The sequence below is a fragment of the Scleromatobacter humisilvae genome, from assembly GCF_023231945.1.
Taxonomy (GTDB): domain Bacteria; phylum Pseudomonadota; class Gammaproteobacteria; order Burkholderiales; family Burkholderiaceae_C; genus Scleromatobacter; species Scleromatobacter humisilvae.
Map to the genome: position 1 here is coordinate 1,730,123 of NZ_JAJLJH010000001.1, position 227,899 is coordinate 1,958,021.

General features: G+C 67.5%; 207 protein-coding genes, 5 tRNA genes and 1 pseudogene (2 of these 213 cut by a window edge). 44 read left to right on the forward strand and 169 right to left on the reverse strand.

Going from position 1 to position 227,899, the window contains the following annotated elements:
* The 11 genes from LPC04_RS08165 to LPC04_RS08215 all read right to left on the reverse strand — a co-directional run.
* Positions 1-590 carry the 5' portion of a MaoC/PaaZ C-terminal domain-containing protein gene (locus LPC04_RS08165; protein ID WP_275681680.1) on the reverse strand. The gene continues 295 nt to the left of window position 1, outside the view, so only the first 590 of its 885 coding nucleotides appear in the window; it begins with the start codon at positions 588-590; its stop codon lies beyond the left edge, outside the window.
* Between the two features lie 7 nt (positions 591-597).
* A complete protein-coding gene (locus LPC04_RS08170) occupies positions 598-1,374 on the reverse strand; it encodes an enoyl-CoA hydratase-related protein (protein ID WP_275681681.1) in 777 nt (258 codons plus the stop codon).
* Positions 1,375-1,387: 13 nt separating this feature from the next.
* Positions 1,388-2,527, reverse strand: a complete 1,140-nt coding sequence (locus LPC04_RS08175) for a thiolase family protein (protein ID WP_275681682.1) — start codon at positions 2,525-2,527, stop codon at positions 1,388-1,390.
* 20 nt (positions 2,528-2,547) lie between these two features.
* Positions 2,548-2,973 (reverse strand): Zn-ribbon domain-containing OB-fold protein, encoded by a 426-nt coding sequence (locus tag LPC04_RS08180; protein WP_275681683.1) that lies wholly within the window; start codon positions 2,971-2,973, stop codon positions 2,548-2,550.
* A 21-nt stretch (positions 2,974-2,994) separates the two neighbouring features.
* Positions 2,995-3,849, reverse strand: a complete 855-nt coding sequence (locus LPC04_RS08185; RefSeq protein ID WP_275681684.1) for a MaoC/PaaZ C-terminal domain-containing protein — start codon at positions 3,847-3,849, stop codon at positions 2,995-2,997.
* A 1-nt stretch (position 3,850) separates the two neighbouring features.
* Positions 3,851-4,732, reverse strand: coding sequence for an SDR family NAD(P)-dependent oxidoreductase (locus tag LPC04_RS08190; protein ID WP_275681685.1), 882 nt, complete (start codon positions 4,730-4,732; stop codon positions 3,851-3,853).
* A 12-nt stretch (positions 4,733-4,744) separates the two neighbouring features.
* Complete coding sequence (locus LPC04_RS08195) at positions 4,745-5,962, reverse strand: acyl-CoA dehydrogenase family protein (RefSeq protein WP_275681686.1); 1,218 nt, start codon at positions 5,960-5,962, stop codon at positions 4,745-4,747.
* Between the two features lie 2 nt (positions 5,963-5,964).
* On the reverse strand, positions 5,965-7,080 hold the full coding sequence (locus LPC04_RS08200) for an acyl-CoA dehydrogenase family protein (protein ID WP_275681687.1): 1,116 nt from the start codon (positions 7,078-7,080) through the stop codon (positions 5,965-5,967).
* 16 nt (positions 7,081-7,096) lie between these two features.
* Positions 7,097-8,587, reverse strand: coding sequence for an aldehyde dehydrogenase family protein (locus LPC04_RS08205; protein WP_275681688.1), 1,491 nt, complete (start codon positions 8,585-8,587; stop codon positions 7,097-7,099).
* Positions 8,588-8,615: 28 nt separating this feature from the next.
* The gene (locus tag LPC04_RS08210) at positions 8,616-9,908 is read right to left on the reverse strand and encodes an amidohydrolase family protein (protein WP_275681689.1); all 1,293 of its coding nucleotides are present in this window, start codon (positions 9,906-9,908) and stop codon (positions 8,616-8,618) included.
* 110 nt (positions 9,909-10,018) lie between these two features.
* The gene (locus LPC04_RS08215) at positions 10,019-11,215 is read right to left on the reverse strand and encodes an acetyl-CoA C-acetyltransferase (RefSeq protein WP_275681690.1); all 1,197 of its coding nucleotides are present in this window, start codon (positions 11,213-11,215) and stop codon (positions 10,019-10,021) included.
* A gap of 110 nt (positions 11,216-11,325) precedes the next feature.
* Between LPC04_RS08215 and LPC04_RS08220 the strand changes: the two genes are divergently transcribed.
* On the forward strand, positions 11,326-12,621 hold the full coding sequence (locus LPC04_RS08220) for an acetyl-CoA hydrolase/transferase family protein (protein WP_275681691.1): 1,296 nt from the start codon (positions 11,326-11,328) through the stop codon (positions 12,619-12,621).
* Positions 12,622-12,739: 118 nt separating this feature from the next.
* Here LPC04_RS08220 and LPC04_RS08225 read toward each other — a convergent pair whose 3' ends face one another.
* The 3 genes from LPC04_RS08225 to LPC04_RS08235 all read right to left on the reverse strand — a co-directional run bounded on the left by LPC04_RS08225 (position 12,740) and on the right by LPC04_RS08235 (position 14,429).
* Complete coding sequence (locus LPC04_RS08225; protein WP_275681692.1) at positions 12,740-13,321, reverse strand: YbhB/YbcL family Raf kinase inhibitor-like protein; 582 nt, start codon at positions 13,319-13,321, stop codon at positions 12,740-12,742.
* A 5-nt stretch (positions 13,322-13,326) separates the two neighbouring features.
* Positions 13,327-14,076 (reverse strand): SDR family NAD(P)-dependent oxidoreductase, encoded by a 750-nt coding sequence (locus LPC04_RS08230; RefSeq protein ID WP_275681693.1) that lies wholly within the window; start codon positions 14,074-14,076, stop codon positions 13,327-13,329.
* A gap of 98 nt (positions 14,077-14,174) precedes the next feature.
* Positions 14,175-14,429, reverse strand: coding sequence for a hypothetical protein (locus LPC04_RS08235; RefSeq protein WP_275681694.1), 255 nt, complete (start codon positions 14,427-14,429; stop codon positions 14,175-14,177).
* Positions 14,430-14,870: 441 nt separating this feature from the next.
* Between LPC04_RS08235 and LPC04_RS08240 the strand changes: the two genes are divergently transcribed.
* Positions 14,871-15,518, forward strand: coding sequence for a TetR family transcriptional regulator (locus tag LPC04_RS08240; RefSeq protein WP_275681695.1), 648 nt, complete (start codon positions 14,871-14,873; stop codon positions 15,516-15,518).
* A 33-nt stretch (positions 15,519-15,551) separates the two neighbouring features.
* On the opposite strand, the gene LPC04_RS08245 is transcribed toward LPC04_RS08240, so the two are convergent.
* The 9 genes from LPC04_RS08245 to LPC04_RS08285 all read right to left on the reverse strand — a co-directional run bounded on the left by LPC04_RS08245 (position 15,552) and on the right by LPC04_RS08285 (position 23,355).
* The gene (locus LPC04_RS08245) at positions 15,552-16,787 is read right to left on the reverse strand and encodes an MFS transporter (protein WP_275681696.1); all 1,236 of its coding nucleotides are present in this window, start codon (positions 16,785-16,787) and stop codon (positions 15,552-15,554) included.
* A gap of 254 nt (positions 16,788-17,041) precedes the next feature.
* Entirely contained in the window at positions 17,042-17,788 is a 747-nt protein-coding gene (locus LPC04_RS08250) for an SDR family NAD(P)-dependent oxidoreductase (RefSeq protein WP_275681697.1), read from the reverse strand.
* A gap of 58 nt (positions 17,789-17,846) precedes the next feature.
* Positions 17,847-18,257, reverse strand: a complete 411-nt coding sequence (locus LPC04_RS08255) for an isochorismatase family protein (RefSeq protein ID WP_275681698.1) — start codon at positions 18,255-18,257, stop codon at positions 17,847-17,849.
* 5 nt (positions 18,258-18,262) lie between these two features.
* Positions 18,263-18,421: a cysteine hydrolase family protein gene (locus LPC04_RS08260; protein ID WP_275681699.1), complete on the reverse strand. Its 159-nt coding sequence runs from the start codon at positions 18,419-18,421 to the stop codon at positions 18,263-18,265.
* A gap of 68 nt (positions 18,422-18,489) precedes the next feature.
* On the reverse strand, positions 18,490-19,791 hold the full coding sequence (locus LPC04_RS08265; protein WP_275681700.1) for a spinster family MFS transporter: 1,302 nt from the start codon (positions 19,789-19,791) through the stop codon (positions 18,490-18,492).
* Between the two features lie 766 nt (positions 19,792-20,557).
* Positions 20,558-21,196 (reverse strand): FMN-dependent NADH-azoreductase, encoded by a 639-nt coding sequence (locus LPC04_RS08270; RefSeq protein WP_275681701.1) that lies wholly within the window; start codon positions 21,194-21,196, stop codon positions 20,558-20,560.
* A 123-nt stretch (positions 21,197-21,319) separates the two neighbouring features.
* Complete coding sequence (locus tag LPC04_RS08275; protein ID WP_275681702.1) at positions 21,320-21,979, reverse strand: carboxymuconolactone decarboxylase family protein; 660 nt, start codon at positions 21,977-21,979, stop codon at positions 21,320-21,322.
* Positions 21,980-22,059: 80 nt separating this feature from the next.
* The gene (locus LPC04_RS08280; protein ID WP_275681703.1) at positions 22,060-22,719 is read right to left on the reverse strand and encodes a carboxymuconolactone decarboxylase family protein; all 660 of its coding nucleotides are present in this window, start codon (positions 22,717-22,719) and stop codon (positions 22,060-22,062) included.
* A 30-nt stretch (positions 22,720-22,749) separates the two neighbouring features.
* Positions 22,750-23,355: a VOC family protein gene (locus LPC04_RS08285; protein ID WP_275681704.1), complete on the reverse strand. Its 606-nt coding sequence runs from the start codon at positions 23,353-23,355 to the stop codon at positions 22,750-22,752.
* Positions 23,356-23,696: 341 nt separating this feature from the next.
* Here LPC04_RS08285 and LPC04_RS08290 point away from each other — a divergent pair, with 341 nt between their 5' ends.
* Positions 23,697-24,476: a TetR/AcrR family transcriptional regulator gene (locus LPC04_RS08290; RefSeq protein ID WP_275681705.1), complete on the forward strand. Its 780-nt coding sequence runs from the start codon at positions 23,697-23,699 to the stop codon at positions 24,474-24,476.
* Here LPC04_RS08290 and LPC04_RS08295 read toward each other — a convergent pair.
* Positions 24,473-25,429: a LysR family transcriptional regulator gene (locus LPC04_RS08295; protein ID WP_275681706.1), complete on the reverse strand. Its 957-nt coding sequence runs from the start codon at positions 25,427-25,429 to the stop codon at positions 24,473-24,475. The two genes, LPC04_RS08290 and LPC04_RS08295, sit on opposite strands and share 4 nt — an antisense overlap.
* Positions 25,430-25,622: 193 nt before the next feature.
* Here LPC04_RS08295 and LPC04_RS08300 point away from each other — a divergent pair, with 193 nt between their 5' ends.
* Complete coding sequence (locus LPC04_RS08300) at positions 25,623-26,705, forward strand: CaiB/BaiF CoA transferase family protein (protein ID WP_275681707.1); 1,083 nt, start codon at positions 25,623-25,625, stop codon at positions 26,703-26,705.
* An 886-nt stretch (positions 26,706-27,591) separates the two neighbouring features.
* On the opposite strand, the gene LPC04_RS08305 is transcribed toward LPC04_RS08300, so the two are convergent.
* Positions 27,592-27,969 (reverse strand): hypothetical protein, encoded by a 378-nt coding sequence (locus LPC04_RS08305; protein WP_275681708.1) that lies wholly within the window; start codon positions 27,967-27,969, stop codon positions 27,592-27,594.
* Positions 27,970-28,024: 55 nt separating this feature from the next.
* Here LPC04_RS08305 and LPC04_RS08310 point away from each other — a divergent pair, with 55 nt between their 5' ends.
* Complete coding sequence (locus LPC04_RS08310; protein ID WP_275681709.1) at positions 28,025-29,227, forward strand: hypothetical protein; 1,203 nt, start codon at positions 28,025-28,027, stop codon at positions 29,225-29,227.
* Positions 29,228-29,247: 20 nt separating this feature from the next.
* Here the strand turns inward: LPC04_RS08310 and LPC04_RS08315 are convergent, their stop codons facing one another.
* The 3 genes from LPC04_RS08315 to LPC04_RS08325 are packed head-to-tail and all read right to left on the reverse strand — an operon-like array spanning position 29,248 to position 33,097.
* A complete protein-coding gene (locus tag LPC04_RS08315; RefSeq protein WP_275681710.1) occupies positions 29,248-30,171 on the reverse strand; it encodes a hypothetical protein in 924 nt (307 codons plus the stop codon).
* A gap of 5 nt (positions 30,172-30,176) precedes the next feature.
* On the reverse strand, positions 30,177-32,186 hold the full coding sequence (locus tag LPC04_RS08320) for an ORC-CDC6 family AAA ATPase (protein ID WP_275681711.1): 2,010 nt from the start codon (positions 32,184-32,186) through the stop codon (positions 30,177-30,179).
* Complete coding sequence (locus tag LPC04_RS08325; RefSeq protein ID WP_275681712.1) at positions 32,183-33,097, reverse strand: phosphoribosyltransferase-like protein; 915 nt, start codon at positions 33,095-33,097, stop codon at positions 32,183-32,185. The genes LPC04_RS08320 and LPC04_RS08325 overlap by 4 nt, the downstream gene beginning before the upstream one ends.
* 217 nt (positions 33,098-33,314) lie before the next feature.
* Between LPC04_RS08325 and LPC04_RS08330 the strand changes: the two genes are divergently transcribed.
* On the forward strand, positions 33,315-34,598 hold the full coding sequence (locus LPC04_RS08330) for a hypothetical protein (RefSeq protein ID WP_275681713.1): 1,284 nt from the start codon (positions 33,315-33,317) through the stop codon (positions 34,596-34,598).
* A gap of 523 nt (positions 34,599-35,121) precedes the next feature.
* Here the strand turns inward: LPC04_RS08330 and LPC04_RS08335 are convergent.
* The 11 genes from LPC04_RS08335 to dsbD all read right to left on the reverse strand — a co-directional run bounded on the left by LPC04_RS08335 (position 35,122) and on the right by dsbD (position 48,292).
* Positions 35,122-36,561, reverse strand: a complete 1,440-nt coding sequence (locus tag LPC04_RS08335) for an SMODS domain-containing nucleotidyltransferase (RefSeq protein ID WP_275681714.1) — start codon at positions 36,559-36,561, stop codon at positions 35,122-35,124.
* Complete coding sequence (locus tag LPC04_RS08340; RefSeq protein ID WP_275681715.1) at positions 36,558-37,475, reverse strand: S-4TM family putative pore-forming effector; 918 nt, start codon at positions 37,473-37,475, stop codon at positions 36,558-36,560. Before LPC04_RS08340 ends, LPC04_RS08335 begins: the two co-directional genes overlap by 4 nt.
* 574 nt (positions 37,476-38,049) lie before the next feature.
* On the reverse strand, positions 38,050-39,723 hold the full coding sequence (locus LPC04_RS08345; protein ID WP_275681716.1) for a HEPN domain-containing protein: 1,674 nt from the start codon (positions 39,721-39,723) through the stop codon (positions 38,050-38,052).
* Between the two features lie 289 nt (positions 39,724-40,012).
* The gene (locus LPC04_RS08350) at positions 40,013-40,396 is read right to left on the reverse strand and encodes a hypothetical protein (protein ID WP_275681717.1); all 384 of its coding nucleotides are present in this window, start codon (positions 40,394-40,396) and stop codon (positions 40,013-40,015) included.
* Positions 40,397-40,441: 45 nt separating this feature from the next.
* On the reverse strand, positions 40,442-40,654 hold the full coding sequence (locus LPC04_RS08355; RefSeq protein WP_275681718.1) for a hypothetical protein: 213 nt from the start codon (positions 40,652-40,654) through the stop codon (positions 40,442-40,444).
* Positions 40,651-40,956, reverse strand: a complete 306-nt coding sequence (locus LPC04_RS08360) for a hypothetical protein (RefSeq protein WP_275681719.1) — start codon at positions 40,954-40,956, stop codon at positions 40,651-40,653. The genes LPC04_RS08355 and LPC04_RS08360 overlap by 4 nt, the downstream gene beginning before the upstream one ends.
* Before the next feature lie 342 nt (positions 40,957-41,298).
* Positions 41,299-41,375, reverse strand: a tRNA-Met gene (locus LPC04_RS08365).
* Between the two features lie 82 nt (positions 41,376-41,457).
* On the reverse strand, positions 41,458-44,229 hold the full coding sequence (locus LPC04_RS08370; protein WP_275681720.1) for an ATP-binding protein: 2,772 nt from the start codon (positions 44,227-44,229) through the stop codon (positions 41,458-41,460).
* A 66-nt stretch (positions 44,230-44,295) separates the two neighbouring features.
* Positions 44,296-45,405 carry an ABC transporter substrate-binding protein gene (locus LPC04_RS08375; RefSeq protein WP_275681721.1) on the reverse strand — a complete coding sequence of 370 codons (1,110 nt, stop codon included), beginning with the start codon at positions 45,403-45,405 and terminating at the stop codon, positions 44,296-44,298.
* A gap of 159 nt (positions 45,406-45,564) precedes the next feature.
* Positions 45,565-46,275 (reverse strand): pseudouridine synthase, encoded by a 711-nt coding sequence (locus LPC04_RS08380; RefSeq protein ID WP_275681722.1) that lies wholly within the window; start codon positions 46,273-46,275, stop codon positions 45,565-45,567.
* Between the two features lie 7 nt (positions 46,276-46,282).
* Positions 46,283-48,292, reverse strand: a complete 2,010-nt coding sequence (gene dsbD / locus LPC04_RS08385) for a protein-disulfide reductase DsbD (protein ID WP_275681723.1) — start codon at positions 48,290-48,292, stop codon at positions 46,283-46,285.
* 153 nt (positions 48,293-48,445) lie between these two features.
* Here dsbD and LPC04_RS08390 point away from each other — a divergent pair, with 153 nt between their 5' ends.
* A complete protein-coding gene (locus LPC04_RS08390) occupies positions 48,446-49,441 on the forward strand; it encodes a hypothetical protein (protein WP_275681724.1) in 996 nt (331 codons plus the stop codon).
* Here the strand turns inward: LPC04_RS08390 and rplQ are convergent.
* The 17 genes from rplQ to rplN form a co-directional block, all read right to left on the reverse strand.
* A complete protein-coding gene (rplQ, locus tag LPC04_RS08395; RefSeq protein WP_275681725.1) occupies positions 49,324-49,719 on the reverse strand; it encodes a 50S ribosomal protein L17 in 396 nt (131 codons plus the stop codon). The two genes, LPC04_RS08390 and rplQ, sit on opposite strands and share 118 nt — an antisense overlap.
* A gap of 113 nt (positions 49,720-49,832) precedes the next feature.
* Positions 49,833-50,819: a DNA-directed RNA polymerase subunit alpha gene (locus tag LPC04_RS08400; protein ID WP_275681726.1), complete on the reverse strand. Its 987-nt coding sequence runs from the start codon at positions 50,817-50,819 to the stop codon at positions 49,833-49,835.
* A 158-nt stretch (positions 50,820-50,977) separates the two neighbouring features.
* Entirely contained in the window at positions 50,978-51,601 is a 624-nt protein-coding gene (gene rpsD / locus LPC04_RS08405; protein WP_275681727.1) for a 30S ribosomal protein S4, read from the reverse strand.
* 289 nt (positions 51,602-51,890) lie between these two features.
* On the reverse strand, positions 51,891-52,295 hold the full coding sequence (rpsK, locus tag LPC04_RS08410) for a 30S ribosomal protein S11 (protein WP_275681728.1): 405 nt from the start codon (positions 52,293-52,295) through the stop codon (positions 51,891-51,893).
* A 35-nt stretch (positions 52,296-52,330) separates the two neighbouring features.
* Positions 52,331-52,696 (reverse strand): 30S ribosomal protein S13, encoded by a 366-nt coding sequence (gene rpsM, locus LPC04_RS08415; protein ID WP_275681729.1) that lies wholly within the window; start codon positions 52,694-52,696, stop codon positions 52,331-52,333.
* A 36-nt stretch (positions 52,697-52,732) separates the two neighbouring features.
* Positions 52,733-52,846, reverse strand: a complete 114-nt coding sequence (rpmJ, locus tag LPC04_RS08420; RefSeq protein WP_125241517.1) for a 50S ribosomal protein L36 — start codon at positions 52,844-52,846, stop codon at positions 52,733-52,735.
* A 115-nt stretch (positions 52,847-52,961) separates the two neighbouring features.
* Positions 52,962-54,269, reverse strand: a complete 1,308-nt coding sequence (gene secY, locus LPC04_RS08425; protein ID WP_275681730.1) for a preprotein translocase subunit SecY — start codon at positions 54,267-54,269, stop codon at positions 52,962-52,964.
* A gap of 28 nt (positions 54,270-54,297) precedes the next feature.
* Positions 54,298-54,732, reverse strand: a complete 435-nt coding sequence (gene rplO, locus LPC04_RS08430) for a 50S ribosomal protein L15 (protein WP_275681731.1) — start codon at positions 54,730-54,732, stop codon at positions 54,298-54,300.
* Between the two features lie 32 nt (positions 54,733-54,764).
* Positions 54,765-54,959: a 50S ribosomal protein L30 gene (gene rpmD / locus LPC04_RS08435; protein WP_275681732.1), complete on the reverse strand. Its 195-nt coding sequence runs from the start codon at positions 54,957-54,959 to the stop codon at positions 54,765-54,767.
* A gap of 25 nt (positions 54,960-54,984) precedes the next feature.
* Complete coding sequence (gene rpsE, locus LPC04_RS08440) at positions 54,985-55,503, reverse strand: 30S ribosomal protein S5 (RefSeq protein WP_275681733.1); 519 nt, start codon at positions 55,501-55,503, stop codon at positions 54,985-54,987.
* A gap of 21 nt (positions 55,504-55,524) precedes the next feature.
* The gene (rplR, locus tag LPC04_RS08445; protein ID WP_275681734.1) at positions 55,525-55,881 is read right to left on the reverse strand and encodes a 50S ribosomal protein L18; all 357 of its coding nucleotides are present in this window, start codon (positions 55,879-55,881) and stop codon (positions 55,525-55,527) included.
* A gap of 11 nt (positions 55,882-55,892) precedes the next feature.
* A complete protein-coding gene (rplF, locus tag LPC04_RS08450) occupies positions 55,893-56,426 on the reverse strand; it encodes a 50S ribosomal protein L6 (RefSeq protein ID WP_275681735.1) in 534 nt (177 codons plus the stop codon).
* Positions 56,427-56,438: 12 nt separating this feature from the next.
* A complete protein-coding gene (gene rpsH / locus LPC04_RS08455; RefSeq protein ID WP_275681736.1) occupies positions 56,439-56,834 on the reverse strand; it encodes a 30S ribosomal protein S8 in 396 nt (131 codons plus the stop codon).
* Positions 56,835-56,858: 24 nt separating this feature from the next.
* Positions 56,859-57,164, reverse strand: coding sequence for a 30S ribosomal protein S14 (gene rpsN, locus LPC04_RS08460; RefSeq protein WP_275681737.1), 306 nt, complete (start codon positions 57,162-57,164; stop codon positions 56,859-56,861).
* An 8-nt stretch (positions 57,165-57,172) separates the two neighbouring features.
* Entirely contained in the window at positions 57,173-57,712 is a 540-nt protein-coding gene (gene rplE, locus LPC04_RS08465) for a 50S ribosomal protein L5 (RefSeq protein WP_275681738.1), read from the reverse strand.
* 10 nt (positions 57,713-57,722) lie between these two features.
* Positions 57,723-58,040 carry a 50S ribosomal protein L24 gene (gene rplX, locus LPC04_RS08470; RefSeq protein WP_275681739.1) on the reverse strand — a complete coding sequence of 106 codons (318 nt, stop codon included), beginning with the start codon at positions 58,038-58,040 and terminating at the stop codon, positions 57,723-57,725.
* 26 nt (positions 58,041-58,066) lie between these two features.
* Positions 58,067-58,435, reverse strand: coding sequence for a 50S ribosomal protein L14 (rplN, locus tag LPC04_RS08475; protein ID WP_275681740.1), 369 nt, complete (start codon positions 58,433-58,435; stop codon positions 58,067-58,069).
* Between the two features lie 394 nt (positions 58,436-58,829).
* On the opposite strand from rplN, the gene LPC04_RS08480 reads away from it, so the two are divergent.
* On the forward strand, positions 58,830-60,872 hold the full coding sequence (locus LPC04_RS08480; RefSeq protein ID WP_275681741.1) for an alpha/beta hydrolase family protein: 2,043 nt from the start codon (positions 58,830-58,832) through the stop codon (positions 60,870-60,872).
* A 107-nt stretch (positions 60,873-60,979) separates the two neighbouring features.
* Positions 60,980-61,765: a hypothetical protein gene (locus LPC04_RS08485; protein WP_275681742.1), complete on the forward strand. Its 786-nt coding sequence runs from the start codon at positions 60,980-60,982 to the stop codon at positions 61,763-61,765.
* A 66-nt stretch (positions 61,766-61,831) separates the two neighbouring features.
* On the opposite strand, the gene LPC04_RS08490 is transcribed toward LPC04_RS08485, so the two are convergent.
* The 16 genes from LPC04_RS08490 to rpsL form a co-directional block, all read right to left on the reverse strand.
* Positions 61,832-62,350 (reverse strand): peroxiredoxin, encoded by a 519-nt coding sequence (locus tag LPC04_RS08490; protein ID WP_275681743.1) that lies wholly within the window; start codon positions 62,348-62,350, stop codon positions 61,832-61,834.
* Positions 62,351-62,483: 133 nt separating this feature from the next.
* Positions 62,484-62,780 carry a 30S ribosomal protein S17 gene (rpsQ, locus tag LPC04_RS08495; protein WP_275681744.1) on the reverse strand — a complete coding sequence of 99 codons (297 nt, stop codon included), beginning with the start codon at positions 62,778-62,780 and terminating at the stop codon, positions 62,484-62,486.
* On the reverse strand, positions 62,777-62,977 hold the full coding sequence (gene rpmC / locus LPC04_RS08500; RefSeq protein ID WP_275681745.1) for a 50S ribosomal protein L29: 201 nt from the start codon (positions 62,975-62,977) through the stop codon (positions 62,777-62,779). The genes rpsQ and rpmC overlap by 4 nt, the downstream gene beginning before the upstream one ends.
* Positions 62,978-62,990: 13 nt before the next feature.
* Positions 62,991-63,407: a 50S ribosomal protein L16 gene (gene rplP / locus LPC04_RS08505; RefSeq protein WP_275681746.1), complete on the reverse strand. Its 417-nt coding sequence runs from the start codon at positions 63,405-63,407 to the stop codon at positions 62,991-62,993.
* A gap of 3 nt (positions 63,408-63,410) precedes the next feature.
* Entirely contained in the window at positions 63,411-64,295 is an 885-nt protein-coding gene (gene rpsC, locus LPC04_RS08510; RefSeq protein WP_275681747.1) for a 30S ribosomal protein S3, read from the reverse strand.
* Between the two features lie 14 nt (positions 64,296-64,309).
* Positions 64,310-64,639, reverse strand: a complete 330-nt coding sequence (rplV, locus tag LPC04_RS08515) for a 50S ribosomal protein L22 (protein WP_275681748.1) — start codon at positions 64,637-64,639, stop codon at positions 64,310-64,312.
* A gap of 10 nt (positions 64,640-64,649) precedes the next feature.
* Positions 64,650-64,925, reverse strand: coding sequence for a 30S ribosomal protein S19 (gene rpsS / locus LPC04_RS08520; RefSeq protein WP_275681749.1), 276 nt, complete (start codon positions 64,923-64,925; stop codon positions 64,650-64,652).
* Between the two features lie 9 nt (positions 64,926-64,934).
* Positions 64,935-65,759 (reverse strand): 50S ribosomal protein L2, encoded by an 825-nt coding sequence (gene rplB / locus LPC04_RS08525; protein ID WP_275681750.1) that lies wholly within the window; start codon positions 65,757-65,759, stop codon positions 64,935-64,937.
* Entirely contained in the window at positions 65,760-66,077 is a 318-nt protein-coding gene (gene rplW, locus LPC04_RS08530) for a 50S ribosomal protein L23 (protein ID WP_275681751.1), read from the reverse strand. It lies immediately after the preceding gene.
* Positions 66,074-66,694: a 50S ribosomal protein L4 gene (rplD, locus tag LPC04_RS08535; protein ID WP_275681752.1), complete on the reverse strand. Its 621-nt coding sequence runs from the start codon at positions 66,692-66,694 to the stop codon at positions 66,074-66,076. The genes rplW and rplD overlap by 4 nt, the downstream gene beginning before the upstream one ends.
* Positions 66,694-67,365: a 50S ribosomal protein L3 gene (gene rplC, locus LPC04_RS08540; protein WP_275681753.1), complete on the reverse strand. Its 672-nt coding sequence runs from the start codon at positions 67,363-67,365 to the stop codon at positions 66,694-66,696. Before rplC ends, rplD begins: the two co-directional genes overlap by 1 nt.
* A 282-nt stretch (positions 67,366-67,647) precedes the next feature.
* Positions 67,648-67,959, reverse strand: coding sequence for a 30S ribosomal protein S10 (rpsJ, locus tag LPC04_RS08545; protein WP_009548403.1), 312 nt, complete (start codon positions 67,957-67,959; stop codon positions 67,648-67,650).
* Between the two features lie 96 nt (positions 67,960-68,055).
* The gene (gene tuf / locus LPC04_RS08550; protein WP_275681754.1) at positions 68,056-69,246 is read right to left on the reverse strand and encodes an elongation factor Tu; all 1,191 of its coding nucleotides are present in this window, start codon (positions 69,244-69,246) and stop codon (positions 68,056-68,058) included.
* Positions 69,247-69,368: 122 nt separating this feature from the next.
* Complete coding sequence (gene fusA / locus LPC04_RS08555; RefSeq protein WP_275681755.1) at positions 69,369-71,474, reverse strand: elongation factor G; 2,106 nt, start codon at positions 71,472-71,474, stop codon at positions 69,369-69,371.
* Positions 71,475-71,552: 78 nt separating this feature from the next.
* The gene (gene rpsG, locus LPC04_RS08560; protein WP_275681756.1) at positions 71,553-72,023 is read right to left on the reverse strand and encodes a 30S ribosomal protein S7; all 471 of its coding nucleotides are present in this window, start codon (positions 72,021-72,023) and stop codon (positions 71,553-71,555) included.
* Positions 72,024-72,224: 201 nt separating this feature from the next.
* Positions 72,225-72,602: a 30S ribosomal protein S12 gene (rpsL, locus tag LPC04_RS08565; protein ID WP_275681757.1), complete on the reverse strand. Its 378-nt coding sequence runs from the start codon at positions 72,600-72,602 to the stop codon at positions 72,225-72,227.
* A 260-nt stretch (positions 72,603-72,862) separates the two neighbouring features.
* On the opposite strand from rpsL, the gene LPC04_RS08570 reads away from it, so the two are divergent.
* The gene (locus LPC04_RS08570) at positions 72,863-73,300 is read left to right on the forward strand and encodes a PIN domain-containing protein (protein ID WP_275681758.1); all 438 of its coding nucleotides are present in this window, start codon (positions 72,863-72,865) and stop codon (positions 73,298-73,300) included.
* Here the strand turns inward: LPC04_RS08570 and LPC04_RS08575 are convergent.
* The 25 genes from LPC04_RS08575 to LPC04_RS08695 form a co-directional block, all read right to left on the reverse strand.
* Positions 73,297-74,685 (reverse strand): DUF3943 domain-containing protein, encoded by a 1,389-nt coding sequence (locus tag LPC04_RS08575; RefSeq protein ID WP_275681759.1) that lies wholly within the window; start codon positions 74,683-74,685, stop codon positions 73,297-73,299. The genes LPC04_RS08570 and LPC04_RS08575 overlap by 4 nt on opposite strands.
* Before the next feature lie 78 nt (positions 74,686-74,763).
* Entirely contained in the window at positions 74,764-75,216 is a 453-nt protein-coding gene (cyoD, locus tag LPC04_RS08580) for a cytochrome o ubiquinol oxidase subunit IV (RefSeq protein ID WP_275681760.1), read from the reverse strand.
* Between the two features lie 2 nt (positions 75,217-75,218).
* The gene (gene cyoC / locus LPC04_RS08585; protein WP_275681761.1) at positions 75,219-75,848 is read right to left on the reverse strand and encodes a cytochrome o ubiquinol oxidase subunit III; all 630 of its coding nucleotides are present in this window, start codon (positions 75,846-75,848) and stop codon (positions 75,219-75,221) included.
* A 13-nt stretch (positions 75,849-75,861) separates the two neighbouring features.
* On the reverse strand, positions 75,862-77,835 hold the full coding sequence (gene cyoB / locus LPC04_RS08590) for a cytochrome o ubiquinol oxidase subunit I (protein WP_275681943.1): 1,974 nt from the start codon (positions 77,833-77,835) through the stop codon (positions 75,862-75,864).
* Between the two features lie 14 nt (positions 77,836-77,849).
* Positions 77,850-78,776, reverse strand: coding sequence for a ubiquinol oxidase subunit II (cyoA, locus tag LPC04_RS08595; RefSeq protein WP_275681762.1), 927 nt, complete (start codon positions 78,774-78,776; stop codon positions 77,850-77,852).
* A gap of 369 nt (positions 78,777-79,145) precedes the next feature.
* Complete coding sequence (locus LPC04_RS08600) at positions 79,146-79,766, reverse strand: choice-of-anchor C family PEP-CTERM protein (protein WP_275681763.1); 621 nt, start codon at positions 79,764-79,766, stop codon at positions 79,146-79,148.
* An 86-nt stretch (positions 79,767-79,852) separates the two neighbouring features.
* The gene (locus LPC04_RS08605; protein ID WP_275681764.1) at positions 79,853-80,377 is read right to left on the reverse strand and encodes a PEP-CTERM sorting domain-containing protein; all 525 of its coding nucleotides are present in this window, start codon (positions 80,375-80,377) and stop codon (positions 79,853-79,855) included.
* Between the two features lie 231 nt (positions 80,378-80,608).
* Complete coding sequence (rpoC, locus tag LPC04_RS08610) at positions 80,609-84,835, reverse strand: DNA-directed RNA polymerase subunit beta' (RefSeq protein WP_275681765.1); 4,227 nt, start codon at positions 84,833-84,835, stop codon at positions 80,609-80,611.
* Between the two features lie 88 nt (positions 84,836-84,923).
* Positions 84,924-89,045, reverse strand: a complete 4,122-nt coding sequence (rpoB, locus tag LPC04_RS08615; RefSeq protein ID WP_275681766.1) for a DNA-directed RNA polymerase subunit beta — start codon at positions 89,043-89,045, stop codon at positions 84,924-84,926.
* A gap of 362 nt (positions 89,046-89,407) precedes the next feature.
* Entirely contained in the window at positions 89,408-89,785 is a 378-nt protein-coding gene (gene rplL, locus LPC04_RS08620) for a 50S ribosomal protein L7/L12 (RefSeq protein ID WP_275681767.1), read from the reverse strand.
* A gap of 54 nt (positions 89,786-89,839) precedes the next feature.
* Entirely contained in the window at positions 89,840-90,373 is a 534-nt protein-coding gene (gene rplJ, locus LPC04_RS08625; RefSeq protein ID WP_275681768.1) for a 50S ribosomal protein L10, read from the reverse strand.
* A 354-nt stretch (positions 90,374-90,727) separates the two neighbouring features.
* The gene (gene rplA, locus LPC04_RS08630; protein WP_275681769.1) at positions 90,728-91,426 is read right to left on the reverse strand and encodes a 50S ribosomal protein L1; all 699 of its coding nucleotides are present in this window, start codon (positions 91,424-91,426) and stop codon (positions 90,728-90,730) included.
* Between the two features lie 2 nt (positions 91,427-91,428).
* Positions 91,429-91,860 (reverse strand): 50S ribosomal protein L11, encoded by a 432-nt coding sequence (gene rplK, locus LPC04_RS08635; RefSeq protein WP_275681770.1) that lies wholly within the window; start codon positions 91,858-91,860, stop codon positions 91,429-91,431.
* Positions 91,861-92,015: 155 nt separating this feature from the next.
* Positions 92,016-92,594 carry a transcription termination/antitermination protein NusG gene (gene nusG / locus LPC04_RS08640; protein ID WP_275681771.1) on the reverse strand — a complete coding sequence of 193 codons (579 nt, stop codon included), beginning with the start codon at positions 92,592-92,594 and terminating at the stop codon, positions 92,016-92,018.
* Between the two features lie 15 nt (positions 92,595-92,609).
* On the reverse strand, positions 92,610-92,996 hold the full coding sequence (secE, locus tag LPC04_RS08645; RefSeq protein ID WP_275681772.1) for a preprotein translocase subunit SecE: 387 nt from the start codon (positions 92,994-92,996) through the stop codon (positions 92,610-92,612).
* A gap of 177 nt (positions 92,997-93,173) precedes the next feature.
* Positions 93,174-93,249: transfer RNA gene (locus tag LPC04_RS08650), tRNA-Trp, on the reverse strand.
* Between the two features lie 29 nt (positions 93,250-93,278).
* Complete coding sequence (gene tuf / locus LPC04_RS08655; RefSeq protein WP_275681754.1) at positions 93,279-94,469, reverse strand: elongation factor Tu; 1,191 nt, start codon at positions 94,467-94,469, stop codon at positions 93,279-93,281.
* A 39-nt stretch (positions 94,470-94,508) separates the two neighbouring features.
* Positions 94,509-94,583 (reverse strand) — tRNA-Thr (locus LPC04_RS08660).
* Between the two features lie 119 nt (positions 94,584-94,702).
* A tRNA-Gly gene (locus LPC04_RS08665) sits at positions 94,703-94,776 on the reverse strand.
* Positions 94,777-94,804: 28 nt separating this feature from the next.
* A tRNA-Tyr gene (locus tag LPC04_RS08670) sits at positions 94,805-94,890 on the reverse strand.
* 96 nt (positions 94,891-94,986) lie between these two features.
* Positions 94,987-95,721, reverse strand: coding sequence for a uracil-DNA glycosylase (locus LPC04_RS08675; RefSeq protein WP_275681773.1), 735 nt, complete (start codon positions 95,719-95,721; stop codon positions 94,987-94,989).
* Positions 95,718-96,518 carry an indole-3-glycerol phosphate synthase TrpC gene (gene trpC, locus LPC04_RS08680; RefSeq protein ID WP_275681774.1) on the reverse strand — a complete coding sequence of 267 codons (801 nt, stop codon included), beginning with the start codon at positions 96,516-96,518 and terminating at the stop codon, positions 95,718-95,720. The genes LPC04_RS08675 and trpC overlap by 4 nt, the downstream gene beginning before the upstream one ends.
* Positions 96,511-97,548 carry an anthranilate phosphoribosyltransferase gene (gene trpD, locus LPC04_RS08685; protein WP_275681775.1) on the reverse strand — a complete coding sequence of 346 codons (1,038 nt, stop codon included), beginning with the start codon at positions 97,546-97,548 and terminating at the stop codon, positions 96,511-96,513. The genes trpC and trpD overlap by 8 nt, the downstream gene beginning before the upstream one ends.
* A 9-nt stretch (positions 97,549-97,557) precedes the next feature.
* A complete protein-coding gene (gene ltaE, locus LPC04_RS08690; RefSeq protein ID WP_275681776.1) occupies positions 97,558-98,637 on the reverse strand; it encodes a low-specificity L-threonine aldolase in 1,080 nt (359 codons plus the stop codon).
* Complete coding sequence (locus LPC04_RS08695) at positions 98,634-99,224, reverse strand: anthranilate synthase component II (RefSeq protein ID WP_275681777.1); 591 nt, start codon at positions 99,222-99,224, stop codon at positions 98,634-98,636. The genes ltaE and LPC04_RS08695 overlap by 4 nt, the downstream gene beginning before the upstream one ends.
* Before the next feature lie 323 nt (positions 99,225-99,547).
* On the opposite strand from LPC04_RS08695, the gene LPC04_RS08700 reads away from it, so the two are divergent.
* Positions 99,548-100,744, forward strand: coding sequence for a tetratricopeptide repeat protein (locus LPC04_RS08700; RefSeq protein ID WP_275681778.1), 1,197 nt, complete (start codon positions 99,548-99,550; stop codon positions 100,742-100,744).
* Between the two features lie 3 nt (positions 100,745-100,747).
* Here the strand turns inward: LPC04_RS08700 and LPC04_RS08705 are convergent, their stop codons facing one another.
* Positions 100,748-101,980, reverse strand: coding sequence for a tetratricopeptide repeat protein (locus LPC04_RS08705; protein WP_275681779.1), 1,233 nt, complete (start codon positions 101,978-101,980; stop codon positions 100,748-100,750).
* Between the two features lie 93 nt (positions 101,981-102,073).
* The gene (gene trpE, locus LPC04_RS08710) at positions 102,074-103,549 is read right to left on the reverse strand and encodes an anthranilate synthase component I (RefSeq protein ID WP_275681780.1); all 1,476 of its coding nucleotides are present in this window, start codon (positions 103,547-103,549) and stop codon (positions 102,074-102,076) included.
* A gap of 640 nt (positions 103,550-104,189) precedes the next feature.
* Here trpE and LPC04_RS08715 point away from each other — a divergent pair.
* Complete coding sequence (locus LPC04_RS08715) at positions 104,190-104,972, forward strand: TonB family protein (protein ID WP_275681781.1); 783 nt, start codon at positions 104,190-104,192, stop codon at positions 104,970-104,972.
* A 61-nt stretch (positions 104,973-105,033) separates the two neighbouring features.
* Here the strand turns inward: LPC04_RS08715 and gph are convergent, their stop codons facing one another.
* Complete coding sequence (gph, locus tag LPC04_RS08720) at positions 105,034-105,690, reverse strand: phosphoglycolate phosphatase (RefSeq protein ID WP_275681782.1); 657 nt, start codon at positions 105,688-105,690, stop codon at positions 105,034-105,036.
* 123 nt (positions 105,691-105,813) lie between these two features.
* Here gph and LPC04_RS08725 point away from each other — a divergent pair, with 123 nt between their 5' ends.
* The 3 genes from LPC04_RS08725 (at position 105,814) to LPC04_RS08735 (ending at position 111,333) form a co-directional block, all read left to right on the forward strand.
* On the forward strand, positions 105,814-109,917 hold the full coding sequence (locus LPC04_RS08725) for a response regulator (protein WP_275681783.1): 4,104 nt from the start codon (positions 105,814-105,816) through the stop codon (positions 109,915-109,917).
* Positions 109,918-110,114: 197 nt separating this feature from the next.
* Positions 110,115-110,537: a response regulator gene (locus LPC04_RS08730; protein WP_275681784.1), complete on the forward strand. Its 423-nt coding sequence runs from the start codon at positions 110,115-110,117 to the stop codon at positions 110,535-110,537.
* Positions 110,538-110,859: 322 nt separating this feature from the next.
* Entirely contained in the window at positions 110,860-111,333 is a 474-nt protein-coding gene (locus LPC04_RS08735) for a CreA family protein (protein ID WP_275681785.1), read from the forward strand.
* On the opposite strand, the gene LPC04_RS08740 is transcribed toward LPC04_RS08735, so the two are convergent.
* From LPC04_RS08740 to rpe, 4 genes are all read right to left on the reverse strand, one after another.
* Positions 111,326-115,000, reverse strand: coding sequence for a PAS domain S-box protein (locus LPC04_RS08740; protein WP_275681786.1), 3,675 nt, complete (start codon positions 114,998-115,000; stop codon positions 111,326-111,328). The genes LPC04_RS08735 and LPC04_RS08740 overlap by 8 nt on opposite strands.
* A gap of 226 nt (positions 115,001-115,226) precedes the next feature.
* Complete coding sequence (gene egtD / locus LPC04_RS08745) at positions 115,227-116,258, reverse strand: L-histidine N(alpha)-methyltransferase (protein ID WP_275681787.1); 1,032 nt, start codon at positions 116,256-116,258, stop codon at positions 115,227-115,229.
* The gene (gene egtB / locus LPC04_RS08750; RefSeq protein WP_275681788.1) at positions 116,255-117,493 is read right to left on the reverse strand and encodes an ergothioneine biosynthesis protein EgtB; all 1,239 of its coding nucleotides are present in this window, start codon (positions 117,491-117,493) and stop codon (positions 116,255-116,257) included. The genes egtD and egtB overlap by 4 nt, the downstream gene beginning before the upstream one ends.
* A gap of 320 nt (positions 117,494-117,813) precedes the next feature.
* Positions 117,814-118,497, reverse strand: a complete 684-nt coding sequence (rpe, locus tag LPC04_RS08755) for a ribulose-phosphate 3-epimerase (protein WP_275681789.1) — start codon at positions 118,495-118,497, stop codon at positions 117,814-117,816.
* Between the two features lie 178 nt (positions 118,498-118,675).
* Between rpe and apaG the strand changes: the two genes are divergently transcribed.
* Positions 118,676-119,050, forward strand: coding sequence for a Co2+/Mg2+ efflux protein ApaG (apaG, locus tag LPC04_RS08760; protein ID WP_275681790.1), 375 nt, complete (start codon positions 118,676-118,678; stop codon positions 119,048-119,050).
* Here the strand turns inward: apaG and LPC04_RS08765 are convergent.
* Entirely contained in the window at positions 119,047-119,172 is a 126-nt protein-coding gene (locus tag LPC04_RS08765) for a hypothetical protein (RefSeq protein WP_275681791.1), read from the reverse strand. The genes apaG and LPC04_RS08765 overlap by 4 nt on opposite strands.
* On the opposite strand from LPC04_RS08765, the gene mltA reads away from it, so the two are divergent.
* Positions 119,171-120,352, forward strand: a complete 1,182-nt coding sequence (gene mltA / locus LPC04_RS08770; RefSeq protein ID WP_275681792.1) for a murein transglycosylase A — start codon at positions 119,171-119,173, stop codon at positions 120,350-120,352. The genes LPC04_RS08765 and mltA overlap by 2 nt on opposite strands.
* A gap of 81 nt (positions 120,353-120,433) precedes the next feature.
* On the opposite strand, the gene LPC04_RS08775 is transcribed toward mltA, so the two are convergent.
* The 4 genes from LPC04_RS08775 to LPC04_RS08790 form a co-directional block, all read right to left on the reverse strand.
* Complete coding sequence (locus LPC04_RS08775; protein ID WP_275681793.1) at positions 120,434-121,036, reverse strand: PEP-CTERM sorting domain-containing protein; 603 nt, start codon at positions 121,034-121,036, stop codon at positions 120,434-120,436.
* 469 nt (positions 121,037-121,505) lie between these two features.
* On the reverse strand, positions 121,506-122,291 hold the full coding sequence (locus LPC04_RS08780) for a hypothetical protein (RefSeq protein WP_275681794.1): 786 nt from the start codon (positions 122,289-122,291) through the stop codon (positions 121,506-121,508).
* A complete protein-coding gene (locus tag LPC04_RS08785) occupies positions 122,288-123,778 on the reverse strand; it encodes a diguanylate cyclase domain-containing protein (RefSeq protein WP_275681795.1) in 1,491 nt (496 codons plus the stop codon). The genes LPC04_RS08780 and LPC04_RS08785 overlap by 4 nt, the downstream gene beginning before the upstream one ends.
* A 172-nt stretch (positions 123,779-123,950) precedes the next feature.
* On the reverse strand, positions 123,951-124,526 hold the full coding sequence (locus tag LPC04_RS08790) for an Lrp/AsnC family transcriptional regulator (protein ID WP_275681796.1): 576 nt from the start codon (positions 124,524-124,526) through the stop codon (positions 123,951-123,953).
* 219 nt (positions 124,527-124,745) lie between these two features.
* Between LPC04_RS08790 and LPC04_RS08795 the strand changes: the two genes are divergently transcribed.
* Genes LPC04_RS08795 through LPC04_RS08805 form a run of 3 tightly spaced genes read left to right on the forward strand, consistent with a single transcriptional unit; the run spans position 124,746 to position 129,866 of the window.
* Positions 124,746-128,306, forward strand: coding sequence for an indolepyruvate ferredoxin oxidoreductase family protein (locus tag LPC04_RS08795; protein WP_275681797.1), 3,561 nt, complete (start codon positions 124,746-124,748; stop codon positions 128,304-128,306).
* Between the two features lie 19 nt (positions 128,307-128,325).
* Complete coding sequence (locus LPC04_RS08800) at positions 128,326-129,105, forward strand: ABC transporter ATP-binding protein (protein WP_275681798.1); 780 nt, start codon at positions 128,326-128,328, stop codon at positions 129,103-129,105.
* On the forward strand, positions 129,102-129,866 hold the full coding sequence (locus LPC04_RS08805) for an ABC transporter permease (protein ID WP_275681799.1): 765 nt from the start codon (positions 129,102-129,104) through the stop codon (positions 129,864-129,866). Before LPC04_RS08800 ends, LPC04_RS08805 begins: the two co-directional genes overlap by 4 nt.
* A 5-nt stretch (positions 129,867-129,871) precedes the next feature.
* Here the strand turns inward: LPC04_RS08805 and LPC04_RS08810 are convergent, their stop codons facing one another.
* Positions 129,872-130,369: a hypothetical protein gene (locus tag LPC04_RS08810; protein ID WP_275681800.1), complete on the reverse strand. Its 498-nt coding sequence runs from the start codon at positions 130,367-130,369 to the stop codon at positions 129,872-129,874.
* A 28-nt stretch (positions 130,370-130,397) separates the two neighbouring features.
* A complete protein-coding gene (locus tag LPC04_RS08815; RefSeq protein ID WP_275681801.1) occupies positions 130,398-131,726 on the reverse strand; it encodes a M16 family metallopeptidase in 1,329 nt (442 codons plus the stop codon).
* A gap of 111 nt (positions 131,727-131,837) precedes the next feature.
* Between LPC04_RS08815 and LPC04_RS08820 the strand changes: the two genes are divergently transcribed.
* On the forward strand, positions 131,838-132,851 hold the full coding sequence (locus LPC04_RS08820) for an ABC transporter substrate-binding protein (protein WP_275681802.1): 1,014 nt from the start codon (positions 131,838-131,840) through the stop codon (positions 132,849-132,851).
* Here LPC04_RS08820 and LPC04_RS08825 read toward each other — a convergent pair.
* The 4 genes from LPC04_RS08825 to katG form a co-directional block, all read right to left on the reverse strand.
* Positions 132,848-133,480: a glutathione S-transferase family protein gene (locus tag LPC04_RS08825; protein ID WP_275681803.1), complete on the reverse strand. Its 633-nt coding sequence runs from the start codon at positions 133,478-133,480 to the stop codon at positions 132,848-132,850. The genes LPC04_RS08820 and LPC04_RS08825 overlap by 4 nt on opposite strands.
* Positions 133,477-134,349 (reverse strand): glutathione-dependent disulfide-bond oxidoreductase, encoded by an 873-nt coding sequence (gene yghU / locus LPC04_RS08830; RefSeq protein WP_275681804.1) that lies wholly within the window; start codon positions 134,347-134,349, stop codon positions 133,477-133,479. Before yghU ends, LPC04_RS08825 begins: the two co-directional genes overlap by 4 nt.
* A 66-nt stretch (positions 134,350-134,415) precedes the next feature.
* A complete protein-coding gene (gene yedA, locus LPC04_RS08835; protein ID WP_275681805.1) occupies positions 134,416-135,300 on the reverse strand; it encodes a drug/metabolite exporter YedA in 885 nt (294 codons plus the stop codon).
* A gap of 83 nt (positions 135,301-135,383) precedes the next feature.
* Positions 135,384-137,576 (reverse strand): catalase/peroxidase HPI, encoded by a 2,193-nt coding sequence (gene katG / locus LPC04_RS08840; protein ID WP_275681806.1) that lies wholly within the window; start codon positions 137,574-137,576, stop codon positions 135,384-135,386.
* 294 nt (positions 137,577-137,870) lie between these two features.
* Here katG and LPC04_RS29045 point away from each other — a divergent pair.
* Both LPC04_RS29045 and aroQ read left to right on the forward strand, forming a co-directional pair.
* Positions 137,871-138,656 (forward strand): annotated as a pseudogene (locus tag LPC04_RS29045) (transporter substrate-binding domain-containing protein); the annotation flags it as partial.
* 12 nt (positions 138,657-138,668) lie between these two features.
* Entirely contained in the window at positions 138,669-139,121 is a 453-nt protein-coding gene (gene aroQ, locus LPC04_RS29050; RefSeq protein WP_338055430.1) for a gamma subclass chorismate mutase AroQ, read from the forward strand.
* Positions 139,122-139,203: 82 nt separating this feature from the next.
* Here aroQ and LPC04_RS08850 read toward each other — a convergent pair whose 3' ends face one another.
* Positions 139,204-139,782, reverse strand: a complete 579-nt coding sequence (locus LPC04_RS08850) for a PEP-CTERM sorting domain-containing protein (protein ID WP_275681808.1) — start codon at positions 139,780-139,782, stop codon at positions 139,204-139,206.
* A gap of 976 nt (positions 139,783-140,758) precedes the next feature.
* Between LPC04_RS08850 and LPC04_RS08855 the strand changes: the two genes are divergently transcribed.
* Positions 140,759-143,155 (forward strand): putative Ig domain-containing protein, encoded by a 2,397-nt coding sequence (locus LPC04_RS08855; protein WP_275681809.1) that lies wholly within the window; start codon positions 140,759-140,761, stop codon positions 143,153-143,155.
* Between the two features lie 71 nt (positions 143,156-143,226).
* Here LPC04_RS08855 and LPC04_RS08860 read toward each other — a convergent pair whose 3' ends face one another.
* Genes LPC04_RS08860 through LPC04_RS08885 form a run of 6 tightly spaced genes read right to left on the reverse strand, consistent with a single transcriptional unit; the run spans position 143,227 to position 151,117 of the window.
* Complete coding sequence (locus LPC04_RS08860) at positions 143,227-143,457, reverse strand: formate dehydrogenase subunit delta (protein WP_275681810.1); 231 nt, start codon at positions 143,455-143,457, stop codon at positions 143,227-143,229.
* Between the two features lie 3 nt (positions 143,458-143,460).
* Positions 143,461-144,285, reverse strand: a complete 825-nt coding sequence (fdhD, locus tag LPC04_RS08865; protein WP_275681811.1) for a formate dehydrogenase accessory sulfurtransferase FdhD — start codon at positions 144,283-144,285, stop codon at positions 143,461-143,463.
* On the reverse strand, positions 144,282-147,221 hold the full coding sequence (fdhF, locus tag LPC04_RS08870; protein ID WP_420854703.1) for a formate dehydrogenase subunit alpha: 2,940 nt from the start codon (positions 147,219-147,221) through the stop codon (positions 144,282-144,284). Before fdhF ends, fdhD begins: the two co-directional genes overlap by 4 nt.
* Complete coding sequence (locus tag LPC04_RS08875; RefSeq protein WP_275681813.1) at positions 147,221-148,822, reverse strand: NADH-ubiquinone oxidoreductase-F iron-sulfur binding region domain-containing protein; 1,602 nt, start codon at positions 148,820-148,822, stop codon at positions 147,221-147,223. Before LPC04_RS08875 ends, fdhF begins: the two co-directional genes overlap by 1 nt.
* The gene (locus LPC04_RS08880; protein WP_275681814.1) at positions 148,819-149,358 is read right to left on the reverse strand and encodes an NAD(P)H-dependent oxidoreductase subunit E; all 540 of its coding nucleotides are present in this window, start codon (positions 149,356-149,358) and stop codon (positions 148,819-148,821) included. The genes LPC04_RS08875 and LPC04_RS08880 overlap by 4 nt, the downstream gene beginning before the upstream one ends.
* A 13-nt stretch (positions 149,359-149,371) precedes the next feature.
* The gene (locus LPC04_RS08885; RefSeq protein WP_275681815.1) at positions 149,372-151,117 is read right to left on the reverse strand and encodes an OFA family MFS transporter; all 1,746 of its coding nucleotides are present in this window, start codon (positions 151,115-151,117) and stop codon (positions 149,372-149,374) included.
* Between the two features lie 475 nt (positions 151,118-151,592).
* Between LPC04_RS08885 and LPC04_RS08890 the strand changes: the two genes are divergently transcribed.
* Positions 151,593-152,672, forward strand: coding sequence for a substrate-binding domain-containing protein (locus LPC04_RS08890; RefSeq protein WP_275681816.1), 1,080 nt, complete (start codon positions 151,593-151,595; stop codon positions 152,670-152,672).
* A gap of 1 nt (position 152,673) precedes the next feature.
* Here the strand turns inward: LPC04_RS08890 and LPC04_RS08895 are convergent, their stop codons facing one another.
* On the reverse strand, positions 152,674-153,003 hold the full coding sequence (locus tag LPC04_RS08895; RefSeq protein WP_275681817.1) for a winged helix-turn-helix transcriptional regulator: 330 nt from the start codon (positions 153,001-153,003) through the stop codon (positions 152,674-152,676).
* Between the two features lie 89 nt (positions 153,004-153,092).
* Between LPC04_RS08895 and LPC04_RS08900 the strand changes: the two genes are divergently transcribed.
* Complete coding sequence (locus LPC04_RS08900) at positions 153,093-153,866, forward strand: SDR family NAD(P)-dependent oxidoreductase (protein ID WP_275681818.1); 774 nt, start codon at positions 153,093-153,095, stop codon at positions 153,864-153,866.
* On the opposite strand, the gene LPC04_RS08905 is transcribed toward LPC04_RS08900, so the two are convergent.
* The 10 genes from LPC04_RS08905 to LPC04_RS08950 form a co-directional block, all read right to left on the reverse strand.
* Positions 153,867-154,178: a hypothetical protein gene (locus LPC04_RS08905; protein WP_275681819.1), complete on the reverse strand. Its 312-nt coding sequence runs from the start codon at positions 154,176-154,178 to the stop codon at positions 153,867-153,869.
* 133 nt (positions 154,179-154,311) lie between these two features.
* Positions 154,312-155,592 (reverse strand): cytochrome c, encoded by a 1,281-nt coding sequence (locus LPC04_RS08910; protein WP_275681820.1) that lies wholly within the window; start codon positions 155,590-155,592, stop codon positions 154,312-154,314.
* On the reverse strand, positions 155,589-156,311 hold the full coding sequence (locus tag LPC04_RS08915) for a c-type cytochrome (RefSeq protein WP_275681821.1): 723 nt from the start codon (positions 156,309-156,311) through the stop codon (positions 155,589-155,591). The genes LPC04_RS08910 and LPC04_RS08915 overlap by 4 nt, the downstream gene beginning before the upstream one ends.
* Positions 156,312-156,384: 73 nt before the next feature.
* Complete coding sequence (locus tag LPC04_RS08920) at positions 156,385-157,083, reverse strand: glycosyltransferase family 2 protein (RefSeq protein ID WP_275681822.1); 699 nt, start codon at positions 157,081-157,083, stop codon at positions 156,385-156,387.
* Positions 157,080-158,375, reverse strand: a complete 1,296-nt coding sequence (glcF, locus tag LPC04_RS08925; RefSeq protein WP_275681823.1) for a glycolate oxidase subunit GlcF — start codon at positions 158,373-158,375, stop codon at positions 157,080-157,082. Before glcF ends, LPC04_RS08920 begins: the two co-directional genes overlap by 4 nt.
* Before the next feature lie 3 nt (positions 158,376-158,378).
* Positions 158,379-159,485 (reverse strand): glycolate oxidase subunit GlcE, encoded by a 1,107-nt coding sequence (gene glcE, locus LPC04_RS08930; protein ID WP_275681824.1) that lies wholly within the window; start codon positions 159,483-159,485, stop codon positions 158,379-158,381.
* Positions 159,486-159,489: 4 nt separating this feature from the next.
* Positions 159,490-161,076 carry an FAD-linked oxidase C-terminal domain-containing protein gene (locus LPC04_RS08935; RefSeq protein ID WP_275681825.1) on the reverse strand — a complete coding sequence of 529 codons (1,587 nt, stop codon included), beginning with the start codon at positions 161,074-161,076 and terminating at the stop codon, positions 159,490-159,492.
* Positions 161,077-161,107: 31 nt separating this feature from the next.
* Entirely contained in the window at positions 161,108-161,983 is an 876-nt protein-coding gene (locus LPC04_RS08940) for a PhaM family polyhydroxyalkanoate granule multifunctional regulatory protein (protein ID WP_275681826.1), read from the reverse strand.
* A gap of 52 nt (positions 161,984-162,035) precedes the next feature.
* The gene (locus tag LPC04_RS08945) at positions 162,036-163,037 is read right to left on the reverse strand and encodes a TraB/GumN family protein (protein ID WP_275681827.1); all 1,002 of its coding nucleotides are present in this window, start codon (positions 163,035-163,037) and stop codon (positions 162,036-162,038) included.
* The gene (locus LPC04_RS08950; protein ID WP_275681828.1) at positions 163,034-164,014 is read right to left on the reverse strand and encodes a fumarylacetoacetate hydrolase family protein; all 981 of its coding nucleotides are present in this window, start codon (positions 164,012-164,014) and stop codon (positions 163,034-163,036) included. Before LPC04_RS08950 ends, LPC04_RS08945 begins: the two co-directional genes overlap by 4 nt.
* 55 nt (positions 164,015-164,069) lie before the next feature.
* On the opposite strand from LPC04_RS08950, the gene LPC04_RS08955 reads away from it, so the two are divergent.
* Together LPC04_RS08955 and LPC04_RS08960 are read left to right on the forward strand one after the other, a co-directional pair.
* A complete protein-coding gene (locus LPC04_RS08955; RefSeq protein WP_275681829.1) occupies positions 164,070-165,041 on the forward strand; it encodes a hypothetical protein in 972 nt (323 codons plus the stop codon).
* A 49-nt stretch (positions 165,042-165,090) separates the two neighbouring features.
* Positions 165,091-165,381: a BTH_I0359 family protein gene (locus LPC04_RS08960; RefSeq protein ID WP_275681830.1), complete on the forward strand. Its 291-nt coding sequence runs from the start codon at positions 165,091-165,093 to the stop codon at positions 165,379-165,381.
* On the opposite strand, the gene LPC04_RS08965 is transcribed toward LPC04_RS08960, so the two are convergent.
* Entirely contained in the window at positions 165,342-166,064 is a 723-nt protein-coding gene (locus LPC04_RS08965) for an AbrB family transcriptional regulator (RefSeq protein ID WP_275681831.1), read from the reverse strand. The two genes, LPC04_RS08960 and LPC04_RS08965, sit on opposite strands and share 40 nt — an antisense overlap.
* Positions 166,065-166,379: 315 nt before the next feature.
* Between LPC04_RS08965 and LPC04_RS08970 the strand changes: the two genes are divergently transcribed.
* Together LPC04_RS08970 and LPC04_RS08975 are read left to right on the forward strand one after the other, a co-directional pair.
* A complete protein-coding gene (locus LPC04_RS08970) occupies positions 166,380-168,581 on the forward strand; it encodes a putative bifunctional diguanylate cyclase/phosphodiesterase (protein WP_275681832.1) in 2,202 nt (733 codons plus the stop codon).
* A gap of 7 nt (positions 168,582-168,588) precedes the next feature.
* A complete protein-coding gene (locus LPC04_RS08975; RefSeq protein WP_275681833.1) occupies positions 168,589-169,647 on the forward strand; it encodes a homocysteine S-methyltransferase family protein in 1,059 nt (352 codons plus the stop codon).
* A 10-nt stretch (positions 169,648-169,657) separates the two neighbouring features.
* Here LPC04_RS08975 and LPC04_RS08980 read toward each other — a convergent pair whose 3' ends face one another.
* Positions 169,658-170,857 carry an HD-GYP domain-containing protein gene (locus LPC04_RS08980; protein ID WP_275681834.1) on the reverse strand — a complete coding sequence of 400 codons (1,200 nt, stop codon included), beginning with the start codon at positions 170,855-170,857 and terminating at the stop codon, positions 169,658-169,660.
* Positions 170,858-170,951: 94 nt separating this feature from the next.
* On the opposite strand from LPC04_RS08980, the gene metH reads away from it, so the two are divergent.
* The gene (metH, locus tag LPC04_RS08985) at positions 170,952-173,765 is read left to right on the forward strand and encodes a methionine synthase (protein ID WP_275681835.1); all 2,814 of its coding nucleotides are present in this window, start codon (positions 170,952-170,954) and stop codon (positions 173,763-173,765) included.
* Positions 173,766-173,915: 150 nt separating this feature from the next.
* The gene (locus tag LPC04_RS08990) at positions 173,916-174,482 is read left to right on the forward strand and encodes a hypothetical protein (RefSeq protein WP_275681836.1); all 567 of its coding nucleotides are present in this window, start codon (positions 173,916-173,918) and stop codon (positions 174,480-174,482) included.
* Here LPC04_RS08990 and cysQ read toward each other — a convergent pair.
* Positions 174,479-175,264 carry a 3'(2'),5'-bisphosphate nucleotidase CysQ gene (gene cysQ / locus LPC04_RS08995; RefSeq protein ID WP_275681837.1) on the reverse strand — a complete coding sequence of 262 codons (786 nt, stop codon included), beginning with the start codon at positions 175,262-175,264 and terminating at the stop codon, positions 174,479-174,481. The two genes, LPC04_RS08990 and cysQ, sit on opposite strands and share 4 nt — an antisense overlap.
* Before the next feature lie 7 nt (positions 175,265-175,271).
* Between cysQ and cysD the strand changes: the two genes are divergently transcribed.
* From cysD to LPC04_RS09020, 4 genes are all read left to right on the forward strand, one after another.
* Complete coding sequence (cysD, locus tag LPC04_RS29065) at positions 175,272-177,170, forward strand: sulfate adenylyltransferase subunit CysD (RefSeq protein ID WP_420854704.1); 1,899 nt, start codon at positions 175,272-175,274, stop codon at positions 177,168-177,170.
* On the forward strand, positions 177,170-179,077 hold the full coding sequence (cysN, locus tag LPC04_RS09010; RefSeq protein ID WP_275681838.1) for a sulfate adenylyltransferase subunit CysN: 1,908 nt from the start codon (positions 177,170-177,172) through the stop codon (positions 179,075-179,077). The genes cysD and cysN overlap by 1 nt, the downstream gene beginning before the upstream one ends.
* Positions 179,078-179,156: 79 nt before the next feature.
* Positions 179,157-180,074, forward strand: a complete 918-nt coding sequence (locus LPC04_RS09015) for a hypothetical protein (RefSeq protein WP_275681839.1) — start codon at positions 179,157-179,159, stop codon at positions 180,072-180,074.
* A gap of 244 nt (positions 180,075-180,318) precedes the next feature.
* Positions 180,319-181,587 (forward strand): glycosyltransferase, encoded by a 1,269-nt coding sequence (locus LPC04_RS09020; protein ID WP_275681840.1) that lies wholly within the window; start codon positions 180,319-180,321, stop codon positions 181,585-181,587.
* Here LPC04_RS09020 and LPC04_RS09025 read toward each other — a convergent pair.
* The 20 genes from LPC04_RS09025 to LPC04_RS09120 all read right to left on the reverse strand — a co-directional run bounded on the left by LPC04_RS09025 (position 181,584) and on the right by LPC04_RS09120 (position 205,077).
* On the reverse strand, positions 181,584-182,288 hold the full coding sequence (locus LPC04_RS09025; RefSeq protein ID WP_275681841.1) for a glycosyltransferase family 25 protein: 705 nt from the start codon (positions 182,286-182,288) through the stop codon (positions 181,584-181,586). The two genes, LPC04_RS09020 and LPC04_RS09025, sit on opposite strands and share 4 nt — an antisense overlap.
* 13 nt (positions 182,289-182,301) lie before the next feature.
* A complete protein-coding gene (locus LPC04_RS09030; protein WP_275681842.1) occupies positions 182,302-183,696 on the reverse strand; it encodes an undecaprenyl-phosphate glucose phosphotransferase in 1,395 nt (464 codons plus the stop codon).
* A 59-nt stretch (positions 183,697-183,755) separates the two neighbouring features.
* Positions 183,756-185,201, reverse strand: a complete 1,446-nt coding sequence (locus LPC04_RS09035) for a mannose-1-phosphate guanylyltransferase/mannose-6-phosphate isomerase (protein ID WP_275681843.1) — start codon at positions 185,199-185,201, stop codon at positions 183,756-183,758.
* A 72-nt stretch (positions 185,202-185,273) separates the two neighbouring features.
* A complete protein-coding gene (locus LPC04_RS09040) occupies positions 185,274-186,365 on the reverse strand; it encodes a nucleotidyltransferase family protein (RefSeq protein ID WP_275681945.1) in 1,092 nt (363 codons plus the stop codon).
* Positions 186,366-186,566: 201 nt separating this feature from the next.
* A complete protein-coding gene (locus LPC04_RS09045; protein WP_275681844.1) occupies positions 186,567-187,769 on the reverse strand; it encodes a heparan-alpha-glucosaminide N-acetyltransferase domain-containing protein in 1,203 nt (400 codons plus the stop codon).
* Positions 187,766-188,308, reverse strand: a complete 543-nt coding sequence (rfbC, locus tag LPC04_RS09050) for a dTDP-4-dehydrorhamnose 3,5-epimerase (RefSeq protein WP_275681845.1) — start codon at positions 188,306-188,308, stop codon at positions 187,766-187,768. The genes LPC04_RS09045 and rfbC overlap by 4 nt, the downstream gene beginning before the upstream one ends.
* Positions 188,309-188,310: 2 nt before the next feature.
* Entirely contained in the window at positions 188,311-189,192 is an 882-nt protein-coding gene (gene rfbA / locus LPC04_RS09055) for a glucose-1-phosphate thymidylyltransferase RfbA (protein ID WP_275681846.1), read from the reverse strand.
* Positions 189,193-189,201: 9 nt separating this feature from the next.
* Positions 189,202-190,098: a dTDP-4-dehydrorhamnose reductase gene (gene rfbD, locus LPC04_RS09060; protein WP_275681847.1), complete on the reverse strand. Its 897-nt coding sequence runs from the start codon at positions 190,096-190,098 to the stop codon at positions 189,202-189,204.
* Between the two features lies 1 nt (position 190,099).
* A complete protein-coding gene (gene rfbB, locus LPC04_RS09065; RefSeq protein WP_275681848.1) occupies positions 190,100-191,158 on the reverse strand; it encodes a dTDP-glucose 4,6-dehydratase in 1,059 nt (352 codons plus the stop codon).
* Positions 191,159-191,196: 38 nt separating this feature from the next.
* Entirely contained in the window at positions 191,197-192,216 is a 1,020-nt protein-coding gene (locus tag LPC04_RS09070; RefSeq protein ID WP_275681849.1) for an NAD-dependent epimerase, read from the reverse strand.
* Positions 192,217-192,232: 16 nt separating this feature from the next.
* Positions 192,233-193,501 carry a hypothetical protein gene (locus tag LPC04_RS09075; RefSeq protein WP_275681850.1) on the reverse strand — a complete coding sequence of 423 codons (1,269 nt, stop codon included), beginning with the start codon at positions 193,499-193,501 and terminating at the stop codon, positions 192,233-192,235.
* A gap of 34 nt (positions 193,502-193,535) precedes the next feature.
* Complete coding sequence (locus tag LPC04_RS09080; RefSeq protein ID WP_275681851.1) at positions 193,536-194,333, reverse strand: WecB/TagA/CpsF family glycosyltransferase; 798 nt, start codon at positions 194,331-194,333, stop codon at positions 193,536-193,538.
* 174 nt (positions 194,334-194,507) lie between these two features.
* Entirely contained in the window at positions 194,508-195,332 is an 825-nt protein-coding gene (locus LPC04_RS09085; RefSeq protein ID WP_275681852.1) for a 2OG-Fe(II) oxygenase, read from the reverse strand.
* Positions 195,333-195,529: 197 nt separating this feature from the next.
* On the reverse strand, positions 195,530-196,726 hold the full coding sequence (locus LPC04_RS09090; protein WP_275681853.1) for a glycosyltransferase family 2 protein: 1,197 nt from the start codon (positions 196,724-196,726) through the stop codon (positions 195,530-195,532).
* Positions 196,723-197,949, reverse strand: coding sequence for a glycosyltransferase family 4 protein (locus LPC04_RS09095; protein WP_420854710.1), 1,227 nt, complete (start codon positions 197,947-197,949; stop codon positions 196,723-196,725). The genes LPC04_RS09090 and LPC04_RS09095 overlap by 4 nt, the downstream gene beginning before the upstream one ends.
* An 8-nt stretch (positions 197,950-197,957) precedes the next feature.
* A complete protein-coding gene (locus LPC04_RS09100) occupies positions 197,958-198,959 on the reverse strand; it encodes a glycosyltransferase family A protein (RefSeq protein ID WP_275681855.1) in 1,002 nt (333 codons plus the stop codon).
* A complete protein-coding gene (locus tag LPC04_RS09105; RefSeq protein ID WP_275681856.1) occupies positions 198,956-200,545 on the reverse strand; it encodes an O-antigen ligase family protein in 1,590 nt (529 codons plus the stop codon). The genes LPC04_RS09100 and LPC04_RS09105 overlap by 4 nt, the downstream gene beginning before the upstream one ends.
* Before the next feature lie 226 nt (positions 200,546-200,771).
* Positions 200,772-202,136, reverse strand: a complete 1,365-nt coding sequence (locus tag LPC04_RS09110; RefSeq protein WP_275681857.1) for an oligosaccharide flippase family protein — start codon at positions 202,134-202,136, stop codon at positions 200,772-200,774.
* Between the two features lie 38 nt (positions 202,137-202,174).
* Positions 202,175-203,137 (reverse strand): glycosyltransferase family 2 protein, encoded by a 963-nt coding sequence (locus LPC04_RS09115; RefSeq protein ID WP_275681858.1) that lies wholly within the window; start codon positions 203,135-203,137, stop codon positions 202,175-202,177.
* 149 nt (positions 203,138-203,286) lie between these two features.
* The gene (locus LPC04_RS09120; protein WP_275681859.1) at positions 203,287-205,077 is read right to left on the reverse strand and encodes a hypothetical protein; all 1,791 of its coding nucleotides are present in this window, start codon (positions 205,075-205,077) and stop codon (positions 203,287-203,289) included.
* Between LPC04_RS09120 and LPC04_RS09125 the strand changes: the two genes are divergently transcribed.
* Complete coding sequence (locus LPC04_RS09125; RefSeq protein ID WP_275681860.1) at positions 205,064-205,537, forward strand: hypothetical protein; 474 nt, start codon at positions 205,064-205,066, stop codon at positions 205,535-205,537. The genes LPC04_RS09120 and LPC04_RS09125 overlap by 14 nt on opposite strands.
* 228 nt (positions 205,538-205,765) lie before the next feature.
* On the opposite strand, the gene epsI is transcribed toward LPC04_RS09125, so the two are convergent.
* The 9 genes from epsI to LPC04_RS09170 are packed head-to-tail and all read right to left on the reverse strand — an operon-like array spanning position 205,766 to position 214,918.
* The gene (gene epsI / locus LPC04_RS09130; RefSeq protein ID WP_275681861.1) at positions 205,766-206,461 is read right to left on the reverse strand and encodes an exosortase-associated protein EpsI, B-type; all 696 of its coding nucleotides are present in this window, start codon (positions 206,459-206,461) and stop codon (positions 205,766-205,768) included.
* Positions 206,454-207,335, reverse strand: coding sequence for an exosortase B (gene xrtB, locus LPC04_RS09135; RefSeq protein WP_275681862.1), 882 nt, complete (start codon positions 207,333-207,335; stop codon positions 206,454-206,456). Before xrtB ends, epsI begins: the two co-directional genes overlap by 8 nt.
* 7 nt (positions 207,336-207,342) lie before the next feature.
* Positions 207,343-208,245 (reverse strand): polysaccharide biosynthesis tyrosine autokinase, encoded by a 903-nt coding sequence (locus LPC04_RS09140; RefSeq protein WP_275681863.1) that lies wholly within the window; start codon positions 208,243-208,245, stop codon positions 207,343-207,345.
* Positions 208,242-209,669: a Wzz/FepE/Etk N-terminal domain-containing protein gene (locus LPC04_RS09145; protein WP_275681864.1), complete on the reverse strand. Its 1,428-nt coding sequence runs from the start codon at positions 209,667-209,669 to the stop codon at positions 208,242-208,244. The genes LPC04_RS09140 and LPC04_RS09145 overlap by 4 nt, the downstream gene beginning before the upstream one ends.
* 15 nt (positions 209,670-209,684) lie before the next feature.
* Complete coding sequence (epsE, locus tag LPC04_RS09150) at positions 209,685-210,569, reverse strand: polysaccharide export protein EpsE (protein WP_275681865.1); 885 nt, start codon at positions 210,567-210,569, stop codon at positions 209,685-209,687.
* A 12-nt stretch (positions 210,570-210,581) separates the two neighbouring features.
* A complete protein-coding gene (locus LPC04_RS09155; protein ID WP_275681866.1) occupies positions 210,582-211,688 on the reverse strand; it encodes an EpsD family peptidyl-prolyl cis-trans isomerase in 1,107 nt (368 codons plus the stop codon).
* A 41-nt stretch (positions 211,689-211,729) separates the two neighbouring features.
* Positions 211,730-213,052, reverse strand: a complete 1,323-nt coding sequence (locus tag LPC04_RS09160; protein WP_275681867.1) for a UDP-glucose dehydrogenase family protein — start codon at positions 213,050-213,052, stop codon at positions 211,730-211,732.
* Between the two features lie 22 nt (positions 213,053-213,074).
* Positions 213,075-213,992 (reverse strand): EpsD family peptidyl-prolyl cis-trans isomerase, encoded by a 918-nt coding sequence (locus LPC04_RS09165; RefSeq protein WP_275681868.1) that lies wholly within the window; start codon positions 213,990-213,992, stop codon positions 213,075-213,077.
* A 2-nt stretch (positions 213,993-213,994) separates the two neighbouring features.
* Positions 213,995-214,918 (reverse strand): EpsD family peptidyl-prolyl cis-trans isomerase, encoded by a 924-nt coding sequence (locus LPC04_RS09170; RefSeq protein WP_275681869.1) that lies wholly within the window; start codon positions 214,916-214,918, stop codon positions 213,995-213,997.
* 370 nt (positions 214,919-215,288) lie between these two features.
* On the opposite strand from LPC04_RS09170, the gene LPC04_RS09175 reads away from it, so the two are divergent.
* Positions 215,289-216,383, forward strand: coding sequence for an acyltransferase family protein (locus tag LPC04_RS09175; protein WP_275681870.1), 1,095 nt, complete (start codon positions 215,289-215,291; stop codon positions 216,381-216,383).
* Positions 216,384-216,402: 19 nt separating this feature from the next.
* Here the strand turns inward: LPC04_RS09175 and LPC04_RS09180 are convergent, their stop codons facing one another.
* The 3 genes from LPC04_RS09180 to LPC04_RS09190 form a co-directional block, all read right to left on the reverse strand.
* The gene (locus tag LPC04_RS09180; RefSeq protein ID WP_275681871.1) at positions 216,403-217,359 is read right to left on the reverse strand and encodes a GDP-L-fucose synthase family protein; all 957 of its coding nucleotides are present in this window, start codon (positions 217,357-217,359) and stop codon (positions 216,403-216,405) included.
* A complete protein-coding gene (gmd, locus tag LPC04_RS09185; protein ID WP_275681872.1) occupies positions 217,352-218,473 on the reverse strand; it encodes a GDP-mannose 4,6-dehydratase in 1,122 nt (373 codons plus the stop codon). Before gmd ends, LPC04_RS09180 begins: the two co-directional genes overlap by 8 nt.
* 64 nt (positions 218,474-218,537) lie before the next feature.
* Positions 218,538-220,091 (reverse strand): YifB family Mg chelatase-like AAA ATPase, encoded by a 1,554-nt coding sequence (locus LPC04_RS09190; protein ID WP_275681873.1) that lies wholly within the window; start codon positions 220,089-220,091, stop codon positions 218,538-218,540.
* A gap of 556 nt (positions 220,092-220,647) precedes the next feature.
* On the opposite strand from LPC04_RS09190, the gene LPC04_RS09195 reads away from it, so the two are divergent.
* The 5 genes from LPC04_RS09195 to gshA all read left to right on the forward strand — a co-directional run bounded on the left by LPC04_RS09195 (position 220,648) and on the right by gshA (position 226,205).
* On the forward strand, positions 220,648-221,514 hold the full coding sequence (locus LPC04_RS09195; protein ID WP_275681874.1) for a TorF family putative porin: 867 nt from the start codon (positions 220,648-220,650) through the stop codon (positions 221,512-221,514).
* 95 nt (positions 221,515-221,609) lie between these two features.
* Entirely contained in the window at positions 221,610-221,948 is a 339-nt protein-coding gene (locus tag LPC04_RS09200; RefSeq protein ID WP_275681875.1) for a P-II family nitrogen regulator, read from the forward strand.
* Positions 221,949-222,026: 78 nt separating this feature from the next.
* Positions 222,027-223,568 carry an ammonium transporter gene (locus tag LPC04_RS09205; RefSeq protein WP_275681876.1) on the forward strand — a complete coding sequence of 514 codons (1,542 nt, stop codon included), beginning with the start codon at positions 222,027-222,029 and terminating at the stop codon, positions 223,566-223,568.
* 186 nt (positions 223,569-223,754) lie between these two features.
* Positions 223,755-224,804, forward strand: coding sequence for an acyltransferase family protein (locus LPC04_RS09210; RefSeq protein WP_275681877.1), 1,050 nt, complete (start codon positions 223,755-223,757; stop codon positions 224,802-224,804).
* 105 nt (positions 224,805-224,909) lie between these two features.
* Positions 224,910-226,205 carry a glutamate--cysteine ligase gene (gshA, locus tag LPC04_RS09215; RefSeq protein WP_275681878.1) on the forward strand — a complete coding sequence of 432 codons (1,296 nt, stop codon included), beginning with the start codon at positions 224,910-224,912 and terminating at the stop codon, positions 226,203-226,205.
* A 13-nt stretch (positions 226,206-226,218) separates the two neighbouring features.
* On the opposite strand, the gene LPC04_RS09220 is transcribed toward gshA, so the two are convergent.
* Positions 226,219-227,370 (reverse strand): glycosyltransferase, encoded by a 1,152-nt coding sequence (locus LPC04_RS09220; RefSeq protein WP_275681879.1) that lies wholly within the window; start codon positions 227,368-227,370, stop codon positions 226,219-226,221.
* 244 nt (positions 227,371-227,614) lie between these two features.
* Here LPC04_RS09220 and LPC04_RS09225 point away from each other — a divergent pair, with 244 nt between their 5' ends.
* Positions 227,615-227,899, forward strand: the start of a protein-coding gene (locus tag LPC04_RS09225; protein WP_275681880.1) for an AMP-binding protein. The gene runs 1,407 nt beyond the window's last position; the window shows 285 of its 1,692 coding nt (coding positions 1-285); its start codon is at positions 227,615-227,617; its stop codon lies beyond the right edge, outside the window.

Below are 227,899 nucleotides of genomic sequence, written 5' to 3' on the forward strand. Positions count from 1 at the left end.
AGCGGGTTGTAGTCGCCGGAGAGCCGGTAGATCAGCGCACCCTGCGTCAAGGTGGGCAACTCCAGCACCGAATCGGCCGAGCGCTGCGGGATGGGCGGCAGCGGCGCAGGTGGCGGGTCTGTCCTTCCATGCGCCGTACTGAAACCGCCATCGCCGCGCAGGACGCTGACGTTGCGGCTCTCCGCATGGAGCTCGCCGGTCTCGGCGTCGCGGATCTCGCGCAGAACGACACCGATGGCACCCTTTCCGGCGCCCTTGTCGCTCAACGAGAGGACTCGATTGCTCACGCGCATCGAGCCGCGCGCCGGCATGGGTCGATGAAAGCGCAGATGCTGTTCGCCGTGCACCAGGCGCAACGCGTCAGCGCCCGTCCGCGGATCCTTCCACCAAGCTCCGGGGGCACCCATGATGGCCGCCATGGTGGGCATGACCTGCAGGCCGTCTTCGTACACGTAGCGCAACTGTCCCTTGTCGAGCGGGTCCTGACCCAGCCCGATTCCCAGCGCATAGAGCATGACGTCGCGTTCCGCGTAGTCGTAGCGCACGTCTTCGAAGATCCAGTTCTTCACGACGTCATAGTCGATCATCATTCTCTCCTCAGCGTCCCAGCCAATCGGGCCTTCGGCGCTCGGCGAACGCGCGGGGCCCTTCCAACGCATCGGCCGAGTCGCGCATCGCATGCACCGCGGCGTTGCGCTCCTGCGCTTGCATCGCCGCATCGGGCTCGGAGATCTCGAGTCCTTGGAGCAACGTGGCCTTCGTCGCACGAACCGCGAGCGGTGCGGCATCGAGGATGGTGCGCGCCCAGGCGAAGGCGCCGGACAGTTCCGCGCCACGGGCGACGACCTGGTTGACCAGTCCCAGCTGCAGTGCCTCGGCTGCATCGACGCGTCGTCCGGTCAGGGCGATTCCCATGGCGACCTTGAGACCGACATGCCGCGGCAGTCGATGCAGGCCACCCGCAAGCGCCGCCAGGCCGACCTGCACTTCCGGCAGGCTGAAGGTCGCGTGTTCGCCTGCAACGACGATGTCGCAGGCGAGCGCCAGCTCGAAGCCACCACCGGCCGCAAGCCCGTTCACGGCCGCGATGACCGGCTTGTTGAGGTCGAAGCGCGAAGTCAGCCCCCCGAAGCCCGAAGCCGGCATCGGGTGGCGGCCGTGCTCGGCGCGGAAGCGCAGGTCGTTGCCGGCGCAGAACGCCCGGTCGCCGCTCGCCGTGAGAACGGCGACCCACTGGTCGGGATCCCGCGCGAATTCGTCGAAGACCGCAGCGAGCTCGTGATGGCCAGGCGGATGCAGCGCATTCAGCCGATCTGGCCGATCGATAGTGACGATCGTCATCGCCCCTTCGCGCCGTACGTGGACGTGCTCCATCGCGGTTCCGGCTTCAGGCCTTCTCGAGGATGTGCACCGCGCACGCACTGCCGAGGCCGACGACGTGGGTCATGCCGATGCGCGCCCCCTGCACCTGGCGCGCGCCTGCTTCGCCGCGCAGATGCGTCGCGATCTCGTAGACGTTCGCGATGCCGGTGGCGCCGAGCGGATGGCCCTTCGAGAGCAGGCCGCCCGAGACGTTGACCGGGATGCGCCCGCCAAGCGCGGTGTCGCGGCTGTCGATCAGCCGGCCGCCTTCACCGTCGGCGCACAGCCCCAGGTTTTCATAGTGCAGGATTTCCGCGGTCGCAAAGCAATCGTGGAGTTCCACGAGGTCGATGTCCTTCGGTCCCAGACCGGCCATCGCGTACGCGGTCTCCGCTGCAAGGCGGGTGACGGCGTTCACATCCTGCATGACGAGGTTGCGCTCGGTGAACGGATCGCTGGCCAGCGCCGAGGCGCGCACGCGCACCGCGCGCGACATGAGGCCCAGTTCACGCGCCTTCTTCTCCGACATCAGAACGGCTGCTGCAGCGCCGTCGACATTGACCGAGCACATCAGCTTCGTGTTGGGGTAGGCGATCATCTCGGAACCCATCACTTCCTCCAGCGGCGTCTCCTTCTGGTACATCGCTTTCGGATTCAGCGTCGAGTGATGGTGGTTCTTCACCGAGACCTGCGCGAACTGCTCGAGCGTCGTGCCGTACGTGCGCATGTGTTCCATGCCCACCATCGCGAACACGGCTGGCATGGTTTCGGAGCCGATCAGCCCCTCGGCAGGCAGCGGCTCGTTGCCGACCTTCTTCTTGACGATCATGCCGGCCGCCATCTTCTCGACGCCGATGCAGAGCACCGTGTCGTAGAGCCCGGCCTTGATCGCCGTCCATCCCTCACGCAGCGCCGTCGCCCCGGTGGCGCAGGCGTTCGTGCAATTGACCACCGGGATGCCGGTCTGGCCGATGAGCTGCAGCGTGCGCTGGCCCGTCATCGTCTCGCCAATGTTGCCGCTGTAGAGCGCCTGCACGTCCCGCATCCCGAGCTTGCAATCGTCGAGCGCGCCGATGGCCGCTTGGGCGGCCAGCTGCACGACGGTTCGGTCCGGATAGCGCCCGAACTTGAGCATGTCGATACCGACCACGTAGACATCAGTCATGGAGTTCCTCTCGTCGACTTTCAGGCGGGGACGAAGAAATGCGCGAGATAGCCCGCGCCTTCGGAGTTGGCGAGCTCAGCGCCGCGGAACACCATCCGCACGGGCATGTCGAACCGCAGATTGGCGGGATCCGCCTCGATGTCGATCAGGTTGCCCTTGACGGTGCCCCCGCAGTCGAGGTCGACGATCGCGGACACGAACGGCACACGGATGCCGGGGTAGCTGCGATACACGATGGTGTAGTTGTAGAGGCGCCCGTTGCCGCTCAGCCGGACCGGTTCCATCGCGTCGCGGGTCGTGCAGCGGCCGCAGTGGTCGCGTACGCCGAGAAACGTGGCGCCGCAGTGGCGGCAACGGCTCGCCGTGAGAAAAGGCTCGCCCGCAGGCGGGATGACGGTGTACGAGGTGGCCGGCTTCGGCCCCCCCTCGATCGCGGCAGTGTTCATTGCTGGATGTCCGGTCGGGTTTCAGGAAAGCTTGGCGTGGCCGTTCTTCATGACGACAGAGTCGCGCGCCTCGACGCGGCCCTCGAAGAAGACGTCGTCACCGTCGCGCCAGAGGTCGAAGCGGATGGTGTCGCCGGGCACCACAGGCGCCGAGAACCGCGCGCCGATGCCTGCAAGGGCGGATGGGTCGTAGTCACAGAAGGCGCGCAGCACGGCGCGGCAGGCCAGGCCGTAGGTGCAGAGCCCGTGCAAGATAGGCCGCTCGAAGCCGGCCGCCCTCGCGACACCCGGATCGGCATGCAGCGGATTGCGGTCGCCGCTCAGGCGATAGAGCAACGCGAGGTCCGGCCGCGTGGACAGTTCGACCATGATGTCAGGCGCTCGGGATGGCCGCATCGGCGCCAGCGCACTCTCGACGGCCGGGCCGCCGAAGCCGCCATCTCCGCGCGCGAACGCGGTGCGCGTGATCGTCGCGATCGGCTCGCGGTCGACGGCATCGAACAGGGTCGTCTGCCGCTCTACCACTGCGCCCTTGTCGGCGCCCTTGTCGATGACCGAGACGACTCGGCTGTCCGCCACGATGCTGGCGCTGGGGGGCATCGGCCGATGGAATCGCGTGTGCTCCTCGCCGTGCAGGGTACGGCGTCGATCGAGGCCGATCTGTTCGGCGGAGATGCCAGCGCCCCAAGCAGCAACGGTGGCGAACGTGGGGACGACGCGGAGGCCACGCTCATAGACGAAGCGCAGTTCGGCTTCGTCCATCGGATCGGAACCCATGCCGACGCCCAGGGCGTACAGCATCGTGTCGCGCTCGTCCCATGCGAAAGCCCGGTTCTCCTCGCGCAAGGACATCACGGCGGGATAGTTGATCGGCATGTCAGGCCTTCGCCGTCGGACCGTAGGCGTTGACGTACTTCAGGTCGCGCTCGGGCATCAGCACCTTGCCGGCCTCGATCGCCGCAGCGAGGTCTTCGGCGGTGAAGGACTCCGGCGGCGTGAAGCCGCTGCCCATCTCCATGCGGATCTCGCTGACGTATCCACCGCCCGCGAGAAGCGTCTTGCCGGTCGCAGCGCCCGAGAGCGCGCTCACCATGTACAGGACGACGGGGGCAACGCGCTCCGGCGTGAAGGTGCGCTTGTACTCCTCCGACGTGGTGGCGTCCGTGAGCTGGCTCGCCGCCGCCGGTGCGATCGTCCACACGCGCACGCCGTACTTCTGGCCCTCGATCGCGAGGGAGTTGGAAAAGCCCCAGATGCCCGCCTTTGCGGACCCGTAGTTGGTCTGGCCGAAATTGCCGCGCAAACCCGACGTCGATGTCGTATTGACGATCACCCCGCCGCGGCCGCTGTCCTTCATGTGCGCGAACACGGGCTTGGTCACGCAGTACGTACCCTTCAGGTGCACCCGGACCACGATGTCGAAGTCGCCCTCCTCCATCTTGACCAGGCTCTTGTCGCGCAGGATGCCGGCGTTGTTGACGAGGATATGCACCTCGCCGAACGCATCCAGCGCATCCTTCAGGATCGCCTCCCCGCCGGCCACGGTACCCACGTCCCAATGACTGGCGACAGCCCGGCCTCCCGCCGACCGGATCTCGGCAACCACGCGTTGCGCCGGAGTCATGCCGTCCGCACCGACTCCCGCGAAGTCGTTGACGACGATCGCCGCGCCCTCCTGGGCCAGCAGCATCGCATAGGCGCGCCCGAGGCCCGCTCCAGCGCCGGTGATCACGGCAACCTTGCCGTCCAGCAGTCCCATGTCGTTCTTCCTTCAGCGAGTCAATTGATTGAACGGAACGTCCTTGTCGACGCGCACGTCCGGTGGCATGCCGAGCACGCGCTCGGCGATGATGTTCTTGAGCACCTCGTCGGTGCCGCCTGCAATGCGCAGCCCCGCCGAATGCAGCAGGTCGTGCTGCAGCGAGGCACCGAGCGCGGCCACGGCCGGATCGCTGCAAAGTCCGAACAGGCCCTGTTCCTCGACCATCTGGTGACAGAGGTCCTGCAGGCGATTGGCCGCGACGAGCTTTCCGATCGCAGCCTCAGGCCCGGGCGTCTCGCCACGAGAAAGTGCGGTCATGGTTCGGAAGCGCGTGTACTTCAGCCCTTCGCTTTGAACGAACCAGTCCGCGAGCCGCTCGCGAAAGGCAATGTCTTCCATGACGGACTGGTTGCCGGCGGGCACGTCGGAGGCCAGCCTCATGATCGTCTCGATTTCAGGACCTCGCGACTTGCCGCCCTCGACCCGCTCGTTCATGAGCGTGTACAGCGCGACCTTCCAGCCTTCGCCGACGGCGCCAAGGCGCTGCGAGTCGCTTACGCGAACGTCGTCCAGATAGACCTCGTTGAAGTCCGAGCCTCCGCTCATCTGGTGGATGGGACGGACGGACACGCCAGGCGCATGCATGTCGATCCAGAACATCGTGAGACCACGATGCTTGGGCACACTCGGGTCGGTACGCGCCAGCAGCAATCCATGATCGGCGTAGTGCGCGCCCGTCGTCCAGACCTTTTGACCACTGACCCGCCATCCGTCCTCCTCGAGAACCGCGCGTGTGCGCACGGCGGCCACGTCCGAGCCCGCGGATGGCTCGGAGAACAGTTGGCACCAGATCTCTTCGCCTCGCAGGGCCGGGCCGACGAAGCGAAGGCGCGTTGGGTCGTCCGCGTATTTCATGACGGTCGGCACGCACATTCCCAGTCCGATGCCGAAGAAGCCAACGGGCAGATCGTCGAAACGCGACTCTTCCTGGTTGAAGATGACCTGCTGCATGGCGGTTCCGCCGGCCCCGCCCCACTCTCGTGGCCAGGTGATGCGGGCGTAGCGGGCCTCGGCCTTGAGTGCCTGCCAGACACGAGCCCGCGCAAGCCGTGATGCCTCGTCGGACGGATCGCCGCCATTGCCAACGAACGCCGGCGCGTGCTGCTGAAGCCAGCGTCGCGCCTCTGCACGGTAGGCGGCCTCTTCGGGGCTGTCTTGGAAGTCCATGGTCAGTGCGCCTTGCGCAGTTCCAACTCAGACACCAGGCGATGCTTCCAGTAGCGCGGCGCACCGACTGCCAGGGCAAGTTGCTGGGCGCGCCGATAGTGCAGATGCGCGTCAACCTCCCAGGTGAAGCCCATGCCGCCGTGCGTCTGCACGTTCTCCTTCGCAGCCTGCCAGTGGGCGTCGCACGCCGCGATTCGAGCTGCAGCCGCAGCGATCGGCAGTTCCGCACTGTCGTTGTCGAGGGCCCACGCCGCGTAGTAGGCGTTCGAACGCGCGAGCTGCGTTCGCACGTAGACGTCCGCCAGCTTGTGCTTGATCGCCTGGTAGCTGGCAACGGAACGCCCGAAGGCCTTGCGCTCCAGCGCGAAGTCCCTCGCCATCTCGAGGCACCGCTCGGCGCCCCCGATCTGCTCGAAGGACAGAAGCGCCGCCGCGCGGCAGTGAATGCCTTCTGCCAGGATCCTGCCTTCGCCGTCTGCTCCCAATTGCTCCGCGCGCGCACCGGAGAAGTCGAGCCGAGCGAGGCCGCGTGTCGGATCCAGCGATTCGAGGCGGGCACGGGCAACGCCTTCGCCCTGGAGAGCGACGAGAAACATCGTCGGGCCGGCGTCGGCCTCTGCGAGCACCAGCGCCACGTCTGCGACATCCGCGTCGACGACGGGACATTTCGACCCGGTCAGGCGCCCACCATGCGCGCGGACGCGCAGCTCGCGCGGCAGGATCTCTCCTGGCCCTTCGGCCGTGGCCATGCACCCGATCGCGGCACCTTGCGCCACCAGCGGCAGCCAGTGGGCGCGCTGAGATTCCGAACCCGCGAGCTGCAGTCCCTGCGCGAACGCGTACAGCGTGGATGCAAACGGGACCGGCGCGAGCGCTCGTCCCATCTCCTCCGCGATGGCGCAGAGCTCGACGTGCGAGAGTCCGAGCCCACCGTAGGCCTCAGGGATGACGGTGGCGAGCCAGCCCATTTCCGCGACCTTCGACCACAGCGTCGCGTCGTGGGTCCGGCCATCGTCGTCCAGAACGGCACGCACCGTCGCGATGGGGCATTCGGCCGCGAGGAACTTGCGCACCTCATCCTTGAGCAGGCGCTGGTCAGGTGAATAGTCGAAGTTCACGGTCTGGTGCGCGCGATCAGGCCGCGTGGATCTCGATCAGCTTCTGCTGCGTGTACTCGTGCAGGCCTTCGTCGCCAAGTTCCCGCCCGTAGCCCGACCGCTTCATGCCACCGAACGGCCCGTTGGACAGCTGCGTGCCTGCGCCACCGTTGAGCGTGACGCCACCCGTGCGGATCTGCAGCGCCATCTCCCAAGAGCGCCCCACGTCCTTGCTGATGATCCCGCCGCGAAGACCGAACTTCGAATCGTTGGCGATCGCGATCGCTTCGTCGTCCGATTCGAATCCGATGACGACACCGACGGGCCCGAAGATCTCCTCCTGCGCCAAGGGCGACTTGCTGTCGACGTCGCCGAACAGGGTCGGTTCATGGAAGAAGCCGCGCGACAGGTGTGCCGGCCGGCGCCCGCCGGCGAGCAGCGCCGCCTTGGTGTCCTGGCCGATCTCGACGAAGCGCTCGGTTCGTGCGCGGGCCGCCTCGCGAATCAGCGGGCCCATCTGCGTGGCCGGATCGAGCGTGTCGCCGACCGTCACCGCCTTCGTCTTCTCGACCAGGCGCCGCGTGAATTCCGCACGCACGGCGTTGTGAACGACCGCGCGCGTGTTCATGGCACAACCCTGCCCAGCGTGACTCGTGAATCCACGCAGCGCGGTGTTCACGGCCAGGTCGATGTCGGCGTCCTCTCGAACAATGAGCGCCGACTTGCCGCCAAGCTCGAGCAGCACGCGCTTGAGGCTCGGCGCACATTGCGCAGCGATAGCCGCACCGACAGTGTCTGAGCCGGTGAATGTGACCAGGTCGATCATCGGATCGGTGGTCAGGAACTCTCCGACCTCCTTGCCGCCGGTGACGACATTCAACACACCCGGTGGCAGACCGGCCTCATGCGCTGCTTCCGCCAGCACCATGGCCTCGAACGGCGTGTAGGGAGAGGGCTTGAGCACGCAGGTATTGCCGGTGACCAGCGCCGGCACGATCTTCACCAAGTCGAGGAAGAACGGGAAGTTGTAGGGCGTGATCGCCGACACCACGCCCACGGGCTCGCGGACCACGAAGGCCGATCCCAGCATGCGGCCGCCACCAGGCTGCGGCGTCAGTTCCGGCGGCAACGCGGTGACCGGCGACCGGTGCGCTGTTTCCAGGAACCAGCGGAAGTGCTTCATCGGCAGGTCGAACTGCCGCCCGCGGGTCTGGCTGGAGACGGAGCCCGCTTCGAGCGTGATCAGACGGCAGATCTCGTCGACGCGTCCGATGAGGATGTCGTGCAGCCGTTGCAGGGTCGCGCAGCGTTCAGCCGCACTCATCCGCGACCAGGGCCCTCGATCGAACGCGGCCCGGGCCGCGCCGACGGCAGCACGCACTTCCGATTCGCCGCCGACCGGCGCGAGCCCGATCACCTCCTCGGTCGACGGATTCAGTACCGCTTCCCGCGATCCGGGAGCGACGGTCACGAATTCGCCACCGATGTAGAGGGCGTCGGGGTGCTTCAGGGGAAGTTCAAAGGCCAAGGCGGCACTCCTTAGACAGAGCCTGCGCTCACATGTGCGAGAGGATCTTCTTGATGTCCGCCGAGGTAACCGGCCGATCACTCGACTGCGAAGGGTTCAGGCCGCCGCGCGACATCGGAGCGGTATCGACACCCGTCGCGAGCGCCCGCAGTGCACCGACCGTGCACTTGTCGCGGCCGCCCATCGCGGAGAACGGGTCGTAGCTGAACTCGCGCATCGCGTTCAGGTGCGTCATGCGATCGATGTCGTACGCCGGCAGGTTGCGGAGCGACTTCCACAGATGCTCCGGCGAATGCGGCCACGTGGCGTCCGAATGGGGATAGTCGGCTTCCCACGTGATCATGTCGATGCCGATGTCCTGGCGATTGCGAACGCCGAAGTCGTCGTCGATGAAGCAGGTGATGATGTGACGGCGGAACACGTCGCTGGGACGCTCCTTGCCGAAGGTCGTGCGCGTCCACGGGCTGTGCTGCTGGTAGGTGAAGTCGGCGCGCTCGAGCAGGTACGGAATCCAGCCGATGCCGCCCTCGGACAGGGCCATGCGCAAGCCGGGATAGCGCTTCCAGAAACTGGCGAAAAGCCAGTCGGAGGCGGCGTTCGCGATGGAGATCGGCATCGACGTGATCCACGCATCGATCGGCGACTCGTCAGAGGGGTATGGCGCATTGCCGGCAGAGCCGATGTGGCAGCACAGCACGACCTTGTTGGCCTCGCACGTAGCCCACAGCGGCTCCCACACGTCCGCATGCAGGCTCGGCAGTCCGATCAACGCGGGGTTCTCCGGGAAGGAGACGGCGTGAACGCCGAGCTTGACCATGCGCTCGACTTCCGCGACGGCGAGGCTCACATCCCACAGAGGCAGCAGCGCGAGCTTGATGAAACGCTCCGGGTACTTGCCGCACCAGTCATGGACATGCCAGTCGTTGTAGGCGCGGATGGTGGCCAGGGCCAGTTCCTTGTCCTGCATCTTCTGGAAGCGCGCGCCCGCGAATCCGGGGAATGAGCCGAAGCAGATCGATCCCAGGACGCCGTTCGCGTTCATGTCGCCGATCCGGGCATCGATGTCGTAGCAACCCTTGCGAACCTGCTCGTACGAAACGGGCTCGAAGCCATACTCTTCGCGCGGCCGGCCCGCCACGGCGTTCAGGCCGAGCCCCGGGGCCCGCATCCCTTCGAGCTGCCATTGATGTGCCCCGTTGCTTCCCCGGACGACCTTCGGTGCGCGATCCTTGAACTTGGCCGGCATGTGACGGATGAACATGTCATCCGGTTCGATCAGGTGGTCATCAACGCTGACCAGCACCATGTCTTGAAATTCCACGAGCGTCTCCTGTTTATGAATCTGGCCTCACCCGATCGCGAGCAACCACCTTGACTCAAAGTCTGCCATAAAAATGATTGTTCGTCAGTTCTAAAACAATGAAGCGGCGATCAGATGCGTTCGAACAGCGCCGCCAGGCCCTGGCCGCCCCCGATGCACATCGTCTCGAGCCCCCAGCGTCCATTGCGCCGGCGCAACTCGTGCAGCAGCGTGGCCAGCATACGCACACCTGTCGCACCGATGGGATGCCCCAATGAGATACCCGACCCGTTGACATTAAGCCGCTCGAGGTCAGCCCATCCCCACCCCTTGAGCACGGCCAGCGCCTGCGCGGCAAATGCTTCGTTCAGCTCGACAAGGTCCATCTGCTCGAGCGTGACACCCGTGCGACGGACCAGTTTCGCCACCGCGGGAACCGGGCCTATTCCCATCGAGGCCGGATGGCAGCCAGCAGCCGCCCACCCGGCGAACCGGGCCATCGGTTTGAGGTTGAGCTCAGCCAAACGTGACTCGGCCACCACCAGGCAGGCTGCGGCCGCATCGTTCTGCTGGCTCGCGTTTCCCGCCGTCACCGTGCCACCTGCGATGACGGATTTCAGCGCTGCCAGCGTCTGAGGGGTCGTTTCGGCCCGGATGCCTTCGTCACGCTCGAAGCGCACCGGGGCGCCCCTCTTCTGCGGAACGTCGATGGGCGCTACCTCATCGGCGAACCGTCCGGCCTCCCAAGCCGCGGCGGCGCGCTGGTGGCTGCGCGCCGCGAACGCATCGGACTCCGCCCGGGTGATTCCGTACTCTCGCGCGAGGTTCTCCGCGGTCTCCGGCATGCCGGAGATCACGCCGAATCGCTCTTGTGGCTGTGAACGCTCACGACCGCGCTGCAGGCGATCGTGGAACTGAACCGAGCCGCTGCGCGAGCCCCAGCGCATGTCGTTGCAGTAGTACTCGATGTTGCTCATGCTCTCGACGCCGACGACGAGCACGACGTCGGCAACCCCGGTCTGCACCTGCATCGCAGCGTCGATGACCGCCTGCAGACCCGATCCGCATCGGCGATCCAGCGTGTAGCCTGGCACTTCGATCGGAAGACCCGCTTCGAGCGCCGCATAGCGCCCCATGCAGGGAGCTTCGCTCGACGAGTAAGACTGGGCGCAGATCACTTCGTCGATCGCCGACCCGTCGAGCCCGGTTCGCGCCAGTACCTCTCGAATCGCATGCGCCGCCAGTTGGTCGGCCGTCAGCGTCCGCAACGATCCGCCGAACGTGCCCACCGGCGTGCGCAGTGGCGACACGATTGCGGCTTGCCTCATGTTGTCTCCTTCGCGCGTCGTGCGCACCGACTCTTGAACAGGTTCGGCGAAGCATACATTTAAACTGACTGTTTGTCAGTTATATTCGTGAAAACGAGGAGAGCATTCCGATGACCGAGCAGGACAGTGCCGCTATCGACTGGTCGACGATCGTCCGCCCTGGCGACCGCGTCATGTGGGGACAGGGCGCCGCGGAGCCGACGCCTCTCGTGCGCTCACTGATGGCACAGCGCGCGAACATCGGTCGATTCGAGGCCTTCATCGGCACGACTTGGGGCGACGCCGTCTCGGCAGAGCATGCGGATTTCGTCAGCTACGTCTCCTATTGCGGCGCTGGCAACAACAGGCATCTGGCTCGCGCCGGTGTCCTCGACATCTGGCCTGTCCACTACTCCGAACTCCCCGGGCAGATCCTGCACGGTTCGTTGCGTGTCGACGTACTGCTGCTGCAGGTCGCCCCGATCAACGCGTCGGGAAAGTACAGTTTGTCGATGGCATGCGAGTACCTGGCGGCAGCGATCGCCACGGCACGCGTGATCGTGGTCGAGGTCAACGACCAGGCGCCGTGGACGCACGGCTCACATCGGCTTTGCCCCAAACGTGTGGATCACGTCTTCAATACCTCGCGAACGCCAATCGACGCGCCGTCATCAGCGGCCGGCGAGGTGGAACGCGAAGTCGCTCGCCATGTCGCGACGCTGATCGAGGACGGCGCGACGCTCCAATGCGGCATAGGCAATCTCCCGGAAGCCGTGCTCCGAGAGTTGGTCGATCGGCGCGACCTCGGATTTCATTCGGGGGCCATGGGCGACCAGGCGGCACTACTCTCGAAGGCGGGGGTCATCAACAACAGCAGGAAGTCCCTCGATCGCGGTGTCTCCGTGGCAGGCGTCTTGATGGGGACCTCCATCGTGCGACGCTTCGCGCACGGCAACCCCTCGGTACAGTTGCGCGACACGGCATACACCCATGGCATCGATGTCCTGGGCTGCATTGATCGCTTCGTCGCGATCAATTCCGCCGTTGAAGTCGACCTGACCGGCCAGGTCAACGCCGAGGTAGCCGCCGGAAGTTACGTCGGTGCAGTTGGCGGCGGCGCCGACTTCCTGCGCGGCGCGAATCGTTCGAAAGGCGGTCTGCCGATCGTCGCATTGCCATCTCGGGCCAGATCCGGCGCATCGGTCAAGGCGCGCATTGTCGCTAGGCTAGACGGCCCCGTCAGCACCGCTCGAAGCGATGCGGGATTCATCGTGACCGAATATGGAATCGCCGATCTTCGAGGGCAGACGCTGTCCCGCCGCGTTCGCCGCATGATCGAGATCGCCCACCCGGCGGACCGCGCGGACCTCGAGGCACAGGCCGGCAAGGCCATGCACCGAGGATCCCCCGGGCGCTCGACGCCCTGACGCTCTCCCGATCTAGACCTGTACGGTCGTGCGCTGGTGGATCGCCAAGAGCCCAACTGGCCTTTGCCGCTGGATAGGTTCACGGCCTTCTGCGTACCGCTTGCGGTGGAGCGTTTCGTCAGACGCGCTCGTAGGAGGCCCGAAGTTCGCCCTTCGCCACGGCGTGGCGCCGAACGGCATTCGCCAGTTCTCGCCTCGAGGCCCTGTCGCCCAGGGCAAGCGCTCGATCGAGCGCGTACACCTGGAAGACGTAGACATGCGGTCCATGTCCGGGTGGCGGATCGGGAGGCGTGTAGCCGAGCCGATGCAAGCCATTGACGCCAAGCTTGAAGCCGGGCCGCGCAGTCTCGGAGCCTTTTGCTGCGAACGCCCCGGCAGGTAGGGAAGCGTCGACGCCGGCACCACCCCAGGCCACGAGGTGCACGAACGGCTGGCCGGTCGGACTGTCCACGTCCTCCACCAGCACGACAACACTTCTCGCCGAGCCCGGGACACCCCGCCAGGACAACGGCGGGGAGGTCCGCTCGCCGTCGGCCGTGTGGGCCTTGGGAATACTGCCGCCGTGGGCGAAGGCAGCGCTCTCGACAACCAGCGTCGCAGGCACCGCTGGAAGGGATGGATCGACGTAGAGTGCCTTTTCCGCACCCGCACGAATCCGCCGCAGCAATCGGCCGAACCAGGATGGAAGCCAGGCAACCATGTTGCTCAGGCCAACATCACGCCACCATCGACGACGATCTCGGCGCCGACGATGAACGATGCATCCCCAGACAGCAGGAATGCCACCGCTTTCGCGATCTCGATCGCCTCGCCCATGCGCTTCATCGCAGTCTGGGCAGCGATCGGATCAGTCTGCTCCTTGGAGCCGCGAGTCAACGGCGTCAGGATGGGACCGGGAGAGACGCAATTGACGCGGATGCCCCGTGTCGCGTACTCGATGGCCACCGAGCGCGTCATGCCGATCACCGCGTGCTTGCTGGCCGTGTATGCATCCAGCCGCCGCAGCCCGAGGTGCCCGTAGATCGACCCAATGTTGACGATCGCGCCGCCGCCGCAGCGCTCGATCGCCGGCAGTTGGGCTCTCATCCCGTGGTAGACACCGTCGAGGTTGACGCCGAGCACACGGCGCCATTCTTCCGGCTCGATCTCGGGTAGTGCGGCGAATCTTCCGCTGATGCCCGCATTGTTGACGGCCAGATGCAGTGAGCCGAACTCCTGTTCGGCCTTCCTGACAGCTGCCTCCGATTCCCCGGCGCTCGAGACATCGGCACGAAAGGCTAGCGCTCGGCCTCCCGTCTCGCGGATCGCCTGAGCAACGAGCTCTGCCTTGTCGAATTGCACGTCAACCACCAGCACGGCCGCGCCGCCTGACGCCAACTCGACAGCCACCGCCTCGCCAATACCGCCCGCGGCTCCCGTGACCAGCGCCACCTTGTCTGCAAATGTCCTGTTCAAGTTCTGTCTCCGTCATTGATGTTCGTGAGGAAATTGGTCTCGCGGCGGCTGCAGGAATGCCTTGCCGAGGTCGCCGTAGAGCCATCCGGTTCGTGCAATCAGCGCAGTGAGCGCGTCCAATGCAGCCGTGCGCGCCAGGACTTCGACTGGCCGACCGGATCGGCACCGTCCTCGACGCTGGCGATGCAGGCCGACAGCGCGGCATGCCGCTCCGCCGGCGCCGTGATGGCGAGACGCACACTCCTCGATGACTCTGATGGGGCGGCGCCACGGGAATCTGTCGGTGGCGCCAAGATTCCGAAATTCAAGTCAATAGCCTGCAGTGCCCATGCGCCGAATTCGAGATATTCCACGGTTGACCCCTTGCTCGCCCAAGGACGCTGCGCCCCCTGCGGTTACTTGCTTCCAGGCCATAATAATTGACTGTTACTCAGTTCTATCGAGGGTTTCCACTGCCAGCAGATGACACAGGGCTGGCCGCGACAACGCCAGGGATAGACGTCATCTATCGGCGAAAGATAGCTGATCTTCAGTCATTTATAAATAAATCCTCGGACATGCTGGACAGTTCGAACAACCCTCCATTCGGTTACCACACTACTGCGAAGATCCGAACCAAGGCGGTGCGCCACGTCTGGCCGAAGAACGGAACTCGACAACTTTTGTTGACGTAGCGTCACCTGTCGGATCTTCGATGTCCAGGCCACGCACCCGATCTCGAGGAGCGGAATCAGCCGGTGTAGACTTGAACGACACATTGCTGAAGCTTCATCTTCTCTGGAATTGGATTGGTCATGAGCGATTCAGAATCGACAACGGCGCCGCTGCAGAACCTCTATGGCCAGAAGCTTGGGCGAAAAGGCGCCGAGACGCGGGCCCGACTGATGAAGGCCGCGGCCAACCTGCTCGAGAAGCGCTCCATCATGGAGCTCACGGTCGGAGACATTGCTTCCGCGGCTGGGACCTCCTCCTCCGCCTTCTATGTCTACTTCGATGACGTGACGGAAGTCGTCCTGGCCGTGGCTCGCACCATCGAGCAGATGACGCCCGAGATCAAGGCGCTCCTCAGCGAGGCCTGGACTGCGGAGGATTCGATGGAGAAGTCGTTGGCCCTGGTCAAAGCCTACGTCGCGTTCTGGCAGGAACATCACGCCATCCTTCGTATCCGAAACTTGGCGGCCGACGAGGGCGACAAGCGGTTCGAGGAAGTGCGGCATGATGCGGTGGATCAGATCCACGGGCTCCTCCAAGCCCGCATTGAAGCAGCGGACAACGGCCTGGATCCATCGTCCGGCGCATCAGCTGTCCTCGTGCTGATCGAGCGGGTGGCCGTCATCGTGCGATTGCCGATTCGCAGAAAGCACTCCTCGCGAAACCAGCTCATGCAATCCGCGGCCTTCCTGGTATCAAACGCACTGTCTCCAAAGGCATCGCGGCGCTGAGCGCGCTTGCGTCGCGGCAACAGCACCCCGCAGTCATGCGGACACCATCACTCGGCTATCGGTATCGTCGATCCTCTGCTTGCGACGCAGATCGATGCCGGCCTGACGCCCGGCCAATGCAAACATACCTGCTGCGAGGACACCCAGGAACAACGTGCAGGCGAGCGCTTCGCGCAGGGAGCCCGGTCCGTCGAACAGGTCGCTGAGTTCACCGGTGATCAAGGGCCCCAAGCCAACTCCGACCAGATTGGTGAAAAGCTGCGATACAGCCGTGACACGCCCGCGGATCTGCACGGGTGTCAAGGTCAACAACAGACCATAGCCCGGGCCCAGCCATCCGCCCAGCAAGAATCCCATCACGACCGCGCAGCCGACTGCCAGCCCCGCGTGCGGTGCGAACACCATGCCCAGACCGGCTAGCACCGCCAGCGCCATCATCACGCTCGGCACGATTGCAAGTCTGCCGGGCGCGCCGAGTGAGACGCGATCGGCAAGCGGACCTGCTACGGCCGATCCAACAGCCTGGCCGACACCCGCCACCATGGCAACGACCAGCCCCGCTTGCCTGGGGTCGAGTCCGTGCAGCCGGATCAGGAACGAAGCGGTCCAGGTCCACAGCGACGACATCAACATCGCGGCCAGGATGATCGCCACCGTGAGCAACAGCACGGAGCGATTCTTCAGGAAGTGTGCCGCCACCCCGACAACCTCGCCAGGCCCAGTCGCGGCCACAGCATCGAATGAGCCGCGGCGCGGTTCCTTGAAGACGGCCAGAATGACGGCCGCCAGCAGCAGCCCAGGCAGTCCTGCGACAAAGAACATCGTGCGCCAGCCGAAGCGATGCGCGACGATGGCGCCGAGCACGAAGACCAGACCCGTTCCGATCGCCGTGCTGAGATAGAACAACCCGATCGCAGACGCCCTCCGACGTGGCGGGAAGTAGTCAGAGATCAGCGACAGGCAGTTGGGGGATGAACCCGCTTCGGCTCCGCCGACGGCTAGTCTCGCCAGCAGCAGGCTCGTATAACTCGTCGCAAAGCCGCTCAATGCCGTCATGCTGCTCCACGCGACCAGCAGCACGCCGAGCATCCTCGCACGATTGACGCGATCTACGAGCCATCCCATCGGGATCACCGCGGCGGCGAACGCCGCCGAATGCGCGAGCCCGCTCAATGCGCCTACAGCACGATCACTTAGCGCAAATTCCTTCTTGATCGGCTCGACGAGGGCCGAGACGATGTTGCGATCGACCGTGTGCAGCGTGTACACGAGCGTCAGAACGCCCAACGCCACCCACTGCGATCTGGAGACACGCCCTGAAGTTGAATTCGAAGTCATGACGCAGTATTGGTTCCAATGCAGTTGCAGAAGGCACGTCCGTTGGCGCAGACGGCGCACGACACCTTCGTGACGAACACTCCGCAGGAGGGGGGATCATTCCGGGCCACCACCTCGCCATCGGGCCACAGCAGCAACGGCATTGACACCGACGTCGCGATCGAGCGACCGCGACGCCGAGTCGATCAGGACAGCATCACGCCACCGTCGACAATGATCTCGCTTCCCGTGATGAACGATGCGTCATCCGACAGCAGAAACGCGACGGTCTTGGCGATCTCACCCGGGCGGCCGACGCGCTTCATCGCAGTGAGCGCAGCGAATACCTCCACGCGGCCGGGCACCTTGAGCATCAGCGGCGTCTCGATGGGCCCCGGAGAAACGGCGTTGACGCGCACGCCCCGGGTGGCGTATTCGATCGCGACCGATTTCGTGATACCCAGCACCGCATGCTTGCTCGCGGTATAGGCATCGCGGCGGACCAGCCCCAGGTGTCCGAAGATCGACGCGGTGTTCACCACCGCCCCGCCGCCACTGGCTTCGATCGCTGGCAGCTGGTACTTCAGGCCGTAGAAGATCGCATCGAGATTGACGGCCATCGTGCGGCGCCAATCCTCGACGTCGACTTCAGGAAGGGATGCCAATGCGCCGCTGATTCCCGCGTTGTTCACCGCAAGGTGCAGCGCGCCATAGTTCTGGACAGCCGCCTCGACAAGGATCTTCTGATCCGACACGGAGGCCACATCCGCACGAACGGCGATCGCCTCGCCGCCCGCCTCGCGGATGGACGCGGCAACGCTCCGAACGCCCTCCTCGTCGAGATCGACGACCACGACCTGGGCTCCTCGCGAAGCGAGCTCGTGCGCGGTGGCCGCGCCAATTCCAGCGCCCGCACCGGTCACGATGGCTACCTTGCCTTCAAATGTCTTCATGTGAGTCTTCTCTCAGTCCGTCCCGACGGGTTCGCAACGCGCTGGCGGATGCCGTTCGTCAGCCCAGCATTTCCATCAATTGCGCCGTCGTTCGCACGCGACCCAGCAGAGGGAAGATCGCGTTCGCGGCGAAAGCGTGCATCTCCGCGGCGACGCTCGTGATGGCATCTTCCACGAAGATCAGCTCGTAGCCCAGCTCCCAGGCCGACCTGGCGGTGGACTCGACGCCCATGTTGGTGGCGACGCCCGTCAGCACGATCGTCTTGATGCCACGGCGGCGGAACTGCAGGTCGAGCTCCGTGCCATGGAACGCGCTCCATTGGCGCTTGGTGATCTTGATGTCGCTCGCGGCCACTTCGAGTTCCTTGGACAGCACGGCGAAGTCGGGGGGCAGTCCGTCCTCCAACCGAGCCATCGGACGATCGACGCTCTGCTTCAGTGCGTCGGCGAAGTCGCTTGCCCACGTCACGTTGGTCAGAGCGACGACGGACTTGCGCTCTCGGAAGCGCTCGCGAGCCGGTCGGTGCGCGCGACGATGTCCGCGCCCGTGTGCGGCGCCAGAGGTATCCGCAGGATGCCCTCCTGGAGATCGATGGCGACCAGGGCCGTGGTGTCGGCGGCGAGTTGGGTCATGGCAGTTCCTTCAAGAGAGTCAGCGGTTGAGTGAAGGGAATTGGCGACAGCGGCGGCATTGGATGAGCTCAAGCACGCGCAGCAGCCGCAGGCACTTGCCCCGAGGCGTCGATACGGGTCATGTCACCCTTGGCATACCAGCCTGCCAGGGCGAACAGCACGGCCGCCAGGACGCCGACGATCATCGTCAGCGCGATGGCCAGGCGAAGTGAATCCGACCCGCCAATGTGATCGCTCAGTGCCCCCGTCAGCAAAGGGCCGAGTCCTGCGCCAACCAAGTTGCTGAGCAACTGGGAGGTTGCGGTGACCCGCCCCCGCATCGAAACGGGTGTCAACGTCAGCAGCATGCCGTAGCCGGGTCCGAACCAGCCGCCGAGCATGACTCCCATCAACAGTGCAAAGCCGATGGCCGTGGGCGCCGTCGGAGCGAACAGCATGCCGAAGGCCGCGAGCACCGACAGCGCGGTCGTGGCGCTCGGCACGAAGGCGAGTCGGCTCGGTACGCCGTGTGAGAGGCGGTCGGCCAGGGGCCCGGCCGTCGATGAGCCCAAAGCCATGCCGACGCCTGCGGCAATCGCGATCACCAAGCCCGCTTGCTTCGGCTCGAGCCCGTGGATCCGGATCAGGAACGAGGCCGTCCAAGTCCAGAGAGAAGACACGAGCATCGCCGCCAGCATCACGGCCATGACCAGCACGAGTACTGAGCGGTTCCGCAAGATGTGACGAATGGCATCGTCCATGCCCGCGCCGTTCAGTGCCCCGTCCGTCTCGAACCTGCCCCGGGCGGGCTCTCGGAGGAACAGGAGCAACAGGCAGGCGACGACGATCCCGGGCACGCCGGCAGCGAAGAACATTGCACGCCAACCGTGGTGCTGAGCGACCGCCGCACCGACCAGGAACACCACGCCGGTTCCGAGGGCGGTGCTGAGATAGAACACCCCGATGGCCGACGCCCGCCTGCTGGGAGGGAACAGATCGGAGATGAGCGACATACATGTCGGCGACGTGCCCGCCTCCGCGCCTCCGACTCCCAGCCGCGCCACAAGGAGGCCCAGATAGCTCGTGGCGACACCGCTCAGCGCGGTCATGACGCTCCACGTCGCAAGCAGCGAAGCCAGCAGCCGCGTGCGATTGACCCTGTCAGCCAGCCAGCCGACAGGAAGCACCGCAATGGCAAAGGCAATGGAATGCGCCAGGCCACTCAATGCCCCCATGCCGCGATCGCTGACCTTGAACTCATGCTTGATGGGCTCGACCAATGCGGATATGACGTTCCGGTCCATCGTGTGCAGCATGTACACGAGAGTCAGTAGGGCCAGGGCACGCCATTGGGAGGAGTCGATGCGCAGGGTATCGGCCTCAGCGCTCATAGCACGCACTCCGGACAAGCGATCCGATTGCCCGAGCGACCACTCGAACGGTGCCGCTCGGCCACTCCTGCGCCGCAGAAGGCGTCCTCGTCCCGATTCCGCCCGGGAGAGCCAGCGCCACCCGCCGCGCATCGGGAAGCTTGAGAGCACACACTTTCATTTCGTCTCCAGAGCTCAAACGAGCGTTTTCTCGCCCTGCAGCGCTTGCGCCAGAAGGCGCCGCGTTGCTGCGGCACGCTGATGCCGCCATCAGCGCGCCCCGACAGCCTGGCGATCTGCGTCGCCTGGGCTCTCGCTATGCCTTGAGTCGCAGTATAACTGGCACATCGTCAGTTTTCATAGTGAAAGCACCTACACCGAGTGCGCAACTTTATTTGTCTTCATTAGTTGATTACATTTCATTTTTTGGCAGCAGGCATCTGCAGCCGCCGGCAATCAGGCGGGATCGCGCGCCGGGATAGCTTGACTCCAGCGACCATCGCCGCAGTTTCGCGATCTGTCTGAGGTTCGCTGACCCAGCGCCATCAGGACAACCCGCCGACCGGCTCATTGAGCCATCGATGCGACACGCATATGCTTCGCACCCGGAACGTTCCAGGGCCGGATTCATCGTAGGAATCGAGGCTCGCGGCGCCTCTCGGTGCACTGCTGAGTGCGCGCCGCCGAAGCCGGAATCGAGACAGCCGCGATAAGCCGCCCCGACGGCGCGCTCGACAAGTACAACCGTTCCGCAGCCTTGCGCCGTGGATCCAGATGAGCGACGTACTCAGGACACCAGCGATTCGTCAGCCGAGACGAAGTTCAAGGCGTTGATTTCGGCACTTGCGGCGCGCATTGCTTCGGCGCGTACCGCATCACCCATCGCCAGTCCCTCTGCCCGGACGATACGAATGTCCGTGATGCCGAGGAAGCCGAACATCACTTGCAGGTAGCTCTCCTGGTGTTCCATCGCGCGGGCCGCTTCGCTCGTGGAGTAGACGCCGCCTCGGCTTGACGCGATGAACACAGTCTTGCCGGTCGCCAGCCCAACAGCGCCTCTGTCGGTGTACTTGAACGTGCGACCGGCTTGCGCGATTCGATCGATCCACGCTTTGAGTTGGCTGGGCACGTTGAAGTTGTATAGCGGCGCACCGACGATGATCAGGTCCGCGGACAGGAACTGCGAGACCAACGCTTCGGAGGTCGCGTTTTCACGTCGCTGGACGCTGGACAGTTCGGCCGACTGTCCAGCAGCAAATCCCAGCGAATCTGCATTCAAGTGACCAGGAGGGTCCGCAGCCAGGTCAAGGTACTCGACATCAATGCCAGGATTGGCTGTCACGATCTTTGCCCTGATTTTCGTCGTAAGTTGCCGTGATGCAGACATCGCGCCCAGGACGCTTGAATCGATGTGAAGCAGTTTCATGATCTCTCCTTGAAGACGCGATACGACCGGGCTTCCTTCAGAGGCGCTCGTCCTCGACGGATCGCGGGGATGGGATGTTTCGTTGTTGGGACGGCGCTGCACGAGTGCAGTCGTATCTCGGGATCACGCCTTCTTGTCGACGCCGTATCGCGCCGAGAAGGCGCCGAGATCTTTTCCCGGAGGAAGTGGAACTTCGATGACACGCTCGGGAACGTCGTCGAATTCCAAACGCAATGCCTTGATGAACGCCGCGTGCTGCATGTAGCTGCAGATGAAGTACGTGAGCTCCATGATGTCCTCGTCCCCCAAGTGCTTCTGCAGCTCGGAAAAGACTCCGTCGGGCACTCGCCCGAAGTCTTGGACGACCGCGTCGGTGTAAGCCAGCACGGCGCGCTGCTGTGCCGTCCAGATGTCGGCGACCGCCCACGAGGGAAGAGAATCAATCTGCTCTTCGCTCAGTCCCATGCGGCGCAGCGCCTTGCAACGTTGCGAGAAGACGAACTGGCTGCCCGCAATGAACGCCATCCGGCCAATGGCAAGCTCACGCAGGTCGCTGGCAAGCAGACTGACCGATCGGTCTGCAAAGAAGCCGTACATCTTCGGCAGGTCCAGCGCGTGATCGAACACATAGGGTCGCAAGGCGAGCGTGGTCCACCAGTGTCCGGGCGAGCCCGATTCGGTACCGGGATGCCGGACGGGGCAGCGTCCGTTGAAGACCGCGTCGTAGTACATCTGCGCGCGCGGATGTGCTTCCGACAATGGCATTTGCTTGACACGAGGCATGGAGTTCTCCTTGGGGTTTTCAGTCGGCGCCAGGACCGCTGCGGCGGGTAACGGCTAGGGCGATTGACGTTGATCGATTCCTACGGCCTTCTGTCGACGCCGTGCAGCGTCGCGAACGCCTCAAGATCCTTGCCAGGCGGAACGGGCACCTCGACAACCCGCTCGGGAACGTCGTCGAACTCGAGGCGCAGCGCCTTGCAGAAGGTGGCATGCAGCATGTAGCCCGTGATGTGATAGGTCAGTTCGACGATGTCCTCGTCCGTATGAAGTCGCCGGAGCTCCTCGAAGACGCCGTCGGGGGCGCGCCCAAGGCCGTAGACCACCGCATCGGTGTACGCCAAGATGACGCGCTGAGCCGGCGTCCAAATGTCCGAGACTGCCCAGGACGGAATCCCGGCGACGTGGGCATCGGTGAGTCCCGTGCGGCGCATGGCCTTGCAGTGTTGGGAGTAGACGAATTGGCTTCCCACGACGTAGCCCGTCCGGGTGATGGCGATTTCGCGCACCTGCTTGTCGAGTTCGCTCACCGAACCCTCGGCGAACAGGCCATACATCTTCAGATGATCGGCCGCATGGTCGAACACGTACGGTCGCAGCGCGATGGTCGTCCACCAATGACCCGGCGAGCCTGAATCGGTACCAGGATGCTCGACGGGGCACCGTCCGTGAAAGAGTTTTTCGTAATACTCGCGGGCGCGTGGATGCGCCGTCGCGAGAGGCTGCTGTTTGAGTCTGGGCATGGTTTCTCCTGGGCGTTGCGCATCAGCCGACTACGCCACGGCCGTCTTCTGGCGCTCCAGATAGGCCGGTCGGTCGTTGACCGTGGCAGGCGCGTGCAGAACGTCGGTATCCCGCATTGGGCGAGCCCAGCCGGCGAACTCGAGCTGGATGCCATCCGGGTCCTGGAAATAGATGGAGCTCACCCACAGGGTCGGATGCTTCCTGGTGAAGCTGTGGCCCTCCGGGCTGTCGTCGTGGTGCAGCACCTTCGAAACCTTGATGCCCGCCTTCGTCAGCTTCTCCATGTAGGCCGGCAGCATCTCGGCGTCCACGTCGAACGCGACGTGATTCATCGAGCCCACGGCAGTTGTCACATTGCCCATGTCACCCATATGAGTCTTCGGCACGGTAATGCCCTTTTCGACCTCGGGCGCATCGGGGAACCAGAAGAACGCGAGTGAGGCTCCGTTGCCTGCATCGAAGAAGAAGTGCTGGCCCATGCCGGCATTCAGGTCGCAGGTCTTGATCAATGGCATACCCAGGATGCCTTGGTAGAAGTCCACAGTCTTCTTCATGTCCCGGCAGACCAGAGCCAGATGGTTCAGGCCGCGGATATCGAAGTGAGGATTTTTCTTCGCAGAGAGGTTCGTGAACATGTTCATGCCTTTCGTGGGATGGTGTGGGCGCGTTCTGAACGTGGCCAACCGAGGCGCGAGTTGCACGCTCTTGCTGAGCCATGTCTCCACTGATCGCTAGTCAGTCCAGTCAGAATACCTACGACCTTGTAGGTCGTCTATATTGGCTCAAAAAACCCATCCAATGAGTGTTGTTTTGCGAGCTGCTGAGCAGCGGAACATGTCCTTCGATGCCTGCGTTCAAGCTACCTACTCCCTAGTAGCCAGTTGATACAATCTCGCCTGCTAAGCGATGCACCGGCCCGCGACCTTCTGCAACGTCGTTGATCGGATGGCGTAGGTGAGTCAATGGAGGAACGGAAATGACTCGAGATGACAGCAACGTGGCGACTCGCACGAGCGCGAATCGCGCGCGTGCGACTCCCGGCAGACCTCGAGCACGAGGCAGCAGTTCTGACATCAGCCCACGAGAAACCATCTTGCGGGTGGCATCAGAGCTGTTCGCGCAAAGAGGCTATGAGGGCACCACCATGGCAGAGCTCGCGGATACCGTTGGCATCCGCGGTCCATCGCTGTACTACCACTTCAAGGACAAGGCCGACATACTTCGGGCATTGGCCGACATCGGTCTGCATCAGTCGTTGCGAGAGAGCGATTTCCTTCGACGAGATCAGGGGCACTCTGCACCAGCCAGGCTCTATCACTTGATGTATGAGTCTGTTGTTCGACTGAAGACGGCCCCCTACGAGATGAGCGTGCTCTTCGATCCCGCGTTTCGCACCGAGCAATTCAGGGATGTCTACCAACGCGTCACAGTGTGGATGGACGATCTCGAGTCCATCATTGCCGACGGCATCGAGAGCGAGGACTTCCTGCCGCACGATCCACCAACCGCGGCATATACGATTCGTGGCATGGTCCAGACAGCGATTCCCCAGACGGGGTTGAAGACGACTTTCGACGCCCGCACGTTGGCAGACTACGTATCCAGCTTCGCACTTCGGGCGCTATTGCGTGAGCAAGCGCGCCTGCCAAAGATACGAAAGGAAGTCAGCGAACTGCGACGCACGAAAGCGATCCGCTCCGAGGTCGCTGAGGATGAGGTGCCTGCACCCGCACCTGGACGTGCAAGAGAACGCTAGGCCGACTCGCGAGGTTTCTCTGCGGGTGGCCAATCTGGTTCCTTGGGATAGGCCGACCTCAGATGGTCCAGAAGCAGCGCGGCCGCCGGCGCCAGTTCAGCCGCAGGCTTGGAGGCGAGCAGCAGCCGGCGAACCGCCCATGCATCGTTCAACCGAACGACTTTCAGGTTGAGTTCGCCAATTTGAGACCGGCAAGCGGCGAGGGGCGCGATACCGATGCCGAGATTGGCTGCAACCATGTGGCACATGGCGTCGAAGCTGCGTACCTGCACACGCAGGCGCATTGGCAGCCCAACTTGCTCGGAGGCGCGCGACGTCAGTTCCAGCAACGAGCTTCCACGATTGAGGCCGACAAAGTCGTGAGCCAGGCAAGCTCGAAAGTCCACCCGTTTGCGACGAGCAAGGGGATGCTTGGCCGGACACAACACGACGAGTTCGTCGGTCTGGAACGGAGTGACGGTCAAGCCACTGGTTGGCGTGTTCTCGGCGAACACGCCAATGTCCGCGAGACCGTCAACCACCGCGCGAACGATATCGCCGCTCAGTTGTTCCTCAACCTCGACGCGAATGTCAGGATTCCTGGTAAGGAAGGTCGACAGGGCCGTGGGCAAGAACTCAGTGAGCGCAGACATGTTCGCCCACAGCCGAACGTGGCCACGCACGCCTCGCGAATAGTCTTCGAGCTCACTGCCCAGTTGCTCGAATCCGTGGAACAGGCGCATCGCATGCTGCATCGCGACGTTGCCAGCCGGCGTCGGCGCAATCCCTTGGGAACTTCGCTCCAGGAGCTTTGTGCCCGTGGCGGCCTCGAAATCACTGAGCCGACGACTTGCGGCTGAAACCGCGAGATGGCATTCCTGCGCACCCTTTGTGATGCTGCCGGTCTGAACGACCGCACAGAAGAGGCGCAAGGTCACGAAGTCGATTCGTGCCGGATTGATCGGGCCAGGCATACGCAATTCTAGGGTTGGCCCGTCCCGGTCTTGCCTTTCGCAATATGCGAAGAGGCAATGCCGGCTGAGCAATTCCGCTTTGGCATTTTGGTTCCTACAGTGAGAACGCAGCCAACCAAATTGGTGCTCGGCGCGAGTCGTGCGAACGATGGGCGCTGACAAGTGCACTCACCGAGCGTCAGGAGCGAAGAGCATGGAAGCGTTAAAGGGTATCAAGGTCCTGGAACTGGGGCAACTTATCGCAGGGCCGTTCGCCGGCAAGACCTTGGCGGATTTCGGGGCCGACGTCATCAAGGTCGAACCGCCGGGTTCAGGCGATCCGCTGCGCAGATGGCGGCTGCTGCGAAATGGCACCTCCTTGTGGTGGGAAGTGCAATCACGCAACAAGCGCTCGGTCGAGCTGGACCTTCGCAGCACCGAGGGCCAGGACACCGTGCGCGCCCTTGCCGCCGAGGCCGATGTCCTCATTGAAAACTTCAGGCCAGGAACGCTCGAGCGCTGGGGACTCGGCTGGGAACGGCTACACGAATTGAATCCGAGGCTGATCATGCTTCGCATCTCCGGCTTCGGCCAGACCGGACCCTACAGCCACATGCCTGGCTTCGGCGCCCTCGGCGAGGCGATGGGGGGTCTGCGACACCTGACCGGCGAGCCTGGCCGGGTGCCAGTGCGCGTCGGCGTCTCGCTGGGCGATAGCCTCGCGGCGTTGCACGGCGTCATCGGAACGCTCACCGCGCTGTACCACCGCGACGCGCACGGCGGTGTTGGCCAGGTCGTCGATGTCGCCCTGTATGAGAGTGTCTTCAACCTGATGGAGAGCCTGGTTCCGGAATACGACGCCTTCGGTGTCGTACGCGAGCGCGCTGGGAGCGCGCTACCTGGGATTGCGCCGACCAACGCCTATCGCTGCGCGGACGGCGGGTACGCCCTGGTAGCGGGCAATGGCGACAGCATCTTCAAGCGGCTGATGGCGGTGATCGGGCGACACGATCTGGAGACGGATCCCGGACTACAGCACAACGATGGCCGAGTCGCTCGCGCAGAGGAGCTCGATGCAGCGATAGGGGCCTGGACCCTGGCCAAGCCTCTGGATGAAGTGCTCGGGATTCTGGAGCAAGCCAACGTGCCTGCGGGCCGGGTCTACTCGGTCGAAGACATTTTCAGGGATCCGCAATACCTGTCACGCGAGATGATTGTCGAGGCGCCGACGTCCAACGGCTCTATCCTCAAGATGCCCGGGGTCGTCCCCAAGCTCAGCGCCACGCCGGGATCATAGAGGATCTTGCGGCCGCCGAACGGTCGGATGTAGTGGATGCCTTCGAGGAGAACGCTGTCCTTCAAGCGTTCGCGGATCGTGCGCGCGTCGTACTTGATGCGGGCGGACAGTTCTTCGGTGGTCAGGAGTTCGGGCTGCAATCGGCTACCTCGCTATATCTGCGTATTGCTAGACATGCTTAGTATATCGCATGCGTGACGCTTGTCAAGTTGTCTAGCGATATGACGAGCAACCGCTACAATGCGACTCAACGCCTATGACACGCACTCAACTCAACGTCCGCGTCAGTGATGACCTGGAGAAAGCCATCGACGAGAAGCGAATCGAGCTTCGGGAGAAGCTCGGGACGATCCCGACACGTTCGGACATCCTGCGATTCGCGCTGGAGGCCTACCTGCAAGTGGATTTGTCGTCCACGGACGCCGATGGCAGGTCAACGGCTGGGCCCGCGAAGAGAAAGCAGAAGTAGTCGCCGTCTTGCGCCTCGGTCGCCGGAAGAGTTCCGGACTGCCCGCATTGAATCTCTGACTTCGGATGAGATCGCGCTCGCGCCCATTCTGACTGTTAGCCTGTTCGAGGCGGATTCACGGCTCTCGAGCACCCTCGCTGACAGTTCTCCACCTCCTCAGCCGGCACCTAGGAAGCAGACGGAGACCACGGAGGCAAGAATGCGACGCGAATGGTGGCGAGCTGGTGCGGATGCTGCGAGTCGAGCGCATCAGCGCGATCGGCCAGAACGCGCCAAGTACGCGGCGCGGTTCGGAACGCCCGTTGAATGCGTGCGCCATCCGAGCTACGGCGGAACCGCGGACTTCCGCGCAGGAATCGCGCGCCCCTACAACTTGCGCGCGGTCGCACCGCGCGGCCCCGCCCGGTCCACGTCGTTCTAAGCGCGAGTTCCGCCGCGCTTGTGCGCGGTGGCGTCCCTCAGCACGCCACCAAGGGCTTCGATGGCGCGCGCCAGCAACTGTGTGCCGGCCTCGGTTCCATCCCAGGCCTCGCCCAGTGCGCGCTGGATGCGAGCGTCGGCGCTAAGCGTCGCGCCCCTTCCTTTTATGCCGATATTGGCAACTTTCATAACCGCACGGACGTCTGGCGTGAGCGACTTGATGCGGCCACTCAGAAATTTCGAGATCGTTGGTTGCGCAATACTCGAATCACGGGAGAGCGCGACTTGGCTACGCCCGGGCTCTCGAAGATAGGCCTCGAGCGCTCGCCGGGCCTTGATCGTTTCGGCTGATTGCTCCGTTGCTATTCTTGGCATATTGGCATATGCTACAGACCATCCGCCCGAACTTCAACACCGCCCAGAGCTCAACATGCGATACCGCCTGACGAAGTCGCCGCGCAAGCTTCGAGGCCAGGTGCTCACGCCGGCCGAGCTCGCGCAGTGCTTGGCGGGACACCTGACGGGCACCAACGGCTCGTGGCTTGAGCTCGGCGTCGGCACCGGGCGAATCGCTGAAGCCTGCATGGACATTCGAGGCGCGTCCAGCTACCTGGGCGTCGAGATCGATTCGAGCCTCGCCGCGCTCGCGCCGAAGCGCGACCGACTGCGCATCGAGATGGGTGACGTCCTGTCGCCCGCGTCCCTTTCGCAGCTGCTGGGCGACCAACGCTTCGACCGGACGGCCGGCAACCCACCGTTCGGTCTGCATGCGCTTGAAAGCGCCTGTCGCGACCGGATCACGAGCCTGTGTCCGGGCCTCGAGCTGTCGGCGCACTGGGTCCCCCTCGACCTCTACTTCGCGCTCGAGTCCCTCGCCCGGCTTAAGCCCGGCGGCGAAGCAGCCTTCGTTGTCGCGTCATCCATTACCGAGGACGCGCGTCTGCGTGCCTTCCGATCGAACCTGATCCAGACGGCCTCAGAGGTCGAGTGCTACGAGTTGCCCGTACGCATGTTCGGCTGGAAGGCGCAAGTGCAGTCGTACCTGCTCATCGCCCGCTTCGGAAGCACCGCATGCCGCGGCGTGACGGTCGGCCGACTGGCGCCGGGCTCCCTGGAGGTCGAGTCGAGCGCCACCGTGACGCCGGCGGCGGCGATCGAGCGGCTGGACTTCGCCTTCCACGAGTTCACCGAGATGAACCGCGCGCTCAACGAGTCCTCGCGCACATCGTCGCTAGCCGACCTTGGCGCAGAGATCGTTCGCGGCAGCCGCACGAGGGCCCAGTTCGACGGTCTGCAGATCAGCAGCTTCCACACGTCCGACCTGCCCCGCGCGCACTCCGAAGTGCGCTTCGACAACGCCGCCGACCATGGTTTCAATTTCGCTCAGCCCGGCGACATCCTGATTGCACGCGTGGGCACGCGTTGCCTGGAGAGGCACGCTGTCGTTGCTGCGGGTCGTCGGCACTACACCGAAGCCGTCTACCGCATCCAGGTTCCTCGCTCGCACCGGCAACGGGTCGCGCGGTGGATGACGAGCGAGGCCGGCGCCAGGTGGCGTCAAGCGGCCGCGACCGGCGCCTGCGCCAAGCACCTCACCGTCAGTACCCTGCTGCAGATGCCCATCCCGGGTTGAGGTCGGCCGGCGCGACACAGCTATGACCGCCAGTCGATTGCGTACCAGTGCCTGCGATGCACGCCCTGCGTGCGCCCCGGCTTGCGCTCAGGAAAGTCATATAGGGGTCGGATTTTCGAGTTGTCCAGACAGTAGAGCGCCGTCCCGAGCGCCATCGGCTTGGTTCCGAAGGGTGCTACAGCCAGCCGATCCAGGCCGCTAACCACCGCGCCGTCGTGGATGTCCTGCAGCAGCCGGTAAGCGGAACGCGGGTTGTTGGCGCCACAGAACATGACATCGGTGTTGTCCGGCTCGAGAAGCCTCGCGTTGGCCAGCAGCGAATGAAGATCCCAGGTCGGCTGAAACGGCGGAACGCCGAAGACGATCGTGACCTTCTGGTAGAAGATCCCGTCTTCGTCCTCGAGGACGTGCTTGACGCGGTTGCCCTCAAAGCCGAGGAAGCCGACCAAGTGGGCCTTGTTCCGCGCACTCAGCATCATCGCGTAGAGCGGCAGCGGCCTGCGGGGCCGGAAGTTCGACGTGAGGTCGAACGCGTTCCCGTGGACGGCGGCCGCAGCATCTTCCTTGGGGGTGTAGGACGCTGGCTCCACGTACATGAAGCCGCATTCGGGCCGGCTTTCCGGCCGCAGCGTGTGGTACGCGTGCAGGATGTAGAGGATTTCCGGAAACTCGAGCGTCGTCGCGTCCAACACGATGGACTCGGCACGAAGGTCTCGCGGGATGTCCTCGAGATCCTGGACGCCATAGACCTTGCCGTCAACGGTCAGCTCAAACGCTTCAGGGTCGTAGCGGACCTGCAGCTGGCGTCCGGAGATTGCCGCGCACAGCGCGCTCGAATGCTTGCTGCGGTCGTCGAGGTCGGCCCGACCGTAGAACGCCAAGTCGAACGGACCGAGCCCTCTCGCCTCGGCTTCCGACACCACGTCTTGTCTCGTGAACTTCATGGCGATCAGAACAGTTCGCTGGTGTCGGGCGCCAGATCGCCCGGATCGACGAGCTCCTTGAGCACCATCTCGAACTGCGCCGGGGACTGCCGAAGGATCACCTCCACGTGTCCAGCCTGCAGCGTGACCTTGCGTCTCTTGCGATAGCTGATCCGGAAGTGCGGCGCGTAGATCGGGTTGAGGATCAGGTCGGTGGCCGCGATGTCGTAGTTCGACTTGTTCTTGGTGTCCTGCTCCTCGTAGAGCACCGACCAGATCTTCGCCTGGCGAAGCAACGCCTCTGCTTCCGGTGACAGCTTCTCGCGATCGGACGCCTTGATCGAGAAGTGGTTGATCTCGGGCTCGCTCTGGCTGGCGCGCCGGTTGTAGGCCTGGAAGAGCTTGCCGAGCCGACCGGCGAGCTCGAGCAGGTGCGCGCCGTTGCTCCCCAGCTGGAACACGTCGGCGAAGACGTCCTCAGACACGACCTTCGCCGCATCTGCTTGCACCTCGATGTCGATAGGCTGCTGACGCGACCCCCCCTGGCCCGCGACGTCCTGGCCAGCCAAGCGCAGCGTGGCATGGCAGAGCGCCTGGAAGAACCGCAGGTTCGGGTCAGCCAAGGCGCAGAAGCGATCGAAGCCCGCATAGTTGAGGTTGCTGCGTCGCGGCAGTCCCGCGTACAGGTGAAAGAGACAACCCCACAGGTTGTTGTCGACCCACCCGCCCACCTTGAAGAACGGGTCTGGCCCTCTGTGGTTGCCGCCAGTGGCGTTGTTGAACTCCTTGACGAGCTCGTCGACGTCCTGCGTCTTCCGGTTCATCAGCGCACCCAGCACGATGCTGGCCTGCGCGTTCGCGGGAGTGTCGTCCTTGACGAGGTCGGCAGCTTTGTACCGCGCTCGGGCCTTGTGCAGCGTCAGCCCCTTGTCGATCATGTCCACCAAGCGACGCCGAAGCGGGTCATCGGACATGACGCCCACCGCAATCTCCGCTGCCGTGGGCGTCGGCAAGATCGTCCTCGCGCACCTCAGCACCTGCTCCCGGTAGCTGGGCGGCGCACGGTAGGCAAGATCCCTGACGTCGTGGAGCTTCTGCGGATCGAACACGGCGCAGTCGAACGAGCGTCCCGCCTGGTGCAGACGAAGCAACATCAGCTCCGCTGCCACCAGGCCAAACACGTTGAGGTCAGAGAACTCGTCTTCGAGGTCGAAGGTGTTGAGGTCGTGGACTTCGACGACCCGCTCGTCGCTGCTGGTCTTGAAGTCGTTGACGGCCTCCTTCTTGTGCGCGATGTGCACGACCAGCTGGGGGCGCCGGTGCTTGATGGCGTCGCAGATGATCTCGCGGTGCGCCGGCGCCAGGTTCTCGAACTCGTCGATGAACGCCTTGAAGGCCAGGCCCTTCAGTCGCGGACTCACGCGCTCCAGATCGCTGGCGAGGCGAGGCAGCACGAATGCGAACGAGATGAACTTCGGCTGCGGCTCTCGCTTGGGGTTGCGCACCCAGCTCTCCAGCTCGACCTGTCGCAGCTCGATGACGTCTCGCAAGGAGCTCAGGCACGGGTCTGCCAGGTCAAGCAGGCTGGCGAGCGCGCGATCAATGGCGGGGTCGCCCATGACGAGCTGGCCATCGGCGAAATTCGCCCTGCCAATCGATTCAACGGCAGAACATGCGTCAGCAAGAAGGTTCAGGGCGACGTAGTGCGAGAATGCCAGCTTGGCCTCCTGCTCGCCCAACCACTTCGCAGACAGCAGCCCACAGAATTCGGTATCGGGCCGGAAGTAGAGCCCGATGTGCCTCGCGTCTTCGTCGGGCAGGTCAGCTCGCTCCCGACTGAGCCACGATTGGTGCCCGAAGTAGCGGACGAACATCGTCTTGCCGCACCCGCGGCCACCCATAATCCGCACGCTGCGCGGATGGAACAGCACGTTGATCCAGTTCTTGAACGGCGGGACGATGAATTCGCTGTAGACGGACTCAGGCGCGAAGTCGTCCGCGCGGACCTTCAGGAACGGTTCGGATGCGGCAATCATGTTTGGCGCTTCAGAAGGAAGTTCCACTGCGGGGATTCAGCGTACAGCAGTGGAAGCGAGTTGTTCGGTGTCGCATGCTCGAACCCGAGCAGCAAGTTCAGCGAGTGCTGGGTGGTGGCGGGGATGTTCCGCTTGGTGCAGAGCGCTTTCACGAACTCCCGGACGTCATCAACCAGGTTCTCATCGTCTATCGCCCACTGCCGCTCGTTCTTCGCCGCGCCGCGATAGAACTGGTGGGCAGCACCGAAGACCTCGACCGGCAGCAGGGTCAGCCAAGGGAACTTGGCAGTCAACTTGTCCAAACCCTTCTGGTGCGCGACCAGGGGGCAGTAGATGACCGCTTGCGTGCCGGCGTACGTGTCGAGCTTGTAGTGCTCAGCGAATCCGGAAAACTGCTTTCCGGTTCCGAGCATGTCGTCGACGAAGACCAAGCACTTCACGGTCGCGGGCAGCGCACCGAGGTTCTCCGGCTTGCACGTCAGGGCCTTGCTGACGCCGTCACGCTGGAACTGCCGGATGACGACCGAGCCGCTCTTGCCGGGCACCTGCTCATGACTGCCATCGACGGCGACGAATCGAACGGGATGTGTCGCGTCACCCGACCGGAGGGACTCGACGAGTCCATCGACGTCGGCGAAGTTGCCGATGCCCCGCCGGCGAAGCTCGCAAGGCAACACGCATTCGTTGACATGCTGGATGGCGCTTGTGACCATCGCCTGTGAGCGATAGGACAGGTTGTCGAGCACACGCGCCGCCAGATACTGGTCCTCGCTCGAGATGAAGTTCTTGAGCCAGAGGTTCAGCCGAACGTCGGAGATGCCGGTGATCACCCCTCGGCGAAGCAGCATCCGAAACCGACTGACCACCTGGTCGTACAGCCCCTCGTGAGTGGGCGGAACATGGAACGCCAAATCAAGATCCTCCACAGGGAAGGCAGACCGCCCTCTCGGTGGGACGACCGAACTGCACCCGGATGCCCTACAGGCCCATCTGAGCGCGACATCTGCGACGGTAGCATCCGCAAGTGGGATTCCGTGCACTTCGATAACGAAAACTTTCTTTGGCCCATGTCGGGTTCGAGGCTCCATTTCCGTTATCTAGTAGGAGGGAAGCCACCAAAGACTTGGCGTGAAGGCGATTGGCGCGCGTCCGAAGGCGAATAGGCGGTGGGGTATTATGCTGCGCGCTGCAGCGGTTGGATTCAAGGCCACCCTCTTCCGCCGGCGGGCCGTCGAGGCGAATCGATCACTCAGAACGCAAACGATCAAGCGCGTATTCATGCTTCTCAAACGGGCCAGCCTTCCGATCATCGAGCACGCTTCGACAGGTGTGCGGTCTAGAGACGGCTCCGTTCTGGGGCCCGGTAGCATCGACGGCGCCTTGAATGCCGGCTCCTTGCGTATTGCCGGCGCCATCGCGAAGACGATCTACGCGAACCCGACTCCATCGCTTGGAACGAAGGCCACACTCTCCATGCAGTCCTTCGCCAGCGTACAGTGGCTTTCGCGGGCAACTGCAGGCTCCAGTAACTTGCGTCTCGTCGCGCAGCACGTCCAGTCAGATCTCGGCGTGAGGGACTTCTCTCGCAGCAGTCGAGTGGGTGAGTACGGACAGGGTCTGTGTTCGATCTTCATACAAGATCACCTGCACGTTCCCATCGTCTTGGACTTCGGCGTCCTGTGCGGCTTACTTGGCATTCCGGTCCCCTCGAAGTCGGTCAAGCATCCTGACTTCGCTGGTTGGCTGGGTCCGGAATACTGGCTAGTTGAATCGAAGGCAAGCCTCGCGCAAAGCTCGGTCAAGACAGAGCTGCGAGAGGGCCTGATTCAGTGTGATGCCGGCGCGACGCACATCGCAGCGAACGGCGGGTGGCTTCCTACCCGGTCGTATTCTGTTCTCACCGCTTTTCAGACTGATGCAGCAGCCGACGACACCGCAGTTCATTTTGCTGACCCTTCGCGTCGGGGCGGTCGCATCCCAGATGACATCCACGATAGGGTAGTCAGGCACTACTATCGAAGCGCCTTCACTGCGCTTGGCGCGGTGGGAGACCGGCTGGATGGAAGGCTGTCGCAGCGACGAATCCGAAGCACCTTTTTGCCGGGCTTCCCTGGTGTCCGGTTCGAACAGATAGCAGGAGGCCGACCACCATCATTTGTTCGGCCCGCGAGTGAGTCCATGGACCTTCAATGGTCACGCCTCTATGTCGACGCACGTGTAATGGACGCGCTTCGCACAGGCCAAGCAGCCAGCTACCAGGATGCCACCCGTCGATGGATACGTGACCTGCAGAGATCCGGTGAAGGGGTCGGCAGCAACATGGTCGCTTGGGCTGATGGTCTCGTTCTCGACCTGGTAGGCATCGACATAGATTTCGCTTCTCCAGAGGCTGTTTCCAACACTCCGAGGTGAGCCGCAACTGGGCAGGCGAAGCAACGGAGCAGACCAGAAAGTTGGCGCCGCCTATCAAGAGCCACGGTCACGGCTCCGACGCCGAGCCTCATCCGTGGTGGGCCCGAAGACGCATGAGCGCAAGGCTCCCGCCCCAGAGCGGGATGCCGCTGCCGGCACGTGCGAGGATCTCCAGTTGTTCACTCTGTGAGTGCGCTCATCCCCCAAGCCTAGCGGCCGGCGCCGTGGCCTGCCCTGCGCCAAGCGCTCGATTTCTCGGCCCTTTTGACGCGCCGGGATCAGTTGCCATGCGGTGTTCTTAGTACGGCCGCTGGCGGTCGTCGGAGATCGTGTACTGCGCGGCCAGGTTGCTCGGATCGGGGTGTGGCCATCGCACTCGAAACTCCAGCCTACCGACGCGTCCGCGAAATCCACGGCAGAAATGACGTGTACTGCTTCACTTTGCGTGGCACGCGTCATCCTGGCGCGGCTTTTGACTCCAAAGTTGCTTGGTGGCGGGCGCTGCCCGCACCCCGCCCGCCCGTCACTCCACGACCACGTAGAAGGGTTCGGACACGCCGTAGATCTTCCGGTCCGACTTCTTCACCAGAAACGCCTGAACGAAGTGGACGCCGCGGAAGCCAAGCGACTCGTTGTGGCTCTCGGCCGTCTTGCCCTCGTTGAACTCGCCGCGCAGCTGGCCGGCATCCAGGGCCTCCGTGTCGGTGTTGGCTACGCGCCATTGAAGCTTGTAGTCGTCGCCGAACGGCACCCCGACCGCGTTCGTCGCCTTGAAGCGGATGCCGCGGTGGTTCGGCAGCGGTTCGCCCGACGCGATGTTTCGCAGGAAAGCGCCGTTGCGCGACGTGAGCAGGTCCGCGGACACCCTCACGGTGTGCTGCTGCTGCTGCGGCGCCGCGCGCCAGGTCGGCCGGCGCACGTGGGGCAGGCGTACGAGCGAGCTCGGGATGACGTCCTTGCCGCGCGCCTTGACCATGTCGACCAGATCCTTGAACTGGCCGTACACCGCGACCGCAGCGCGCTTGGTGATCGACTCGCTGACACGCGCGGCTGCCTTGGTCTCGCTGGCCGCGAACGCGTCACCGAACACGCGGCGCCACTTCGCGATCGACTCTTCCTTGTCCTGCTCGTCGTAGGCGTCGTCAATCCACCCGCGGTACACGTTGATCTTGTCGCGGAAGTTCGCGTACTTCGTGTCGTCCCACACTTCGCTCTGAACCTCGGGTGCCAGAACCGGGTTGCGAACGGTGGGCAGGCTGGCGTTAGCTTGCAGCCAGTCGTCGAGGCGGCCGATGATCGTCTTCAGGCAGGTCGGTGTGTCGACAAAATCCTTCGAATCCTTGTCGCTGTCGCTGATGCGCAGGCCTATCAGGGTCGTCAACAGGAACGACGGGCAGGTGAAGTTGGTCTTGATGGCGCGCAGATGCTTCAGCAGGCGCGTCACCTTCTTCATGTCGTTGCCGCCGGCAACGCCGTTCTTGCTTTTGACCCAGTCCGTGTAGCGAATCGGCTCGGTCTGCTTGAACGTGTCGGTGGTGCGATTGCACACCTCGTAGATGCCATTCACCTGGCGACCAAGCACGCAGGGCGCGATGTCGATGCGACGTTCCTTGGCGTACTCGATGGTCACGCAGTAGGAGTAGCGACGCACCTTGTCCTTGTAGGTGCTGTTCTCTTTGAGGGCGTTGTACAGGTTGTCGATGTACTCGGCGGCCGTCCATCCGGTGACTGGCTCAACGATGGCGAGCAAGTCCGCGTCGAACTCATCGCCGGACACCGGCTTGATGATGGTGCCGTGAGCCCAGGAGCCGTGGCCCCGGAATTCGACAATCTTCGCGCCCCAGGACGAGGCCTTGATCGCCCGCTGAACGGCCTCGACGCTGCTGTCAAGCTGGTCGACGCGCGTCTGGTTCAGGTTGACCTCCTCGTCGAGGAAGGTCTTAAATTGTTCGATGAGTTTCATTGCTGCGCCCTCCCTTCGAGCGACTTCATGGCTGTTGCGACAAGTTCTTCGGCCGCGTGATGCGCTTCGTCCTCGCTGGCGTCGCGCATTCGGTAGTACACCCAATCGAAGACGAGCGGGTTGCGCTCTCGGTACTGGTAGATCGCGTCCTGCAGGTTGCGCGACCCGGCCTCCATCTCCGCGATGCTGCCCCCGCGAAGTGCTCTGTCCCACAACGTGTCCCATTCAGCGAAGAGGTTGTCGATGGACGTTGCGCTGTTGGTCTGCGCTCGGTGCTCCTTGAGTGCCCATGTCAGCAACGGCATGAACGGCACCGCCACGTTTAACAGCAGATCGTTCAATTGCAAACCGATCGGCACGCTGATAGCCAGCATCGCAATTGCGAACACGACGGTGGCGCCCAACACCCAGCTGCCGTAGGTACGGCGCACTCGCGAGTCGTACCGCAAGTTCGTCCGCTGACAGACCATCCGGCCCAGATAAAGCGGCAACTTGGCGACGCTGGCGTCATACCAAGCAAGGAAGTGGGACTCACGCTCGGGGTCGAGCGGCTTCGCGGACAATCGCCGCAATTCCTCCAGATCGACAGGCTTGCCCGCGACGAAGCGGTTCCATTGCAAGCTGAACACTTCCGTGTCGAACAGCTCCTGCAGCTTCGCGCCGCGCTTGATGCGGTCCTTCTGCACCCGCTCGATCCAGCCGGTGTCCAGGAGCAGAAGGATGATCGCCGCCAACGCAACGAACGCCTTCACGGTCGGATGCGTCGGCCCTTCAATTGCGCCGAATACGGGCAGCGCGATCGATATGCTGACCATTACGCCTTGCGTCCATTTCGCGAAGCGGTAGTTTCGGTCTCGGGCCCGCAGGAATCTGATCCTCTCGGGCTTGGCTTGTTGTACTGGAATATCGTTCATATTCAATTCAATCGAAACAGAGAACGCCGGCGCCATCCGCAAGTTGATGCGGATTCACACAGCGACGGAAATGCGGCACGTTGCGAAGCGCGAGCTTGACCGCGCGTCTTCTCGATACGACGCGTGCGCGGTCTCCGACTAAGGTTCGGATGAGATCAATCGAGTCGCGCCTATGCAGCGCCCTTCAACTCTCACGAATCTCGCGCAAGGCAGACGCGATAGCATCATGCCGCAGCCTAAGGCGCGGTATTGATTCATTGCCTCCCTCATCTCTTTGCCTCCGGACTCGCAGATTTCCAGGAATCTTTTTGGAGTTTTATTTTTTTGTCCGCTGCGTGCACCGGTCAGGTTTCTTGACTCTCTAGGCGCCGTCGCACTCGCCGCTCAGCAGCTGGGACGACCTGGTCGCATCGGTAACTCAAGGATACATCTAACCAGGCTCTTGTGCTGCAAAAAAGCAGCACGAGCACTACCCAAAACGATGAGTCGTTTGCGTAGTCGTCGCGCGCAACCCGCGGGGAGCAGCCTTCAAGCCACGAGTGGCGCGTGGCGGCGGTAAGCGCGCTGCTGCGGCTCAGGCCGGCAACAGCGAGTAGTCGATGATCACGGCCGAGTGAACCGACTCCGTTTGTGTTGCGTCTTCAAAGTACGCTTCGCCGACGTAGCTCACGGCCTCTTTGGGAAGGCCAAGGCGCTCGTAGGGGTGACCGCCGATCTTGGCGGTAATCGTCTCCTGCAGACGCTTTGAGTAACTCAGCGAATACGAAAGTCTCCCTCGCCTGTCCTGGACAAAGCACGGGGTGAAGAGCCTACGGTTCCGCTTCTTGATCACATCCAGCTGCTTGGCCGTCACCCTGAAAAACGTGTCCGGCCTGAGAATTCGATGAAGGTGAACCTCGTCGATGTTCGAGACCATCCGCAGCTGGTTGCGCGGCCGGTCTAGGCACCGGAAGAAGACGTCCTTGTCCAGACCGACCTCAAGGAAGAACAGGTACGTCAGCAGCAGGGTCAGACGATTCATAATCGCCAGCATCGGTGTCAGATCCGAGCTCTTGTACGAGATCGCAAGCGCGTGCGCGACCTGATCGCGCAGCTTCTTAATGCGTTTGAAGTCTGCGCTGGTGAAGCTGATAACCTTGACAACGTCTTGGTCGAGCGACGCCATGAGGGCGTCGAACTTGCTCGCGAACGTACCCGTTGACGCGAAAATCTGCGCGGCCGCACTCATAACCGCTGCCGCCTGCGCTTTCGTGAGCTTGCGCTTCACCGCAGCCAGGGCGGTCTCAAGTTCCTTGAGCCTGTCCGTGGGTTGAACGGGCGGGCCCGCCTTGAAGTCCTTCGACACATAGCCGTCCAACAAAGTGACGTACCCGAGGATGCGGTACTCCCAGAAGCCCTCGAAGGTCAGCATGCCAGCCAGGCGTGCCCAGACAACATCTCGGTGCTTCGACTGGAAGAACTTCTTGACCACAGTGTCCCAACTGCCATCGACGTCGTTCTTGCTCGTGAAGAACGTGCGCCAAGCGACCAAGTCGGGGTCGTCGGTTGATTGCGCCGACGGCGGAGGCGACTTCGACATACCGTAGTACAGGCGGCCGCTGTGCTTGCAGTCGGGAGACACATCGATCGATACGATCGAGCACGGGTGTACGAGCAGCAGAGATAGCAGCTGAGAGAACCGGCGAGCGAGGTCCCTGACCTCCAGCAGCGTGAAGCGATCGAGAGTCGCTGTGAAGAAGAACTCGAAGTGTTGGTGCAGGTTGCGATCTTCACCCTGCCGCACGAGCGTGGCGATGTACTCGCTCTCGCACTTGAAGTTCAAGTCGGACTGGGAGACTACGGCGACGAGCTTGTCGGGCATCGAATTCCACGTGAGCTTCACGCCCAGCTCGTCATCAATGCGCATCTGCGAGAAGAACCAGTCCGACACGTCCGTGTAGCGAACTTCAAACCTCTGGATCTTCGCTGCATTGATTCCGTGTTCAGCCACGAAATCGATGAGGAGTGACCGTCCGTGGCCCTTGCAGCCGAACAGGCTCCAGTTCGTGCCATCCTCCGCTGCAGCAACCAGTCCCTCGGCCAGCTGGGCTTCGTTGAGCTGAATGATCGGCGCAAGTCCGTCGATCGAGAAGGTCGCGGAGCAGCTGTAGCCGAAGGTGAGCTTGCCGTCGCCGATGTCGCCGACATCGGGGTGAGACAGCTTGACGCGCAGGGTGCGCTTCTGATCCGTTTCGGTCGTGTACCTCATCTCGCGCTCCAGGCGGCCCGCCCATCAGGACGACCCGATTGTGGATCTTCGAGTCGGGGTCTCAGGACGGCACGTGCACACGTGCCGTGAAGTTGACGAACAACGGCGGCGAGCGTCAGCGAAGCACCATCGGCAAGATGATCTGGAACATCTCGGAGACCATCGTCTAGGTGCTCAGCCACCGACACGATGGCGGGAAACGATTCCTCATTCAAGGCCGGCAACTTCAGCCAAGTTCGTCTCGTGAAGGTGTTCTGAGGTCAGGGCTCCGAGCGAGAGCAGAGACTCCTCAAGGCGCTGGTGGCGTCCAGCCGTTTCTCGTGGCTTCGGCTTTCCAGTCCGACACCCAGCCCTGCCGTTCGGCCTCGACTTGCCACGCGGGCTTCTGCGCTTGCGCGCGCGCTTCGCAATACTCGCTTAGCTTCACGAGGGGAGGGAACGTAGCTCCATAGATGGCCCCCGGCGTAGTCTTCCCGCGCACCGCTACCCCCTTGTTGCGAGGCGACGGTGCCTTTGCCAAGTCGAGCGACTGCATCACTGTCACCGCATCCTGAAGCAACCTCTTGAGCTGCGCATCCTGCGCGGCATTCATCAGCTTCCCGAGCTTCGGGATGCGCGCCTTGACCGTGCGCAGTTCCTTCATCTCGGCGATGACTTCTTCGTATGTCGTCAAGGTATCTCCCTTTGAAAGGCGCCCATCGGCGCTTCCTTGCTGGCCCTATTCGAGCCGGTCGAGTCGAACTTTGTCGACATGGCGTTGACCGGTCATGGACTCCGGCTCGCCCCTTGTTAGCCGCAACAGTCCACGATCTTTGAAATCCTCGAGCTCTCGCACGAACGCATTGAACTGCTCGTAAGTCTGCTGGGCCGACCGGACAATCATCCGACTGCCGCCCACTGGGATGCTTTCGTAGGCTTCCTGGGCGGTCATTGATCGCGCTCCTCTGCCCGTACCGATTCGCGCGGCGCAACGTTCTTGAACATAGTGAGGCCGCCGCTTCCGCAGTCGACCGAGTACAGGATGTCGCTGACCAGGTCGAATGAAATGCCGGTCTCCATCGCGATCGAGCCGTAGCTCAGCACCTGATGCGGCTCAGTCTGAGCCGCTTCCTGCGCATTGATGTAGCGCTCAAGTCGGCTCGCGAGTTCATTCCTGGTCGCGACGCTCTGGCGCTTCCTCGCATCGGAGCCCTTGTAGCTCTTGCGTGGCACGTGGACGGGATAGGTTGGCATGGATGACCCACTTGAAATCGCGTGCAAATTGACGTGCACCAATGGTACGGCAGGTGGTACCAATGACCATCCATGAGACGCCAAACGAACAGAAGCCGAAGCTCCGCACTACCCACCGTTGACTAACGCTCGCCGAATGCCAACCCCACTGGCCGCTACGATTCCGTCGGAATGCATACAAAACCGTAGAGGGCAAGGCCACAAGCCCAAAGGTCGAGTCTGGTCTTCTGAAAATCTGGTCGGGCCACGAATGGGCCAGATTTGGGCCACAGATGGGCCACAAAGCAAAACGCCCACTTGGAAGTGGGCGTTGCTCTCGAGGTTTTCACCTCGGTAATGCGGTGGTTGCGGGGGCAGGATTTGAACCTACGACCTTTGGGTTATGAGCCCAACGAGCTACCAGACTGCTCCACCCCGCGACTGAGAAAGCTATTATGGCATGAAACGGGCGTGCTTGTCACGCGGCGGTCGTGAATCTGCGTAAAGCGCCGGTCGCGCTGATCACTTCGCCGCGGGCAGCAGCTCGTCGATGAGCAGCAGGGCCTCGGTCAGGCGGATCGGCTTGGCGAGGTAGGCGCGCACGCCGGCGACGGTGGCGGCGTCGCGCTGGGCCTGGGTGCTGTCGGCCGAGACCACCACCACCGGCACACGCGTGAGCAGCGGCATCGTGCGCATCCATTCGGCCACGTCGAGGCCCGAGCCGTCGGGCAGGTGCAGGTCGACCAGCACGAGGTCAGGGCGCAGGCGGGCGATCATGTCGATGCCGTCGCGCACGCTCACCGCCAGGTGCAGCGTGCAGTCGGGGCGCTGCTCGACCACCTCCTGCATCAGCAGCGCGTTGATCGGGTTGTCCTCGACATAGACGATCTGCCCGCCGACGCCGTGCGGCACCGCGAGGCGCGCGGGGGCGTCGCCCGGAGCGAGCAGCGGCAGGCCCTGGGCGCGGCGCAGCGTGAGCGTCACGCGCGTGCCGACATCGGGCCGGCTGTCGATGGCGATCTCGCCGCCCATGCGCTCGACGAGGCGGCGGCTGATCACGAGACCGATGCCGGTGCCCTCGATGGAGCTGGACTCGAGGCCGAGCCGATCGAACGCCGAGAACAGGCGCGCGAGCTGCGCGGCCGTCATGCCCCGTCCGGTATCCGAGATCTCGATGAGCAGCCGTCCGGGATCATCCTGACCGGGCTCGCCGTCGGCCGTGCGGATGCTCACGCCGATGTCGACGCGCCCGTTCTCGAGGTTGTACTTGATCGCGTTGCCGATGATGTTGACGAACACCTGGCGCAGCCGCGTGGCGTCGGCCTGCACGCTCCACGCCTCGCGCGGCAGGTGCTGCGGCAGCGCCACCGCGAGCGTCACCTTCGCGTTCTCGGCGAGCGGCGCGAGCAGGCGCACGCTCTCGTTGATGACCAGCGCGACATCGACGTCGGCCATCTGGATGCGCGCGTTGCCGGACTCGATCGTCGACAGGTCCAGCACGTCGTTGATCAGCGTCACCAGGTGCCAGCCCGCGGCCTCGATGCGGGCGACGCGTTCGCGCTGGTGGGCGTCGAGCGGGTGAGCCTCCTCGAGCTGCAGCAGCTGCGCGTAGCCCAGCATCGCGTTCATCGGCGTGCGCAGTTCGTGGCTGACGCGCGAGAGGAACTCCGACTTGGCCTGGCTCGCCGCCTCGGCGCGCCGGCGCGCCAGCTCGAGTTCGTTGGAACGCATGCGCTCCGATTGGTCCGTGGCCACGAACAGGAAGCCCAGGGCCTCGCTGCCCGGGGCCGCGACGCCGCTGCCCGGCGCGAACACGACCTCGCCTTCGGCATTGCGCTCCCGCGGCCCCTGCGGCGCGCCCGCGTTCGCCAGCGACGCCCGCACCGCCGTCACGGCCAGCGAGACGCTGATTCGCGCGCCGTCCTTGCGGAAATAGGTCCAGTCGCGCACCTCGTAGCCGAAGCGCGCCGCGATCGCGGTGATCGCCTCGCGGCCATGGATGGGCCGCTTGAGCTGGTGGGTGAGTTCCTCGGAGCGCCGCGCGAGCTCGACGGGGTCGTGCACGCCCAGCGGGCACTGCTTGCCCAGGACTTCAGAGGCCCGATAGCCCAGCATCTTCTCGGCACCGCGATTGAACAGCCGCACGACGTGGTCGGCGTCGACGGCGATGATCGCGACCTCGGTGGCGGCGTCCAGCAAGGCCTGCAGCTCGGCCTGCGCGTGGCGCGCGGTGCGCTCCTGCTCCTTTGCGCGATCGAGCAGCCGGCGCAGTTGCGCCCACAACGCGTAGACCTCCTCGCTGCCGAGATCGACGTCGGGCTCGCCCGGCTTGTCGTCGACGAGGTCGGCGGCCGCGCTCACGAGCTGGCGATAGCTGCCGGCCTGCCGCTGAGCGAGCTTCAGCGCGATCGCGATGACGACGGCCAGCACCACCAGCACCGCGATGCCGACCACCCCGGCGAGCTGCTTGACCGGCGCGAACAGCGCATTGCGGGGCTGCGCGACCAGCACGTACCAGCCCGTCGTGGCTGCCGGCGCGACGGTGGCCAGCCAGTGCCCGCCATCGAGCTCGATCTCGCCGGGCCCGGAGTAGCCGTTGAGCGCCCGATGCACGAGGTCGAGGTGGCTCAGGTTCTCCTGCCAGTTTGCGCGCCGCTGGTCGGGATGCACGATCACGCGGCCGAGGCCGTCGAACACGATCACCGCGACGTCCTCCACGTCGCCGGACACGCGGATCTGCTGCGCCATCCGGTCCAGCGACAGGTCGGCCACCACGAGGCGGCCGTCGGACGGCGCGGCGACGACGGCCGTGATGTGGCCCGTCAGCGGCGACAGGAATGTGTTGGACCAGACCGGCGCCGTGGCCGTGCGCGCGCGTTCGTAGAACGGGCGGCTGGACAGGTCGAGCCCTTCCCAGTCCTCCTTGCCGACGTGCGTACCCGGGCGCACCTCGGCGACCGCCACGATGCCGTTGGTATCGAGCAGGATCGCCGACTCGAGCGACTGCGCCTCGTCGAGGGCCTCGCTGAGCGCGGCGCGGATCTCCGGCTCCTCGGCGCCGGGTCGCACGTGCGTGGCCGCGCGCGCGGCGGCCTCGCGCGGCGCGGCGATGAGCAGCTCCACCTGCGAGCGGATCAGCAGCGCGGTGCGCTGGTTCTCCGCCTCGATGTCGCGCAGCGTCTGCGGAATGGCGACGGCGCTCCACAGGACGATCACCAGCAGCAGCGGCACGCACGCGAGCAGCACGTACTGGCGCGTGAGGATGCGCTTGAGCGACGGGCGCGGCACCCTCACGCGGCCATCCCTGCTGCGGCGATGACGGTGCGGACGCCTGCGGACGGCGGGGCGAGGCTCATGCGCTCACGACGCCAGCATGACGAAGCGCCCCTTGCGCACCTCGCTCAGGTGGAAGCGGTTGATGCTGTCGCCGAAGTGGTCGAGCGTCACCGGATGCTGCAGCCCCGGCCACGTGCCTGGCGCGCCCAGCACGTCGCGCAGCGACTGGCCGTCGGTCTTGCGGCGCAGGCCCTCGGCCCCCATCATCGTCGCATCGAAGGAGAAGACGGCGGCCTGGCTGGGCGGATTGCCGAAGCGCTCGATGTAGCGCTTGCGGAAGTCGACATAGGCCGGCTCCGGGCTGTCGAGATCGAGCGCCTGCAGCACCAGCGCCCCTTCGATCGCGCGGCCGCCCATCTGCAGCAGCTGCACGTTGGCGGCCCACGACGCCATCGCGAGCTGCACGTCCGGATCCAGCCGGCGCAGCTGCTGCGCGGCGATCGACGCGTCGACCGCGCCGCACACCAGCAGCACCAGCCGCGGATGGGTGGCCAGCAGGTCGACGGCGATCTTCGCGTAGTCGGGCGCCGCGTCGGCGCCGTAGCGCACGACGTTCGGCGCCGCGCCGCCCTGCGACTGGAAGCGCGCGGCGAACTTGGTCGAGAAGCTCTCGCTGTAGGTGCGGTTGCCCCAGTCCGCCATCACCGAAGCAGACAGCAGGCCGCGCCCGACGGCGGCGTCGGCGATCTGCTCGGCGCCCGGCCCCGCGGGCGGGATCACGCGAAAGAACCAGTCGTCGATGCCGCTGAGCTCGTCGGAGTTGGCCGTCGGGCTGATCAGCACGAGGTGGCGTCGCGCAGCCTCGGGCACCATGCGCTTGGCGACGACGCTGGTCATCGGGCCGACGGCGAACGCGTCGCCGTCGTCGGCGACGGCGTCGACGGCCGTTGCCGCGTCGTCGGTGGCACGGGCGTCGTCATGGACGCGCAGTTCGTAGCGAGGGCCGCCTTGCGCGTTGAGCGTCTCGATCGCCAGTTGCGCACCGTTGCGCCCGTCGATCGCGAGTTCGGACACGTGACCGGACAGCCCGCCGATGAAGGCCACCTTGATCGGCGGCGCCGGCTGGCAGCCGCAAAGCGCGGACAAGCCGATGGCGGCCAGGCGTCGGATCGGCTTCAGTCGCGTTGGGGGCATGCTGCGTCGGTGGGAACCCACTGGCTGGAACACGCGTTCCACCCGTCAGCATATCCGCCCACGGGAGCCACTGGCAAGCCGAAGCCCGCGAGGGTGCGATGCCTCGTGACCCATTGCGCAACGCCCAGGCGCAAATGCACCGCGGCATCGCGCGGGAACTCAGTCGGCGATCGCCTTCGGGCCCGGCAGCCAGCACCAGGCGCCGGGCTTCAGGTCGGTGGGGAGCTCGAGCTTGCCGAAGCGGCTGCGATGCAGCGCCTCCACGCGATTGCTGACCGCGGCCATCATGCGCTTGACCTGGTGGTACTTGCCCTCGGCCAGCGTCAGGCGGATGCCGTGCAGGCCCTCGGCCGCGCCGGCCCACGGCTCGGCGGCGAGCGCGCGCACGGGCTCGGGGTCGTCCTGCAGCACGACGCCCGCGAGCAGGCGCTCGATCTGCTCGGGCGTCACCGGATGCTTGCACGACGCGTCGTAGACCTTGGGCACGTGGTGCTTGGGCGAGGTCCAGCGATGCAGCAGCTGGCCGTCGTCGGTGAACAGCAGCAGGCCGGTGGTGTCCTCGTCGAGGCGGCCCACGCTCTGCGCGTCGCGGCGCAGCAGCGGCGGCGGCAGCAGGCTGTATACGCTCGGGTGGTGCTTGGGCTTCTTCGAGCACTCGTAGCCGGCCGGCTTGTTCAGCGCGATGAGCGCCTTCGCGTGGTACGGCCAGTCCTTGCCCTCGACGTTGAGCACGAGACCCTCGGGATCGAGATCCTCGAACGGATCGTCATGCACGACACCACCGATGGTGACGAACCCGCCCGCCACGAGGCCCTCGCACGCGCGCCGCGCGCCGAAGCCTTGGGAGAAAACGATCTGCGCGAGCTTCATCGTCGATTCAGAGTCCGGCGGCCGTCAGGCTGTTGCTGAAGCGGGGCGCGTCCTGGAAACCGACGACGCGCGCCGTCTCGAGCTCGTGGCCCTGGGCGTCGAACAGGATGATGCCGGGCGGGCCGAAAAGGTGGAAGCGCTTGAGCAAGGCGCGGTCGTCGTCATTGTTGGCGGTGACATCGGCGCGCAGCAGCAACGCCTTGTCGAGCTTCGCGCGCACGGCGGGATCGACGAAGGTCTGCGTCTCCATCTCCTTGCAGGAGACGCACCAGTCCGCGTAGAAGTCGAGCATCACCGGGCGACCTGCGGCCTGCAGGCGCTGGTCGAGCTCGGCGACGCTGGCGACGCGGTCGAAGCGAGGGCCGGCGTCGGCAGACGCAGCGACGGCATCGCCCGCGGCCGCGCGCGCGAGACGCGCGAGCGGCTGCGCGGGATCGCGCCCGCCGCTTGCGATGCCGACGAATTGCAGCACACCCAGCAGCGCAAGCACGAGGCCGACGCCCTTTACGGCGCGTGCGACACCCGCGTGCGCGCCGGCGGCGACCGGCTCGAACGCGCCCAGCGTGGCGCCGCCGACGATCAACAGCACACCCCAGCACGCCATCGCCACAAGCGCCGGCAGAACCGGCTGCACCGTGTAGATGGCCACGGCGATCAGCAGCAGGCCGAAGACGTGCTTGACCTGATCCATCCACGCCCCGGCACGCGGCAACAGCGCGCCGGCCGACGCCCCCACCAGCAGCAACGGCACGCTCATGCCCATCGCGAGCGTGAAGAGCGCGAGTCCGCCCAGCACGGCGTCGCCGGTCTGGCTGATGTGCAGCAGTGCCGCGGCGAGGGGCGCGGCGACGCACGGGCTCACGACCAACGCCGAGATCCCGCCCATCGCGAACACGCCCGCGACCTGGCCGCCGCGCATGCGGTCGCCCTTGCTGGACAGGCCATCGCGCAGTGCCGACGGCAACTGCAGTTCGTAGAGCCCGAACATCGACAGCGACAGCAGCACCAGCAGCGCCGCGAACGACGCCAGCACCCACGGCTTCTGCAGCCAGGCGGCCAGGCCTTCGCCCAGCAGGCCGGCGGCGACGCCGAGCGCGGTGTACAGCAGGGCCATGCCCAGCGCGTAGGCGAGCGCCAGCGTGAAGCCACGCCTGCGCGTGACGTTCTCGCCCTGGCCGACGATGATGGACGACAGGATCGGCACCATCGGCAGCACGCAGGGAGTCAACGACAGCAGCACGCCGGCCACGAAAAACAGCGGCACGATCAACGCGATCCGACCACCACGCAACGCGGAGGCGAGGCGGCTGTCGCCATCCTGCGTCGACGCGGGCGCGACCGCCGTTGCGGACGCGCCGGGCGCCGGCCCGGTTGTCGTCGACGGACGGTCGACCTGCGGCGCTGATGCGCCATAGCTGCCCAGCACGACGCTGCGCAGCGGATCCGGCAGCGCCCCGCTCGCCACGCTCATCCCGCCCTGCGCAGGCACCGACACCGGCGCCACGACGCCCGCGGGCGGCGCGGACGCATCGGCGTCCGCCACGATCTTCGCGGAGTCGGCATCGGCGCCGAAGGCCTTCAGCGTGACGGCCACGGTGCGCGGCTGCGGTGGGTAGCACAGGCCCTTGTCGGCGCAGCCCTGGTGCGTCGCGTTCAGCGTGAACGCCTTGCTCGCGGAGGCCACGGGCAGGATCACGACGACGCCGTCGTGATACGTCTCGACGTTCTGCTCCAGCGCGGTGTCGTAGTGCTTCTTGCCCGGCGGAATCTGCGCCTCGCCCAGCTTGGCGTCGGGCGAGCTGAACTTGAAGCGCTCGCGGTACAGATAGTAGCCGGGCGCGACCTTGTAGCTCAGCTCGAGGCGCTTCGCGTCGAGCACGCGCACCGACAGCTGGAACGCCAGGTCGGGATCGAGGAAGTCGTCGGCCGCGTGCGCCGGCAGGAACGGCAGCAGCGTCAGCAAGAGGACGAACGACGCCAGCGCCGCGCGGATCGAGGACAGTTTGATCATGTGCATGAGAGCGGCTCGTGGCGGCTCCCGTTCCCGGAAAGATCGCTATTGTCGCGGCTTGTTCGTCGGCGGTGTGCGACCCGGACGATTCCCGACCGAGCGGCACGCCTCCTGCCACGTTGCGGCACAGCATCGGGCTCGGCGCCCGGGCTGCCGGACATGAGAGGAACGACGATCAAGGCCCGCCTGGCCCGATGCCTCTGCGCCGCCGCCGCCTGGCTGCCGCTCGTCGCCGGGGCGCGCGCCGTCACGTCCATCGAGGTGACCGGGCTGCACGTGGCAGTCACCTCGATGTGGCCAGGGCATGTGGCGGAGATCGTCTTCGCCGGCGCCGGCGGGAGCACGTCCGAGAGCGACGCGATCTCGGGGGACTGGTCGAACAGCGACAGCTCGCGATCCGCCGGCGGGCGCGCGTTCGGGCAGGTCGCGACCGGCACCGCGCTGGATCCCGGGGTTCGCGTCACGGCATCGTTGACCGGCAACGTCTTCAATGCCGGGGCGACGGTGCGCACGTCCGCGTTTGCGGACGGAGCCGGCGGCGATGCCTTTGGCCAGGGCCTGGTCGGGCTGGGCGACGGCGTCTCCGCCGCGAAGTTCACGCTGGCGCCCGGCACGCGCATGCGCATCTGGGCAGACGTGCAGGCGACCGCGTCGGTCTCGGCCGGCAGCCCGTTCGACTTCGCCGACAGCGGACTGTCCATGGCCGTCAGCGACATGGACGGCCTCGGGCTGCAGTTCGACCGGGTCAGTTTCGACGCCCTGGCCGTCGGGGCCTTCGGTGCATACGACGACGTCGAGGCCTGGACCGTCGGGCTGAGCTACGAGAACGATACCGACGCGCCACTCAGCGGCCTGTTCAGCGGTTACGTGGCGTCGATCGCGTCGGCGAGCGCCCCGGTCAGCGCCGTCCCCGAGCCCGGGGCTGCGGCGACGCTCTGCGCCGGCTCGCTGTTGCTGGCCATGCTGGCACGCGCCATGAAAAAAGCCGGCAAGAGCCGGCCTTTCGGGGGTCGACAGCGCCGCGAAGGCGCCGAGGATCAGCCTTCCGACGTGTCGGTGACGGCTTCCTCGTCGTGCGAACGCTCGACGAGTTCGACGAAGGCCATCGGCGCGTTGTCGCCGTTGCGGAAGCCCATCTTCAGGATGCGGGTGTAGCCGCCCGGACGCGCCTTGAACAGCGGGCCCAGGACGTCGAACAGCTTCGTGACGATCTCGCGATCGCGCGTGCGGTCGAAGGCGAGGCGGCGGTTGGCCAGCGTCGGCTCCTTGGACAGCGTGATCAGCGGCTCGACGATGCGGCGCAGTTCCTTGGCCTTCGGGAGCGTGGTCTTGATGGCTTCGTGGCGCAGCAGCGAGACGGCCATGTTGCGGAACATGGCTTGGCGGTGCGACGAGGTGCGGTTGAGCTTGCGGAGGCCGTGACGATGGCGCATGGTGATTTCCTTTGATGTCTTTATTGAACTCCGGCCGTGTCAGGTACCGGAGGTTTGCACACGGCGCCCGTCTTGCGACGAGCCCGGCAGCGGGAATTGTCCAAACCGGCGAATTAACGCTTGTCCAGACCTTGCGGAGGCCAGTTCTCGAGACGCGCACCCAGGGTGAGGCCGCGCGAAGCCAGAACTTCCTTGATTTCGTTGAGCGACTTGCGACCCAGGTTCGGGGTCTTCAGCAGCTCGGTCTCGGTACGCTGGATCAGGTCGCCGATGTAGTAGATGTTCTCGGCCTTCAGGCAGTTCGCCGAGCGAACCGTGAGTTCGAGCTCGTCGACCGGACGCAGCAGGATCGGGTCGAACTGGGCGGTGCGCGGGGCCGGCTGGTCGAACGCGGCGATGTCGCTGCCTTCGAGCTGCGCGAACACGGCGAGCTGTTCCACCAGGATCTTGGCCGACGAACGGATCGCTTCCTCGGGCGAGATGGCGCCGTTGGTCTCGATCTCCATCACGAGCTTGTCCAGGTCGGTGCGCTGCTCGACGCGAGCGTTCTCGACGGCGTAGCTGACGCGGCGGACCGGCGCGAACGAGGCGTCGAGGACGATGCGGCCGATGGCCTTGGTCGTCTCGTCGCCGAAGCGGCGCATGTTGCCCGGAACGTAGCCACGGCCCTTCTCGACCTTGATCTGCATGTCCAGCTTGCCGCCCTGGGCCAGGTGGGCCACGATGTGGTCGGGGTTGACGATCTCGACGTCATGCGGCGTCTGGATGTCGCCGGCCGTCACCGGGCCTTCGCCTTCCTTGCGCAGCACCAGCGTGACTTCGTCACGGTTGTGCAGGCGGAACACGACGCCCTTCAGGTTCAGCATCACGTGGACGACGTCTTCCTGCACGCCGTCGACCGTCGAGTACTCGTGCAGGACGCCTGCGATCGTGACTTCGGTCGGTGCGTAACCCACCATCGACGACAGCAACACACGGCGCAGCGCGTTACCGAGGGTGTGCCCGTAGCCGCGTTCGAACGGCTCCAGAGTGACCTTGGCGCGATGGCCGCCCAGCGGCTCGACGTTGATGGCTTTGGGTTTCAGCAGATTGGTTTGCATGTATGTCCTGTTCCTCTCAATACCCTCGGCTCGTTACACCGATAAGGCTGATGGACCACGCCGGGAAGCCTTTGCATCCGTAGCGAGGCCCGGCGCCTCGCAACGAGACGGCGACCGCATCGCCCGCACCAGGCGAGCAAGGCGGCCGCGAATCTGGATCAGCGCGAATACAGTTCGACGATCATCGATTCGTTGATCTCGGCGCCGAATTCGTCGCGGTCCGGCGTCTTCTTGAAGATGCCTTCGAGCTTGGTCGCGTCGACCGACACCCACGCGGGCAGGCCGATCGATTCCGCCAGCTTCATCGCATCGACGATGCGCAGCTGCTTCTTGGACTTCTCGCGCACGGCGACGACGTCGCCGACCTTGACCAGGTACGACGGGATGTTGACCGACTGGCCGTTCACCGTGATCGACTTGTGGCTGACCATCTGGCGCGCTTCGGCGCGGGTCGAGCCGAAGCCCATGCGGTAGACGACGTTGTCCAGGCGCGATTCCAGCAGCGTCAGCAGGTTGGCGCCGGTGTTGCCTCGACGGCGCTCGGCTTCGGCGAAGTACTTGCGGAACTGCTTTTCCAGCACGCCGTACATGCGCTTGACCTTCTGCTTCTCGCGCAGCTGCAGACCGTAGTCCGACGTGCGCGAACCCGAGGTGCGGCCGTGCTGGCCGGGCTTCGAGTCGAACTTGACCTTGTCACCGATCGGGCGGCGAGCGCTCTTCAGGAACAGGTCGGTGCCTTCACGGCGAGAGAGTTTGCCCTTGGGGCCGAGGTAACGTGCCACGTTGTTTCCTTGAGGAATGGTTTTCTGACGCCCGCGTCAAACGGCCGCTGGCCGACTGATGCGATGCGCGAGTCTGGCGAATGTTGTTATGGCGCTCAGACGGTGGTCTTGGGTTGGTTGCCTGGAAATCGCCGGACAAAAAGCCTGGCGCACTAGACATGCAAGCCGGCAACGGTCACACGACCATTGCCGGCTGCAGGAAAACCCGGGATTCTAGCAGAACTGAAAGCGCCTGAGCGCTCAGTACTGTTATTCGAGCGCGGCCGGACGAGTCCGGCCGAACTTCGAATCAGATACGGCGACGCTTCTGGGGGCGGCAGCCGTTGTGCGGGACGGGCGTCACGTCGGAGATCGACGTGATGCGGATGCCCAGCGAAGCGAGCGCGCGAACCGACGATTCGCGACCCGGGCCGGGGCCCTTGATCTTGACGTCGAGGTTCTTGATGCCTTGTTCCTGCGCAGCGCGACCGGCCATTTCGGCAGCGACCTGGGCAGCGAACGGGGTCGACTTGCGCGAACCCTTGAAGCCCTGGCCACCCGACGAGGCCCACGACAGCGCGCCGCCTTGGCGGTCGGTGATCGTGATGATCGTGTTGTTGAACGATGCGTGCACGTGCGCGACGCCGTCCGCCACGTTCTTGCGAACCTTCTTGCGGACGCGTTGGGCAGCGGTGTTATTCGGTGCTTTTGCCATGATGTTCCTTGATTCCGTCAGGTGAGCTCAGCGGCTCACTTCTTCAGCGCCTGGGCACCCTTTTTCGGACCCTTGCGGGTGCGAGCGTTGGTGCGCGTGCGCTGGCCGCGGACCGGCAGGCCGCGACGGTGACGCATGCCACGATAGCAGCCCAGATCCATCAGACGCTTGATGTTGATGGACATCTCGCGACGCAGATCGCCTTCGATCGTCATCTTCGCGATCTCGTCGCGGATCTTTTCCAGATCGCTGTCGTTCAGGTCCTTGACCTTCTTCGACCAGGCGATGCCCGCACGATCACAGATCTGCTGAGCGGTGGTACGGCCGATGCCGTAGATCGCCGTCAGACCGATTTCGGTGTGCTTGTGCGGCGGGATGTTGATGCCTGCAATACGTGCCATTTGCGTGTCCTTGTGATGCTTCTATGGTCCGCAGACTCAACCCTGGCGCTGCTTGTGGCGCGGGTCGGTACAAATCACGCGGACGACGCCCTTGCGGCGGATCACCTTGCAATTGCGACACATTTTCTTGACAGATGCCGAGACTTTCATGGTCTGCTCCTTGACTCTCTTCAAACACTCGCTTCGCTCGTCGACCGAGGCGAGCGCGAAACCCAACTTATCCGACGACCTGACCATATGGTCATGACCGCCTTCAAATTCAACTTCAACCCTTGAACTTCGCCTTCGTCAGCAACGATTCGTATTGCTGGCTCATCACGTAGCTCTGAACCTGGGCCCAGAAATCCATCGTGACGACGACGATGATCAGCAGCGACGTTCCACCGAAATAGAACGGCACGTTGTACTTCAACACCAGGAACTCGGGCAGCAGGCACACCAGCGTGATGTAGATGGCGCCCGCCAGCGTGAGCCTGGCCAGAATCTTGTCGATATGCTTCGCGGTCTGCTGGCCCGGACGGATGCCCGGGATGAACGCACCGCTCTTCTTCAGGTTGTCAGCCGTCTCGTGGCTGTTGAACACCAACCCGGTGTAGAAGAAGCAGAAGAACACGATCATCGCGGCGTACAGCATCACGTAGATCGGCTGGCCCGGCGACAGCGCCGAGGAGATGTTCTTCAACCAGCGCATGCTGTCGCCCGTGGCCAGCGTGTTCACCAGCGTGGCGGGCAGCAGGATGATCGACGACGCAAAGATCGGCGGGATCACCCCGGCCATGTTCAGCTTCAACGGCAGGTGCGACGACTGGCCACCGTAGACCTTGTTGCCGACCTGGCGCTTCGCGTAGTTGACCAGGATCTTGCGCTGGCCGCGTTCGACGAACACCACCGCGAATGTCACCGCTGCGACGATCGCGAGGATGAACAGCGCCACGACCGGGTTCATCGCGTTCGTGCTGACCAGCTCGAGCAGGCCGGCGATGGCGCGCGGCAGGCCCGCGGCGATGCCGCCGAAGATCAGGATCGAGATGCCGTTGCCCAGGCCGCGTTCGGTGATCTGCTCGCCGAGCCACATCAGGAACATCGTGCCGGCCACCAGGCTGACCACCGCGCCCAGCATGAAGCCGTAGCCCGGATCGAGCACCAGGCCCGGCGACTTCGCCAGCCACACGGCGATGCCGTAGGACTGGAACAGCGACAGCACCAGGGTGCCGTAGCGCGTGTACTGGGTGATCTTGCGACGACCCGACTCGCCTTCCTTCTTGAGCGCTTCCAGGCTCGGAACCACGTAGCCCATGATCTGCATGATGATGGACGACGAGATGTACGGCGTGATGCCGAGCGCGAACACGGAGGCGCGCGACAGGGAGCCGCCCGAGAACATGTTGAACATGCCCAGGATGCCGCCCTGCTGACCCTTGAGCATCTGCGCGAGCGCATCCGGATTGACACCCGGGACGGGCACATGCCCGCCGATGCGATAGACCACCAGCGCCAGGAGCAGGAACATCACCCGGCGATACAGATCGCCGAACTTGCCCGACTTGGCGAGTTGATTCTGGGAGGTTGCCACGTGTGGAAGCGTTTCAGTGAGGAAGCGTTCAGGCAGCCAGCGAACCGCCGGCGGCTTCGATCGCGGCCTTGGCACCGGCCGTCGCCGCCACGCCCTTCAGCGTGACCTTGCGGCTCAGTTCGCCCGACTTGATGACCTTGACGTGCTTGATCAGCTCGCCGACCAGGCCGGCTTGCTTCAGCGACTGGAGGTCGACTTCGTCGATGCCCAGCGCCTGCAGATCGGACAGGGTCACTTCGCCGTTGTACTTCAGCTGCTGCGACTTGAAGCCGCGCTTCGGCAGGCGACGCTGCAGCGGCATCTGGCCGCCTTCGAAGCCGACCTTGTGGTAGCCGCCCGCACGGGACTTCTGACCGTTGTGGCCGCGGCCGCCGGTCTTGCCCAGGCCCGAGCCGATGCCGCGACCAACGCGGCGGCGGTTCTTCTTGGAGCCTTCGGACGGCTTGATGGTGTTGAGTTGCATGTTGATGCCCCTTGTCGTGACCTGGCCCGTGCTTACAGCACTTGGATCAGGTAGTCGACCTTGTTGATCATGCCGCGAACGGCGGGCGTGTCTTCCAGCGTCGAGACGCTGTTCAGACGACGCAGGCCCAGGCCGCGCACCGTGGCACGGTGTTCGTGCTTGGTGCCGATGATGCTGCGCACCAGCTTGACGGTAACGGTCTGCTTTTGCGACGTGTTGTCAGCCATGTGAGTTCTCCTTTAATCCCGGGCCTCAGCCCAGGATCTCCTCGACGGACTTGCCGCGCTTGGCGGCGATGTCGGCCGGGGTGGTGGCGCTGTTCAACGCGTCGAGCGTCGCACGGACCATGTTGTACGGGTTGCTCGAGCCCAGGCTCTTGGCGACGATGTCGGTGATGCCCATGACTTCGAAGACCGCGCGCATCGGGCCGCCGGCGATGATGCCGGTACCGGCGGGCGCCGGCGCCATCAGCACCTTGGCCGCGCCGTGTTCGCCACGGACGTTGTGGTGGATCGAGCCGTTCTTCAGGCTGACCTTGACCATGTTGCGGCGAGCCGCTTCCATGGCCTTCTGCACGGCGACCGGCACTTCACGCGCCTTGCCCTTGCCCATGCCGATGCGGCCGTCGCCGTCGCCGACCACGGTCAGAGCAGCGAAGCCGAGGATACGACCGCCCTTCACGACCTTGGTGACGCGGTTGACCGCGATCATCTTTTCCTTCAGACCGTCGTCACGACCTTCGTCCTGAACGCGAGGTTGGAACTTTGCCATTTCAGATTCCTTCGTTGACGGTCAGAACTGGAGGCCGGCTTCGCGAGCCGCATCCGCCAGTGCCTTGACACGGCCGTGGTAGGCGAAGCCAGCACGGTCGAACGCCACCTTCTCGATGCCGGCAGCCTTCGCCTTTTCGGCGATGCGCTTGCCCACGGCAGCCGCCGCGGCGGTGTTGCCACCGTTCTTGAGCTGTTCGCGCACTTCCTTCTCGGCCGTCGAGGCCGAGGCGACGACGCTGGCGCCGTCGATGGAGATGACGCTGGCGTAGATGTGCAGGTTCGAGCGGAAGACCGTCAGACGAGCGACATCTTGCTTGGCGATGCGGGCCCGCGTTTGACGCGAGCGGCGCAGCCGTTGTTCTTTCTTGTTCAGCATGGTGTCGCTCCTTACTTCTTCTTCGTCTCTTTCAGCACCACGCGCTCATCGGCGTAGCGGATGCCCTTGCCCTTGTAGGGCTCGGGCGGACGGATGGCGCGCACTTCGGCGGCGATCTGGCCCACCACCTGGCGGTCGGAACCCTTGATCAGGATTTCCGTCTGCGTCGGGCAGGTGACCGTGATGCCAGCCGGCATGTCCTTGACGACCGGGTGCGAGAAACCGATCTGCAGGTTCAGCTTGGCGCCGGCGGCCTGGGCACGGAAGCCCACGCCCACCAGCGTCAGCTTCTTCTCGAAGCCCTTGCCAACGCCGTTGACCATGTTGTTGACCAGAGCGCGCATCGTGCCGCTCATGGCGTTGGCTTCCATGCTGTCGTTGGCCGGAGCGAACGACAGGACGGCGCCTTCCTTGCGGATCTCGACCAGCGAGTTCGCGGTGCGCGTCAGGGTGCCGTTGGCGCCCTTGACGGTAATTTGATCTGCCGTGATCGACACGTCCACGCCTTGCGGGACGTTGATCGGCATCTTGCCTACGCGGGACATTGCTGTATCTCCTTAGGCGACGTAGCAGAGAACTTCGCCGCCGACACCGGTGGCGCGAGCCTTGCGGTCGGTCATCACGCCCTTGGGGGTGGTGACGATGGCGACGCCCAGGCCGTTCATGACCGTCGGGATCGCGTCACGGCCGCGATAGATGCGCAGGCCGGGACGGCTCACGCGCTCGATGCGCTCGATGACGGGGCGGCCCGCGTAGTACTTCAACGAGATCTCGAGCTCGGACTTGACGCCCTCGGTCTTGATCGCGAACGAGTCGATGTAGCCTTCGTCCTTGAGGACTTGGGCGATTGCGACCTTGAGCTTCGACGAAGGCATGCTGACAACCGGCTTCTCAACGCTCTGCGCGTTGCGGATGCGGGTCAGCATGTCGGCGATAGGATCACTCATGCTCATGCTGTTTTCTCCTGATTCGCCTGATTACCAGCTGGCCTTGATGACGCCCGGGATGTCGCCCTTGAAGGCGAGTTCACGGATCTTCGAGCGGGCCAGGCCAAACTTGCGGAACGTGCCGCGCGGACGACCCGTCAGGCCGCAACGGTTGCGCAGACGCACGGCCGACGAATTGCGCGGCAGCTTCTGCATTTCGAGACGGGCGATGTAACGCTCTTCGTCGCTGCGCTTGGCGTCGTTGATGATCTCGGACAGCTCGGCACGCTTCTTCGCGTACTTGGCCACCGTCGCTTCGCGCTTCAGCTCGCGTTGGATGAGGGAAAGCTTTGCCATTGGGCGCCTCAGTTCTTGAACGGGAACTTGAACGCCGCGAGCAGTGCCTTGCACTCTTCGTCGTTCTTCGCCGTCGTGGTGATCGAGATGTTCATGCCACGGATCGCGTCGATCTTGTCGTACTCGATTTCCGGGAAGATGATCTGCTCTTTCACGCCGATGTTGTAGTTGCCGCGGCCATCGAACGAACGGCCGGAGATACCACGGAAGTCGCGCACGCGCGGCAGGGCGATCGTCACGAAGCGGTCCAGGAATTCGTACATCTGGACGCCACGCAGCGTGACCATGCAGCCGATGGGCACGCCGTCACGGATCTTGAAGCCGGCGATGGCCTTCTTCGACTTGGTGACCACGGGCTTCTGGCCGGCGATCTTGGTCAGGTCGCCGACGGCGTGATCCATGACCTTCTTGTCGGCGACGGCTTCGGACACACCCATGTTCAGGGTGATCTTGGTCAGACGCGGCACTTCCATCACGGACGTGTAGCCGAACTTCTCGGTCAGGCCCGGGACGATCTTTTCGCGGTAATAGGTTTGGAGACGAGCCATGTCGGACCTCTTATGCCTTGACTTCTTCGCCGCTGGACTTGAAGACGCGAACCTTCTTGCCATCAGCCAGAATCTTGATGCCCACGCGATCGGCCTTGCCGGTGGCGGGGTTGAAAAGCGCGACGTTGGACTGCTGGATCGGCATCGTCTTGTCGATGACGCCGCCGGTCGTGCCCTTGAGCGGGTTCGGCTTGACGTGCTTCTTGACGACGTTGATGCCTTCGACCAGCAGCAGCTGTTCGTCGACGCGCTCGGCGACGGTGCCGCGCTTGCCCTTGTCGCGGCCGGTGGTCACGATGACCTGGTCGCCCTTGCGGATCTTGTTCATGGCGTTTCCTTGTACTGCGGCGGCGCTTAGAGCACTTCCGGCGCCAGCGACACGATCTTCATGAAGCGCTCGGAGCGCAGTTCGCGCGTCACGGGGCCGAAGATGCGGGTGCCGATCGGCTCCAGCTTGGCGTTGAGCAGGACGGCGGCGTTGCCGTCGAACTTGATCAGCGAGCCGTCCTGGCGGCGGACGCCCTTGGCGGTGCGAACGACGACGGCGTTGTAGACCTCGCCCTTCTTCACGCGGCCACGCGGCGCGGCTTCCTTGATGCTGACCTTGATCACGTCGCCAATGCCGGCGTAACGGCGCTTGGAACCGCCGAGCACCTTGATGCACTGGACGGACTTCGCACCGGTGTTGTCCGCGACATCGAGTCGCGACTGCATTTGAATCATGGTTTATCCCCAACTTGCTCCCGCAGACGGCAACACCCGAGAGCGGTCAGTATTGGGCCCGTCAGTGCGTCTTTTCGACTGCAGGCAAGGCCTGCGGCTTCCAGAAACGCCCCGGTTGGGCTGAAATTCCTCCGAGACAAGCAGCGCTGCTTTCTGGTCACTCCAGATGCCCCCAGTGTTGACTGGCGACGGCGAACGTTGCTCACGCCTCTTCGGCGAAGTCGGCCATTATGCACCGGTTTGCCGGCGCATGTCAAACACCCCGCGAAATGATTTCACGGGACGCGTCCACGCTCGCGGGCAAGCAACAAGGCGGGAATGCGCCGACGGCGAGCGCCGGAGGCCCCCCGTACACTGCCGCCCACTGTCCTTATTCAGCTGGGAGGCTGGAAACATGAAGACGAGATCGAACCTCGCCGCGGCCCTGCTCGCCGCGCTCGCCTGGCCAACGGCCGGCAACACCGCCGCGCCGCCCGTCGCGCCGCCCTCGACGGTGCCCGCCGCGGATTTCTTCAACTACGCGGGGACGACCAACGTGTCGATCTCGCCGGACGGCCGCGCCGTGGCGCTGCTCGTGCGCAACACCGCGGGTCGGCGTCAGTTGGCGGTGCTCGACACCAGCGACGTGTCGAAGTTCAAGATCGTCGCCAGCTTCGCCGAATTCGACATCGCGCGGGCGCATTGGGCAGACAGCAAGACGCTGGTGTTCAGCCTGCGCGACGAGACCGAATCGGCGTTCGGACAGCAAGGCGCCGGCCTCTACGCGGTCGGTGCCGACGGCGACGGCTTGCGCCCTCTGATCAATTTCCGGGGCAAGAACACGGAAACCGGCACGATGATCAAGTCGCACTCGCTGGATCCCTACATCTATACGTTCGGCCAGACCCTGCACGACGACAGCGGGGACATCGTCATCAGCCATTGGTCCAAGACCACAGTGCTCCACACCTACGGTTCCGAATGGACAGGCAACGCGCCGATGCGCATGAGCCTGAGCAGCGGCGTGCTGTCCGACATCGGCGGCAAGTGGCCCGACCATGTCGACGATTGGCTGTTCGACGGCACCGGGCACGTGCGCGCGGCGATGCAGGACAAGGACGGGCAAACCACCCTGCTGGTGCGCGACGACGCGGGCGAGTGGCACGCACGCTCGCATTTCCCGAGCGCACACCGCGGCGCCGACGACGTCGTGCTGGAGGAGATCGGCGCCGACGGGCAGGGCTACGCCACCAAGCTCCACGGCGAGGAAGGCGCGGAAGCGCTCTACCGCTACGACCTGGCGACCGGCAAGGCCGACGCGGAGCCGATCGTGAGCGTCAAGGGCTTCGACGTGGGCAGCACGCTGGTCGAGGACTACAAGGCCCACAAGGTGCTCGGCGTCCACTACGAGGCGGATGCGGCGGGGACCGTGTGGTTCGACCCGGACATGAAGGCGCTGCAGGCCAAGGTCGACGCGCGCCTGCCCGGACTCATCAACCGGATCGACCCGGCCGATTGCGGCTGCGCGCAACGCGTGCTGGTGACGTCGCACTCGGATCACCAGCCCCCGCTGTTCTTCCTCTATGACCGCGGCAACGACACGCTGACCCCCTTCGGCTCGGCGCGCATCAAGATCAACCCGCGCCAGATGGCCGACACCGACTTCTTTCGCATCAAGGCGCGCGACGGCCACGACCTGCCGGTCTACGTCACCAAGCCGCACGGCAAGGGCCCGTGGCCCACCGTCGTGCTCGTGCACGGCGGCCCGTCGCTGCGCGGATGGCACTGGCGCTGGGACGACGAATCGCAATTCCTGGCGTCGCGCGGCTACCTGGTCGTCAAGCCGGAATTCCGCGGCAGCGAAGGCTACGGCGCCGCGCTCGAGAGCGCCGGCCACAAGCAGTGGGGCCTGAAGATGCAGGACGACATCGCCGACGCGACCGTCTGGGCCGCCCAGCAGGGCCTGGAGGATCCGAAGCGCACCTGCATCATGGGCGGCAGCTACGGCGGCTACGCCACCTTGATGGGCCTGGTGCGCTATCCCGATCTGTATCGCTGCGGCGTCGCCGCGTCCGCCGTGACCGACATCAACCTGATGTACGACATCGGATGGAGCGATGCCGGCTCGCAAGCCAAGAACTACGCCATGCCCGAGATGATCGGCGACCAGGTGGCCGACGCGGAGCAATTGAAGGCGACCTCGCCGATCCTGCAGGCGTCCCGCATCACGCGCCCGCTGCTGCTGGCCCATGGCGGCGTCGACCGTCGGGTGCCCATCGCGCATGCGACCAAGCTGCTCAGCGCCCTCGATGCGAACAAGGCGCACGTCACATGGATCGAATACAAGGACGAGGCGCACGGCTGGTACAAGCCCGAGACCCGGATCGGCTACTACGAGGAGGTGCAGAAGTTCCTCGACGCCAACATCGGCCCCGGCGCCACCGCGCCTGCGCAGTGAGCCGCGTCGGCAATCGCCCTTTCGGGGGAACCGAAGGCGCGGCATGTCGGGCGATGATGACGGGCACCGCTCGTCCGTCCCGCTCCCGACATCCACGCCCAAGATCCATGTCCCTTCGATTCCTCCTCGGTCTGGCCGCCATCCTGCCCGCACTGGCATCGCCCGCGCACGCGCAAGCGCCGCAGGCACCGACCAGCTACGCCGTGATCTCGCTGGTCGGCGATCGGCTCGACGTCGTGACCTACCAGCCCAAGATCGGCACCCTGATGGACGCGAACTCCCATTCCGTCCTGCGCTTCAGCGAGGATCTGCTCGACACCGTGGCGCTGCGCGCCGTCAACCGCGCCATGAAGGCGACGCTGCCGGGCGCCGATGTCGCGCTGCTGGCCGCGACGGAGCCCAGCACCTTCGCCGACCAGTCCGCGTTCTTCGAAGGCGACCATGTCAAGCTGCCGCGCGAGGTCGCCGAAGCCGTCCATCGCGAGAACGTCGCCACGCTCGTGCTCCTGACCAAGCACCGGGGCGAGGCGAAGCTGACCGTGAGCGACGGCTACCTGGGCGGCGGCAAGCTCGAAGGCCTGGGCTTCTACATCGACTCGAACATGCCGATGGAGAGCGCCGACAAGCAGCATCATTCCTACGGCTTCATCGCGCCGTTCGTCTACGTCGACGTGTCGCTGGTGGACGTCGCCAGCGGCCGGCTCCTGCGCCAGACGACCATCAAGGCGACGGAGACCATCATGTCGGCCGACAACCCGCAGGGCGCCGACTCCTGGGGCGCGATGACGGCCAAGGAAAAGGTCGCGGCGCTGAGCGGCATGCTGTCGGAGAACCTGGCCGCCGCGATCCCGCACCTGGTGGACCCGTCGCGGCCCGAGCGCCACGCGGACTAGCCGCGCCGCCATGAAAAAGGCCGCCCGCGCGTCACGCGCCGGCGGCCTTCGATCTTGTGGACCAGGTCAGCGCTTCAGCGCCTGGGCCTGCTTCAGCATCGTGTCGGCATCGCTCACCTCGAACTTGCCCGGCCCTTCGACATTGAGCGTCTTGACGACGCCATCGACGACCAGCATCGAGTAGCGCTGCGAGCGCACGCCCATGCCGCGCTCAGTCAGGTCGAGCACCTGGCCAACGGCCTTGGTGAAGGCGGCCGAGCCGTCGCCCAGCATGCGCACCTTGCCCGCCGTCTTCTGGTCGCGCGCCCACGCGCCCATCACGAAGGCGTCGTTGACCGACACGCACCAGATCTCGTCGACGCCCGCGCCACGCAGCGCGTCGAACTGCGCGACGTAGCCCGGCACGTGCTTGGCGGAGCAGGTGGGCGTGAAGGCGCCCGGCAGCGCGAAGATCGCGACGGTCTTGCCGGCCGCGGCCTTGGCGACGTCGACGTCGTTCGGGCCGAGCGAGCAGCCTTCGGTCTCGACCTCGATGAATTCCTTGAGGGTGCCCGCGGGCAGCTTGTCGCCAACCTTGATCGTCATGTCTCGCTCCTGAATTGAAATGGGCGTGGCGCCGCGAAACGGCGCCACAAATGAAAACGGCCGGGACGCCAGTATTCCAGCGTTCCGGCCGCATTGTGCGGCGGCGGGATTTGCACCCCGCGCAGTGCGTCGATCAGGCCAGGCGGGCCTTCTCGAGCAGCTTGGTCACGACCCAGCTCTTGGTCTTCGAGATGGGGCGCGTTTCGGCGATCTCGACCAGGTCACCCATCTTGTACTCGCCCTTTTCGTCGTGGGCGTGGTACTTGCGCGAGCGGCCGACGATCTTGCCGTACAGCTCATGGATGACACGACGCTCGACGAGCACCGTGATGGTCTTCGAACGCTTGTCGCTGACCACGCGGCCCACGAGGGTGCGCGTGTTCGTCTGCGGCTTGGCGGACGTCGTGGTGGTTTCTTGAGCTTGCGTCACTTCGCGGCTCCCTTCTTCTTCTCGGCCAGGATGGTCTTGGCACGAGCGATGTCGCGGCGGGTGTTCTTCAGCTGCGAATGGTTCGTCAGCTGTTGAGTGCCCTTCTGCATGCGCAGGCCGAAGTGGGCGCGCAGGAGGTCGGTGACTTCCTTCTCGAGCGCCGGGACGTCCTTGGTCCGCAGTTCAGATGCTTTCATTGATGGCTCCTGGTCACTGGCCGAGTTGGCGAGCAACGAAGGTGCAGCTCAGCGGCAGCTTGGCGGCCGCAAGCGTGAACGCTTCGCGGGCCAGTTGCTCGGGCACACCGTTGATCTCGTAGAGCACCTTGCCGGGCTGGATCTCAGCGACGTAGTACTCCGGATTGCCCTTGCCGTTACCCATGCGGACTTCGGCAGGCTTCTGCGAAATCGGCTTGTCCGGGAAGATGCGGATGAAGATGCGGCCACCGCGCTTGATGTGGCGCGAGATCGCACGACGGGCAGCTTCGATCTGGCGGGCCGTGATGCGGCCGCGCTCGGTGGCCTTCAGGCCGAATTCGCCGAACGAGACGGCGGCGCCACGAGTGGCGATGCCGGTGTTGCGGCCCTTCTGTTCCTTGCGGAACTTGCGGCGTGCTGGTTGCAGCATGTCTTATTCTCCTTTGCCTTCGGCAGCGGCAGCCGGGGCTGCTGCGGCCGGAGCCTTGCGCACGACGCGCTTGACGGCGGGCTTGGCATCGCCAGCAGCGGCCGGCGCGCCAGCGTCGGCGCGCGGGGCGTCGCTACGCGGGCCGCCACGGTCGTTGCTGCGCGGGGCGCCACGGCCACCACGGTCGTCACGACGCGGACCACGCGGGCCACGACGATCGTCCTCGCCTTCGGTCTTCGGGATCACGGGCGCTTCGCCGTTGGCGAGGCGGTCACCGCGGTAGACCCAGACCTTGCAGCCGATGACGCCGTACGTCGTCTTGGCTTCGGAGAAGCCATAGTCGATGTCTGCCTTCAGCGTGTGGAGGGGCACGCGACCTTCGCGGTACCACTCGCAGCGGGCGATTTCGATGCCGTTCAGGCGACCCGACGACATGATCTTGATGCCCTGGGCGCCAAGACGCATCGCGTTCTGCATCGCGCGCTTCATCGCGCGGCGGAACATGATGCGCTTCTCGAGCTGCTGGGTGATCGAATCGGCGATCAGCTGCGCATCGATTTCAGGCTTGCGCACTTCTTCGATGTTGACTGCCACCGGAACGTTCAACAGCTTCGCGAGAGCGGCCTTGAGGTTCTCGATGTCTTCGCCCTTCTTGCCGATCACGACGCCCGGACGCGCCGAGTAGATCGTGATGCGGGCGTTCTTGGCGGGGCGTTCGATCAGGATGCGCGAGACCGCGGCATTCTTGAGCTTGGCCTTGAGGAATTCGCGAACCTTCAGGTCTTCGGCCAGCATCTGGCTGAAGTTGCGGTTCGAGGCGTACCAGCGCGACGCCCAGGCCCGGGTCACGGGCAGGCGGAAGCCGGTTGGGTGGATTTTCTGTCCCATAGTCTTCCTTGGCGTCAGTTGCCGACGGTCACGTAGATGTGGCAGGTACCCTTGCTGATGCGGTTGCCACGGCCCTTTGCGCGGGCCGAGAAACGCTTCAGCGTGGTGCCTTGCTCGACGTAGATCGAGGTGATCTTGAGCTCGTCGATGTCGGCGCCGTCGTTGTGCTCCGCATTGGCGATGGCAGATTCGAGCGCCTTCTTGATGATGCCGGCGGCCTTCTTCTGCGTGAACTCGAGCGTGTTGAGCGCCAGACCGACCTTCTTGCCGCGGATCAGGTCGGCGACCAGGCGGCCCTTGTCGGCCGACAGTCGCACGCCACGGACGATTGCTTTGGTTTCCATCGTCTGCTCCTTAGCGCTTGGCCTTCTTGTCGGCCGGGTGACCCTTGAAGGTCCGCGTCAGCGCGAATTCGCCGAGCTTGTGGCCGACCATCTGGTCGGACACGTACACGGGAACGTGCTGCTTGCCGTTGTGGACGGCGATCGTCAGACCGATGAAGTCCGGCAGGATCGTCGAGCGGCGCGACCAGGTCTTGATGGGCTTCTTGTCCTTGTTGGCGGAAGCCTTTTCGGCCTTTGCCAGAAGGTGGTGGTCCACGAAGGGACCCTTCTTTAGAGAGCGTGCCATGGTCTAGCCTTACTTCTTGCGGCGCGAGACGATCATCGTCTGCGTACGCTTGTTGTTCCGCGTCCGGTAGCCCTTGGTCAGCGTGTTCCACGGAGACACAGGGACTTGACCCTCGCCGGTACGGCCTTCGCCGCCGCCGTGCGGGTGATCCACCGGGTTCATCGCGACACCGCGAACGGTCGGGCGGATGCCCTTCCAGCGCTTCGCACCGGCCTTGCCGTACTGGCGCAGGTTGTGCTCTTCGTTGGACGTCTCGCCGATGGTGGCGCGGCAGTCGATGTGGATCTTGCGGACTTCACCCGAGCGCAGGCGAACCTGGGCGTAGATGCCTTCGCGCGCCATCAGCGTGACGGACGTGCCGGCCGAACGCGCGATCTGCGCGCCCTTGCCCGGCTGCATCTCGACGCAGTGGATGATCGAGCCGACCGGGATGTTGCGGATCGGCAGCGTGTTGCCGGCCTTGATCGGCGCCTCGGCGCCGGACACGACCGTGGAACCCACTTCCAGACCGCGCGGAGCGATGATGTAGCGGCGCTCGCCGTCGGCGTAGCAGACCAGCGCGATGTGGGCGGTGCGGTTCGGGTCGTACTCGATCGTTTCGACCTTCGCCGGGATGCCGTCCTTGGCGCGCACGAAGTCGACGACACGGTAGTGGTGCTTGTGACCACCGCCCTTGTGGCGAATCGTGATGTGACCGTTGTTGTTGCGGCCAGCGTTCTGCTTCTGCGGCTCGAGCAGCGAGGCTTCGGGCTTGCCCTTGTGCAGGTGGGCATGCACGACCTTCACGACGGCGCGGCGGCCAGGCGAGGTCGGCTTGAGTTTGATGACGGCCATTTACGCGGCCTCCCCGGAGAAGTTGAGCTCTTGCCCGGCCTTCAGCGACACGTACGCCTTCTTGACGTGGTCGCGGCGGCCGATCGAACGCCCGAATTTCTTGACCTTGCCCTTTTGGACGACCGTCGAAACGCTTTCGACCTCGACCTTGAAGAGCAGCTCGACGGCAGCCTTGATCTCAGGCTTGGTGGCGTCGCGCAGAACCTTGAACAGCACCTGGTTGTTCTTCTCGGCGACGCTGGTGGCCTTTTCCGAGATGATCGGAGCCATCAGGATCGTCGCGAGACGGTTCTCATCGAATTTCTTGGCGGCGCTCATGCGTACATCTCCTTGAACTGCTCGATCGCAGCCTTCGTCACCAGGACCTTCTTGTAGAAGACCAGCGACAGGGGATCGGCATAACGCGGCTCGGTGACGAGCACGTTGGGCAGGTTGCGCGAGGCCAGCGCGAGGTTGTCGCCGACGTTGTCGGAGATGACCATCACGGAGCTCAGGCTCATGTCCTTGAACTTCTGGGCCAGCAGCTTGGTCTTGGGCGCGTCGATGTCGAACGAGTCGACGACGGCCAGGCGGCCATCACGGGCCAGCTGCGAGAGGATCGACGCCATGCCGGCGCGATACATCTTCTTGTTCAGCTTCTGCGTGAAGTTCTCGTCCACGCGGTTCGGGAAGGCGCGACCGCCTCCACGCCAGATCGGGGACGACGTCATGCCCGAACGAGCGCGGCCGGTGCCCTTCTGGGCCCACGGCTTCTTCGTCGAGTGCTTGACCTCTTCGCGGTTCTTCTGCGAACGCGTGCCTTGGCGCGCGTTGGCCTGGAAGGCGACCACGATTTGGTGGATCAGGGCTTCGTTGTAGTCACGCGCGAACACGGTGTCCGGCGCGTCGACCTTGGAAGTGGCCTGACCTTGTTCGTTGAGGAGCTCGAGTTGCATCAGTTGGCTCCCTTCTTGGCCTTGACCTTGACGGCGTGGCGCACGACCACATGGCCGTTCCTCGAACCGGGGATCGCGCCGCGGACGAGCAGGAGCGAACGCTCCGCGTCAACGCGGACGATGTCGAGGTTCTGCACGGTGACGGTGACGTCGCCCAGGTGACCCGACATGCGCTTGCCCGGGAACACGCGGCCCGGATCCTGCGCCATCGAGATCGAGCCCGGCACGTTGTGCGAACGGCTGTTGCCGTGCGACGCGCGCTGCGAGCTGAAGTTGTGGCGCTTGATGGTGCCCGTGAAGCCCTTGCCGATCGAGGTGCCCTGCACGTCGACGAGCTGGCCGACTTCGAACAGGCTCACCGGCACGACGGTGCCCGGCTTGTATTCGGTGGCGACCTCCGGGGCGACCCGGAATTCCTTCAGGATGGTGCCGGCTTCGACGCCGGCCTTGGCGAGGTGGCCAGCTGCCGGCTTGATCACGCGCGATGCCTTGCGCGTGCCGAAAGCGACCTGGACGCCGGTGTAGCCGTCGGTGTCGACGGTCTTCACTTGGGTGACGCGGTTATTGGACACGTCGATCACCGTCACAGGCACGGCATCGCCGTCGTCCGTGAAGATGCGCATCATGCCCACCTTGCGACCCAGCAAACCTAGGCGGTTGCTCAGACTCATGGTTTTTCTCCAGCCCCTTCGCCTCTCAGCTCAGAGCCTTTGTTTCACATACCCGACATCGATTGGCCGGGCTGACTTGGTTCTAGCGTAAAAGCCCCTTGATCCGACACATCGGACAAGGGGCCTCTCGCATAGCCAGCGATTATAGCAGATGCAAGCGATGCTGCAACTGCCCTTGCTTCAACTACCTGGTCGCCGCCCTCGCCGGAGAGCGCTCGACCGCCCGGAGCGATCCGGCGTGAGCCCCTCGGGGGCGGGGAGCGGAGCGAGCCAGGCCGTCGTTTACTGCAGCTTGATCTCGACGTCCACGCCAGCCGGCAGGTCCAGCTTCATCAGCGCGTCGACAGTCTTGTCCGTCGGGTCGACGATGTCCATCAGGCGCTGGTGGGTGCGGATCTCGAACTGGTCGCGGCTCGTCTTGTTGACGTGCGGCGAGCGCAGGATGTCGAAACGCTGCAGGCGCGTCGGCAGGGGGACCGGGCCCTTGACGATGGCGCCGGTGCGCTTGGCGGTCTCGACGATCTCGAGCGCCGACTGGTCGATCAGCTTGTAGTCGAATGCCTTCAGGCGGATACGGATCTTTTGCTTTTGCATGATGATGTCCTCAAAGAGCGATGCCGGCATGGCCGACGGAAGTTCGGAAAACGGGGCGCGGCGCCGATCTGGCGACGCGCCCGCATCACGCAAGAGTTACTCGATGATCTTGGCGACGACGCCGGCGCCGACGGTGCGGCCGCCTTCACGGATGGCGAAGCGCAGGCCTTCTTCCATGGCGATCGGGGCGATCAGCTTGACCGTGATCGACACGTTGTCGCCCGGCATGACCATTTCCTTGTCCTTCGGCAGCTCGATCGCGCCCGTCACGTCCGTCGTGCGGAAGTAGAACTGGGGACGATAGTTGTTGAAGAACGGCGTGTGACGGCCGCCTTCGTCCTTGGACAGGACATAGATCTCGCCCGTGAAGTGCGTGTGCGGCTTGACCGAGTTCGGCTTGCACAGCACCTGGCCACGCTGGACGTCTTCGCGCTTGGTGCCGCGCAGCAGGATACCGACGTTGTCGCCGGCCTGGCCCTGGTCGAGCAGCTTGCGGAACATTTCCACGCCCGTGCAGGTCGTCTTCTGCGTCGCCGAGATGCCGACGATCTCGATTTCCTCGCCGACCTTGACGATGCCGCGCTCGATACGGCCCGTCACCACGGTGCCGCGGCCCGAGATCGAGAACACGTCTTCGACCGGCATCAGGAAGGCGCCGTCGACGGCGCGTTCCGGCGTCGGGATGTACGTGTCGAGCGCGTCGGCCAGCTTCATGATGGCTTCTTCGCCCAGCTCGCCCTTGTCGCCTTCGAGGGCCAGCTTCGCCGAACCCTTGATGATCGGCGTGTCGTCGCCCGGGAAGTCGTACTTCGACAGGAGTTCGCGAACTTCCATCTCGACCAGCTCGAGCAGTTCGGCGTCGTCCACCATGTCGGCCTTGTTCAGGAAGACGATGATGTAGGGCACGCCGACCTGGCGCGACAGCAGGATGTGCTCGCGCGTCTGGGGCATCGGGCCGTCGGCGGCCGAGCACACCAGGATGGCGCCGTCCATCTGGGCGGCACCGGTGATCATGTTCTTGACGTAGTCGGCGTGGCCCGGGCAGTCGACGTGCGCGTAGTGGCGGTTGGCCGTCTCGTACTCGACGTGCGCGGTGTTGATCGTGATGCCGCGCGCCTTTTCTTCCGGCGCCGCGTCGATCTGGTCGTACGCCTTGGCTTCGCCGCCGAACTTCTTCGACAGAACGGTCGTGATCGCCGCCGTCAGCGTGGTCTTGCCGTGGTCAACGTGACCAATCGTGCCGACGTTGACGTGCGGCTTCGTGCGTTCGAATTTACCTTTTGCCATTTTCAGGACTCCTGAGAATCAAAGAACAGTGCCAGTGAACGGTTTAAGGTCTCCACCGGGGAAATAGCATCGACCGCCACTGGCAGCGGTCGCGCGTCCCGATGAAGACCGGCTTGTGATGCTTAGTTCTTGCCGCGCGCGGTGATGATGGCGTCAGCAACGTTCTTCGGGGCTTCCGAGTAGTGCTTGAACTCCATCGTGTACGTGGCGCGACCTTGCGACATCGAGCGCAGCGTGGTCGAGTAGCCGAACATTTCCGACAGCGGGACTTCGGCCTTGATGACCTTGCCGCCGCCAGGCATGTCGTCCATGCCCTGCACCATGCCGCGACGGGACGACAGATCGCCCATCACCGAGCCGGCGTAGTCTTCGGGCGTCTCGACTTCCACGGCCATCATCGGCTCGAGGATGACCGGCGAAGCCTTGCGGCAGGCGTCCTTGAAGCCCATCGAGGCGGCCATCTTGAACGCGTTTTCGTTCGAGTCGACTTCGTGGTACGAACCGAAGGTCAGCGTGACCTTGACGTCGACGACCGGGTAGCCGGCCAGCACGCCGCTCGGCAGCGTGTCTTCGACACCCTTCTTGACCGCGGGGATGAATTCCTTCGGAACCACGCCGCCCTTGGTCGCGTCGACGAACTCGAAGCCCACGCCCGGCTCTTGCGGTTCGACGGTCAGCACGACGTGGCCGTACTGGCCCTTGCCGCCGGACTGGCGCACGAACTTGCCTTCGACGTCCTTGGCGATCTTGCGGATCGTCTCGCGGTAGGCCACCTGCGGCTTGCCGACGTTGGCTTCCACGCCGAATTCGCGCTTCATGCGGTCGACGATGATTTCCAGGTGGAGTTCGCCCATGCCGGAAATGATGGTCTGGCCCGATTCCTCGTCGGTGCGCAGGCGGAACGACGGATCTTCCGCGGCCAGGCGGCCGAGGGCGATGCCCATCTTTTCCTGGTCGGCCTTGGTCTTCGGCTCGACGGCCTGCGAGATCACGGGCTCCGGGAACACCATGCGCTCGAGCGTGACGATCGATTCCGGATCGCACAGCGTCTCGCCGGTCGTGACGTCCTTCAGGCCCACGCAGGCGGCGATGTCGCCGGCCAGGATTTCCTTGATTTCTTCACGCTGGTTGGCGTGCATCTGCAGGATCCGGCCGATGCGTTCCTTCTTGCCGCGGATCGGGTTGTAGACCGAATCGCCGGACTTCAGCACGCCCGAGTACACGCGCACAAACGTCAGCTGGCCGACGTACGGGTCGGTCATCAGCTTGAACGCCAGGGCGGCGAACTTCTCGTTGTCGTCGGCGCGGCGCACGACTTCCTTGTCGTCCTCGTCGAGGCCCGGAACCGGCGGCACGTCGATCGGCGACGGCATGAAGTCGATCACGGCGTCGAGCATGCGCTGCACGCCCTTGTTCTTGAACGCGGTGCCGCACAGCATCGGCTGGATTTCCGCGGCGATCGTACGCGTGCGGATGGCGAGCTTGATCTCGTCTTCGGTGAGGTCACCGACTTCGAGGTACTTGTTCATCATCTCTTCGCTGGACTCGGCCGCGGCTTCGAGCATGTTCTCGCGCCACTTCACGGCATCGGCCTTGAGGTCGTCCGGGATCTCGCGATAGTCGAACTTCATGCCCTGCGAGGCCTCGTCCCAGAAGATCGCCTTCATCTTGATGAGGTCGATCACGCCCTGGAAGTTCTCTTCGGCGCCGATGGGGATGACGATGGGCACAGGGTTGGCCTTTAGGCGAACCTTCATCTGGTCATAAACCTTGTAGAAGTTCGCGCCGGTGCGGTCCATCTTGTTGACGAACGCGAGGCGGGGCACCTGGTACTTGTTGGCTTGGCGCCAGACGGTCTCCGACTGCGGCTGCACGCCGCCGACCGCGCAATAGACCATGCACGCGCCGTCGAGCACGCGCATCGAGCGCTCGACTTCGATGGTGAAGTCGACGTGGCCCGGGGTGTCGATGATGTTGATGCGGTGCTCGGGGAAATTGCTCTCCATGCCCTTCCAGAAGCACGTCGTCGCCGCGGAGGTGATCGTGATGCCACGCTCCTGCTCCTGCTCCATCCAATCCATCGTGGCAGCGCCGTCGTGCACTTCACCGATCTTGTGGTTCACGCCGGTGTAGAACAGGATCCGTTCGGTGGTCGTGGTCTTGCCGGCATCGATGTGCGCAGAAATACCGATGTTGCGGTAGCGCTCGATGGGGGTCTTGCGGGCCATGGGGTGACACTCCAAATACGTGGGCCGCTCAAGGGTTGGTATCAACCCGGAGAGCGGCCAGAAGGACAGAGGGGGTAATTAGAAGCGGAAGTGCGAGAACGCCTTGTTGGCTTCGGCCATGCGGTGAACTTCGTCACGCTTCTTCATGGCGCCGCCACGGCCTTCCGAGGCCTCGAGCAGTTCATTGGCCAGGCGGGCCGACATCGACTTCTCGCCACGCTTGCGGGCGCTGTCCTTGAGCCAGCGCATCGCCAGCGCCATGCGGCGGACGGGGCGAACTTCCACGGGAACTTGGTAGTTCGCACCGCCGACGCGGCGGGACTTGACTTCGACCATCGGCTTCACGTTGTTGATCGCGACCATGAAGATCTCCAGCGGATCCTTGTTGGCCTTCTTCTCGATCTGCTCGAGGGCACCGTAGATGATGCGCTCGGCAACGGCCTTCTTGCCGGATTCCATCACGACGTTCATGAACTTCGAGAGATCGACCGATCCGAACTTCGGGTCAGGCAGGATCTCGCGCTTGGGTACTTCGCGGCGACGTGGCATGGTTTTTCCTTCCAGTGCTTCAGTTGGCGCCAGGCATCAAGCCCGACAGCCCGGATGGCCACCGTGTCGAATGGGACCATCCACTTACTCGGCGGAACGTTCTATTCGCTCCACCGCAAATTCGTTCGGAACCCGCTTCCGGCTTCCTCACATCTCGTTTGCCAGCAGGGCCTGCTGGACTTCAGGCAAGAGCTTCCAGGCTCAGGCCTTCTTCGGACGCTTCGCGCCGTACTTGGAACGCGACTGCTTGCGATCCTTGACGCCTTGCAGGTCGAGGGAGCCGCGCACGATGTGATAACGCACACCCGGCAGATCCTTCACACGGCCCCCGCGCACGAGCACGACGCTGTGTTCCTGCAGGTTGTGGCCTTCACCGCCGATGTACGAGATGATCTCGAAACCGTTGGTCAGGCGCACCTTGGCGACCTTGCGAAGCGCGGAGTTCGGCTTCTTCGGCGTGGTGGTGTACACGCGAGTGCACACGCCACGGCGCTGCGGGCAGTTCTGCATCGCAGGCGACTTGGACTTGACGACCTCGACCTCACGGCCGTGGCGTACAAGCTGGTTGATGGTAGGCATGGGTAACTTGTTCCCGTTTGAAGTTACGTGTTCTTGAAATCCCCCGGCAGCCGGTTCGCGGGCGCCCACCCGCGTTTGATGCTGGAGGGGTGCGGAGCGAGATCACGTCCGAATCGCTGCAAGCGTGCCGTCGTAAAAAACGTGGACGTCGAAGCGCAGCAGTCGTGGAACTGCCGGAGAGCCGAGGATTATAGTCTGACGGCAGATTCGTCGCAAGCGGCATGCCTTGGCCGCAACTCCTCAAGCGCTATGCTGCGCGCATGCCGCCCAAGCTCGTCGTCATCGACAGCCAGTCCCTGTTCGACTGGATGGTCTTTCGCAATCCGATCTGCGAATGCTGGGATGCCGCGCTGAACGGCGAAAATTGGGAGTGGACATTCACTTCCGACATGAAGGCCGAATTCGACTTCGTGGCCGCCAAGGGCTTCGGCGAACGCTGGCCGGTCGACCAGGACGCCATTGCGGCGACGTGGTCCCGCCTCGGACACGCCGTCGGGACGCCCGCGCCACCGGGCGCCGCGTCCCGGCTGCATTGCACCGACCCTGACGACCAGAAGTTCATCGATCTCGCGATCGCCGCGCGCGCGCACACGCTGGTGACGCGCGACAAGGCGTTACTGCGACTGGCCCGCAAGGCGCTCGAGCGCCACGGCGTGCGCGTCTGCCGGCCGGAGGTCTGGTCGGGCGAGCTGGGCTAGTCGCCGTCGGGGTGACGCCACTCCACGGCGCCGAAGTCCTGACGGCCCAGCAGCGTGTAGTAAATGCCCACTTGCCCGAGCGTCTGTCGCTCGGGGACGGAGGACGGGAACGCGGCGCTGCGGTGCGACCAGACGTAGCTGACGCCGATCGCGTGCGGTCCCGCGATGCGCCAGGTCAGCGCCGACTCGATGCGCGAGACGTCGTCGCGGCCGGCCTGCCGATTGGCGATCCTGCCCAGCGAAACGATGCGACCGGCCACGTCGAGCGACAGTCGCTCGTCCTCGATCAGCCGCAGGTTGAAGTTGCCGCGCGGCGCCATGCCGTAGTGATACTCGGTCGAGTCGACGTTGCGCAGCGTCGAGCTCGCGGCCGCGTAGCCGACGCCGCCGGAGGCGCCCGCCTGGATCGCCAGGTGTTCGCCCGCCCACCACTGCAGCGTGGTTCCCAGCGACACCGAGGTCGTCGACACGCGGAAGATCTGCGGCGCCAGGTATTCGTAGCCGCCGTAGATGCCGGCGATGCCGCGCACGTTGTCGCCCAGCGCGTAGTGGTCGCCGAGCAGCATGCCGTTGGACGTCAGGTTCTCGACGCCGTTGGAGCTCGACAGCGCCGCCTCGAAGTTGAAGTAGTCGAACGGCCGGTTGTAGGTGTAGCCGGGCTTGCCCGGCAGGCCATAGTCCATCTGGTAGTCGACCTGCGCGACGTTGGTCTTGACGCCTTTGCTGGAAGCGAAGTTGTCGTTGGTGACGCGACTGCCGCCGACGTGCAGCCGGCTGTAGTACGCCGGATCGTGATCCTCGAACACCGCGCCGAAGCGGTCGCTTCCGAAGGCCCAGCGGTTCATGCCGACCGGCGGCGAGATCGCGGCCGCCAGCCACGGACGCCAGGCGGCGGGGACGCTGCTGTGGTCGCCCACCAGATGCGCCATCCGGAACAGCGGCTCGCCGAAGAAGCTGCCGGCGATGCCGCTGGCGACCTGATCGTTCTTGGACGGCGGCGTCTTCTCGCCGGTGATCTCCCACCAGGCGCTGCCGGCGAAGGTCAGCGCCGATGCCTGCCAGTAGTTCAGGCCCATGCTTCGGCCCGCCGCGTGATACAGCGAGCCCTGGTAAGGATGGGCGAACTGGTTGGTGCTGAAGGGGTCGTTGTCGACCACCCAGGGCCCGCGCAGGTTGTGCTCGATCGAATGCCAGCTGACATCGTAGTCGTGCGAGCCGCTGGTCGCGCGGTTGAAGTTGCTGAGCAGCAGGTCGAAGCCGATGATCTCGAGCGCCGGGATGGCGACGCTCTTATCGGGCTCCGGATCGGGCGTGTCCTGCGCGCGTGACGCGCCCGCGGCGGCGAGCGCCAGCGCGCACGCGAGAAGTTGTCGTGTCTGAGGCATGCGCCGCCATGGCAATGGGCGAGCCCAGTAACGACAAAGGCGCCCCGCGGGGCGCCTTCAAGTGCAAGCCGAGTCGGCTTACTTCTGCGGAATGACGCCTTCGGAGCTGGTCGCCGACATCGCGTGTTCCATGTTGCTGGTGGCGTTGTGCATGATCCAGACCGAACCCGACACGACGATCACCAGGATCATCACCGTGAACGCGAAGGCCACGACGTTCCAGCGCTGCTCGGCCGAGCGGTCCATGTGCAGGAAGTAGACGACGTGCACGAACACCTGCACGACGGCGAACGCGAGGATCGCGCCGAGCACGGTGCCTGCCGTGAAGCCGTAGTGGCCCGCGTCCATCACCAGGCCGAACGGGATCGCCGTCAGGATGATCGACAGCACGAAACCGATCATGTACGACTTGACGCTGGCGTGCGATTCGCCCGCCACCGTGCCGCCGACATACCGCGCCGCGTTGCGGCGACCGAAGGTACCCGATGCCGGGTCGATCGTGGAATTGCGGAATTGGGAGTTGGTGGCCATGATCAGAGGAAGCCCAGCAGGTAGACGACGGTGAACACGCAGATCCAGACGATGTCCAGGAAGTGCCAGAACAGGCTCAGGCACATCAGTCGCGTGCGGTTCGTCTCGGTGACGCCCTTGCTCCACACCTGGTACATCAGCACCACCAGCCACAGCAGGCCGGAGGACACGTGGATGCCGTGGGTGCCCACCAGCGAGAAGAACGCCGACAGGAACGCGCTGCGTCCCGGGCCGTTGCCCTCTTCGATCAGGTGGTGGAACTCGTTGATTTCCATGCCGATGAAGCCCAGGCCGAACAGGCCCGTGATCGCCAGCCAGATCAGGACCTTGGCGGAGTTGCGCTTGAGCGTCCCCATCATGGCCATGCCGTAGGTGATCGAGCTCAGCAGCAGGAACAGCGTTTCGATCGCGACGTACTTGAGATCGAACAGGTCCTTGCCGCTCGGGCCGCCGGCGGTGTTGCGGCTGAGGACGGCATAACCGGCGAACAGGCTTGCGAACAGCAAGCAGTCGCTCATCAGGTAGATCCAGAACCCGAAGACGGTGTTGCCGCCGGCATCGTGGTGATGCTCGTGGTCCGGGCCATCCATGTGCGGATGGGCGCCGAACGTCTGCGATTGTTGGTGAACCATGGTCGACATGCGCTTACCCTTGATTGGCCAAACGCATGTGGCGTTCGTTCTCGATGCGCTCGACCTCGGGGATCGGCACGTAGTAATCGACGTCCTCGTCGAACGAGCGGACGATGAACGCCACGATCATGCCGACGAAGCTCGCGATCGCCAGCCACCAGATGTGCCAGATCAGGCCGAAGCCGAGCGCCAGGCTCAGCAGGCCCATGATCAGGCCGACGCCGGTGTTGCGCGGCATGTGGATCTCGGCGTAGCGCTCGCGGCTGTGCACGTTGCCGCGCTCCTTCATGAAGGCCAGCGCGTCGAGCGTGTGGACGACCGGCGTGTGCGCGAAGTTGTAGAACGGCGGCGGCGAGTCCGTCAGCCATTCCAGCGTGCGGCCGCCCCACGGGTCGCCCGTGGTGTCGCGCAGTTCGTCGCGCTTCCAGACGCTGTAGGCCAGCTGCAGCACCATCGCGCCGATGCCGGCGGCGATGATCACGGCGCCGATGGCCGCCACGATCAGCCAGGCCTGCCAGGCGGCGTTGTCATAGTGCTGCATGCGGCGCGTCATGCCCATGAAGCCCAGCACGTAAAGCGGCATGAACGCGACGTAGAAGCCGACCAGCCAGCACCAGAACGCGACCTTGCCCAGGCCTTCGTGCAGGCGGAAGCCGAACGACTTCGGGAACCAGTAGGCCATGCCGGCGAGGTAGCCGAACAGCACGCCGCCGATGATCACGTTGTGGAAGTGCGCGATCAGGAACAGGCTGTTGTGCAGCAGGAAGTCGGCGCCCGGCACCGCCAGCATGACGCCGGTCATGCCGCCGATCGTGAACGTGACGATGAAGCCGACCGTCCACAGCATCGGGGTCGTCATGCGCACGCGGCCGCGGTACATCGTGAACAGCCAGTTGAAGATCTTCACGCCCGTCGGGATCGAGATCAGCATCGTCGAGATGCCGAAGAAGGCGTTGACGTTGGCCCCCGAGCCCATCGTGAAGAAGTGGTGCAGCCAGACGATGAACGACAGCACCGTGATGGCCAGCGTCGCGTAGACCATCGACGTGTAGCCGAACAGCTTCTTGGCCGAGAACGTCGAGGCGATCTCCGAGAACACGCCGAACGCCGGCAGGATCAGGATGTACACCTCGGGATGGCCCCAGGCCCAGATGAGGTTGACGTACATCATCGGGTTGCCGCCACCGTCGTTGGTGAAGAAGTGCATGCCCAGGTAGCGGTCGGCGCCCAGCATCGCCAGCGTCACCGTCAGGATCGGGAACGCGAAGATGATCAGCATGTTGGTGCACAGCGCCGTCCACGTGAAGATCGGCAGGCGCATCCAGGTCATGCCCGGCGCGCGCATCTTGACGATGGTCACGAAGAAGTTGACGCCGGTCAGCAGCGTGCCCAGGCCCGAGATCTGCAGCGCCCAGATGTAGTAGTCGACGCCGACCCCCGGGCTGTACGGCAGCTCCGACAGCGGCGGGTACGCCAGCCAGCCGGTGCGCGCGAATTCACCGAGCGCCAGCGACGCATTGACCAGCATCGCGCCGGCGAACGTCAGCCAGAAGCTCAGCGAGTTGACGAACGGGAAGGCGACGTCGCGCGCGCCGATCTGCAGCGGCACCACGATGTTCATCAGGCCCACCATGAACGGCATGGCCATAAAGAAGATCATGATCACGCCGTGTGCCGTGAACACCTGGTTGTAGTGATCCGGGTGCAGGAAGCCCTCGTTGCCGCCCGAGGCGATCGCCTGCTGCGTGCGCATCATGGCCGCGTCGGCGAAGCCGCGCAGCAGCATGACGAGCGCCAGAATGATGTACATGATCCCGAGCTTCTTGTGGTCGACCGAGGTCAGCCACTCGCGGTACAGGTAGCCCCACTTCTTGAAGTACGTGATACCGATCAACACCGCCAGACCGGCGATGACCATGCCCATCACGCCGCCCATGGCGACGGGCTCATGGAAGGGAATCGCGTCCCAACTCAGCTTGCCGAACAACATGTCCACGTCGTTTACTCCGCGCGCTCTTTGCTGGTCGCAGCCGCGACCTTGTTGGGCAGACAGATCTTGTCGGCCAGCTTCAGGCCCGACGACTTGTCCATGTACTTGTCGAGGACGGCCGCGAACAGCACGGGCTCGACAGTGGAGAAATACTTGACCGGATCCTTGGACGACGGCTTCGCGAGGTCACCGTAGTTGTCCAGGCCCAGCTTGTTGCCGGAGGCCTTGACCTTGGCGACCCAGGCGTCGAAACCGGCCTGCGACGACGCGGTCGCCGTGAACTTCATGTCGGGGAAGCCCGCTCCGCTGAAGTTGGTGGACAGGCCGTCGAAGGTGCCCGGCTGGTCCGCGATCAGGTTGACCTGCGTCTGCATGCCGGCCATCGCGTAGATCTGGCTGCCCAGCTGCGGGATGAAGAACACGTTCATCACGGTGTCGGACGTGATCTTGAAGTTCACCGGCGTGCCGGCCGGGAACTGGATCTCGTTGACCGTCGCGATGTGCTGGTCGGGATAGATGAACAGCCACTTCCAGTCCAGCGACACGACCTCGATCGTGATCGGCTTGACGCTGGACTCGAGCGGTTTGTACGGATCGAGCTCGTGCGTCGTCTTCCAGGTGATCGTGCCCAGCACCAGGATGATGGCGATGGGAATCGCCCACACGACCGCTTCGATCCGGTGCGAATACGACCAGTTGGGCGTGTAGGTGGCCGACTTGTTCGACTCGCGGTACTTCCAGGGGAAGTAGAGCGCCATCAGGATCACGGGGATCACCACGATCAGCATCAGCAACGTGGCCGTGATGATCAGCGACTTCTCGTCGACCGCGATCTTGCCAGCGGGTTCGAGCAACGACGCATGACAGCCGCTCAGGAGAGCGGCCATGGCGAATGTCAGCACGCCGGCAAGGCGTGTACTACTGCGAGCTTGTTTCATTTCCCTCTCGGCGGGCACCCGGGCACCGTCCAACCAGGGTTTCCAAGGTTGACGCAGGGGTGGGTTGAGCTAATCCTTACTATTTTGCCAAAGTTTGTTCCGCGGCGCCCGCCAAAGTAAGTGCGGAGCCTGGGTATTTCTAGAGCCAGACCCCGAGCGCGTCACGGCTTTTCGCGCAGTTGGAGGGCATTGCCGACTCGATGCCCGCTTTTACCCGCCGCCCATGGATTCCGCGCTTCGCGCGCGCCCATCGAGGAAGCCGAGGCAGCGCAGCAACAATTTGCGGACCCGCATGAAAAAGGCGACCCCTGGGTCGCCTTTGTCGTTGAGGGCGGCGTCAAACGCGCGCGCCGCCCTGTTCCGAAGGGATCAGACGCCGCGCTTGCGGCGCGAGGCCATCACGCCGACCATGCCCAGGCCGGCCAGCATCAGGGCGGTCGACCCGGGTTCCGGCACCGCCGTCACGCTGATGTCGGCCAGCGCGGCGCCGTAGGGACCGCCGGCGTCCTTGCTGGTGAACGACAGCGTGGTGGTCGCAGCGGTGTTCGAGAAATAGACCGACTCGGTCAGCCAGCCCATGTTGTTGCGCGCCTGGCCGGTGGTGTCGAACGTGAAGTCGTGCGTCACGCCGTCGATGGCCACTTCCACGCTCTTGACCGCGCTGCCGCCGTCCGGGTTGCCGGCCAGCGAGAACGTCAGCAGGTAGCCGCCGGTGGCCAGCGACAGATCCTGGCTGATCGCGCCGGGCGAGTTGCCGTCCAGGTCGATCGAGTAGCCCGTCGGGGCCGCCCAATACGAGCCGATCAGGTCGACCGAGCCGCTGGTGACGTTCCAAGCGCCAATGTTGCCGCCGGCGAACGTGGTCGAGTACGAGCCCACGCCCGAGCCTTCGCTGAAGCTGCCGTCGGCCACCAGGTTGGTGCTGGCCTGGGCGGCGGCGGTCAACGCCAGGAAGGAGACGCTCACGACGGAGGCCTTGAGATTGAACATGAGGATGCCTTTGCTTGGAAATTGGAAGGGCGACCCGCAGGCCGCCCTGGTCAGGGCCTGCATCGACGGCAGGCCACGGGAGTGGGTCAGCGCGCGGCGCGGCGGCGCGACACCGCGGCCAGGCCCAGCAGGCCCGCCATCATCAGCGCGAGGTTGGCCGGTTCGGGCACGACGCTGACGTCCAGCGTCACCGCCGTCTGGCCCACCGCCGAGAAGCCGCCGCCCGGATTGAGCGTCGACGACAGGAAGGTGTAGCCCGAGTAGCCCGCGTAGCCGTCGAGGTCCGCGAGATTGAAGTTCCCGCCACCGGCCGTCGCGAACGACAGGCCGCCCAGCGTGATGAAGGGCGAACTGCTGCCGACGGTGTTGTCCGAGCTCGCATAGCTGCTCAGGCCCGTGATGGCGAACGTGCCGGGGCCAAGGTCGCCGTCGGTGACCGAGCCCCAGATCGCGGTGACATTGCTGCCGCTGGTGGTGGCGAAGACGTCGCCCGACACGTTGGTGCCGGTGAACGTGAGTTCGTAGGTGGCGGCGTGCGCCGAACCCGCGGCCGTCAAGGCCAGCGACATCGCGCCAGCAGCCAGCAGCTTGGACATGGATCGTGAGGTCATGGTGGCCTTCGGTTGTTCAGGGGACTTCCCTCGAGGCCTCGATTTTGGCTGCGCGTAACAAGCTGCAACAACTCTCGGCGCGCGCGTTCCCGCGGTCGCCGTGACATTTGCACGCGAGGAATCATCAAAACGGCCGAGAGGCCGGTCGCCGGGCGCGCGCACAAGAAAAAAGGGCGACCCACGGGTCGCCCTTTGTCGTTGCGAGGCGTCGCGAAGACGCCCTGCGCCGGTTTACTCGGCCAGCTGTTCGCCACCCGCAGGGGCAGCGTCCAGTTGCGCCAGCTGCGCGGCCGCCAGTTCCTCGGCCTCCTGCAGCGCGATCGCACGGCGCTCGGTCTCGTCCATGTCTTCCTTGGCCTTGCGAGCCTGGTGGAAGGCCATGCCCGTGCCGGCCGGGATCAGGCGGCCGACGATGACGTTTTCCTTCAGGCCACGCAGCTCGTCGCGCTTGCCCATGATGGCAGCCTCGGTGAGCACACGGGTCGTTTCCTGGAAGGACGCGGCCGAGATGAACGAGTCGGTCGACAGCGAGGCCTTGGTGATGCCCAGCAGCACGTCCGAGTAGGTGGCAGGGAGCTTGTCGTCCTTGCGCATCTTGTCGTTGGTGCCGAACAGCTCCGAGCGCTCCACCTGTTCGCCGAGGATGTAGTGCGTGTCGCCCGGGTTCGTGATCTGCACGCGGCGCAGCATCTGGCGAACGATCACCTCGATGTGCTTGTCGTTGATCTTCACGCCCTGCAGACGATACACGTCCTGCACTTCGTCGACGATGTAGCGCGCCAGTTCCTCGACACCCAGCAGGCGCAGGATGTCCTGCGGATCGGCCGGGCCGTCGACGACGCTCTCGCCCTTGTTGACCACCTGGCCTTCGTGCACCAGGATGTTCTTTTCCTTCGGCACGAGTTCCTCGTGGACGATGCCTTCCGGATCGGTGATCTGCAGGCGAACCTTGCCCTTGGTCTCCTTGCCGAACGACACGGTACCGGTCTTCTCGGCCAGCGTGCCCTTGTCCTTCGGGCTGCGGGCTTCGAAGAGCTCGGCCACGCGCGGCAGACCGCCGGTGATGTCGCGAGTCTTCTGGCCTTCGACCGGAATACGCGCCAGCACTTCGCCAGGCATCAGGTCCTGGCCGTCGCGGATCTGGATCAGCGAACCGACCGAGAAGCCGATCGTCACCGAGTGGTCGGTGCCGGGGATCTTGACTTCCTGGCCTTGCGCGTCCAGCAGCTTGACCTGCGGACGGACGATCTTGGCAGCGCCGCGGCGCTTCGGATCGATCACGACCAGCGTGGACAGGCCGGTGACTTCGTCGACCTGCTTGGCGACGGTGACGCCTTCCTCGACGTTCTCGAAGCTCGCGCGACCGGCGAATTCCGTGATGATCGGGCGCGTCAGCGGATCCCAGTTGGCCAGCACGTGACCGTGCTTGACCGCCTGGTCGGCCTTGACGTTCAGCAGGGCGCCGTACGGCACCTTGTGACGCTCGCGCTCGCGGCCGTGCGGATCCAGGATGATGATTTCGCCGGAACGCGAGATCACCACCAGTTCGCCCTTGCCGTTGGTCACGTAGCGCATCGTCGGGTTGAAGCCGATCACGCCGTCCGACTTCGCGTCGACGCTCGAGGCCACCGCCGCACGCGACGCCGCGCCACCGATGTGGAACGTGCGCATGGTCAGCTGCGTGCCCGGCTCGCCGATCGACTGCGCCGCGATGACGCCGATCGCTTCGCCGACGTTGATCAGGCCGCCACGGCCCAGATCGCGGCCGTAGCAGCGGGCGCACAGGCCGTAGCGCGTCGTGCAGGTCAGCGGAGTGCGGACCTTGACCTCGTCGACACCGACGGCCTCGAGCTTGTCGAGGACGTCTTCCGACAGGATCTCGGTGGCGCCCAGCACGACGGCCTGCGTCTCGGGGTGCAGCACTTCCACCGCGGTCACGCGTCCCAGGACGCGATCGCGCAGCGATTCGATGACTTCACCACCTTCGACCAGGGCGCGCATCGCGAGGCCGTTCTGCGTGCCGCAGTCGTCCTCGGTGACCACCAGATCCTGCGTGACGTCGACGAGACGACGCGTCAGGTAGCCGGAGTTCGCGGTCTTCAGCGCCGTGTCCGCGAGACCCTTGCGGGCGCCGTGGGTGGAGATGAAGTACTGCAGAACGTTCAGGCCTTCGCGGAAGTTCGCGGTGATCGGCGTCTCGATGATGGAGCCGTCCGGCTTCGCCATCAGGCCCCGCATGCCGGCCAGCTGGCGGATCTGCGCGGCGGAGCCGCGAGCGCCGGAGTCGGCCATCATGTAGATCGAGTTGAACGATTCCTGGTCGACTTCCTTGCCGTGGCGGTCGAGCACCTTCTGCTTGGCGAGCTGGGCCATCATGACCTTGCCCACTTCGTCACCGGTCTTGCCCCAGATGTCGACGACCTTGTTGTAGCGCTCGCCGGCAGTCACGAGACCCGAGACGTACTGCTGCTCGATCTCCTTGACTTCCTTCTCGGCGCGTTCGATCAGACCCGGCTTTTCCTTGGGCACCAGCATGTCGTCGATGGCGATCGAGATGCCGGCGCGCGTGGCCAGGCGGAAACCGTTCTGCAGCAGCTTGTCTGCGAACACGACGGTTTCCTTCAGGCCGCACTTGCGGAAGGACGTGTTGATCAGGCGCGAGATTTCCTTCTTCTTGAGCGCCTTGTTGATGTTCGAGAACGGCAGGCCCTTGGGCAGGATCTCGGACAGCAGCGCACGGCCGACGGTCGTCTCGGTCAGCTTGATGTTCTCGACGAACACGCCATCGGCGTTCTTCGTCCACTCCGGCAGCATGACGTTGATCCTGGCCGTGATCTCGACGACACCGTTCTCGAGCGCGCGCAGCATCTCGGAGATGTCCTTGAAGATCATCCCTTCGCCCTTGCCGTTGATGCGCTCGCGGGTGGCGTAGTACAGGCCCAGCACGACGTCCTGCGACGGCACGATCGACGGTTCGCCGTTGGCCGGGAACAGCACGTTGTTGGAGGCGAGCATCAGCGCGCGCGCTTCCATCTGCGCCTCGATCGACAGCGGGACGTGGACGGCCATCTGGTCACCGTCGAAGTCGGCGTTGAACGCCGCGCAGACGAGCGGATGCAGCTGGATCGCCTTGCCTTCGATCAGCACCGGCTCGAAGGCCTGGATGCCCAGGCGGTGCAGCGTCGGCGCGCGGTTCAGCATGATCGGGTGTTCCTTGATGACTTCTTCAAGGATGTCCCACACCACCGGCGTGCCCGCTTCCACTTCCTTCTTCGCCGCCTTGATCGTCGTCGCGATGCCCATGGCCTCGAGGCGCGAGAAGATGAACGGCTTGAAGAGCTCGATGGCCATCAGCTTGGGCAGGCCGCACTGGTGCAGCTTGAGCGTCGGGCCCACGGTGATCACCGAACGACCGGAGTAGTCGACGCGCTTGCCCAGCAGGTTCTGGCGGAAGCGGCCCGACTTGCCCTTGATCATGTCGGCCAGCGACTTCAGGGCGCGCTTGTTCGCGCCCGTCATCGCCTTGCCGCGACGACCGTTGTCCAGCAGCGAGTCGACGGCTTCCTGCAGCATGCGCTTTTCGTTGCGCACGATGATCTCAGGGGCCTTCAGCTCGAGCAGGCGCGCGAGACGGTTGTTGCGGTTGATGACGCGACGATAGAGGTCGTTCAGGTCCGACGTGGCGAAGCGGCCGCCGTCCAGCGGGACGAGCGGACGCAGGTCCGGCGGCAGCACCGGCAGCACGTCCATGATCATCCAGTTGGGCTTGATGCCCGACTTCTTGAAGGCTTCCATCACCTTGAGGCGCTTGGAATTCTTCTTGACCTTCAGCTCGGAGCCGGTCATGTCGTTGCGGAGCTTGTCGATCTCGACGTCGAGATCCATTTCCTCCAGCAGCTTCTTGATGCCCTCGGCGCCCATCAGCGCGGTGAACTCGTCACCGAACTCGGCATGCTTGGCCTCGAAGTCGTCCTCGGTCATGATCGAGAACTTCTTCAGCGGCGTCATGCCCGGGTCCACGACCACGTAGGCTTCGAAGTACAGCACGCGCTCGATGTCGCGCAGCGTCATGTCGAGCACGAGGCCCAGGCGCGACGGCAGCGACTTCAGGAACCAGATGTGCGCGCACGGCGCCGCCAGGTCGATGTGACCCATGCGATCACGGCGAACCTTGGTCTGCGTCACTTCGACGCCGCACTTCTCGCAGATCACGCCACGGTGCTTCAGGCGCTTGTACTTGCCGCACAGGCACTCGTAGTCCTTGATGGGACCGAAGATCTTGGCGCAGAACAGACCATCACGCTCCGGCTTGAACGTCCGGTAGTTGATGGTTTCCGGCTTCTTGACTTCGCCGAAAGACCACGAACGGATCTTTTCGGGCGACGCGAGGCCGATCTTGATGGCATCGAAATGCTCATCGGGGGTGAATTGCTTGAAAAGGTCCAGCAAGCCCTTCATGCATCTCTCCTAAAAACTCGGTAACTGTCGATGATCACGAACTGAATGGGGTGCCCCGCCGCGCAGCGCACGGCGGGTCGATTCACGTTCAGTTCTTTTCCAACTCGATGTCGATACCGAGCGATCGAATTTCCTTGACCAGCACATTGAACGATTCCGGCATGCCGGCATCGATCGCGTGTTCGCCCTTGACGATGTTCTCGTACACCTTCGTACGGCCGTTCACGTCGTCGGACTTCACGGTCAGCATTTCCTGCAGAACGTAAGCCGCGCCGTACGCTTCCAGCGCCCAGACTTCCATTTCGCCGAAGCGCTGGCCGCCGAACTGCGCCTTGCCGCCCAGCGGCTGCTGGGTGACGAGCGAGTACGGGCCGGTCGAACGTGCGTGCATCTTGTCGTCCACCAGGTGATGGAGCTTCAGGACGTGCATGTAGCCGACCGTGACGGGGCGCTCGAAGGCTTCGCCGGTGCGACCGTCGTGCAGGACGCACTGGGTCCGCGTGGCGGTGAGGCCCTTGCGAGCGGCGATGTCGTCCGGATAGGCAAGACGCAGCATGCCGCGGATCTCTTCCTCGGCAGCGCCGTCGAACACCGGCGTCGCGAACGGCACGCCCTTGGTGAGCTCGCCGGCCATGCTGATGACTTCCGCATCCGACAGCTCGGCGATGTTCTCGCCCTTGCCGCCCGACTTGTTGTACAGCTCGTCCATGAAGGCGCGGATCTCGGCAGCGGCGGCCTGCTTCTGCAGCATGTCGCCGATGCGCTGGCCGATGCCCTTGCCGGCCCAGCCCAGGTGGACTTCGAGCACCTGCCCGACGTTCATCCGCGACGGGACGCCCAGCGGGTTCAGCACGATGTCGCACGGGGTGCCGTCGGCCATGTAGGGCATGTCCTCGACCGCGACGATCTTGGACACGACACCCTTGTTGCCGTGGCGGCCGGCCATCTTGTCGCCGGGTTGCAGGCGGCGCTTGACGGCCAGGTAGACCTTGACCATCTTCAGCACGCCGGCCGGCAGCTCGTCGCCCTGCGTCAGCTTCTTGCGCTTCTCCTCGAAGGCGAGGTCGAAGCCGTGGCGCGTCTGCTCGAGCGAGTTCTTGATCGACTCGAGCTGGTTGGCGATGTCGTCTTCCGCCGGGCGGATGTCGAACCAATGGTACTTCTCGATGCTGGCCAGGTAGGCCTTGTCGATGGCGGTGCCCTTGGCGATCTTCTGCGGACCACCGTTGACGATGCGGCCGTTCAGCAGCTTCGCGATGCGGTCGAACGCGTCGGCTTCGACGATGCGCAGCTGGTCGTTCAGGTCGAGGCGGAAGCGCTTCAGTTCATCGTCGATGATCTGTTGCGCGCGCTTGTCGCGCTGGATGCCTTCGCGGGTGAACACCTGGACGTCGATGACGGTGCCGTTGGTGCCCTGGTCGACGCGCAGCGACGTGTCCTTCACGTCCGAAGCCTTCTCGCCGAAGATCGCGCGCAGCAGCTTCTCTTCCGGCGTCAGCGTGGTCTCGCCCTTCGGCGTGACCTTGCCCACGAGCACGTCGCCCGCGTTCACTTCGGCGCCGATGTAGACGATGCCCGACTCGTCCAGGCGGCCGAGTTGCTGCTCCGACAGGTTCGGGATGTCGCGCGTGATTTCTTCCGAGCCCAGCTTCGTGTCGCGCGCCATGACCACCAGTTCCTCGATGTGGATCGAGGTGTAGCGGTCTTCGGCGATGACACGTTCCGACAGCAGGATCGAGTCTTCGAAGTTGTAGCCGTTCCACGGCATGAACGCGACGAGCATGTTCTGGCCGAGAGCCAGTTCACCCAGGTCGGTCGACGCGCCGTCCGCGATCACGTCGCCCGCCGCGACCTTGTCGCCGCGCTGGACGATGGGACGCTGGTGGATGTTCGTGTTCTGGTTGGAACGCTGGTACTTGATCAGGTTGTAGATGTCGACGCCGACTTCACCCGCAACCGTTTCCGCGTCGTTGACGCGAATCACGACGCGGTTGGTGTCGATGTAGTCGACGATGCCGCCGCGGCGCGACGTCACGACCGTGCCCGAGTCGACCGCCGCCACGCGTTCCACGCCCGTGCCGACCAGCGCCTTTTCGGGGCGCAGGACCGGGACGGCTTGGCGTTGCATGTTGGCGCCCATCAGCGCGCGGTTCGCATCGTCGTGCTCGAGGAACGGCACCAGCGAGGCGGCGACCGAGACGATCTGCGTCGGAGCCACGTCCATGTACTGGATGCGTTCCGGCGAGGTCAGGACGGATTCGCCGTTCTCGCGGGCCGAGACCAGCTCGTCGGTCAGCTTGCCGGAAGCATCGAGCGAGGCGTTGGCCTGCGCGATGACGTACTTGCTTTCCTCGATGGCCGACAGGTAGTCGATCTGGTCGGTGACCTTCGAGTCACCCACGCGGCGATACGGCGTCTCGAGGAAGCCGTAGTCGTTCAGGCGGGCGTACAGGGCCAGCGAGTTGATCAGGCCGATGTTCGGGCCTTCCGGCGTCTCGATCGGGCACACGCGACCGTAGTGGGTCGGATGCACGTCGCGGACTTCGAAGCCGGCACGCTCGCGGGTCAGGCCGCCCGGGCCCAGTGCGGAAACGCGACGCTTGTGCGTGATTTCCGACAGCGGGTTGGTCTGGTCCATGAACTGCGACAGCTGCGACGCGCCGAAGAACTCCTTGAGCGCCGCGGAGATCGGCTTGGAGTTGATCAGGTCGTGCGGCATCAGGGCTTCGGTCTCGGCCTGGCCGAGACGTTCCTTGACGGCCTTCTCGATGCGCGCCAGGCCCGAGCGGTACTGGTTCTCGGCCAGTTCGCCCACGCAACGCACGCGACGATTGCCCAGGTGGTCGATGTCGTCGACTTCGCCACGGCCATTGCGCAGCTCGACGAGGATCTTGACGACGGCGATGATGTCCTCGTTGGACAGCGTCATCGCGCCCTCGGAACCTTCGCGGCTGATGCGCGCATTGAATTTCATGCGGCCCACGCGGGACAGGTCGTACGTGTCCTCGCTGTAGAACAGGCGGTTGAACAGCGCTTCGACGGCGTCTTCGGTCGGCGGCTCGCCGGGGCGCATCATGCGGTAGATGGCGACACGGGCGGCCAGCTGGTCGGCCGTCTCGTCGGTGGCCAGCGTCTGGCTGATGTAGGCGCCCTGGTCGAGTTCGTTGGTGAACAGGACCGCGAGTTCCTTCACGCCGGCGCCGCGCAGCTTCTTCAGCAGCGCTTCGGTCAGCTCGTCATTGGCCTTGGCGATGATCTCGCCGGTGTCGGCGTCGACCATGTTGCGGGCGACGACGCGGCCGATCAGGAAGTCTTCCGGCACCGTGACGTGCGTCGTGCCCGACTGCTCGAGCTGGCGCACGTGGCGCGCGGTGATGCGCTTGTCCTTCTCGACGACGACGTTGCCTTCCTTGTCGGTGATGTCGAAACGCGCGACCTCGCCCTTCAGGCGCTCGGCGACGAACTCCATCTGCGCGCCGGAATCCATCAGGCGGAAGGTGTCGTTCTTGAAGAAGTGCGCCAGGATCGCTTCCGGATTCAGGCCGATGGCCTTCAGCAGGATCGTGACGGGCATCTTGCGGCGACGGTCGACGCGGAAGTACAGGACGTCCTTCGGATCGAACTCGAAGTCGAGCCACGAGCCGCGGTACGGAATGATGCGCGCGGAGAACAGCAGCTTGCCGGACGAGTGGGTCTTGCCCTTGTCGTGCTCGAAGAACACGCCGGGGGAGCGGTGCAGCTGGCTGACGATGACACGCTCGGTGCCATTGACGATGAACGAGCCGTAGTCGGTCATGAGCGGAACTTCGCCCATGTAGACCTCTTGCTCCTTGATCTCCTTGACGACCTTGGCCGGAGCCGACTCGCGGTCATAGATGATCATCTGGAGCTTCGCGCGCACGGCGGCGGCGAACGTGAGTCCGCGCTGCTGGCATTCCCGCACGTCGAACGGCGGCTTCGCGATGTTGAACTCGATGAACTTCATCTCGACCATGCTGTTGTGCGACACGATCGGGAACGCGGACAGGAAAGCCGCCTGCAAGCCTTCGGGCTTGCGCTTCTGCGGCGCCACGTCCTTCTGAAGGAAGGCGACGTAGGAATCCTGCTGCATCGTCAGCAGGTAAGGGACGTTCAGGACGCTCTCGCGCTTTCCGAAATTCTTCCGGATCCGCTTGCGTTCGGTAAAGCTATAGGGGGTTGCTTGCGCCATACACACTCCGTAGCGACGACACGCACCCTGGCCTTGGGCACGCATCTCGTCGGCGACTGGCATTCACGCGGCCCCCTGGAATCCGCAAAAACGCGGATTCCACCCCCCGAGGGGGGCGAGTCGACTCGGGGCGGCCCGTCGTCGACTCCGGCATTGCGCCGCGTTGCTTGGTGATTGGCCACTACCAATCGCTGGCGGACAACCCCGGCATTGCACCGGAGTCCGACCAAACCTGTTCTCTGCAGTCGGATCAGAGAACACTGCAAAACGGGCTTGCGGCCCGTTTTGCGCTGCTCTCTCCCCCGCACGAGGCGGGGGCGAACAAGACAACATGGGGACGGTTACCCGCCCCCACAAGGTCTTTACTTGATTTCGGCGGTCGCGCCCGCTTCGATCAGCTTCTTCAGGGCGGCGTCGGCGTCGGCCTTGGCCACGGCTTCCTTGACGTTCTTCGGAGCGCCGTCGACCAGGTCCTTGGCTTCCTTCAGGCCCAGGCCCGTCAGTTCGCGCACGGCCTTGATGACGCCGACCTTGTTGGCGCCAGCGCCGGTCAGGACAACGTTGAATTCCGTCTGCTCTTCCTTCGGAGCAGCAGCGGCAGCGCCGCCGCCGCCGCCGGCGACGGCCACAGCCGCGGCCGACACGCCGAACTTCTCTTCGATGGCCTTGACCAGATCGTTGAGTTCCATGACGGACATGCCGTCGAGAGCGGTGATGAAAGCGTCCTTGTCGAATGCCATTTTGATTTCCTAACTAAAACAGTGAAATGAGTGGGTGATCTGAACGGGCCTGGATCAGGCAGCCGCTGCGGGCTCGGCCGCCGGGGCAGCAGCTTCTTCGCCGCCACCCTTCTTCTTCGCGACCGCGTCGATGGCGCGGGCGAAGCTGGCGATCGGCGATTGCAGCAGGTTGGCGATCTGCGACAGCAGGACTTCGCGCGACGGGATGTTGGCCAGAGCCTTCACACCTTCGACGTTCAGCGTCTTGCCAGCGTAGGAACCACCCTTCAGAACCAGCTTGTCGTTCGTCTTGGCGAAGTCGGCGATGACCTTTGCCGCGGCGACCGCGTCTTCCGAAAAACCATAGATCAGCGGGCCGACCATGCTCTCCGACGCGCTTTCGAACGGCGTGCCGGCGACGGCGCGACGGGCCAGGGTGTTCTTCAGCACGTGAAGATACACACCCTTTGCCCGCGCTTCGACGCGCAGCTTGTTCAAATGCTCGACGGTGAGGCCACGGTACTCGGCCAGAGCAAGGGTCTGGGACTTGGCGACTTGCGCTGCCACGTCCGCGACGACTGCCGCCTTCTCGTTGCGATTGAGACTCAAGGTCTACTCCTCACATTGAAACGTGCGTTCGAGAACTTCTTCGAAGGCCTCTCCCGCACACCGGAATTCAGCGACCTTGCCTTCACTGCTCTACCGCTTCACCCGTGGCCGACGATTCGCATCGTTCGACCACGCATTCCACTGCTTCTTCAGTTCGGGCGGGACCGCCATCTGCGCTGGCTCGGTTCAGGATTGCTCCCTTGCCGTTTTAAGAGCTCGACTCCTTGCAGAGCCTGGCCCGGCCAGCGGTCTTGGATGGCCTGCCCGTCCTGCGCTTGCGCGCGGGGCGGACAGCCCACCAATTCTTCAACCCCCGCGCGCCAAGACTTAATTGCGCGAGGGATTCGATTCAAATCAGGCGTTGAGCGACTGGGTGTCGACGCGAACGCCGATGCCCATCGTCGACGACACGGCGATCTTGCGCAGGTAGACGCCCTTGCTCGCCGCAGGCTTCGCCTTGGACAGCGCATCGACCAGCGCCGCCAGGTTTTCCTTCAGCTTGTCGGAGTCGAACGAGCGACGGCCGATCGTGCCGTGGATGATGCCGCCCTTGTCGACGCGGAACTGGACCTGGCCGGCCTTGGCGTTCTTGACGGCCGTGGCGACGTCCGGGGTGACCGTGCCGACCTTCGGGTTCGGCATCAGGCCGCGCGGGCCCAGGATCTGGCCCAGGGTACCGACGATGCGCATCGTGTCCGGCGAGGCGATCACGACGTCGAAGTTCAGGTTGCCGCCCTTGATCTGCTCGGCCAGGTCTTCCATGCCGACGACGTCGGCGCCGGCGGCACGGGCTTCTTCAGCCTTGGCGCCTTGGGCGAACACGGCGACGCGCTTGGTCTTGCCGGTGCCGTGCGGCAGCACGACGGCGCCGCGGACGACCTGGTCCGACTTCTTCGCGTCGATGCCCAGCTGGACGGCGACGTCGATCGACTCGTCGAACTTGGCAGTGGCGCATTCCTTGACGATGGCCAGGGCGTCGATGATCGCGTACAGCTTCTGCGTGTCCGCGACCTTGCCTTGCATGGCCTTCTGGCGCTTGGTGAGGTTGGCCATGTTCAGACTCCTTCCACGGTGACGCCCATCGAGCGGGCGGTGCCGGCGATGGTCTTGACTTGCGCGTCGAGGTTGGCGCCGGTCAGGTCCTTGGTCTTGATCTTGGCGATCTCTTCGAGCTGGGCGCGCGTGATCTTGCCGACCTTGTCAGCGTTCGGACGCGACGAGCCCTTGTCGAGCTTGATGGCGCGCTTGATCAGCACGGTCGCCGGGGGCGACTTCAGCACGAACGTGAACGACTTGTCCGCGAAGGCGGTGATCACGACCGGCAGCTTCAGGCCGGGTTCCATCGAGGACGTCTGGGCGTTGAACGCCTTGCAGAATTCCATGATGTTCAGACCACGCTGACCCAGCGCCGGGCCCACCGGCGGCGACGGATTCGCCTTGCCGGCCGGAATTTGCAGCTTGATGAAGCCGACAATCTTCTTTGCCATTAGTTTTCTCCAAATCGACTCAAGGGTGAGTCGTTGAGTTCCAACGCCCAGGGTTGGTTACCTGGGCTCCTCTTGTCCGGTGTCTCGTCACCGGCAGCAACGGGCGAGGTTCACGACGCGGCGCATCGCGCCCCGCTGCGAGCCCCTCGCCGGGCTCAAACCTTCTCGACCTGTCCGAAGTCCAGCTCGACGCCGGTCGCGCGACCGAAGATCGTGACCGAGACCTTGACCTTGGACTTCTCGTAGTTGACGTCCTCGATGGCGCCGTTGAAGTCCGTGAACGGGCCTTCCTTGACGCGCACCAGCTCGCCGACGACCCATTCAACCTTCGGACGCGGCTTGTCGACGCCTTCCTGCATCTGGTTGACGATCTTCATCACCTCGGCCTCGGAAATCGGGGCCGGGCGATTGCGCGCGCCGCCGACGAAGCCGGTGACCTTGCTCGTGTGCTTGACCAGGTGCCAGGACTCGTCGTCAAGCAGCATCTCGACCAGCACGTAGCCGGGGAAGAAGCGACGCTCGGTGACCGACTTCTTGCCGTTCTTCAGCTCGACCACTTCTTCCGTGGGAACCAGGATGCGGCCGAACTTCGCGTGCATGCCGGCGCGCTCGATGCGCTCGCGCAGGTTGCGTTCGACGGCCTTCTCCATGCCCGAATAGGCGTGGACGACGTACCAACGCAGCGGATTGGCCGCGGCGCCTGCGCCTTCTTCGATGGCGGTGCTTTCAGTCATTCGATGAAATCCTTCTTACCGCTTCCAGCCCAGGATCAGGTCGTACAGCACGAATTCGAGCGTCTTGTCCGTGATCCACAGGAACAGGGCCATCAGGAACACGAACGCGAACACCATCGCCGTGTTCTGCAGCGCTTCCTTGCGGGTCGGCCAGACGACCTTCTTGACTTCCTTGACCGACTCCTTGCCAAAGCCGATCAGTTGCTTGCCCGACTCCGACGTGAAGAACGCGCCCACTGCCAGCGCCACGAGCGCGAGCAGCGCGACCACGCGGATCCACAGGTCGAGGCGGCCGAGCGAATAGAACGCCACGATGCCGCCGAGCAGCAGCAATGCGGCGGCGGCGAGCTTGGCCTTGTCGGCGCTCGTGTTGACGGTTTCGATCTGGGAATTGGTAGCCATTGCCTTCACTTGCTGGAAATCTTTCGCTGCGGAACCCGCATCTGGCGCCACCGTTTCCGGCCTCGAGGACTCTCGCCGAACTTGGCGAAAAAGCCCGCGGGGTGATTTCTCACCCGCGGGCCCGTCCTTTTGGCCTTCTCGCTGCGTTGTCCGGCCGTCCGGTTCAGCGCGCTTCGGTGGCAGGGGCAGAGGGAATCGAACCCCCAACCTTCGGTTTTGGAGACCGACGCTCTGCCAATTGAGCTATACCCCTGCAGCTTTCTTCAAAAAGTTCAGGCCGTCTTACTCGATGATCTTGGCGACGACGCCGGCGCCGACGGTGCGGCCGCCTTCACGGATGGCGAAGCGCAGGCCTTCTTCCATCGCGATCGGGGCGATCAGCTTGACCGTGATCGACACGTTGTCGCCCGGCATGACCATTTCCTTGTCCTTGGGCAGCTCGATCGCACCCGTCACGTCCGTCGTGCGGAAGTAGAACTGGGGACGATAGTTGTTGAAGAACGGCGTGTGACGGCCGCCTTCGTCCTTGGACAGGACATAGATCTCGCCCGTGAAGTGCGTGTGCGGCTTGACCGAGTTCGGCTTGCACAGCACCTGGCCACGCTGGACGTCTTCGCGCTTGGTGCCGCGCAGCAGGATACCGACGTTGTCGCCGGCCTGGCCCTGGTCGAGCAGCTTGCGGAACATTTCCACGCCCGTGCAGGTCGTCTTCTGCGTCGCCGAGATGCCGACGATCTCGATTTCCTCGCCGACCTTGACGATGCCGCGCTCGATACGGCCCGTCACCACGGTGCCGCGGCCCGAGATCGAGAACACGTCTTCGACCGGCATCAGGAAGGCGCCGTCGACGGCGCGTTCCGGCGTCGGGATGTACGTGTCGAGCGCGTCGGCCAGCTTCATGATGGCTTCTTCGCCCAGCTCGCCCTTGTCGCCTTCGAGGGCCAGCTTCGCCGAACCCTTGATGATCGGCGTGTCGTCGCCCGGGAAGTCGTACTTCGACAGGAGTTCGCGAACTTCCATCTCGACCAGCTCGAGCAGTTCGGCGTCGTCCACCATGTCGGCCTTGTTCAGGAAGACGATGATGTAGGGCACGCCGACCTGGCGCGACAGCAGGATGTGCTCGCGCGTCTGGGGCATCGGGCCGTCGGCGGCCGAGCACACCAGGATGGCGCCGTCCATCTGGGCGGCACCGGTGATCATGTTCTTGACGTAGTCGGCGTGGCCCGGGCAGTCGACGTGCGCGTAGTGGCGGTTGGCCGTCTCGTACTCGACGTGCGCGGTGTTGATCGTGATGCCGCGCGCCTTTTCTTCCGGCGCCGCGTCGATCTGGTCGTACGCCTTGGCTTCGCCGCCGAACTTCTTCGACAGAACGGTCGTGATCGCCGCCGTCAGCGTCGTCTTGCCGTGGTCAACGTGACCAATCGTGCCCACATTGACGTGCGGCTTGGTCCGTTCGAATTTGCCTTTTGCCATCTTGCGCTCCTAGTCAAGCGTTCGAAAAAAGAGAAGAGGTGGTGCCCATGGCGCGGATCGAACGCGCGACCTCTCCCTTACCAAGGGAGTGCTCTACCACTGAGCCACATGGGCATCGACACTGGCTTGGACACGGGCCTTCGAGCCTTTGTTCAAACCGCTGTCGACAACTGTCGATTTCTTGCTGGTACTTCTGATATCTTGCTGCTGTCCTGCCGGCTACCCCGTGCATCTGGAGCGGGAGACGGGAATCGAACCCGCGTCATTAGCTTGGAAGGCTAGGGTTCTACCATTGAACTACTCCCGCCTGGAGCCTGGGACAGTCTTCGCACACTTGGTGGAGGAGGCTGGATTCGAACCAGCGTACGCGTTAGCGGGCAGATTTACAGTCTGCTGCCTTTAACCACTCGGCCACCCCTCCAGGAGCGAAGCCCGCAACTATACCACACCAAATTCGGGATTGAATAGACCCCCCGGACTCGTCGGCTGCGGCGCAAGTGTCACGACGGCGTCAAGCTCAGCCGTCAAGCGACCACCAGTCGACCTGCCCGGCCGTGGCCGCGAAGTGGCTGCCGTCGGCCATGAATTCGCGCTTGAAGTCCTGCGACGGGTGACGCGCGCGCAGCACGCGCGCCGAAGAGCCCGCCGGACAGGCGGCGTCGAAGAACGCCTGGGCCGGCTTGCCCCACAGCAGGAAGGTCGGCGGCTCGGCGCGGACAGCAAGCACACCGACGATATTGGATGTGAGCGCTTGCCATCCGCAATTCATGTGAGCGCCTGCGGTCCCCACTTCGACCGTCAGCACCGTGTTGAGCATCAGCACGCCCTGGCGCGCCCAGCTGTCGAGCACCCAGCGCTGCGGCGGCTGCCAGCCCGGGCGGTCGGCCTTCATGATCTCGAAGATGCGTCGCAGCGACACCGGCTTGCCGTGCCCAGCCGAGAACGCCAGGCCGGTGGCATGCCCGGGGCGCGGATATGGATCCTGCCCGAAGACGACGACCTTGACGTCCTCGGGCGCCAGCAGGCGCAGTGCGCGGAATGGATCGGGCGGCGCGATCTCGCGGTCGCCCGAGACCGCCTTCACCGCAGCGACGACCGCCTGCTCGGCCGCGGGCGTCCAGCCCGTCAGCAGCGCGCGCCAGGCGGCCGGCAGATGCGCGAACGCCGCCGGCAGGTCGTCGGCGCGATGCACCTGCGGCACGCCGGCCTGCTCGGCCGCATCGCCGAACGGCAGGTCGGATTGTCCGCTCACGGCTTGGGCGCGCCGAACAGCGCCTCGAGCGCGACGCCGGGATCGGCCGCGCGCATGAAGGCCTCGCCGACCAGGAAGGCATGCACGCCCGCCGAGCGCATCGTCGTGACGTCGGGCCCGGCGAGGATGCCGGACTCGGTGACCAGCAGGCGATCGGCCGGCACCGCGGCCATCAGGCCCAGCGTCGTCTGCAGCGTGACCTCGAAGGTGCGCAGGTTGCGGTTGTTGATGCCGACGAGCGGCGTCTTCAGGCGCAACGCGCGCTCGAGCTCGGCGCCGTCGTGCACCTCCACCAGCACGTCCATGCCTTGCTCGAACGCGGCGTGCTCGAGCTCGGCCATCTGGCTGTCGGCCAGGCAGGCGGCGATCAGCAGGATGCAGTCGGCGCCCATCGCGCGCGCCTCGACGACCTGGTACGGGTCGATGATGAAGTCCTTGCGGATCACCGGCAGCGCGCAGGCGGCGCGCGCGGCCCTCAGGTAGTCCTCATGGCCCTGGAAGAACTGGACGTCGGTCAGCACCGACAGGCACGCCGCGCCGTGCTTCGCGTAGCTGGCGGCGATCGCGGCTGGATCGAACTGCTCGCGCAGCACGCCCTTGCTCGGGCTGGCCTTCTTGATCTCGGCGATGACCGCGGCGTCGCCGCGCGCCACCTTCGCGCGCATCGCGGCGGCGAAACCGCGCGGCGCGGACTGGCCGCGCGCGAGCTCGTGCAGGTCGGCGGCGCTGCGTTTCGGACGGGCGGCGGCGAGCTCCTCGCGCTTGACCTCGACGATGCGTTGCAGGATGTCAGACATTCGGCTTCAACTTCTGCGTGACGGCCACGAACTGCGCCAGCTTGGCCTGCGCCGCGCCGGACGCCACGACCTCGCGGGCGCGCTTGACGCCGTCGGTCACCGAGCCGGCCACGCCGGCGCAATACAGCGCGGCGCCGGCGTTGAGCAGCACGACGTCGCGGATGGGCCCGTCCTCGTTGGACAACGCGCGCCGGATGCAGGCCACCGACTCCTGCTGGTTGGCCACGCGCAGCACGCGCGAGTCGTACACCGGCAGCCCGAAATCGCTCGGATGCACGACGTACTCGCGCACCTCGCCGTTGTTCAGTTCGCCGACGAGCGTCTCGCCCGACAGCGACACTTCGTCCATGCCGTTCTGCCCGTACACGACCATCACGTGCTCGGAGCCCAGGCGCTGCAGCACGCGCACCTGGATGCCCACGAGATCGGGATGGAACACGCCCATCAGCTGGTTGGGCGCCCCGGCCGGATTCGTCAGCGGACCCAGGATGTTGAACAGCGTGCGCACGCCCAGCTCCTTGCGGACGGGCGCGGCGAACTTCATCGACGCGTGGTGGTTGGGCGCGAACATGAAGCCGATGCCGGTCTCCTCCAGGCAGGTGGCGACGAGTTCGGGCGACAGGCTGATGTGCGCGCCGAGCGCCTCCATCACGTCCGCGCTGCCCGAGGTCGACGACACGCTGCGCCCGCCGTGCTTGGCCACGCGCGCGCCGGCGGCCGCGGCGACGAACACCGAGGCGGTCGAGATGTTGAACGTGTGAGAACTGTCGCCGCCGGTTCCGACGATGTCGACCAGGTTCGTGCGATCGACGACCGGCACGGGCACCGCGAACTCGCGCATCACGGTGGCCGCGGCGGTGATCTCGCCGATGGTCTCCTTCTTCACGCGCAGCCCGATCGCGATGGCCGCGATCATCACCGGCGACATCTCGCCGCTCATGATGCGGCGCATCAGCGCCAGCATCTCGTCGTGGAAGATCTCGCGGTGTTCGATGACGCGGGTCAGCGCCTCGGTGTCTGAAATCGGCATGCGAATCCTTCAGTGGGAGGCGCCGACGGCGCGGCGGATCTCGGCGATCGCGCGGTCGACGCCGGCGGCATCGACATCGAGATGGGTGACGAAGCGCAGTTTGTACAGGCCCGTGCAGAGCACGCCGCGCGATCGCAGCTGGTCGACCAGCGAGTCGTGCTCGCCGCCCCACTTCGCCGCCGTGCGCGCGTGCACGAGCGCGGGCGCGAGATCGACGAACAGGATGTTGCTGGCGGGCGGCGTGAAGGTCAGTCCGTCGATGCCGGCGAGGCCGTCGGCCAGGCGGCGCGCGTTGGCGTGGTCGTCGCGCAGGCGCACGACGTGGTGGTCGAGCGCATGCGAGGCGGCGGCCGCCAGCAGCCCGGCCTGGCGCATGCCGCCGCCGGCCATCTTGCGCACGCGTTTCGCGCGGGCGATCAGCGCCTTCGAGCCGACCAGCGCCGAACCCACCGGCGCGCCCAGGCCCTTGCTGAAGCACACCGAGACGCTGTCGAACAGGTCCGCGATGGCGCGCGCCTCGGCATACGGATCGCTGCCGTTGGCCTCGGCCTGGACGACCGCGGCGTTGAACACGCGCGCGCCGTCGAGGTGCGTCGCCAGGCCGCGCCTGCGCGCCAGCGCGGTCGCGTCGCGCAGGTAGGCCATGGCCAGCGGCTGGCCGCCGAAGGTGTTCTCCAGGCACAGCAGACGCGTGATCGCGAAGTGCGCGTCGTCGGGCTTGATCGCGGCCTCGATGTCGGCCAGCGCCAGCGAGCCATCGGCCTGGTGCGCAATCGGCTGCGGCTGGATCGAGCCCAGCACCGCGGCGCCGCCGCCTTCCCAGCGATAGGTGTGGGCCATCTGGCCGACCAGGTACTCGTCGCCGCGCTGGCAGTGGCTCATCAGCGCCGCGAGGTTGCTCTGCGTGCCGGTGGGCATGAACAGCGCCGCCTCCTTGCCCAGCAGCGCGGCGATGCGTTCCTGCAGCGCGTTGACGCTGGGGTCGTCGCCGAACACGTCGTCGCCCAGCGGGGCGTTGAACATGGCGTCGCGCATCGCGGCGGTGGGCCGCGTGACGGTATCGCTGCGGAGGTCGACGATCGTGCTCATTGGACTTGGCTCAGGTTGAGGAAGTTGCGCAGCATCGCGTGCCCGTGCTCGGACAGGATGGACTCCGGATGGAACTGCACGCCCTCCAGCGGCGTGCGCGTGCCGGCCAGCTCGCGATGGCGCACGCCCATGATCTCGCCGTCCTCCGACCGCGACGTGACGACCAGCTCGGCCGGGCAGGTTTCCGGCTCGATCGCCAGCGAGTGGTAGCGGATCACGCTGAACTCGCGCGGCAGGCCGGCGTAGACGCCTTCGCCGTCGGTCGTCAAAGTGCTCGCCTTGCCGTGCATCTGGCGCTGCGCGCGCACGATGCGGCCGCCCAGCGCGGCGCCGATGCTCTGGTGGCCCAGGCACACGCCCAGGATCGGCAGCTTGCCGAGGTAGGCCTGGATCGCGGGCACGCACACGCCGGCCTCGGCGGGCGAGCACGGCCCGGGCGACAGCACCAGGTGATCGGGCTTCATCGCGCCGATCTCCTCCACGCTGATCTCGTCGTTGCGCACGACGCGCACCTCCTGCCCGAGCTCGCCGAAATACTGCACGAGGTTGAACGTGAAGGAATCGTAGTTGTCGATCATCAGAAGCATGAGCGTTCCTGGGTCTGGCTTTGACTGACTCGGGTGTCCGCAGGGCGCGGAGCGGTCAATCGGGGTCTCTCGTCAGCCGCGCTGGTCCGCGGCTCGGTCAGACAGGACGCGCGCAGGGCGGCGCGACCCGGGCCGGGATCTTCACCAACGCCAATGGCCGGTGTGGAAGATGGTCGAGAGCTGCTTCATGTCGAGACCATTCTAAGCGCGCTGCACGGCCCTTGCCTTCTCGGGGCTGCAAGCGTGTCTCTTCGCACGAAAGGGCCCGTGGATTGATGTCAGCCCTGATCGCGCGTCCGTCGTGCGATGGCTAGGATGGAGCAATGCCCAAGCACCAAGACTCCTCAGCCGACAAGCCGGCGGCAGGCGCCCCGTTCGCCCAGCTGGCCGAGGCCTTGCGCGCGCGCCCCCTGCCGCGCAAGCCGCGCCGTCACGGCGAGCCCGCCGACGCCGAGGCCGCCGCGCAGCAGCCGCCGACCGTCGAGGAGCAGCTGGATCGTGCCGAGATCTGCTCGCGCTCGGGCCGCCTCGACGACGCCATCGCGATCTGCAACGCGCTGCGGCCCTCGCTCGTCGCCGGCAACGATCCGCAAAGCCTCGGCTGGTGCGATTTCGTGCTGGCGCTGAGCCACCTGAACGCCGGCCGCGCCAAGGAAGCAGTGATCGCGGGCTACCGCGCCATCGGCAAGCTCCCGCCCGGCACGCGCCTCATGCGCAGCCTCACGATGCTGGCCTCGGCCGTCGCGCGCACCGGCGACGCCACCGGCGCGCTGGAACTGCTGGAGCGCGCCAAGCAGCAGCTGCCGCTGGTGGAGAGCGCGCGCGACCGCTGCCTGTTCTGGGCCAACTGCGGCACCACGTACCACGGGCTGGGCGACGCGCACGAGGCGATCCGGCACTCGATGATGGCCGAGAGCATGCTGGGCGAATTCGACGACCCGTACGTGCATTCGGCCATGCGGATGAACCTGCTGGTGCAGCGCGTGGGCCTGGCGGTGGCCGGCTGCAACGGCGTCGAGACGCCGGAGCTCACCGAGCTGTTCGGGGCGTTCGCGGCGCATGCGGAACGCCTGGTCGCCGCGGGCCAGCACTATCCGGTGGCCAAGGGCAGCGAGGACATCGCCGACGCCTACATCGCGATCGGCCAGAACGAACAGGCGCGCGAGACGCTGCTGCTGGGCATCAAGTCCGCCGACGCCGCCAAGGCGAGCCCGGATCGCGGCGCGCTGGAGCTTCGCCTGGGCCGCCTCGAACGCATGGCCGGCCAGTACCGGCGCGCGTCGGCGCACATCGGCCTGGCGCTGGAACTGCTGGCCCAGGGCGAGCTGCTCAAGGAACTCGCCGAGGCCCACCTCGAGAACAGCCTGCTCAACGAGGAGCGCCAGCACTGGCGCGCGGCGCTGGACAGCTACCGCGAATCCGCGCAGATCCGCGAGCGCCTGCTGATCGCGCAGTCGGACGCGCGCGCCCACGCGCTCACGGTGCGGCTCGAGCTGGTGCGCGGCAGCACCGCCGGCTGACGCTCACTGCAAGGTGGGCGTCGTCGGCAGCGTCACCTGCCGGTACGCCTTCAGCTTGTCGAGCTTGGCGGCGTAGAGGTCGTGGTCGGTGCGCTTGACGGAGTTCTCCAGCGCGAGGGCGAGCTCGCTGCGCGCCTCGTCGACGCGGCCCAGGCCGAAGTCGGCCACCGCCAGCCCGTAGTGGAACTCGTGGTAGTCCGGCTCGCGGTCGATCTCGCGCTTGAACATCGCGCGGGCCGTCGCGTAGTCGTGCGCCTTCAGCGCCGCCTCGCCGAGGTTGTAGAAGTAGAACGGCGGGTACGGCTCGATCGCCGCCAGGCGCTTGTCCACTGCCTCGGCCTCGGCCACGCGGCCGAGCCGGCGCAGCGACTGGGCGTCGTTGGCCAGCATGCGCGGGTTGTCGGGCACCAGCGCCAGGACAGCGTGCAGCACGGTCTCCGCACGAGCGACGTCGCCGTGGCGCATGTAGACCACGGCCAGCGTGTTGTAGGCGCTGAGGAACTTCGGGTCGAGCCGCACGGCCTCGCGGGCGCGCCAGTAGGCGTTGTCGATCTGGCCGGCCACCAGCGCCTCGGCGGCGCGGTTGTTCATGTACATCGCCAGGACGGTGTTCTCGTGGATCGGGCGCTCGTGCAGGCCGGCCGTGTCTTCCTGCGGCAGGAAGTCAACGGTGAAGGTGCGGTAGCGATCGACCCGGGCGACCGTCTCGGCGAACGGTCGATCGAGCTGCAGGTTCACGTGGCCGCTCATGAAATACATGTCGCCGCTGCGCGTCCACATTTCCTCGATCGTGGCCTGCTGGAACGTGACGTTCAGCCCCATCGCCTTGGCGAAGGCGCCCGTCATGATCACCAGCGACAGGCAGTTGCCCTGGCGCGCCTCGAACGCCTCGGCCGCGTTGCGCGTCATCGAGGCTTCGTATTCGAGCTGCAGCTTGCTGCGGTTGTAGAGCGCGTCGGTGAGCGCGCCGGCCAGGCCTTCGGTGCGCGCCAGCGGCAGGATCTTGTCGTCGATGTAGGCCAGCATCGCGGGCGTGAGCCTGAACACCTCGGCCGGATCGATCGGCTCGGTGGACGGCGCGAAGCTGGCGTCGTCGAAGAAGCTCGGCGCCTGGGCGACGAGGTTCTGGCTGTCCGGGCTGGCGCACGCGCCCAGCACGAGCGGCAGGACCAGGCAGGCGAGCCGCAGCAGGCGCGCCGGGCCTGCGGGAAGAGCTGACGAGCGACGCTGGAACATGATGACCTCCTCGTGCGCGCCATCCGCGAAAAACGGGCGCGGAACAATCGGACTATGCGCGTTTCGCGGACGTTGGCAAGTCTCGAAAGGCCTCTAGAAGCCTTCCTCGACCAGCTCGGCCGCGCGCAGCAGCGCGCGCGCCTTGGCCTCGGTCTCGCGCCATTCCATCTCAGGAACCGAATCTGCCACGACGCCGGCCGCGGCCTGCACATAAAGCGTGTTGTTTTGCACGATGCCCGTGCGAATCGCGATGGCCACGTCCATGTCGCCCGCGAAGCTCAGATAGCCGCAAGCCCCGCCGTAGATGCCGCGCTTGACCGGCTCGAGCTCGTCGATGATCTCCATCGCGCGGATCTTGGGCGCGCCGCTGAGCGTGCCGGCCGGGAAGGTGGCCCGCAGCACGTCCATGTTGCTCAGGCCCGGCTTGAGCAGGCCCTCGACGTTGCTGACGATGTGCATCACGTGCGAGTAGCGCTCGACGACGAACGCGTCCGTCACCTTGACGCTGCCCGTCTGCGTGATGCGGCCGATGTCGTTGCGCGCCAGGTCGATCAGCATCAGGTGCTCGGCGCGCTCCTTCGGGTCGGCCAGCAGCTCCTGCTCGGTGGCCGTGTCGGCCTCGGGCGAGGCGCCTCGCGGGCGGGTGCCGGCGAGCGGGCGGATCGTGATCTTCTCGCCCTCGGCGACGTGCTCGTGGCGCACCAGGATCTCCGGCGACGCGCCGACGATCTGGAACGTGCCCATGTCGTAGAAGTACATGTAGGGCGACGGGTTGAGCGAGCGCAGCGCACGGTACAGGCTCAGCGGCGATTCGGTGTAGCGCTTCTGGAGGCGCTGGCCGACCTGCACCTGCATCATGTCGCCCGCCGCGATGTACTCCTTGGCCTTGAGCACGGCCTCGATGTAGGCCTCCTTCGAGAACTCGCGCTGCACGGCGTACGACGGCCCGCGCCTGACGGCGGGCGCCGTCACCGAATAGCGCAGCTTGTCCGACAGTTCGCCGAGCCGCTTCTTCGTTGCGAAGAAGGCGTCCGGCATCGAAGGATCGGCATAGACGATCAGGTAGAGCCGGCCGGAGAGGTTGTCGATGACCGCCAGCTCCTCGGTCTGCAGCAGCAGGATGTCGGGCGTGTCGAGGCCGCCGGGCTTGGTCGTGCCGGCCAGCTTCGGCTCGATGTAGCGCACGGCGTCGTAGCCGAAGTAGCCCGCCAAGCCGCCGCAGAAGCGCGGCAGGCCCGGGCGCAGCGCGACCTTGAAGCGCTTCTGGAAGGCCTCGATGAATTCGAGCGGGTTGCCGTCGTGCGTCTCGACGACCCGGCCGTCGGTGACGACCTCGGTGCGCAGCCCCGTCGCCTGCACGCGCGTGCGCGCCGGCAGCCCGATGAACGAGTAGCGCCCGAAGCGCTCGCCGCCGACGACCGACTCCAGCAGGAAGCTCTGCGGCTGTCCGCCGGCGAGCTTGAGGTACAGCGACAGCGGTGTCTCGAGGTCGGCGAAGGCCTCGAAGATCAGCGGGATGCGGTTGAAGCCCTGGGCGGCGAGGCTCTTGAATTCGAGTTCGGTGATCACGGTGGGGAAGACTCCGTTGGCCGGATGCGCCGCGACGGCGTTGCTGGAACAGGTCGCGGGCGCCGCGGCGAAGATTCTCGACGCCGCTGCGCGGGCGCAGGCGTGACGTCGTCCAAGGTGCACGCGCGCCGGCAAGGTGCCACCGCGGTGCGGCGCCGGCACCGCGACGGTGCCCGGAGGGCGGGTCGGCGGCTAGGCGCGTGCGTTCATCACGAACGGCGTCGCCAGACCCAGGCTCCCTGGTCGTGCGACCGCACCGCGCATGCTTTCACGGCGGTGCAGGAGAGGAGGAAGCCTTCGGACATGCGAGCCAGTTTAGCCGAAGGAATCGAGCCCTTGCCAGCGCGCAGCCCACGCCGTCCGGACGCCCGGGCTTCCGGCTTGGCGAAGACGCAGCGAACGCAGCGCGTGCTTCCCTCGTGCCGAAATCGACCGAGGGTTATCCCGAGGGCCCCGCTCGACCATGGAAGTTGCATAGTGACGTAATGCGCATTCGGCGGCGTTTGGCAATCCCTTTTCCACGGCATAGGCCTTGCATGCCGTTACTTGTCGCTAGACTTCGCTGCCTCGCTGTGATTTCCGTCGTTGGGACGCAGCCGGGATTTCCAGAACCACGACGTGTCACCTGAGCACGACCGCCATGACTGAGTTGAGATTCATCGCGCGCTGCGTCCTGATGCTGGCCTGCGCCGCCGCCAGCACGGCGACGATGGCCCAGGTGATCGCGCCGTCCGCCGCCGCATCCGCCGCCGCCGACAAGGCCCAGAAGGAAACCGACCGGACCATGTACTGGATCCGCGTCCTCGCGACGACGCCGGCGCCCAAGCCCGCCGCCGCGCCGCGCCCCGTCGTCGCCCCGGCCGCACCGCAGACCAAGGTCGCCGCGGCACCCGCCCCCGCGCCCGAGCGCGTGAAGGTCGCCGCCGCGGCGCCGTCCTCGACCTCGGCCGACCTCGCCAACGCGGCCCCGGCTTCGGTCGTCGTCCCCGCGCCGTCGGCCGCCACCGCGCCGTCGCTGGCCGCGGCCACCGGCGCCACGGGCAACCCCAGCGCGATGAGCACGGGCGGCGTCGACGCGGGCGTGTCCTCGGCCGGCGTCGCCGGATCGCTGGTCGCCCCGAGCGCATCGGCGCCGCAGATCGACGTGCCCGTCGCCGACGAAGAGCCGGATCCGGGCCTGATCATGACCAAGTCGGCCGACCCGCAGTTCCCGATCAACACGATGCGCCGCCTGCGCAAGGGCGAGGTCGAAGTGAAGTTCGAAGTCGGCCCGGACGGCGTCGTCGACGTGGTCACCGTGATGAAGTCCACCAGCCCGAGCCTGAACGCCGCGGCCGTCGACGCCGTGCGCCAGTGGCGCTTCAAGGCGACGCCCAAGGGACACACGGCGCTGGTCGACCTGGCGTTCAACCTCGACTCCTGACCCCGCTTCGCGCGGAGACAAGGCGGCCCGCGGGCCGCCTTTTTTCATGGCGCGGCCGGCGTCAGAACAACGCGTCGAGGCGGTCGACCACGCGATCGGGCCGCGCCGCGGCCACCGGCTCGCCGTGGTTGTAGCCGTAGCTCACCAGCACGACGGGGCAGCCCGCGGCGCGCGCGGCCTCGCAGTCGTTGCTCGAATCGCCCACCATCAGCGTGTGCGCCGGCGCGGTGCCGAGCGCCTCGCAGGTCTTGAGCAGCGGCAGCGGATCGGGCTTGTGGCGCTCGAACGAATCGCCGCCGAAGACGTGCTCGAACAGCGGCAGCAGGCCCTTGGCCTCGAGCAGCGCCAGCGCGAACGCGCGCGGCTTGTTGGTCACGCAGGCCAGGCGCCAGCCGCGCGCGCGCATCGCGGCGAGGCCTTCGAGGACGCCGGGATAGACATCGGCGTGCAGTCCGTTGATGTCGGCGTAGTGGCGCTGGTAGTGCGTCCACGCGGTGTCCAGCAGCTCGGGCGCGCCGCCCGCCTGCGCGAGCGTCTGCCGCAGCAGGTGCATGCTGCCGCGGCCCACGGTGCGCATGATGAACCCGCGGTCGACCGGCGGGAGTTCGAGTTCGGCGAGCGTGCGCGCCAGCGCCTGCTCGAAATCGCCGACGGTGTCGACCATCGTGCCGTCCAGGTCGATGATGGCGGCGGCGATGCTTGGAAGGGACAGGCTCATTGCTTGCTTGAACGCCCGTTCGGGCGGGTTGGAGCCGATGGAGTCGGCGGCGGATCGGTGCAATTCTCGCAAGTGCGAAAGGCGGCGCAAGAGGGGCGCTTCCGGAACGCGAGGAGTTGGGACATGTCTGGCGACTTCGCGCAGAGGCGGCACGCTTCGCGCCATCCGGCGCATTGCCTGCACGACGACGACTTCGTCCGGCTGGAGCGGCTCGCGGCTCGCCGTCCCGCATGGCTCGCCCCGCAGGTCACGCTTGCCTGGCACCTGCGCCAGCGCGATGGCCGGCGCGCGCGCGAGATCGCCGACGCCATCGCCCCCGCGCTCGCGGCGCGCACCGACCGCTCCGGCCGGCGCATGGCCGCCCGGCTGACACTGGCGTGCGCCGAGGCGATGTCGCTGGCGCTCGAGATCGCCGAGGCCGACCGACTGCTGGCCGACGCGAAGGCGCAGTTCGAGGGCCTGGACGACGCCATCGGCGTCGGCGACTGCCTGCTGCTGGACGCCCAGAACTGCCGCATCTGGGGCCGCGGCGACCCGGTCAAGGCCTCCGAGGACGCGTACCAGCAGCTGCTCGCGCAGGGCGACGAGGTGCGCGAAGGCATCGCGCTGGCGGAGATCGCGACCGGCATGCCGGGCCTGACCGCCGCCAGGGCGACGCGCATGGCGCAGCTCGAGGCGTGGCTCGCGGCGCGGCCCGGCATCGCGCTGCGCGGCCCCGAGCTCTATGCGTCGATCCCGCGCGGCTCGGTGGAGTTCTATGCCGGGCGCTTCGCCGACATCGTCTCGCACCTGAGCGTCAACATGCAGCGCGCCGGCGCGCTGGGCCTGCCGCGCGTGCAGGTGCACCTCGCGCTCAATTGCGCGATCGCCCACGAGAGCCTCAACGACATCCTCGCCGCGATCACCCTGCGCGAGGCCGCGCTGGCGACTTCGCGCGAGCACGGCTGGCCGGCCTACGTCGCCCACTCGCTCGCCGCGCTGGCGCGCAACCACCAGATGCTCGGCAACCAGCGCGCGCGGCTGGAACTGCTCGAGCGCGCGTGTGCCGACCTGGAGCCGATCGGGTCGTCCTTCAACGCGGTGGTCGCGCAGATCCATCTCGGCGAGGCGCGCCTGGCCGTGGGCAACATCGACGGTGCGCTGGAGATCTTCCAGCTCGCGCACGAGCACGCGTCGGCCCGGCACTTCGACGTGTTGCTGCCGCGGACGATGGCCGGCGTCGGCCGCTGCCTGGCCGCGCGCGGCGACTTCGAGGAGGCGCATCGCCTGACGCTGCGCGCCTACGAGCAGGCGCCCGGGCACGACACGCAGAGCCACACGCTGGAGGCGCTGATCGACCTGCACCTGCAGGCGACGCTGCCGGAGCCGCCCGCGGTGTTCGCGCCGACGCCCGCGCTGCACTACCTCGCGCTGCTGTCGGAGCTGACGGCGGTGTCGACGGGCAGCCTGCCCAGCGCGCGCCATCTGTCGCAGTCCTCGCGCGCCTGGGAGCAGGCCGGCGACCTCGCGCGCGCGCTGGCCTTCGAACGCCAGGCCAGGACGGCCGTCGAGAACGAGAACGCGCGCAACGCCACGCAGGCGATGGAGGCCGTGCAGGCCCGCCACGAGGCCGAGACCGCGCGGCGCGCGCGCCAGCTGCAGCAGGAGCTGGCGGCCGCCGAGACGGCCCGCGTGCGCATCCTCGAGCAGGCGATCGCGACGCTGGACCGGCTCGGCCAGATCGGCCAGGAGATCGCGGGCAACCTCGACCCCGACCGCGTGTTCGAGGCGCTGGCCACGCACGTGGGCTCGCTCATCGCGTCCGACCTGCTGATGATCTACATGTTCGATGCCGAGAGCAACGAGCTCGTCGAGACGTTCCGGATGAACCAGGGCGTGCGCGGCAGCGCGGCGCCGCTGCGCATCGCGCTCGACCACCCGCAATCGCTCGCGGCGCGCTCCGCGCGCGATCGCCGCGAATATCTCTACGACCACGCGCACAACGTCCTGCCGACGCTGAAGCTGCCCGAGATGGCGCCGCCGACCACCGGCCTGTTCGGGCCGTTGATGGTCGGCGACAAGCTGCTGGGCGTGCTGACGATCCAGTCGCGCACGGCGCTCGCCTACGACGAGCGCGAGCGCCTGATCTTCCGCACGCTGTCGGCCTTCGGCGCGATCGCGCTCGACAACGCGCTGCAGGCGCGCGAGCTGCGCGACGCGCGCGCGGCGGCCGAGTCGGTCAGCCGCGTCAAGAGCGAGTTCCTCGCCAACATGAGCCACGAGATCCGCACGCCGATGAACGCGATCATCGGGCTGTCGGCGCTGGCCGTGAAATACGACATGCCGCCGCGCGTGCACGACTACCTCGTCAAGATCAAGCGCAGCGGCGAGCACCTGCTGGGCATCATCAACGACATCCTCGACTTCTCCAAGATCGAGTCGGGCAAGCTGCAGGTCGAGGCGCTGCCCTTCGAGCTGGAGGCGGTGCTGGACAACGTCGTCAACCTGCTGTCCGAGAAGGCCGACGCCAAGGGCCTCGAGCTGCTGTGGGTGATGGACCCCGCGCTGCCGCGGGTGCTCGTCGGCGACCCGCTGCGCATCGGCCAGATCCTCATCAACTACGCCGGCAACGCCGTCAAGTTCACCGAGCGCGGCGAGGTGCGCATCGACGTGCGCGTCGAGCAGGCCGACGAGGGCGAGGCGCTGCTGAACTTCTCCGTCACCGACAGCGGCATCGGGCTGACGCCGGAGCAGGCCGGCCGCCTGTTCACGAGCTTCGAGCAGGCCGACAAGTCGACGACGCGCGAGTACGGCGGCACCGGCCTGGGTCTCGCGATCAGCAAGAACCTCGCGCAGGCGATGGGCGGCGACGTCGGCGTGCGCAGCGTCGACGGGCAAGGCAGCACGTTCTGGTTCACCGCGCGGCTGGGCATCGGCTCGGCCGACAAGCTGGTCGTGCGCCCCGGCATCGAGCTGCACGGCAGCCGCGTGCTGGTGGTCGACGACCACGAGGCCGTCGCGCTGGTGCTGTGCGAGCTGCTGACGGAGCTCGGCTTCGAATCGCACAGCGTCGGCTCCGGTCGCGCCGCGGTGGCGCGCGTGCTCGATGCCGACGAGCACGGCGTGCCCTACGACTTCCTGCTGATGGACTGGATCATGCCCGGCATGGACGGCCTCGAGGCGATCCGCGCCATCAGGGCCGTGCGGCCGCAGGCCATGCCGCTGATGCTGATGGTCACCGCGCACCGCCGCGAGGAGCTGGTGGCGCGCGCGCGCCTCGAGGGCGTCGAGCACGTGCTGTCCAAGCCGGTCAGCCCGTCGCTGCTGGTCGACGCGATGATGCAACTCGTCGGCCACCCGCCGCGCCAGGCCACGCCGGCCGAGCGCGAGGCCTCGAGCCGTGCACTCGAGGCGCAGCTCGCGCCACTGCTCGGCGCGCGCATCCTGCTGGTGGAGGACAACGAGATCAACCAGCAGATCGCCGCCGAGATGCTGCGCGACGCGGGCTTCGAGGTCGACATTGCCGACAACGGCCAGGTCGGTGTCAACCAGGTGCACGCGCGCCACGCCGAGGGCCGGCCCTACGACCTCGTGCTGATGGACATGCAGATGCCCGTGATGGACGGCGTCAGCGCGACCCGGCTGATCCGCGAGACCCTCGCGGCCGACGCGCTGCCCATCATCGCGATGACGGCCAATGCGATGGCCGCCGACCGCGACCGCTGCCTGGCCGCCGGCATGAACGGCTTCATCAGCAAGCCGGTCAGCGCCCAGGCCTTGTGCCGCGCGCTGCTGGGCGCCATCAAGCCGCGCCAGGCCGCCCCGCCGACGGCCCGCGCGAGCGCGACGCCGGTGGCCGCCGCGCCCGCCGCGGCGCCGTCGCCGCTGGATGCGCTGCGCGCGGTGCCCGGCCTGGACGTCGACGCCACGCTCGCCAGCACCGGCATCAGCGCCCGCTTCTACGCCGGGCTGCTGCGCAAGTTCGTCGTGCAGCAGGGCGGCGCGCTCGACAAGATCGCGCAGTCGCTGCAGGCCGGCGACCGCGCGGGCGCCACGCGGCTGGCGCACACGCTCAAGGGCGTGGCCGCGGGGCTGGGCGCGCGGGCGCTGGCGGCGTCCGCGGGCGAGCTGGAGCGCGGGCTGCGGCAGGACGACCCGGCCGAGGGCCTCGACGACGCGATGGCGCACGCGCGGCAGCTGCTCGCCGCGCTGGTGGCGGCGCTCGAGGCGGCGCTCGCACCGGCCTGATCGGGCCCTCTCGACGGCAGCCGGCGATTGACAGGGTCCCCTCGATGCCGGATAGTGAATCGCGTTCGCAGAGCCGCCTGCACCGGCCGGAGCGCAAGATCAGAGCGTCGTCGTTTCAGGGAGGGCCTGAACCGGGAAATGCGCAGCCGCAGGGCGGCGGCTTTCGAGAACGTCCTGCATGCCCTGGAGGGCCCGCCATGAATGACCCGGAACGGCAGTTTGCCGGAGCCCGCCTGCTGGTGGTGGACGACGCCGACATCAGCGCCGAACTCGCCGCCGAGATGCTGCAGAACCTCGACATGACCTGCGTGGTCGCCAGCGAAGGCAGCGCGGCCCTCGCGATCCTGGCCAACGACACCAACTTCGACGGCATCCTGCTCGACTGCGAGATGCCCGACATGGACGGCTACGCCACCGCCCAGGCGATCCGCGCGATGGCCGGGCTGGCCGACGTGCCCATCCTCGCGATGACCGGTCACACGACCGCCGAGGACATGCCGCACATCCTCGAGTCCGGCATGAACGCGCGCATCACCAAGCCGCTGAGCCTGCAGCGGCTGTCGAGCGTGCTGAACCTGTGGATCCGGCCGCGGCCGCTGGGGGCGAGCGCCGGTTCCTGAGCGCGCGGCTTGCGACCAGGGCCTGTTCACACTAATAGCGTGCCCGCGCCGGTGCCCTGCGAGGCGCCAGGCTAGGCGGAGGCGACGCGGCGGGCTGGGCGCCCGCAAGGAGCCTCCAACGACGCCTGGCGCCTCGCAGGACACCGGCCCTCCGGGTGATCCATCAGAAAGCCCGCCTTCGGCGTTGCGAACGCTTGGAGTGGGCCCACCACGCCTGCGCGTTCGCGCCTTGAAGGCGGGCTTTCTGATGGTCACGCGGGCACGTTATTAGTGTGAACATGCCCTAGAGTGCACGTGTCCGCACTCACCCGCAAGGAACCGCATGCGCCCGTCGCTCCGTCTCGCCGCCCTGCTCGCCCTCGTGGCGATGCCCGCCCTCCACGCCGAGGAGATCGGCGACGTCAACACCGCCTTCCAGTGGATCGGCCCCGACCACAAGATCGTCGTCGACGCCTACGACGACCCGAAGGTGGCCGGCGTCACCTGCTACGTGTCGCACGCCAAGACCGGCGGCATCAAGGGCGCGCTGGGGATCGCCGAGGACAAGTCCGAGGCCTCGATCGCCTGCCGCCAGGTCGGGCCGGTGTCGGTCAAGCAGCCGCTGCCGCGGCAGGAGGAAGTCTTCAGCGAGCGCATGAGCCTGCTGTTCAAGCGGCTGCGCATCGTGCGCATGGTCGACCGCGAACGCAACACGCTGGTCTACCTGACCTATTCCGACCGGCTCGTCGACGGCTCGCCGCAGAACGCCGTGACGGCGGTGGCCGTCGACCGCGCCACCGCCATCCCGGTCAAGTAGCCCGGGCCTTCTTGTCGCCGCGCCCGAGCGCCTTGCGCAGGCGCGCGACGAGGTCGGCCAGGTCGTCGCGCAGCACGCGCAGTTCGTCGCGCAAGTCGTCGTCGCTCGCCTGCTTCGCGCGCTCGCCGCGCACCAGGGTGTCGATGTGGTGCGCCGAGTGCTCGAGCTCGACGGCACCGAGCGCGGCGGCGGCCCCGCCCATCGAGTGGATCTCGCGGCCCGCGGCCTCGCGCGTCGCACCGGGCGCGCCGGCGATGTAGCGGTCGACGGCGGCCAGGCCGTCGTCGTAGAGGTCGACGAAGTAGCCGAGCGCCTGCATGTAGAGCGCGCGCTGGCCGGCGAACAGGCTCATGCCGCGCGCGACGTCGAGGGCCTCGATGTTGTCCAGGACGTCGGTGGCCTGCGGCGCGGCCTGTGGCGGCGGCGCTGCGGGTGCGTCGACCGGCGTGGGGCGCGGCGCCTTGCGCGACTCGTCGAGCCAGCGCAGCATCTTCTCGTACAGCGTGGCCGGGTTCACCGGCTTGCCGATGTGGTCGTTCATGCCCGCGGCCAGGCAGGCGTCGCGATCGGCACCGAAGGCGCTGGCCGTCATCGCGACGATGGGTGTCGAATCGAGCTCGGGCACCTTGCGGATCAGGCGCGTGGCCTCCAGGCCGTCCATCTCGGGCATCTGCATGTCCATCAGGATCATGTCGTAGGCGCCGCGCCGCGCCATGTCGACCGCGATGCGGCCGTTGTCGGCCACCTCCACCTGCAGGTCGACCAGGCGCAGCAGCTCGGTGGCGAGCTCCTGGTTGATGCGGTTGTCGTCGGCGATCAGCACGCGCGCGTCGCGGTGGCGCTCCTTGAGCGTCTGCTCGACGCTGCGGCTCGCCACGACGGCCTCGCGCGGCGTCGGCGCGCTGCGCTCCTGCACGCCGGCCGCCTGCAGCTTGGCGGTGAACCAGAACACGCTGCCGCGCCCGAGCTCGCTCTCGACGCCGACGGCGCCGCCCATCAGCTGCGCCAGCTCGCGCGCGATCGACAGCCCCAGGCCGGTGCCGCCGAAACGACGCGTCGTGGATCCGTCGGCCTGCTCGAACGGGCTGAAGAGACGATCCCGCGCTTCGGCGGAGATACCGACACCCGTATCGCGCACCGCGAAGCGGATCGTCCATTCCGCGCCGGCCTGCGCCAGCACGTCGCAGCGCAGCACGACGCTGCCGCGCACCGTGAACTTCACCGCGTTGCTCAGCAGGTTGACGAGGATCTGCGACAGCCGCAGCGCGTCGCCGCGCAGCGCCTGCGGCAGGTCGCCGCGGTCGACGGTCAGCGCCAGGCCCTTGCGACGCGCGCCGTCGGTGACGAGCGCCGCCGCGCGCGCGAGCAGCGCGTCGACCGAGAAGTCCACCGGCGCGAGCACCAGCTTGCCGGCGTCGATCTTGGACAGGTCGAGGATGTCGTTGATGATGTCGAGCAGGTGCATCGCCGCGTCGCCCACCTTGGCCAGGCGGTCGGACGTCGTCGCGTCGTGCGCGTCGCGCAGCATCAGGTGGGTCAGGCCGATGATCACGTTCATCGGCGTTCGGATCTCGTGGCTCATGTTGGCCAGGAAGGCCGACTTGGCCTGCGCCGCGTCCTCGGCGAGGTCGCGCGCGGCCACCAGCTCGAGGTTGAGCGCCTGCAGGTCGGCCTGCGCGCGCTTGGACGCCGTGATGTCGGTGGCGAGCTTGAAGAAGCCTCGCACCTCGCCGCGCTGCACGTCCGGGATGTACTGCACCTCCCAGATGCCCAGGCGCCCGTGGGCGCCAAGCTCCTCGCTCTCGAACTTCTGCGGCGCGCCGGCCAGCGCCAGGCGCGCGAATTCGATGCGCTCGGGCGCAGGTTCCTCGCCGAAGATCTCGATGTTGGTCTTGCCCAGCACCTGGTCGAGCGACTTGCCGAACCAGTCGCAGTAGACGCGGTTGGCGAAGCGGCAGCGCTGCTCGCTGTCCCAGTAGGCGATGCGCACCGGCAGGTTGTCGGCGATGCCGCGCGTGAACGATTCGGCCTGGATCAGCTTGGTGTTGAGCTCCTGCAGGCGGCGCTCGCTGCGGCGCATCTCGGTGACGTCGGTGGCGATGAAGAAATAGCCGCGGATGTCGCCCTCGACGATGTCGGGCAGCCGGTAGATCCAGAAATTGCCGACGCGGCCGTCGGCGCCGCGCATCTCGGCCGGCGTGCCCATCGCCTCGCCGCGCAGCACCTTGGCGATCACGTCGTCCGCGGGCTGCAGCATGACGTTGCCGACCACCGAGCGAGCGTCGCGACCGAGCGCTTCCTCGCGCGTCTTGCCGAACCAGTCGAGCCACGCGCGATTGACGAACTGCAGGCGCTGCTCGCGGTCGACGTAGGCCAGCAGCGTGGGCTGGTGGTCGGTCATCGTCTGGGCGAAGTTCTCGCTCTCGACGCGCGCGGCCACCGCAGTCTCGAGCTCGCGCGTGCGCTCGTGCACGAGTTCCTCGAGGCGGTCGCGATGGCGCTCGAGTTCGGCGGCCGCGGCCTTGCGCTCGGCGATGTCGCGCAGCACGCCCAGCACGGCCGGGCGGTTCTGGTAGGTGGTGCGATTGGCCACCAGCTCGAACTCGGCGATGCTGCCGTCCTTGCGCAGGAATTGCACCTCGTACGTGCGCACCGGCTCCGCGCCCGCGCCGACGCGGCCCGCGAAGCGCTCGTTCCACAGCGGCAGCAGCGTGGGCTCGATGACGCTTCCGAACGGCAGCCCCGTGAATTCCGCGCGCTCGTAGCCGAGGCGCTCGAGCAGCAGCCGATTGGCGTAGACGAAGCGGAAGTCCTGCGCCACGAAGACCCCGTCGGCCAGGGCATCCATCAGCGTGCGGTTGGTGCTCTCGCTGACGCGCAGCGCCTCCTCGGTGCGCCGCGCCTCGGTGACGTCGGTCATCGACAGCAGCCCGCCCGTGATCCGGCCGCCGGCCGCGTCGCGCAGCGGCTCGCAGTTCATCTCGAGCCAGCGCACGCCCAGTTCGGCGTGCCGCACGCCCAGCAACCGGTTGCGCACCGGCGCGCCGGTGGCCAGCACGACGGCGATCGGAAGCTGCTCGCGGGGAATCGATTCGCCGCCGACGTCGATCGGCTGCCAGTAGTCGGCCTCATGGTGGCGCATCTGCGCGAACGTCGCGCCCATCAGCTGCTCGGCGGCCGGATTGACGCCCTTCACGCGTGCCTGGTCATCGAAGATCATGACGCCCTCGCTGAGCGACTCGATCATCGTGCGATAGCGCTCCTCGCTGCCGCGCAGCGCGGCCATCGCGGCGCGCTGGCGCGAGATGTCGTGGAAGACGCAAAGCATGGCCGGCCGGCCGTCCCAGTCGGTGCGGGTGGACGAGACGGCCAGGTGGCGCATTCGGCCATCGGGCAAGGCGACGTGGTACTCGCTGTAGTCCTCTTCGACGTGGCCGGAGACCACCGCCTCGAACGACTCCGCCGAACGCCGGCGCTCCTGGTCGGACAGCAACGCCGCCGGATCCGAACCCACGAGCGCGGCGATCTCCCGACCCAGCATCCGGGCGGCCCGCGCGTTGGCGTAGGCGATGCGATCGTCCTGCAGGATCGCGATGCCGGCAGCTATGTTCTCGATCACCTGGCGGAATGCGCCGCTCTCGGCCACATGGCCATCCGGTTCGCTCATCTGCTTGACACTCCCTGGGTCGCCCTGGTCCAGGCATCGACTCGCGGGCCGGGCCTTGTCCAGGACAACGTGCAGGGCAGTTCACACCGATGCCGACCGCGTGTCAAGCCATATAACCCGCCTCTTCAGCGCCATGCAACGCGGCAGCGGCTCGGGGCGCGCAAGTGGCGCCGGGCCGCCCCACTCAGAAGGCGGTTAGTAGTAGCGGGCTAATACGCGAGCGCGATCAGGCGTCGCGGCGCAGCAGGTAGACGGTGAAGCCGGTGCGCCCCCCGTCCTGCCACGAGCGCTCGCAGCGCCAGTGCGCGGCATGCGCCATGTGCAGGAACTGCGAAGGCGAGTACTTGTAGCAGTTCTCGGTGTGGATCGTCTCGCCCGCGGCGAACGCGAAGCTGCGTCCGCGCACGTGCACCTCGTGCGCGCGCTGGCTCACCAGGTGCATCTCGATGCGGCCCTGCTGCGGGTCGTGGCGGGCAAGGTGGCGGAAGTCGCGGCGGTCGAAGTCGCCGTCGAGCTCGCGGTTGATGCGATCGAGGAGGTTGAGGTTGAACTCGGCGGTGACGCCGGCGGCGTCGTCGTAGGCCGGGATCAGCAGCGCCGGATCCTGCGTCGTGTCGACGCCGATCAGCAGCCGCGAGCGCGGGCCCAGCGTGCGGCCCAGCTGGGTCATCAGGTCGATGGCGGCATCCGGCGTGAAGTTGCCGATCGTCGAGCCCGGGAAGAAGCCGAGGTTGCCGGCGCTGTCGTGCGTCGCGCCGTCGGACGCCGGGAGCGCGAACGGCGCCGTGAAGTCGGCCACCACCGGCTGCACCGCCACGCCGGGGAAGTCGCGGGCCAGGCCGGCGGCCGCGTCGCGCAGGAAGTCGGCGGAGATGTCGACCGGCACGTAGCGCGCGAGCGAGTGCATCGCCGCGAGCAGCAGCCGCGTCTTGCGGCTCGAACCGCTGCCGATCTCGATGAGGCTGTGCACGCCGCCGATCTCGCTCTCGAGCTGCGGCGCGAGGCCGGCCAGCAGGCGCGTCTCGGTGCGCGTCGGGTAGTACTCGGCGACCTCGGTGATCTCCTCGAAGATCTCGGAGCCGCGGCGGTCGTAGAGCCAGATGCTGGGGATGTGCTTCTGGTCGTCGTCCAGCCCCTCGAGCACGTCGGCCTCGAATTGCGGGTCGACGCGGAAGGCCGGCGTCAGCGGCGTGACGTTGTAGCGCGTGGACAGTTCGGACGCATGCGCGTCGCCGGCCCACTGGATGTCTGTCTTCATGCGTCCTCCGCGAGGCGCAGGCCGCTGAACTGCCAGCGCTGCCCGGGTTGAAAGAAGTTGCGATAGGTGGCGCGCAGGTGGCTGCGCGGCGACGCGCACGAGCCGCCGCGCAGCACGTACTGGCCGTTCATGAACTTGCCGTTGTATTCGCCGACCGCGCCGGGCGCGGTGCGGAAGCCGGGGTAGGCCACGTAGGGGCTGGCCGTCCACTCCCAGACGTCGCCGAACATCTGCGACAGGCCGCTGCCGCTCGAGGCCGGACGCGGCCGCCCCGCGCCCTGCTCGACGAAGCCGCCCTCGATGGGCAGGTCGCGCGCGGCGAGCTCCCACTCGAACTCGGTCGGCAGGCGCTTGCCGGCCCAGCGCGCATAGGCATCGGCCTCGAAGAAGCTGACGTGCGACACGGGCGCGTCGAGCGCGAGCGGCAGCAGGCCGCCCAGCGTCATCTGCAGGCGCGTGCCATCGTCCGCCGTCTCCCAGTACAACGGCGCCTGCCAGCGCTGCGCCTGCACGGTGTCCCAGCCGTCCGATAGCCACAGCTGCGGATCCGCATAGCCGCCGGCCTCGACGAACGCGAGCCACTCGCGGTTGGTGACCGGACGCGACGCGAGCCGGAACGACCGCAGCGCGACGACGTGGCGCGGCCCTTCGTTGTCGAACGCGAAGCCGAGGCCGCCGTGCCCGACCTCGATGTTGCCGCCCTCGAACTCGATCCACGCCGGCGCCGGCGACGCGTCGGTCGGCACGGCCGGCAGCGTCGCGCGCACGCCCGGACGCAGCGGGTTCTGCGCGAACAGGTGCAGCAGGTCGGTGAGGATCAGCTCCTGGTGCTGCTGCTCGTGATGCAGCCCGAGCTCGACGAGGTCGCCGACCTCCGATGGCACGCGCGCGCCGAGGAAGTCGGCCATGGCGTGGTCGACATGCGCGCGATAGGCCAGCACGTCCTGCAGCGTCGGCCGCGTGAGCAGGCCGCGCCGCGGCCGCTCGTGGCGCGCGCCGACGGCGTTGTAGTACGAGTTGAACAGGAAGCCGAAGCGCTCGTCGAAGCGGCGGTAGCCGGTGCCGTGCGCCGCGAGCACGAACTGCTCGAAGAACCACGTGGTGTGCGCCAGGTGCCACTTGGCCGGGCTGGCGAACTCCGCGGACTGCGGCGTCATGTCGGCATCGCCCAGGCCGTCGACGAGGCGCAGCGTGGCATCGCGCACGTGACGATAGGCATCGATCGAAGGCGTCATCGTCATCGAGGAAAAAGGCGCGACGGGAGCCGCGGGAAGGCTGTGGAGATTCGGCGCTGACGGGCGCCGCCCCGGCCACAAAGCCGGAGGGCCATGCTAGGGGCAAACGCCGAGCCGTGCTCGCGACCCCCATGGCTCAACCATTGGGGCAGCAGGGGCCATTGCAATGGAAAGGAGCCAGACATTCGTCTTGGTCGTGCGAAGGTCGGCAAACCTTACAGACGCATCGCTCATCCGCGCACGCCGGCGTCACGCGAGCGCGCACCCACATCGAATCGCAGGAGGGGCCGGCGTCTCCCGACGCGGCCCGGCGCGAGGCCTCAGCGCGCGAGCGCCTCGCGCATCTCGGCGATGGCCCGGGCGTAGTCCTTCTGGCCGAAGATCGCGCTGCCGGCCACGAAGGTGTCGGCGCCGGCGTCGGCGGCGGCGCGGATGTTGTCGGCCTTGATGCCGCCGTCCACCTCGAGGCGGATGTCGCGGCCCGAGGCGTCGATCACCTTGCGCAGCTTCTCGATCTTGCGCAGCGCGCTCGGGATGAAGCTCTGGCCGCCGAAGCCCGGGTTGACGCTCATCACGAGCACCAGGTCGACCTTGTCGATCACCCATTCCAGGATGTCGATGGAAGCGGCCGGGTTGAACACGAGGCCGGCCTTGCAGCCCTCGGCCTTGATCAGCTGCAGGGTGCGGTCGACGTGCGTGCTGGCGTCGGGGTGGAAGCTGATCAGGTCGGCGCCGGCCTTGGCGAACTGCTGGGCGAGCGCGTCGACCGGCGAGATCATCAGGTGGACGTCGATGGGCACCGGCGTGCCGTCGGCGCGCACCGCGTGCTTCCTGAGCGCCTGGCAGATCATCGGGCCGAAGCTCAGGTTGGGCACGTAGTGGTTGTCCATCACGTCGAAGTGGATCCAGTCGGCGCCGGCCGCGATCACGTCGGTGAACTCCTGGCCGAGACGGGCGAAATCGGCGGAGAGGATGGACGGGGCGATGCGGTAGGTGGGCTTCATGCGAGGCTGACGTGGACGGCTGGCGGAACGCGTCATTTTAAGGTTGGCGGGAGAGGCGCGCGCGGTCGCTCATCGCGGCCCGGGCAGCGAGGGTCGCACCCGGGCCGATCCGGGCTCCCCCTCGGGGGGCAGCGACGGGAGGAGCGAGGGGGCGGACGTTTTGCCTCAGAATGCGCCGATGCCACGTCCCGAACTCCGCTGCAGCGTCGTCACGCGCTTCCTGCCCGACCAGTCGTCCGCGCAGGAAGACCTCTACGCCTTCGCCTACACGATCACGATCCACAACACCGGCGAGGTGACCGCGCAGGTCATCGGCCGCCACTGGGTCATCACCCACGGCAGCGGCGAGGTCGAGGAGGTGCGCGGGCTCGGCGTCGTCGGCCAGCAGCCGCTGCTCAAGCCGGGCGAGCAGTTCGAGTACACGAGCTGGACGCGCATCACGACGCCGCGCGGCAGCATGCGCGGCGAGTTCTACTGCATGACGGACGAGGCCGAGGCCTTCGAGACGCCGATCGAAGCGTTCCCGCTCGCCATCGCCCAGGCGCTGCATTAGGGCTTGTCGGCGTCCTTGTCCGCCTCGTCGGCGTCAGGATCTGCGCGGCCGCGGAACGTCCACCACACCACCGCCAGCATCACGCAGAGCGCGAGCATGGCCTCGAACACAATCCAGCCCATGAGATCCCGTTTCGCAGTCGTTGCCGTGGTGTCGATTCTAGGGACGCTGGCGGCCTGCTCGTCGACCGGGCCGCACGTCCCCGCGCCGATCGAGTCTCGCACGCCCGGCAGTGGCGCGCCACCGTCGCCCGTGCCCACGCCCGCGCAGCCGCTGCCGCCCTTGCCGCCGCTCGCGGGCGAGCCCGAGCACCCGCACGCGCGCTGGGTGCCGACGGCGTTCGCCGCGCTGCCCGGCTGGCGCGATGACCGCACGCTGGAGCTGTGGCCCGCGCTGCGCCAGGGCTGCACGCTGCCGGCGCCGCGCTGGGTCGCGCTGTGCGGCGAGGCGCTGCGCTTCACGCCGCGCGACGACGCCGACGCGCGCCGCTGGCTGGAGCAGCGCCTCGAGGTGTTCCGGCTCGAGTCGCCCGAGGGCGAGGCCACCGGCCTGGCCACCGGCTATTTCGAGCCGCTGATCGAGGCGCGCCGCAAGCCCGGGGGGGCGTTCCGCACCCCGCTGTGGGGGCCGCCGGCCGGTTTCGTGCCGCACAAGCCGAGCTGGACGCGCCAGGAGATCGACACCCTGCCCGAGGCCCAGGCCTCCGTGCGCGGCCGCGAGATCGCCTGGGTTGCCGACCCGCTCGACGCCCTCGTGCTGCAGGTGCAGGGCTCGGGCCGCCTGCACATCGTCGAGCCCGACGGCAGCGATCGCGTCGTCCGCCTCGCCTTCGCGGGCAACAACGAGCAGCCCTACAGGTCGGTGGGCCGCTGGCTGGTCGACCAGGGCGAGCTCAAGCTGACCGAGGCCTCGTGGCCGACGATCAAGGACTGGGTGCGGCGCAATCCGCAGCGGCTGCAGGAGCTGCTGTGGGCCAATCCGCGCGTGGTCTGGTTCCGCGAGGAGACGCTGGCCGACGCGCGCGTGGGCCCGCGCGGCGCGCAGGGGGCGCCGCTGACGCCCAGCCGCTCCATCGCGGTCGATCCCGCGTCCGTCCCGCTGGGCACGCCGGTCTGGCTGGACACCACCGAGCCGCTGTCGGCCCGCGCCCTGCAACGCGCCGTGATGGCGCAGGACACCGGCACGGCCATCGTCGGCCCGGTGCGCGCCGACTTCTTCTGGGGCTGGGGCGACGACGCCGAGGCGCAGGCCGGGCGCATGAAGCAGCCGCTGCGCATGTGGGTCCTCTGGCCGAAGGCCTGACGCTTCGCCATGAAAAAGGGCCGCGATCGCGGCCCTTCGTCCTGCCGGAGACCGCAGGGCCTCCGGATGCTTGCACGCGGCTCAGGCCTGCGTGCGGCGGCGCCAGGCCAGCAGGCCCAGCGTGGCGGCGGCCATCATCAGCAGCGACGTCGGTTCCGGCACGGCGGTGGTCGTGACGGTGACGTTGTCGATGAAGCTGGTGCCGTCGACGGTGTTGACGCCGGCGAACGTCAGCGCGGCATCGCTGCTGGCGGTGAACGACACGGAGTGCTCCGACCAGGCCTGGCCCGCGAGCGTCGTGTACTCGGCGAAGGACGCGCCGCCGGCGGTCACGTCGTAGCTGTGCGTCCAATAGCCGCTGCGGCCGGCGTCGTCCCAGGTCACCGTGTAGGTGTGGCCGGCGACGAAGTCGAAGTCGCTGGACAGCACGCCGTTGTTCTGGATGCCGGCGACCCAGTTGCCCAGGCCGATCGCGCCGGCGGTGGCCGACGGGTCGCCCCACGGGCCGCTGTTGGCGGCGATCAGCAGCGGCGCCGACCAGTCGGCGACGGTGCAGTTGCTGCCGTAGCAGTAGCTGCCGGTGGCGCTGCTGCTGGATTCGAAGTCGCCATTGGCGATTTCGTTGGCTTGCGCGCCGAATGCGGCAACGCCGAAGGCGGCCGCGACGAGAATGTTCTTGATCATCTGCTTTCCCTCTTGGGTCCGGGCACGAAGGTGCCGCGCGACTGGACGAGGAGCACTCCCTTGGGCCCCCCGGCTGGTGGAAGTAACACACAGTTACGTCGCACCGGGCGGCATGTTCGCACAGCCTTGGGCGTCTTGATGCGGGTAAACCCGGGGATTTGTTGCGCCGCAGCGGACTCGGTGACATAGGTCACACGAAAGCTGTCAATCAGGTGTCAGCGGCGCGCCGGCACGACGCCAGGCGAAAGGGCCCGACCGGAATCGCTCCAGCCGGGCCAACGCGCTTTACCCCACGAGCCGAACGAGACATCGTCGCCGGCTTCCCTCTCTCACAATCAGCCTTGCAGCATGGGTTGAATCATTCGCGAGGGGCGCGGACGGGTCAATGGGTCTGGCGGCGCGGCGACCTCCCTAAGGCGCCCGGCCGGTGACATAGATCACGCCTGAGGCGGAAAACGCGCCAAATACGTCAGCGCCAGCTGACCCGGATCTGCAGTTCGTCGCCGCCGTCGCCCACGCTCGCGACGGTCAGCCACTCGTCGAAGCTGGCCTGCACGGTCGAGTGGAAATCGATGTCGCGGCCGGCCCGCGCGTCGGGGCTGGCGTTGCGCGAGACCGCCACCGGCGCGGCATGGGTCAGCGCGATGTCGAGCTCCAGGGTGTCGCCGTGCGTCCAGCGCGGCGTCACGCGCAGGCCGTCGACGCGGTGGACGACGACCTCGTGGCTCTGCACCTCGGCCTGGTGCGAGCGCGAAGCCGAGCGCGTCGCGCCGACGGACGTGGCGCTGGACGCCGCGCCCGCCACCACCTGTGTGGAGGCGCCCGTGCTCGCGCTCGCGCTCGAGTTGGCGGTGAAGGCCATGTCGTAGACCGTGTGCGTCTCCGAGCGGTCGAACTGGATGGCGCCTTCCTTGCCGTTGGCCACCCGCAGCGATTGCGGGACGACGGGCCGCGCCGTCCCGACCACGACGGCACCCGGGCCGAAGCCGCTGGTGCCCGTCGCCGCGCTGCCCGAGGTGATCGTCCAGCCGCCGCCCGGCGCGGGGCGCGCGTCGGCCGGCTGCAGCCGCCATTCGACGACGAAGTTCGCGGCCGGCACGCTCGCGCCCGCGCGCGTGACGCGATGCGCAGGCGCGGACGCGACGCCCGAAGCGGTCGCCGCAGGATGGAAGCCGGCCGCCACCGACTCGGCGGCGACGCCGGGCCGGGCCGCCATCGCCAGCCACAGCGCGACGAACAGCGCCGTGCGCGTCATGTCGGATCCTCGACCGCGGGCAGCGTGCTGCCCTTGAACAGCGCGGCGCGAAAGCGGCCCTGCTCCTTGGCCTGGTACATCGCCGCGTCGGCGTTGGCGATCAGCGCCTCGGGCGTGTCGCCGTCGCCGGGGAACAGCGCGATGCCGGCGGAAAAGCCCATGGCCAGCGACTGGTCGCCGATCAGGAACGGCCGCTTCATCTGCATCAGCAGCTTGTCGGTGAGCTCGATCGCGTTGCGCGGGCCGTCGTGCAGCGCCTCGGCCACGACGATGAACTCGTCGCCGCCCAGCCGGCCCAGCAGGTCGCTCTCGCGCAGGCAGCCCTGCAGGCGCGAGGCGATCTGGCGCAGCAGCTCGTCGCCGGCGGCGTGGCCCATGGAATCGTTGACGGCCTTGAACTTGTCGAGGTCGACGAAGACGACGGCCACCGACCACTTCTGGCGCGCGGCCAGCGCCAGCGAGCGCCGCAGCGCCTCGGTCAGCGCGGCGCGGTTCATCAGGCCGGTGAGCGGATCGTGCTCGGCCAGGGTGCGCAGCCGCGTCTCGAGTCGCTGGCGCTCGGCCAGTTCCTTCTGCAGTGCATCGGTGCGCTGGGCGACGGCGCGGCGCAGCGCGCGGTTCCACAGCAGCAGGCCGCCCATCAGCAGGCCGGTGCCGATGGCGGCGGCGCCCAGCACGCGCTGCACCTCGGGTCGCTGCCACCAGGCGATGTCCGACAGCGGGATCCAGCGCGCGATCATCGCGGCGCGCTCGGCGTCGTTGATCTGCGCCAGGCCCTTTTCCAGCACGCGGCCGAGCATCGGCCAGTCCTTGCGGTAGCCCAGCGTCAATGTCGAGAAGTAGCCCGTCTCGCCCGCCACGTGCAGGCCGCCGAGGCGGTCGCGCTCGATGATGAACGACGCCGTGGCCAGGTTGACGGCGCAGGCGTCGACGTCGCCGGTGATGACGTCGCGCAGGCCCTGCGCGGCGGCATCGACCTCCGCGGTGATGACGTCCGGGTAGGTGCCGTGCACGAAGTCCTCGGCCGCTGAGTTGCGGTCGACGGCCACGCGCTGGCCGCCCATCTTGGCCAGGTCGCCGGAGCGGTGGTCGTTGCGCCGGCGCAGGACGACGGCCGGCGAGCTGACGTAGGCACTCGTGAAGGCGATGAACTGCTCGCGTTCGGCGGTGGGCCGCAGGGACGTCAGCAGGTCGACCTCGCGGCGCTTCAGGCGGTCGATGTTGGAGGAGCGGTCGGCGGCGGCCACGGGCTGGAACTTCAGGCCGGTGTGCTGCTGCACGAGCTCGAGCACGTCGGCGGACAGCCCGCGATGCTGGCCCTGGCTGTCGACGAAGCTGAACGGCGGGAAGTCGCGCTCAGGCGCGAACAGCACCACCGGGTGCCTGGCGACCCAGGCCTGTTCCTCGGCGTCCAGCAGCGCGTCGGGATCGGCCATGGCCGGCACGCCCACGCTGGCGCCCGCAAGGCCCGCCAGGGCCGTGCCCATTCGCGCGATGACGTCACGACGGTTCAATGCGTGCCCGAATCGATTGGAAGTCCGAAGTTTGCGCGTCCATCGTAGCGATGGATCGCTGCCGATCCATTAGTTCCGTTCCTGCGATGCTCATCGCAAATCACTCGTCCGTGCTCGGGACTAACCCGTCCGTTCGGCGCCCGCATCACCGGCTCGTCCCGAGATGGCCCAGCGGGAGCGCCGCGCTCGCCTTGATCTCGCCGAGCGAGAAGCTGGTGTGCAGATCCTTCACGTTGGGCAGGCGGAACAGCGTCTCCATCGTCCAGCGCGAGTAGGCGTCGAGGTCGGTGACCAGCACCTGCAGCTCGAAGGTGCCCGCGCCGCTGATGTAGTGGCACGAGATGACCTCGGGCAGGCCGCGGATGGCCTCTTCCAGCACGCGCGTGGCGTCGGCGTTGTCGCGCTCGGCGTCCACCCGCACGAAGGCGAGCACGCCCAGGCCGATCTTGCGGCGGTCGATCTCGGCGCGGTAGCCGGTGATGATGCCCAGCTCCTCGAGCCGGCGCACGCGGCGCCAGGTGGGCGCGGGCGACAAGCCGATGCGTGCGGCGAGGTCGGCGTTGGACTGGCGCGCGTCGCGCTGCAGCTCGCCCAGCAGCGCGATGTCGTAGCGGTCGAGGCCGCCGGCGTCGCGCGCCTCGCGCGCGTCCGCGTCACGCGGGGGCGACGGCGCGCGCGGCGTCTTGGCGCTCGCTTTTCCCGACTTCTCGCTTCTCGGCAAGGCTGATTCTCCAACGTGGCTTGTGCAGCAACATTGTTTCTCACGAGGCGCCCCAGGACAAGCATAAAGCAAGCACATCGCTGTGGCTTTTCCCTACACTGAACGGGTTCGTTGCCCCGCTTCCAACCGGCCACAAGCCGCACCGGCAAGCCCGCACCGTCCCTCGCGACGAACGCCCGCCTCATTCCCTTGACGTCCTGAACCCCAGGAGACGCGACCATGAACGCTCCCTTGCCCGAAAGCATCCGCAAAGCCCTCGAGACGGTGACGCTGGACGACAAATACGCGCTCGACACCGGCCGCGCGTTCATGAGCGGCGTGCAGGCGCTGGTGCGCTTGCCGATGCTGCAGCGCACGCGCGACGCGCTGGCCGGCCTGAACACCGCCGGCTTCATCAGCGGCTACCGTGGCTCGCCGCTGGGTGGCTACGACCAGGCGCTGTGGTCGGCCAAGAAGCACCTGGCCGCGCAGAACATCGTGTTCCAGCCGGGCGTCAACGAGGAACTCGGCGCGACGGCCGTGTGGGGCACGCAGCAGCTCGCGCTCTATCCGCAGACCAACAAGTTCGACGGCGTGTTCGGCCTCTGGTACGGCAAGGGCCCGGGCGTCGACCGCACCGCCGACGTGTTCAAGCACGCCAACATGGCCGGCACCTCGGCGCACGGCGGCGTGATCGCGATCGCCGGCGACGACCACGTCTCCAAGAGCTCGACCGCCGCGCACCAGAGCGACCACATCTTCAAGGCCTGCGGCATGCCGGTCTTCTTCCCGTCGTCGGTGCAGGACATCCTCGACATGGGGCTGCACGCGTTCGCGATGAGCCGCTTCTCGGGCGTGTGGACGTCGATGAAGACGATCCAGGAAGTGGTCGAGTCGTCGTCGACGGTCGACGTCGACCCGCACCGCGTCAACATCGTGCTGCCCGAGGACTTCGTGATGCCGCAAGGCGGCCTGCACATCCGCTGGCCGGATCCGCCGCTGGAGCAGGAAGCGCGCTTGATGGATTTCAAGTGGTACGCGGCGCTCGCCTACGTGCGCGCGAACAAGCTCAACCACAACGTCGTCGCGACGCCCAACGACCGGTTCGGCCTGATCGCCAGCGGCAAGGCCTACAACGACCTGCGCCAGGCGCTGGCCGACCTCGGGCTCGACGACGACACCTGCCGCGCGCTGGGCATCCGCATCCACAAGGTCAACGTCGTGTGGCCGCTGGAGGCGACGATCACGCGCGACTTCGCGCAAGGCCTCAAGGAGATCCTGGTCGTCGAGGAGAAGCGCCAGATGATCGAGTACCAGCTGAAGGAACAGCTGTACAACTGGCGCAACGACGTGCGCCCGACGGTGCTGGGCAAGTTCGACGAGCAGGAGGGCGATCTGTCCGGCGGCGAGTGGAGCAACCCGAACCCGGGCGACAACTGGCTGCTGCGTCCAAAGGCCGACCTGACGCCGGCCATCATCGCCAAGGCGGTCGCCAAGCGCCTGAAGAAGCTGGGCGTGCCCGAGGACATCGTGCGCCGCATGGACGAGCGCATCGCCGTCATCGAGGCCAAGGATCGCGCGCTGGCCGCGCTCAAGGCCGACACGGCCGCCGGCGTCGGCGACCGCACGCCGTGGTTCTGCTCCGGCTGCCCGCACAACACGTCGACCAAGGTGCCCGAGGGCTCGCGGGCGGTCGCGGGCATCGGCTGCCACTACATGGTCAACTGGATGGACCGCTCGACGTCCACCTTCACGCAGATGGGCGGCGAGGGCGTGCCCTGGGTCGGCCAGGCGCCGTTCACCACCGAGAAGCACATCTTCGCCAACCTCGGCGACGGCACCTACTACCACTCGGGGCTGCTGGCGATCCGGCAGTCGCTGTCCTCGCACGTCAACATCACGTACAAGATCCTGTTCAACGGCGCCGTCGCGATGACCGGCGGGCAGCCGGTGGACGGCCAGATCGACGTGGCGTCGACCACGCGCGAACTCGAAGCCGAAGGCGTCAAGCGCATCCTCGTGGTGAGCGACGAGCCCGAGCGCTACAACTCCGGCGTCAGGCTCGCCGAAGGCACGACCGTGCACCACCGCGACGAGCTCGACGCGCTGCAGCGCGAGCTGCGAGAGGTCGAGGGCGTCACCGTCATCATCTACGACCAGACCTGCGCCACCGAGAAGCGCCGCCGCCGCAAGCGCGGCACGATGGCGCAGAGCCCGCGCCGCGTGGTCGTCAACGAGACGGTATGCGAAGGCTGCGGCGACTGCTCGGTGCAGAGCAACTGCCTGTCGGTCGAGCCGGTCGAGACCGAGTTCGGCCGCAAGCGCCGCATCAACCAGAACACCTGCAACCAGGACTTCTCCTGCGCAAACGGCTTCTGCCCGAGCTTCGTGTCGGTCGAGGGCAAGCTGAAGAAGCCCGCGCCGGCGAAATCGAAGACGGCCGCGACGCTCCCGGAGATCCCGATGCCGACGCTGCCCAACGCCGAGTCGGCCTGGGGCATCGTCGTCGCCGGCATCGGCGGCACCGGCGTCATCACCATCGGCCAGCTGCTGGGAATGGCGGCGCACCTCGAAGGCAAGGGCGTGATCACGCAGGACGCGGCCGGCCTCGCGCAGAAGGGCGGCGCGACCTGGAGCCACATCCAGATCGCCAACACGCAGGAAGCGATCCTCACGACCAAGGTCGACGCGGCCAAGGCGGACGTCGTGATCGGCTGCGAGGCGATCGTGACGGCCAACCCGGTGACGCTGTCGGTGATGCGCGAAGGCCGCACCTACGTCGCGCTGAACACGCACGACTCGCCCACCGCGAGCTTCGTCAACAACCCGGGCTGGCAGTTCCCGGGCGGCCAGTGCGAGGCGGCGATCGCCAACGCCGTCGGCAAGGACCTGCTGGGCGCATTCGACGCCGACAAGGTCGCCGTGCAGTTGCTGGGCGACTCCATCTTCACCAACCCGCTGATGCTGGGCTACGCGTGGCAGAAGGGCCGCATCCCGGTCGGCCTCGAGGCGCTGATGCGCTCGATGGAGCTCAACGGCGTGCAGGTCGAGAAGAACAAGGCCGCGTTCGAGTGGGGCCGTCGTTGCGCGCACGACTTGGCGTCGGTGCAGGCGCAGTTCGTCGCGGCCAAGGTGATCGAGTTCGTCAAGAAGCCGTCGCTGGCCGAGACCGTGCAGCGCCGTGTCGACTTCCTCACCGGCTACCAGAACGCGGCGTACGCGGCGCAATACGCGGCCGTCGTCGACCGGGTCAAGGCCGCCGAGGCCCCGCTGGGCGGCACGCGCCTGACCGACGCGGTCGCGCGCAACCTGTTCAAGCTGATGGCCTACAAGGACGAGTACGAGGTCGCGCGGCTGCACACCGACCCGGCTTTCCTTGCGAAGCTGGCCGACCAGTTCGAGGACGGCTTCAAGCTCAAGTACCACGTCGCGCCGCCGCTGCTCGCCGCGAAGAACGCCAAGGGCGAGCTGATCAAGAAGACCTACGGCGGCTGGATGAAGAGCGCGTTCGGCGTGCTCGCGAAGTTCAAGGGCCTGCGCGGGACCGCGTTCGACGTCTTCGGCTACACGGAAGAACGCAAGATGGAACGCGCGCTGATCGTCGACTACCGCGCGCTGGTCGACGAGCTGCTGGCGTCACTGTCGGCCGATCGCCTGGGCGATGCCGTCGCGCTGGCCTCGCTGCCGGAAGAGATCAAGGGCTACGGCCACGTGAAGGAGCGGCACCTCGTGAAGGCGCGCGCGAAGTGGGACACGCAGCTGGCCGCCTGGCGCGTCGGCCGCGCGGCGAAGGCGGCCTGACGGCGGATACAGTCGGCGGGTGACGAATCCGCCGACCGCCCTGCTCTCGCTGACCCACGTCCGCCGCGAATTCGCGGGCGGCCGCGTCGCATTGGCGGACGTCAGCCTGTCCGTCGGGGACGGCGAATTCGTCAGCCTGCTCGGCGCCTCCGGCTGCGGCAAGAGCACGGTGCTGCGGTTGCTCAGCGGACTCGACGTGCCCACCTCCGGCACGATCGCGCGCAACCTGCCGGCCGATGCGGTGCCCGGCTACGTCTTCCAGGACGCGGCGCTGATGCCCTGGGCCAGCGTGCGCCGCAACGTGGAACTGCCGCTGATGCTGCGCGGCGGACGCGCGGCGGCGATGCGCGAGCGTGTCGATTCGGCGCTGCGCGCCGTCGGCCTCGCCGATTCGGCCGGCGCCGTGCCGCGCGAACTCTCGGGCGGCATGAAGATGCGTGCGTCGCTGGCGCGCGCACTGGTCACGTCGCCGCGGCTGTGGCTGCTGGACGAGCCGTTCGGCGCGCTCGACGAGATCACGCGCTTCGCGTTGAACCAGACGCTGCTGTCGCTGTGCCAGCCGCGCGACGGCGGCGCGCCGGCCACGGCGGTCTTCGTCACCCACAGCGTCTACGAGGCGGTCTTCCTCAGCCAGCGCGTGCTGGTGATGGCGCGGCCGGGCCGGGTCGTCGACGACATCGCGATCGACGTGCCGTATCCACGCGACGCCGGCTTCCGCGCGACGCCGCAGTTCGCGGCGCTGTGCGCGCGCGTGTCGGACGCGCTGCAACGCGCCAGCGCCGTGGGGGCGCCCGCGTGACGCGCGCGGGCGTGCCGGCGCTGTCGGTGGCGGTGTTCCTGCTCGCGTGGGAGATCGCAGTGCGCGCGCTGCACATCCCGGCCTACCTGCTGCCCGCGCCGTCGCTGATCGCCACCACGCTGGCCGACAACTTCGCGTCGCTGGCGCTGAGCTGGTGGTTCACCGTGCGCATCACGCTGATCGCGCTGGCGCTCGCGATGGCCGGCGGCGTGCTGATCGCCGCGCTGTTCGCGCTCTCGCGCACCGCCGAACGCGCGCTGGCGCCGTTCGCGGTGGTGCTGCAGGTCACGCCCATCGTGGCGATCGCGCCGCTGATCATGATCCTGACCGACAGCCCGCTCGCGACGGTGATCGTCTGCGCCTGGATCGTCGCGTTCTTCCCGATCCTCGCCAACACGCTGACCGGCCTGCGCAGCGTCGACGCCAACCTGCGCGACCTGTTCGCGCTGCAGCGCGCGAGCCGCTGGCAGACGCTGCGCCACCTGCTGGTGCCCGCCGCGCTGCCGTCGTTCATGACGGGCCTGCGCATCGCCGGCGGCCTCGCGCTGATCGGCGAGGTGGGCGGCGAGTTCGCGGCCGGGGCCGCGGGACGCGACACGGGGCTGGCGTCTCGCATCCTCGAGTCGGCGTTCCGCACCGAGATTCCGAAGATGTTCGCGGCGCTGACGCTCGTCGCCTGCACCGGCGTCGCGCTCTACCTGCTGACCGGCGCGCTGAGTCGCGCGCTGCTGCAGCGCTGGCACGAGAGCGAGCGCATCTAGCGCGTTCAGCCCACCAGCTTCTTCCAGAACGAGGTCGCCGCCGGCCTGGTCTTGGCGTCGTAGATCTCGGCGGGGATGCCGATCATCGCCGGGCCCGACATCGTCGCCCCGGCGAGCGACTGCCCATCGTTGAGCGCCTTGTTGGCCGCGCCGACCATCGAGCTGCGCTTGGCGACGTTGGAGAACACGGTGCGCGGGCCGTCGCGGTAGATCGCGGCCGCGATCTTGACCGTCTCGCCGAAGATCGGCTCGCGGTCGAACGGGAAGTCCTTCCAGGTGCCGTCGCTGGCCCGCGCGCTGAAGGTGGTGGGCAGCGTCACGTCGCCCACGTGGGGCAGCAACACGTAGCCGAAGGCCTCGGGGATCCAGTCGACGAGGCGGCGCACGGTCATCTTGTCGCTGGCGAAGCGGCCGATGGCGATCTCGATCTCCAGGTCGCGCCGGTCGCCCTCACCCAGTTGCGAGATGGCGCGCTGGATGTCTTCAGTGGAAACGTTCAGCATGGCAAGGCGGATCAGTGGACCGACAAAATCAATGCACGATGGTCGCACGCCGCGCGCGGGCCGTCGCCCGCGCGCGGGGCGCCGGCGCCGACACGAGTTCGCGCAGCCGCTCGCCCGTCAGCGCGCCCAGCTTGCCCGCGATGGCCAGCACCGGCGGCGCCGAAAGCATGCGCGCAAAGGCCTCGCGCACCTGGTCGGCCGACACGCCCTCGACGCGCGCGCGCAGCTCCTCGGGCGAGCGCACGCGGCCGTGCACGAACAGGTCCAGCGCGGCGTCTTCCACGCGGCGCACCGGGCGCTCCTGCGCGCGCATCCGGCGCACGGCGATCTGGTTGCGGGCGCGTTCGAGGTCGATCGCGCCGACCGACGCGGCGTGCGACTGCAGCAGCCGGTGCGTCTCGCGCAGCAGCTCGTCGACCTTGTCCGGCGTGGTCGACGCCTCGATCACGAACTGCCCGCAGGCCTCCATGATGTCGGCCGAGCACGCGGCGTAGTAGACGAGGCCGCGGCGCTCGCGGATCTCGTTCATCAGCGGCGAGCTCATGCCCTCGCCGAACAATGCGGCGGCCACGCTGGCGGCGGGCTGGTCGTCCTTCATCGAGGCGATCGGATAGCCCAGCACGACGTGGCTCTGGCTGCAGCCGGCCAGCCGGTTGGCCTTGACGCCGCCCAGCCACGCCGGCGCCTCCATCGAGTGCGCGCCGCCGGCGGGCATGTCGCCGAACGCGGCCTCGGCCTCGCGCACGATGGCGTCGTGGTCGACGTTGCCGGCCACGCCGACGACGACGTTGGCGCCGCTGTATTGCTGCCCGACGTAGGCCAGCAGCTCGTCGCGCGTGAAGCGCTCGATGTTGCGGCGCGTCCCGATCACGGCCTGCGCCATCGGATGCGCGCCGTAGCAGAGCTTGTCGAACTGGCGGAACGCGGTCGACATCGGGTCTTCCTCGTCCTCGAGATATTCCTGCAGGATCACCTGGCGCTCGCGTTCGAGCTCGGCGGCCGGGAACGTGGGCCGGCGCACGATGTCGCCCAGCATGCGCACGAATTCGACGGCGTCGCGCGCCATTCCGCTGAGGTGGTAGGCGGTGTGGTCCTTGTCGGTGTGCGCGTTGACCTCGGCGCCCAGGCGTTCGGCGTCGATGTTGATCTTCGCGGCGTCGCGCGTGGTCGTGCCCTTGAACGCCATGTGCTCGACGACGTGGCTGATGCCGTTCAGGCGGGCGCTCTCGTGGCCCGAGCCGGTGCGCACGAACACGCTGGCGCTCGCGCTGGCGAGCCACGGCATGTGGATGGTGACGACACGCACGCCGTTGGCGAGCGTCGTGAGGCGGGTGTCCTGGCTGTCCGGAAATTGCATGCCCCCATTGTCGGCGACCGGCGCGGCCGGCCCTCCGCGCAGGGGCTTGACGCTTTCCGCACTCGACGGTGGCTCGTATGATGGCCCGCGTCCTCCTGCCACGGATCCCCCATGCCAACCATCAAGCTCGCCCTGTTCGCCACGCTGCTCGCCGCCAGCGTGGCCGCGCACGCCCTCGACAAGGTCGTCTTCGCCACCAACTGGAAGGCCCAGGCCGCGCACGGCGGCTTCTACCAGGCGGTGGCCGACGGCACGTACAAGCGCTACGGCCTCGACGTCGAGATCCGCCAGGGCGGTCCGCAGGTCAACAACCGCCCGCTGCTGCCCGCCGGCCGCATCGATTTCCTGATGACGGGCAACCTGCTGCACAGCTTCGACAACGTCAAGAATGGCGTGCCGGTGATCGCGGTGGCGGCGATGTTCCAGAAGGATCCGCAGGCGCTGATCGCGCACCCGGACGCCGGCTATGCCAGGTTCGAGGACCTGGCCAGGTCGCCCACGATCTACGTCGCCAAGGACGCCCAGTTCTCGTGGTGGCAGTGGCTCAAGGCCGACTACGCGTTCAAGGACGAATCGCTGCGCCCGTACAACTACAACGTCGGCCCGTTCCTCGCCGACAAGAAGAGCCTGCAGCAAGGCTACGCGGTGGAAGAGCCGATCACCATCGCCAGGCAGGGCGGCTTCAAGCCCGCGGTGTTCCTGCTCGCCGACCACGGCTACAGCACCTATTCGACGACGATCGAGGCGCGCACCGACACGGTCAGGAACAAGCCCGACCTCGTCAAGCGCTTCGTCGAGGCCTCCATCGTCGGCTGGAACAACTACCTCTACGGCGACCGCAAGGCCGCCGACGCGCTCATCAAGCAGGACAACCCCGAGATGACCGACGACCTCATCGCGCAGAGCCTGCAGCTGATGAAGGACATGGGCATCGTCGACTCGGGCGACGCCCAGACGCTGGGCATCGGCGCGATGAAGCCCGAGCGCGTGAAGGACTTCTACGACAAGATGGTGCGCGCCGGGCTCTACAAGGCCGGCGACGTCGACCTGTCCAAGGTGGCGACGACGCAGTTCGTCAACCAGGGCGTGGGCGTCGACTTGCGAAAGAAGCTGACGGGCCGCTAGAGCGACATCGACGCCCGCGGCGCCATCGCCGCGCGCCAGCGCTGCAGATGCGGATGCTCGTCGCCCGGCTTGACCTTGACGACGCGCGCGAAGTCGACGGCCACCACGGCGGTGATGTCGGCGACGCTGAAGCGATCGGTCGCGACGAACTCGCGTGCGGCCAGATGCTCGTTCAGCACCTCGAAGAAGCGCTGCACGCGCGCGCGGCCGCGTTCCGCGAGCGCGGGGATCTGCGCGTAGTCGACCGGCCCGGGCAAGGCGCGGTTGGCCATCGCCGGCGAACCGTTGCGCAGCGCCTCGGCGATGGCCATCAGGCCCTCGAACTCGATGCGCCAGTTCCAGCTCGCGACATCGGCCTTCTCCGCCGGCGCGACGCCCAACAGCGGCGGCTGCGGAAAGCGCGCCTCGACCCAGGCGGCGATCGCGGCGTTGTCCGTCAGCAGCAGGCCGTCGTCGGTCCGCAACGCCGGCACGGTGCAGCGCGGATTGATGCGACGGTAGGCCTCGCCCATCTGCTCGTTGGTGCGCAGGTCGATCTGCACGGTCTCGTGCGCGACGCCCTTCTCGGCCAGCAGGATGCGGGCGCGGCGTGGGCTCGGCGCCGTGGCGCAGTCGTAGAGCGTGATCATCGTGGGGCCACCTTGTCCTGTGTGTGGGTGTCGAAGTCGCTCGCGTCATGGCGCTCGTGCAACTGGCTGGCCGGATCGCCGAACACGCGGTTGACCATGCGGCCGCGCTTGACGGCGGGCCGCTGCGCGATCGCGTCGGTCCAGCGCACGACGTTGGCGTAGGCCTGCACGTCCAGGAACACGCCCGCCTCGTACAGCAGGCCCTTCACGAGGCTGCCGTACCAGGGCCAGATCGCCATGTCGGCAATTGTGTAGTCGTCGCCCGCCATGTACGCGCGATCGGCAAGGTGGCGATCGAGCACGTCGAGCTGGCGCTTGACCTCCATCGCGTAGCGATCGATGGCGTACTCGATCTTCTCCGGCGCGTAGGCGTAGAAGTGCCCGAAGCCGCCGCCGAGGAACGGCGCGCTGCCCATCTGCCAGAAAAGCCACGACAGGCACTCCGCGCGCGCGGCGCCGCCGGCCGGCAGGAACGCGCCGAACTTCTCCGCCAGGTGCAGCAGGATCGCGCCCGACTCGAACACGCGAACCGGTTGCGGGCCGCTGCGATCCACCAGCGCCGGGATCTTGGAATTCGGATTGGCCGCGACGAAGCCGCTGCCGAACTGGTCACCCTCGTTGATGCGGATCAGCCAGGCGTCGTACTCGGCGCCGCGATGCCCGAGCGCCAGCAGCTCCTCCAGCATCACCGTCACCTTGACGCCGTTGGGCGTGGCCAGCGAATAGAGCTGCAGCGGGTGCCGGCCGACGGGCAGATCCTTGTCGTGCGTCGCGCCGGCGATCGGCCGATTGATGTTGGCGAAGCGGCCGCCGTTGTCCTTGTTCCAGGTCCAGACGGTGGGCGGCACGTAAGGGGACGAATCGTTCATGCAGGCAGTCTCCAGGCTGAGCCGCGAAGGTAACCGAGACGCGGACGACGTGTCGGCAACGCGGGATCAGGCCGCCCGACGCCGGCTGCCGATCATGACCAGCCCCACCCCCGACAGGATCACCGCCATCCCGGCGATCATGGGCGTGCTGACCGTCTCGCCAACGAACAGCACCCCCAGTCCCACCGCCACCACCGGGTTGACGTAGGCGTAGCTGGTGGCCAGCGCCGGCCGCGAATGGCCGATGACGTAGACGAACGCGGTGTAGGCGACGAGCGATCCGAAGACGACCAGGTAGGCGAGCGCGAGCCAGGCGGACAGCGGCACCGTCGCCACGTCGAGGCGCTCGCCGTGCAGCGCCGCCATCGCGACCAGGCTCGTCCCGCCGCCCACCATCTGCACGGCCGCGGACATCGGCCCCTTGGGCAGGTCGAGCCGCGGCTGCAGCACCGTGGCGCCGGCCCACGACGCGCCCGCGATGAACAGCACCGCGACATAGGCGGGGCTCGCGGCGGCGTGCAGGTCGAGGTTCAGCAGTCCCATGCCGGCCAGGCCCAGGCCGATGCCCAGCCATTCGAGCAGGCGCGGCCGCACGCCGAACAGGCCCCACGCGAACAGCACCGCGAAGACCGGCGTGCCCGCGATGATCAGCGCGGCCAGGCCGGACGGCACGCGGGTCTCGGCCACGCACACGAAGCCGTTGCCCAGGCCCATCATCATGAAGCCGATCAACGCGCCGTTGCGCCATTGCCGCCACGTCGGCCACGGCGCGCCGCGCAACTTCAGGAACGCGAGCAGGATCGGCCCGGCGCAGAAGTTGCGGATCGCCGAGGAGATCAGCGGCGGAATGCCGTCGACGACGAAGTGGATGGCCAGGTAGGTCGAGCCCCAGACGACGTAGACGATGGCCAGGCAGAGGACGAGCAGCGGGGAGCGCGAGGTGTTCGGCATGGAGCGCCGAGTGGAACAGAAACGCGCCGGCCCTTGCCGGCCGCGGACTACTCCACGGTGCAAGGGCCGTCCGATGGCAATGCCTACTTCAGGTCGTAGCGATCGAGGTTCATCACCTTGGTCCAGGCGGCGACGAAGTCGCGCACGAACTTCGGGCCGGCGTCGTCGGCCGCATAGACCTCCGCGATCGCACGCAGCTGCGAGTTGGAACCGAACACGAGGTCGACGACGGTGCCCGTCCACTTCGGCTCGCCGGTCTGGCGGTCGAGGCCTTCCAGCACGCCCTCGGTGGCCGACTTCTGCCAGCGCGTGCGCATGTCCAGCAGGTTGACGAAGAAATCGTTCGACAGCGTGCCGGGACGCTTCGTGAACACGCCGTGCGCGGTGTGGCCGGCATTGGCGTCCAGCGCGCGCAGGCCGCCGACCAGCACCGTCATCTCGGGCGCGGTCAGCGTCAGCAACTGCGCCTTGTCGACCAGCAGTTCGGCCGCGTGGCCTTCGAGGCCGGCGTGCAGCCAGTTGCGGAAGCCGTCGGCACGCGGCTCCAGCGGCTCGAACGAGGCGACATCGGTCTGCGCCTGCGAGGCGTCCATGCGACCCGGCGCGAAGGGCACGGTCACGTCGTGGCCGGCTTGGCTCGCCGCGTCCTCGATCGCCGTGTTGCCCGCCAGCACGATCAGGTCGGCCAGCGAGATCTTCTTGCCGCCGGACTGCGCGGCGTTGAAGTCGCGCTGGATGCCCTTGAGCGTGGCCAGCACCTTCGCGAGCTGCGCCGGCTGGTTGGCCGCCCAGTCCTTCTGCGGCGCGAGGCGGATGCGCGCGCCGTTGGCGCCGCCGCGCTTGTCGCCGCCGCGGAAGGTCGACGCCGACGCCCACGCCGTGCTCACCAGCTCCGCGGTCGTCAGGCCGGATGCGCGTACCCTGGCCTTCAGCGCCGCGACGTCCTGCTCGCTCGCCAGCGGATGGTCGACCGCGGGGATCGGATCCTGCCAAATCAGCTCCTCCTGCGGCACGAGCTTGCCGAGATAGCGGGCGCGCGGCCCCATGTCGCGGTGCGTCAGCTTGAACCAGGCGCGCGCGAAGGCGTCGGCGAAGGCCTGCGGGTCGGCCATGAAGCGGCGCGAGATCTTCTCGTAGGCCGGGTCGAGGCGCAGCGCCATGTCGGCGGTCGTCATCATCGGCGCGTGGCGCCTGGTCGGATCGTGCGCGTCGGGCACGGCCGTCGCGGCGGCGCCGCCGGCCGGCTTCCACTGGTGCGCGCCGGCCGGGCTCTTCGTCAGTTCCCATTCGTGGCCGAACAGCGTCTCGAAGAAGCTCATGTCCCAGGTCGTCGGCGTCGGCGTCCAGGCGCCTTCGATGCCGCTGGTGATCGTGTGGAAGCCGCGGCCCGAGCCGAAGCTGTTGGCCCAGCCCAGGCCCTGCTCCTCGATGCTGGCGCCTTCGGGCTCCGCGCCGACGTGCGCGGCCGGGCCCGCGCCGTGCGCCTTGCCGAAGGTGTGGCCGCCGGCGACGAGGGCGACGGTCTCCTCGTCGTCCATGGCCATCCGTGCGAACGTCTCGCGGATGTCGAAGCCCGAGGCCTTCGGGTCGGGATTGCCGTTCGGGCCTTCCGGATTGACGTAGATCAGGCCCATCTGCACCGCCGCGAGCGGATGCGCGAGCTCGCGGTTCGTGCCATAGCGCTCGTCGCCCAGCCACTTCTTCTCCGAGCCCCACCAGACCTCGAGATGCGGCTCCCAGATGTCCCGCCGCCCGCCGGCGAAGCCGAAGGTCTTGAAACCCATGGACTCCAGCGCGACATTGCCGGTCAGCACGATCAGGTCGGCCCACGACAGCTTGCGCCCGTACTTCTGCTTGATCGGCCACAGCAGGCGCCGCGCCTTGTCGAGGTTGCCGTTGTCCGGCCAGCTGTTGAGCGGCGCGAAGCGCTGCGCGCCGGTGCCCGCGCCGCCGCGGCCGTCGGTGATGCGGTAGGTGCCCGCCGCGTGCCAGGCCATGCGGATGAACAGCGGGCCGTAGTGGCCGTAGTCGGCCGGCCACCAGTCCTGCGAGTCGGTCATCAGCGCGCGCAGGTCGGCGACGACGGCGTCGAGGTCCAGGGTCTTGAACTCCGCGGCGTAGTCGAACGACTCGCCCATCGGATCGGACTTGCTGGACTGCTGGTGCAGGATGTCGAGATTGAGCTGGTTCGGCCACCAGTCGGCGTTGCGCGGCGCGTTCGCGACGGCGTGCTGGCCGACACCGTGCGGGAACGGGCACTTGGCTTGGTCTGACATGGGCGATCTCCTTTGATCTGGTTCATTGCGCGGGACACGGCGACCGAGGTTCGCCGGGGCAGGCCACGACTGTCATCCCTCCTTGGCTATTGCGCCAATTCATCCTTTCGAACTAGTCGATAGCTAAAATCTTTCATGTCTTGCTCGGCCATTGACTTGGCCCCACGAGACATTCGGTGCCTGCGACCAAGCCCGAAGCCGCGCGCCGGCCTCGATTGCCTAGACTGCAGGCCGTCGTCGTCACCGGAGTCTCTCGTGCCCGCCTTTTCCCGACTGCCAGCCTGGATTGCCGCGATGGTCGTGGCCGCTGCCGCCAGCGTCCTCCCCGCCGCGCGCGCCGCCGACACGCCCACGGCAACGGCGACGGCGGCCGCCAGCCGCCTCGACGACATCCTCGCCCGCGGCGTGCTGCGCGTGGGCACCACCGGCGACTACAAACCGTTCAGCTACCGCGTCGGCAACGGCGAGTTCATCGGCCTGGACATCGCGCTCGCCGCCGACCTCGCGAAGTCGCTGGGCGTCAAGCTGCAACTGGTGCCCACGACGTGGGGCGCGCTGATGTCCGACCTTGGGGACGACCGCTTCGATCTCGCGATGGGCGGCGTCTCCGTCTCGCTGGAGCGCCAGAAGAAGGCCTGGTTCTCGCTGCCCTACCTGCGCGACGGCAAGACGCCGATCGCGCGCTGCGAGGATGCGCGCAAGTACCAGACCCTGGCCGACATCGACCGCCCCGACGTGCGCCTGATCGTCAACCCGGGCGGCACCAACGAGCGCTTCGCGCGCGCACAGGCCCCGCACGCGACGCTGACGGTGTTTCCCGACAACGTGGCGATCTTCGACCGCATCGCCGCCGGCGAGGCCGACGTGATGATCACCGACGCGATCGAGGCCCGCCTGCAGCAGCGCCTGCATCCGAAGCTGTGCGCGATCCATCCCGAGGCGCCGTTCGACTTCTCCGAGAAGGCCGTGCTGCTGCCGCGCGACGCCGCGCTGAAGGCCTACGTCGACCAATGGCTGCACCAGGCCGTCGAGAGCGGCGCGTTCGCGCGCGCCAACGAGCAGTGGCTGGGGTATCCATGGGGCATCGAGTCGCTGCGCACGCTGATCGACGCGCGCCTGCTGCTGGCGCCCGATGTCGCGCAGTTCAAGTGGAACCATCACCTCCCGATCGAGGACCTGCCGCGCGAGGCCGAGGTCATCGCGGCGCTCGGTCGCCAGGCGAGCGCCCTGGGCGTGCCGCAGCCCTGGGCCGAGGCGTTCTTCCGCGCCCAGATCGAGGCATCCAAGACGGCCCAGAACGAGCTGTTCCAGGGTTGGGACGTGTTCAAGCGCGGCCAGTTTCCCGACGCGCCGGATCTCGTCACGGTGACGCGCCCGAAGCTCGACCGGCTCACCGACCAGTTGCTGCACGCGCTGGCCGAGAACTGGCCCGTGCTGAGCGATCCGACGCGGCGCGAGGACGTCCTGCGCGCGATGCATCCGATGCAGGCCGAGGATCTCAGCGCCAAGGCGGTCACCCAGGCGATCGCGCCGCTGGGTCGCTGAGCAACGGGAAATAAAAAAGCAGCCGGCTGGCTGCTTTCTGGCGGGTGCCTGGCGCCGAGGGCGCCGGGCAGGTGGCGCTGGCTCAGTCGCGAGCGCGGCGCTTGACCAGGAAGCCCATCAGGCCGAGGCCGGCGAGCAGCAGGGCCATGTTGGCGGGTTCGGGAACGGCCGGCAGCGGGCCGGTGTCGCCAGGAGCCTGGAGCGTCACGTTGAAGGCCGTGCCGATCATCGTCGCGGGCGAACCGGCGATCTCGAAGAAGTACGTGCCTGCCGGCAGGCCCGAGAACGTCGTGTTGACGATGGTGCCACCGAACGTGAACACGGTGCCTGCCAGCGCGCCCGGCGTGCCCGAGTCACCCGTCGACGTGCCGTTGTACAGCGAGAACGAGGCGCTGCCGTCGACCGTCGGGCCCAGGTACGTGTTGGCCGAGACGTTCAGGTCCGTCGTGCTGTCCAGCATGAAGTTGTAGACGTAGTCGAAGCTGCTCGTGTACGTCGGCTGGATGTCGGCCTGGACGGCGCTGTACAGATCGGGGCCGAGATCGGCGCCGTTCGCGATGGGGTTGCCACCGGCGTCGTACAGCACGCCGATCGTGGCGGCGGAAGCTGCGCTGCCGGCCAGAGCCAGTGCGAGCGCAACGAGGGGAGTGGTCAGTTTCATGGAAGTCTTCTCCTAGCGATTGAGGGTATGGCCGAGCTATCGGGATCGAATTGCCTGTAACCCATTGCAACCCTCGTTCCCACGCTCGTCAATCGACGGCATATCGCTTACCCCTACCATGTTTTGGGGGTGTCCCAGGGCGATCGAGCCCGCCTGCTCTGCCTTTCTGCTCATCAGTAAGCCGATTTTTCGCTGCAAACCCTGGTTAGGCGCCGACGCCTGCCGCCGTATTCTCATGAACCCTGTGGGGACATATAATTTTGCTGCATTGCATCAATAACAACGCCATGCGTCGCCATCGCGACGGCGATTTGCGCCACCGGCGAATTGGTCGACAGCAACGCTGTCGACAATCGATTCCGAATGCTTCGCAACGTCGTCACGAGCGCCGTTTTCCCTCGTGAGCGGCCCGCCGGGCACCTGGCACCTCTGCTCGGCCGCCGCTATCGCGCGATTTTTAATTTTCGTGCCTGCCACGGAATAGCCGATCGCTCTTGATATTCAGAATGTGATTTGTCGCCAGACGGCGACAAATCCGCCCGAGATACTCCAAAAGATACTCCAGGCGCCCCTGAAAAGGGCCGAATCGGTGCCTTTCTGCTCGACAGTGACGCAACAATATTGTCAAAACCGCTCAATTGCTGTCGAGCTGCATGTTGTTGCATGTTGCCGAATGGTCGAGTAGATACTTCGGTAATATTCGCCTGCCGTTGCAATTCGGCAACCCATCAAGTTGGGTTCGATCCTCCCTCCGGTTCGAACGCGACGCACTCGCTGCTCTGAAGCGAAAGGCAGGCCGGCAGGCCCGCCCCGCCTCAACAGCGCCTGGCAGCTGGACCCTTCGTGGCCCGGGCTGCTTGTCCATACCCGGCGCGCCGGTGTCATGGCGTGTCGTCCCCCCATGCCTCACGGCATTCGGGATCGCCGTGCCAGCCACTGACCGCGATGACCACAGATCATCAAAGAAGGATCGGCCTTGAATCGTTTCGCCCTTGCCCAGAAAGCCAGCCCCGGCCTGGCTCTCTCCGTCGTCCTCCTCGCCTGCCTGACGGCCTGCGGAGGCGGCTCCAGCTCCTCCGATCCGACGGCCCAGCCCGCCGCCACCCCCGAGACCCCGGCCTCGACCACGACGAACGCCGACAGCAGCATCGCCAGCGCTCTCGAGACGACCTCGGCGCAGCCCGCGTACCACATGGCGCCGGTGCTGCTCGACGAGCCCGACCAGTCCGACGTCGGCGGCACCAACGCCTCCGCGCACCAGGCCCCGAAGAGCTTCCGCGTCGAAGGCGACCTCGCCAACATCGACACGGCGCGCCTGACCCGCCAGGCCCTGTCCCAGCGCATCGCCGAGACGTCCAAGGCCCGCATCGCCTCGGCGAGCGGCGAGACCGCGCCGCAGGCCACCGCCATCATCGGCGCGGTCCACACGCCCGCCCAGATCCGCGCCGCCTACGGCCTGCCGGCCTATCCCCCGGCCGGCACCACGATCACGCCGGCCATGGCCGCCACCTTCGGCGCCGGCCAGACCATCTACATCGTCGACGCGTACCACGACGCCACGGCACTGTCCGACCTGAACACGTTCTCGACCAAGTTCGGCCTGCCGACCTGCGCCAACGTCGCCATCCCCGCGACCGCGATCCTGCCGCTGGCGGCTCCCCCGGCCAGCTGCACGTTCTCCGCGGTGTCACCCACGACGACCGGCACGATGACGACGACCGTACCGGCCTACAACACCACGTGGGCGCCGGAGAGCAAGCTCGACGTGCAGTGGGCCCACGCGATCGCGCCGCTCGCGCGCATCGTGCTGCTCGAGATGCCCAGCTCGCTGTCGACGGCGATCCTCGGCGCCAACATGCTGGCCGTGAAGATGGGCCCGGGCGTCGTCTCCATGAGCTTCGGTTCCACCGAAGCCGCCTGGGCGCCCAGCATCGACTACCACTTCACCGGCAACGGCATGACCTTCGTCGCGGCCGCCGGCGACTCCGGCTCGGAAGTCCTGTGGCCGGCCGTCTCGCCCAACGTCGTCGCCGTCGGCGGCACCAGCCTGAACTGGTCGGGCTCCGGCACGCGCTACGAAGCGGCCTGGAAGCAGACCGGCGGCGGCCTGAGCGCCTACGAAGCCCTGCCGTCGTGGCAGAGCGGCGTGACGCCGGCCGGCGGCGGCGCGCTTCCGCGCCGCGCCGTTCCGGACGTCTCGTTCAACGGCGATCCGTACACCGGTGAATACGTCGCGCTGACGCTGCCGGGCGCCCCCACGGTGTGGACCGGCTACGGCGGCACCAGCATCGCCGCTCCGCAGTGGGCCGCCATGATCGCGGTGGCCAACGCCATGCGCGCCTCCAGTGGCAAGGCGACGCTGGGAGACATCCACTCGACGCTGTACAAGTCGATCGCCGCCGTGCCGGGCACCTACGCCGCGTCGCTGGGCGACGTCGTCGACGGCACCAACGGCACCTGCGCCACCTGCCGCGCCGGCACCGGGTTCGACGAGGCCACGGGCTGGGGCACGCCCAACGCCGCGCAGTTGCTGCAGGCGCTCAGCGGCGTCTCCACGACGCAGACCTCGGCGCCCGTCACGGCGTCGCCCGTGGTACCAGGCGGCTCGTTCACCGGCAAGGCCGGCACGGCGCTGAGCCAGTCGCTCGGCGTCACCGCGCCCTCGGGCACGTCCACGACCTACGCGGTTTCCGGCGCGCCCGGCGGCCTGACGGTCGACTCGACCGGCACGCTGAAGTGGGCCGCGCCGGTGGCCGGCAGCTACACGTTCACCGCCACGGCCAGCACGGCAGCGGGCAAGTCGGCAAGCGCGTCGTACTCGTTGAAGGTGATCGCCGCGACGGCACCGGCCTTCTCGAGCAGCGGCAAGTTCAACGGAACGGCCGGCACCGCCTTCAGCGGCACGCTGTCGGCGTCGAACCCGAACGGCGGCACGCTGAACTACAGCCTCGCAGGCGTGCCCGCGGGCTTGACCGCGAGCACGACCGGGGCGCTGAGCTGGGCCTCGCCCGTGGCCGGCAGCTACACGTTCACCGCGACCGTCAAGGACAGCTATGGCTACTCGTCGACGCAGACCGAGACGCTGACCGTCGCCGCCCCGGCCGTGGTCGTCACCAACCACGCCCCGACGCTGGCGCCGGTGCACTGGAACACCAAGGCGGGCACCGCGTTCTCCACCATGGTCACCGGCCACGACCCGGACGGCGGTGCACTGAGCTACACCGCCACGGGCGCGCCGGCCGGCTTCAACCTGATGGTGTCCGGCTTCGTCTATTACCCGAAGGCCGTCAAGGGCAGCTACGCCATCACCGTCACCGTGCGTGACAGCAAGGGTGCGGCCACCAGCGCCGTGATGACGCTGACCGTCTCCTGACCTGAGGCCGCCCCGAGCGCGTGACGCGCGCCCGCACCTGCCGACGCCCGCGCCTTGCGGGCGTCGTCGTTTCAGGCCGGCTGAAGCATCGCCCGGTGCGTCGTCAGCGCGGCGGCGACGATCTCGCTGAGTCCGGCGCCGGCCTCGGTGCCGATGGCGGCGAGGATCTGCGAACGCATGCGCGGCTCCCAGAACTTCTTCACGTGCTCGGCGATACCGGCCATCGCCTCGTCGCGATCGGGCTGGGCCGCGAAGAACAGGCCGATCCGGTTGGCCATGACGATGAGGTTGTCGAGATCCATGGTCTACCTGAAACGATCGGCGTCGGAATAGAGCACGAGGTCGTCGCGACGAGCGAAGCCCGCGAGCGCCAGCCCGGCGCGGCGCGCGGTCGCGACCGCGCGCGACGTTGGCGCGGACACCGCGACCAGCGCGGTGATGCCGATGGCGACCGCCTTGCGCACCATCTCGACGCTGGCGCGGCTGGTGATGCAGCAGAAGCCATCGCGCGGGTCGATGCCCGCCTCGACCATCGCGCCGACGAGCTTGTCGAGCGCGTTGTGGCGGCCGACGTCCTCGCGCACGAGAAGCACGTCGCCCGCCAGCGAGCACCAGGCCGCCGCATGGGTGGCGCCGGTGCGCTGCTGCAGCGCCTGGTGCGACGGCATCGCCCGCAGCGCGGCGGCGATCGCCGGCGGCGACAGCGGCGTCGTGCAGGGTGCCAGCGGCCGCAACGGCGGCTCGACCTGCTCCAGGCTCTCGGTGCCGCACAGCCCGCAGCCGGTGCGCCCGGCCATCGAGCGGCGCTTGTCCTTCAGGCGCGCGAAGCAGGCGCTGGAGACCTCCATCTCGATGCGCACGCCCGCCGGATCGGGCTGCACGTCGACGCCGTAGAGCTCGTCGGCTCGTGCGAGCAGGCCTTCGGTCAGCCCGAAGCCGAGGGCGAAGTCCTCGAGATCCGACGGTGTCGCCAGCATCACCGCATGCGAGATGCCGTTGAAGATCAGCGCGACGGGCACCTCGTCGGCGAGCCAGTCCTGCGCCTCGCTGACGCTGCCGTCGCGGCGCACGCGCACGTCCAGGCGCTGCGCGCCGGTCTCGTCGACGCCGGGAATCGTCTCGGGCTTCATTTGCCCGTGACGGTGACGGCCGCGCCGAGCCGCGCGTCGGCCAGGAAGCGTTCCTGGTCCTCGTTGAAGTCCTTGTAGGCGCGCTGCCACGTCGATGGCTGCGCCACCGGCATCACCTGCACCGCCGTCACCTTGTACTCGGGGCAGTTGGTGGCCCAGTCGGAGCTGTCGGTGGTGATCACGTTGGCGCCGGACTCGGGGAAGTGGAACGTCGTGTAGACCACGCCGGGCTGCACGCGCTCCGTGAGCGTCGCGCGCAGCACGGTCTCGCCGGCGCGGCTGGTGATGCCGACCCAGTCGCCGTCCTTGACGCCGCGGTCGAGCGCGTCCTGCGGGTGGATCTCCAGCCTGTCCTCGTCGTGCCATTGCGAGTTGAACGTACGCCGCGTCTGCGCGCCCACGTTGTACTGCGACAGGATGCGGCCGGTCGTGAGCAGCAGCGGGAACTTGCGCGTGACCTTCTCGTCGGTGGCCACGTACTGCGTGATCACGAAGCGGCCCTTGCCGCGCACGAAGCGGTCGACGTGCATGATGTCGGTGCCGGCCTCGGCGGTCGAGTCGTTGCACGGCCACTGCACGCTGCCCAGGCGGTCGATCTTCTCGTAGCTGACCCCGGCGAACGTCGGCGTCAGCGCTGCGATCTCCTGCATGATCTGCTCGGGATGCGTATACGCCATCGGGTATCCGAGCGCGTTCGACAGCTTGACGGTCGCCTCCCAGTCGCCCACGCCCGACAGCGGCGGCATCACCTTGCGCACCCGCGAGATGCGGCGCTCGGCGTTGGTGAAGGTGCCGTCCTTTTCCAGGAACGACGAACCCGGCAGGAACACGTGCGCGTACTTGGCCGTCTCGTTGAGGAAGATGTCCTGCACGACCACGCATTCCATCGCCTGCAGCGCGCTGGAGACGTGCTGGGTGTCGGGATCGGACTGCACGATGTCCTCGCCCTGGCAGTAGAGGCCCTTGAACTCGCCGGCCAACGCCGCGTCGAACATGTTGGGGATGCGCAGGCCCGGCTCGGGCTGCAGCGTCACGCCCCAGGCCTGGTCGAACTGCGCGCGCACCTCGGCGCCGCCGATGTGGCGGTAGCCCGGCAGCTCGTGCGGGAACGAACCCATGTCGCACGAGCCCTGCACGTTGTTCTGGCCGCGCAGCGGATTGACGCCGACACCCTCGCGCCCGACGTTGCCGGTGACCATCGCCAGGTTGGCGATGGCCATCACCGCCGTCGAGCCCTGCGAATGCTCGGTCACGCCCAGGCCGTAATAGATCGCGCCGTTCGGGCGCTTGCCGCCGGCGGCCATGGCGTCGGCAAGCGACTGCGCCGTGCCGTTCGCCGAGCCGCTCGCGTACAGGCGCGCGGCCCCGCGCACGAGCGCAGCGGGCACGCCGGTCTCGCGCTCGAAGGCCTCGGGCGAGTTCTCGGGTCGCGCGACGAACTCGCGCCATTGCTGCACGCTCTTGTCGTCACAGCGCTCGGCCACGTAGGCCGCGTCGTCCAGGCCTTCGGTGACGATCACGTGCGCCAGCGACGTCACCACCGCGACGTTGGTGCCGGGCCGAAGCTGCAGGTGGAAGTCGGCCTTGACGTGCGCGCCGGCGACGAGATCGATCCGGCGCGGGTCGACCACGATCAGCCTGGCGCCCTGGCGCAGCCGCCGCTTCATGCGCGACGCGAACACCGGATGCGCCTCGCTCGGATTGGCGCCGATCACCATGATCACGTCGGCCTTGGCCACCGACTTGAAGGTCTGCGTGCCGGCCGAGGTGCCGTAGGTCTGGCCCAGGCCGTAGCCGGTGGGCGAGTGGCAGACGCGGGCGCAGGTGTCGACGTTGTTGTTGCCGAAGGCCGCGCGAACCAGCTTCTGCACGAGGTAGGTCTCCTCGTTGGTGCAGCGAGAGGACGTGATGCCGCCGATCGAGTTCGTGCCGAACGCGGCCTGCAGGCGCTTGAATTCGGAGGCCGCGTGGCCGATCGCCTCGTCCCACGAGACCTCGCGCCACGGGTCGGTGATCCTCGCGCGGATCATCGGCTTGGTGACGCGATCCTTGTGCGTCGCGTAGCCCCAGGCGAAGCGGCCCTTCACGCACGAGTGGCCCTCGTTGGCCTTGCCGTCCTTCCACGGCGTCATCCGGATCACTTCCGTGCCCTTGACCTCGGCCTTGAAGCCGCAGCCCACGCCGCAGTACGCGCAGGTCGTCGTGACGCTCTTGGTGGGCATGCCGAGCTCGATGACCGTCTTCTCCTGCAGCGTGGCGGTCGGGCACGCGCTGACGCACGCGCCGCAGCTGACGCACTCGCTCTCCATGAACGGCTCGTCCATGCCCGGCGACACGCGCGACTCGAAGCCGCGGCCCGAGATCGTCAGCGCGAAGGTGCCCTGCGTCTCCTCGCAGGCGCGCACGCAGCGGTTGCAGACGATGCACTTGCTGGCGTCGTAGGTGAAGTACGGATTGGACTCGTCCTTCTTCGACTCCAGGTGGTTCCTGCCCTCGTAGCCGTAGCGCACCTCGCGCAGGCCGACGGCGCCGGCCATGTCCTGCAGCTCGCAGTCGCCGTTGGCGCTGCAAGTCAGGCAGTCGAGCGGATGGTCGGAGATGTAGAGCTCCATGACGCCCTTGCGCAGCTTCGCGAGCCTGGGGCTCTGCGAGCGCACCGACATGCCGGCCTCGACCGGCGTCGTGCACGACGCCGGCGTGCCGCGGCGGCCGTCGATCTCGACCAGGCACAGGCGGCACGAGCCGAACGGCTCGAGCGAGTCGGTCGCGCACAGCTTGGGCACCTCGATGCCGGCGTCGATCGCGGCGCGCATCACCGACGTGCCCGCCGGGGCGCTGACCTCGACGCCGTCGATCGTCAACGTCACCGTCTGCGCCGATTCCCGCGCGGGCGTGCCCAGGTCGTGGTCGGGATGGGAATCGTTCAGGCTCAGCATCATGGCTCTCCCGCCGCGGCTCGGCGCGGCAAGCCGAAGTCTTCAGGGTAGTGATCCAGCGCAGACAACACGGGGAACGGGGTCATCCCGCCCATCGCGCACAGGCTGCCCGCGACCATGGTGTCGCACAGGTCGCGCAGCAGTTCCTCCTGCGCGCCTTTGAGTGAGACCGGCGCCGCGACCAGACGTTCCACGACCTCGACCCCGCGCGTCGAGCCGATGCGGCACGGCGTGCACTTGCCGCAGGATTCGAGCGCGCAGAACGCCATCGCGTAGCGCGCGAGGCCGGCGAGGTTGGCCGTGTCGTCGTGCACGACGATGCCGCCGTGGCCCACCGTCGCGCCCACGGCGGCGTAGGCCTCGTAGTCGATCGGCACGTCCCATTGCGACTCCGGCACGTAGGCGCCCAACGGGCCGCCCATCTGCACCGCCTTGACCCGCCGGCCGGAGCGCGTGCCGCCGCCGAAGTCGAACATCAGCTCGCGCAGCGTGACGCCGAACGGCGCCTCGACGAGCCCGCCGCGCGCGATGTTGCCCGCGAGCTGGAACGGCAGCGTGCCGCGCGAGCGCCCGGCGCCGAACGCGTGGTACGCCTGCGCGCCGTCGGCCAGGATGCGCGGGACGCTGGCCAGCGTGATGACGTTGTTGATGACGGTGGGCCAGCCGAACAGGCCCTCGATGGCCGGCAGCGGCGGCTTGGCGCGCACGACGCCGCGCCGGCCTTCGATGCTCTCGAGCAGCGCCGTCTCCTCGCCGCAGACGTAGGAGCCGGCGCCGCGGCGCACGTCGAGCCGGAACGCCGGGCCCTTGCCGCGCAGCGCGGCGCCGATGTGGCCCGCGGCCGTCGCGCGCCGAACAGCCTCGCGCAGCGCGGCCTCGGCGTGCGGGTATTCGGAGCGGATGTAGATGACGCCGTAGGTCGCGCCGACCGCGACGGCCGCGATCGCCATGCCTTCGACCAGGCAGTACGGATCGCCCTCCATCAGCATGCGATCGGAGAACGTGCCGGAGTCGCCCTCGTCGGCATTGCAGACGATCGCCTTGCGCGGCGCCGGGGCGGCGGCCACCGTCTTCCACTTGATGCCGGCGGGGAACGCGGCACCGCCGCGGCCGCGCAGGCCGGATTCGAGCACCTCGCCGACGACGGCGGCCGGCGTCATCGCCAGCGCCTTGTCGAGCCCGGCCCAGCCGCCGTGCGCGGCGTAGTCGTCCAGCGACAGCGGATCGACGAGGCCCACGCGCGCGAAAGTGACGCGCTGCTGCCGGGCGAAATACGGCAGTTGCTCGACGAGCCCGAGCCGCAGCGGGTGCGCGACGAGCGCGTCGGACAGGCCGTCCAGCGCGGTCGACTCGTCGAGCAGGCCGGCGGCGACGAGGCCGGCGACGTCCTCGGCACGAACCGGTCCGAAGCCCACGCGGCCGGCCGGCGTCGTGACCTCGAGCAGCGGCTCCAGCCACAGCAGGCCCCGCGAGCCGTTGCGCGCGAGGTCCAGCGACAGGCCGCGCGTCGAGGCGATGGCGGTCAATGCGTCGGCGACGTCGTCCGCGCCGGCGGCCAGGGCCGCGGCGTCGCGCGGGATCCAGACCGTCGGCGATGTCATGTCGCGCTTTCGAAACGGGTGGCCCAGCCGTCGACCGTCGCCGCGGACACCCGCGCGCGCAGCTGGTCGTCGACCATCGCCGCCGGCCCGGTGGCGCACAGGCCCAGGCAGTAGACGGGTTCCAGCGTGACGGCGCCGTCCGCGCGCGTCGTGCCCGGCGCGCAGGCGAGACGCGCGCCCGCGTGGGCCATCAAGGCCTCGGCGCCATTGGCGCGGCAGGCCTCGGCCTGGCAGATCTGCACGACGTGCCGGCCCGCGGGCGCAGTGCGGAAGTGGTGGTAGTAGGTGAGGACGCCGTGCACCTCGGCCCGCGACAGGCTGAGCGCGGCGGCGATCTCGGGGACGAGCGGCTGCGGCACGAAGCCGAGCGCGTCCTGGATGTGGTGGAGGACGGGCAGCAGCGCGGAGGCGCTGGCGCCCGGAACCTCGGCCGGAACGTCCGGCAGGTGGAGCGCCAGGGCCTGCGACAGCAGCTCGCGTTCCGAGTCCGTCGCCGCGGGGCCTTGCGGCGCCCGCGGTGCGGACCCTCGGGGCATGCCCCGCAGGTCGTCAGTTGAAGAGCTTGGCCGCACTGATGAGCGTCTGCCAGACGCCCCATGCCAGGGGAATGCCGACGGCCAGCCAGGCCAGCGCCACGGTGGCCGGGCTGCTCGGGGCGGTGGCCGCACCCGCGCCGGTCACGGCGTTGGCGGCGGCGCGTTCGTGCGCGAGGCGCTTTTCTTCGGCCAGCTCGGCGTCCGTCATGAAGTACTTCTGGTTGACCGGGCGGATCAGCAGGTTGCACACCAGGCCGACGACCAGGAAGCCCACCAGGATGTACATCGTCTGGTTGTAGACCTGCTCGCGCGGGATGCCCAGGCTCAGCTGGTAGTCGCGCATGTAGTTGACGACGACCGGGCCCAGGATGCCGGCGGTGGACCACGCGGTCAGCAGGCGGCCGTGGATGGCGCCCACCATCTGCGTGCCGAACAGGTCGGACAGGTAGGCCGGCACCGTGGCGAAGCCGCCGCCGTACATGCTCAGGATGACGCAGACCGCGGCAACGAACAGCGGCTTGGACACGCCCGCGGTGTTGGGCAGGCTCGCGTACATCGCGGCGCCCAGCACGAAGAAGACCACATAGGTCATCTTGCGGCCGATCTTGTCGGAGATGCTCGCCCAGAAGAAGCGGCCGCCGATGTTGAACAGGCTGATCAGCGCGGCGAAACCGGCGGCGACGCCCGCGATCTTGGTCAGGTCGGGCTTGGCCAGGTCGGCGAACTTGGTGTCCAGGCCGATCAGGTGGCCGCCGAAGATCTCCTGCAGCATCGGGCTGGCCAGGCCGATCACGCCGATGCCCGCCGACACGTTCATGCACAGCACCAGCCAGACGAGCCAGAACTGCGGGATGCCCCAGATGCGCTTCACGTGCACGTGGCCGCGGGTGATCATCGCGTTGGCGTCGGGCGCCGGCGGCGTCCAGCCTTCGGGCTTCCAGCCCGCGGCCGGGATGCGGTAGCCGAACGCGCCGCCCATCATGAACACGAAGTAGACGGCGGCCATGACCAGCAGCGTCGTCTGCACGCCGTTGCTGCCGTCGGTGCCGAACGCCGCCATCAGCTTGGCGGCCAGGGGCGAGCCGATCATCGCGCCGCCCCCGAAGCCCATGATGGCCATCCCGGTGGCCATGCCGCGGCGATCGGGGAACCACTTGATCAGCGTCGACACCGGCGAGATGTAGCCCAGGCCCAGGCCCACGCCACCCATCACGCCAAGGAACAGGATGACCATCCACAGCTGGTGCGTGGCCACGCCGATGGTGGACAGCGCCATGCCGCCCGCCCAGCAGACCGCCGCGACGACGCCGGCCTTGCGCGGGCCGACGTGCTCGAGCCAGCCGCCCCACAGCGCGGCGGCGCAACCCAGCACCACGAAGAACAGCGTGAAGATCCAGCCGAGCGCCGAGACATCCCAGTTGCAGGTGGACAGCGTCATCTCGCCGAGGCCGCCGAACAGCGCCTTGGTCACGACGTAGCGCACGCTGTGGGTGTCGGTGCCGGTCAGCGAGTTGACCAGTTGCATCCAGAAGTTGGTCGCCGCCGATGGATCCTTGGAACACAGCGGCGCGCCGGGCAGGAGCTTGGACAGGGGAAGCCAGAACACCGAGAAGCCGTAGGCCATGCCGATGCACAGGTGGATGGCGAGCGCGGCAGGCGGCAGAAGCCAGCGGTTGTAGCCGGGGCCGGCGATGGTGCGCTCCTTCGAGAGCAGCCCCCCGGAAGGCGCAGCCTCGGCGCCGTTCATGACGGTAGACATCTTGATCCTTTTTATGACCTGCGAGCATCGATCGTCGTTGTCCCAACACCGACGACTGCCCGACTGTAAGTATCCCGTGGGGACCGTTGCAATATGCGGTCAGGCTCTAAATACCAACCCTAACCATCGACCGCCTCCAATCCCGCACTTCGACATCCGGGCCCCTTGGTTTAGGAGGTCGTGATGCTGCATTGCGGCATCAATCGACATCTCCGGGCTGCGTACCTTTTGTTGCATTGAGGTCGAGCGGCGCGATGGCAAAAAGCGACATCCCTAGACAAGTCGGACGATTACCCCGCGGGGCATCCGCACGAATCACCCACTCCAGGCATTGACAGTGCGCGCGCGGTCGAGCAGGACAGGCGCGGCGCACGATCCGGTGACTTCGTGCACGCGTCGGCGCGATTCCGCCGCGGCGATGCCTCTTGCTTTGGCGGCGCGATCGCCTATCGTCGCGACGAGGGTTCATATCGCGATGCACAAGATCTCCATCCGTCCCCAGTGGACGATCTCCCACGACGGCGGCGATGCGCTGGGCCCGCGCCTGATCGACCTGCTGGTCTGCGTGGCCGAGACGGGCAGCATCGCCGCGGCGTGCCAGCGCGCCGGGCTGTCGTACCGCCATGCCTGGGACACCATCCGCCACGGCGAGGCCTGGTTCGGCGCGCCGCTGCTGCAGATGGAACGCGGCCGCGGTTCGCGCCTGACGCCGCTGGGCGACAAGCTCGTGTGGGCCGATCGCCGCATCGCCGCGCGGCTGGCGCCCGCGCTGGACACGCTCGCGTCCGAGCTCGAGGTCGAGCTGCAGCGCGTCATCGCGCCGCCGCAGCGCCTGCTGCGCATCCACGCCAGCCACGGCTTCGCCATCGAGAAGCTGATGGCGATGCTGCGCGCCGCGGGCGTCGACGTCGAGCGCGTCTACACCAACAGCCAGGACGCCGCCGCCTCGCTGCACGACGGGGCGAGCGACCTGGCGTGCTTCCACGTGCCGCACGGTGCCCTCGAGGCGCGCGGCTGGGAGTTCTACGCGCACTGGCTGGATCCGCAGGAGCACGTCGTCATCGACATCACCGACCGCACCCAAGGCCTGATGGTGGCGCCGGGCAACCCGCTGCGCGTGCAGGGGCTGGCCGACCTCGTGCGCCCGGGCCTGCGCTTCATCAACCGCCAGCGCGGCTCGGGCACGCGCTTCCTGCTCGATGCGCTGCTCGCCACGGCCGACGTCGACACCGGCGCCATCGTCGGCTACGAGCACGGCGAGTTCACGCACGCGGCGGTGGCGGCGTTCGTCGGCAGTCGCATGGCCGACGTCGGCTTCGGCCTCGAACGGCCGGCGCGCCACTTCAAGCTGGACTTCATCCCGTTGGCCACCGAACGCTACTTCGCGCTCTGCCGCCGCGACGCGCTTGCGCGGCCGGAGATCGAGCAGGTGCTGGCGATCCTGCGCAGCGACGCGTTCCGCGCCGAGGTGGATGCGCTGCCCGGCTACCGGGCACGCGACTGCGGCGCCGTGCACGTGCTGGCCGACGTGCTGGCCGCCGCCGGGGCGGGCTGAGTCAGGCCTTCTGGGCCTGCAGTGTCTGGCCCCAGGCCTTCAGCGCCTTGAGCACCGGCCGCACCTCGCGGCCCTTGTCGGTGAGCACGTATTCCATGCGGGGCGGATGCTGCTCGTACTGGCGCCGCTCGATCAGTCCCGCCTCCTCCAGCGACGACAGGCGCGCGGACAGCGTGTTGGGCGCGCAGCCGTGCAGGGAGTCGAGCAGGTCCTGGAAGCGGCGCGACGGATTGCGCGTCAGGTCGCGCAGGATCAGCAGCGTCCATTTCTCGCCGATCACGTCCAGCGCGCAGGCGACGGGGCAAAGCGGATCCGAATACAGGCGGGCCATGCCCTGATGATACCAAAGTCACTACCGCACGAGTAGTCACTATTTTTTGTATAGTGACTATCTCGGACACCCACCACCAGGACATCATCATGGAACTCCAAGGCAAGACGGCACTCATCACCGGCGGCAACAGCGGCATCGGCCTGGCGACGGCGCGCCTCATGCTCGCGCAGGGCGCGCGCGTGGCGATCACCGGACGCGATCGCGCCAAGCTCGACGAAGCCGCGACCGAACTCGGCGGCGAGGTGCTGGCGCTGCAGGCCGACCTCAACAACTCCGACGACCTGGCCGCCATCGCCAGCGCGGTCGGCAAGGCCTTCGGATCGCTGGACATCGTGTTCGCCAACGCCGGCATCTCGGGGCCGACGCCGCTCGGCTCGACGACCTACGAGGCCTTCCGCAACATCGTCGACACCAACCTCACGGCGGTGTTCTTCACGGTGCAATCGGTGCTACCGCTGCTCAAGGAGGGCAGTTCCATCGTGCTCAACGGCTCGGTGATGCGCGAACTCGCGGTGGGCGGCACGGCGGCCTATTCGGCGACCAAGGCCGGCGTCACCGGCATGGCCAAGGTGTTCGCGACCGAGCTCGCGCCGCGGGGCATCCGCGTCAACACGGTGATCCCGGGCGCGACGCGCACGCCGATCTGGACCCGCGGCGCGCGCGCCGGGGCCACGCTGGACGCGACCGAGGCCCATCTCGCGCCGCGCATCCCGATGGGCCGGCTGGCGGAGGCCGACGAAGTCGCCAACGCGGTGGTGTTCCTGGCCTCGCCGCGCGCCTCGGGCATGACGGCGGCGGAGATCGTCGTCGACGGCGGCACCATCGGCGCGCCGTCGGGCGGGGCGATCTTCCGCGGTTGATCAGCGCTGCGCGACCAGGGTCGGCGCGGCGATGTCGTCGGCCGGGTCGGACGCCGACATCTGCCTGCGGCAATCGACCGCTGCCTGCCACTTCTCGAGGTTCTCGCGCACCTCGAACATGTCGATGCCGTAGATGATCGTGGTGCGCCAGACGTAGGCGCGCAGCGCGTCGATGTCGTCGGCGCGGTCGACGATGTTGCGTTCGACCCGCGACACCGAGTCGCAGGCCGGCGCGGCTTGCGCGGATCCGCAGGCCAGCAGCGCGCCGGCGAGGACGAGGGCGGAGGAACAGGCGGTCTTGAGGACGTTCATGAGGGACTCCACTTTCGGGTGAGCTGAAAGCCGGTCAGCCCGGTCGCCACAGCGACGAGGCGGGCCACAAGCATGAACTCATCCCGGGGCGATGGCGAGGGCCATGCGACGAACGGCGGGCGGCCGCACGCGTTCAGCGCGCGTTGAGCACGTCCAGCGCGCTCACCGGCGGCGCCGCGTTGCCCCAGGCGCTGCGCACGTAGCTTGCGAGCACGGCGATCTCCTCGTCCTTCAGCGCCGGCCCGAACGGCGGCATGCCGTAGGGTCGCGGGTCGCCGGCGGTCGTCGGCGGGAAGCCCCCGTTGACGACGATGTGAATCAGGTTGGCGGGTGTGTCGAGCAGCACCTTGCGGTTGCCCGCCAGCGGCACGTAGACGACGCCGCCGGGCCCGCTGCCGCCCTCGCCGTTCGCGCCGTGGCAGGCCGCGCAGTGATCCTTGTAGAGCGCCTCGCCGTGCGTGCGCACGTCCTTGCCGAGCTCGACGGCCGCGCGCGCGTGCGGCGGTGTCTGCGGCAGGCTCTTGAGGAACTCGGCCATCGCGGCGATGTCGGCGTCATTCAGGTACTGCGTGCTGCGGAACACGACCTCGGCCATCGGCCCGAGCGCCGCGCCGCGCGGCGTGAGCCCGGTCTTGAGCAGCGCGGACACCTCGGCCGTCGACCAGTCGGCCACGCCGGCCTCGGCGCTCGAGGCCAGCGACGGCGCGTACCAGTTCTGCAGCGGGATCAGCCCGCCGCTCAGCTCGAGGCTGTCGCGCGTGGCACCGAACGCGTTGCGCGGCGAATGGCAGGCGGCGCAGTGCCCGAGCGAACGCACCAGGTAGGCGCCGCGGTTCCACTGCACCAAACGCTCGACCACGGGCTCGTAGACGCCAGGCGAGAAGAACAGCGCGCGCCAGACCGCCAGCGACGGCTGCAGGCCGTACGGGAAGCGCAACGCGTGCGGCCGGTTGACCTGCGCGACCGGCACCTGCGAGCGCAGGAAGGCCAACAGCGCGTCGGAGTCGGCGCGCGTGATCTCGGTGAAGTTCGGATACGGAAACGCCGGATACAGCAGGCGCCCGTCGGCGGAGCGCCCGTTGTGCATCGCGCGCCAGAACTGCGCGGCCGACCAGGTGCCGATGCCCGTCTTCGCGTCGGGCGTGAGGTTGCTCGCGAACACGGTGCCGAAGGGCGTGGCGATGCCCTTGCCGCCGGCGAACGCCGCGCCGCCGCGGTCGGTGTGGCAGGCGGCGCAGTTGCCCGCGCGCGCCAGGTAGGCGCCGCGCGCCACCTGCTCGGGCGTCGCGACGAAGGAGTTGGCGTCGCCGGTGAGCGGATCCTCGCCGGCGACGTTGAGCCACGCGACAACGCCCGCGGCCACCAACAGCAGCACGGCCATCAGGATGCCCACGCGCGACCAGGTCAGCCTCATGGCGGAACGCTCCCGCACGCGATCGGCAGCGGCCGCGCGAGCGTGTCGGCCGCGGCCGGCCCGGCCACCACCGGCTGCGACGACAGCCACGTGGCCACCGCGGTGATGTCGGCGGACGTCAGCGACGTCGCGACCTGCGCCATGCAGTCGGGCGCCCGCGCCTTGCGCTGGCCGGTGCGCCAGGCGCCGAACTGTTCGACCAGATAGCCGCGCGGCAGGCCCAGCAGGCCGGGAATGGCGGGCAGGACGCCGGTCATCGCCGCGCCGTGGCACTGCACGCAGGCGGGGATGCCGTGCGCCGCGTCGCCCTGGCGCACCAGCGCCTCGCCGCGCGCGATCTCGTCGGCCGGCGCGCCCACCGTCTGCGGCGCCGCGTAGGGCAGGTCCAGCGCGGCGAAGTAGTCGGCGATCTCGTGCAGGTAGTCGTCCGACATCTGCTCGACGAAGTAGGTCATCGTCGGATATGCGCGCCGGCCGCTGCGGAAGTTGTCCAGCTGGTTGTAGAGGTAGCCCGCCGGCTTGCCCGCGATGCGCGGGAAGAAGCCCTGCTGGGTCGCCCGGCCCTCCTTGCCGTGGCAGGCGCTGCAGGGCTGCATGCGCTGGGCCATGGTGTCGGGCACCGTCGACGGCGAACCGGCCATTGCAGGGGATGCGGCCGCCATGCCGATGGCCGCGACGGCGCGGCGCAGCAGCGACGGAAGGATTGCGGACGCGGTCATGAGCCCTCGACTGTGCGCCAGTTCGGGCGCGTTGGACAGTCTCGCTTACCGCAGTGCCCGCCGGATCAGGTTCTCATGCCTTCGTCCACGGGAAACCGCGCTTGTAGCGCTGCAGCATCTGCGCGTTGCCCTGCTCGAAGAATTCCTTCGTCACCGAGCCCTCGTTGCCGCCGAGGCAATACTGCACGGTGTATCGGCCGGTGCAGTCGAAGGCCTTGAAGTTCTGCATCATCACCTGGGCGAACACGCGATCCTGGCCCCACTTGCCGTGCCACACGTGCGCGCTTTGCAGCAGCACCTCGCGGCGGACGCAGTACGAGCTGGTGTCGATCAGATGGCTGTTCGTGAATGCCGGCCACTTGCCCAGGCTCTCGCAGTCGTCCCGGCAGAGGAACTCGCCTTCGGGCGTGCAGATGTTGCGCAGGCTGTAGCACCACTGCAGGCGGCGCGCCGCGATGAGGTCGATGCACTGCGCGACGTGCTCGGGCGACAGGAAGTTGTCCTGATCGAGGAACAGCACGTGATCCTCGTCGACCAGGTGCGCGAACGCGGCGTAGATGCGGTGGCCGTAGAAGCCGCCGGCGCCCACGTTGCGCGGCAGCACGCACACGGGCACGTCCAGCCCGCGGAGGGCATCGTCGACCTGGGCGCGGAATTGCGGGCCGTCGCAGACGACGTAGCAGGCGGTGGGCACTGTCTGCGCGAGGACGCTCTCGACCGCGCGACGCAACGAAGGCGCGCCGGTCGTGGGGATCAGGACAACCGCGCTCATCCTGCCAACCGCTCGTCGACCAGTTCGATCCAGTGCCGCACCGGCGTCGCGGTGCCGGACTGCAGGTGCGAGATGCAGCCGATGTTGGCAGACACGATCGCCCGCGGCCCGGGCTGCGCGGCAGACAGCGCGGCCAGCTTGCGATCGCGCAGCTGCGTCGCGATCTCCGGCTGCAGCACCGAGTAGGTGCCGGCGGAGCCGCAGCACAGGTGGCTTTCGGTGGCGGCCAGGCGGACGTCGAAGTCGAGCGCGGTCAGCATCCGCTCGACGCCGCCGCGCAGCTGCTGGCCGTGCTGCAGCGTGCACGGCGGATGGAACACCAGCGGCACGCCGGGCGCATGCTCGGGCGCCGCGGTGCCGCGGCGCTCGCGCACGCCCTGCCAGTGGGCGAGCAGCGCGGGCATCAGGCCGTCCAGCAGCTCGCTCAGGTCGCGGGTGAGCGCGCTGACGCGGGCCGCCTTCTCGGCGTAGTCGGGATCGCGGGCGAGCGCGTGGCCGTAGTCCTTGACAGTGACGCCGCAGCCCGACGCGTTCATCACGATCGCCTCGACCGCGCCGGCGTCGGTCAGGCCGGCGACCCACGGCCACCACGCGTCGATGTTGCGGCGCATGTCGTCCAGGCCGCCGTCGTGGTCGCCGCCGTGGCTGCGCACCGCGCCGCAGCAGCCGGCGCCATCGGGAACGATGGTCTGCACGCCGGCCAGGTCGAGCACGCGCGCGGTCGCGGCGTTGATGTTGGGCTTCATCGCCGGCTGCACGCAGCCCATGAGCATCAGCACCTTGCGCGCGTGCGTGCGCTGCGGCCACAGGCCTGCGTGCGCATCGGGCGCGCCCTTGGGTTCGACCTTGGCCTTGAGCGACTTCGGCAGCAGCGGCCGCATCGCCTGGCCCAGCTTCAGCGCCGGCGCGAACAGCGGCGACGTCAGGCCTTCGCGCAGCAGCCAGCGCTTCGTGCGCTCGCCGAGCGGGCGGTCGACCTTGGCGTCGACGATGCGGCGGCCGATGTCGACCAGGTTGCCGTACTCGACGCCCGACGGGCACGTCGACTCGCAGTTGCGGCAGGTCAGGCAGCGGTCGAGATGCACCTGCGTCGCGCGCGTCGGCGCCTGCCCTTCGAGCACCTGCTTCATCAGGTAGATGCGGCCGCGCGGGCCATCGAGCTCGTCGCCCAGCAGCTGGTAGGTCGGGCAGGTGGCGGTGCAGAAGCCGCAGTGGACGCACTTGCGCAGGATGGCCTCGGCCTCGAGGCCATCGGGCGTGCCGGCGAATTCGGGAGAGAGATTGGTTTGCATCGGCTAGAAGCGCATCGGGCGGCCCGGCACGAACACGCCGTGCGGATCGAACGATTCTCGCAGCCGCCGGTGGATCGCGAGCAACGACGGCGCCAGCGGCGTCGCGTAGCCGGCACCGTCGCCCACGCCGCCGATGACGCGGAACGCGCTGCCGCCGGCGCGCTCGGCGCGGTGCAGCACCAGCGTGTCCTCGGCGCCCGCGACGATCCAGCGCTGGGCACCGCCCCACTCGATGAGCGTGTCCTCGAACGACGGCAGCACCGGCGTGGTCGGCGGCAGCGACAGCCGCCACAGCGCGCTCTTGTCGCGTTCGGCGGCGTGGCGGGCCTCGATGAAGAACTCGTCGCGCTGGTCGCGCAGGCCTTCCCAGAACGCGTCGCCCAGCTCGTTGGGGATCACTTCGCCGCCGAGCCGGCTCACCGCGGAGGCGACGGCCGCTTTCGCGCCGCGCAGGCGGATCGCCAGCGTGTCGCGCCACCACACGCTCGCATTGAGCGGCAACGGCTGGCCGGCCCAGGCATGCAGGTGGTCGAGCGCCTCGCCCTGGCGCATGTCGAAGCGCAGCGTCGCGGTGGCGACGGGCATCGGCAGCACCTTCAGCGACACCTCGCAGATCGCGCCCAGCGCGCCCCACGAGCCGGCCAGCAGGCGCGACACGTCGTAGCCGGCGACGTTCTTCATCACCTGCCCGCCGAAGTGCATCAGGTCGCCGCGGCCATTGAGCAGCAGCACGCCCAGCACGTAGTCGCGCACGCCGCCGACCGCCGCGCGCCCGGGGCCGGCCAGGCCCGCGGCCACCATGCCGCCGACGGTGCCGCCGAGCGCGCCCGTCTCGTCGGCGAAGCGCGGCGGGTCGAACGGCAGGCACTGGCCGCGCTCGGCCAGCACCTTCTCGATCTCGACCAGCGGCGTGCCGGCGCGCGCGGTGATGAACAGCTCGCTGGGCGCGTAGTCGACGATGCCGGCGTAGCTGCGCATGTCGAGCGTCGCCGCATCGGAGATCACGCCCGCCATGAAGGACTTGGTGTTGCCGCCGCGGATGCGCAGGATGGCCTTGGCGGCGGTCGCCTGGCGCACGCGTTCGGCCAGGCCGATCAATGTGTCGTTCATCGCTTCAGAAACGTTCCAGCTCGGGGAAGGCCAACGCGCCGCGCTTGACGTGCATGCGCCCGTACTCGGCGCAGCGCGCGAGCGTCGGGATGACCTTGCCCGGGTTGAGCAGGCCCTGCGGGTCGAACGCGGCCTTCAGCGCCAGCATCTGCGCGCGCTCGCTCTCGGAGAACTGCACGCACATCGAGTTGAGCTTCTCGGCGCCGACGCCATGCTCGCCGCTGATCGTGCCGCCCATCGCGACGCTCAGCTCGAGGATCTCGGCGCCGAAGGCTTCGGCGCGATGCAGCTGGTCGGGGTCGTTGGCGTCGAACAGGATCAGCGGGTGCAGGTTGCCGTCGCCGGCGTGGAAGACGTTGCAGCAGCGCAGGCCGAAGGTGCGTTCCATCTCGCCGATGGCCAGCAGCATGTCGGCCAGCCGCGCGCGCGGGATCGTCGAGTCCATGCACATGTAGTCCGGGCTCAGCCGGCCCGAGGCGGGGAACGCGTTCTTGCGGCCGCTCCAGAACCTCAGGCGCTGCGCCTCGTTGTCGCTGACCTCCAGCTGCGTCGCGCCCGCGGCGACCAGCACCGACTTCATGCGCAGGATCTCTTCCTGCACTTCCTCGGGCGTGCCGTCGCTCTCGCACAGCAGGATGGCGGCGGCGTCGAGGTCGTAGCCGGCGTTGACGAAGGCCTCGACCGCGGCGGTCATCGGCTTGTCCATCATCTCGAGGCCGGCCGGGATCAGGCCGTTGGCGATGATGGCCGCCACCGCGTCGCCCGCGGCGCGCACGTTGTCGAAGCTGGCCATGATGCAGCGCGCCACCTGCGGCTTGGGCGTGAGCTTGACGACGACCTCGACGATGACGGCCAGCATGCCCTCGCTGCCGACCACCACCGAGATCAGGTCCAGCCCCGGCGCGTCGAGCGCCAGCGAGCCGAAGGTGGCCGGGCTGCCGTCGGCCAGGAAGCCGCGCACCTGCAGCACGTTGTGCAGCGTCAGGCCATATTTGAGGCAGTGCACGCCGCCCGAGTTCTCGGCGACGTTGCCGCCGATGGTGCAGGCGATCTGGCTCGACGGATCGGGCGCGTAGTAGAAGCCGTGCGGCGCCACGGCCTCGCTGATGGCCAGGTTGCGCACGCCCGACTGCACGGTGGCGGTACGGGCCCGGGTATCGACCTTGACGATCCGGTTGAACTTGGCCAGCGACAGCGTCAGTCCGTTCGCATGCGGCATCGCGCCGCCGGACAGCCCGGTGCCCGCGCCGCGCGCGACGACCGGCACGCCCAGCCGGTGGCACGCCGCCAAGATCGCCGACACCTGCTCCTCGGTCTCGGGCAGCGCGACGGCCAGCGGCCGCTCGCGATAGGCCGTGAGGCCGTCGCACTCGTACGGCGTGGTCTCTTCCTCGCGCCACATGAGCGCGTGCGGCGGCAGCAGCCCGCGCAGCGCGTCGACGAGCGTGGCCTGGCTGACCGCCGCGCGCGCGGGCGCGGGCGCGTCCCGCGTGGGCGTGGTGTCGCGCTCGTCCAGGCGCGAGGGCGCGATCGCGCTCTCGCCGTCGAAGCCCGCCGCCATGGTGTTGGCCCAACCCGGGTGGGCGAGCATCGAGGGCGCGTCGTCCTCGCCCAGGACCGGGTCAACTCGCTCGGGGCTTCGTGGCACGGGACGTGGTCTTTCGAGCAGAGGTCTTGCGGGCGGGCGCCTTCCTGGCGGCCGCGGGCTGTTCGGTCTTCCTGGCGGCGGCCTTGGCGCCGGTCGCGCTCGCGGCCTGGGTCGCGGCCGACATCGCCTTGGCCGCGACGCCCGCCGGCGCCTTGACGGCCTTCTTGATCATCTCGCTGGCCGCGTCCGTGCCCTGCTTCATCATCGCGCCGGCCAGGCTCTTGGCCGCGTCGGCGGCGCTGTCCTTCATCGCGCTCGCGGCCAGCTGCGTGAACTGCTTGGTGAGCGCGCCCCACCACTGCATCGGATCGACCACGCCCGCCGCCGCGGCCGCCGGCGCTTCCGCGGGCGGCGCCTTGGGTTTCGCCTTCGGCGCGGGCGCGGGCGCGGGCTCGGGCGGCGGCGCGGGTTCGGACGCCGCCTCCGCCGGCTTGGACATGCCGGGGATGTTGCCCATCGCGTTGCGGGCCGCCTGCATCAGCGCGTCGGCGCCGAAGCTGTTGGCGACCGAGCCGGCGGCCGCCGACGCGGCGGAGCCGGCCGACGCGAGCGGCGCCACCTTCATCGCGTCGCGCAGGTCGGTCATCTGCACGTTCATCGTCTTCAGCGTCGAGAGGGTCATCCTTTGAACCTCCAGCGCCTGGATCGTCGTGCCCAGCATCTTCGCGTTCTGATCGAGCCAGAACTGCACCGTCTTCAACTCGTCGATGCGCTTCTGCAGCTCCTCGGGATTGAGCGTCGGCGCCACCCACTGGCCCATGCTGGGCAAGGCCGAGCCGGCGTTCTTCACCAGGCCCTGCAGGAAATCGAATCCGGGCACGAGCTTCGCGAAATTCGGGATGTCGGACATGGAGACCTCGTGGAGTGGCGTCAGGTCGATGATCCTACGCCTTGGCCGAGCTTCAGTGCGCGTCGGCGAACGGCACGCGTTCGACCTGGAAGCCGCGCGCCTTGAGCAGCTCCGGCAGCCCGATGCGTCCGGTCATGTGCAGCGAGCCGACGGCAACGAACAGCGACTTGCCCTCGGCGTTCCACTTGGCGATCTTGTCGGCCATCAGCGGGTTGCGCTCGTCGATCAGCTTGACGAACTCGGCGCGCTGCTCCGGCGTGTCGAGGCAGTCGCACCACTGGCCGTACGCGTCCAGGTCGGCCAGGTCGCCGCGCTGCCAGTCGCCGGCCAGCCGCTGCAGCATCTGCGGGCTCTGGCCGCCCTCGAGCTCGTCGAGCACCTCGCCGACGGTGCGCGCGGTCTCGGCGGGATCGTCGCTGACCAGCAGCGCCGCCTGCGATTCGGGCGTCTCGAGCGAGCGCAGCGGCTTGCGCAGCGTGCGCGCGACGCCTGCGATCACCGTGTCGATGCCGTACTCGGGATAGAGCCCGAACTGGCGCGCGGTCGCGAGGTCGACGGTGACGGCCTGCATCTCGGGGCGCAGGCTGGCCAGGTGGTCCGGCGCGATGCAGTTGGCGGCCATCTGCGCCGCGAGCCGGCGCTGCAGCGCCTCGGGCAGCGCGGGCGCGTCGGGGCGGCGCTCGATGGCCTTGCGCAGGCGATCGATCACGCCCGCATCGGTGACATCGAGCTCCAGCGCGACCACGTCGCTGGCCATCAGCGCGTGCATCACGTCCGGTCCGGGATAGGCCCAGGACAGCTTGGCCACGTGGATCGTGCCGTAGAGCCAGACCGTGCGCCCGCCCTTGGTGGCCTTCCACATCAGGCCGCTGTCGACCGCGGCGCGCATGCCGGCCGCGGCTTGCTCGGCCGTCGGCTGCCCCGCCTCGGGCGGGCAGCGCACGTCGGCCGCGATGGCGGGCGCATCGGCCGTGCCGCCCGGCTCGGCCACCGCCGCCGCCCACGCAGGCGCCGCGACGAGAAGGAACGCCGACGCCAGCGCGCGCCAGCTCATTCGCACTCCAGCACCTGCTGCTCGATGGCGCCGAACACCGAGTGGTTGTCGCGCTTCATCTCGATGCGGATCACGTCGCCGTACTGCATGAAGCCCGTCTTCGGCTCGCCGTGCTCGATGGTCTCGATCGCGCGCTGTTCGGCGATGCAGCTCCAGCCCTTGCTCCAGTCCTTGTTGCTGACGGTGCCCGAGCCGACGATGGAGCCGGCGCGCACGTTGCGCGTCCTGGCCAGATGCGCGATCAGCTGGCCGAAGTGGAAGGTCATCTCGGGGCCGGCGTCGCAGGCGCCGACCTTGCGGCCGTTCCAGGTGCAGGTCAGCGGCAGGTGCACGCGGCCGCCCTGCCAGGCGTCGCCCAGTTCGTCCGGCGTCACCGCGACCGGGCTGAACGCCGTGGCGGGCTTGCTTTGCAGGAAGCCGAATCCCTTGCCCAGTTCGGCCGGGATCATGTTGCGCAGGCTCCAGTCGTTGGCCAGCATCACGAGGCGCACGCCTTCGAGCGCCTGCTCGGGCGCGACGCCCATCGGCACGTCGCCGGTGACGACGGCCACCTCGCCCTCGAAGTCGATGCCCCAGTCGGCGCTGGCGAACGTCGCCGCGTCGCAGGGACCGAGGAAGTCGTCGCTGCCGCCCTGGTACATCAGCGGGTCGCCGAAGAAGCTCTCGGGCATCTCGGCGCCGCGCGCCTTGCGCACGAGTTCGACATGGTTCAGGTAGGCGGAGCCGTCGGCCCACTGGAACGCGCGCGGCAGCGGCGCCATGCACTGCTCGGGCACGAACGGGAACGCGTGGCGCGTCTTGCCGTGGTTCAGCGCGACCGACAGGTCCTGCAGCAGCGGCGCGATGAAGTTCCAGTCGTCCAGCGCCTGCTGCAGGCGCGTGGCGATGCCGGTGGCGAAATGGGCCTGCGTGAGGTCGCGCGAGACGACGACCAGCTGGCCGTCGCGCGACCCATCCTTGTAGGTGGCAAGTTTCATGGAAATGCCCGGTTCCGCGCCGGGTGTCTGGAAGCAGCGATGGCAGTATTGTCCGATGCGAACGCGACGTCTTTGCGGATTGACGCTGGTGGTGCTGGCGGCACACGCCCTGGCATGGCAACTCGCCATCGGCGGCTGGCCGGCGTTGGCGCCCGCGCGGGCAGGAGTTCACCGCGTCGTCCTGCTCAGTGTGCAGGCGCGCGCGCAAGTTCCCCTGACGTCGTCCGATGCGGCCGCCGAGCCCGCGCACGCCGCCGCCCGGGCGCGCGTCACGCCCGCGCCGCGCGCGGGCGACGGCGGCGCGCTGCGGCACGTGCCGCGCGATGCCCAGGCCTGGCCGGTCTACGCCACGCGCGCGCCGCCGTCTGCCTCGCTGCGCTACGCGCTCGTGCAGGCGGGCGCCGCCGCGTCGTCCGCGGGCGTGGCCGAGCTCGAATGGCGGCGCGAGGCTGACGCCTTCTCGCTGCGGCTGGCCACGGCGGTCGGCGACAAGCCGCCGCGCGAATGGCAAAGCACGGGCACGTTCGACGCGGCCGGTGTCGCGCCGCTGCGGCTCGTCGAGCGCGAGAAGGGCCGCGACCGGCGCACCGTCAGCTTCGACCGCGAACGAGGCGTCGTGCGCTTTTCCGGTGCATCGGGCGCGCCGGCGGTGGCGGCCGGCGCGCAGGATCGCTGGAGCTGGATCGCGCAGCTCGCCGCCATCGTCGAGGCCGGCGCGCGACGCGGCCAGCGTTCCACGCACTGGGATCTGCAGGTCGCCGGGCTGCGCGGCGAGCTCGAGCGCTGGACATTCCGCGTGCTGCCGACGGGCGATCCCCCGCCGGAGCTGCGCCGGCAAGGTAACGAACTGTCAGCATCCGGCAATCGGGCCCCCGCCTTGCTTCATCTGCTGCGTGACCCCGAACAACCCTACGACCTGCGCATCGAGGCCTGGTTGTCGCCCTCGCTGCACCACCTGCCCGCCGGACTGCGCATGAGCACGCCGCCCGGGCCCTGGTCGATGTCGCTCTGGCTGCGCAACTCTTGATATTCCGGCGCCCGCCATCAACTTCGAACCAATTCACAAGGATGCCGTCATGACGACCATGGTCTACAACTCCGACAACTTCGTGGTGGTCGAACTCGACGTGCCGGTCGCCCCGCGCGAGGGCGACATCCTCGAGGCCAGCGACACGCCGCTCTCGCGCGGCGGCTACGAGATCGTCGACAAGTTCGCACGCAAGGAGATCTACATCGAGGGCGCGCTGGCGCAGCAGTTCCGCGAAGGCGTGGAGGAACTCGCGCGCACCGAGCCGACGCAGGACCAGGTGGAGGAATTCATCGGCCGCTACACCGGGCTGGCGCAGCAGCCGCTGATCCTGCACTGAGCGCCGTCACGACGGCGCGCGACAAAGCGCACGATCGCCAGCACGAAGAGCACGTCCACCGGACTCGAACCGGCGATGATGGCCACCGTGTCGGCTCCGCCGGGGTTGGTGGCCAGGCAGGCCGTCAACGGATCGACATGCACGACTCGCGCCAGGGCGCCGCACGGCGCGATCAGTGCGTAGCACGCGGCCAGCAGCCACCACGGCAACTCGATCGCCAGCAGGCCGGTGTCGTTCAGCACGACGCCCGCGAACATCGGCAGCAGCAGGGCGCCGGCAGGGATGCGCAGGCGCACGGCCAGCCCGGCGCCGTCGGCGGCCAACACCAGCGTCTCGGCGAACGCCGCGGGGTGCAGCGGCCCATGCACCGGGATCAACGATGCGCTCGCCGCGTGCGTCGGCAGCCACAGGCGCGTGACGGCGGTCGCCGCCGCGCCCACCAGCAGCACGCGCAGGCACTGCATCGGCGCGACGAGCCGAACGTCGGCGCCGAACGCCTCGCCCATCAGCACCATCGCCGTCGCCTCGCCCGGGAGCGAGCCCCACACCGCGGTCGTCCCCGGCAGCAGGCGCCAGCGCGCCCTCGCCCATCCGAGCAGCACGCTCAGGATCACCGCGAACAGCGGCCATGACTTGCCGATCGCGCCGAGGATCGGCCCCAGCAGCGGCGCCGCCCAATGCATCCCCAGCCGACGATGGTTCGGCGCGGCGGTGCCTTCGGGCCTGGAGCACGAGGCAGTCAAAGGCGATGGCCGGACGATGCGCCCGGGCCCGCTGAATCGCGAGTTTCATGAGAATTCACTCATTCAAATGGCGGCGCATCGCGTGGGGAGTTCTCGCGACAGCGCCGCAACGCGTGCATTTCTTGGTGACCGGGTCTCAGGTTTCGGACTTGCCCTCCGAAACAGTCGAAAGTGCCTTCCCGCCGGGAACGCCGGAAATCTCGACGAGCCCGCGCGCGTCGTCCGGTCTGCCCCGGCCTCTTGCCGGAATTCGTCGTGTCCGCTTCCCTGGCCTGGCCGGCCTGCGCCCTGATGGCGTTGCTCGGCGTGTCGACCGTCGCTCTGCTCGGCTGCTCGCTGCGGCGCATGCGCTCGCGCGACCGCCTGACAGTGCTCGTCTGGTGGCTCGCAAGCGTCTGCTGCGTCGGCGCCGGCCTGTGGGGCAGCTGGGCGCTGGGGCTGTCGGCGCTGTCGGTGCCGGTATCGCTGCCGGCGCTGGCGTTCCGGCCGTCGTCGCTCGCCGCGCTGGCCGTGGTCGCGGCCACGGTGGTCGCCGCGTTGCACATCGTTGCGCGCCTGGACTGGCCGGAAGTGGCGCGCTGCGCCGTCCACACGCTGTTGTTCTCCGCCGGCTGGGCCGCGATGTTCGAAATCGCGCGCCGCGGCCTGAGCTGGGGCGCGGCGACGACGGGCACCGTGTTCGGCCTGCCGACGCTGCTGCCGTCCGTCGCGCTCATCGCCGCCGGCTGCGCCACCGCGCTGTGGCTGGTGTTCGGCGAACGCTGGCGTCACGCGGGCTATGTCCTGCAGCGGCTGTGGCTGTGCGCGGCCACGCTCGGCGGATGCCACGCGGCCGCGCTGATCCTCTCGTTGCGCGCGCTCCAGTTGCCGCCGCCGCCCGAGACCTTCGCCGCGCTCGCCGGCCACGCCGCGCCGGGCGCCGGCACGCTGGAGCTGGTGAGCGGGCTGTCCGCGGTGCTGGTGGCCGTCGGCCTGTTCGCGTCCTGGCTCGACACCCACGCCCACACCCGCAACCGCGAGTTGGCCAGCTCGCTCAACGACGCCAACCGGCGCCTGCGCGACCAGGCCCACTCCGACCCGCTGACGCGCATGCCCAACCGGCTGCTGTTCGAAGAGCGCATGGCCACCGCGCTGGCCACGGTCGGCCACGACCCGGAACCGGCTGCGCTGGCGGTCATGTTCATCGACCTCGACGGCTTCAAGCCGGTCAACGACTCGTTCGGCCACGTCGCCGGCGACACCGTGCTACGCGAGATCGGCCGCCGCCTGCAGGCGATCGCGCGGCCCGAGGACACGGTTGCCCGCGTCGGCGGCGACGAGTTCCTGCTGATGACCGTTCGCCCGGGCCACGAGGCCGTCGCCGCCGCGATCGCCCAGCGCGTCCTGGAGGCGCTCAACGAGCCGCTGGTGCTGCCCAACGACGTCGTCGTCAACCTGTCGGCGTCGATCGGCATCGTGCTGTACCCGGAACACGGCCACCACGCCAAGATGATCGCCAACGCCGACGCCGCGATGTACGCGGCCAAGCGGGCCGGCGGCTCGACCTACGCGTTCTTCGAGCCGCGCATGGAGCTCGACGCGCGCGAGCAGCTCGCGCTGCAGAACGACCTGCGCCACGCGATCGAGCGCCACGAGCTGCAGCTCTACTACCAGCCGAAGATCCACGGCAAGTCCGGCCAGATCACCGGCGTCGAGGCGCTGCTGCGCTGGCAGCACCCGGTGCGCGGCTTCGTCTCGCCGGGCATCTTCATCCCGGTCGCCGAGCGCTTCGGCCTGATCGGCGCGATCGGCAACTGGGTGATCGACGAGGCCTGCCGCCAGATGAGCGAATGGCGCAAGCAGGGCCTGCGCATGCGCGTGGCCGTCAACCTGTCGGTGCACCAGCTGCGCCAGGAAGACCTGGTGCAGCGCGTGCGCATCGCCGTCGACCACTTCCGCATCGACCCGGCGCTGCTCACCTTCGAGATCACCGAGTCGGTGGCGATGGAAGACACGCAGGAGACGCTGCACGCGTTCTCGCAGCTGGCCAGCGCCGGCGTGAGCCTGGCGATCGACGACTTCGGCACTGGCTACTCGAGCCTTTCCTATCTGCGAAAGCTGCCCGCGCGGCAGCTGAAGATAGACCAGAGCTTCGTGCAGGACCTGGGCAGCAGCCAGGACGCGCTGGCCGTCGTCGACGCCGTCATCAAGCTCGCGCACGCGCTGGGGCTGCACGTGGTGGCCGAGGGCGTCGAGACCGCGCGCCAGCGCGACATCCTGCTGTCGCTGCAGTGCGACGAGCTGCAGGGCTACCTGTTCGCCAAGCCGATGGCCTCGCGCCTGCTCACGCTGTGGGCGATGGGCGAGTCGCGCACCGTCCCGCACACGGCGCCCGACGCCAACTCCGGCCGCGACGACTTCCGCGACTCGCTGTACTCGCCCGATGGCCCCGACACGGTTATCGACGCCCTGCAATAATTCGGGCATGTCCAAGCCCACCCCTGTCTTCACGCGCGGCGCGCGGCTGCCCGAGCTGCTGGCGCAGCGCATCGTCATCATCGACGGCGCGATGGGCACGATGATCCAGCGCTACAAGCTGCACGAAGCCGACTACCGCGGCGAGCGCTTCAAGGATCATCCGAAGGACATCAAGGGCAACAACGAGATGCTCCAGCTCGTCAAGCCCGAGGTGCTGCGCGAGATCCACTCGCAGTACCTGGCCGCCGGCGCCGACATCATCGAGACCAACACCTTCGGCGCGACGTCGGTCGCGCAGGACGACTACGGCCTGGGCCACCTGGCGCGCGAGATGAACGTCGCCGCCGCCCGCCTCGCGCGCGAGGTCGCCGACCAGTTCGAGACGCCCGACAAGCCGCGCTTCGTCGCCGGCGCGCTGGGCCCGACGCCGCGCACCGCCAGCATCAGCCCGGACGTCAACGACCCGGGCGCGCGCAACACCAGCTTCGACGAGCTCAAGGCGGCCTACCGCGAACAGGCGGAAGGGCTGGTCGAGGGCGGCGCCGACCTGTTCCTGGTCGAGACGATCTTCGACACGCTCAACGCCAAGGCCGCGATCTTCGCGCTCGACGAGCTGATGGACGAGACCGGCATCCGCCTGCCCGTGATCATCTCGGGCACCGTCACCGACGCGTCGGGCCGCATCCTGTCGGGCCAGACCGTCACGGCGTTCTGGCACTCGGTGCGCCACGCGCGCCCGATCGCCGTCGGCCTGAACTGCGCGCTCGGCGCGGCGCTGATGCGTCCGTACATCGAGGAGCTGGCCAAGGTCGCGAGCGACACCTACGTCAGCTGCTATCCGAACGCCGGCCTGCCCAACCCGATGAGCGACACCGGCTTCGACGAGACGCCCGAGGTCACCGGCGCGCTGATCGAGGAGTTCGCCAAGTCCGGCTTCCTCAACATCGCCGGCGGCTGCTGCGGCACGACGCCCGAGCACATCGCGGCCATCGCGCGCCGCGTGGGCGCGTACCGCCCGCGCGGGGTGCGCGACCCGCTGTTCTCGCCGCTGCTGGCCGCGGCCTGACGCGCGACGCTCAGGCCTTCTCGAGCAGGTCGAGGTTGGGCCGCACCTTCACCTGCGCCGGCGCGACGGCACCGGTGACGGCGAAGTCGGGCAGCCTGGTGTTGCGCAGCGCCGGCACGGCCAGCGGCATGCCGGTCCTGCCGACCAGGCTGACGACCACCGGCGCCTTGGCGATCGCCGTGCGGCGCACCACCATCGCGATCTCGCCGCATTGCAGCTTCACCCAGACGCCGGGCGGATACAGCCCCAGCGTGCGGATCAGCGCCTGCCCGGCCTCGTCGGTGTGGCCGCCCTCGTCCAGCAGCGCGACCTGCGCCGCCGCGGTGGGCGACGACGCGGGCCGGCTCTTGCGCGGGCTCAGGCGCGCGGCGTAGCGGTCGGCGCGGCGGATCAGCCGGGCGATCGTCTCCTCGGGCGAGCGGCCGGCCATCGGGCCGGACGGCGCCGTGTGGTGATGGCGCACGGCGTGCAGCCACATCGGGTCGTCGACGCCGATCTCGGCCAGCAGCGCGGCGGCGCGCTCGGGATGGTCGCGCAGCGCGCCCTTCTGCATCTCGCTGAGCGGGCCGGCCTGGCGGGCGAGGTCGTCCTGCGTCTGCGTGAACGCGAGGTTCATCGTCAGCGACGCCAGCGTCAGTGGCTCGGCCCAGCCGGCCTGCCAGCCCGGCAACTGGGTGCAGGCCATCGAGGCGAGCACGCAGACGAACAGGCTGTGGTTGGCGCTGTAGTCCTGGAATTCGTTGCTGGCGTCGTACATCAGCCGCATCAGCGCGCGGTCGGGGCTGCGCTCGACCAGCGCGAGGATGTCGTCGCGCAGCGTGCGCAGCCGCGCGATCCAGTCGGCGCCGTTCGGGTTGACCAGCAGCATGCGCAGCCGCATTTGCAGATTGGGCCAGTCCAGCGGGCGTTCGACGGCCTTGGCGGCGCCGGGCATCGGCAGGCTGTCGTAGTCCGGGCGCGCGCTGGCGATGCGGCCGAGCGCCACGTCCTGGCGCAGCATCTGGTCGAGCTGCCCGTTGTAGGCCCGCTGCACCGACTCCATCTCCGCCATGTCGATGAAGATCGCGCGCGACTTCAGCAGCTCGAGCTGCTTGCTGGTCTCGATGGTCGAACCGCGCGCCAGCAGCACCGCACCCGAGCCGTCGCGCACCGAGAACGGAAGCGGACGACCGATGCGCAGGCCTTCGGAGGGCAGGGGAACGACCTTCATGGGCAGGGTGGTGAAGCGCCAAAAGAGACTGTCAGAACCGGCATATCGGCCTTGCGAAGGCTGGTCTTGAGGGTGGGCACCTACAATTTGGCACATGTCCTCCGCCGAAACGGCCGCCACGGGCGCCGACGCCAAGAATCCCCCGCCGATGAAGCTGTCCGGGCTCGAGCCCGTGACGCTGGCCGACGGCCACCTGTTCGTCAACATCGGGGAGCGCACCAACGTCACCGGCTCGAAGGCGTTCGCCCGCATGATCCTGGCCGGCGAGTTCGAGCAGGCGCTGGCCGTCGCGCGCCAGCAGGTCGAGAACGGCGCGCAGGTCATCGACGTCAACATGGACGAGGCCATGCTGGACAGCCAGGCGGCGATGGTGCGCTTCCTGAACCTCGTCGCCAGCGAGCCCGAGATCGCGCGCGTGCCGGTGATGGTGGACTCGTCGAAGTGGAGCGTGATCGAGGCCGGCCTGAAGTGCCTGCAGGGCAAGGGCATCGTCAACTCGATCTCGATGAAGGAAGGCGAGGACGAGTTCCGCCGCCAGGCCCGCCTGGTGCGCCGCTACGGCGCCGCGGCCGTCGTGATGGCCTTCGACGAGCGCGGCCAGGCCGACACCTTCGAGCGCAAGACCGAGATCTGCGAGCGCGCCTACCGCATCCTGGTCGACGAGGTCGGCTTCCCGCCCGAGGACATCATCTTCGACCCGAACATCTTCGCGATCGCCACGGGCATCGAGGAGCACGACAACTACGCCGTCGACTTCATCAATGCCACGCGCTGGATCAAGCAGAACCTGCCGGGCGCGAAGGTGTCGGGCGGCGTGTCGAACGTGAGCTTCTCGTTCCGCGGCAACGAGCCGGTGCGCGAGGCGATCCACACCGTGTTCCTGTACCACGCGATCCAGGCGGGCATGGACATGGGCATCGTCAACGCCGGCATGGTCGGCGTGTACGACAACCTCGACCCCAAGCTGCGCGAGCTGGTCGAGGACGTCGTCCTCAACCGCAAGCCGAAGCTGGACGGCACCGAGAACGCCAGCGACGCGGCCAAGACCCCGACCGAGCGGCTGCTGGACGCCGCCGAGGCCGTCAAGGGCATGGTGCGCGACGACTCCGCGCGGCTGGCGTGGCGCGCCGGCACGGTCGAGGAACGGCTGTCGCACGCGCTGGTGCAAGGCATCACCGAGTTCATCACCGAGGACACCGAGGAGGCCTGGCAGGCCATCCTGGCCAAGGGCGGACGGCCGCTGCACGTCATCGAAGGCCCGCTGATGGCCGGCATGAACGTCGTCGGCGACCTGTTCGGCGCGGGCAAGATGTTCCTGCCGCAGGTGGTGAAGTCGGCGCGCGTGATGAAGTCGGCCGTCGCCCATCTCGTCCCGTACATCGAGGAGGAGAAGCTGCGCATGGAGGCGGCCGGCGACGACGTGCGCTCCAAGGGCAAGATCGTGATTGCCACCGTCAAGGGGGACGTGCACGACATCGGCAAGAACATCGTCACCGTCGTGCTCCAGTGCAACAACTTCGAGGTCGTCAACATGGGCGTGATGGTGTCCTGCAAGGACATCCTCGATCGCGCCCGGGTGGAAGGCGCCGACATCATCGGGCTGTCCGGGCTGATCACGCCCAGCCTCGAGGAGATGCAGTACGTTGCCTCCGAGCTTCAGCGCGACCCCGACTTCCGCGCATTGAAGATCCCGCTGCTGATCGGCGGCGCCACGACCAGCCGCGTGCACACCGCCGTCAAGATCGCGCCGCACTACGAAGGCCCGGTCGTCTACGTGCCGGACGCGTCGCGCGCGGTGGGCGTCTGCGCCGACCTGCTGTCCGACGAGAAGGGCACGCAGTTCCGCGAGGAGCTCGTGGCCGACTACGCGCGGGTGCGCGAGCAGCACGCCAACCGCAAGCAGGTGCCGCTGGTCACGCTGGCCGCGGCGCGCGCGAACAAGACGCCGCTCGACTGGTCGACGTACACGCCGCCGGCGCCGAAGTTCATCGGCCGCCGGATGTTCAAGCAGTACGACCTCGCCGAGATCGCCGCCTGCATCGACTGGGGTCCGTTCTTCCAGACCTGGGATCTCGCCGGCCCGTACCCGAAGATCCTGAGCGACGAGGTCGTCGGCGAGGCCGCGACCAAGGTGTTCGCCGATGGCCAGGCGATGCTCAAGCGCGTCGTCGACGGCCGCTGGCTCTCCGCCAACGGCGTGATGGGCTTCTGGCCGGCCAACACGGTCGACGACGACACGATCGAGATCTACACCGACGAATCGCGCACCGAGGTGCTGCTGAAATGGGCGCCGCTGCGCATGCAGACCGAACGCCCCGTGATTCCCGACGAGAACGGCGTCGAGGTGCGGCGCCCCAACCGCTCGCTCGCCGACTACATCGCGCCCAAGGGCACCAGGCCCGACTGGATCGGCATGTTCGCGGTCACCGCGGGCCTGGGCGTCGACAAGCGCGAGGCCGAGTTCGAGGCCGCGCACGACGACTACTCGTCCATCATGCTCAAGGCCATCGCCGACCGCCTCGCCGAGGCCTTCGCCGAGCGCCTGCACCAGCGCGTGCGCACCGAGCTGTGGGGCTACGCGCCGGCCGAGAAGCTGTCCGTCGACGAGCTGATCGCCGAGAAATACCAGGGCATCCGCCCGGCGCCGGGGTATCCGGCCTGCCCGGAGCACGGCGTCAAGCTCGACATGTTCCGCGCGATGCAGGCCGACGAGATCGGCATGGCGCTCACCGAGAGCCTGGCGATGACGCCGGCGGCGAGCGTGTCGGGCTTCTACCTTGCCCATCCGCAGGCCAGCTACTTCAACGTCGGGCGCATCGGCGAGGACCAGATGAAGGCCTGGGCCGCGAGCCTCGGCATCGACGAGGACACCGCGCGGCGCCGCCTGAGCGTGTCGCTGTCGGCCTGAGCGGCGCAGCACGGACGCGACGGTCGCAAGCAACGTCTGTAACGCTTCCTGTCGACGGGCATACCCACGCTTGTTGGGGGTCGCGCGACCGCTGAGAATTTGTCGGGCCCGAGACATTCCGGCCGGACAAGAACTCAGGAACAAACACCCATGACATATCGTCGAATGCTGGCCGCCGTCGCGCTGCTGGCGGTAGCCTCGGCGGCGCATGCCGAGCACTTCGAATACGCGGTCCAGCTGACGGGCACCTACGAGGGCGGCGGCACCGGCGGCTGCACGCCGCCGTTCGACCAGCCGGGCTGCCCGACCGCGGGCAGCATCTCCGGCATGATGAGCTTCGATACCCCGACCAACGGCGATGGCTCCTGGCTGATCGAGCCCGGCCTCACGGACATCACCAATTTCACCACGAGCTTCGGCAGCTTCTCGACCGACCTGCTGCTCGGTGGCATCAGCGTGAGCGACGGCTCGCCCTCCGGCAGTGTGCAGGCGATCGACGAGTCCGAGTCCCTCAGCTTCGACGGGGCCGGCCGGACCGTTTCGTACTCGTTCGGATACGCCGGCACCCACGGCGGCACGGGCAGCTTCACCGGCACGCTGAGCGCGGTGCCGGAACCCTCGCTGGCCCTGACGATGCTGGCGGCGCTCGCCGGCGTGGTGCCGCTGGCGCGGCGCCGCGGACGCGCGGCGGCCTCGCGTCCGCAAAGCGCGATCTAGGTCGCGCCCCAGGCCGCGAAGTCCGGGTTCTCGAAGCCGGGCTTGCCGTAGGCCAGCGCGGCGCCGCCTATCGTGCGCACCGAGCCCCCGGCCGCGCGCAGCACGGCGTCGCCCGCGGCGGTGTCCCACTCCATCGTCCGGCCGAAGCGCGGGTAGACGTCGGCCAGGCCCTCGGCCAGGATGCACAGTTTCAGCGACGAGCCCACCATCCGCTGCGCCGCCACCCGGCGGCCCGCGAGGAAGGCGTCGACGGCGCGGTCGTTGCCGTGATGGCGGCTGCCGACCACCGTGAGCCCGTCCGCCGGCTCGCCGCGCACGGCGATCGCGCGCCGTTGGCCGCGGATCTCGACCCACGCGCCCAGTCCGGCCGCGCCGGCGTAGAGCGTCTCGAGCGCGGGCGCGAGCACGAGCCCGAGCACGGGCACGCCGTGGTCGATCAGGGCGATGTTGACGGTGAACTCGCCGTTGCGGTTGACGAACTCCTTGGTGCCGTCGATGGGATCGACGAGCCAGAAGCGATTGCTCACATCCGGAATATCACCAGCGGAAGCAGCCTCCTCGCCGACGATGGGGATTCCCGGGGCCAAGCGGCGCAGGCCCTCGAAGATCACCTTCTCGGCGCACTGGTCGGCCAGCGTGACCGGCGAATCGTCGCCCTTGACCTCGACCTGGAAGTCCGTCGCGTAGATGCGCATCACCAGGTCGCCCGCCTCGTGGATGAGCGGCGTCAGCGCAGAAAGCAGGGAAGCCAGGGGCAACGGGCCGGTGATCATGACGCTCATAACGGGTATGCGGGATTCGTTGGATTATGACAAAATCGTGCCACTAAATGTTTTAGTGTCCCGGTTTTATCCCGTGCCTGCCTTGACCGCCAGCCTCTCGCAATTGAACTCGCAGCGCCGCCGCGCGGTGCAGTTGCGCGTGGACGGCCACAGCCTGGCCCGCGTGCGCGAGGAGACCGGCCTCAGCGTGCCCACGATCATCGGCGCCTTCAAGGCGTTCACCGAAGGCGGCTGGCATGCCGTGGACGTCGGCGCCCGCGGCCGCCCGCAAGGCACCGGGCGCACGCTGACGCCGGCCCAGGAGGCCGAGCTGGCGCTGCTGGCGCTCTACGGCACGCCCGAGGCGGCCGGCCAGCCGGTCTCGCTCTGGTCGGCCGACGCCGTGCGTGACTGCGCACGGCAACGCTTCGGCGTCGAGTTGCATCCGCGCGCGGTGGCGCGCAGCCTCGCGCGCTGGGGCCTGACGCTGGTGGCGCTGCGCGACGCGGCCGAACGCTCGCCTGCGGGCGCGCAGTGGCTGGCCTCCCGGCAGGCCGGGGCCCGTATCGCCGGCGCGCCGCGCACCTGGTGGTGCGGCGGCCTGCCCTCGCCCGCCGCGGCCGGCAGCGCGCGCGGGCTGCTGGTGGCCATCGACGCGCGCGGGCAGGTCGCCTGGCTGCCCGTCGCCTCGCTGAGCCTGCAGGACGCTTACGTCGACTTCCTCGCGCGCCTGCAGGCACAGACGCCCAGCCCGGTGGTCGCCTGGCTGCACGGCCTGGACCTGCGCCGCGCCGCGCAGTTGAACCACTGGATCGCGACGCAGCCGCGGCTGCACGTGATCCCCTGCCCGATCGCGATCGCGCGCCGCGGCCCGCCGGCCGACGAGATCCTCAAGCTGACCCCGCCGCCGCTCGCGGCGGATCCCTTTCCCGCGAACACGGCCACCGCCGCCGCTGCCCTGGCCCCGTCGCCCGCAGCGTCCGGCCGGCCCCTCATCACGCCCCGTGCATCGACAACGGACGATCCCATGAACCTCACCCACCTGCAGCGCCTGGAAGCCGAGAGCATCCACATCATGCGCGAGGTCGTCGCAGAGACCGACAACCCCGTCATGCTCTATTCGATCGGCAAGGATTCGGCCGTGATGCTGCACCTCGCGCGCAAGGCCTTCTTCCCGTCGCCACCGCCGTTCCCGCTGCTGCACGTCGACACCACGTGGAAGTTCCGCGCGATGTACGAGCTGCGCGAGCGCATGGCCAAGGAGTCGGGCATGGACCTGCTCGTCTACCAGAACCCGGAGGCCGCGGAGCTGGGCATCAATCCGTTCACGCACGGCTCGGCGATCCACACCGACATGTGGAAGACGCAGGGGCTGAAGCAGGCGCTGGACAAGTACAACTTCGACGCGGCCTTCGGCGGCGCGCGCCGCGACGAGGAGAAGTCGCGTGCCAAGGAGCGCATCTTCTCGTTCCGCTCGGCGCAGCATCGCTGGGATCCGAAGAACCAGCGGCCCGAGCTCTGGCGCCTGTACAACGGCCGCAAGCAGAAGGGCGAGTCCATCCGCGTGTTCCCGATCTCGAACTGGACCGAGCTCGACATCTGGCAATACATCTACCTGGAGAACATCCCCATCGTGCCGCTGTACTTCGCGGCCGAGCGGCCGGTGGTCAACCGCGACGGCACGCTGATCATGGTCGACGACGACCGCATGCCGCTGAAGGCCGGCGAGGTGCCGATGATGAAGAGCGTGCGCTTCCGCACCCTCGGTTGCTATCCGCTGTCGGGTGCGGTCGAATCGACGGCCTCCACGTTGACGGACGTGATCCAGGAGATGCTGCTCACGAAGACTTCGGAGCGCCAGGGCCGCATGATTGACCACGATTCCGCCGCTTCGATGGAAAAGAAGAAGCAAGAGGGGTACTTCTGATGGCACACACGTCCGACCTCATCTCGACCGACATCGAGAAATACCTCAAGCAGCACGAGAAGAAGAGCCTGCTGCGCTTCATCACCTGCGGCTCGGTCGACGACGGCAAGTCCACCGTCATCGGCCGGCTGCTGTACGAATCGAAGATGCTGTTCGAGGACCAGCTCGCGGCCATCGAGAACGATTCGAAGAAGTGGGGCACGCAAGGCGGCGACATCGACTTCGCGCTGCTGGTCGACGGCCTCGCGGCCGAGCGCGAGCAGGGCATCACGATCGACGTCGCGTACCGCTTCTTCTCGACGGACCGCCGCAAGTTCATCGTCGCCGACACGCCGGGCCACGAGCAGTACACGCGCAACATGATCACCGGCGCCTCGACCGCCGACGTCGCCGTGATCCTGATCGACGCGCGCAAGGGCGTGCTGACGCAGACGCGCCGCCACAGCTACCTCGTGAGCCTGATCGGCATCCGCAAGGTGGTGCTGGCCATCAACAAGATGGATCTCGTCGACTACTCGCACAAGGTGTTCGACAGGATCGACGCCGAATATCGCGAGTTCGCCAAGCAGATCGGCCTGAGCGACATCACGTCCATCCCGCTGTCCGGCCTCAAGGGCGACAACATGCTGGTGGCCAGCGACAAGACGCCGTGGTACCGCGGCCCGACACTGATGGGTTTTCTCGAGACCTGCGAGGTCGACGACACGCGCCTGCAGAAGGAAGCCTTCCGCATGCCGGTGCAGTGGGTCAACCGGCCCAACCTCGACTTCCGCGGCTTCGCCGGCGTCGTCACCAGCGGCTCGATCAAGCCGGGCGACCGCATCGTGGCGCAGCCTTCGGGCAAGGAGAGCAAGGTCGCGCGCATCGTCACCTTCAACGGCGACCTGGCCGTGGCCGTGGCGGGGCAGTCGATCACGCTGACACTGGAGGACGAGATCGACATCTCGCGCGGCGACGTGCTGTCGCTGGCCGAGTCGCCGGCCGAGGTGGCCGACCAGTTCGAGGCCTCGCTCGTGTGGATGACCGACGAGCCGATGCTGCCGGGCCGCCCGTACCTGATGAAGATCGGCGCCCAGACGGTCACGGCGTCCATCACCGAGCCGAAGTACAAGATCAATGTCAACACGATGGAGCACCTGGCGGCCAAGCAACTGGGCGTCAACGAGATCGGCGTCGTCAACCTCGCGCTGGATCGCCAGATCGCGTTCGACGCGTACAAGGCCAATCGCGACACCGGCGGCTTCATCCTGATCAACCGCATGACCAACAACACGGTCGGCGCCGGCATGCTCAACTTCGCGCTGCGCCGCTCGCACAACCTGCGCATGCAGCACGTGGACGTCGACAAGGCGCGGCGCTCCGAGTTGAAGGGCCAGCGGCCGGCGGTGCTGTGGTTCACGGGCCTGTCCGGCGCGGGCAAGTCCACCATCGCCAACCTGGTCGAGAAGAAGCTCGCCGCGATGGGCCGTCACACCTACCTGCTCGATGGCGACAACGTGCGACACGGCCTCAACAAGGACCTGGGCTTCACCGAGGCCGACCGCGTGGAGAACATCCGCCGCGTCGCCGAGGTGGCGCGCCTGATGGTCGACGCCGGCCTGATCGTGATGACCGCGTTCATCTCGCCGTTCCGCTCCGAACGCTCGATGGCACGCGGACAGATGGCCGACGGCGAGTTCATCGAGATCCACGTCAACACGCCGCTGGCCGTGGCCGAGGAGCGCGACGTCAAGGGCCTGTACAAGAAGGCGCGGCGCGGCGAGATCGCCAACTTCACCGGCATCAGCTCGCCGTACGAGCCGCCCGAGTCGCCGGAGCTGGTCGTCAACACGCACACGCAGACGGCGGAGGACGCCGCCGATGCCATCGTGGCAAAGCTCAAGTCGCTGGGAATCGTCGACGGCTAGCCGCCACGATGCTCCCCCTTCGGGGATGGGCGAGAATCGCCCGATGATCGAGCCGCGGAGCCAGGCACTTCCCGACGAAGTGCGAGAACGAGTCGATGGGTATCTTCGCCCCGGCCGCGCAGTCGCGTTCATCGACCGGCTGCCGCTGCCCAAGCTCGTCGACGACTACTGCGAGAAGTTCGTCGCGCTCGACCGAGGCGGCCAGCCGGCCGCGTTCATCGCCGTGTCGCCTGCCAGCCACCCGGAGTCGGTCCGCGAGGCCGCCGATGCGGGCCGGGTCATTCGAGAGCGGCTGGGCGACGCGCTGGGCACCGCGGTGCTGGTGCCGTGGTTCGTCGGCGAGCTGCAGGGGCGCAGCTACTCGATCACGCCGTATTGCCAGCCGATCAGCGGCGGGCGGCTGTCGGGACGCTGGCAGCGCCTGCGCCTGACGCGACCCATCCTGCGCTGGCTCGAGGACGTCGCGCGAGTCTCGATGCGCGATGTCGCCGACATCGATGCCGAGGTCCGGCAGCCGCTCGCCGCGCTCGCCGATCATGGGCGCAGCGACGACAAGGTGCGGCGGGCGGCGAGGCTCGCGCTGGACGAACTGGATCGCGACGCCTGGCAGCCGCGCAGCGTCGTGGCACACAACGACCTGTGGTGGGGCAACTTCGTCCGCCGTCCGGGCGGCGACCAGGGCATGGTGCCGTTCTACGTCATCGACTGGGCAGGCGGCTCGGTGGCAGGCGCGCCGATCTACGACCTGGTGCGCGTCGCCGATTCGTTGCACCTCCGAACCGCCCACTTCCGGCGCGCCCTGCGTGAGCATTGCGCGATCCTGGGCTGCCGGCCGGAGCAGAGCCTGCACTACCTGTGCGTGACGTTCGGCAGGCTGCTGCGCAACCTGGGCGAATGGCCCGAAGAACAATTCGTCGGCACCGCCCGCTCCTGCATGCGGTACGTCGAGGAGGCGCTCGGGTCGCCCGCGTCCTCGTCGATCCTCGAGATGAGATAGCGCATGCGCGCGCGCTCGACGCACAGCGCCTCCAGCTCGCGCGCGCCGGCCTGCTGCACGGTGCGATCCGCGTCGACCGGCAGCGATTCGATCCGGCGCCGCGCGACCTCGATGCGCGACAGGCGCGCGACAAGCCTGCGGCGTTGCAGCTTGCTCAACCAGCGAGTGAGCGTATTGCGCAAGCGCATGGTGCAGGTCCAGGTCGTTGGGGGCTGGTGCAGTTTTACGCGCGCTCGGTGACCGTTTGAAGACAGCGCAAGAATCGGCGCTCGGAATGCTCCGCTTGGCGGGCACGCGATCTGCTGGTGCGCCCTTTCGCCCAATACCGATTGAGATCCGACCCTGGTCGGCAGGAGAGAAGATGAGTTATCGACTGGCCCTTCTGAGCGAGATTGCGCTCGTCGAGCGTGAAGGGCGGCTCTGGACACTCGACCTGTGGGTGAAGGATCTGCAGGCCCAGGCCGACGTGGTGCGCGCCGTGACGCTGTTCTCACCCGTGCTCGCCGAGGCGCCGGCCGGCTGGGCACTGCTTCCAGTGCCCGAGGGCATCAGGACGGTGCGCCTGCCGGCCACGCCGGCCACGATCGTCGCCGCAGTGCAGGCCTGCGACGTCGTGCAGGTCCCCGGCAATTCCGCCTGGGAGGATGCGGGACGCTCGCGCGCGTTCTCGCGCATCGCCCGGCGCGCCGGAAAGCCCGTCGTCCTGGGCATCTCGAGCGATCGCGCCACGACGAACCTGGTCAACGCACGCGGCAAGGGCATCCTGCGCCGGATGCGCGCACGCCTGCGCTCCTTCAGCATCAAGCTCAGCCAGCGCTACCTGGCGCGGCGCAGCAACGGCACCTTCATCGTCGGCGAGGGGCTGCGTCGCCTGGTCGACTCGGCGAGCGCCAACATCTTCGTCGGCACCGCCAGCTGGATTCGCGCCAGCGACATCGTCCCGCGCAGCGTCGAGCGCGAGCAGGCGGCGCCGATCCGGCTTTGCGCCGCCGCGCGCCTCGAGCGCATGAAGGGCATCCACCTGGCCCTGGAGGCGCTGGCCGCACAGCGCGACGCCGCGCCCAGACGCCTGCTGATCGCCGGACAGGGCCCCGAAGAAGCGGCGCTGCGCGCCCAGGTCGCGTCGCTCGGCCTGCGCGACACGGTCGAATTCGTGGGCACCTTCGCCTATCCCGGCCCGTTCCTCGAGTTCCTGCGCAGCCAGGACATCGTGGTGCTGACCAACCTCAACGACGAGCAGCCCCGGCTCGTCTTCGACGCCCTGAGCCAGGGCTGCCTCATCGTGTGCCCCGACTCGCTGCCCTATCGCGCGCTGGGGATCCCCGAACGCCTGCTTTACAAGCGCGGCGACGCCCGGGCTCTCGCCGACGCCCTGACCCATGCCGCCGCGTCGCTTCGCGACACCGCGTTGCGCGACGAGCTCGGTGCCATGGCCCGCGACGCGACGATCGAGTCGATGCACGAAAGGCGGCGGGACTGGGTGGTCAGGACGATGCTTCCCGCGGCCGCCTAGCGCCGGTTCCTGAACGATCTCAGCGCGGCCACCAGCGAGCGGATCCCCCAGGCGCGATCGAACCAGCGCAGCGCGTGGATGTCGGTACGCGACGCTCGCTGATACCCCAGCGGCGGCTGGCAGGCCATCGTGCGGCGCGCCGGATGGGCCGCCCGGTACCAGCTGTATGCACCGTCGACGTGCATCGTACCGCCCTGCGCGTCGCCGGCGCGGCGGCCGAGCATCGCCTCCAGATACGCGATCAATTCGGGCATCACCGCCGCCTTGATGGCCACCATGTGAAGGCCCAGCACCGCGGAGTCAGGCGGCACCTCGACGAGCCCCTGCCCGGGCGCCAGCGGCGGCGTGACCTTGAGCAGGCCCAGGTAGGCGATGTCCCAGGATGACGCGCGCAACGCCGGCGCACGCGCGGCGAGTGCGGCCTGGAAGTCGTCGACGAAGTTGAGGTCGTCCTCGAGAACCAGGATGCTCGCGTGCCCTGCCGCGAGCGCGGCCTTCAGCACCCCGAGGTGGCTCAGGAAGCAACCGCGCGTGCCGATCGTCGGGAACTCGCCCGCGTCCTTCGGTCGGACCGCCTCGAAGAACACGCGCTGTGGCGATGCCTGCGTGATGCCCGCGCGCCGGAACTGGGCGAGCATCTCGGCCTTGCGGTCGGTGCGCGCGGGCAGGTTGATGATGTAGATGGCGTCGAACAGGTCCACGCCTGCATCCGCCTCAGTAGGCGCTTCGATCGAGGAAGACCAGCTTGACCGTCTTCGCGATGATCAACAGGTCCAGCCCGAGCGTCCAGTTGCGCAGGTACTCGAGGTCGAACTCGATGCGCGCGGCCATCTTGTCGAGCGTGTCGGTCTCGCCGCGCAGGCCGTTGACCTGCGCCCAGCCGGTGATGCCCGGCTTGACCTTGTGGCGCGCCATGTAGGCCTTCACCAGCTTGCGGTATTGCTCGTTGTGCGCCACCGCGTGCGGGCGCGGGCCGACGATGCTCATGCGACCCTGCAGCACGTTGACGAACTGCGGCAGCTCGTCGAGCGAGGTCTTGCGGATGAAGGCGCCGAACGGCGTGATGCGCGGATCGTCGCGCGTGGCCTGCTTGACCACCGGCCCGTTGTCGGTGGCGCGCATCGAGCGGAACTTGTAGACCTCGATGATCTCGCCATCGAGCCCGGTGCGGCGCTGGCGGAAGATCACCGGGCCCGGCGAGCTCATCTTCACGCCCAGCGCCAGCACGACCAGCACCGGCGAGATCAGCAGCAGGATCAGCGTCGACAGCACGATGTCGCTCGAGCGCTTGACGAAGCCGTTGATGCCGGTGAACGGCGCCACCATCAGGCCGACGACCGGCACGCCGCCCATGTCCTCGAGCCGGCCCTGGATGACGCTGACGCCGAAGATGTCGGGCACGAAGTGGATCGACGCGGTGGTGTTCTGCAGCGACTCGAGCAGCGACTGGATGCGCGGCTGCGACGTCAGCGGCAGCGTGATGAAGACGTCCTTGACGCCATGGGTCTCGATGAACTCGGGCAGCTGCCTGAGCGCGCCGACCAGCGTGGCGTCCTCGGGCAGGTTGACGCGGTCGGCGGAGCGGTCGTCGAAGAAGCCCAGCAGGTCGTGGCCGAAGGACTTGCGCTGGTGCAGCATCTGCGCGACGCGCATGCCCATGCGGCCGGCGCCGATGATCACCGCGGGGCGACGCGCGTCCGGCAGCGAGGACAGGTGGCGCTGGACCGCGGTGCCGATGGCCACCAGCCCCCATTGCACCAGCGGCGTGGCGATGCCCCAGGCGATCAGCATGTCGGTGTCGAACGACGACAGGCTGTTGGTGGCATAGCCCAGCAGCGCCAGCACGCTCAGCACCCACACCCACGACAGGATGATGTCGATGCCCACGCCCACGCCGGTGCGGCCGAAGCGGTTGACGCCCGGGAACATCAGCACCAGCAGCAGGATGGCCAGCGCCATCGCCACGCCGTCCATGCGGTAGCCGTAGATCTCGTGGAACACGCCCAGCATGCCCGCGGCCACCAGAGGCTCGAGCAGGGACGCGATCGTGCTCCCGATCGACGGCGGGGCACTGAGGAACTGCTTGCGGACGGTGCGCTCTTCGAACATGTCAGCCTGGGACGCACCCGGTCAGGGTGCCGGAGAGGGCATGCAAGGTTCGCGCCATTTCAGCTGGTACGGCCATACGTATCCTCGAAGCGGACGATGTCGTCCTCGCCGAGGTACGAGCCGGACTGCACCTCGATGATCTCGAGCGGCAGCTTGCCGGGGTTGGCGAGGCGGTGCGTCTCGCCGAGCGGGATGTAGGTGCTCTGGTTCTCGGTGAGGATCATCTTGCGATCGCCGCAGGTGACCTCCGCCGTGCCCTGCACGACGATCCAGTGCTCGGCGCGATGGTGATGCATCTGCAGGCTCAGCGTCGCGCCCGGGTTGACCATGATGCGCTTGACCTGGAAGCGCGGCCCGGCGTCCACGCTGTCGTACCAGCCCCAGGGCCGGTTCACCTTGCGGTGCAGCGTGTGCTCGGTGCGCTTCTCGCTGGTCAGGCGATTGACGATCTTCTTGACGTCCTGGCTGCGCTCGCGGTCGGCCACGAGCACGGCATCGGCGGTCTCGACGATCACGACGTTGTCGACGCCCAGCGCCGTCACGAGGCGGCCGCTGGCGTGCACCAGCGTGTTGCGGCTGTCCTCGAACATCACGTCGCCGACGCTGGAATTGCCCGCCGCATCCTTGGCCGCGACCTGCCAGACGGCGTCCCACGCGCCGAGGTCGTTCCAGCCGGCGTCCAGCGGCACCATGCGGATGTCGAACGCGCTGCCCGGGCAACGTTCCATGACGGCGTAGTCGACCGATTCCGACGGCACCGCCAGGAAGGCCTCGCGCGTCGGCCGGATGAAGCGCGCGTCGGGCGTGCGGCCGCTCCATGCGGCTTGCGTGGCGGAGAGGATGTCGGGACGGAACTGCGCCAGCGCCTTCAGCCACACCGACGCGCGCAGCACGAACATGCCCGAGTTCCAGGTGTAGCCGCCCTCGGCGAGGTAGCGCGCGGCGGTCGCCGCGTCCGGCTTCTCGACGAACTGGGCGACCTGGTGCAGGCCGTCGCCCGCGGTGCTGCGGATATAGCCGTAGGCCGTCTCGGGGCTGGCGGGCGTGATGCCCAGGATCACGATGGCGCCGTCGGCGGCGCCGCGCACGGCCTTCTGCAGCGCCGCGGTGAATGCGCCCTGATCGGTGACGGTCTGGTCGGCGGGCGACACGACCAGCACCGGGTCGGCGCCGCCCTCGGTCGCCGCCAGCGCGGCCAGCGTCAGCGCCGGCGCGGTGTTGCGGCCGACCGGCTCCAGGATCACGGCCGCCGGCTCGACGCCCTTCTCGCGCAGTTGCTCCAGCGCCAGGAAGCGGTGTTCGGCGTTGCCGACGATCAGCGGCGCCTCGACGGCGATGTCCGCGCTGCCCAGGCCGACCAGGCGCGCGACGGCCTGCTGGAACAGGCTGTCGTCGGAGCCCAGCGAGAGGAATTGCTTCGGGAAACCGGCGCGCGACAAGGGCCAGAGGCGCGTGCCGCTGCCTCCGGCCATGATGACGGGTTGGATCGAGATCGACGCTGCCATGGGACGCTTTCGGAAATGAGGATCGGGCTCGCGACACGCGCCCAAGTGTCGCGATCGACGCTTAGCAGCGAATTACGCGCGTGCGTCGCCCCAGCGCAGGACGGTGCCTTCGTCGCCCGGATACGTGGTGTTGCCGTGCCGGTCGACGCAGTAGTTCGGCGACACGATCATATCTTCGAGCATCTGGCCTTCGGACAGCCGCGTGTAGTCGAACAGGATGCTGCGGATCAGCTTGCTGCCCCCGCGCAACACGCAGCCGTTGCCCAGCCACGCCGGGCCGACGATGGTGGCGCCCGGTTCGATCTCGCTGGACGAGCCGATGTAGACCGGCCCGGTGATGTCGACCTTGTCGAAATCGATGTTCGTGTTCAGGCCCACCCAGACGCCCGGACGCACCTCGGTACCCGGCATGTCCATCTGCGCCACCTCGCCGCGCAGCACGCGCTGGCAGACTGCCCAGTAGTCGGTGACGCGACCGATGTCGATCCAGTTGAACCAGCGGCTCTGCGAGTAGAACGGCAGGCCCTTCTCGGCCAGCAGGGGGAACAGCTGGCCGCCGATGTCGAACACCTGGCCCGACGGGATCAGGTCGAGCACGGCCGGCTCGAAGATGTAGATGCCGGTGCTGGCCATGCGCGACCTGGCCTTCTCGGGCGCCGGCTTTTCCTGAAACTCGGTGATGCGGCCGTCCGGGTCGCTGACGACCACGCCGTAGTTCTTCACTTCCTCCAGCGGCACTTCCAGCGTGACGACGCTGGCCAGCGCCTTCTTGCTCGCGTGCTCGTGCAGCGCGGCGCCGATGTCGAGATCGATGATGGCGTCGCCGCACAGCACGATGGTGGTCTCGTCGAAGAAGCCGCTGTGGTCCTGGATCTTGCGCATGCCGCCGGCCGAGCCCTTGGGGTTCGGCACGATCTCGCCGTGGTCGCGCTTGCCTTCGAACGAGTAGCCGATCTCGACGCCCCAGCGGCTGCCGTTGCCGAAGTAACTTTCGATCTTCCAGTGCGAATAGGCCACGTTGATCATGATCTCCTTGACGCCGTAGCGCGCGAGATGCTCGATCAGGTACTCCAGCACCGGCTTGCCCAGGATGGGAATCATCGGCTTGGGCATGTACTTGGTCAGCGGGCGCACACGGGTGCCTTGGCCGGCTGCGAGGATCATGGCTTTCGCCATCGTGCTTCCTTTGGTCGAAATGAGAGGGGCCGGGTCAGCGGCCCGCCGGGCAAGCGGGGAACTGGGTCGGCCGGGCGATGCCCCGGGCACAACCCACGGGCGCCGCGACGCGAGTGAGGATTCTCGCAGCTGAACACTGCCGGCCTTGTAGGCCGTGGCCCCATCTTCGGGGTGTCAGCCGGACTTGTATCACGTGCGATTGGCAGCCGGATTGCACGATCCGGCACCAAGGGGTGCGCCGCGCTTGTTGCTCGACCACAACAGCAACAGCGCGATGACGACCTGTCCTGCACTGCAGACCTCGAGCCTGAGCAGCGGCGGCGCCAGTTCCCAGGCGGTCAGCCCGGCCGCCACGGCGACGGCCGCGACGACGACCTGCGCGAGCGGGCCCGGCACCGCCAAGCGGCGCGCGCTCGACACGAGCGTGCGCGACAGCACGAACACCGCGAGCACCAGCACGATCGTCGCCGCCGCCCAGGCCGCGGCGTCCCAGGGCCACGCCGACAGCGTCTCGAGCACGCCCAGGGCGCCGTAGTGCAGCGGCACGATCAGGAGGCTGGCAGGTCCGCGCAGCGATGTCCGCTGCGCCAACGCAGGCAGTGCCGCCACCGCGCGATCTGCAAGCAGCCAGGCGGCCGCGACGATGCCGACGGCGCACAGGAAATACGCGATCGACACCGAGCTCCAGCGAAATACCGGGGCCCCGCACGCCGCGAGCACGGCCCACAGCGCCAGGCAAAGCACCGCGGCGGCCCCGACGATCCAGGCCTCCTGCGACGAGCCGGCCTGACGCCAGCGTCGTCCGACCAGGAACCCCAGCAGCGGAAACGCGAGCCAGGGGCCGAGCGGATAGGAGATGTGGTGCACGGCCGCATTGCCGGTGACGAAGGCCAGGAGCGAGTCGTCGGGGATCCGGCCGTGGACCAGCGGCGCCAGGCCGAAGCGCGCAACCAGCACCAACGCCAGCAGCCCGCCGGCGACGAATTCGGGCCGCCGCGCGCGCCGCACGCCGAACAGCGTGGCCGTCGACACGGCGGCGAACCCGAAGAAGTCTAGGCCGAGCAGCGTACCTGTGCTCCAGTTCAGCAATGCATCGGCGAGCAGCAGCAGCACGATCTTGCGCAGCGCGGAGGCGGCCCGCTCGCCGCTGCCGGACGCGAGGCCTGAGCCGACGCCCGTCGCGAAGAAGAAGAGCGCGGGCGCAGCGCTGCCGACGAACACCAGCCACGCGGGCCAGCCGCCGCCGACCGCGTCGGCGCCGAGCAACTGGTAGCCGGCGTGGTTGACGATCATGAGGATCGCCGCGAGCCCCCGGAACAGATCCAGTTGGTGGCTTCGCCGGCCGGACATCGCGAGGCCAGTGGCGGGTTGCGCCAGCGCCGCAGACGTCAAGGCACGTCTCGCAACGATCCCGCCGCGGCGTCCTTGGCCGACAGCGTCGGCGCCACGCCCAGGTCCGGCCAGGCGATGCCCACGTCCGGGTCGTCCCAGCGCACGGCGCCTTCGTCCGCCGGCGAATAGAACTCGGTGGTCTTGTAGAGGAAGTCCGCGGTCTCGGTGAGCACGAGGAAGCCATGCGCGAGGCCCGGCGGGATCCACAGCTGGCGATGGTTGTCGCCGCTGAGCTCGACGCCCACCCAGCGCCCGAAGGTCGGGCTGTCGCGCCGGATGTCCACGCTCACGTCGAAGACGGCACCGGCCGTCACGCGCACGAGCTTGCCCTGCGCCTTCGCGCCCTTCTGGAAATGCAGGCCGCGCAGCACGCCGCGCGCGGAACGCGAATGGTTGTCCTGCACGAAGTCGACGTGGTGGCCGACGGCGGCGTCGAACGCGTTCTGGTTGAAGCTTTCGAGGAAGAAGCCGCGGGCGTCGCCGAACACCTTCGGCTGCAGGATCAGGACGCCGTCGATGGCGGTGGTCTCGACTTGCATGTTCAGAAGACCCGTTCGGCCAGCAGGCGCTGCAGGTACTGGCCGTAGCCGCTCTTGGCCAGCGGCGCCGCCAGCGCGGCGAGCTCGGCGTCGGAGATCCATTTCTGGCGCCAGCAGATCTCTTCCGGGCAGCAGGCCTTCAGGCCCTGGCGCTTCTCCAGCGTGTGCACGAACTGGCTCGCCTCGAGCAGCGAGTCGTGCGTGCCGGTGTCCAGCCAGGCGTCGCCGCGGCCCAGGATCTGCACGTCCAGCTTGCCGGCCTCGAGGTAGAGGCGGTTCAGGTCGGTGATCTCGAGTTCGCCGCGGGCGCTGGGCTTGAGCGACTTGGCGTGCTCGACGACGTGGGTGTCGTAGAAGTACAGGCCGGTGACCGCGTAGCGGCTCTTGGGCTTGGCGGGCTTTTCCTCCAGGCTGATCGCCTTGCCGGCCGCGTCGAATTCGACGACGCCGTAGCGCTCGGGGTCGGTCACCGGATAGGCGAAGACAGTGGCGCAGTCGAGGTTGGCGGACGCGCTCTCGAGGCGGCCGCCGAGATCGTGCCCGTAGAAGATGTTGTCGCCCAGCACCAGCGCGCTCGGCGCGTCGCCGATGAACTTCTCGCCGATGAGGAAGGCCTGCGCGAGGCCGTCGGGGCTGTCCTGCACCGCGTATTGCAGGTCGAGGCCCCAGCGCTTGCCGTCGCCCAGCAGCTGCTCGAAGCGCGGCGTGTCCTGCGGGGTGCTGATGATCAGGATCTCGCGGATCCCCGCCAGCAGCAGCACGCTCAGCGGGTAGTAGATCATCGGCTTGTCGTACACCGGGATCAGCTGCTTGCTGATCGCGAGCGTGGCCGGATGCAGGCGGGTGCCGGAGCCTCCGGCGAGGATGATGCCTTTGCGGTTCAAGAGGATTCCTTAAGCGGGAAGGATTTCGGCCAGCAGGCGCCGCACGCCGGACTCCCAGTCCGGCAGGTGCACGCCGAAGCGCTCGCGAAGCTTGCGCGTGTCGAGGCGCGAATTCAACGGCCGCGGCGCGGGTGTCGGGTACGCGCTGGTGGGGATGGGCCGCAGGGCGTCGGCGGGCAGCGTCAACGGCACGCCGCGGGCGCGCGCCGTCTCGATCACCAGGCGTGCGTAGCCGTGCCAGCTCGTCGCGCCGGCGGCCACCGCGTGATAGGTGCCGGCCAGGTCGGGCTGGGCGCGCGCGGCGCGGGCCATCAGCGCGGTGAGGTCGGCCAGCAGGTCGGCGCCGGTGGGCGCGCCGATCTGGTCGTCGATGACGTTCAGCTCGGTCCGGGCGGCCGCCAGCTTCAGCATCGTCCTGGCGAAGTTGCCGCCGCGCGCCGCGTAGACCCAGCTGGTGCGCAGGATCAGGTGCTGGCAGCCGCTGGCGCGGATCTGGTTCTCGCCATCGAGCTTGGTGCGGCCATAGACCGACAACGGGCCCGTGGGCGCGGCCTCGCCGCGCGGCTGGTCGCCCGAGCCGTCGAAGACGTAGTCGGTGCTGTAGTGGACGAGCCACGCGCCGCTGGCAGCCGCGCTGCGCGCCAGCACGCCGGGCGCATCGGCGTTGATCGCCTGCGCGAGCGCGGGCTCGGATTCCGCCTTGTCGACGGCGGTGTGCGCGGCGGCGTTGACGATCAGGTCGGGCCGGACCGCGGCGACGGTCGCGGCGAGCGCGTCCGGCCTCGAGAAATCGGCTGCGTAGTCGCGGCTCTGCGAATCGAGCGCCAGCACCTCGCCGAGCGGCTGCAGCGAGCGCTGCAGTTCCCAGCCGACCTGGCCGTCGCCACCGAACAGCAGGATCTTCATCTCAGGCCTTCGCGTATTGCGTCGAGACCCAGTCTCGGTAGGCGCCGCTCTGCACGCCCTGCACCCATTCGCTGTTCGCGAGATACCACTCGACGGTCTTGCGCAGGCCCGTCTCGAAGGTCTCCTTCGGCTGCCAGCCCAGCTCGGTGCAGAGCTTGGTGGCGTCGATCGCGTAGCGGCGGTCGTGGCCCGGGCGATCCTTGACGAAGGTGATCAGCCGATCGCGCGGACCGGCCGCGTCGGGGCGCAGTTCGTCCAGCAGCGCGCAGATCCCGCGCACGATCTCGATGTTGGTCTTCTCGTTGAGGCCGCCCACGTTGTAGGTCTCGCCGACGCGGCCCTCGGCCAGCACCGCGCGGATCGCCGCGCAGTGATCCTTCACGTAGAGCCAGTCTCGCACGTTGAGGCCGTCGCCGTACACCGGCAGCGACTTGCCCGCCAGCGCGTTGACGATCACCAGCGGGATCAGCTTCTCGGGGAAGTGCAGCGGGCCGTAGTTGTTCGAGCAGTTCGTCGTCAGCGTCGGCAGGCCGTAGGTGTGGTGCCACGCGCGCACCAGGTGGTCGCTGGCGGCCTTGCTCGCCGAGTACGGGCTGTTGGGCTCGTACGGGTGCGTCTCGGTGAACGGCGCGGCGTCGGCCGTCAGCGAACCGTAGACCTCGTCGGTGCTCACGTGCAGGAAGCGGAAGGACGCCTTGTCGTCGCCCTCCAGCGTGGCGTGGTAGCCGCGCGCCGCCTCGAGCAGGTTGAACGTGCCCTCGATGTTGGTCTTGAGGAACGCGCCCGGGCCGAGGATCGAGCGGTCGACGTGGCTCTCGGCCGCGAAGTTGACGATCGCGCGCGGACGATGGTTGCGCAGCATCGCCTCGACGAGGTTGCGGTCGCCGATGTCGCCGTGCTGGAACACGTGGCGCGGGTCACCCTTGAGCGGCTCGAGGTTGGCGAGGTTGCCCGCGTAGGTCAGCGCGTCGAGGTTGACGACGTGCTCGTCGTGGTTCTCGAGCCAGTCGAGGACGAAGTTGCTGCCGATGAAGCCGGCGCCGCCGGTGACGAGGATCATGTTCTTCCTTCTTGCCCGCCCCGATCCGAGGCGGCATTTCAGCGCCCTTCGGGGGCGCCGTAGTATCTCTTGTACCAATCGGCGAAACGGCCGATCCCCACGTTCAGCGGCGTGCGCGGCGCCACGCCCGTCCACTCGCGCAGCGCGGAGACATCCGCGTGCGTCGCGACGACGTCGCCCGGCTGCATCGGCTTGTAGACCTTGACGGCCTCGACGCCGACGGCACGCTCGATCGTGGCGATGAACTCGCCGAGCTGCACCGGATCCTGGTTGCCGATGTTGAACACGCGGTACGGCGCGCGCGAGCGGCCGGGATGCGGGTGCAGCGCGTCGAACGCCGGGTCGGGCGTGGCGGGCCGGTCGAGCACCGCGACGACCCCGTCGACGATGTCGTCGATGTAGGTGAAATCGCGCATCATCTTGCCGTCGTTGTAGACGGCGATCGGCTTGCCCGCGAGGATGTCGCGCGTGAACGAGAAGTACGCCATGTCCGGCCGCCCCCACGGGCCGTAGACCGTGAAGAAGCGCAGGCCGGTCGTCGGCGTGCCGTACAGGTGGCTGTACGTGTGGGCCATCAGCTCGTTGGACTTCTTGGTCGCGGCGTAGAGGCTGACGGGGTGGTCGACGCTGTCGGCCTCCGAGAATGGCATCTTCGCGTTGCCGCCGTAGACGCTGGAGCTGCTGGCGTAGACGAGGTGCTCGACCGGATGGTGGCGGCAGGCCTCGAGCACGTGCAGGAAGCCCGACAGGTTGGAATCGCCGTACGCGAGCGGGTTGTCGATCGAGTAGCGCACGCCGGCCTGCGCCGCGAGGTGCACGACGCGGTCGAACTTCTCGCGCGCGAACAGCGCATCCAGCGCGGCGCCGTCGACGATGTCCAGCGGCTCGAAGCGGAAGTTGTCCAGCCCGGCCAGCTCGGCCAGCCGCGCGCGCTTCAGCGACGGGTCGTAGTAGGCGTTCAGGTTGTCGATGCCCACCACGCTGTCGCCGCGCGCCGCGAGGCGCTGGACGACGTGCATGCCGATGAAGCCGGCGGCGCCGGTGATCAGGACTTTCATCGCTTGACTTGCGCGGTCAGTCGAAGTGAATCGACGCCGTGCACTGAACGTAGTTGTCGTTGTAGGACGCGGCCAGCCCCTTGATCGCCAGCGATCCGGACACATGGCTCGTCTCGCGCCCGGCGCCACAGCTCAGGTCGGTCGTGCGGGTGGGCAGGAAGTGGGCGGTCAGGAAGACGCGTGACGTGCGCGTCGAGCCGCTGGCCTCGCCCACCAGGGTCTGCTGTGGCAGGTACTTGCGGTCGATGTAGTCCGCGCTCATCTCGAGGCTGGTCTTCGCAGTGACTGCATAGGTCGTGTCGAGGTGGGCATCGTTGTTGATGGCGGTGCCGTTGACGTTGCCTGAGCTGACCACCGCGCCGCTGCCTGCGCCGTACAAGGAGTCTGCATCGGCGCTGCGCTTGAGGCTCAGGGTGAACGTCAGGTGCGACGGTGGCTTCCAGACCCAGTTCAACGAGCCGTTCATGAAATGGCGCGTGCCGCCGAACGCGTCGCTGTAGTAAGACGTGTAGCCCAGGCTAGCGTCCATGCGGGTGTTGCCGCCCACCTGCCACTGCGTGGTGGCGCTGATCACCTTGCTGTTGAAGTTGGACCTGCCCTGCGTGCTGGTGCCGTCCGGGTGCGCGATGGTGCCGTCCGGGTATTCTCCGCGCACGTAGTTGCCGGTCACGCCGAACGACAAATCGGGGCTCGTCGAATACCGGGTGCCGAGGTCGGCCGACCACTGGTGCTCGTCGCTGACGCGGAAGATGTCGTTGGAGTAGTTGCGCTTGTTGGCGTCCGTTCCGCCGAAGATCGTCCACCGCGACTGGCCGCCGAGCGTCGCGCGGGCGAAGACGTGGTTGTCGTTCCGCAGGTTCTTCACGATCGTCGTGTCGGTCGAGGCGCCCACGATCGTAAACTCCGAGCTCTCGCCGTAGAAGGACTGGTGCCGGTGCGAGTCTGCGCCCAACGCGCCGGACAGGTCGCCCACGGTGCTCCAGTCGAACTCCGCCGCGGCGTTGTAGCCGGTCGAATCGAGCGTGTGCGAGTGCTTGTAACGATCGAAGTCGACGTCGCCCGTGATCACCAGCTTGTCGCGCCCGACGGGCTCGTTGATCGCACCGCTCAGCTGCGTGGTCGATGTCCAGTCCGCAATCTGCCTGGATTCGGTATGGCCGAGGTTGCTCTGATGCTGGATCTGCTCGGAAGCTCCGAACGAGAACGGCTCCAGGTCCGCCCAGGCGCTTCCGGCGAACAGGGCGAGGCACAGGGGCGAGAGCGTCGCCAACGATTTGTTCTTCATTTGTTTCCTCCTGCCGTCCATCGACGGCGTCGCTTCACCGCGCCAGCGGCACCGGCGCATTGCCGAACGGATCCTTGTATCGACCCAGTCGATCCATCAGCATCCACCACAAGAACTTCGAGCTCCGGACGTAGCGCATCAGGTAGCGCCGCGGCTCGGTCGCGACGCGGTAGGTCCACTCGAGCCCGAGCCGCCGCAGCAGCACGGGCGCGCGCCTGACCTCGCCCGCTTCGTAGTCGATCACCGCGCCGATGCCCATCATCACCCGCACCTGCGGCAGGCGGTGACGAACGCTGGCGATCCACATCTCCTGCTTCGGCGCGCCGAGTCCGACCAGCAGCACGTTGGCGCCGCTGGCCTCGATCATCTTCAGGACGTCCTCGATCTCCGCCGGATCGTTGACGAAATTCATCGATGGGCCATGGGCGCCGACCACCATCTCGCGGCCGGCCTTGCGGTTCATGGACTCGCGCGCCGCCTGCGCCACGCCCGGGCGCGCGCCGAGCAGGAAGATGCGCACGTCCGGATTGGCCGCGTTGCGCGCGCAGAACGCCGGCACGATGTCGGAGCCGGGCAGTCTGTTCACCACGGTGCGGCCCTGGGCGCGCAGGGCCAGGCGGACGTAGTGGCTGTCGACGGTGATGATGTCGGCCGAGCGGTAGGCCTGCAGGAAGGCCGGGTTGTATTGCAGGTGGTAGAGATGGTCGGGGTTGACCGTGAACACGACCGCCCCGGTCGTGACCATGCGCTGGAGCAGGTCCTCCATCGACAGGTCGTCCGCCCAGACGTTCAGCAGGGGCTGGCGCGGCCACTGCACCGACGGGCTAGCCATGCCGCGCCGCTCCGCAGCGAGGCTCGCGGCCCACCGGTGCCGGCGCGTTTCGCTGTTGTGGAATCATCGTTGCCGGGTCTCTTTCAGTTCATTCACCGTGTGGCCCGCCGTAGCGGGGCAACCCGCGCGGGGGAGCGTCATTTTGCCATGCGCGCCAAGCGCCTCCGCCTCGCGTCAAAGCATCCGCTTCACGACGCGGCGCGCGCGCGCATAGCCGCGATAGGCGATCGGCGGCATCCAGTCGCGCAGGTATTGCTCGACGCGGAAGCTGCGCGCCTCGGCCTTGATCTCGGCTGAATCCGTGGGGCGCGCGACATACATGGTCGAGCGCTTCGGCGTCTCGCCATAGATCTGCCGCGACGCCGAGTAGTAGTAGAGCGCCATCGACTTGCGCGTCACGCCCTCGGGCACTTCCAGCGGATCGGGATGCCCGTGCCAGGTGTCCGCCTCGGTGCTGAAGACGACGCAGCGATTGAGGATGGGCGACACCTTGCGTGCGCACGCCTTCATGTCGCGCGTCCACAGCTCCAGCTGGCCCAGCCACTTGTCGTCCCAGTCGGGGTTGAGATAGATGAGCAGGTTCAGGCGGCGCTGGACGTGCAGTTGTTCGTTGATCCGGAAATCGGCGTGCACGCCCAGGCGGCCGCCGCGCGTGATCTCGTGGAATCCGCCGCCGGTGAAGTACGGGTCCGGCAGCAGGCCGTCGATGCCGGTCAGGCCCTCGAGGAACTGCAGCATCGGGCGCGAATTGAAGAACTGGAACAGTTCCCGCGAGAAACGGTTGCAGTCCTCCGGCATGATCTGGCGCTTGTGCTCGCCGCCGTAGCCGATGTTGAAGACGCCGTCGCTCTTGCGCTCGCCGGTCGGGAAATTGGCCAGTACCTGGCGGACCAGCGCTTCGGGCAGGAAATCGTCGAGCACGATGTGCGGAAACGGCGCCTCGTTCGCATAGTCGGCGCTGAACAGCTCGCCGAGCGAGCGCGCTTCGACGGGGTCCATGCTGAGGCCATCGGTCAACTCGACAGGCAAAGTTGCCGATGCAATTTCAATCGTCTCGCTCATTTCAACCTTCTCTGACTGGTGCGCGCATTGTGCCCGGGCGGGGCGTACGGATCAGTCCCACGCCACCGCAGGGCGCGTGCAAAAACCGCGCCAGCGCAGCACAAGTTGGCGCGGCGAACGCGCCGTGACGCGCCCTACTTGCGATCGGTGCGCACCCAGGCGCGCTGGCGGCGCACGATGAAGCGCAGGTAGACCGGCAGCTTGGCGGCGATGTACCAGGGCACGGACAACAGCTCCGTGAAGCGCACCAGGTCGCGGCCGCGGACGAGCCAGGCGACCAGCACGGACAGCAGGAACAGCCCCAGCAACAGGCCGGCGACGACGACGGGGCCGTTGCCAGCGCCGCAGAACCACGCGGCCAGCGCGAGCAGCGCGTCGACCGCCAGCAGCCCGGCCAGCAGCGCCAGCGGCGGCACGGCGAGGTCCAGCGCCAGCCCGAGCAGCCGGCCGTCGCCGCGCGCGACGCCGCGCGCCAGCATGGCCGGCACCTCGCGCAGGATCATCTCGAGATGGCCGTGCTCCCAGCGCGTGCGCTGCGTGGTGGACGCGGCCGCGGAGTCGGGGAACTGGCTGGTCACCAGCGCGCGCTCGCAGAAAACCGGCGCCTGGCCGGACTTCGCGAGTTCGATGCCCAGCTTCATGTCCTCGACGATCGACGCGTTGGCCAGCGGCGCGTCGCGCAGCATGTCCCAGCTGAAGGCCATGCCGGTGCCCATCAGCTGGCACGGTAGCCCCAGGCGATGCCAGCCGGCCGGACGCGCCCAGTTGCGCACGCGCCAGGCGAACTGCGCGAGCCGGCGCGCGAGGCGGGCGTCGTCCGGCGCCGTCATCAGGTAGAGCGCCTGCACGGGACGCCGCGTGCGTTCGAGCTCCGCGGCCAGCAGCTCCAGCGAGCCGGGCGCGAGCTCGCAGTCGGCGTCGACGATCAGCACCGCGGCCGGCGGGTCGGCCCGCAGGTGGTCGACGCCGAAGGCGAGCGCGAAGCCCTTGCCGCGGTCGCTGGCGTGGAAGCGCTCGACGACCTGCGCGCCCGCCGCGCGGGCGCGCTCGGCCGTCGCGTCGGAGCAGTTGTCGGCCACCACCAGCACGCGGTCGCCCGCGGCGAGCTGGGGCAGCAGCGTTGCCAGCGTCTGCGCGATGCCGTCTTCCTCGTTGTGCGCGGGGACGAGGATTGCGACGTTCCCGCGCGGCGCGGCGCCGGCGCCGGCGCCGCCGCTCGCACGGCCACGCGCCTGCGCCGCGATCTGCAACGCGAAGACGCCCACGGCGACCAGCAACGGCACGCTCAGCACGACGGCCGCGATCAGCAGGACATGCGCCAGGAGCGTCATCGCGCGGACTCCGCGATCGCCGCCTCGAACATGCCGCGCAGGCGCCCGGCCTCGACGTCGATCGCATGCCGCGCCTGCACGCGTCCGTGGGCGCTGCGGCCCATCGCCTCGAGGCGTGCGGGCGGCGTGCCGAGGCAGGCCTGCATCGCGTCGGCGAGCGCGTCGACATCGCCCGCCGGCACCAGCCAGCCGTCGACGCCGTCGCGCACCAGCTCCGGGATGCCGGCCACGTAGGTGCTGATCACCGGCCGGCCGATGGCCATGGCCTCCATGATCACGACGGGCAGGCCTTCGGCGAAGCTCGGCAGCACCAGCGCGCGGGCGGCCAGCAGCTCGTCGCGCACCTGCTCGCTGCCGATCCAGCCGGTGATGCGCACCTGCGCCTGCAGGCCGGCGGCGGCGATCGCGGCCTCGATGTCGGTGCGCATCTCGCCGTCGCCGGCCAGCACCAGCTCGATGGCCACGCCGCGGCGCGCCAGGATCGCCGTGGCCGCCACCAGCAGCAGCTGGCCCTTCTGCTCGCACAGCCGGCCGACGCAGACCAGGCGCGGCACGAGCGCCGGGCGGATGTCGGCGGGCGCGGCGAAGAAGCCGGGCTCGAGTCCGCAGTGCACGACGCGGATCTTCGGCCACTGCGCCGCCGGCACCCAGCGGCACAGCTGGCTGCGGCCGAAGGAGCTGATCGCCACTGCGAACGCCGCGTGCTCGATCTTGCGCGCCATGCCGAGGAACTCGGGCTTGTCAAACTCCTCCGGGCCGTGCGCGGTGAAGCTGTAGCCCGGGCCGCCCAGCGCGTGGGCGAGCATCACGACTTCGGTGGAGTTGGTGCCGAAATGCGCATGAACGTGCTGCGCGCCGGAGCGCTCGAGCCACGTCGCCACGCGGCACGCCTCCAGCAGGTAGATCAGGTGGAACGGCAGCGATCGCTCGGCCCGCTTCGACATCCGCCACGCCAGGCGCAGCGCGCTCCATGCGCGCACGGGACGCGAGAGCAGCCGCCCCACGCCTTCCAGCGCGAGCCGCGCCAGCGAGCCCTGCAGCACGTAGCGCGTGCGTTCGCGCTCGGCGACGTCCTGCGCATCCTTGACCTCGGCGTCCCAGCCGCGCAGCGCGAGCCGCTCGACGTGGACGCCCTGGCGTTCCAGCGCCGCGATCTCGCGCCGGATGAACGTGTGGCTGACCTTCGGGTACTGGTTGACGAAATAGGCGACGCGGGCGCTCATCGGGGCGTTCATTTGTATTCGATCAGGCCGCTGCGCCGGCCCACGAGCCGGCCGCGGTAGAACTTCAGCGCACCCAGCGCCTCGGGAAAGCGGCCGAGCAGCAGGAAGCCGCCCTGCAGCCACGGGATGGGCGCGTGGCTGCGCGCCAGTCGAAGGCCGATGCGCAGCCATTGCAGCGGATAGGCCAGCAGCAGCAGCCACGCGAACGGCGTGACGCAGGCGAGCGCGAGGATGGCCAGCGGCAGCGCGGCGCCCCACAGCAGCGCGCGCCGCGTCTCGCCGGCGAAGTGGCGCTCGGGCGGCTGGCCGTGCAGCGACGCACCCTCGGCGAACGCGTGCCCCGAACGCAGCGTGCGGCGCCACCACTGCGACAGGCGCAGCATGTTGGCGTCGTGCCAGGCCATGTCCTCGTCGAGGCGCCAGAGCCGCCCGCCACGAGCGCGCAGGCGCACGCAGAGCTCCGGCTCCTCGCCCGCGATCAGGTCCTCGCGGAATCCGCCGGCGCCGTCCATCGCCTCGACGCGCACCATGACGATGCCGCCGAAGCTGCGCGCCTCGCCGACCGGCGTGTTCCATTCGATGTCGCACAGGCGGTTGAACACGGACTTGTCCGGAAAGCGCTCGCGCAGCCGGCCGGCGACGGCGACGATATCCGGATGCTGCGTGAGGAATCGCTCGGCGCTGCCCAGCCACTGCGGCAGCAGCTCGCAGTCGCCGTCGATGAACTGCACCAGCGTGACGCCGGGGCATTGGCGCCGCAGCTCGCGCAGGCCCGCGTTGCGCGCGCGCGCGGCGGTGAAAGGCTGCGACATGTCCAGGCGAACGACCTGGGCGCCGGCTTCGATCGCCAGCTGGACGGACCCGTCGGTCGATCCGGAGTCCACGTAGACCCGCCGCTCGCCCACAGCCTGGGACGACTCGAGGCAGCGGCGCAGTCTCTCGCCTTCGTTGCGACCGATGATCACCATGCCCAGGCCGGGCGGGGTCGCCGGAGCGGCGGCCGCATTCACGATAGGCGGCCTCCGGCCCAGGCGTGGCGGCGCAGCGGGTCGTCAGGGATGTCGAGCTCGAGGTCGGCGCGTGCGCCCGCGGCGTTGCGCTCCTCGAGCGGCAGCGCGAGCCACGCCGTGGGCAACGACAGCAGCAGTGTCAGCAGCACCGGGATGATGTTGAACGTGGACGCGGTGAAGATCGCGAACAGGCAACCGATGATCAGGGCCGAGAACGCCATCGCAAAACGATTGCCCGTTTGCGATGCGGCGGGGTCGGGACGCCGGATCGCGGAGATGAGGCGGTTCAGGACGATCAGGAACGGCAGCAGGTAGATCGTCAACCCGATCACGCCCGCGTCGAGCAGGATGGCCAGGTAGCTGTTGACGAGGTCGATGATGCCCTCGCCCTGCTTCAGATCCTGCATGTGCGCCGCGTAGTTCGGTACGCCAAGCCACGGACTCTGCTTGATCAGGGCCAGCGAGGTGTCCAGCAGTTGACGGCGGTACTCGATCGAGGCGATGTTGGATTGATCCGACCCGAACAGCGCGCCCAGCGCATCGAGGACCTGCTGGTCGGCGCCGGCAAACTTCAGGCCGACGCCCCCGATCAGCAGCGCGACCAGGACGAATCGGAATGCGTTGCCAGGCAGTCGCCGCATGGCCACGAGCGCCAGAACGATCAGGACCGCCGCGATCCAGGGGCCGCGCGAGAACGTCGCGACTTCCGCGACCGCGATGGCCGCGAACAAGGCAAGCACGGAGGGACGTCGCCATTGCTGGCCCTTGAGCCAGTAGGCGATGGCGAGCCCGTACAACAACATGAATGCCAGGATGATGGGCTGCGGCGTGATGGATTGGACGCGAATCAGGCTTCCACGCATCAGTGCGTAGGTCTGCTGCCAATGGATGCCGTAGACCGTCTGCAGGCCCGAATACAGGTTGTGCTGCAGCAGAGCCTCCGCGACGGCCACCCCCGCTGCGAACGCAAGGCCCATGAGCAGATGCCCGCAGACGAGCCGCAGATCAGCCATCGAGCGCACGCCACGCGTGACGACGAAGTAGGGCAGCAGGATGTCCAGCACGGCTTCGACGGCGGCGCGCGCCAGCGTGGTGTACGTGGCATGCGGAACGATCAAGCCGATCCGCAGGCACTGGTAGGCAACGACCAGAATGTCGATCGCGAGCGACTTGCTGCTCCGCGGCGACGCCTTGGTCGACATGATCTCGACGGCCGCCCACCCCAGCAGGACGATGGACAAGATCCGGCGATGATCGAGTTGCAAGACGTAGTTGATACCGCCGAAGCCGCCTACCGTGACGCTGATGGGCGGCAGCGTGCAGGCGAGGAGCACGTAGATCGCGAACTTGCCGGCGGGCCCGCGCCCTGTGGCGCTCGCGGACCACAGGCCGAGCACGCCGATCGCGACCAGGAACACAGCCGGAATCTGGCACAGGTACGACAGCAGCACGCCCAGCAGCACGGTCTGCCAGATGCGCTTGTATTCGGCCGGCGTGAAGATGTCCCGGAAGGCCGAACGGAACATGTAGCCCGCCACGCAAGCCACCACGCTCACGACAATCAGAAGTTTCAACGCGTAGATCACGGACGGGCTTTCCCTTGGATCGCAGATCCATCATCTCGGTGAAGGGGAGCTGGAGGCGCCCCGCGGCAGGGTGGATTCCAGACGAGATTCATTGTAGACAATCGGCGCTGGCGGGCTCGTAAGCCCGGCGGCACGCAGCCAGCCGCGCGCGCAACCTTTCACGGGAGACGCGGCGGCGTGCGCTGAAGGCAATTCACGGACCCGCGCGCGTCGCGGCAGCCTCGCCTCAGCGTCCGGCGAAATGGTGCGGGAAGGCGAATCGCAGGGCCATCGAGAGGAGTTCGCCCACCAGCAGGCCGCCGACGATCGCGGGAACGAGGATGGCTTCCGCACGCCAGGACAGGGCGTTGACCTGCTTCTTGAACCAGATCGCCAGGGGCCACGCGGCGTATTGCGACATTGCCACCCCCGCCACCGTGCCGACGATGCCGAAGTAGTGCCGCCCGATCAGCAGCCCCGCGACAAGGCCCATGAGGCGCAGCGCGTTGGCATAGGCGCCGTATTTCGTCTTGGCCACCGCGAGGTAGCCGACCTCGACCACCTGATAGCGCACGCCGATGATTCCGGCGGCCAGCACCATCACCATCCAGCCGGCGTCGTGGTAGCGCGTATCGTAGATGAGGTCGATCAGCGTCTGGGCCGACGTGATGAGGATGGCGGACGGGAATACCGCCATCGCGTCGTAGCCCCACTGGAAACGCTCGAGATTGCGCGCGAATTCCTTCGGACGCTCGCGATAGACCTCCGACAACGCCGGGAACACGATGCTGTTGCAGACGCTGTTGGCGATGTTCTGCAGCACGCTCGCCATGATCACGGCGATCGAATACAGGCCGAATTCGCGCACCGAGATCAGGCCGCCCAGCAGCACGCGGTCGCCGTTGACCGCCATGAAGGTCAGGATCGACGACAGGATGATCCACTTGGCGTGGCCCATCAGCTCCTTGGCCGAGTCGCGGTCGAAGCGGAAGCGCACCTTGTGGCCCGGCAGGGAAGCGTAGCTCAGGATGCAGCGCGTGATGCCGGACACGATGGCGCCGGCGGTCAGCGCCCAGATCGAATGCCACGTCCATGCGACAAGAACCATCGCGACGGCCGATGCGAGCTGCGCCGAGATCTCGATCTTGGTCAGCGTGTGCAGGTGCATCTGGCGCCGCGCCTGGATGATGCGGATCGATTCGAAGCCCTGCAGCACCAACGTCAGCGCGAAGGCCACGATCAGGTACGGCAGGCGCTCGTCCGCGTAGACCGTGCCCGCCTTCCACCAGCCCAGGTGGCGCGTGATCGCCAGGCCGCCCGCGGCCGCACAGATGACAAGCGCCAGCACCTGGCTGCGAACGAGTTGGATCGACCACGCCGTGTCGAGGAATTCCGGATCCGATCCCCGCTTGCTCAGCACCATGGTGCGAGCCACGCCCAGGTCGCTGAAGAGGGCCAGCGCAGTGGCCAGCATGTAGACGACCGACATCAGGCCGAAAGCGTCCGGAAACAGCAGGTGGGCCGTGATGACATTGGTGCCCAGCCGCAGCACCTGTTGCACCGCCTGTCCGCCGAGGATCCACGACCCCGCGCGCAGGACACGGGACTTCATTCCTGCCGGCTTGACAGCAGGCGCAACGACGTCGCTGGTCATCGCGTTCCCGCGCGGCCGAAGCCGGTGATGCTCGCCGTGCGGAACATCGCGCGCATGTGGTCCATGACTTCACGAGCGCGCTGCCACCCCTTGGCCATGAACGCGATCTTCAGCAGCACGATGACGTCCGCCAGTTCCTCGAGCGCCAGGAAGGCGAGCGCTCCCGCCAGACCGTGATGCTTGCGGTAGTAGAGGAACCCGCTTTCCAGTTGCAGGTCGTCAAGCTGGCGCGACTTGTTGATCACTCCCTCGGACTTGGCGCTTTCGCCGCCCAGGTGCACGACGTCCACGTGCGGCCAGAAGACGACGCGCCAACCGGCGTTCTTCACCTCGCGGCAGTGGTCGACCTCTTCGTAGTACAGGAAGAAGCGCGGGTCGAAAAGGCCGACGCGCTCCAACACTTCGCGCCGCGTCAGGTAGTAGCAGCCGGGTACCCAGTCGCATTCGCGCGTGTCGCGATGATCCCACTTCACGTCGTCCACCATGCGCGGGAATCCGAAGCGACGCGTGAAGCCGGCGCGCGCCCAGAACGAGTTGAGCGGCGTCGGGAAGTAGCGGCAACCGGGCTGCGGTTCGCCGTCGCGGCCCACCAGGCGCACGCCCAGCACGCCGCATTCCGGGTGCGCCTCCATGTATTCGAGCGGACCGACCAGCGCGTCGGGCGGCACGAAGGCATCGGTATTGAGAAGCAGCAGGTAGCGGCTCTTGATCCGGTCCAGCGCCAGGTTGTTCGCGCGACCGAAACCGAGGTTGGCGCCCGACTCGATCAGGGTGACGTGGGGACGATCTTGCCGCAGGAACTCCGCCGACCCGTCGCGCGAGGCGTTGTCGACGACGATCACATCGCCACCGCCGATCGGCGCCAGCGCCTTGTCCAAGGCGTCGAGGCAAGGGGCCAGAAGCGCCTTGGTGTTGTAGCTGACCAGCAGCGTCGTGAGGAGTCCGGGATCTGGCTGCATTCAATCAACACCATCTACGCAATGCGTGGGCTCCCGCGCAAGCAAGACACGCGCCCGGGCACAGCGTGAAAACGTTCGGCCTGCATTTCGCGGGCAAAAAAACGGCCCCCGATCGGAGGCCACTCAGTTTAAGCGAGGTCGACGCGATCTCAGCAGCCCGACCACCAGCAAGTGACGGCATCGCGGAACTTGGTGACGGCCGTCCACTTGACGGAGTTCGTGTCGAACACGGTTTCCTTCAGGCCCCACATGCCGTACTTGCTGGGGGTGCCGATGTCGGCATAGAGCGCGAAGGTCTGGCCGCCTGCGGCCTGCCAGTCCGACAGCATCCGGGCATAGGCCGCTGCCATGCGCGGGTCGCGATTGGCGTTTGTGAACAGCGTCACCAGCGTGGCGTCGGTGTCGCCGGCGGGGGGGGCCAGACCTTGGCCGCCTTCGTAGGCCCAAAGCGGAATGTGGAACTGGTCCGCGACGGCCTTGTTCGCGACCATCCAGCTCTTGATCTGCGCCAGCGAACCGGTCGCCACGTTGCTGCCCGCGACCGCCAGCGGCGCGACCGCCGCGGTCGGAGCTTCGGAGCCCATGATCTCGCTGAACAGCGCCGCGAGGCCACCATCGGTCGTCGTGTACCAGCTTGCCACCGTCGGACGAAGCTTCGTCGCGCTGATGTAGCCGCCGAAATACGGCGCGATCGAGAGCACGTCGATGGACTTGCCGCACGCCCGGCCCAACGTCTTGGCCGCCACCGTGCAGTTCAGCACCGCGGTTGCGGAACCCACCGACGCGGCCTGGGTGTTGGCGATGCAGCGCACGCGGCTCTTGTCGGCGCCGAACTCGTTCTTGATGATGTTGCAGACCTGCACGAGTCGATTGGCGTACCAGTTCGCCTGCAGGGTGAACGGGCTCGTCTTGGCGGCGACCTCGGCCGGCCAGGCGGCCTGGCCCTGCGCGTACATCCAGTTCGTGCCCGTGAACGAGTAGTTCCAGGGTTCGTTGGAATACTCGACGTTGACCGACTGCGTGGGCGACAGCTGCTGGTGGAGCACCTTGGCGAACTGCGCGACGTAGTCATCGGTCGCGTGCGTCGGCACGTTGACCCACGGATCGATGCCGGCGGCATTGGCCAGCGCGACGATCTTCTCGATCGGCACGCCGGCCGGCGTATTCCACGAGCGCCACGTGGCGACCGTGCGTTGCGACCAGTCGCTGACCGTCGACGTGTTGGTGCGCATCCAATCCATGAAGCGCGCCGTGCGGAAGCCCTTGAGCTCGGCCAGCAGCATCGGGTGCCAGATCGAGGTGGACGGGAAGTTCTCGAACGGGACGTACGCGCCGGTCGCGCCCGTGCAGGCCGCGGCGCTGGCGGCGTAGGTCGTCAGGTCGTTCGCGCAGGCGCCGCCGGGCGGATAGACACGAACGTTGCGGAGGTAGTTGCCCGGCGTCGTCGCGGTGATGGACAGCGTCAGTCCTGCGGCGCTGGTGTTGACGACCTGGATGACGTCACGACCGGCGGTCGACTTCGACGCATTCTTGGTGGCGACGCCGTTGTAGCTCAGCGTGCCGGCGCCGTCGTAGCGCACGATGTATTCACCCGCCTGCTGCCAGCCGCCGCTGAGGATGATGGTGGCCACCGAACGGAATTTGTGCGTGGCGTCGTCGGAGGCCGGCAGGCTGCGCGGCCATCCGTCCGCATCGAGGTCGATGCTGGCTTCCTCGAGCGTGTCAAAGGCGCTCGCGCCGCCCGTCAGGTTCTTGCAGGTGCTGCCGGCGACGTACGGATTGCACTGGGTGAGCCAGGCACTGCCCTTCTTCATCAGGTCGATGGTCGGCATCGAGGGCGAGTAGTAGTCCAGCGTGCCCAGGTTCAGGCCCAGCGAGGACTTGGCCGTGACATGCGTGGCGTCGAGCAGCGTCGTCGGGTTCGCGTTGGCCGACGCCACCGTCGTGGATCCGTCGTCCGAGGAAGTCGTCGAACTCGTGGACGTGCCGCCGTTCGACGGCGAAGTGTCCGTGGTGCTGGCGTCGTTGCTGGTGGTCGTGCTTGTCGTGCCTGCGGATGTGGACGCGCCACTGTCGCCCGAGATGCCGGTGACGGTACCCGTATCGGTATTTGTGCCAGTGCCGCTTGCGACGGTGCCCGCGGCGTTGCTGCTGCCGGAGATCGACGTGGACGACGCTTGCGTCGGCTCGTCGCCGCTGCCACCGCCGCCGCCGCATGCGCTCACCAGCGCGCTGGTCGCGAGTGCGACCGCCGAGCCGCGCACCGTGTCGAAGAAATTCAAAGCCATTTGGTCTGCCGAAGTCGGGAAGGGCCGCAGCCAATCCTCGTCAACGGCGAACCCCGTAGACACATGCTGCGATGCACTGTCTATCGGCAAGCCCAGGGAAGTAAGTGAATGAAAAAAGCAAGGGAATGCTACGGCACATCCACCGACGTCGGCGGAAGTCCGTTCGCTATTGCCCTCCGTCCCTGGAGCGGTCGAACCACATTCGGTTGCGCGAGGCTGCGCACTGTGCGCGACCATAGCCGCGGCCTGCAGCGGGCACAACGCCGCGAGTGTGAGCAAAAGCGTCGCACCGACGCTCCCGAACAGGAGTGGCTTCTTCAGCATTTCGCTGATGCCTGCTTCAGGACAGGCCGACGAGCTGGCGCCGCGCCGACGGTGTCATTGCGCGCACCATGTCACGAATGAAGCCGCTTTGAACAAGGAAGCCCTGCTCGGAATCGCGTCCGACGGTCGATACGCGAAACAGCAGGCCGTCGACGATCTCGCCACGCAGGCCGTGCCGGATCTCCGCGATCTTGCGATCCAGCGCTCCCAGGCTCTGCTGGTCGCCGACGATCGTCCAGTATGTGACCGGCTCGTAGCGGCCGATCGCCAGCTGCTGGGTCTCCAGCCGCCGCACGCGAACGACGCCTTCGGGCATGTCGATCTGTGACACCTGGTTGCTCTTGACCTGGAAGCCTTGCGCCGGATAGCAGACCTCGGGGTAGTGCAGCTGCACGTCGTCGTCGGCCTGGTCGGCGCCATAGGCGATCGACAGCATCACCTGGTGGCCCGCATCGTCGACGTAGAAGCGGCTCAGCATCTGGCTGTAGAGCTTGTTGAGCAGCGCCTCGGTCGTCGGGTCGACGATGCCACCGGTGGAGCGCGGGTCGACGCGCCAGTTGCCGAACCGCATCGGCACGATGTCGTCGAGCTTGAACGGCCCCCGCAGCAGGGCCATGCGCTTCGTCGGCACCATGGCCTGGCCGCCGGCCGCCGCCGCGGCCATCAGGACGGCCGCGATGGCGGCGCGCCGGGTCAGGACGGGATCAGACATGCTGCGGCCTCGCGGTCGTTCGGATGGCGAGCCAGCGCAGCCCGCTGTCGGTCGCGATGATGAAGAGCAGCGCCGTCAGGAACAGCACCATGCCCGCGGCCCCGTGCAGGAAGCCCTGCCCGGCCTCGTCGCCGTAGTAGTACGTGATCAGTGCGAGCACGATCACGCGGATCACGTTGGCGACGAACGAGATCGGAACGATCAGGATGGCCAGCGCGATGTTGCGGAACACCGAGCTGTGGCGCACGACGTTGAGGTACAGCAGGCCCATCGCCTCCAGCGAGAACAGCGTGTGCAGTCCGGCGCAGGCGTCGGCCACGAGCAGTTGGTACTGGCCGATCTGCAGGATGACGCCGGTGCGCGCGATCGGGTAGCCGGCCGCGTACATCGCCGCCGTGGCCGCGGTGGAGACCGCGAGCTTCATCGGTTGCGTGATCGCATCGACGAAGGTGGCCGGCAGCGGGATCAGGAAGAACATGAAGAACAGCGCGAACGCCGCCCCTCGCAGCTGGCGCGGACCGCGCAGAAGCAGCACGACGCCCGGCAGCATGAACAGCGCCGACGCGGTCTGCGCGCTGAGGATGCGCTGCGAGCGCCCGAACACGTAGAGCAGCAGCCCGATGGCCATCAACGCCCAGCCCAGGATCGGCCTGGGCGAGGACGCTTCCGTGTCGTCGATGCGATCCCACGAGCGGAAGATCAGCCAGACGCAGATCGCCAGCACGATCACGCCCTGGCTCTGCTCCTGCGCCTCGCCGAACCAGAGGTTGACGGCGAGGTCCCGGAGCGTCGGAAGATAGAGCGCCAGCAACCCGAGCACGCAGATCCACCACGGGATCGTCCGCGGCGCGGTCAATCGTTGAACGACGCTCATCGCAAGGTCACAGCTCGTTCATGATGACGCCGGCGAGACGCACCTGGCCCGACTGCAGCGAACCCACGAGTTCCTGCAGCCGCGAGACCTTGTTGGCGTCCTTGCGCGTGACCACCAGGGCCGAGCCGCAGCGCGACGCGATCACGACGCCGTCGCTGCCGTAGCAGGACGCCGGCGTGTCGACGATCACGTGGTCGAACTTGATCGATACCTCGCGCAGCAGCATGCCGAAGGACGGGCCTTCGACCAGCTCCAGCGGGTTGGGCGGCTGCACGCCGACCGGGATCACGTACAGGTTCGGGATCCCCGGCACGGCCTTGACGATGCCCTTGCCGCCGCGGCCCGAGAGCACCCCCGACAGGCCGGCGCCGCCCGTCACGCCGAACACCTGGTCCATGCGGGCGCCGCGCATGTCGGCGTCGATCACGACGACCTTGCCGCCCAGCTGGGCGAGCGCGACCGCGAGGTTGGCGCTGAAATAGGTCTTGCCGTCGCCCGAGTCCGGGCTGCAGACGGCCAGCGGCCGGCGCTGGCCCTTGTTCTCGGACTGCGTGCGCATCAGGATCTGGCTGCGGATGGCGCGGAACGCCTCGGCCTGGTGGCCGAACGGCTGGTTCAGCATCACGAGTTCCGGCGCGGCCTTGCGCGTCTCCTCGTCCGCGTAGGCGTACTTGAACTGCTGCGCCAGCGCCTGCAGCACGTCCTCGGTATCGGCCAGGCCCAGCGCGATGGCGGCCTCGCCGAAGCGGAGGTCGTTCTCGCGCTGATAGCGTCCGATGCGGTCGAGGTCGTCCGCCGACAGGTTGCGGGCGTCCTGGATCAGTTCGCCGATCGCCCGGGTCTTGACCCCGGTCTCGTTGCCCTGCCCTTCGCCGATCGAGAGGTCGGCTGCTTCCAACTTGCCACTCATGCTTGCCCTTTTTCTGGTGCCGGCAGTCGACGTCCGGAGACGACACGATCCTGGATCATCGCCATCTGCCCCTTCAGGCGACGATTCATGTTCGGGCTGGGCATGATGCCGATGACCGGCAGGCCCAGGAAATCGAAGGCATCCGACGTCGTGCGGATACGCTTGTCCATCTGCTCGAGCAGCAGCGCGGTGCCGAGCCCGAGGGCCAGCGCCGCGACGAAGCCCATCAGCAGCACCGGCACGAGGCGCGGCGAGGACGGGTTCGACGGCGTCGTCGCCTGGCTGATGACCGTGGCGTTGCTCTGGCGATTCTGGCTCTCGAGGTTGGTCTGGCTCGCGCGGCTGTAGACGAGGTCGTAGGACTTCTGCGCGTTGTCGACGTCGCGTTGCAGCACGCCGACCTGGTCGCGCGTGTCCTTCAGCGCCAGCACCTTGGCGCGCTGCGCCTCCACCGCGGACTGGATCTCGGCCTCGCGAGCGCGGCCAACGCGGGCGTCGACGCCGATCGAGCCGGTCACGTCGCTCGTCGCGCGCGCGAGCTTCTGCTTCAGCTCGGCGACCGTGGCGCGGGCTTCCTGCACCTGCGGATGCTTGTCGCCGTAGCGCGAGGACAGTTCCTGCAGCTTGAGCTCGGCCTGCGACAGGTCGTTCTTCAGGCCGCTGACGGTGCCGTTGGCCAGCACCTCGCCCAGTTGGCCGCCGCCGCCGATCGCGCCCTGGCGCGTCGAGGCGTCGACGCGCGCGGTCTGGATCGCCACGAGTTCCTGCGTCAAGGCCGTGAGGCGGCTCATCTCGAGGTCGAAATGGTCGTCGCTGCCGATGATGCCCTTCTCGCGCTGGAAGGCCGACAGCTTGTTCTGCGCCGTCTCAAGCGCCGTGCGGGCGTCCTTCTGCTGGTCGGTGAAGAAGCCGCTGTACTGCTTGGCCGGATCGACGCGCAGCTCGATGGAGGTCTCGAGATAGGCCTGCACGTAGGCGTTGGCCGCGGTCGCCGCGAAGCGCGGATCGGCCGAGTGGTACGAGATGTTGATCACGTTGCTGCCCGGCGAACTCACGCGCGGGTCGAGCCCGGCCTCGATGAACTCGGTCAGCCACTCCTGGATGGTCAGGCCGCTCTTGGCCGAGGCCCAGGCGGCGCGCATGTCGGCCAGGTCGGCGAGCTTCAGGTTCTGCGCGACGCGCTGGGCGACGCGGTCACTGCGCAGGATCTCGATCTGCGTGTTGATCTGCGACGGCGTGGCGCCGCCATAGAGCATCGAGCTCACCGGATCGGGCTTGAAGTCGATCAGCAGCGACGCCGTCGCGGTGTAGACGCGGGTCGCGAACACCAGGTAGAGGATGGCGGCGACCAGGACGACCGAGAAGACGACCACGGCGCTGAGCCAGCGCGCTCGGAGAACTGCCAGGAAATGGGATAGGTTCATGACTTGTCTCCGCGCTCAGAACAGGCTCTCGCGGATGTAGACGACGTCGCCATCCCTGAGGGTGTCTTCCATCGACGGCTCGAGCGTCTGCATCTTGCCGTCGGGGCCGCGGCGCGTCACCTTGATCCCCTTGAGCGTGCCGCGCGGGGTCGCGCCGCCGCCGGCAGCCACGGCCTGCATCACCGTCATGCCGCGCTCGAGGCGCATGGCGCCGGTGTGCTGGATCTCGCCGTAGAGATAGATCTGCGGCGCGCGGTCCACCCACACCGTGTCGCCCGGGGCAACCACGGTGTCCTCGGCGGCGCCGCCCGGCGCGAACAGGCGCGGCAGGTCCACCTCGTGGCGGAACGGACGGCCGTCGCGCGTGCCGGTGAGGACGATCGTGTCCGAGCCGGCGCCGGCGATGACGCCACCCGCCAGCGACAGCACCTCGGTCATGCGCATGCCGGTCAGGTCGAGCGGGTAGCGGCCCGGCTTGCCCACCTGGCCCAGCACGTTGACCTGGTTGGCGCGGACCTGCGTCACCACGATGATGACCTGCGGATCCTTGACGAAGTCGCGCCGCTTCAGCTCCGACGCGATGTGCTGCTCCGCCGCCGTGACAGTCAGGCCGGCCAGCTGCACGCGGCCCAGCAGCGGATAGCTGATGGCGCCGCCTTCGTTGACGCGCGTCTCCATGCTCAGGTCGGGACTCTGGTAGACCGTGATGCGGATCGTGTCGCCGGCGCCGATGCGCGACTGGTCGGCATCGACGGGCCCCGCGACGGGCTTGGCCACGGCCGGCTTGGCCGCGGCCTGCGCGTCGGCCTGCGGCAGCGCGACCAGCATCGCCGCGGACAGGCCGAGCGCGAGCGCCTGCATGAAGCGACGAGCGGCTGAGAGCGAATAAACGTTCGGCATGCTGTTTCCTTCCTACTTCTTCGAAGAATCCGGTGCGGTCTGCGGCGGCAGGCGCACTTCAACCGACGACGCCGGGGTGGACGGGAGGCTGACATGCACGCCCTGCGTCTGCGGCAGCGTGACCTGCACGCTGGACGTCGTGGTCGTCGGCAGTGTCACCTGCACGCCCGACGCGGCGTTGGCCGCCGGCAGCGTCACGTGCGTGCCGCTGGGAGTCTGCAGCTGCGCCGCGGCGTCGATGTCCCGTGTGGTGCCCAGCGCGGGGCCCGATGCGCCGAGCGCCGCGTACTGCGGCGCGTAGTCGATCTTGGCCGCGGTGCGCAGCGCCGCCATGTTCGACTCCGTCACCTTGCGGCGCGAATCGACCATCAGGAACTGGCCAATCGCCGGGCGGGCCTTGTCGAACGTGACGGGCGCCTGCGTGCTGGCGGTGACGTAGGTCACGTGGACCTGGCCGCCGGCCGACGCGACCAGGCCATGGCCGTCCTGCACGGCGGCCAGCGCCTTGAGCGACGCCAGCGGGATCCGCTCGGCCGGCTGCGTCGTCTCCTGATCGCGGAACTGCGCGCCCTGGGCCCTGAACCAGGCCTCGACGTCGGCGGGCGTCTTGCCGCCGTCGACCATCGCGCGCAGCTGGGGGACCTTGTCCTCGGGCACCTTGGCCAGGTACTCGCGCAGGGTGTAGACACGGCGATGCGCGAACAGCGCGTCGTTGGCGTCGAAGTAGGCGTGGATGGCGGTGTCGTTGGGCACCGGCACGGTCTGCGCCGCCTGCTCCAGGTAGGCCCGCGCGAGCATCTCGCGGCGCGCGGCGTCCAGCGCCTGCTGCGCCCCGGGCTCCTGGTCCATCTTGACCTTCTCCGCCTTCTCGACGAGCAGCTGCTCGTCGATCAGCTGGTCGAGGACCTTGCGGCTGGCGGCCTCTTCCTGGTCGGGCCGCACGTGCTCGCGCTGCATCTGGTACTTGAGCTGGTGCACGGTGATCTCGGTGCCGTCCACGCGCGCGACCGACTGCGTCGCGTCCTTCTTGTGGCCCGTGCAGGCAGCCAGCAGCAGCGCGGAGGACACCGCCGCGGCCGTCAGGGCGGCCTGGCGCATCGTCGTGTTCTTGTTCGTCATGAGACCCCCTCTCCCGGCCTGGTCAGGCCTGTCGTCTGATTTCACACGCGTCCGATCGGCTGATAGTCGATGCCCGCGTCCCGCACGACCTTCGGTTCGTACAGGTTGCGGCCGTCGAAGATCACCGGCGTCTTCAAGGTGTTGGCGATGCGCGCGAAGTCGGGGCTGCGGAACTCCTTCCATTCGGTCACGATCGCGAGCGCGTCGGCGCCGACGAGGGCCTCGTCCGGATTCTCCGCGTAGCCGATGCGCGGCTCGTCGCCGAAGATGCGGCGGGCCTCGGTCATCGCCACCGGGTCGTAGGCCGTCACGGTCGCGCCGCGGGAAAGCAGTTCGCCGATCAGCACGCGGGCGCTGGCCTCGCGCATGTCGTCGGTGTTGGGCTTGAACGCCAGGCCCCAGACCGCGAAACGCTTGCCGGCCAGGTCCTCGCCGAAGCGCTTGACGATCTTGTGCACCAGCACCTGCTTCTGCGCATCGTTGGCGTCCTCGACGGCCTGCAGCACCTTGAGGTCGCGGCCGCTTTCGGAGGCGGTGCGGATCAGCGCCTTGACGTCCTTCGGGAAACACGAGCCGCCGTAGCCGCAGCCCGCGTACAGGAAGTGGTAGCCGATGCGCGGATCGGAGCCGATGCCCTGGCGCACCAGTTCGATGTCGGCGCCCAGGTTCTCGGCCAGCAGCGCGAGTTCGTTCATGAACGAGATGCGCGTCGCGAGCATCGCGTTGGCGGCGTACTTGGTCAGTTCGGCCGAGCGCACGTCCATCACGACGAGCTTGTCACGATTGCGCTGGAACGGGGCATAGACCGCGCGCAGCAGGCTGATCGCGCGCTCGCCCTCGGCACCGACCACGATGCGATCGGGCTTCATGAAGTCCTCGACGGCCGCGCCTTCCTTCAGGAACTCGGGGTTCGAGGCGACCGAGAATTCGAGCGTGACGCCGCGGGCGTCGAGTTCGGCCTGGATGGCGGCCTTGACCTTGTCGGCCGTGCCCACCGGCACCGTGCTCTTGTCGATGACCAGCTTGTAGTCCGTCATCAGCCGGCCGATGTTGCGCGCGGCGGCCAGCACGTACTGCAGGTCGGCGGAGCCGTCTTCGTCGGGCGGCGTGCCCACGGCGATGAACTGCAGCGTGCCATGGGCCACCGAGGCGGCGACGTCGGTCGTGAACTGCAGGCGGCCCGCGGCGACGTTGCGGGCAACGACGCTGTCCAGGCCCGGTTCGTGGATCGGGATGCCGCCGCCATTCAGGACGTCGATCTTGCGTGGATCGACGTCGAGACAGAGGACGTGGTTGCCCATTTCCGCCAGGCAGGCGCCGGAGACGAGCCCCACGTAGCCAGTGCCGATAACAGTGATTTTCATGAAGCTGAACGCGAAGAGGAAATTAGCCGCCGACCGAAGCCGCGGAGGCGGGCGAAGACGGAAGAGTCGTCGCGGCATCCGGTAGAGCAGCGGACGGGGCAGGGGCAGGCGTCGTGCCTGCGGCGAACTTGCCGAGGTAGTCGATGCGGGCCTTGGCGCGCAGATCCTTGGATTCGTCCTGCAGTGCCACGCGCTTCTTCTGGTTCCACAGAAGCTGCTCGATGACCGCCTGCGCCTGCGCCAGCGTCACCGGCTGCGGCTTGACGTCGACCAGCGTCAGCGCGGTCAGGCCCTGCGGCTGCGGGATCGCGATCGTCTGGCCGGCGTGCATGGTCGAAATCTTCGGCAACAACGGGCCCAGCGCTTCGGCGGGCTGCGTCGTCTCGGTCACATTGACCGCGCTCGCCTTGGCCTTGAGCAGCGCGGCGACGGCCGCGCCGTCGGCGGCCGCCTCGGCGCCGGCCTTGAGCGGGCCGACCTGGTCCGGCGCCACGCGGGCGTCGACCTTCTGGATCACGTAGGCGTTGCGCTGCGCGAAGTTGGCGGGATGGCCGTCGTAGTATTGCTTGACCTCGTCGGCCGTCGGCTTGGGCACCTTGGCCGCCAGCTGCTCCACGTAGTAGCGGGCGAGCGCGTCCTTGCGCGCGGCCTCGAGTGCCTGCAGCACGCCCGGGTTGCGATCGAGCTTGTCCTTCTCGGCCTTCTGCACCGCCAGGCGCTGGTCCACCAGTCTTTGCAACACCTGGGCCGCCTCGGGCGCCGACGCGCCGGGCTGTGCCGCGGCGATCTGCTTGATCGAGAAATCGAGCTGATCCTGCGTGATCTTGTCGCCGTTGACCGTCGCCAGCGTGGCCGAGGTGTCCTCGGTCTTCTTGCCGCAGGCGGCGAGCACCACCGCGACGCACGCGAGCGTCGCCGACATCTTCAGAGCCGAGCGCATTTTCATTTTTTGGTCGAGCTGTTCTGCGAAGCCGACGGAGCGGCGTTGCTGGCGGCGGGCGCCACGGAAAGGGACGGTGCCGAGGCCGGCGACGCGCCGTCGCCGGTCGCGGCCGCCAACGCCGCGAAGCGGCCCTGGTATTCCACCTTGGCGCCGTCGCGGATGGTCTTCTGCAGGTTCATGATGACCTCGCGGCGGCCCTGGTTGCCCAGGAACTGCTCGATGGCCGCACCGGCATCGGCCAGCGACTTCGGCGCCGAGGCGCTGGACACCAGCGTCAGCGCGGAGACCCCGAACTGCGACGGCACCACGATGGACTGGCCTTCCTTAATCGCGGCCACCTTGTCCAGCACCAGCGGCGGCAGCTGCTCGGCGGCGTCCTGCTCCTGCTTGGTGGTGAACTGCAGCTTCTGCGACTTGAGCCAGTCGGTGAGTTCGGCCGACGTCTTGAGCGACTGCACGTGCGCATCCACCTCGGTGCGGCGGTCGTCCGGCGCCTGGATGTCGATGCGCTGCAGCGTATAGACCTTGCGCTGGGCGAACAGCGCCGGGCGGCTGTCGTAGAACTTCTGCACCGCGTCGGACGCGGGCTTGGCGGCCGTCTCGGCGGCCGCCTCGAGGAAGCGGCGCGCGAGGATGTCGCGCCGGGCCGCCTCGATCTGCGCGACGACCTTCGGATCCTGGTCCAGCTTGGCCGCGACGGCCTTCTGGGCGACGATCTGCTCGTCGATCAGCTGATCGAGCACCTGCTTGGCCTGGGCGTCGCCGGCGTCCGGGCGCATGCCGCGCTGCTTCAGCAGGGCGATCGACAGCTGGTTGGCCGTCAGTTCGTCGCCATTGACCTTGGCGACGGCCTCGCTGCCGGCTGTGTCGGCGGGTGCGACGTCCTTCTTCTGACCGCAGGCCGCCAGCAGGGTGGCGGCCATGGCGGCCACGGCAACAGCGCCGAAACGCGCGCGGCGCGTCATCTTTTCAGAACTAATCATCGACGAGAGCCCCTCATGGCCCTTTGCGGGCCGGAATCGTGGCGGGCCCGGCAGACACGCCTCACCCGGCCGCACTGCGGCAAAGCAAATGATTGTAGAGACTAACCTGCGTCAATCTCGCGACGGCCGCGCCGACCGCAGAAACACAGGTCGGCGGCGGGCGGACCGTGAGAAAGTGCCGATCCCGCGGTGCAGCGCCCGCGATTGCGCTTCCATGCGATAGTCGGCCGCAACCTGCATCGAGACACGCCATGCGGCACGGCCGGCTCCGCAGTCCCCACGCGCATCGGCGAGTGCCGCCATCAAGTCCATGAAGATCGCCGTCAATCCCACCGGAAACATCGAAGGCCTCCAGGTCCTGCGGGCCATCGCGGCCCTGATGGTCGTGCTCCATCACGCTCGCCTGTCGGTGCCCGGCAGCGACGCGTGGCCCAGCTTCGGCGAGGCGGGCGTCGACATCTTCTTCGTCATCAGCGGATTCGTGATGGCGTACACGACGAGGCTGGCCGACGATCTCCCGATGCGCGGCCGGCTCCAGGCCGCTGGAATGTTCCTGCGCAGGCGCGTCATCCGCGTGGTGCCGCTCTACTGGCTGGCGCTGCTCTGGACCTCGCGGCGCGAACTGGCCCAGCGCCACGTGAGCACGGACCTGGTGAAGGACTTCTTCTTCATCCCGCACCCCAACTCGGCGTTCCACACCTGGCTGGCGCCGACGCTGCAACAGGGATGGACACTCAACTACGAGGCCTTCTTCTACGTGTTGTTCGGCGCGACCATCCTGTTCGGATCGCGCCGCATCGCGCTGTTGCTGGGCGCGCTGGCGAGCTGCGTCGTCGCGGGCTACCTGTTGACGATGGCCGGCTGGCCGGCCGACCTCGATTCCGCCGCCGGCATCGCGCGCCGCTTCTACGGCGACAACATCATCCTGGAGTTCGGCTACGGCGTCCTGCTGGAACGAGCGATGGCCTCGGCGGGCACGCGACCCGGGCTGCCCGGCTGGAGCTTCTGGCTGCTGGCCGCGCTCGGGTTCGCCGCGCTGGGGCTCGGGCATGGCCTGGGTTGGCGCGGCGTGCTCGAAGGCCTGCCCGCGGCGCTGATCGTCTGGGCGTGCATCCAGCTGTGCGCGGGACGGCGCATGCCGGTGTTCGAGCTGCTGGGCGCCGCGTCCTATTCGATCTACCTGTTCCACTGGGCCTCGTTCGGCGCCGTCAAGCCGCTCGCGGCGGCACTCGGCGGCCTGCCCAACGGCCCGGCGAAGGTCACGCTGCTGATGGCCGCGCACTTCGCGGTGGCGGTGATCGCGGGGCTGGCGATCCACGTCGCGGTCGAGAAGCCGTTCACGCGCTGGGCCAGCCGCCGGTTCGGCGGCCGCACGCACAAGGTGCCGGCCGTCCTGTCGGCCTGAATGCGCAGGCTCGCGCCGCTCAGGCCGCGGCGAAGCGCCGCAGGAAGTCCTCGTAAGCGAGCGCGATGCCCTGCCGCAGGTCGACGCGGTGCTTCCAGCCGAGGGCGTGCAGGCGGCCGACGTCCAGCAGCTTGCGCGGCGTGCCGTCCGGCTTGCTGGCATCGAAGACGATGCGGCCCTCGAAGCCGATGACTTGCATCACTGTCTCGGCCAGCTCGCGGATCGTCACGTCCTCGCCGGTGCCGATGTTGACCAGCGGGCCGTCGTAGCCCTGCTCCATCATGTGGACGCAGGCGTCGGCCAGGTCGTCGACGTAGAGGAACTCGCGCATCGGCGTGCCCGAGCCCCAGACGACGTATTGCGTGTCGCCGCGCAGCTTGGCCTCGTGCGCCTTGCGGATCAGGGCCGGCAGCACGTGGCTGGTCTGCAGGTCGTAGTTGTCGTTGGGCCCGTACAGGTTCGTGGGCATGGCGCTGACGTACTGGCGGCCGTACTGGTCGTTGTAGGCCTCGCACATCTTGACGCCCGCGATCTTGGCGATGGCGTAGGGCTCGTTGGTCGGCTCCAGCGGGCCGGTCAGCAGCGAATCCTCGCGGATCGGCTGCGCCGCGAGCTTCGGATAGATGCAGCTGGAGCCCAGGAACATCAGGCGCTGCACGTCGGCCTCGTGCGCGCCGGCGATGAGGTTGTCGGCAATCGCCAGGTTCTCGTGCAGGAACTGCGCGCGGTAGGTGTTGTTGGCGTGGATGCCGCCCACCTTGGCCGCCGCGATGAAGATGTAGGCGGGCCGGGTGCGCTGCAGGTAGGCGCGCGTCGCGGCGGCGTCCTGCAGGTCGAGTTCCGCGCGCAGCGGCGCGAGCACGCGCTCGTAGCCCGCGGCCTCGAGGTGCCGCACCAGTGCCGAGCCGACCATGCCGCGGGCGCCGGCGACCAGGATCGCCTCGCCCTTGCCGGGCACGCTGGCCTTCTCACTCATGGTGGCTGAAGGTCTGGAACCCGGCCATGCTCACCATCGCGTCGCGACGCGCGGTGATGTAGTCGGCGTCGATCATCTCGGCGACGAGTTCGGGCAACGTCGTCGTCGGCGTCCAGCCCAGCTTTTCCTTGGCCTTGGTCGGGTCGCCCAGCAGCGTCTCGACTTCGGTGGGACGGTAGTAGCGCGGGTCGACGCGCACGATGACCTGGCCCGGCTTGCACTTGGCCTTGTCGCCGGTGACGGTGTCGACGATGCCGACCTCGGCCTCGCCCTCGCCCTCGAAACGCACCGTGATGCCCAGGCGCTCGGCGGACATGCGCACGAAGTCGCGCACGCTGTACTGGACGCCGGTGGCGATGACGAAGTCCTCGGCCTGCTGCTGCTGCAGCATCAGCCACTGCATCTGCACGTAGTCACGCGCATGGCCCCAGTCGCGCAGCGCGCTCATGTTGCCCAGGTACAGGCAATCCTGCAGTCCCAGCGCGATGCGCGCGATGGCGCGCGTGATCTTGCGCGTGACGAAGGTCTCGCCGCGCAGCGGGCTCTCGTGGTTGAACAGCACGCCGTTGCAGGCGTAGATGCCGTAGGCCTCGCGGTAGTTGACCGTGATCCAGTAGGCGTAGAGCTTGGCGACGGCGTACGGGCTGCGCGGGTAGAACGGCGTCGTCTCCTTCTGCGGGATCTCCTGCACCAGGCCGTAGAGCTCCGACGTCGACGCCTGGTAGAAGCGCGTCTTCTTGCCGAGACCCAGCAGGCGGATCGCCTCGAGCAGGCGCAGCGCGCCGATGCCATCGGCGTTGGCCGTGTACTCGGGCTCCTCGAAGCTGACCGCCACGTGGCTCTGCGCCGCGAGGTTGTAGATCTCGTCCGGCTGCACCTTCTGCACGATGCGCGTCAGGTTGGTCGAATCGGTGAGGTCGCCGTAGTGCAGGACGAAGTCACGGTTGTTGACGTGCGGGTCCTGGTACAGGTGGTCGATGCGATCCGTGTTGAAGGACGACGCCCGTCGCTTGATGCCGTGCACCTCGTAGCCCTTCTTCAGAAGGAACTCCGCCAGATAGGCGCCGTCCTGGCCCGTGACGCCGGTGATGAGGGCTACTTTTTTATCGGTCATGGGTTGATTATCCATAAGTGACTGGCGGCAGACGCGCCCAGGATAGCCGCGAAACACGGCCATTTCACCCCCCGGGCAAGCCCCTGCGGTACTGCACGGCCTCGGCCATGTGCGCCGCCTCGACGTCGGCCGCGCCCGCCAGGTCGGCCACCGTGCGCGCGATCTTGGCGACCCGGTGCAGGCTGCGCGCCGACCAACCGAGCCGCTCGGCCACCTGCTCCAGCAGCGCGCGCGCCGCCTCGCCCAGCCGCAGGCCGGACTCGATCTGGGCGGCGCTGAGCAGCGCGTTGGGCATGCCCTGGCGCGCCAGCTGGCGCTCGCGCGCGCCCCGCACGCGCTCGGCCACCGTCGCCGACGACTCCTGCGCTGACGCCACGGCCTGCGGCGTCCCGGCCGCCGACGGCAGCAGTTCGGCCGGCCGCAGCGCCGGCACCTCGATCTGCATGTCGATGCGATCGAGCAACGGCCCCGACAGCCGCGCCTGGTAGCGCCGCACGGCCTCGGCGTGGCACAGGCACTGCCGGCCGCTGGCCGCGAACGCACCCAGCCAGCCGCACGGGCAGGGATTCATCGCGGCGACCAGCTGGAAGCGCGCCGGATACTGCGCCTGGTGCGCCGCGCGCGAGATCGTGATGTGGCCCGTCTCGAGCGGTTCGCGCAGGGCCTCGAGGGCGCTGCGGGGAAATTCGGGCAGCTCGTCGAGGAACAGCACCCCCGCGTGCGCGAGCGAGATCTCGCCCGGACGCGGCGGCGATCCGCCGCCCACCAGCGCCACCGCGCTGGCGCTGTGATGCGGCGCGCGCACCGGGCGCTGGCCGAAGCGGCGCACGTCCAGGCCCTGGGACGAGACGCTCAGGAGCGCCGCGCTGGACAAGGCTTCGGCCGGCGTCATCCGCGGCAGCAGCCCGGCGAGGCGGTCGGCGAGCATCGACTTGCCCGCGCCCGGCGGGCCGATCAGCAGCAGTCCGTGCGCGCCCGCGGCGGCAACCTCGAGCGCGCGGCGCGCGCCGGCCTGGCCCTTGACGTCCGCCAGGTCGGGCAACGGCGGCGCCGCCGCGGGCGGCTCGCGCGACGGGCCCGGCAGCTCCTGCGCGCCGTCGCCGGGCAGGAAGGCCTGGACGACGTCGCCGAGCGTGCGCGCCGAGCGGATGTCCACGCCCTCGACCCGCGCCGCCTCGGCCGCGCAGGCCGCCGGCAGCACGAGCCGGCGCGCGCAGCCGCTCTCGCGCACCGCCAGCGCGAGCGCCAGAGCGCCGCGCACGGGACGCAGCTCGCCCGCCAGCGAAAGCTCGCCCGCGAATTCGCAGCGCGCCAGGCGGGCGGCGTCCAGCAGGCCCTGGGCGGCCAGCACGCCGAGGGCGATCGGCAGGTCGAAGCGACCCGACTCCTTGGGCAGGTCGGCCGGTGCCAGGTTCACGGTCACTTTCTTGTTGTGCGGAAAGGCAAAGCCGCTCTGCGCGAGCGCGGCCCGCACGCGCTCGCGCGCCTCCTTGACCTCGGTGTCGGCGAGCCCGACCAGCGTGAAGCTGGGCAGGCCATTGGCCAGGTGGACTTCCACGACGACCTCGGGCGCGTGCAGGCCGACGAGGGCGCGGGTATGGATGACGGCGAGGGACATTCGAGAAGGCTTCCAGGACGACGAGGCGCCCGACCAGGCGCCGTTTTGAACAGGGGTCAGAGTCAAACCGTTCGCGGCATGCCAATCCTGGCGCGCGAATTGCATGGCCCCATTTCGAAAATTGGCTTGCGACGGGCTCCAGCCCGCCAGCACAACCGGATTTCCATTCTGCGAGGCCCCCGCCAAACCGCCCCGCGCCCAATGCGGGGTTCGGCCGCCCTCCGCCGCGCCATCCAAGTGCGTGACCTCCGCGCCGACGTGGTTATTTCGCACCATGTTGGTGCGGTCTTGTCGTCGCCGCGCCGGAATCGGATGCGGCCGCCGCCGTCTCGACGCCACTCGTCCGCACGATTCACCGACGCGATTCGCGCGCCGGCGCGCCGGCGAATTCCTCACTGCCGCGTCGATCCGCTTCTTCTAGCACCCCGCGCGGAAGGCCCGCGTCGCGCCGAGCGCGCCCCGACGAACTGGGCCGCGTGGCACGGAACCTGCGTTGACGGTTGCGACGAAAAACAGATCCCACCCACCTTTGCCCACACCTTTTCGGAGAGACCAGATGAAGAAAACCGCGCTTGCTGCCGTCGCCGTCCTCGCACTCGCCGCTGGCCCCACTATCGCATTCGCCGACGACGCCCCCGCGCCCGCCGCGGCCGCATCCGCGCCCGACGCCAGCCCGATCACCTACAACATCGGCGTGGTGAGCGACTATCGCTACCGCGGCATCTCGCAGTCGAAGATGAAGCCGGCGCTGCAGGGCGGCATCGACTACGCCAACGGCCCGATCTATGTCGGCACCTGGGCGTCGACGATCCAGTGGGTCAAGGACGCCATGGTGGGCTACAACCGCGCCGGTGAAGCGGCCGCCGCGGCCAACGAGACCACGTTCACGCCCGTGTCCGAGAAGGGCGCGCCGGTCGAATGGGACCTGTACGGCGGCACCAAGGGCGACATCATCAAGGACACGCTGTCGTACGACGTCGGCGTGCTGGCCTACGTCTACCTGGGCCAGAAGTTCCACGACATCCACCTGTCGAACCCGGACACCGGCGAGGTCTACGGCGCGCTGACGTACGGCGTGTTCACGGCCAAGGTTTCGGTCTCGGCCACGCCGCTGTTCGGCATCCCCAAGAGCAAGGGCAGCCAGTACTACGACCTGAGCGCCAATTTCGACCTCGGCTCGGGCTTCTCGCTGACGCCGGACGTCGCCTACCAGCACGTCGAGGGTTCGTACGCCAAGGACAACGGCCTGCCGAGCTATTCGTACGGCGCGTACTCGGCCACGCTGGGCAAGGACTTCGGCAAGGGCGTGTCGGCGTCGCTGCAGGTCATCGCCACGGACGCCAAGAAGGCCGACTACGTCACCTCCAACGGCAGGTTCACCGGCCGCACGACCGTCGTCGCGGGCGTGAAGTACTCGTTCTGAGCACCGCCTGATTCTCGTGGGCCCGGGGCGACCCGGGTCGTTTTGTTCGACAAGAAGCGGGCGCGAGCGCTCCCGCAAGCTGAGGAGATACCGCCATGAAGATGGTGACTGCCGTCGTGAAGCCCTTCAAGCTCGACGAAGTGCGTGAGGCCCTGAGCGCGATCGGCGTGCAGGGCATCACGGTGACCGAAGTGAAGGGCTTCGGCCGCCAGAAGGGCCACACGGAGTTGTACCGCGGCGCCGAATACGTCGTGGACTTCCTGCCCAAGGTCAAGATCGAGGCCGCCGTCGACGACACGCTCGTCGACCAGGTCATCGAGGCCATCGAGACCTCGGCCCGCACCGGAAAGATCGGCGACGGAAAGATCTTCGTCTCGCCGCTCGAGCAGGTCGTGCGCATCCGCACCGGCGAGACCGGCAAGGACGCTCTCTGAGCGGCGCGCCCGGGCTCCAGACGATTCCCGCACGTTCCAAAACGCCACACGGTTCCAACTCCTGAAAGCCTTGCAACCATGAGAAAGCTTCTCGCTTCCCTCGCCCTCGGACTCGCCGTCCTCGGGTTCTCCGCGACATCGTTCGCGGCAGACGACGCGGCCTCCGCGGCTTCTGCCCCGGCCGTCGCGACGGCCGCCGCCAGCGCGCCCGCCGCGGACGCCTCGGCCCCGGCCGCCGCCGCTCCCGCGTCCGCCGCGGCATCGACGCCGACGATCGTCGAGACCGTCAACAAGGGCGACGTGTCCTGGATGCTCGTGTCCACCGCGCTCGTCATCATGATGTCGATCCCGGCCCTGGCGCTGTTCTACGGCGGCCTGGTGCGCAGCAAGAACATGCTGTCCGTGCTGATGCAGGTCTTCGTCACGTTCTCGCTGATCGTCGTGCTGTGGGCCATCTACGGCTACAGCTTCACGTTCACGCAGGGCAGCGGCTGGTCGTCGCCGTTCTTCGGCGGCACCTCGCGCGTGTTCCTGAAGGACACCTTCGACGTCATGAAGGGCTCGTTCTCGAACGCGGCGACCTTCAGCAAGGGCGTCGTGCTGCCGGAGCTGGTCTACGTCGTGTTCCAGGCGACCTTCGCGGCCATCACGTGCTGCCTGATCGTCGGCTCGTTCGCCGAGCGCATGAAGTTCTCCGCCGTGCTCGCCTTCATGGTGCTGTGGTTCACCTTCAGCTACATCCCGATCGCGCACATGGTCTGGTTCTGGCAAGGTCCGGACGCCTACACCAGCAAGGACGTCGTCGACGCGCAGAACGCCACCGCCGGCCTGATCTGGCAATGGGGCGCGCTGGACTTCGCCGGCGGCACCGTCGTGCACATCAACGCCGCCGTCGCCGGCCTGGTGGGCGCGTTCATGATCGGCAAGCGCATCGGCTACGGCAAGGAATCCTTCACGCCGCACTCGACGACGCTGACGATGGTCGGCGCCGCCCTGCTGTGGGTGGGCTGGTTCGGCTTCAACGCAGGCTCGGCCCTGGAAGCCAACGGCACCGCTGCGCTGGCGTTCGTCAACACCTTCACCGCCACCGCCGCCGCGGTGCTGGCCTGGTGCATCGGCGAAGGCCTGATGAAGGGCAAGGCCTCGATGCTGGGCGCCGCCTCGGGTGCCGTCGCCGGCCTCGTCGCGATCACCCCCGCCGCCGGCAACGTCGGCCTGATGGGCGCGATCGTCCTGGGCTTCATCGCGGGCTTCGCCGGCCTGTGGGGCGTCCATGGCCTGAAGAAGCTGCTGGGCGCGGACGACACGCTGGACGTGTTCGGCGTGCACGGCGTCTGCGGCATCGTCGGCGCGCTGCTGACCGGCATCCTGAACAACCAGTCGCTGGGCGGCCCGGGCATGGTCACGGACTGGGTCTCGATGACGCAGGGCTCCAACGGCATGTGGGCGCAGTTCGTCATCCAGCTCAAGGGCGTGTGCGTGACCATCGCCTGGTCGGGCGTGGTCTCGGTGATCGCCTACAAGCTGGTCGACATGACCATCGGCCTGCGCGTCAGCGAGGACGACGAGCGCGAAGGCCTCGACATCACGTCGCACGGCGAAACCGCATACAGCAAGTAAGTTTCCGAGAGCGGTCGCCGCGGTTCGCCGCGGCAGGCTGCAGAGAGAGCTTGGGGCTGCCCGCGAGGGCGGCCCCTTTTTCATTTCGGCCAAGGGACGTCGAGATCGGCGGCGGTCCACAATGTCCGACAATCCGACCTGCGCGCCCTCTCACGACCCGCCATCGGCCACAACGAAACCTGACGCATGAAGCATCTACCCGCCCTGGACGGGATCCGCGCGGCCGCCATCCTGATCGTCATGATCAGCCACATTGTCACGCCCCTCGTGCCTGGCGGCTTCGGCGTGACGCTGTTCTTCTTCGTCTCGGGTTTCATCATCACGCGGATGATGCTGTCGCAGTCGTTCGGCGGCGGCCACCTCAAGGCGTTCTACGTGCGCCGCGTCTTCCGTCTGGCGCCGGCGTTGATGGTCTTCCTGCTGGTGTCGGGCATCGTGATGAGCAGCCTGGGCGATCCGATCCCCGCGCGCGACTTCGTGGCCACGCTCTGCTACTACGCGAATTACCACCAGTTCACCAATTTCGGCCATGTGCTGTCGCCTCTGGTCATCACCTGGTCGCTGGCGGTCGAGGAACATTTCTATTTCATCTTCCCGGTTCTGCTGATCCTGACCCGACGCCGTCTCGTCACCGCCCTGACCTCGACCATTCTCGCAATCCTCGTGTGGCGGCTCGTGCTGGTCTACGGATTCCACGCGCCGACCGCGCGCACCTACGTCGCCACCGACACGCGGCTGGATTCGATCGCGTTCGGCTGCCTGTTGTCGGTGATGATCGACGTCAGGCACCGGCTCCTGCCCGCGCTGGCGAGCCGGGGCGCGCTGTGGGCCTCGGGGATCCTGCTGCTGCTGTCGTTCGCCATCCGCCGTGACGATTTCCGCGAGACCTTCCGCTATACGCTGCACGGCCTCGCACTCATGCCGATCTTCTGCAAGCTGTTCTGGCAAGAGGCGCCGTTGCAGCCGCTGCGGGCCATCCTGGAATCGGCCGTCGCTCGATATGTCGGAAACGTCAGCTACTCGCTCTACCTGTATCACTTCCTTGCCCTGTCGGTGGCCACGGCGCTGCTTCCCGATGGCGCCTTCATGAAGGCGTGCACCTTCGTCAGCGCGTTCGCCCTGGCGAGCGTGTCCTATTACCTGGTCGAGAATCCCGTCCGGCGTCTCGGATCCCGCCTGGCCCGATCGATGGAAGCCGCGACGGCGCCGCCGGCCGGCGCGATCGAAAGACCCTGAAATGACGATGGCGGCTCGCGGTGCATTGCATTTCGGCCGATCGCCCGCATGTGGAGCCGCAGCCCGCTCCTAGAATCGAACCTTCCCCTTCAAGGACCACCCGTCATGGTTCCCCATCTCGTCACCGCGTTGACCGGCCCGATCAACGAACTCGAGCAGCGCGTGCTCGAATCGATGCCTGCGATCGAGCGCTGGTTCCGCCTCGAATGGATGGAGCACACGCCGCCGTTCTACACCTCGGTCGACATCCGCAACGCCGGCTACAAGCTGGCGCCGGTCGACACCAACCTGTTCCCGGGCGGCTTCAACAACCTCACCGAGCCGATGCTGCCGCTGGCCATCCAGGCGGCGATGGCGGCGATCGAGAAGATCTGCCCCGAGGCCAAGAACCTGCTGCTGATCCCAGAGAACCACACGCGCAACTCGTTCTACCTGACCAACGTCAAGCAGCTGGTGCGCATCTTCTCCAGCGCCGGCCTCAACGTGCGCCTGGGCTCGCTCGATCCGGCCATCACCGAGCCGACCGAGCTGCAGCTGCCCGACGGCAGCTCGCTCACCTACGAGCCGCTGGTGCGCTCGCCGCGCCGCCTGGGCCTGAAGGATTTCGATCCCTGCACGGTGCTGCTGAACAACGACCTGTCGAGCGGCCTGCCCAAGATCCTCGAGAACCTCAACGAGCAGTACCTGCTGCCGCCGCTGCACGCCGGCTGGGCGGTGCGCCGCAAGACGAACCACTTCCACAGCTACGAGGAAGTTGCCAAGAAATTCGCCAAGCTGCTGGGCATGGATCCCTGGCTGATCAACCCGATGTACTCGCACTGCGGCCAGGTCGACTGGACCGAGGGCACGGGCCTCGACTGCGTGCAGACCAACGTCGACGCGCTGCTCACCAAGATCCGCCGCAAGCACAAGGAATACGGCATCAACGAGAAGCCCTTCGTCGTGGTCAAGGCCGACAACGGCACCTACGGGATGGGCGTGATGACCGTGCGCGACGCCAAGGAGCTCGACGAGGTCAACCGGCGCACGCGCAACAAGATGGACGTGGTCAAGGACGGCCAGCAGGTCACCGAGGTCATCATCCAGGAGGGCGTGCCCACCTACGAGCGCGTCAACGAGGCGGTGGCCGAGCCGGTGGTCTACATGATCGACCGCTACGTCGTCGGCGGCTTCTACCGCATGCACGCCGAACGAGGCATCGACGAGAACCTGAACGCGCCCGGCGCGAGCTTCGTTCCGCTGGCCTTCGCCGAGAGCTCGCACCTGCCCAGGCCGGGCGAGAAGCCGGGCGTGAGCGCCCCCAACCGGTTCTACATGTACGGCGTCATCGGGCGGCTCGCCATGCTGGCCGCGTCGTACGAGCTCGAGGCGACGGACCCCGAGGCCGAAGTCTACGAGTGAGGCGTCGCGTGCCTCAGTCAGCGAACAGCCGGTCGAGCTGATCGGCGAAGCGGTTGCTGGCGGCGTAGCTGCGCATCGCTTCGTAGGCGTTCCTGACGATCCGCAGCCGTGCCGCCTCGTCGCCCAGCGCGTTCGCGACGACGTCCGGCAGGTCCTCGAAATTCCATCGCACCGGCAGGTACGTTTCCCCCGGGACGAAGATGTCGGGCGCCGTCTCGATGTGGTCCATGTTGGGCTTGATCAGGAGGGCGCCGGCGTAGACGGCCTCGAAGTCGCGCCAGCAGACCTCACCGTAGCCGAACGGGCTGAAGCAGAGCTTGGATTGCGCCAGCTCGCGCAGGTAGGCGCGTCTTTCCAGCGGGGCGCTCGGCGTCAGGCGGACCTTGTTCTCCAGCGAACGGACGCGGGCGAATGCCTCGGTGCGCATGCGCTGGTACCAGTCCTTGGCCCCGAGCCCGCCCAGCCTGGCGTGGACGTCGAATGGACGGGCGTGACCGAGCGGCGGCTGGGACACGGCCTTGAACCGGGGCAGCATGTAGGGCGCGGTCACGAAGCTGGGGCCCACGAGCAGCTTGTCGAGGAACCCGTCGGGCAGCGGGAAATGCAGCGTGGCGTCCTCGTCGCCCTCCCGGCGGCCGTACCAGTCGGAGAGGTTGGTATGGCCGACCGTCGGCAGGCTGTACGCGGCGCGGTCGCGCAGCACGTGCTTCTTGATGTAGAGGTCGACGTCGGAACCGATCGCGGAGGCGAAGCGCAGGTCGGCCGGCGCGCACGGGTCCAGGAAGGCGAGGCGGGCGTCGGGATGATCCGTGCGCAGCCGCAGCGCCATGGCCCGGAGCTGCTCGGGGGTCTGGTCGATCCAGGCCTGGAAACAGACGACGTCGGCGCCCTTGAAGTGCCCGAACCCTTCGGCATCGATCGACGCGTAGTCGATCTCGCGCACCTCGTAGCCCCAGCGGTCGCGCAGCACGTCCTTGTAGAAATGGAACGGGAAGATCTGGCTCTGCGAGATGGGGTCGGGTTGCGACACGAGCAGCAGGCGGCGCCTGGCGCGCGACGAGAACGGACGCTCGAAGCGGACCTTGCGCCGCAGGCGCGACGTTCCGCCCCAGACCAGTGCGCGCAATTGCTCGTGGGACAGTGCAAGGAGCTCGGACGACTTCATTGTCTTGACGCTTCGGAAAAGGCTGCGCTGCCGGAACGCTCTCCGGAGTGGACGGCCCAGTCTGTCGGCGCCTCGTGACGGAACCGTGACAAAGGCCTGCGCAGGTGCGCGCACGCGTCGGACTGGCTCGGCGAGCCAACCCCTTGGCCCGCACGGGGTTTCACCATGGCATTGGCGCCGCACTCGCACTAGTCTGCCCCGCAGGGCCCGCGCGACGCGGCGCCCGCCAGCCACCGGTGCGCCCATGACTCCAGCCCCTTCGTCTTCGCTCGCCCTCCAGCGCCTGTACCACTGGGAGCGCACGACACCCGATCGGACGGCGTTCACCCAGCCGATGGGCGGCGGACTGCTGAAGGAGTTCACGTGGAAGGACGTCGTCGACGAATCGCGACGCATGGCAGCCTTCCTGAAGCAGCAGGGCTTCGAGCCGGGCGCGCGCATCGCGATCCTGTCGAAGAACTGCGCGTGGTGGCTGATGAGCGACTTCGCGATCTGGATGGCCGGCTACGTCTCGGTGCCGCTCTATCCA

What these genes read in the sequence shown, in the direction of transcription:
- tuf (WP_275681754.1), bottom strand. Translation starts at nt 94,469, where the DNA reads ATGGCAAAAGGCAAATTCGAACGGACCAAGCCGCACGTCAATGTGGGC.
- LPC04_RS08605 (WP_275681764.1), bottom strand. Translation starts at nt 80,377, where the DNA reads ATGACCTCACGATCCATGTCCAAGCTGCTGGCTGCTGGCGCGATGTCG.
- LPC04_RS08810 (WP_275681800.1), bottom strand. Translation starts at nt 130,369, where the DNA reads ATGCTGAACGTTTCCACTGAAGACATCCAGCGCGCCATCTCGCAACTG.
- LPC04_RS08915 (WP_275681821.1), bottom strand. Translation starts at nt 156,311, where the DNA reads ATGACCGCGTCCGCAATCCTTCCGTCGCTGCTGCGCCGCGCCGTCGCG.
- LPC04_RS08195 (WP_275681686.1), bottom strand. Translation starts at nt 5,962, where the DNA reads ATGGACTTCCAAGACAGCCCCGAAGAGGCCGCCTACCGTGCAGAGGCG.
- LPC04_RS08705 (WP_275681779.1), bottom strand. Translation starts at nt 101,980, where the DNA reads ATGTTCCAGCGTCGCTCGTCAGCTCTTCCCGCAGGCCCGGCGCGCCTG.
- rplE (WP_275681738.1), bottom strand. Translation starts at nt 57,712, where the DNA reads ATGGCTCGTCTCCAAACCTATTACCGCGAAAAGATCGTCCCGGGCCTG.
- LPC04_RS08910 (WP_275681820.1), bottom strand. Translation starts at nt 155,592, where the DNA reads ATGAGGCTGACCTGGTCGCGCGTGGGCATCCTGATGGCCGTGCTGCTG.
- rplX (WP_275681739.1), bottom strand. Translation starts at nt 58,040, where the DNA reads ATGAACAAGATCCGCAAGGGCGACCAGGTCATCGTGACCACCGGCCGC.
- epsE (WP_275681865.1), bottom strand. Translation starts at nt 210,569, where the DNA reads ATGCCGAACGTTTATTCGCTCTCAGCCGCTCGTCGCTTCATGCAGGCG.
- LPC04_RS08275 (WP_275681702.1), bottom strand. Translation starts at nt 21,979, where the DNA reads ATGCCTCGTGTCAAGCAAATGCCATTGTCGGAAGCACATCCGCGCGCG.
- LPC04_RS09155 (WP_275681866.1), bottom strand. Translation starts at nt 211,688, where the DNA reads ATGACGAACAAGAACACGACGATGCGCCAGGCCGCCCTGACGGCCGCG.
- LPC04_RS08300 (WP_275681707.1), top strand. Translation starts at nt 25,623, where the DNA reads ATGGAAGCGTTAAAGGGTATCAAGGTCCTGGAACTGGGGCAACTTATC.
- apaG (WP_275681790.1), top strand. Translation starts at nt 118,676, where the DNA reads ATGCCACGTCCCGAACTCCGCTGCAGCGTCGTCACGCGCTTCCTGCCC.
- LPC04_RS08220 (WP_275681691.1), top strand. Translation starts at nt 11,326, where the DNA reads ATGACCGAGCAGGACAGTGCCGCTATCGACTGGTCGACGATCGTCCGC.
- LPC04_RS08735 (WP_275681785.1), top strand. Translation starts at nt 110,860, where the DNA reads ATGCGCCCGTCGCTCCGTCTCGCCGCCCTGCTCGCCCTCGTGGCGATG.
- rfbC (WP_275681845.1), bottom strand. Translation starts at nt 188,308, where the DNA reads ATGCAAGTCGAGACCACCGCCATCGACGGCGTCCTGATCCTGCAGCCG.
- fdhF (WP_420854703.1), bottom strand. Translation starts at nt 147,221, where the DNA reads ATGCTGAGCCTGAACGATTCCCATCCCGACCACGACCTGGGCACGCCC.
- xrtB (WP_275681862.1), bottom strand. Translation starts at nt 207,335, where the DNA reads ATGAGCGTCGTTCAACGATTGACCGCGCCGCGGACGATCCCGTGGTGG.
- LPC04_RS08945 (WP_275681827.1), bottom strand. Translation starts at nt 163,037, where the DNA reads ATGAGCTGGCGCGCGCTGGCGTCGGCGTTCCTTCTCGTCGCGGCGCCT.
- gph (WP_275681782.1), bottom strand. Translation starts at nt 105,690, where the DNA reads ATGAGCCTGTCCCTTCCAAGCATCGCCGCCGCCATCATCGACCTGGAC.
- rpsS (WP_275681749.1), bottom strand. Translation starts at nt 64,925, where the DNA reads ATGGCACGCTCTCTAAAGAAGGGTCCCTTCGTGGACCACCACCTTCTG.
- cysD (WP_420854704.1), top strand. Translation starts at nt 175,272, where the DNA reads ATGCGGGATTCGTTGGATTATGACAAAATCGTGCCACTAAATGTTTTA.
- dsbD (WP_275681723.1), bottom strand. Translation starts at nt 48,292, where the DNA reads ATGCACATGATCAAACTGTCCTCGATCCGCGCGGCGCTGGCGTCGTTC.
- LPC04_RS08860 (WP_275681810.1), bottom strand. Translation starts at nt 143,457, where the DNA reads ATGGATCTCGACAACCTCATCGTCATGGCCAACCGGATCGGCCTGTTC.
- LPC04_RS08935 (WP_275681825.1), bottom strand. Translation starts at nt 161,076, where the DNA reads ATGCTCGCCCACCCGGGTTGGGCCAACACCATGGCGGCGGGCTTCGAC.
- LPC04_RS08695 (WP_275681777.1), bottom strand. Translation starts at nt 99,224, where the DNA reads ATGCTTCTGATGATCGACAACTACGATTCCTTCACGTTCAACCTCGTG.
- LPC04_RS08850 (WP_275681808.1), bottom strand. Translation starts at nt 139,782, where the DNA reads ATGAAACTGACCACTCCCCTCGTTGCGCTCGCACTGGCTCTGGCCGGC.
- LPC04_RS08975 (WP_275681833.1), top strand. Translation starts at nt 168,589, where the DNA reads ATGTCCAAGCCCACCCCTGTCTTCACGCGCGGCGCGCGGCTGCCCGAG.
- LPC04_RS08940 (WP_275681826.1), bottom strand. Translation starts at nt 161,983, where the DNA reads ATGTCCGACATCCCGAATTTCGCGAAGCTCGTGCCCGGATTCGATTTC.
- LPC04_RS08905 (WP_275681819.1), bottom strand. Translation starts at nt 154,178, where the DNA reads ATGAACGTCCTCAAGACCGCCTGTTCCTCCGCCCTCGTCCTCGCCGGC.
- LPC04_RS08715 (WP_275681781.1), top strand. Translation starts at nt 104,190, where the DNA reads ATGACTGAGTTGAGATTCATCGCGCGCTGCGTCCTGATGCTGGCCTGC.
- LPC04_RS09095 (WP_420854710.1), bottom strand. Translation starts at nt 197,949, where the DNA reads ATGAGCGCCCGCGTCGCCTATTTCGTCAACCAGTACCCGAAGGTCAGC.
- cysN (WP_275681838.1), top strand. Translation starts at nt 177,170, where the DNA reads ATGGCACACACGTCCGACCTCATCTCGACCGACATCGAGAAATACCTC.
- LPC04_RS08320 (WP_275681711.1), bottom strand. Translation starts at nt 32,186, where the DNA reads ATGATTGCCGCATCCGAACCGTTCCTGAAGGTCCGCGCGGACGACTTC.
- LPC04_RS09080 (WP_275681851.1), bottom strand. Translation starts at nt 194,333, where the DNA reads ATGGCTAGCCCGTCGGTGCAGTGGCCGCGCCAGCCCCTGCTGAACGTC.
- rplR (WP_275681734.1), bottom strand. Translation starts at nt 55,881, where the DNA reads ATGCTGAACAAGAAAGAACAACGGCTGCGCCGCTCGCGTCAAACGCGG.
- yghU (WP_275681804.1), bottom strand. Translation starts at nt 134,349, where the DNA reads ATGAACGATTCGTCCCCTTACGTGCCGCCCACCGTCTGGACCTGGAAC.
- LPC04_RS08310 (WP_275681709.1), top strand. Translation starts at nt 28,025, where the DNA reads ATGCGATACCGCCTGACGAAGTCGCCGCGCAAGCTTCGAGGCCAGGTG.
- LPC04_RS09195 (WP_275681874.1), top strand. Translation starts at nt 220,648, where the DNA reads ATGAAGAAAACCGCGCTTGCTGCCGTCGCCGTCCTCGCACTCGCCGCT.
- LPC04_RS09200 (WP_275681875.1), top strand. Translation starts at nt 221,610, where the DNA reads ATGAAGATGGTGACTGCCGTCGTGAAGCCCTTCAAGCTCGACGAAGTG.
- rpsG (WP_275681756.1), bottom strand. Translation starts at nt 72,023, where the DNA reads ATGCCACGTCGCCGCGAAGTACCCAAGCGCGAGATCCTGCCTGACCCG.
- LPC04_RS08260 (WP_275681699.1), bottom strand. Translation starts at nt 18,421, where the DNA reads ATGACCCAACTCGCCGCCGACACCACGGCCCTGGTCGCCATCGATCTC.
- LPC04_RS08180 (WP_275681683.1), bottom strand. Translation starts at nt 2,973, where the DNA reads ATGAACACTGCCGCGATCGAGGGGGGGCCGAAGCCGGCCACCTCGTAC.
- LPC04_RS08360 (WP_275681719.1), bottom strand. Translation starts at nt 40,956, where the DNA reads ATGCCAACCTATCCCGTCCACGTGCCACGCAAGAGCTACAAGGGCTCC.
- LPC04_RS08240 (WP_275681695.1), top strand. Translation starts at nt 14,871, where the DNA reads ATGAGCGATTCAGAATCGACAACGGCGCCGCTGCAGAACCTCTATGGC.
- glcE (WP_275681824.1), bottom strand. Translation starts at nt 159,485, where the DNA reads ATGAACGACACATTGATCGGCCTGGCCGAACGCGTGCGCCAGGCGACC.
- rplF (WP_275681735.1), bottom strand. Translation starts at nt 56,426, where the DNA reads ATGTCCCGCGTAGGCAAGATGCCGATCAACGTCCCGCAAGGCGTGGAC.
- LPC04_RS09035 (WP_275681843.1), bottom strand. Translation starts at nt 185,201, where the DNA reads ATGGCAGCGTCGATCTCGATCCAACCCGTCATCATGGCCGGAGGCAGC.
- rpoC (WP_275681765.1), bottom strand. Translation starts at nt 84,835, where the DNA reads ATGAAGGGCTTGCTGGACCTTTTCAAGCAATTCACCCCCGATGAGCAT.
- rpsE (WP_275681733.1), bottom strand. Translation starts at nt 55,503, where the DNA reads ATGGCAAAGTTCCAACCTCGCGTTCAGGACGAAGGTCGTGACGACGGT.
- LPC04_RS08400 (WP_275681726.1), bottom strand. Translation starts at nt 50,819, where the DNA reads ATGCAAACCAATCTGCTGAAACCCAAAGCCATCAACGTCGAGCCGCTG.
- LPC04_RS08880 (WP_275681814.1), bottom strand. Translation starts at nt 149,358, where the DNA reads ATGCCCCGAGGGTCCGCACCGCGGGCGCCGCAAGGCCCCGCGGCGACG.
- rplB (WP_275681750.1), bottom strand. Translation starts at nt 65,759, where the DNA reads ATGGCCGTCATCAAACTCAAGCCGACCTCGCCTGGCCGCCGCGCCGTC.
- metH (WP_275681835.1), top strand. Translation starts at nt 170,952, where the DNA reads ATGTCCTCCGCCGAAACGGCCGCCACGGGCGCCGACGCCAAGAATCCC.
- LPC04_RS09040 (WP_275681945.1), bottom strand. Translation starts at nt 186,365, where the DNA reads ATGATCCTCGCAGCCGGCCAAGGCACCCGTGTGCGCCCGCTGACCAAG.
- LPC04_RS08250 (WP_275681697.1), bottom strand. Translation starts at nt 17,788, where the DNA reads ATGAAGACATTTGAAGGCAAGGTAGCCATCGTGACCGGTGCGGGCGCT.
- rplL (WP_275681767.1), bottom strand. Translation starts at nt 89,785, where the DNA reads ATGGCATTCGACAAGGACGCTTTCATCACCGCTCTCGACGGCATGTCC.
- gshA (WP_275681878.1), top strand. Translation starts at nt 224,910, where the DNA reads ATGGTTCCCCATCTCGTCACCGCGTTGACCGGCCCGATCAACGAACTC.
- rplC (WP_275681753.1), bottom strand. Translation starts at nt 67,365, where the DNA reads ATGAGTCTGAGCAACCGCCTAGGTTTGCTGGGTCGCAAGGTGGGCATG.
- LPC04_RS09160 (WP_275681867.1), bottom strand. Translation starts at nt 213,052, where the DNA reads ATGAAAATCACTGTTATCGGCACTGGCTACGTGGGGCTCGTCTCCGGC.
- LPC04_RS08895 (WP_275681817.1), bottom strand. Translation starts at nt 153,003, where the DNA reads ATGGCCCGCCTGTATTCGGATCCGCTTTGCCCCGTCGCCTGCGCGCTG.
- rpsK (WP_275681728.1), bottom strand. Translation starts at nt 52,295, where the DNA reads ATGGCAAAAGCACCGAATAACACCGCTGCCCAACGCGTCCGCAAGAAG.
- LPC04_RS08175 (WP_275681682.1), bottom strand. Translation starts at nt 2,527, where the DNA reads ATGACTGATGTCTACGTGGTCGGTATCGACATGCTCAAGTTCGGGCGC.
- LPC04_RS08380 (WP_275681722.1), bottom strand. Translation starts at nt 46,275, where the DNA reads ATGAAGCTCGCGCAGATCGTTTTCTCCCAAGGCTTCGGCGCGCGGCGC.
- rpsC (WP_275681747.1), bottom strand. Translation starts at nt 64,295, where the DNA reads ATGGGACAGAAAATCCACCCAACCGGCTTCCGCCTGCCCGTGACCCGG.
- LPC04_RS08315 (WP_275681710.1), bottom strand. Translation starts at nt 30,171, where the DNA reads ATGAAGTTCACGAGACAAGACGTGGTGTCGGAAGCCGAGGCGAGAGGG.
- trpD (WP_275681775.1), bottom strand. Translation starts at nt 97,548, where the DNA reads ATGCCGATTTCAGACACCGAGGCGCTGACCCGCGTCATCGAACACCGC.
- rpsH (WP_275681736.1), bottom strand. Translation starts at nt 56,834, where the DNA reads ATGAGCATGAGTGATCCTATCGCCGACATGCTGACCCGCATCCGCAAC.
- LPC04_RS09085 (WP_275681852.1), bottom strand. Translation starts at nt 195,332, where the DNA reads ATGGACCCCGTCGAAGCGCGCTCGCTCGGCGAGCTGTTCAGCGCCGAC.
- LPC04_RS08190 (WP_275681685.1), bottom strand. Translation starts at nt 4,732, where the DNA reads ATGGGACTGCTGGACGGCAAGGTTGCCGTGATCACCGGCGCTGGAGCG.
- epsI (WP_275681861.1), bottom strand. Translation starts at nt 206,461, where the DNA reads ATGTCTGATCCCGTCCTGACCCGGCGCGCCGCCATCGCGGCCGTCCTG.
- LPC04_RS08295 (WP_275681706.1), bottom strand. Translation starts at nt 25,429, where the DNA reads ATGCCTGGCCCGATCAATCCGGCACGAATCGACTTCGTGACCTTGCGC.
- LPC04_RS08965 (WP_275681831.1), bottom strand. Translation starts at nt 166,064, where the DNA reads ATGCATTGGGCGGCGCCGCTGCTGGGGCCGATCCTCGGCGCGATCGGC.
- LPC04_RS09220 (WP_275681879.1), bottom strand. Translation starts at nt 227,370, where the DNA reads ATGAAGTCGTCCGAGCTCCTTGCACTGTCCCACGAGCAATTGCGCGCA.
- LPC04_RS08950 (WP_275681828.1), bottom strand. Translation starts at nt 164,014, where the DNA reads ATGAAACTTGCCACCTACAAGGATGGGTCGCGCGACGGCCAGCTGGTC.
- rpoB (WP_275681766.1), bottom strand. Translation starts at nt 89,045, where the DNA reads ATGGCGCAAGCAACCCCCTATAGCTTTACCGAACGCAAGCGGATCCGG.
- cyoA (WP_275681762.1), bottom strand. Translation starts at nt 78,776, where the DNA reads ATGAAACAAGCTCGCAGTAGTACACGCCTTGCCGGCGTGCTGACATTC.
- LPC04_RS09090 (WP_275681853.1), bottom strand. Translation starts at nt 196,726, where the DNA reads ATGACGCTCCTGGCGCATGTCCTGCTGATCGCGGCCGTCGTGCTGAGC.
- LPC04_RS09030 (WP_275681842.1), bottom strand. Translation starts at nt 183,696, where the DNA reads ATGTTCGAAGAGCGCACCGTCCGCAAGCAGTTCCTCAGTGCCCCGCCG.
- LPC04_RS08785 (WP_275681795.1), bottom strand. Translation starts at nt 123,778, where the DNA reads ATGGGCACGGCCCTGGCGGGCCTTGCGGGCGCCAGCGTGGGCGTGCCG.
- LPC04_RS08375 (WP_275681721.1), bottom strand. Translation starts at nt 45,405, where the DNA reads ATGCCCCCAACGCGACTGAAGCCGATCCGACGCCTGGCCGCCATCGGC.
- rpsJ (WP_009548403.1), bottom strand. Translation starts at nt 67,959, where the DNA reads ATGCAAAAGCAAAAGATCCGTATCCGCCTGAAGGCATTCGACTACAAG.
- LPC04_RS08600 (WP_275681763.1), bottom strand. Translation starts at nt 79,766, where the DNA reads ATGTTCAATCTCAAGGCCTCCGTCGTGAGCGTCTCCTTCCTGGCGTTG.
- LPC04_RS08480 (WP_275681741.1), top strand. Translation starts at nt 58,830, where the DNA reads ATGAAGACGAGATCGAACCTCGCCGCGGCCCTGCTCGCCGCGCTCGCC.
- cysQ (WP_275681837.1), bottom strand. Translation starts at nt 175,264, where the DNA reads ATGAGCGTCATGATCACCGGCCCGTTGCCCCTGGCTTCCCTGCTTTCT.
- rplW (WP_275681751.1), bottom strand. Translation starts at nt 66,077, where the DNA reads ATGAGCGCCGCCAAGAAATTCGATGAGAACCGTCTCGCGACGATCCTG.
- rplA (WP_275681769.1), bottom strand. Translation starts at nt 91,426, where the DNA reads ATGGCCAACCTCACCAAGCGCCAGAAGGCCATGCAAGGCAAGGTCGCG.
- LPC04_RS08875 (WP_275681813.1), bottom strand. Translation starts at nt 148,822, where the DNA reads ATGACATCGCCGACGGTCTGGATCCCGCGCGACGCCGCGGCCCTGGCC.
- LPC04_RS08305 (WP_275681708.1), bottom strand. Translation starts at nt 27,969, where the DNA reads ATGCCAAGAATAGCAACGGAGCAATCAGCCGAAACGATCAAGGCCCGG.
- cyoD (WP_275681760.1), bottom strand. Translation starts at nt 75,216, where the DNA reads ATGGCCACCAACTCCCAATTCCGCAATTCCACGATCGACCCGGCATCG.
- fdhD (WP_275681811.1), bottom strand. Translation starts at nt 144,285, where the DNA reads ATGAAGCCCGAGACGATTCCCGGCGTCGACGAGACCGGCGCGCAGCGC.
- rpmD (WP_275681732.1), bottom strand. Translation starts at nt 54,959, where the DNA reads ATGGCTGACAACACGTCGCAAAAGCAGACCGTTACCGTCAAGCTGGTG.
- LPC04_RS09075 (WP_275681850.1), bottom strand. Translation starts at nt 193,501, where the DNA reads ATGAAGAACAAATCGTTGGCGACGCTCTCGCCCCTGTGCCTCGCCCTG.
- LPC04_RS08390 (WP_275681724.1), top strand. Translation starts at nt 48,446, where the DNA reads ATGAGAGGAACGACGATCAAGGCCCGCCTGGCCCGATGCCTCTGCGCC.
- LPC04_RS09190 (WP_275681873.1), bottom strand. Translation starts at nt 220,091, where the DNA reads ATGTCCCTCGCCGTCATCCATACCCGCGCCCTCGTCGGCCTGCACGCG.
- katG (WP_275681806.1), bottom strand. Translation starts at nt 137,576, where the DNA reads ATGTCAGACCAAGCCAAGTGCCCGTTCCCGCACGGTGTCGGCCAGCAC.
- trpC (WP_275681774.1), bottom strand. Translation starts at nt 96,518, where the DNA reads ATGTCTGACATCCTGCAACGCATCGTCGAGGTCAAGCGCGAGGAGCTC.
- LPC04_RS08170 (WP_275681681.1), bottom strand. Translation starts at nt 1,374, where the DNA reads ATGGAGCACGTCCACGTACGGCGCGAAGGGGCGATGACGATCGTCACT.
- LPC04_RS09140 (WP_275681863.1), bottom strand. Translation starts at nt 208,245, where the DNA reads ATGAGTGGCAAGTTGGAAGCAGCCGACCTCTCGATCGGCGAAGGGCAG.
- LPC04_RS08270 (WP_275681701.1), bottom strand. Translation starts at nt 21,196, where the DNA reads ATGAAACTGCTTCACATCGATTCAAGCGTCCTGGGCGCGATGTCTGCA.
- LPC04_RS08725 (WP_275681783.1), top strand. Translation starts at nt 105,814, where the DNA reads ATGTCTGGCGACTTCGCGCAGAGGCGGCACGCTTCGCGCCATCCGGCG.
- egtB (WP_275681788.1), bottom strand. Translation starts at nt 117,493, where the DNA reads ATGACGCCTTCGATCGATGCCTATCGTCACGTGCGCGATGCCACGCTG.
- LPC04_RS08265 (WP_275681700.1), bottom strand. Translation starts at nt 19,791, where the DNA reads ATGAGCGCTGAGGCCGATACCCTGCGCATCGACTCCTCCCAATGGCGT.
- rplD (WP_275681752.1), bottom strand. Translation starts at nt 66,694, where the DNA reads ATGCAACTCGAGCTCCTCAACGAACAAGGTCAGGCCACTTCCAAGGTC.
- LPC04_RS08955 (WP_275681829.1), top strand. Translation starts at nt 164,070, where the DNA reads ATGCGAACGCGACGTCTTTGCGGATTGACGCTGGTGGTGCTGGCGGCA.
- LPC04_RS09115 (WP_275681858.1), bottom strand. Translation starts at nt 203,137, where the DNA reads ATGCAGCCAGATCCCGGACTCCTCACGACGCTGCTGGTCAGCTACAAC.
- LPC04_RS08795 (WP_275681797.1), top strand. Translation starts at nt 124,746, where the DNA reads ATGAACGCTCCCTTGCCCGAAAGCATCCGCAAAGCCCTCGAGACGGTG.
- LPC04_RS09145 (WP_275681864.1), bottom strand. Translation starts at nt 209,669, where the DNA reads ATGAACCTATCCCATTTCCTGGCAGTTCTCCGAGCGCGCTGGCTCAGC.
- yedA (WP_275681805.1), bottom strand. Translation starts at nt 135,300, where the DNA reads ATGCCGAACACCTCGCGCTCCCCGCTGCTCGTCCTCTGCCTGGCCATC.
- LPC04_RS08490 (WP_275681743.1), bottom strand. Translation starts at nt 62,350, where the DNA reads ATGACGATCAAGGTTGGCGACAAGCTGCCCGCGGGCACCCTCAAGGAA.
- LPC04_RS08740 (WP_275681786.1), bottom strand. Translation starts at nt 115,000, where the DNA reads ATGAGCGAACCGGATGGCCATGTGGCCGAGAGCGGCGCATTCCGCCAG.
- LPC04_RS08185 (WP_275681684.1), bottom strand. Translation starts at nt 3,849, where the DNA reads ATGCCGATCAACTATCCCGCCGTGATGTCCTTGCGCGAGGAGAACCGG.
- rfbD (WP_275681847.1), bottom strand. Translation starts at nt 190,098, where the DNA reads ATGAAGATCCTGCTGTTCGGTGGCGACGGCCAGGTCGGCTGGGAACTG.
- LPC04_RS08775 (WP_275681793.1), bottom strand. Translation starts at nt 121,036, where the DNA reads ATGATCAAGAACATTCTCGTCGCGGCCGCCTTCGGCGTTGCCGCATTC.
- rplK (WP_275681770.1), bottom strand. Translation starts at nt 91,860, where the DNA reads ATGGCAAAGAAGATTGTCGGCTTCATCAAGCTGCAAATTCCGGCCGGC.
- LPC04_RS08980 (WP_275681834.1), bottom strand. Translation starts at nt 170,857, where the DNA reads ATGAAGGTCGTTCCCCTGCCCTCCGAAGGCCTGCGCATCGGTCGTCCG.
- LPC04_RS08285 (WP_275681704.1), bottom strand. Translation starts at nt 23,355, where the DNA reads ATGTTCACGAACCTCTCTGCGAAGAAAAATCCTCACTTCGATATCCGC.
- tuf (WP_275681754.1), bottom strand. Translation starts at nt 69,246, where the DNA reads ATGGCAAAAGGTAAATTCGAACGCACGAAGCCGCACGTCAACGTCGGC.
- rpmC (WP_275681745.1), bottom strand. Translation starts at nt 62,977, where the DNA reads ATGAAAGCATCTGAACTGCGGACCAAGGACGTCCCGGCGCTCGAGAAG.
- LPC04_RS09070 (WP_275681849.1), bottom strand. Translation starts at nt 192,216, where the DNA reads ATGAAAGTCCTGATCACCGGCGCCGCCGGCTTCATCGGCATGCACGTC.
- LPC04_RS09110 (WP_275681857.1), bottom strand. Translation starts at nt 202,136, where the DNA reads ATGAAGTCCCGTGTCCTGCGCGCGGGGTCGTGGATCCTCGGCGGACAG.
- LPC04_RS09180 (WP_275681871.1), bottom strand. Translation starts at nt 217,359, where the DNA reads ATGAGTGAGAAGGCCAGCGTGCCCGGCAAGGGCGAGGCGATCCTGGTC.
- nusG (WP_275681771.1), bottom strand. Translation starts at nt 92,594, where the DNA reads ATGACTGAAAGCACCGCCATCGAAGAAGGCGCAGGCGCCGCGGCCAAT.
- LPC04_RS08815 (WP_275681801.1), bottom strand. Translation starts at nt 131,726, where the DNA reads ATGCAATTTCCGGACAGCCAGGACACCCGCCTCACGACGCTCGCCAAC.
- LPC04_RS08920 (WP_275681822.1), bottom strand. Translation starts at nt 157,083, where the DNA reads ATGAGCGCGGTTGTCCTGATCCCCACGACCGGCGCGCCTTCGTTGCGT.
- rpe (WP_275681789.1), bottom strand. Translation starts at nt 118,497, where the DNA reads ATGAAGCCCACCTACCGCATCGCCCCGTCCATCCTCTCCGCCGATTTC.
- mltA (WP_275681792.1), top strand. Translation starts at nt 119,171, where the DNA reads ATGAGATCCCGTTTCGCAGTCGTTGCCGTGGTGTCGATTCTAGGGACG.
- LPC04_RS08290 (WP_275681705.1), top strand. Translation starts at nt 23,697, where the DNA reads ATGACTCGAGATGACAGCAACGTGGCGACTCGCACGAGCGCGAATCGC.
- LPC04_RS08900 (WP_275681818.1), top strand. Translation starts at nt 153,093, where the DNA reads ATGGAACTCCAAGGCAAGACGGCACTCATCACCGGCGGCAACAGCGGC.
- rpsL (WP_275681757.1), bottom strand. Translation starts at nt 72,602, where the DNA reads ATGCCTACCATCAACCAGCTTGTACGCCACGGCCGTGAGGTCGAGGTC.
- gmd (WP_275681872.1), bottom strand. Translation starts at nt 218,473, where the DNA reads ATGACCGATAAAAAAGTAGCCCTCATCACCGGCGTCACGGGCCAGGAC.
- LPC04_RS08335 (WP_275681714.1), bottom strand. Translation starts at nt 36,561, where the DNA reads ATGAAACTCATCGAACAATTTAAGACCTTCCTCGACGAGGAGGTCAAC.
- rplO (WP_275681731.1), bottom strand. Translation starts at nt 54,732, where the DNA reads ATGCAACTCAACACCATCAAGCCGTCCGAAGGCTCCAAGAAGAACCGC.
- LPC04_RS08345 (WP_275681716.1), bottom strand. Translation starts at nt 39,723, where the DNA reads ATGAGGTACACGACCGAAACGGATCAGAAGCGCACCCTGCGCGTCAAG.
- glcF (WP_275681823.1), bottom strand. Translation starts at nt 158,375, where the DNA reads ATGCAAACCAATCTCTCTCCCGAATTCGCCGGCACGCCCGATGGCCTC.
- rplV (WP_275681748.1), bottom strand. Translation starts at nt 64,639, where the DNA reads ATGGAAACCAAAGCAATCGTCCGTGGCGTGCGACTGTCGGCCGACAAG.
- LPC04_RS08820 (WP_275681802.1), top strand. Translation starts at nt 131,838, where the DNA reads ATGCCAACCATCAAGCTCGCCCTGTTCGCCACGCTGCTCGCCGCCAGC.
- LPC04_RS08340 (WP_275681715.1), bottom strand. Translation starts at nt 37,475, where the DNA reads ATGAACGATATTCCAGTACAACAAGCCAAGCCCGAGAGGATCAGATTC.
- LPC04_RS08215 (WP_275681690.1), bottom strand. Translation starts at nt 11,215, where the DNA reads ATGAGGCAAGCCGCAATCGTGTCGCCACTGCGCACGCCGGTGGGCACG.
- LPC04_RS09175 (WP_275681870.1), top strand. Translation starts at nt 215,289, where the DNA reads ATGAAGATCGCCGTCAATCCCACCGGAAACATCGAAGGCCTCCAGGTC.
- rpsM (WP_275681729.1), bottom strand. Translation starts at nt 52,696, where the DNA reads ATGGCACGTATTGCAGGCATCAACATCCCGCCGCACAAGCACACCGAA.
- secE (WP_275681772.1), bottom strand. Translation starts at nt 92,996, where the DNA reads ATGGCTACCAATTCCCAGATCGAAACCGTCAACACGAGCGCCGACAAG.
- LPC04_RS09210 (WP_275681877.1), top strand. Translation starts at nt 223,755, where the DNA reads ATGAAGCATCTACCCGCCCTGGACGGGATCCGCGCGGCCGCCATCCTG.
- LPC04_RS08990 (WP_275681836.1), top strand. Translation starts at nt 173,916, where the DNA reads ATGACATATCGTCGAATGCTGGCCGCCGTCGCGCTGCTGGCGGTAGCC.
- LPC04_RS08575 (WP_275681759.1), bottom strand. Translation starts at nt 74,685, where the DNA reads ATGCCTCAGACACGACAACTTCTCGCGTGCGCGCTGGCGCTCGCCGCC.
- LPC04_RS08890 (WP_275681816.1), top strand. Translation starts at nt 151,593, where the DNA reads ATGCACAAGATCTCCATCCGTCCCCAGTGGACGATCTCCCACGACGGC.
- LPC04_RS08825 (WP_275681803.1), bottom strand. Translation starts at nt 133,480, where the DNA reads ATGATCACGCTCTACGACTGCGCCACGGCGCCGAGCCCACGCCGCGCC.
- LPC04_RS08780 (WP_275681794.1), bottom strand. Translation starts at nt 122,291, where the DNA reads ATGACGCGCACGGCGCTGTTCGTCGCGCTGTGGCTGGCGATGGCGGCC.
- LPC04_RS08730 (WP_275681784.1), top strand. Translation starts at nt 110,115, where the DNA reads ATGAATGACCCGGAACGGCAGTTTGCCGGAGCCCGCCTGCTGGTGGTG.
- rplN (WP_275681740.1), bottom strand. Translation starts at nt 58,435, where the DNA reads ATGATTCAAATGCAGTCGCGACTCGATGTCGCGGACAACACCGGTGCG.
- egtD (WP_275681787.1), bottom strand. Translation starts at nt 116,258, where the DNA reads ATGAAGACAGACATCCAGTGGGCCGGCGACGCGCATGCGTCCGAACTG.
- cyoC (WP_275681761.1), bottom strand. Translation starts at nt 75,848, where the DNA reads ATGGTTCACCAACAATCGCAGACGTTCGGCGCCCATCCGCACATGGAT.
- LPC04_RS09170 (WP_275681869.1), bottom strand. Translation starts at nt 214,918, where the DNA reads ATGGCCGCCACCCTGCTGGCGGCCTGCGGTCAGAAGAAGGACGTCGCA.
- LPC04_RS08700 (WP_275681778.1), top strand. Translation starts at nt 99,548, where the DNA reads ATGCCCAAGCACCAAGACTCCTCAGCCGACAAGCCGGCGGCAGGCGCC.
- LPC04_RS08885 (WP_275681815.1), bottom strand. Translation starts at nt 151,117, where the DNA reads ATGTCTACCGTCATGAACGGCGCCGAGGCTGCGCCTTCCGGGGGGCTG.
- LPC04_RS09165 (WP_275681868.1), bottom strand. Translation starts at nt 213,992, where the DNA reads ATGCGCTCGGCTCTGAAGATGTCGGCGACGCTCGCGTGCGTCGCGGTG.
- LPC04_RS08280 (WP_275681703.1), bottom strand. Translation starts at nt 22,719, where the DNA reads ATGCCCAGACTCAAACAGCAGCCTCTCGCGACGGCGCATCCACGCGCC.
- LPC04_RS08570 (WP_275681758.1), top strand. Translation starts at nt 72,863, where the DNA reads ATGCCGCCCAAGCTCGTCGTCATCGACAGCCAGTCCCTGTTCGACTGG.
- LPC04_RS08225 (WP_275681692.1), bottom strand. Translation starts at nt 13,321, where the DNA reads ATGGTTGCCTGGCTTCCATCCTGGTTCGGCCGATTGCTGCGGCGGATT.
- rplP (WP_275681746.1), bottom strand. Translation starts at nt 63,407, where the DNA reads ATGCTGCAACCAGCACGCCGCAAGTTCCGCAAGGAACAGAAGGGCCGC.
- LPC04_RS08355 (WP_275681718.1), bottom strand. Translation starts at nt 40,654, where the DNA reads ATGACCGCCCAGGAAGCCTACGAAAGCATCCCAGTGGGCGGCAGTCGG.
- LPC04_RS08960 (WP_275681830.1), top strand. Translation starts at nt 165,091, where the DNA reads ATGACGACCATGGTCTACAACTCCGACAACTTCGTGGTGGTCGAACTC.
- fusA (WP_275681755.1), bottom strand. Translation starts at nt 71,474, where the DNA reads ATGGCCCGCAAGACCCCCATCGAGCGCTACCGCAACATCGGTATTTCT.
- rplQ (WP_275681725.1), bottom strand. Translation starts at nt 49,719, where the DNA reads ATGCGCCATCGTCACGGCCTCCGCAAGCTCAACCGCACCTCGTCGCAC.
- LPC04_RS08765 (WP_275681791.1), bottom strand. Translation starts at nt 119,172, where the DNA reads ATGGGCTGGATTGTGTTCGAGGCCATGCTCGCGCTCTGCGTGATGCTG.
- ltaE (WP_275681776.1), bottom strand. Translation starts at nt 98,637, where the DNA reads ATGAGCACGATCGTCGACCTCCGCAGCGATACCGTCACGCGGCCCACC.
- LPC04_RS09205 (WP_275681876.1), top strand. Translation starts at nt 222,027, where the DNA reads ATGAGAAAGCTTCTCGCTTCCCTCGCCCTCGGACTCGCCGTCCTCGGG.
- rpsN (WP_275681737.1), bottom strand. Translation starts at nt 57,164, where the DNA reads ATGGCAAAGCTTTCCCTCATCCAACGCGAGCTGAAGCGCGAAGCGACG.
- rpmJ (WP_125241517.1), bottom strand. Translation starts at nt 52,846, where the DNA reads ATGAAAGTCTCGGCATCTGTCAAGAAAATGTGTCGCAATTGCAAGGTG.
- rfbB (WP_275681848.1), bottom strand. Translation starts at nt 191,158, where the DNA reads ATGATCCTCGTCACCGGCGGCGCCGGCTTCATCGGCAGCAACTTCGTC.
- LPC04_RS08485 (WP_275681742.1), top strand. Translation starts at nt 60,980, where the DNA reads ATGTCCCTTCGATTCCTCCTCGGTCTGGCCGCCATCCTGCCCGCACTG.